Annotated in this window: 158 protein-coding genes, 3 tRNA genes, 1 pseudogene and 1 riboswitch; of the genes and pseudogenes, 62 read left to right on the top strand and 100 right to left on the bottom strand. The window is 72.2% G+C overall.

Annotation, left to right across the window (positions count from 1 at the left end; genetic code table 11):
• Positions 1 to 370 precede the first annotated feature (370 nt).
• A complete protein-coding gene (locus ACZ5CZ_RS26560; RefSeq protein WP_468946851.1) occupies positions 371 to 1,378 on the bottom strand; it encodes a stage II sporulation protein M in 1,008 nt (335 codons plus the stop codon).
• 145 nt (positions 1,379 to 1,523) lie between these two features.
• On the opposite strand from ACZ5CZ_RS26560, the gene ACZ5CZ_RS26565 reads away from it, so the two are divergent.
• Entirely contained in the window at positions 1,524 to 2,510 is a 987-nt protein-coding gene (locus ACZ5CZ_RS26565) for an RDD family protein (RefSeq protein WP_468946605.1), read from the top strand.
• 43 nt (positions 2,511 to 2,553) lie between these two features.
• Here the strand turns inward: ACZ5CZ_RS26565 and ACZ5CZ_RS26570 are convergent, their stop codons facing one another.
• The 8 genes from ACZ5CZ_RS26570 to ACZ5CZ_RS26605 form a co-directional block, all read right to left on the bottom strand.
• Complete coding sequence (locus ACZ5CZ_RS26570; protein WP_468946608.1) at positions 2,554 to 3,168, bottom strand: hypothetical protein; 615 nt, start codon at positions 3,166 to 3,168, stop codon at positions 2,554 to 2,556.
• Positions 3,169 to 3,280: 112 nt separating this feature from the next.
• On the bottom strand, positions 3,281 to 4,738 hold the full coding sequence (gene ahcY, locus ACZ5CZ_RS26575; RefSeq protein ID WP_385844820.1) for an adenosylhomocysteinase: 1,458 nt from the start codon (positions 4,736 to 4,738) through the stop codon (positions 3,281 to 3,283).
• Between the two features lie 256 nt (positions 4,739 to 4,994).
• Entirely contained in the window at positions 4,995 to 5,975 is a 981-nt protein-coding gene (locus ACZ5CZ_RS26580) for a cation diffusion facilitator family transporter (RefSeq protein WP_385844821.1), read from the bottom strand.
• A 116-nt stretch (positions 5,976 to 6,091) separates the two neighbouring features.
• Positions 6,092 to 7,243: a mannose-6-phosphate isomerase, class I gene (gene manA, locus ACZ5CZ_RS26585; RefSeq protein ID WP_468946612.1), complete on the bottom strand. Its 1,152-nt coding sequence runs from the start codon at positions 7,241 to 7,243 to the stop codon at positions 6,092 to 6,094.
• A gap of 112 nt (positions 7,244 to 7,355) precedes the next feature.
• Positions 7,356 to 8,483: an SIS domain-containing protein gene (locus tag ACZ5CZ_RS26590; protein ID WP_468946614.1), complete on the bottom strand. Its 1,128-nt coding sequence runs from the start codon at positions 8,481 to 8,483 to the stop codon at positions 7,356 to 7,358.
• Positions 8,484 to 8,544: 61 nt separating this feature from the next.
• On the bottom strand, positions 8,545 to 8,715 hold the full coding sequence (locus tag ACZ5CZ_RS26595; protein WP_141360461.1) for a Trm112 family protein: 171 nt from the start codon (positions 8,713 to 8,715) through the stop codon (positions 8,545 to 8,547).
• 145 nt (positions 8,716 to 8,860) lie between these two features.
• Entirely contained in the window at positions 8,861 to 10,225 is a 1,365-nt protein-coding gene (locus tag ACZ5CZ_RS26600) for a phosphomannomutase/phosphoglucomutase (RefSeq protein WP_468946617.1), read from the bottom strand.
• A 99-nt stretch (positions 10,226 to 10,324) separates the two neighbouring features.
• Positions 10,325 to 10,702: a DUF3499 domain-containing protein gene (locus tag ACZ5CZ_RS26605; protein ID WP_385844825.1), complete on the bottom strand. Its 378-nt coding sequence runs from the start codon at positions 10,700 to 10,702 to the stop codon at positions 10,325 to 10,327.
• Positions 10,703 to 11,100: 398 nt separating this feature from the next.
• Between ACZ5CZ_RS26605 and ACZ5CZ_RS26610 the strand changes: the two genes are divergently transcribed.
• Positions 11,101 to 11,553, top strand: coding sequence for a metallopeptidase family protein (locus ACZ5CZ_RS26610; protein WP_385844826.1), 453 nt, complete (start codon positions 11,101 to 11,103; stop codon positions 11,551 to 11,553).
• Between the two features lie 55 nt (positions 11,554 to 11,608).
• Here the strand turns inward: ACZ5CZ_RS26610 and ACZ5CZ_RS26615 are convergent, their stop codons facing one another.
• The 3 genes from ACZ5CZ_RS26615 to ACZ5CZ_RS26625 all read right to left on the bottom strand — a co-directional run bounded on the left by ACZ5CZ_RS26615 (position 11,609) and on the right by ACZ5CZ_RS26625 (position 17,245).
• Positions 11,609 to 13,126 carry a DUF5719 family protein gene (locus ACZ5CZ_RS26615; RefSeq protein WP_468946622.1) on the bottom strand — a complete coding sequence of 506 codons (1,518 nt, stop codon included), beginning with the start codon at positions 13,124 to 13,126 and terminating at the stop codon, positions 11,609 to 11,611.
• Positions 13,123 to 16,800 (bottom strand): glycosyltransferase family 2 protein, encoded by a 3,678-nt coding sequence (locus tag ACZ5CZ_RS26620; RefSeq protein ID WP_468946624.1) that lies wholly within the window; start codon positions 16,798 to 16,800, stop codon positions 13,123 to 13,125. Before ACZ5CZ_RS26620 ends, ACZ5CZ_RS26615 begins: the two co-directional genes overlap by 4 nt.
• 181 nt (positions 16,801 to 16,981) lie before the next feature.
• Complete coding sequence (locus ACZ5CZ_RS26625; protein WP_003975777.1) at positions 16,982 to 17,245, bottom strand: WhiB family transcriptional regulator; 264 nt, start codon at positions 17,243 to 17,245, stop codon at positions 16,982 to 16,984.
• Positions 17,246 to 17,855: 610 nt separating this feature from the next.
• Here ACZ5CZ_RS26625 and ACZ5CZ_RS26630 point away from each other — a divergent pair.
• Genes ACZ5CZ_RS26630 through ACZ5CZ_RS26645 form a run of 4 tightly spaced genes read left to right on the top strand, consistent with a single transcriptional unit; the run spans position 17,856 to position 21,822 of the window.
• Positions 17,856 to 18,398 carry a cysteine dioxygenase gene (locus ACZ5CZ_RS26630; RefSeq protein WP_468946627.1) on the top strand — a complete coding sequence of 181 codons (543 nt, stop codon included), beginning with the start codon at positions 17,856 to 17,858 and terminating at the stop codon, positions 18,396 to 18,398.
• Between the two features lie 33 nt (positions 18,399 to 18,431).
• On the top strand, positions 18,432 to 19,391 hold the full coding sequence (gene cofD, locus ACZ5CZ_RS26635) for a 2-phospho-L-lactate transferase (protein WP_468946630.1): 960 nt from the start codon (positions 18,432 to 18,434) through the stop codon (positions 19,389 to 19,391).
• Entirely contained in the window at positions 19,388 to 20,725 is a 1,338-nt protein-coding gene (locus tag ACZ5CZ_RS26640) for a coenzyme F420-0:L-glutamate ligase (RefSeq protein WP_468946633.1), read from the top strand. The genes cofD and ACZ5CZ_RS26640 overlap by 4 nt, the downstream gene beginning before the upstream one ends.
• Before the next feature lie 59 nt (positions 20,726 to 20,784).
• Entirely contained in the window at positions 20,785 to 21,822 is a 1,038-nt protein-coding gene (locus ACZ5CZ_RS26645) for a DNA-3-methyladenine glycosylase family protein (RefSeq protein WP_468946636.1), read from the top strand.
• 283 nt (positions 21,823 to 22,105) lie between these two features.
• Here ACZ5CZ_RS26645 and manB read toward each other — a convergent pair whose 3' ends face one another.
• Entirely contained in the window at positions 22,106 to 23,188 is a 1,083-nt protein-coding gene (gene manB / locus ACZ5CZ_RS26650) for a mannose-1-phosphate guanylyltransferase (protein ID WP_385844833.1), read from the bottom strand.
• A gap of 151 nt (positions 23,189 to 23,339) precedes the next feature.
• The gene (locus ACZ5CZ_RS26655) at positions 23,340 to 24,698 is read right to left on the bottom strand and encodes a peptidoglycan recognition protein family protein (RefSeq protein ID WP_468946639.1); all 1,359 of its coding nucleotides are present in this window, start codon (positions 24,696 to 24,698) and stop codon (positions 23,340 to 23,342) included.
• Between the two features lie 129 nt (positions 24,699 to 24,827).
• Between ACZ5CZ_RS26655 and ACZ5CZ_RS26660 the strand changes: the two genes are divergently transcribed.
• From ACZ5CZ_RS26660 to ACZ5CZ_RS26675, 4 genes are all read left to right on the top strand, one after another.
• Positions 24,828 to 25,586: a TIGR03089 family protein gene (locus tag ACZ5CZ_RS26660; RefSeq protein ID WP_468946642.1), complete on the top strand. Its 759-nt coding sequence runs from the start codon at positions 24,828 to 24,830 to the stop codon at positions 25,584 to 25,586.
• Between the two features lie 118 nt (positions 25,587 to 25,704).
• A complete protein-coding gene (locus tag ACZ5CZ_RS26665; RefSeq protein WP_468946644.1) occupies positions 25,705 to 26,877 on the top strand; it encodes an LCP family protein in 1,173 nt (390 codons plus the stop codon).
• A gap of 229 nt (positions 26,878 to 27,106) precedes the next feature.
• A complete protein-coding gene (locus ACZ5CZ_RS26670; protein WP_385844837.1) occupies positions 27,107 to 28,870 on the top strand; it encodes an LCP family protein in 1,764 nt (587 codons plus the stop codon).
• Positions 28,871 to 29,002: 132 nt separating this feature from the next.
• Entirely contained in the window at positions 29,003 to 30,613 is a 1,611-nt protein-coding gene (locus ACZ5CZ_RS26675) for an LCP family protein (RefSeq protein WP_385844838.1), read from the top strand.
• Between the two features lie 57 nt (positions 30,614 to 30,670).
• Here ACZ5CZ_RS26675 and ACZ5CZ_RS26680 read toward each other — a convergent pair whose 3' ends face one another.
• Positions 30,671 to 31,696: a glycosyltransferase family 2 protein gene (locus ACZ5CZ_RS26680; RefSeq protein WP_468946647.1), complete on the bottom strand. Its 1,026-nt coding sequence runs from the start codon at positions 31,694 to 31,696 to the stop codon at positions 30,671 to 30,673.
• A gap of 129 nt (positions 31,697 to 31,825) precedes the next feature.
• Between ACZ5CZ_RS26680 and ACZ5CZ_RS26685 the strand changes: the two genes are divergently transcribed.
• Complete coding sequence (locus tag ACZ5CZ_RS26685; protein WP_468946650.1) at positions 31,826 to 33,316, top strand: LCP family protein; 1,491 nt, start codon at positions 31,826 to 31,828, stop codon at positions 33,314 to 33,316.
• Between the two features lie 331 nt (positions 33,317 to 33,647).
• Here the strand turns inward: ACZ5CZ_RS26685 and ACZ5CZ_RS26690 are convergent, their stop codons facing one another.
• The gene (locus ACZ5CZ_RS26690) at positions 33,648 to 34,223 is read right to left on the bottom strand and encodes an acyl-CoA thioesterase (RefSeq protein WP_385844840.1); all 576 of its coding nucleotides are present in this window, start codon (positions 34,221 to 34,223) and stop codon (positions 33,648 to 33,650) included.
• 92 nt (positions 34,224 to 34,315) lie between these two features.
• Between ACZ5CZ_RS26690 and ACZ5CZ_RS26695 the strand changes: the two genes are divergently transcribed.
• Complete coding sequence (locus tag ACZ5CZ_RS26695; RefSeq protein ID WP_468946654.1) at positions 34,316 to 35,632, top strand: LCP family protein; 1,317 nt, start codon at positions 34,316 to 34,318, stop codon at positions 35,630 to 35,632.
• A gap of 66 nt (positions 35,633 to 35,698) precedes the next feature.
• On the opposite strand, the gene ACZ5CZ_RS26700 is transcribed toward ACZ5CZ_RS26695, so the two are convergent.
• Both ACZ5CZ_RS26700 and ACZ5CZ_RS26705 read right to left on the bottom strand, forming a co-directional pair.
• The gene (locus ACZ5CZ_RS26700; protein WP_385844842.1) at positions 35,699 to 36,061 is read right to left on the bottom strand and encodes a four-helix bundle copper-binding protein; all 363 of its coding nucleotides are present in this window, start codon (positions 36,059 to 36,061) and stop codon (positions 35,699 to 35,701) included.
• A 122-nt stretch (positions 36,062 to 36,183) separates the two neighbouring features.
• Positions 36,184 to 37,341 (bottom strand): acyl-CoA dehydrogenase family protein, encoded by a 1,158-nt coding sequence (locus ACZ5CZ_RS26705; RefSeq protein WP_385844843.1) that lies wholly within the window; start codon positions 37,339 to 37,341, stop codon positions 36,184 to 36,186.
• 190 nt (positions 37,342 to 37,531) lie between these two features.
• Between ACZ5CZ_RS26705 and ACZ5CZ_RS26710 the strand changes: the two genes are divergently transcribed.
• On the top strand, positions 37,532 to 38,875 hold the full coding sequence (locus ACZ5CZ_RS26710; RefSeq protein WP_385844844.1) for a UDP-glucose dehydrogenase family protein: 1,344 nt from the start codon (positions 37,532 to 37,534) through the stop codon (positions 38,873 to 38,875).
• 99 nt (positions 38,876 to 38,974) lie between these two features.
• Positions 38,975 to 39,334: a VOC family protein gene (locus ACZ5CZ_RS26715; protein ID WP_467546838.1), complete on the top strand. Its 360-nt coding sequence runs from the start codon at positions 38,975 to 38,977 to the stop codon at positions 39,332 to 39,334.
• Between the two features lie 4 nt (positions 39,335 to 39,338).
• Here the strand turns inward: ACZ5CZ_RS26715 and ACZ5CZ_RS26720 are convergent, their stop codons facing one another.
• Both ACZ5CZ_RS26720 and ACZ5CZ_RS26725 read right to left on the bottom strand, forming a co-directional pair.
• Positions 39,339 to 40,466 carry a dipeptidase gene (locus ACZ5CZ_RS26720; RefSeq protein ID WP_467546836.1) on the bottom strand — a complete coding sequence of 376 codons (1,128 nt, stop codon included), beginning with the start codon at positions 40,464 to 40,466 and terminating at the stop codon, positions 39,339 to 39,341.
• A gap of 129 nt (positions 40,467 to 40,595) precedes the next feature.
• Complete coding sequence (locus ACZ5CZ_RS26725; RefSeq protein ID WP_385844847.1) at positions 40,596 to 40,955, bottom strand: MerR family transcriptional regulator; 360 nt, start codon at positions 40,953 to 40,955, stop codon at positions 40,596 to 40,598.
• A gap of 62 nt (positions 40,956 to 41,017) precedes the next feature.
• Here ACZ5CZ_RS26725 and ACZ5CZ_RS26730 point away from each other — a divergent pair, with 62 nt between their 5' ends.
• A complete protein-coding gene (locus ACZ5CZ_RS26730) occupies positions 41,018 to 42,175 on the top strand; it encodes an oxidoreductase (RefSeq protein ID WP_468946660.1) in 1,158 nt (385 codons plus the stop codon).
• Here ACZ5CZ_RS26730 and ACZ5CZ_RS26735 read toward each other — a convergent pair.
• Genes ACZ5CZ_RS26735 through ACZ5CZ_RS26745 form a run of 3 tightly spaced genes read right to left on the bottom strand, consistent with a single transcriptional unit; the run spans position 42,115 to position 44,968 of the window.
• Positions 42,115 to 43,302 (bottom strand): dipeptidase, encoded by a 1,188-nt coding sequence (locus tag ACZ5CZ_RS26735; protein WP_468946663.1) that lies wholly within the window; start codon positions 43,300 to 43,302, stop codon positions 42,115 to 42,117. The two genes, ACZ5CZ_RS26730 and ACZ5CZ_RS26735, sit on opposite strands and share 61 nt — an antisense overlap.
• A 5-nt stretch (positions 43,303 to 43,307) precedes the next feature.
• Positions 43,308 to 43,832: a 5-(carboxyamino)imidazole ribonucleotide mutase gene (purE, locus tag ACZ5CZ_RS26740; protein WP_385844850.1), complete on the bottom strand. Its 525-nt coding sequence runs from the start codon at positions 43,830 to 43,832 to the stop codon at positions 43,308 to 43,310.
• The gene (locus ACZ5CZ_RS26745; protein WP_385844851.1) at positions 43,829 to 44,968 is read right to left on the bottom strand and encodes a 5-(carboxyamino)imidazole ribonucleotide synthase; all 1,140 of its coding nucleotides are present in this window, start codon (positions 44,966 to 44,968) and stop codon (positions 43,829 to 43,831) included. The genes purE and ACZ5CZ_RS26745 overlap by 4 nt, the downstream gene beginning before the upstream one ends.
• A 171-nt stretch (positions 44,969 to 45,139) precedes the next feature.
• Here ACZ5CZ_RS26745 and ACZ5CZ_RS26750 point away from each other — a divergent pair, with 171 nt between their 5' ends.
• Positions 45,140 to 45,640 (top strand): GtrA family protein, encoded by a 501-nt coding sequence (locus ACZ5CZ_RS26750; protein ID WP_385844852.1) that lies wholly within the window; start codon positions 45,140 to 45,142, stop codon positions 45,638 to 45,640.
• A gap of 9 nt (positions 45,641 to 45,649) precedes the next feature.
• Here ACZ5CZ_RS26750 and ACZ5CZ_RS26755 read toward each other — a convergent pair whose 3' ends face one another.
• Positions 45,650 to 46,921, bottom strand: coding sequence for an ATP-binding protein (locus tag ACZ5CZ_RS26755; RefSeq protein ID WP_385844853.1), 1,272 nt, complete (start codon positions 46,919 to 46,921; stop codon positions 45,650 to 45,652).
• 76 nt (positions 46,922 to 46,997) lie between these two features.
• Entirely contained in the window at positions 46,998 to 47,675 is a 678-nt protein-coding gene (locus tag ACZ5CZ_RS26760; protein WP_020940464.1) for a response regulator transcription factor, read from the bottom strand.
• 510 nt (positions 47,676 to 48,185) lie between these two features.
• Between ACZ5CZ_RS26760 and ACZ5CZ_RS26765 the strand changes: the two genes are divergently transcribed.
• Entirely contained in the window at positions 48,186 to 49,691 is a 1,506-nt protein-coding gene (locus ACZ5CZ_RS26765; RefSeq protein WP_385844854.1) for an oligopeptide:H+ symporter, read from the top strand.
• Between the two features lie 74 nt (positions 49,692 to 49,765).
• On the opposite strand, the gene ACZ5CZ_RS26770 is transcribed toward ACZ5CZ_RS26765, so the two are convergent.
• From ACZ5CZ_RS26770 to ACZ5CZ_RS26800, 7 genes are all read right to left on the bottom strand, one after another.
• Positions 49,766 to 51,040: a hypothetical protein gene (locus ACZ5CZ_RS26770; RefSeq protein ID WP_468946669.1), complete on the bottom strand. Its 1,275-nt coding sequence runs from the start codon at positions 51,038 to 51,040 to the stop codon at positions 49,766 to 49,768.
• Complete coding sequence (locus ACZ5CZ_RS26775; protein ID WP_468946671.1) at positions 51,037 to 52,230, bottom strand: hypothetical protein; 1,194 nt, start codon at positions 52,228 to 52,230, stop codon at positions 51,037 to 51,039. Before ACZ5CZ_RS26775 ends, ACZ5CZ_RS26770 begins: the two co-directional genes overlap by 4 nt.
• Positions 52,227 to 53,051, bottom strand: a complete 825-nt coding sequence (locus tag ACZ5CZ_RS26780) for a COG1470 family protein (RefSeq protein ID WP_468946673.1) — start codon at positions 53,049 to 53,051, stop codon at positions 52,227 to 52,229. Before ACZ5CZ_RS26780 ends, ACZ5CZ_RS26775 begins: the two co-directional genes overlap by 4 nt.
• 40 nt (positions 53,052 to 53,091) lie before the next feature.
• Positions 53,092 to 53,775 (bottom strand): LPXTG cell wall anchor domain-containing protein, encoded by a 684-nt coding sequence (locus ACZ5CZ_RS26785; protein WP_468946676.1) that lies wholly within the window; start codon positions 53,773 to 53,775, stop codon positions 53,092 to 53,094.
• Between the two features lie 229 nt (positions 53,776 to 54,004).
• Entirely contained in the window at positions 54,005 to 54,187 is a 183-nt protein-coding gene (locus ACZ5CZ_RS26790; protein WP_385844859.1) for a hypothetical protein, read from the bottom strand.
• 106 nt (positions 54,188 to 54,293) lie between these two features.
• The gene (locus ACZ5CZ_RS26795) at positions 54,294 to 54,863 is read right to left on the bottom strand and encodes an ATP-binding protein (protein ID WP_468946679.1); all 570 of its coding nucleotides are present in this window, start codon (positions 54,861 to 54,863) and stop codon (positions 54,294 to 54,296) included.
• Between the two features lie 378 nt (positions 54,864 to 55,241).
• A complete protein-coding gene (locus ACZ5CZ_RS26800; protein ID WP_385844861.1) occupies positions 55,242 to 55,691 on the bottom strand; it encodes an STAS domain-containing protein in 450 nt (149 codons plus the stop codon).
• 248 nt (positions 55,692 to 55,939) lie between these two features.
• On the opposite strand from ACZ5CZ_RS26800, the gene ACZ5CZ_RS26805 reads away from it, so the two are divergent.
• The gene (locus ACZ5CZ_RS26805) at positions 55,940 to 56,836 is read left to right on the top strand and encodes an RNA polymerase sigma factor SigF (protein WP_385844862.1); all 897 of its coding nucleotides are present in this window, start codon (positions 55,940 to 55,942) and stop codon (positions 56,834 to 56,836) included.
• Positions 56,837 to 57,334: 498 nt separating this feature from the next.
• On the opposite strand, the gene hutI is transcribed toward ACZ5CZ_RS26805, so the two are convergent.
• Genes hutI through hutU form a run of 4 tightly spaced genes read right to left on the bottom strand, consistent with a single transcriptional unit; the run spans position 57,335 to position 62,779 of the window.
• Positions 57,335 to 58,510 carry an imidazolonepropionase gene (gene hutI, locus ACZ5CZ_RS26810; RefSeq protein WP_468946684.1) on the bottom strand — a complete coding sequence of 392 codons (1,176 nt, stop codon included), beginning with the start codon at positions 58,508 to 58,510 and terminating at the stop codon, positions 57,335 to 57,337.
• A 20-nt stretch (positions 58,511 to 58,530) separates the two neighbouring features.
• Positions 58,531 to 59,904 carry a formimidoylglutamate deiminase gene (locus ACZ5CZ_RS26815; protein WP_385844864.1) on the bottom strand — a complete coding sequence of 458 codons (1,374 nt, stop codon included), beginning with the start codon at positions 59,902 to 59,904 and terminating at the stop codon, positions 58,531 to 58,533.
• Positions 59,901 to 61,118, bottom strand: coding sequence for an allantoate amidohydrolase (locus ACZ5CZ_RS26820; RefSeq protein WP_468946686.1), 1,218 nt, complete (start codon positions 61,116 to 61,118; stop codon positions 59,901 to 59,903). Before ACZ5CZ_RS26820 ends, ACZ5CZ_RS26815 begins: the two co-directional genes overlap by 4 nt.
• Positions 61,115 to 62,779, bottom strand: a complete 1,665-nt coding sequence (gene hutU, locus ACZ5CZ_RS26825) for a urocanate hydratase (RefSeq protein WP_468946688.1) — start codon at positions 62,777 to 62,779, stop codon at positions 61,115 to 61,117. The genes ACZ5CZ_RS26820 and hutU overlap by 4 nt, the downstream gene beginning before the upstream one ends.
• 147 nt (positions 62,780 to 62,926) lie before the next feature.
• On the opposite strand from hutU, the gene ACZ5CZ_RS26830 reads away from it, so the two are divergent.
• From ACZ5CZ_RS26830 to ACZ5CZ_RS26850, 5 genes are all read left to right on the top strand, one after another.
• Positions 62,927 to 64,327: a type III PLP-dependent enzyme domain-containing protein gene (locus ACZ5CZ_RS26830; protein WP_468946691.1), complete on the top strand. Its 1,401-nt coding sequence runs from the start codon at positions 62,927 to 62,929 to the stop codon at positions 64,325 to 64,327.
• A 178-nt stretch (positions 64,328 to 64,505) separates the two neighbouring features.
• A complete protein-coding gene (locus tag ACZ5CZ_RS26835; RefSeq protein ID WP_385844870.1) occupies positions 64,506 to 64,889 on the top strand; it encodes a roadblock/LC7 domain-containing protein in 384 nt (127 codons plus the stop codon).
• On the top strand, positions 64,886 to 65,833 hold the full coding sequence (locus ACZ5CZ_RS26840; RefSeq protein ID WP_468946694.1) for a transcriptional regulator: 948 nt from the start codon (positions 64,886 to 64,888) through the stop codon (positions 65,831 to 65,833). The genes ACZ5CZ_RS26835 and ACZ5CZ_RS26840 overlap by 4 nt, the downstream gene beginning before the upstream one ends.
• A gap of 31 nt (positions 65,834 to 65,864) precedes the next feature.
• Positions 65,865 to 66,314 (top strand): roadblock/LC7 domain-containing protein, encoded by a 450-nt coding sequence (locus ACZ5CZ_RS26845; RefSeq protein WP_385844872.1) that lies wholly within the window; start codon positions 65,865 to 65,867, stop codon positions 66,312 to 66,314.
• 74 nt (positions 66,315 to 66,388) lie between these two features.
• Complete coding sequence (locus ACZ5CZ_RS26850; protein WP_385844874.1) at positions 66,389 to 66,763, top strand: hypothetical protein; 375 nt, start codon at positions 66,389 to 66,391, stop codon at positions 66,761 to 66,763.
• A gap of 50 nt (positions 66,764 to 66,813) precedes the next feature.
• Here ACZ5CZ_RS26850 and ACZ5CZ_RS26855 read toward each other — a convergent pair whose 3' ends face one another.
• Together ACZ5CZ_RS26855 and ACZ5CZ_RS26860 are read right to left on the bottom strand one after the other, a co-directional pair.
• Positions 66,814 to 67,407 carry a hypothetical protein gene (locus tag ACZ5CZ_RS26855; RefSeq protein WP_385844875.1) on the bottom strand — a complete coding sequence of 198 codons (594 nt, stop codon included), beginning with the start codon at positions 67,405 to 67,407 and terminating at the stop codon, positions 66,814 to 66,816.
• A gap of 101 nt (positions 67,408 to 67,508) precedes the next feature.
• Complete coding sequence (locus ACZ5CZ_RS26860) at positions 67,509 to 68,351, bottom strand: MurR/RpiR family transcriptional regulator (RefSeq protein ID WP_385844876.1); 843 nt, start codon at positions 68,349 to 68,351, stop codon at positions 67,509 to 67,511.
• A 180-nt stretch (positions 68,352 to 68,531) separates the two neighbouring features.
• Between ACZ5CZ_RS26860 and ACZ5CZ_RS26865 the strand changes: the two genes are divergently transcribed.
• Positions 68,532 to 68,945, top strand: coding sequence for a hypothetical protein (locus tag ACZ5CZ_RS26865; protein WP_385844877.1), 414 nt, complete (start codon positions 68,532 to 68,534; stop codon positions 68,943 to 68,945).
• A gap of 411 nt (positions 68,946 to 69,356) precedes the next feature.
• Here ACZ5CZ_RS26865 and ACZ5CZ_RS26870 read toward each other — a convergent pair whose 3' ends face one another.
• Positions 69,357 to 70,748, bottom strand: a complete 1,392-nt coding sequence (locus ACZ5CZ_RS26870; protein WP_385844879.1) for a cystathionine beta-synthase — start codon at positions 70,746 to 70,748, stop codon at positions 69,357 to 69,359.
• A 160-nt stretch (positions 70,749 to 70,908) separates the two neighbouring features.
• Between ACZ5CZ_RS26870 and ACZ5CZ_RS26875 the strand changes: the two genes are divergently transcribed.
• The 3 genes from ACZ5CZ_RS26875 to ACZ5CZ_RS26885 all read left to right on the top strand — a co-directional run bounded on the left by ACZ5CZ_RS26875 (position 70,909) and on the right by ACZ5CZ_RS26885 (position 74,492).
• Positions 70,909 to 71,976 (top strand): SGNH/GDSL hydrolase family protein, encoded by a 1,068-nt coding sequence (locus tag ACZ5CZ_RS26875; protein ID WP_385844880.1) that lies wholly within the window; start codon positions 70,909 to 70,911, stop codon positions 71,974 to 71,976.
• 219 nt (positions 71,977 to 72,195) lie between these two features.
• On the top strand, positions 72,196 to 73,416 hold the full coding sequence (locus ACZ5CZ_RS26880) for an acetyl-CoA C-acetyltransferase (protein WP_385844882.1): 1,221 nt from the start codon (positions 72,196 to 72,198) through the stop codon (positions 73,414 to 73,416).
• Positions 73,417 to 73,700: 284 nt separating this feature from the next.
• Entirely contained in the window at positions 73,701 to 74,492 is a 792-nt protein-coding gene (locus ACZ5CZ_RS26885) for a hypothetical protein (RefSeq protein WP_468946700.1), read from the top strand.
• A 4-nt stretch (positions 74,493 to 74,496) separates the two neighbouring features.
• Here ACZ5CZ_RS26885 and ACZ5CZ_RS26890 read toward each other — a convergent pair whose 3' ends face one another.
• Complete coding sequence (locus ACZ5CZ_RS26890) at positions 74,497 to 74,808, bottom strand: hypothetical protein (protein ID WP_468946702.1); 312 nt, start codon at positions 74,806 to 74,808, stop codon at positions 74,497 to 74,499.
• 99 nt (positions 74,809 to 74,907) lie between these two features.
• Here ACZ5CZ_RS26890 and ACZ5CZ_RS26895 point away from each other — a divergent pair, with 99 nt between their 5' ends.
• A complete protein-coding gene (locus tag ACZ5CZ_RS26895; RefSeq protein ID WP_385844886.1) occupies positions 74,908 to 75,138 on the top strand; it encodes a DUF4287 domain-containing protein in 231 nt (76 codons plus the stop codon).
• 71 nt (positions 75,139 to 75,209) lie between these two features.
• On the opposite strand, the gene ACZ5CZ_RS26900 is transcribed toward ACZ5CZ_RS26895, so the two are convergent.
• Together ACZ5CZ_RS26900 and ACZ5CZ_RS26905 are read right to left on the bottom strand one after the other, a co-directional pair.
• On the bottom strand, positions 75,210 to 76,079 hold the full coding sequence (locus ACZ5CZ_RS26900) for a Bax inhibitor-1/YccA family protein (RefSeq protein WP_468946705.1): 870 nt from the start codon (positions 76,077 to 76,079) through the stop codon (positions 75,210 to 75,212).
• 174 nt (positions 76,080 to 76,253) lie between these two features.
• A tRNA-Leu gene (locus ACZ5CZ_RS26905) sits at positions 76,254 to 76,340 on the bottom strand.
• 432 nt (positions 76,341 to 76,772) lie between these two features.
• Between ACZ5CZ_RS26905 and ACZ5CZ_RS26910 the strand changes: the two genes are divergently transcribed.
• Complete coding sequence (locus ACZ5CZ_RS26910) at positions 76,773 to 77,543, top strand: ABC transporter ATP-binding protein (RefSeq protein WP_385844889.1); 771 nt, start codon at positions 76,773 to 76,775, stop codon at positions 77,541 to 77,543.
• Positions 77,543 to 80,071, top strand: a complete 2,529-nt coding sequence (locus ACZ5CZ_RS26915) for an ABC transporter permease (RefSeq protein WP_468946709.1) — start codon at positions 77,543 to 77,545, stop codon at positions 80,069 to 80,071. The genes ACZ5CZ_RS26910 and ACZ5CZ_RS26915 overlap by 1 nt, the downstream gene beginning before the upstream one ends.
• Before the next feature lie 104 nt (positions 80,072 to 80,175).
• Here ACZ5CZ_RS26915 and ACZ5CZ_RS26920 read toward each other — a convergent pair whose 3' ends face one another.
• The 14 genes from ACZ5CZ_RS26920 to ACZ5CZ_RS26985 form a co-directional block, all read right to left on the bottom strand.
• A complete protein-coding gene (locus ACZ5CZ_RS26920; protein ID WP_468946712.1) occupies positions 80,176 to 81,468 on the bottom strand; it encodes a class I SAM-dependent methyltransferase in 1,293 nt (430 codons plus the stop codon).
• 212 nt (positions 81,469 to 81,680) lie between these two features.
• The gene (locus tag ACZ5CZ_RS26925) at positions 81,681 to 83,063 is read right to left on the bottom strand and encodes an NAD(P)/FAD-dependent oxidoreductase (RefSeq protein WP_385844893.1); all 1,383 of its coding nucleotides are present in this window, start codon (positions 83,061 to 83,063) and stop codon (positions 81,681 to 81,683) included.
• A 444-nt stretch (positions 83,064 to 83,507) separates the two neighbouring features.
• Positions 83,508 to 84,449, bottom strand: a complete 942-nt coding sequence (locus ACZ5CZ_RS26930; RefSeq protein ID WP_450790691.1) for a Ppx/GppA phosphatase family protein — start codon at positions 84,447 to 84,449, stop codon at positions 83,508 to 83,510.
• Positions 84,446 to 84,997, bottom strand: a complete 552-nt coding sequence (locus ACZ5CZ_RS26935) for a DUF501 domain-containing protein (protein ID WP_385844896.1) — start codon at positions 84,995 to 84,997, stop codon at positions 84,446 to 84,448. Before ACZ5CZ_RS26935 ends, ACZ5CZ_RS26930 begins: the two co-directional genes overlap by 4 nt.
• A gap of 96 nt (positions 84,998 to 85,093) precedes the next feature.
• Positions 85,094 to 85,570 (bottom strand): FtsB family cell division protein, encoded by a 477-nt coding sequence (locus ACZ5CZ_RS26940; protein WP_385844897.1) that lies wholly within the window; start codon positions 85,568 to 85,570, stop codon positions 85,094 to 85,096.
• A gap of 155 nt (positions 85,571 to 85,725) precedes the next feature.
• Entirely contained in the window at positions 85,726 to 87,006 is a 1,281-nt protein-coding gene (gene eno / locus ACZ5CZ_RS26945; protein WP_385844899.1) for a phosphopyruvate hydratase, read from the bottom strand.
• Positions 87,007 to 87,419: 413 nt separating this feature from the next.
• Entirely contained in the window at positions 87,420 to 88,130 is a 711-nt protein-coding gene (locus ACZ5CZ_RS26950) for a transglycosylase family protein (RefSeq protein ID WP_450790686.1), read from the bottom strand.
• 3 nt (positions 88,131 to 88,133) lie between these two features.
• A riboswitch (cyclic di-AMP (ydaO/yuaA leader) is annotated at positions 88,134 to 88,306 on the bottom strand.
• Positions 88,307 to 88,488: 182 nt separating this feature from the next.
• Entirely contained in the window at positions 88,489 to 89,616 is a 1,128-nt protein-coding gene (locus ACZ5CZ_RS26955; RefSeq protein WP_468946725.1) for a transglycosylase family protein, read from the bottom strand.
• 178 nt (positions 89,617 to 89,794) lie between these two features.
• Positions 89,795 to 91,111: a cytochrome P450 family protein gene (locus ACZ5CZ_RS26960; RefSeq protein WP_468946727.1), complete on the bottom strand. Its 1,317-nt coding sequence runs from the start codon at positions 91,109 to 91,111 to the stop codon at positions 89,795 to 89,797.
• Between the two features lie 103 nt (positions 91,112 to 91,214).
• Complete coding sequence (locus tag ACZ5CZ_RS26965) at positions 91,215 to 92,240, bottom strand: nucleoside triphosphate pyrophosphohydrolase (protein ID WP_385844905.1); 1,026 nt, start codon at positions 92,238 to 92,240, stop codon at positions 91,215 to 91,217.
• A gap of 134 nt (positions 92,241 to 92,374) precedes the next feature.
• Positions 92,375 to 93,028 carry a SurA N-terminal domain-containing protein gene (locus ACZ5CZ_RS26970; protein WP_385845053.1) on the bottom strand — a complete coding sequence of 218 codons (654 nt, stop codon included), beginning with the start codon at positions 93,026 to 93,028 and terminating at the stop codon, positions 92,375 to 92,377.
• A 169-nt stretch (positions 93,029 to 93,197) separates the two neighbouring features.
• A complete protein-coding gene (locus tag ACZ5CZ_RS26975; RefSeq protein WP_385845054.1) occupies positions 93,198 to 94,691 on the bottom strand; it encodes a serine/threonine-protein kinase in 1,494 nt (497 codons plus the stop codon).
• 38 nt (positions 94,692 to 94,729) lie between these two features.
• The gene (locus ACZ5CZ_RS26980; protein ID WP_468946731.1) at positions 94,730 to 95,374 is read right to left on the bottom strand and encodes a hypothetical protein; all 645 of its coding nucleotides are present in this window, start codon (positions 95,372 to 95,374) and stop codon (positions 94,730 to 94,732) included.
• Between the two features lie 184 nt (positions 95,375 to 95,558).
• The gene (locus ACZ5CZ_RS26985; RefSeq protein ID WP_468946733.1) at positions 95,559 to 97,745 is read right to left on the bottom strand and encodes an N-6 DNA methylase; all 2,187 of its coding nucleotides are present in this window, start codon (positions 97,743 to 97,745) and stop codon (positions 95,559 to 95,561) included.
• Between the two features lie 321 nt (positions 97,746 to 98,066).
• Here ACZ5CZ_RS26985 and ACZ5CZ_RS26990 point away from each other — a divergent pair, with 321 nt between their 5' ends.
• Positions 98,067 to 98,792: a hypothetical protein gene (locus tag ACZ5CZ_RS26990; protein ID WP_468946736.1), complete on the top strand. Its 726-nt coding sequence runs from the start codon at positions 98,067 to 98,069 to the stop codon at positions 98,790 to 98,792.
• 47 nt (positions 98,793 to 98,839) lie between these two features.
• Here the strand turns inward: ACZ5CZ_RS26990 and ACZ5CZ_RS26995 are convergent, their stop codons facing one another.
• Positions 98,840 to 99,586 carry a GNAT family N-acetyltransferase gene (locus ACZ5CZ_RS26995; RefSeq protein ID WP_385844910.1) on the bottom strand — a complete coding sequence of 249 codons (747 nt, stop codon included), beginning with the start codon at positions 99,584 to 99,586 and terminating at the stop codon, positions 98,840 to 98,842.
• Between the two features lie 53 nt (positions 99,587 to 99,639).
• The gene (locus ACZ5CZ_RS27000; RefSeq protein WP_385845056.1) at positions 99,640 to 100,317 is read right to left on the bottom strand and encodes an HNH endonuclease family protein; all 678 of its coding nucleotides are present in this window, start codon (positions 100,315 to 100,317) and stop codon (positions 99,640 to 99,642) included.
• A 281-nt stretch (positions 100,318 to 100,598) separates the two neighbouring features.
• Between ACZ5CZ_RS27000 and ACZ5CZ_RS27005 the strand changes: the two genes are divergently transcribed.
• A complete protein-coding gene (locus ACZ5CZ_RS27005; protein ID WP_468946739.1) occupies positions 100,599 to 101,369 on the top strand; it encodes an SDR family NAD(P)-dependent oxidoreductase in 771 nt (256 codons plus the stop codon).
• Positions 101,370 to 101,451: 82 nt separating this feature from the next.
• Here the strand turns inward: ACZ5CZ_RS27005 and ACZ5CZ_RS27010 are convergent, their stop codons facing one another.
• The 4 genes from ACZ5CZ_RS27010 to ACZ5CZ_RS27025 all read right to left on the bottom strand — a co-directional run bounded on the left by ACZ5CZ_RS27010 (position 101,452) and on the right by ACZ5CZ_RS27025 (position 108,875).
• Positions 101,452 to 101,811, bottom strand: a complete 360-nt coding sequence (locus tag ACZ5CZ_RS27010; RefSeq protein ID WP_468946742.1) for a MerR family transcriptional regulator — start codon at positions 101,809 to 101,811, stop codon at positions 101,452 to 101,454.
• A 19-nt stretch (positions 101,812 to 101,830) separates the two neighbouring features.
• Positions 101,831 to 105,364 carry a transcription-repair coupling factor gene (mfd, locus tag ACZ5CZ_RS27015; protein WP_468946745.1) on the bottom strand — a complete coding sequence of 1,178 codons (3,534 nt, stop codon included), beginning with the start codon at positions 105,362 to 105,364 and terminating at the stop codon, positions 101,831 to 101,833.
• Positions 105,365 to 105,507: 143 nt separating this feature from the next.
• Positions 105,508 to 108,090, bottom strand: coding sequence for an ABC transporter permease (locus ACZ5CZ_RS27020; RefSeq protein WP_468946748.1), 2,583 nt, complete (start codon positions 108,088 to 108,090; stop codon positions 105,508 to 105,510).
• Entirely contained in the window at positions 108,087 to 108,875 is a 789-nt protein-coding gene (locus ACZ5CZ_RS27025) for an ABC transporter ATP-binding protein (RefSeq protein ID WP_385844918.1), read from the bottom strand. The genes ACZ5CZ_RS27020 and ACZ5CZ_RS27025 overlap by 4 nt, the downstream gene beginning before the upstream one ends.
• A 452-nt stretch (positions 108,876 to 109,327) precedes the next feature.
• On the opposite strand from ACZ5CZ_RS27025, the gene ACZ5CZ_RS27030 reads away from it, so the two are divergent.
• The 3 genes from ACZ5CZ_RS27030 to ACZ5CZ_RS27040 all read left to right on the top strand — a co-directional run bounded on the left by ACZ5CZ_RS27030 (position 109,328) and on the right by ACZ5CZ_RS27040 (position 113,127).
• The gene (locus tag ACZ5CZ_RS27030; protein WP_468946752.1) at positions 109,328 to 110,824 is read left to right on the top strand and encodes an MFS transporter; all 1,497 of its coding nucleotides are present in this window, start codon (positions 109,328 to 109,330) and stop codon (positions 110,822 to 110,824) included.
• A gap of 198 nt (positions 110,825 to 111,022) precedes the next feature.
• Positions 111,023 to 111,487: a DUF485 domain-containing protein gene (locus ACZ5CZ_RS27035; protein WP_468946754.1), complete on the top strand. Its 465-nt coding sequence runs from the start codon at positions 111,023 to 111,025 to the stop codon at positions 111,485 to 111,487.
• A complete protein-coding gene (locus tag ACZ5CZ_RS27040) occupies positions 111,484 to 113,127 on the top strand; it encodes a sodium/solute symporter (RefSeq protein WP_385844922.1) in 1,644 nt (547 codons plus the stop codon). The genes ACZ5CZ_RS27035 and ACZ5CZ_RS27040 overlap by 4 nt, the downstream gene beginning before the upstream one ends.
• Positions 113,128 to 113,151: 24 nt before the next feature.
• Here the strand turns inward: ACZ5CZ_RS27040 and ACZ5CZ_RS27045 are convergent, their stop codons facing one another.
• The 3 genes from ACZ5CZ_RS27045 to ACZ5CZ_RS27055 form a co-directional block, all read right to left on the bottom strand.
• Entirely contained in the window at positions 113,152 to 114,039 is an 888-nt protein-coding gene (locus ACZ5CZ_RS27045) for a cellulose-binding protein (RefSeq protein ID WP_468946757.1), read from the bottom strand.
• Between the two features lie 121 nt (positions 114,040 to 114,160).
• Positions 114,161 to 117,022, bottom strand: a complete 2,862-nt coding sequence (locus ACZ5CZ_RS27050) for an SUKH-4 family immunity protein (RefSeq protein ID WP_468946759.1) — start codon at positions 117,020 to 117,022, stop codon at positions 114,161 to 114,163.
• Positions 117,023 to 117,032: 10 nt separating this feature from the next.
• A complete protein-coding gene (locus tag ACZ5CZ_RS27055; RefSeq protein WP_385844926.1) occupies positions 117,033 to 118,043 on the bottom strand; it encodes an SMI1/KNR4 family protein in 1,011 nt (336 codons plus the stop codon).
• 283 nt (positions 118,044 to 118,326) lie between these two features.
• On the opposite strand from ACZ5CZ_RS27055, the gene ACZ5CZ_RS27060 reads away from it, so the two are divergent.
• Together ACZ5CZ_RS27060 and ACZ5CZ_RS27065 are read left to right on the top strand one after the other, a co-directional pair.
• Positions 118,327 to 118,854: a YwqJ-related putative deaminase gene (locus ACZ5CZ_RS27060; RefSeq protein WP_385844927.1), complete on the top strand. Its 528-nt coding sequence runs from the start codon at positions 118,327 to 118,329 to the stop codon at positions 118,852 to 118,854.
• Positions 118,855 to 118,967: 113 nt separating this feature from the next.
• Positions 118,968 to 119,498, top strand: a complete 531-nt coding sequence (locus ACZ5CZ_RS27065; RefSeq protein ID WP_385844928.1) for an SUKH-3 domain-containing protein — start codon at positions 118,968 to 118,970, stop codon at positions 119,496 to 119,498.
• A 9-nt stretch (positions 119,499 to 119,507) separates the two neighbouring features.
• Here ACZ5CZ_RS27065 and ACZ5CZ_RS27070 read toward each other — a convergent pair whose 3' ends face one another.
• On the bottom strand, positions 119,508 to 120,836 hold the full coding sequence (locus ACZ5CZ_RS27070) for a sensor histidine kinase (protein WP_385844930.1): 1,329 nt from the start codon (positions 120,834 to 120,836) through the stop codon (positions 119,508 to 119,510).
• A gap of 160 nt (positions 120,837 to 120,996) precedes the next feature.
• On the opposite strand from ACZ5CZ_RS27070, the gene ACZ5CZ_RS27075 reads away from it, so the two are divergent.
• The 7 genes from ACZ5CZ_RS27075 to ACZ5CZ_RS27105 all read left to right on the top strand — a co-directional run bounded on the left by ACZ5CZ_RS27075 (position 120,997) and on the right by ACZ5CZ_RS27105 (position 126,870).
• The gene (locus tag ACZ5CZ_RS27075) at positions 120,997 to 121,869 is read left to right on the top strand and encodes a terminase gpP N-terminus-related DNA-binding protein (protein ID WP_385844931.1); all 873 of its coding nucleotides are present in this window, start codon (positions 120,997 to 120,999) and stop codon (positions 121,867 to 121,869) included.
• 11 nt (positions 121,870 to 121,880) lie between these two features.
• Positions 121,881 to 121,951, top strand: a tRNA-Gln gene (locus ACZ5CZ_RS27080).
• Between the two features lie 136 nt (positions 121,952 to 122,087).
• Positions 122,088 to 123,536 (top strand): bifunctional UDP-N-acetylglucosamine diphosphorylase/glucosamine-1-phosphate N-acetyltransferase GlmU, encoded by a 1,449-nt coding sequence (gene glmU, locus ACZ5CZ_RS27085; RefSeq protein ID WP_468946764.1) that lies wholly within the window; start codon positions 122,088 to 122,090, stop codon positions 123,534 to 123,536.
• 155 nt (positions 123,537 to 123,691) lie between these two features.
• The gene (locus tag ACZ5CZ_RS27090; RefSeq protein WP_385844934.1) at positions 123,692 to 124,672 is read left to right on the top strand and encodes a ribose-phosphate diphosphokinase; all 981 of its coding nucleotides are present in this window, start codon (positions 123,692 to 123,694) and stop codon (positions 124,670 to 124,672) included.
• A gap of 234 nt (positions 124,673 to 124,906) precedes the next feature.
• Positions 124,907 to 125,500, top strand: coding sequence for a 50S ribosomal protein L25/general stress protein Ctc (locus ACZ5CZ_RS27095; RefSeq protein ID WP_385844935.1), 594 nt, complete (start codon positions 124,907 to 124,909; stop codon positions 125,498 to 125,500).
• Between the two features lie 88 nt (positions 125,501 to 125,588).
• Entirely contained in the window at positions 125,589 to 126,191 is a 603-nt protein-coding gene (gene pth, locus ACZ5CZ_RS27100; RefSeq protein WP_468946767.1) for an aminoacyl-tRNA hydrolase, read from the top strand.
• Between the two features lie 148 nt (positions 126,192 to 126,339).
• Complete coding sequence (locus ACZ5CZ_RS27105) at positions 126,340 to 126,870, top strand: hypothetical protein (protein ID WP_385844939.1); 531 nt, start codon at positions 126,340 to 126,342, stop codon at positions 126,868 to 126,870.
• Positions 126,871 to 126,949: 79 nt separating this feature from the next.
• Here the strand turns inward: ACZ5CZ_RS27105 and ppc are convergent, their stop codons facing one another.
• Positions 126,950 to 129,682, bottom strand: coding sequence for a phosphoenolpyruvate carboxylase (gene ppc / locus ACZ5CZ_RS27110; RefSeq protein ID WP_385844940.1), 2,733 nt, complete (start codon positions 129,680 to 129,682; stop codon positions 126,950 to 126,952).
• A 304-nt stretch (positions 129,683 to 129,986) separates the two neighbouring features.
• Between ppc and ACZ5CZ_RS27115 the strand changes: the two genes are divergently transcribed.
• Positions 129,987 to 130,994: an acyl-CoA desaturase gene (locus ACZ5CZ_RS27115; RefSeq protein WP_468946771.1), complete on the top strand. Its 1,008-nt coding sequence runs from the start codon at positions 129,987 to 129,989 to the stop codon at positions 130,992 to 130,994.
• Complete coding sequence (locus ACZ5CZ_RS27120) at positions 130,991 to 131,668, top strand: TetR family transcriptional regulator (protein WP_385844942.1); 678 nt, start codon at positions 130,991 to 130,993, stop codon at positions 131,666 to 131,668. Before ACZ5CZ_RS27115 ends, ACZ5CZ_RS27120 begins: the two co-directional genes overlap by 4 nt.
• Positions 131,669 to 131,676: 8 nt before the next feature.
• Here ACZ5CZ_RS27120 and ACZ5CZ_RS27125 read toward each other — a convergent pair whose 3' ends face one another.
• Together ACZ5CZ_RS27125 and ACZ5CZ_RS27130 are read right to left on the bottom strand one after the other, a co-directional pair.
• Positions 131,677 to 132,036 (bottom strand): VOC family protein, encoded by a 360-nt coding sequence (locus tag ACZ5CZ_RS27125; protein WP_468946774.1) that lies wholly within the window; start codon positions 132,034 to 132,036, stop codon positions 131,677 to 131,679.
• 2 nt (positions 132,037 to 132,038) lie between these two features.
• Positions 132,039 to 132,854, bottom strand: a complete 816-nt coding sequence (locus ACZ5CZ_RS27130) for a trans-aconitate 2-methyltransferase (RefSeq protein ID WP_468946776.1) — start codon at positions 132,852 to 132,854, stop codon at positions 132,039 to 132,041.
• An 88-nt stretch (positions 132,855 to 132,942) separates the two neighbouring features.
• Between ACZ5CZ_RS27130 and tamR the strand changes: the two genes are divergently transcribed.
• The gene (tamR, locus tag ACZ5CZ_RS27135; RefSeq protein WP_031169761.1) at positions 132,943 to 133,440 is read left to right on the top strand and encodes a MarR family transcriptional regulator TamR; all 498 of its coding nucleotides are present in this window, start codon (positions 132,943 to 132,945) and stop codon (positions 133,438 to 133,440) included.
• Here tamR and ACZ5CZ_RS27140 read toward each other — a convergent pair.
• Complete coding sequence (locus ACZ5CZ_RS27140; RefSeq protein ID WP_385844947.1) at positions 133,399 to 134,169, bottom strand: LuxR C-terminal-related transcriptional regulator; 771 nt, start codon at positions 134,167 to 134,169, stop codon at positions 133,399 to 133,401. The genes tamR and ACZ5CZ_RS27140 overlap by 42 nt on opposite strands.
• A gap of 177 nt (positions 134,170 to 134,346) precedes the next feature.
• Between ACZ5CZ_RS27140 and ACZ5CZ_RS27145 the strand changes: the two genes are divergently transcribed.
• Positions 134,347 to 134,790, top strand: coding sequence for a GNAT family N-acetyltransferase (locus ACZ5CZ_RS27145; RefSeq protein WP_385844948.1), 444 nt, complete (start codon positions 134,347 to 134,349; stop codon positions 134,788 to 134,790).
• Positions 134,791 to 134,803: 13 nt separating this feature from the next.
• On the opposite strand, the gene galK is transcribed toward ACZ5CZ_RS27145, so the two are convergent.
• Genes galK through galT form a run of 3 tightly spaced genes read right to left on the bottom strand, consistent with a single transcriptional unit; the run spans position 134,804 to position 137,978 of the window.
• Positions 134,804 to 135,958, bottom strand: a complete 1,155-nt coding sequence (gene galK / locus ACZ5CZ_RS27150) for a galactokinase (RefSeq protein ID WP_385844950.1) — start codon at positions 135,956 to 135,958, stop codon at positions 134,804 to 134,806.
• The gene (gene galE / locus ACZ5CZ_RS27155) at positions 135,958 to 136,920 is read right to left on the bottom strand and encodes a UDP-glucose 4-epimerase GalE (RefSeq protein WP_468946782.1); all 963 of its coding nucleotides are present in this window, start codon (positions 136,918 to 136,920) and stop codon (positions 135,958 to 135,960) included. Before galE ends, galK begins: the two co-directional genes overlap by 1 nt.
• The gene (gene galT, locus ACZ5CZ_RS27160; RefSeq protein WP_385844953.1) at positions 136,917 to 137,978 is read right to left on the bottom strand and encodes a galactose-1-phosphate uridylyltransferase; all 1,062 of its coding nucleotides are present in this window, start codon (positions 137,976 to 137,978) and stop codon (positions 136,917 to 136,919) included. Before galT ends, galE begins: the two co-directional genes overlap by 4 nt.
• Positions 137,979 to 138,191: 213 nt before the next feature.
• On the opposite strand from galT, the gene ACZ5CZ_RS27165 reads away from it, so the two are divergent.
• Positions 138,192 to 139,883, top strand: a complete 1,692-nt coding sequence (locus ACZ5CZ_RS27165; protein WP_385844954.1) for a sodium:solute symporter family protein — start codon at positions 138,192 to 138,194, stop codon at positions 139,881 to 139,883.
• Positions 139,884 to 139,904: 21 nt separating this feature from the next.
• On the top strand, positions 139,905 to 140,240 hold the full coding sequence (locus ACZ5CZ_RS27170; protein ID WP_385844956.1) for a hypothetical protein: 336 nt from the start codon (positions 139,905 to 139,907) through the stop codon (positions 140,238 to 140,240).
• Positions 140,241 to 140,259: 19 nt separating this feature from the next.
• Here the strand turns inward: ACZ5CZ_RS27170 and ACZ5CZ_RS27175 are convergent, their stop codons facing one another.
• The 10 genes from ACZ5CZ_RS27175 to rsmI all read right to left on the bottom strand — a co-directional run bounded on the left by ACZ5CZ_RS27175 (position 140,260) and on the right by rsmI (position 153,123).
• Entirely contained in the window at positions 140,260 to 140,955 is a 696-nt protein-coding gene (locus ACZ5CZ_RS27175; RefSeq protein WP_385844957.1) for a helix-turn-helix transcriptional regulator, read from the bottom strand.
• A gap of 183 nt (positions 140,956 to 141,138) precedes the next feature.
• Positions 141,139 to 142,983: an outer membrane protein assembly factor BamB family protein gene (locus tag ACZ5CZ_RS27180; RefSeq protein WP_385844959.1), complete on the bottom strand. Its 1,845-nt coding sequence runs from the start codon at positions 142,981 to 142,983 to the stop codon at positions 141,139 to 141,141.
• 64 nt (positions 142,984 to 143,047) lie between these two features.
• Positions 143,048 to 144,856, bottom strand: coding sequence for an outer membrane protein assembly factor BamB family protein (locus ACZ5CZ_RS27185; RefSeq protein ID WP_468946788.1), 1,809 nt, complete (start codon positions 144,854 to 144,856; stop codon positions 143,048 to 143,050).
• A gap of 255 nt (positions 144,857 to 145,111) precedes the next feature.
• Positions 145,112 to 146,920, bottom strand: a complete 1,809-nt coding sequence (locus ACZ5CZ_RS27190) for an ABC-F family ATP-binding cassette domain-containing protein (RefSeq protein WP_385844962.1) — start codon at positions 146,918 to 146,920, stop codon at positions 145,112 to 145,114.
• A gap of 98 nt (positions 146,921 to 147,018) precedes the next feature.
• Positions 147,019 to 147,930: a 4-(cytidine 5'-diphospho)-2-C-methyl-D-erythritol kinase gene (locus ACZ5CZ_RS27195; protein WP_385844964.1), complete on the bottom strand. Its 912-nt coding sequence runs from the start codon at positions 147,928 to 147,930 to the stop codon at positions 147,019 to 147,021.
• Between the two features lie 67 nt (positions 147,931 to 147,997).
• Positions 147,998 to 148,867, bottom strand: coding sequence for a 16S rRNA (adenine(1518)-N(6)/adenine(1519)-N(6))-dimethyltransferase RsmA (rsmA, locus tag ACZ5CZ_RS27200; protein WP_385844965.1), 870 nt, complete (start codon positions 148,865 to 148,867; stop codon positions 147,998 to 148,000).
• Between the two features lie 80 nt (positions 148,868 to 148,947).
• Positions 148,948 to 150,432: a ubiquitin-like domain-containing protein gene (locus tag ACZ5CZ_RS27205; RefSeq protein WP_468946793.1), complete on the bottom strand. Its 1,485-nt coding sequence runs from the start codon at positions 150,430 to 150,432 to the stop codon at positions 148,948 to 148,950.
• 156 nt (positions 150,433 to 150,588) lie between these two features.
• Positions 150,589 to 151,485, bottom strand: coding sequence for a TatD family hydrolase (locus tag ACZ5CZ_RS27210; RefSeq protein ID WP_468946795.1), 897 nt, complete (start codon positions 151,483 to 151,485; stop codon positions 150,589 to 150,591).
• 71 nt (positions 151,486 to 151,556) lie between these two features.
• Positions 151,557 to 151,970 (bottom strand): hypothetical protein, encoded by a 414-nt coding sequence (locus tag ACZ5CZ_RS27215; RefSeq protein ID WP_467546689.1) that lies wholly within the window; start codon positions 151,968 to 151,970, stop codon positions 151,557 to 151,559.
• A 304-nt stretch (positions 151,971 to 152,274) separates the two neighbouring features.
• The gene (gene rsmI / locus ACZ5CZ_RS27220) at positions 152,275 to 153,123 is read right to left on the bottom strand and encodes a 16S rRNA (cytidine(1402)-2'-O)-methyltransferase (protein WP_468946798.1); all 849 of its coding nucleotides are present in this window, start codon (positions 153,121 to 153,123) and stop codon (positions 152,275 to 152,277) included.
• A gap of 137 nt (positions 153,124 to 153,260) precedes the next feature.
• Between rsmI and ACZ5CZ_RS27225 the strand changes: the two genes are divergently transcribed.
• The 3 genes from ACZ5CZ_RS27225 to ACZ5CZ_RS27235 all read left to right on the top strand — a co-directional run bounded on the left by ACZ5CZ_RS27225 (position 153,261) and on the right by ACZ5CZ_RS27235 (position 158,554).
• Positions 153,261 to 155,009: a dolichyl-phosphate-mannose--protein mannosyltransferase gene (locus ACZ5CZ_RS27225; RefSeq protein WP_468946801.1), complete on the top strand. Its 1,749-nt coding sequence runs from the start codon at positions 153,261 to 153,263 to the stop codon at positions 155,007 to 155,009.
• Between the two features lie 149 nt (positions 155,010 to 155,158).
• Positions 155,159 to 156,787: a penicillin-binding transpeptidase domain-containing protein gene (locus ACZ5CZ_RS27230; protein WP_468946804.1), complete on the top strand. Its 1,629-nt coding sequence runs from the start codon at positions 155,159 to 155,161 to the stop codon at positions 156,785 to 156,787.
• Between the two features lie 96 nt (positions 156,788 to 156,883).
• Positions 156,884 to 158,554, top strand: a complete 1,671-nt coding sequence (locus ACZ5CZ_RS27235) for a penicillin-binding transpeptidase domain-containing protein (protein WP_468946807.1) — start codon at positions 156,884 to 156,886, stop codon at positions 158,552 to 158,554.
• A gap of 22 nt (positions 158,555 to 158,576) precedes the next feature.
• Here ACZ5CZ_RS27235 and ACZ5CZ_RS27240 read toward each other — a convergent pair whose 3' ends face one another.
• Positions 158,577 to 158,915, bottom strand: a complete 339-nt coding sequence (locus ACZ5CZ_RS27240) for an SsgA family sporulation/cell division regulator (protein WP_468946809.1) — start codon at positions 158,913 to 158,915, stop codon at positions 158,577 to 158,579.
• Positions 158,916 to 159,064: 149 nt separating this feature from the next.
• Here ACZ5CZ_RS27240 and ACZ5CZ_RS27245 point away from each other — a divergent pair, with 149 nt between their 5' ends.
• The 6 genes from ACZ5CZ_RS27245 (at position 159,065) to ACZ5CZ_RS27270 (ending at position 163,950) form a co-directional block, all read left to right on the top strand.
• The gene (locus tag ACZ5CZ_RS27245) at positions 159,065 to 160,108 is read left to right on the top strand and encodes an energy-coupling factor ABC transporter permease (RefSeq protein WP_468946812.1); all 1,044 of its coding nucleotides are present in this window, start codon (positions 159,065 to 159,067) and stop codon (positions 160,106 to 160,108) included.
• Between the two features lies 1 nt (position 160,109).
• Complete coding sequence (gene cbiQ, locus ACZ5CZ_RS27250; protein WP_468946815.1) at positions 160,110 to 160,871, top strand: cobalt ECF transporter T component CbiQ; 762 nt, start codon at positions 160,110 to 160,112, stop codon at positions 160,869 to 160,871.
• A complete protein-coding gene (locus ACZ5CZ_RS27255) occupies positions 160,859 to 161,614 on the top strand; it encodes an energy-coupling factor ABC transporter ATP-binding protein (protein ID WP_385844982.1) in 756 nt (251 codons plus the stop codon). Before cbiQ ends, ACZ5CZ_RS27255 begins: the two co-directional genes overlap by 13 nt.
• Positions 161,615 to 161,643: 29 nt before the next feature.
• The gene (locus ACZ5CZ_RS27260) at positions 161,644 to 162,129 is read left to right on the top strand and encodes a MarR family winged helix-turn-helix transcriptional regulator (RefSeq protein WP_468946818.1); all 486 of its coding nucleotides are present in this window, start codon (positions 161,644 to 161,646) and stop codon (positions 162,127 to 162,129) included.
• A gap of 128 nt (positions 162,130 to 162,257) precedes the next feature.
• Entirely contained in the window at positions 162,258 to 162,704 is a 447-nt protein-coding gene (locus ACZ5CZ_RS27265; RefSeq protein ID WP_385844985.1) for an organic hydroperoxide resistance protein, read from the top strand.
• Positions 162,705 to 162,777: 73 nt separating this feature from the next.
• Positions 162,778 to 163,950 (top strand): serine hydrolase domain-containing protein, encoded by a 1,173-nt coding sequence (locus ACZ5CZ_RS27270; protein WP_468946821.1) that lies wholly within the window; start codon positions 162,778 to 162,780, stop codon positions 163,948 to 163,950.
• A 15-nt stretch (positions 163,951 to 163,965) separates the two neighbouring features.
• On the opposite strand, the gene ACZ5CZ_RS27275 is transcribed toward ACZ5CZ_RS27270, so the two are convergent.
• The 4 genes from ACZ5CZ_RS27275 to ACZ5CZ_RS27290 all read right to left on the bottom strand — a co-directional run bounded on the left by ACZ5CZ_RS27275 (position 163,966) and on the right by ACZ5CZ_RS27290 (position 168,271).
• The gene (locus tag ACZ5CZ_RS27275) at positions 163,966 to 164,241 is read right to left on the bottom strand and encodes a DUF1876 domain-containing protein (RefSeq protein WP_385844988.1); all 276 of its coding nucleotides are present in this window, start codon (positions 164,239 to 164,241) and stop codon (positions 163,966 to 163,968) included.
• Positions 164,242 to 164,320: 79 nt separating this feature from the next.
• Positions 164,321 to 165,262: an NAD(P)-dependent oxidoreductase gene (locus ACZ5CZ_RS27280; RefSeq protein ID WP_385845057.1), complete on the bottom strand. Its 942-nt coding sequence runs from the start codon at positions 165,260 to 165,262 to the stop codon at positions 164,321 to 164,323.
• A gap of 85 nt (positions 165,263 to 165,347) precedes the next feature.
• A complete protein-coding gene (locus ACZ5CZ_RS27285) occupies positions 165,348 to 167,552 on the bottom strand; it encodes an MMPL family transporter (protein WP_468946825.1) in 2,205 nt (734 codons plus the stop codon).
• Positions 167,553 to 167,668: 116 nt separating this feature from the next.
• Entirely contained in the window at positions 167,669 to 168,271 is a 603-nt protein-coding gene (locus ACZ5CZ_RS27290) for a TetR/AcrR family transcriptional regulator (RefSeq protein ID WP_468946827.1), read from the bottom strand.
• A 170-nt stretch (positions 168,272 to 168,441) separates the two neighbouring features.
• Between ACZ5CZ_RS27290 and ACZ5CZ_RS27295 the strand changes: the two genes are divergently transcribed.
• Entirely contained in the window at positions 168,442 to 171,759 is a 3,318-nt protein-coding gene (locus tag ACZ5CZ_RS27295; protein WP_468946830.1) for a S41 family peptidase, read from the top strand.
• 66 nt (positions 171,760 to 171,825) lie between these two features.
• Here ACZ5CZ_RS27295 and ACZ5CZ_RS27300 read toward each other — a convergent pair whose 3' ends face one another.
• The 4 genes from ACZ5CZ_RS27300 to ACZ5CZ_RS27315 all read right to left on the bottom strand — a co-directional run bounded on the left by ACZ5CZ_RS27300 (position 171,826) and on the right by ACZ5CZ_RS27315 (position 175,581).
• Positions 171,826 to 172,074, bottom strand: a complete 249-nt coding sequence (locus tag ACZ5CZ_RS27300; protein WP_385844994.1) for a hypothetical protein — start codon at positions 172,072 to 172,074, stop codon at positions 171,826 to 171,828.
• A 95-nt stretch (positions 172,075 to 172,169) separates the two neighbouring features.
• Positions 172,170 to 173,054: an SDR family oxidoreductase gene (locus ACZ5CZ_RS27305; RefSeq protein WP_385844996.1), complete on the bottom strand. Its 885-nt coding sequence runs from the start codon at positions 173,052 to 173,054 to the stop codon at positions 172,170 to 172,172.
• Positions 173,051 to 174,028: an alpha/beta fold hydrolase gene (locus tag ACZ5CZ_RS27310; RefSeq protein ID WP_385844997.1), complete on the bottom strand. Its 978-nt coding sequence runs from the start codon at positions 174,026 to 174,028 to the stop codon at positions 173,051 to 173,053. The genes ACZ5CZ_RS27305 and ACZ5CZ_RS27310 overlap by 4 nt, the downstream gene beginning before the upstream one ends.
• Positions 174,025 to 175,581, bottom strand: coding sequence for a flavin-containing monooxygenase (locus ACZ5CZ_RS27315; protein WP_468946837.1), 1,557 nt, complete (start codon positions 175,579 to 175,581; stop codon positions 174,025 to 174,027). The genes ACZ5CZ_RS27310 and ACZ5CZ_RS27315 overlap by 4 nt, the downstream gene beginning before the upstream one ends.
• A 183-nt stretch (positions 175,582 to 175,764) precedes the next feature.
• Here ACZ5CZ_RS27315 and ACZ5CZ_RS27320 point away from each other — a divergent pair, with 183 nt between their 5' ends.
• Positions 175,765 to 176,391, top strand: coding sequence for a MerR family transcriptional regulator (locus ACZ5CZ_RS27320; protein WP_468946855.1), 627 nt, complete (start codon positions 175,765 to 175,767; stop codon positions 176,389 to 176,391).
• 51 nt (positions 176,392 to 176,442) lie between these two features.
• Here the strand turns inward: ACZ5CZ_RS27320 and ACZ5CZ_RS27325 are convergent, their stop codons facing one another.
• Positions 176,443 to 177,246, bottom strand: a complete 804-nt coding sequence (locus ACZ5CZ_RS27325; RefSeq protein WP_450790579.1) for an exodeoxyribonuclease III — start codon at positions 177,244 to 177,246, stop codon at positions 176,443 to 176,445.
• A gap of 79 nt (positions 177,247 to 177,325) precedes the next feature.
• Here ACZ5CZ_RS27325 and ACZ5CZ_RS27330 point away from each other — a divergent pair, with 79 nt between their 5' ends.
• Positions 177,326 to 177,802 (top strand): GNAT family N-acetyltransferase, encoded by a 477-nt coding sequence (locus ACZ5CZ_RS27330; protein ID WP_468946840.1) that lies wholly within the window; start codon positions 177,326 to 177,328, stop codon positions 177,800 to 177,802.
• A 112-nt stretch (positions 177,803 to 177,914) separates the two neighbouring features.
• Here ACZ5CZ_RS27330 and ACZ5CZ_RS27335 read toward each other — a convergent pair.
• The 7 genes and pseudogenes from ACZ5CZ_RS27335 to ACZ5CZ_RS27365 form a co-directional block, all read right to left on the bottom strand.
• Positions 177,915 to 177,988: transfer RNA gene (locus ACZ5CZ_RS27335), tRNA-Ala, on the bottom strand.
• A 91-nt stretch (positions 177,989 to 178,079) separates the two neighbouring features.
• Positions 178,080 to 179,300, bottom strand: a complete 1,221-nt coding sequence (gene sepX, locus ACZ5CZ_RS27340; RefSeq protein ID WP_468946843.1) for a divisome protein SepX/GlpR — start codon at positions 179,298 to 179,300, stop codon at positions 178,080 to 178,082.
• A gap of 179 nt (positions 179,301 to 179,479) precedes the next feature.
• Entirely contained in the window at positions 179,480 to 180,145 is a 666-nt protein-coding gene (locus tag ACZ5CZ_RS27345; protein ID WP_385845005.1) for a GNAT family N-acetyltransferase, read from the bottom strand.
• A gap of 20 nt (positions 180,146 to 180,165) precedes the next feature.
• Complete coding sequence (locus tag ACZ5CZ_RS27350) at positions 180,166 to 180,666, bottom strand: MogA/MoaB family molybdenum cofactor biosynthesis protein (protein WP_468946847.1); 501 nt, start codon at positions 180,664 to 180,666, stop codon at positions 180,166 to 180,168.
• Complete coding sequence (gene moaC, locus ACZ5CZ_RS27355; protein ID WP_385845008.1) at positions 180,663 to 181,142, bottom strand: cyclic pyranopterin monophosphate synthase MoaC; 480 nt, start codon at positions 181,140 to 181,142, stop codon at positions 180,663 to 180,665. Before moaC ends, ACZ5CZ_RS27350 begins: the two co-directional genes overlap by 4 nt.
• A gap of 128 nt (positions 181,143 to 181,270) precedes the next feature.
• Positions 181,271 to 182,593 carry a molybdotransferase-like divisome protein Glp gene (glp, locus tag ACZ5CZ_RS27360; protein WP_468946849.1) on the bottom strand — a complete coding sequence of 441 codons (1,323 nt, stop codon included), beginning with the start codon at positions 182,591 to 182,593 and terminating at the stop codon, positions 181,271 to 181,273.
• A pseudogene (locus tag ACZ5CZ_RS27365) lies at positions 182,590 to 182,811 on the bottom strand (UTP--glucose-1-phosphate uridylyltransferase); the annotation flags it as partial. The pseudogene ACZ5CZ_RS27365 and the gene glp, both read right to left, overlap by 4 nt.

Below are 182,811 nucleotides of genomic sequence, written 5' to 3' on the forward strand. Positions count from 1 at the left end.
CTTTGTACTCACCCTCTCGGGCTTTCCTCCGGGCGCTTCCCTTCGGTCTTGCGTTTCCGACTCTATCAGATCTTTTCTCGATCCGATTTCCTCGGCGCTTTTCCAGTTCCCCGCTCTCGCGGTTTCCTTTCCGGCGTTTCCGACTTTATCAGAAGTTCTTGGCCGGTCTGACCGGCCGCTCATTTCTGAGTAATCGGGGGATGCTTCTCGGATGTCGTACCGACGTCCCGGAAGCTCGTAGATTCTATCGGCGGCCCTCGAACTTGTCCAGTTCTAGGCAACTGTTTGAATCTACCTCCCCGCTCCCGCCGTGTCAACGGCTCTCGCGGGGAGATGAGGAGACTAGCAGCTCACCGGGGCCGGATGCACATCAGGCGGCCGTGGGCACGACGGAGCTGCGGTCCACCGCTTCGAGGTCACCCGTCTCGCCGACGCGGGCAGCACGGCCGCCCAGGACATAGACGTACGCAAGGAAGGCCAGTTCAGCCACGACGCCGATGCCTATCCGGGCCCAGGTGGGCAGGCCCGAGGGGGTGACGAAGCCTTCGATGGCGCCGGAGACGAACAGGACCAGGGCGAGGCCGATCGCCATGCCCACCGCGGCGCGCCCCTCCTCGGCGAGGGCCGCACGGCGGGTGCGGGGGCCCGGGTCTATGAGCGTCCAGCCGAGGCGCAGACCGGTGCCGGCCGCCACGAACACCGCGGTGAGTTCGAGCAGGCCGTGCGGGAGGACCAGGCCCAGGAAGGTGTCGAGGCGGCCGGCCGACGACATCAGGCCGAAGCCGACGCCCAGGTTGAGCATGTTCTCGAAGAGGATCAGCAGGACGGGCAGGCCCAGGAAGATGCCCAGGACCAGGCACATCGCGGCCGCCTCCGCGTTGTTCGTCCACACCTGGGCGGCGAAGGCGGCCGCGGGGTGGCTGGAGTAGTAGGTCTCGTACTCGCCGCCGGGGCGGGTCAGGTCGCGCAGCTGGCTCGGGGCGCCGATCGCCGACTGCACCGCGGGGTGGGTGCCGATCCACCAGCCCAGCAGGATCGCCACCGTGGTGGAGACGAGCGCGGTCGGGACCCACCAGTGGCGGGCGCGGTAGACGGCCGCGGGGAATCCCTGGGTGAGGAAGCGTGTGACGTCGCGCCATGAGGCGCGGCGGGTGCCGGTGACGGCGCTGCGCGCGCGTGCGAGGAGGCGGCTGAGCCGTCCGGTCAGCTGCGGGTCCGGTGCGCTGGACTGGATGAGCGACAGATGGGTCGCGGTGCGCTGATAGAGGGTGACGAGTTCGTCGGCCTCGGTGCCGTTGAGCCGGCGCTGGCGGCGGAGCAGGGCGTCGAGGCGGTCCCATTCGGCTTGGTGTGCGGAGACGAAGACGTCCAGGTCCATCGGGTCTGCCTGCTCCTCGGGCTGGTGGCCGACTGCTCGTCGTGGATGCTCGAAGTTGTTGTCAGCTTGTCGTACTGGGGCGCGATGCGCCCACAGCTTGGCAGACTTGCTGTTCACGGGGCGGACCAGGGGAAGGACGGCGGGCGTGAGTGAGCTGGTGACGGGCGAGGCGGTGGCCCTCGAACTGCGGCCCGCGAAATTGCCGAGCAGGGCGCTGGCCGTGCTGCTCGATCTGCTGGTGGCCATGGCGGTGTACATCGCCGTCACGGTCGTACTGGTGGCGACGACGTCCTCCTTGGACGAGGCCGCGCAGACCGCGCTGTCGATCGCGGCGTTCCTGCTGGTGCTGGTCGGCGGGCCGATCGCGGTGGAGACGCTCAGTCATGGGCGCTCGCTGGGAAAGCTGGCGTTCGGGCTGCGGGTGGTGCGGGACGACGGCGGTCCGATCCGGTTCCGGCACGCGCTGGTGCGCGGCGCGATCGGTGTGGTCGAGATTCTGATGACCTTCGGCGTGGTGGCCTGTATCGCCTCGCTGGTGTCGGCGCGGGGGCGACGGCTCGGGGATGTGTTCGCCGGGACGCTGGTGGTGCGGGAGCGGATACCGGTGGGGCGGACCGGCTTTGTGCCGTCTCCTCCGCCGGGGCTTGCGGGGCGGTTCGCCGAGCTGGATCTGGCGGCTGTTCCGGACGGTCTGTGGCTTGCGGTCCGGCAGTACCTGACGCGGATGGAACAGCTCGATCCGCGGGTCTCGCAGGGCATGGCGGAGCGGCTCGCGGCGGATCTGGTGGCGCGGACGGGGGCGGTGGTGCCGCAGGGTCTGCCGCCGGCGGCCTTTCTCGCGGCCGTGGTGCATGAGCGGCAGGCTCGGGAAGCCGCCCGGCAGACCTCGGCTGCTGATCGTTTCGTTCCGCCGGTGGCCGGGGCCGCGGCTGCGGCGCAGGCCGGTGCGGCGGGTGGGTCCTTGTCTCCGGCGCCTGGGGGGTCGCAGGGGGGCGGGTGGTCCGCTCCGTCGCAGGGTGGGAGTCAGCGCCCGGAGCCGGAGGCGCCGGGTTCGGCTGCCCTGCCGCCCGTGGTGGCGCGGGAGGAGCGGCCGGCCGACCGTCCGGCCACCGGATTCGCGCCGCCCGCGTAGGGCCGGCGGCCAGGTCGGCGGTTCCCGGCCCTGTCCGGGGTGCTCAGGCGAACGCCGACGGTGGTGACTGGAGGTCCTCCAGCTCGATCCCGGGCGCGGACAGGACGACGTCGCCGGCGATGTGGATGGTGTGCCGTTCCCCGGTGTCCAGGGCTGTGACCTGGTATTCGTCCACGGTCAGCGGGCCGTTGTCAGTGGCGTGTGCTTCGCTGTTCACCAGGGCCCAGGACTGGTCCACGGTGCGGGGGGCGAGGACCGGTTCGGTGAACGCCACCAGGCGTACGCGGGTCGCGGCGGACGAGGGGGTGAGGCGCAGCAGCCGGGCGGTGGCGATGAGGAAGGCGGGGGATGCGCCGGTGAAGGCGTGGGCGGGCACATTGCCTTCGGTGGCATGGGTGCCGGTGGGGTCGGTGCGGACCCAGGTGACGCCGTCCAGCGCGGCGCCGCGGACCTGCCAGTCGGCTGCGTGGAGTTCGAGGCGGAGGGGGCGGCCGAGGTCGTCCAGCGCCAGGTCGACCGATCCGCGGTGTTCGCCGGCGGGGGTCGTCAGCCGGGAGACGTAGCGCCAGCCGGACGGGCCGGGGGCGCACTGGAAGTGCTCTTCCCCGAGGGGGGTGTGATCGTGCGGATCGTGGAGCGAATAGCGGCCGCGGGGCATGGGGGTCCTGGGTGGTGACGGGCTGATCCGGCCGGAGGCCGAAGGGGCAGGCCCCCGGCACGGGGGTGCGGGGGCCTGCCTCGGAGGACCTGCGTGAGACGCGGAATGCGGCTCAGTAGCGGTAGTGGTCCGGCTTGAAGGGGCCGTCGACGTCGACGCCGATGTAGGCGGCCTGCTCCGGGCGCAGCTTGGTCAGCTTCACGCCGAGGGCGTCCAGGTGGAGACGGGCGACCTTCTCGTCCAGGTGCTTGGGCAGCACGTACACACCGGTCGGGTACGCGTCGGGCTTGGTGAACAGCTCGATCTGGGCCAGCGTCTGGTCCGCGAAGGAGTTCGACATCACGAACGACGGGTGGCCGGTGGCGTTGCCCAGGTTCAGCAGACGCCCCTCGGACAGCACGATGATCACCTTGCCGTCGGGGAACGTCCAGGTGTGGACCTGCGGCTTCACCTCGTCCTTGACGATCCCCTCGATCTTCGCCAGACCGGCCATGTCGATCTCGTTGTCGAAGTGACCGATGTTGCCCACGATCGCCTGGTGCTTCATCCTCGCCATGTCCGAGGCCAGGATGATGTCCTTGTTGCCCGTCGTGGTGATGAAGATGTCCGCGGTCTCCACGACCTCGTCCAGCGTGGTCACCTGGTAGCCGTCCATCGCCGCCTGAAGCGCGCAGATCGGGTCGATCTCCGTGATGATCACCCGGGCACCCTGACCCCGCAGCGACTCCGCACACCCCTTGCCGACATCGCCGTACCCGCACACGACAGCCGTCTTGCCGCCGATCAGCACATCGGTGGCACGGTTGATCCCGTCCACCAGGGAGTGCCGGCAGCCGTACTTGTTGTCGAACTTCGACTTCGTCACCGCGTCGTTGACGTTGATCGCCGGGAACAGCAGCACACCGTCACGCTGCATCTCGTACAGCCGGTGCACACCCGTGGTGGTCTCCTCCGTGACACCACGGATCTCGGAGGCCAGCTGGGTCCACTTCTGGGGGTTCTCGGCCAGGGTGCGGTGCAGCAGCTGGAGGATGACGCGGTGCTCGTCGGACTCGGCGGTCTCCAGGGCGGGGACCTCACCGGCCTTCTCGTACTCGACGCCCTTGTGGACGAGGAGGGTGGCGTCGCCGCCGTCGTCCAGGATCATGTTCGGGCCGCCGGTGGGGCTGTCCGGCCAGGTCAGCGCCTGCTCGGTGCACCACCAGTACTCCTCCAGCGTCTCGCCCTTCCAGGCGAAGACCGGGACACCCTGCGGGTTGTCCGGGGTGCCGTTCGGGCCGACCGCGATGGCCGCGGCCGCGTGGTCCTGGGTGGAGAAGATGTTGCAGGACGCCCAGCGGACCTCGGCGCCCAGCGCGACCAGGGTCTCGATCAGCACGGCGGTCTGCACGGTCATGTGCAGCGAACCGGTGACGCGGGCACCGGCCAGGGGCTGCGCCTCGGCGTATTCCTTGCGGATCGCCATCAGGCCGGGCATCTCGTGCTCGGCGAGGGTGATCTCCTTGCGGCCGAACTCGGCCAGGGAGAGGTCGGCGACCTTGAAGTCCTGTCGGTTGTCGACAGTCGTCATTGCGAGCTGCTCCTCGGTGTCGGGTCGAGGTGGGTACGGCTGGTCTGCGCGGCGGCGGACACAGGGGTGCCCGAGAAGAGGACACAGGCATGCCCACGTACGCGCAGCGCAGTCCGTCGGAGGCCCTCTCTCCCTCGGTCGGTCCGTCCGGGACCGCCCGACCGCCATCAGCAGCGACGTCTGGCTCCGTCCCAAGCTACACCGCGCGACCCGGTCGTCCCCAGTCCGTTGCGTATGGTTCCGGCCGACCGGGGGCTCAGTGGCCGAGCGCGTGCGGGTTCGGGCCGCCGGGGGTGGCCTGCGGGTCGGGGCCCTTGGCGGCCTCGGCCTCGCTGTAGATGTCCGGTTCCAGGTAGATGACGCGGGCGATGGGGACGGCGGTGCGGATGCGGGTCTCGGCCGCGTTGATGGCGGCTGCCACCTCGGCGGCCGTGTCGTCGTGCCGGACGGCGATCTTGGCCGCGATCAGCAGTTCCTCGGGGCCGAGGTGCAGCGTGCGCATGTGGATGATGCCGGTGACGGTCTTCCCGTCGACGGTCGCCTCCTCGATCTTCTTGACCACGTCCAGGCCCGCGGCCTCACCGAGCAGCAGGGACTTGGTCTCGGCGGCCAGCACGAGGGCGATGCAGACGAGGAGAACGCCGATGCAGACGGTGCCGATGCCGTCCCAGACGCCGTCGCCGGTGAGCACGGCGAGGCCGACGCCGAGGAGGGCGAGAACCAGACCGATCAGGGCGCCGAAGTCCTCCAGCAGGACGACGGGCAGCTCGGGTGCCTTGGCGCGGCGGATGAACTGCGCCCAGGAGAGCGTGCCGCGCAGTTCGTTGGACTCCTTGATGGCGGTGCGGAAGGAGAAGCCTTCGGCGATCACCGCGAAGACCAGGACGCCCACCGGCCAGTACCAGCTCTTCAGGGCGTGCGGGTGGAGGATCTTCTCGTAGCCCTCGTAGATGGCGAACATGCCGCCGATGGAGAAGAGCACGATCGAGACGAGGAAGGCGTAGATGAAGCGCTCGCGGCCGTAGCCGAACGGGTGCTGCGGGGTGGCCTCGCGCTCGGCCCGCTTGCCGCCGATCAGCAGCAGGAACTGGTTGCCGGAGTCGGCCAGCGAGTGAACGCCCTCGGCGAGCATCGAGGAGGAGCCGCTGAACGCGAACGCCACGAACTTGGATGCCGCGATCGCGAGGTTGGCGCCGAGTGCCGCCACGATCGCCTTCGTACCGCCTGACGCGCTCATGTGTCCGCGTTGTCCCTTCGACCTTGTCGTCGCCTTCGCGCTTTGCCCGGCCTTTGCCGGTGGGCCATTCTTGCAGTCCGGCCGGGCCTTGGCGTGTCAGGTATCCACAGGGCCGGTCATACGATCACAGTGGCGCGGAAGACGGTGCCCGTGCCCGAGATCTGCGTGTGCTCGCCGGCCGGGACGAAGACCGACTGGCCGGCGCTGAGTTCCTCCTCGCCCGCCCGGACGGAACCGGCCGTGCAGAGCAGGATCTGCGGGGCGTCGCGGGTGACGTCGTGGGCGGCGCCGGCCTCGGGGAGGACGTAGCGGGAGAGGCGGAACTCGTCGATCGGGGTCTCGTAGACCTCCTCGCCGTCCGGGGAGGCCTCCGGGCGCAGTACGCCGGGGTCGCCCGCCTCGAAGCGCACGACGCGCAGCAGTTCGGGGACGTCGACGTGCTTGGGGGTCAGGCCGCAGCGCAGGACGTTGTCGGAGTTGGCCATGATCTCGACGCCGAGGCCGTCGAGGTAGGCGTGCGGGATGCCTGCGCCGAGGAAGAGCGCCTCGCCGGGCTGGAGCCGGACGTGGTTCAGCAGCATGGCCGCGATGACGCCGGGGTCGCCCGGGTAGTGGTGGGCGATGTCGGCGTAGGGGGCGTAGGCGCCGCCGAGGCGGGCGCAGGCGGCGGTGGCCTCGGCGACCGTGTGGGCCATCTCCTCGCGGTCGGCGGTGAGGACCGCGGTGAGCATTTCGCGCAGCGCCGCGTCCTCGGGGTGGGCGTGCAGCAGATCGACGTACGGCTTGAGGGAGGCGACGCCGAGCCCGTCCAGCAGGTCGGCGGCCTCGACCGGGGGCCGGAAGCCGCAGAGCCCGTCGAACTCGGTGAGCGCGCAGATGAGTTCGGGCTTGTGGTTGGCGTCCTTGTAGTTGCGGTGCGGGGCGTCGACCGGGACGCCCCGGCGCTCCTCGTCGGCGTATCCCGCCCGGGCCTGCTCCAGGTCGGGGTGCACCTGGAGGGAGAGGGGGGCGCCGGCGGCGAGGATCTTCAGGAGGAACGGCAGGCGGGGACCGAACCTGGCGACCGCGCGGGCGCCGAGTTCGCGTTCGGGGGCGGCATCGATGACCTCGACGAGTGTCCCGCGCGCGGTGCGTGACGGGGCGCCCGGGTGCGCTCCCATCCACATCTCCGCCTGCGGTTCACCGGTCGGTTCGACGCCGAGCAGGTGCGGGATGGCGGTGCGGGAGCCCCAGGCGTAGGGGCGGACGGTGTTGTCGAGGCGGTCCATGTGTCTTCTCTGTCTCCGTACGTACGTCGCGGCACGGCGGGGGCGGAGGCGAGGGCTGTGCCGGCCGCCGTGCCGGTGGTGGGCGCGGGGGTGCGTCCGGCCTGGAGCCAGATCAGGCCCTGGAAGCGAGCGCCAGGTAAACGGCGGCGAAATCCGTGACGGCGATCAGTTCCGCGAGCGTCTCCAGTTCGCCGCCCTCCTCCGGTTCGAGTTCGCTGATCGGGGTGTCGTGGCTGAGTGCCACGTCACGGGCGGCGGGCGCGGCGGTGAGTCCGCCGCCCGGGCGGTCGCGGAGCAGGACGACGCGCGCGTGCAGGGCGGGCGGCTCCTCCACGCGGTCGCGGAAGAAGTCGTCCGGGTCGGCGCTGGCGGCCAGCGGGCCGGCCAGCAGGGCGCTGTGGGCGGCGAGTGCCTCGGGCAGTTCGGCGACGAGGGCTGGGCGGCCGGAGAGTTCGGCGAGGGCGGCGGCGAACCGGCGGCCCGCCGGGCCCGCCGAGGTGCCTTCCGTCCACACCACGGGCAGCGCGTCGGCGAGCTCGGCGGCGAGGGTCTTGGCCGGATTGCTGTACGTCGCGATGGCCGGGCCGCAGCGCTCCGCGATGTGGTCCAGGCGGTCGGCGACCTTCTCCAGGGCGTCCTGCGGGGCGGTGAGCAGGCCGATGCGGTCCAGGAGGGCCAGCAGGGGGGTGAGCAGCGCCCAGAAGACGCCCGGGGAGGAGGCGGCGAGGGGTTCGTCCAGGTCGTACGGGGCCGTCGCCATCGGTACGAACAGGCCGTGCGCGCCGGCGACCGCCTCGGCGAGCGGGGTGCCGGCGGGGGCCACGGCCGCGACCGAGCAGCCGTGGCGGTAGGCCTGGTCGGTGAGGAGGGCCAGGCTCGGCTCGGTGCCGTCCGGGGTGGCGATCAGCAGCAGGTCCACGGAGCCGGCCCAGCCGGGGAGTTCCCAGCGCAGGGCGCCTGCGGCCGGGGCCACTCCGGTGGGGGCCAGGCGGACGATGGGGCTGCCGGCGCCGGCCAGGGTGCCGAGGAGGTCGGCGGTGTGGGTGGCGGCGGCGCCGGGGCCCGCGATCAGCACCGAGCGGGGGCGGCCGTCGGGCTTGAGGCCGCCGATGCCGGCCTCGGCGGCGTGCCGGGCCGCCGTACGGACGCGGGCGCCGGCCTCCGCCGCGCCGCGCAGCAGGCCCCGGCGGTCGGCCTCGGCGAGGCCCTCCGGGGTGTCGAGCAGCGATTCGTCCAGCATGGGCGGGTTGCCTCCGATCGCCGGGGTCCTGTGCGGGGTGTCTACGGCCTGACGGGCGCCGTCACGCGGGGCGGCGGGCCTCGTCCACGAGCAGGACCGGGATGCCGTCGCGGACCGGGTAGGCGAGGCCGCAGTCCTGGCCCGTGCAGACCAGCTCGGTGTCCTGCTCCTTGAGGGGGGCGTGGCAGGCCGGGCAGGCGAGGATCTCCAGGAGGCCGGCTTCGAGCGGCATGGGGTGTCCCTTCGAGGGCGGATGTCTGTCTGTGGATGTGCCTGGTCAGCGTACCGCTGGAGCACGCCCCGAGCCGGGCTTCCGGTGCCGTCCAGGGGGCTTTCGGCCCCCAGGACGGCGTTGCCCGGCAGGTCGGCTCCGGATGTCAGCCCCGGATGATCGCCAGGGCCTCGTCCCGGATCTTGGTCATGGTGGGTTCGTCCTTCGCCTCGGCGTTCAGCCGGAGGAGGGGTTCCGTGTTGGAGGGGCGGACGTTGAACCACCAGTCGGCGGCGGAGACCGTGAGGCCGTCGAGGTCGTCCAGGGTGACGTCGGCGCGGTTCTCGTACGCGGAGCGGATCGCGGCGAGGCGGGCGGACTGGTCGGCGACGGTGGAGTTGATCTCGCCGGAGCCGCTGTAGCGGTCGTACTGGGCCACCAGGGCGGAGAGGGGGCCGTCCTGGGTGCCGAGGGCGGCCAGGACGTGCAGGGCGGCCAGCATGCCCGTGTCGGCGTTCCAGAAGTCCTTGAAGTAGTAGTGCGCGGAGTGCTCGCCGCCGAAGATCGCGCCGGTGCGGGCCATCTCGGCCTTGATGAAGGAGTGGCCGACGCGGGTGCGGACCGGGGTGCCGCCGTTCTCCTTGACGACCTCCGGGACGGTGCGGGAGGTGATCAGGTTGTGGATGACCGTGCCCTTGCCGCCGTTGCGGGCGAGTTCGCGGGCGGCGACCAGGGCGGTGATCGCGGACGGGGAGACCGGGTCGCCGTGCTCGTCCACGACGAAGCAGCGGTCGGCGTCGCCGTCGAAGGCGATGCCGAGGTCGGCGCCCTCCGCCGGTACCCGCTTTTGCAGGTCCACGAGGTTGGCCGGGTCGAGCGGGTTGGCCTCGTGGTTCGGGAAGGTGCCGTCCAGTTCGAAGTACATCGGGACGAGGGTCAGGGGCAGGCCGGCGAAGACCGTGGGGACCGTGTGGCCGCCCATGCCGTTGCCGGCGTCGACCACGACCTTCAGCGGGCGGATGGAGGTGAGGTCGACCAGGGAGCGCAGGTGCGCCGCGTAGTCGTCCAACGTCTCGCGGGTGCTCAGGGTTCCCGGCCGGGCGGCCGGCTCGGGGGCGCCCGACTCCAGCCAGCCCTCGACCAGTTCGCGGATCTGCGCGAGACCGGTGTCCTGGCCGACCGGGGCGGCGCCCGCGCGGCACAGCTTGATGCCGTTGTACTGGGCCGGGTTGTGCGAGGCGGTGAACATCGCGCCGGGCAGGTTCAGGGCGCCGGAGGCGTAGTACAGCTGGTCGGTGGAGCACAGGCCGATGTCGGTGACGTCCACGCCCTGGTCGGCCGCGCCGCGTGCGAAGGCGCGGGTGAGGCCGGGGGACGAGGGTCGCATGTCGTGGCCGACGACGATCGCCGCGGCTCCGGTCACCTCCGCGAAGGCGGCTCCGAAGAGTCCGGCCAGTGACTCGTCCCACTGGTCCGGGACCACTCCGCGTACGTCGTACGCCTTCACGATCTGCGACAGATCAGCAGCCACGGCCAACCCTCCTGAAAGTCCTATGGGTGCCCACAAACTACCCGTCCGGGGTAAGTGGGCGGTGTGCGGACACCAGGACTGGGGGCGCCGGGAGTGTGCTCAGTTGTCCGGGGAGCGCAGGACCCGGAGATGACCGCGGCGGGCGACCTCCATGGGGTCGGCCGTGCGCGGGCCGCCGCCGGCCGCCTCCGCCGCGCGCTCCTGGGGGCGGGCCGCCTCGCGTACCGCGTTGGCGAGCGCTTCCAGGTCGTCTCCGCTGGGCCGGGCGGGAGCGGAGCCGTCGAGGAGCCGGACGACCTCCCAGCCGCGCGGGGCGGTCAGGCGCTCGGAGTGCTCGGCGCACAGGTCGTAGCAGTGGGGTTCGGCGTAGGTGGCGAGCGGGCCGAGGACCGCGGTCGAGTCGGCGTAGACGTACGTCAGCGTCGCGACGGCGGGTCGGCCGCAGGCGGTGCGCGAACAGCGACGTACAGGGCTCACGACGTTGGACGGTACCGCACTCTTGAGCGGGCCGCGACGACTCTGGACCAGGTCACTCCACCGTGTCGTGGTGTGAAACACCCCACATACCCCCTGGAACATGCCCTGTTGACCTGCGTGGACGGGTTCACGACGGGGTACGGACAGGGTTGCGCCTGGTCATGTTTCGGTACAAACAAGGTCAATTGGCTTGAGTTCGGTGGTCTTGGAGGGTTACGGAAACGAGCCAGACCTTGGCCGGAATGGTCGTCCTGTGACAGGGAGGGGAACGCGTGCCGGACGAGCGCAGAAGCGGGGCGGCCCGGTGGGGGCCGGGTGGCTGGTTGGTGCGGGTCGCCCGTGGGGGACGCGCGTGGAGCAGGGCGGGCGGGGTGTGCGAGGACTACGCTTCCCCAGTGATGGACAACCGTGTACCGCCCCGTGCCGCCGGCCCTGGGCCCCGTCGTCGTGATCGCCATGGGCGGGGCATGCGCGGGCCGATCGCGCCCCCGCAGGTGCCGTTGGCGGCGAGTCGGGGCGAGGTGTTCGCGGACCTGGTGCAGGACTCCGTGGACCGTCTTGAGCGGCGGTGGCCGCAACTGGCCGACATCGATTTCCTGGTGCTGGAGGTGCCTCGGCTGGATGCGCGGGGCGAGCAGGCGTGGGGGGACGAGGCCGTGCCCCTGGGCGGGGTCGTGCCGGCTCGGGAGGGGCGGCGGGCGCGGGTGGTCGTCTATCGGCGGCCGGTGGAGATCCGGACCAAGGGGCGGGACGAGCGGGCGGCGCTGGTGCACGAGGTGGTCGTGGAGCAGGTCGCCGAGTTGCTCGGGCTGACGCCGGAGACGGTGGATCCGCGGTACGGGGAGGACTGAGGGGCTGGGGGCGGGCAACAGCCCTGCCCCGCACCCCTCTTCGGCGCCGCGCGGGTCAGTCCTGCAAGACCGACAGGTCCTCGTCCGTCTGGGGGACTGCCACCTTTCCGTGGTCGTCGGGGAGGGGCTGGATGGTGAAGCCGGGGACGCCTGCCTCGGTGGCCGCCAGGGTGCGGGAGGCGTAGACCGGGCCGCCGGAGAGGGGCTCCACGGTCAGGGCGTACGTGCCCTTCAGGCCGGACGGCGCCGGGGGCTGGATGTTCTGGGTGGTGCCGGACTTGATCGTGTAGGTCTTGGAGACCGCCGTGCCGCCCTCGCTGCCGGCCGAGGCGGTGACCTTGACGGTGGCGGTGGCGGTGGGCGCGGTCAGGGCCAGCGTGGAGCCCTTGGCGCTGTTGTCGGCCGACGTCGCGCGGGTGCCGACGGGGGCCGTGGCCGGGATGAAGGCCGTCTCCTGGGCGGCGCCCTTGCCGCGGACCACGCGCAGGGCCGCGACGACCGGGACCTGCTGGTCGACGGGGGTCAGGATCAGGGAGCCCGCCTCGCCGCGGGTCACCGGGCCGAGGTCGGTCGTGCTGGTCATGCCGGCCTTCACATGCAGCGTCTCGTTCCCGGCCGGGGTGATCAGGCCGTCGGGCGAGGCCAGCCGGATCTTCAGGTCGGCGTCGTCGCCGCCGGGGGTGAAGGCGATCAGGCTGACGTCGGTGGCGTCCTTGGGGATGCCCGGCAGGACCAGGCCGGCGGCCGGGTCGGCGGAGGCGGTCAGCCAGTCGCCGCCGGCCTTGTCGTCCAGGGCCTGCACGGCCGCGCCGACCCGTCCGCTGCGCACGCTGACGTGCACGGTCAGGTCGGGCTGCCGCTGGTCGGTGAGCGTGGAGAGCAGGATCTGCTTGCCGGCGTGCGGCGGGAGCGTGAGGTCCTCCCCGAGGGAGGACTTGATCTGGCCGTCCTTGCCGTACAGCTCGATGTCGACGACGGCGGCGGAGTCGTCGGGGTTGGTGAGGTGGACGTAGTCGGTGCGGCCGGCTGCCGTACTGGCGCCGGGGAACCAGAAGTCGGTGTCCGGGGCGGTGCAGTTGACGCCCTGGAGGCCGCGGCCGGTGCCGGCGGCGACCTCGGTGGTCTCCTGGACGGTCCAGCCGGGCGCGAGGCCGCCGTCGGCGGTGCCGATGAGCGCGGGGGTGTCGGCCCCGGAGGTGTCGCCGGTGACGGGCGTGCCGGCTGCCTTCGGGGTGAGCGCCGGCTGGTCCGACGGCGTCTTCTTCGAACCCTTCGAGCCCTTGGAGTCCTTCGGGTTCGTGTCGTCCACGGACTGCTGTGCGGCCGCCTGGAAGCGAGCCTTGCCGCTGCTCGCCGCGCCCTGGGTGACGGGTGTGTACGACGTGTACGAGGTGTCGGCGATGTCCGAGACGCTCGGCGCCGGGCACAGCAGGCTGGTGCGCTGCACGGGCAGATGGGCGGCCGCCGTGGGGGCGGGCGCGCCGGACGCGTCCGGGGTGTCGAGCGCGGCGAACGCGGTGACGGCGGCCAGCGCGGCGGTGCCGGCGAACAGGGACAGGGTGGTGCGGTTCACTGCTGGCTCCCGTCGGGGCGCTCACTGCCGGTGCCGTGGGGGTGCTGGGCGGGGTCGTACGCCGGGTCGTAGCCCTGTGGCATCTGCTGCTGGTAGGCCGTCGGGTCGTAGGGCTGCTGGTCGCCGGTGCCCGGGTAGGCGTAGGGGTCGTACTGGGCCGGCTGGTAGGGGTCGGGCTGGTACGTCTGCTGGTCGTATCCGGGGCCGGCCTGGTACGGGTCGGCCGGGTAGCCGGGGTATCCGGCGTTCGCGTAGCCGCTCTGGTCCCAGTCGTCGTACGAATGCTGGTGCGGTACGGCGGCGGCCGGGGGCTGTTCCGGCAGCGGCGGGCCGGCCGGCTGCTCGGGCGTGGCCGGTTCCTCGGGTGTGGCCGCTTCCTCGGCCTGGGCGCGCAGCCGGCGGGCGCGGCGGCCCTCGCCCGCGGCGGCCTGGGCCGGGAGGGGCTGTTCCTCGGGCAGGTCGTCGTCGACGTCGCGGCGGCGGCCGGGCAGTGCGAGAACGACCAGGACGACGCCGAGCGCGCCCTGGGCCCACAGCCAGGCGGTGTGGGTGAGCGGGGCGTCGTAGGTGACGTCGAGGGTGCCGCCGGTGGCGGGGAGCTGGAAGCCCTGGGCCCAGCCGTCGACGGTGGTGCGGGTGAGCGGCTTGCCGTCGAGGGTGGCCGTCCAGCCGTCGGAGGCGGTGTCGGCCAGGCGCAGCACGCGGCCCGCCGGGCCGGCGGGGACGGTGGTGTGGATCTCGACCGGGCCGGCGGAGACCGGCTGGGGGGTGCCGGTGCCGCCCGCGGGCACGATGGCGGCGCGGGACACCTCCTGGTCGACCCGCCACAGGGAGTTGCCGCTCTGCTGGCTGAGCCGGGTCAGGCCCGGGGTGGCGTCGAGGACGCGGGTGATCTCGCGGGGTGCGCCCTTGTGCACGAGGACGTAGCGGACGGCGAAGCCGCCGAGTTCGTCGGACTGGTCGGCGCCGGAGCCGGCGACCAGGTTGGCGACGACCTTGTCCAGGCGGGCGTTGGCGCCGTCGGCGGCGGCGAGTTCGGCGTCTCCCATGCGGGCGCCGGAGCCGCGGACGAGGGTGTAGCGCACGCGCGTGGCGGAGTCGCTGTCGAGGACGAGGGTGCGGGCCCGGTCGCCGGTGATGGAGTCCTCGGCGACGAACGCGGGCACCTGGGTCGGGTCGCGCCGCTCCAGGGGGCCGTCGGCGCCGCGGATCATCCAGCCGGCGGCGACGAGCAGCGGGCCCGCGGCCGCGGCGAAGGCGATCAGGGCGGCGACGGGCTGGCGCCAGCCGAAGCTCTGCTCGGCCACGCGGGAGCGTGCGCCGTCGGCGCCGAGGACGGCGGCGGCCAGCAGGGCGATGCCGTAGACGAGGGTGGCCGGGCCGGCCCAGGCGGACTTGTTGGACAGGACCGCGAAGAGGAGGCCGAGCAGGGCGACGGCCCAGGCGGTGCGGACGGCCCGCTGCCGGTCGGAGCGCAGCAGGGCGGCGAGGGCGGCGAGCACGATGCCGATGAGCATCAGGCCGTGCATGGTGCCGGCGCCGCCGGGGCTGGCGCCGAGCAGGTCCGTCGCGGAGGCGGTGGAGGCGCCGTACTCCAGACCGGCCTCGTGGAAGAAGCCGGTCGGCAGGAGGGTCAGCGACCAGGGGGCGAGGAGCAGCAGCGGGGTGCCGAGCTGGGCGAGGAAGCGCAGGCCGTAGGCGACGAGCTCGGAGCGGCGCAGCACCAGCACGCCGAGGCCGAGGATCAGCGCGAGGGGCCAGACGACCGGGGTGAAGGCGGTGGTGATGGTCAGCAGCAGCGCGTACGCCCAGGTGGCGCGCCAGCTGCCGCGCGTGCCGGAGCGGTGGGCGAGGCCGCTCGCGGCGATGCCCGCGCGCGCGATGAGCGGCAGAGTCACGGCGAGGACGGCGGTGCCGATGCGGCCGCCGGCCAGGGCGCCTGCGGTGGCGGGCAGGAAGGCGTAGCCGATGGCCGCCCACGCGCGCAGCAGCCGCGAGGTGACCAGGGGCCGGGAGGCGAAGTAGGCGGTGCATCCGGCGAGCGGCACCGAGCAGACCAGCAGCACGGTGACGGCGAGTCCGGTGGAGCCGAACAGCAGGGAGGCGAGGGTCGCGACCAGGGCGAGGTAGGGCGGGGCGGCGGGGGTGCCGCCGGTGCCGACCGGGTGCCAGGCGTCCAGGTAGCGGGACCACAGGTCGCCGGCGCCGGCCGGGGCGGGCAGCAGGGCGCCGCCGGCCAGCGCACCGCCGCCGAGGAGGGCTCGGCAGGCGACGAGGGAGACGAGCAGCAGTCCGAGGAAGAGCACCGGGCCGGGTTTGCGGGCGATGCGCTTGAGCCGGGCGAACTGCTCGACCTCCAGGAATTCCGCGTCGTCGCCGCCGGGGCCGGACTCCACGGCGCCGCCGTGCCGGCCGGCCGAGGCGGTGTCGGTGTCGGAGCCACTGGTGAAGTTGGCCGCGACCTGCTCCACGGTGGCGCGGATGGTGGCGCCGGGCGGCGGGAAGAGCTGGCGGAGTTCGCCCTTGTCGATCCGGGAGGGGCCGCGGCGGCGCCGGGCGGCGATGATCCGTTCGGGCCGCAGCAGGGTGCCCAGCAGACCGCGGATCTCGTCGACGGCCTGTCCGGGGACCTTGCCGACGAGGTAGGCGACGGTCCGCAGGAGGGTGCCGAGGACGAGCCGCAGCAGCACCCAGGGCAGGGCGGCGCCGCGGGTGTTGGTGAGCAGGGTGTAGACGGCGCCGGCCTTGTCGACCTTGTGCGGGGAAGCGGCGGTGCGGCCCGCGCAGTCGACGGTGCGGCGCTCGCGGGAGGCGGCCTCGGCGTGCCGTACGACGGCCTCGGGGGCGATCAGGACGCGGTGGCCGGCGGCGTGGGCGCGCCAGCACAGGTCGACGTCGTCGCGCATCAGGGGCAGCCTGCGGTCGAAGCCGCCGAGCTGTTCGAAGACGTCGCGGCGGACGAGCATGCCGGCGCTGGAGACGGACAGCACGGTACGGACGTGGTCGTGCTGGCCCTGGTCCTGCTCGCGGCGGTCCAGACCGGTCCAGCGGCGGCCGGAGTTGGCGATGGAGACGCCGACCTCGAGCAGTTGCCGGCGGTCGTACCAGCCGCGGAGTTTGGGGCCGACGATGGCGACGTCGTCGCGGCCGAGTTCGAGTTCGTTGTCGACGACGCGGAGCAGCTGGGCGAGGGCGTCGGGTTCGGGGGCGCAGTCGTCGTGCAGCAGCCAGAACCACTGGACGGGTTCGCCGTGCGGCAGTTCGGGCAGGTCGTAGGCGTCGTCGCGCCAGCTGCGGGTGACCGGGTCCCAGCCGCTGGGGCGCTTGAGGTACGGCAGGTCTTCCGGGGTGAGGACGGGCGCGATGCGGCCGGCCTCCTCGACGGCCTGGCCGAAGCCGGTGCGGCGGGCGAGGTGCAGCACGTTCGCGTCGCCGAGGGCGTCGGTGAGGAGCTGCGCGGAGTCGTCCGCGCTGCCGGTGTCGGCGGCCACCGCGTGCTGGACGGGGCGCTCCTGGCCGAGCAGCCCGGCGAGCGCGTCGGGGAGCCAGCGGGCGCCGTCGTGGGAGACGAGGACCGCGGTCACCACATGGCGCGGGAACTCGGGTGGGCGGGACGGGTCGAACGCCGCTGGGGCGGCGCCGCCTTGGGCTGCCGTATGGCTGTGCACGGACATCGAGGTACGGGCCCCGGTTCGATGGACTGCGGTGGACGCCCGCGCCCTCTCGGGGGCCGAGGGGACTGCGAGGCGTCTCGGACGAGCGACCACACTATCGGCTGGGCATGACGACGGCCCGCCGCCTGTGGATAACCCACCCGCGACGGGCCGTTCGTGACGTTTTCGACTGGTTGTCCGGTCAGACGGCGGCCTTCTTCAGCCTGCGGCGTTCACGCTCGGACAGGCCGCCCCAGATGCCGAAGCGTTCGTCGTTGGCGAGGGCGTACTCGAGGCACTCGGAGCGGACCTCGCAGGCGAGGCAGACCTTCTTCGCCTCTCTGGTGGAGCCGCCCTTCTCGGGGAAGAAGGACTCGGGGTCGGTCTGGGCGCACAGCGCGCGCTCCTGCCAGCCGAGTTCCTCGTCCGCGTCGTCGACCAGCAGTTGCTGCACCAGCTCGGTCATGTGCGCCCCTCGTCTGTCTTTCGCGTCCCCGTGCGTAGCCGTCGTTACCGATTTCGGCTGAACGACACGAGTGAAATTACAAGTGTGCTGCTCCGGGCGAGTCAAGCCGAGATCTGCTATTGGGCCCGTTATTCACTCTGCGGAACCAAGGCCCTGCGGAAAGTGTTCAAATCACCATAAACCCAGACACGCAGCCGAGCCCGGGAGAGGGCTGCCGGACCCGTACAGGGCTCTGTACGAAGAAGGACGCCCCGGCGTTCGATCGCGTTCCGCGCGGCCTGCGCGCCCGGATGTGCCCCATGTGTCCCGACACCCCGGTGCGCAAACCTTTCACCCCCGGAGATGAACCGGATGAGGTGAACCATGTCCCACATTCCGGGCATCGAGTTGACACTGCGGGTGTGAACCGCTGTCCTAGGGGGCATGCTCGCGTACTCGGCCCTCACCTCGACCCGCACCGCCGGGTCCCACGGTGCTGCCCGGGCGCGCTGTAGCTGTTGTTGCTGTCCCAGCTGTTGAGCCGTTCCCTCCTTGCTCCAGCTGTGCCGAGTCCCTGTCGACGGCTCGGCCGCTCCCTCCTCCCCCGCTCACGCCGAGGAACCACCGCACCATGAACAGCGACAACGACCTCCAGATCGCCGGCGACATCCTCGAAGTCCCGCACCTGCTCCAGCCGCCGCGCGAGCACCCCGTCACCGTGGCCGAGTTCGCGGGCCTGGCCCGCGCGATCGCCGCCGACCGCGCCCAGTGGGCCCACCTGGTGCGCTACGACGCCACCACCCGCTGGTACCACCGGCTGCGCACGGGTCCCGGGTACGAGGTCTGGCTGCTGTCCTGGGTGCCCGGGCAGGGCAGCGGGCTGCACGACCACGGCCGCTCCTCCGGGGTGCTGACCGTGCTGGAGGGCACGCTCACCGAGCACGCCGGGCGCGGCACGCGCGCCCTGGCGCCGGGCGCGCAGCGTGTGTTCGCGCCGGGGTACGCGCACGAGGTGGTGAACGACACGCTGGAGCCCGCGGTCAGTCTGCACCTGTACTACCCGGGCCTGACCGAGATGCCGATGCTCCCCCAGTCTCAACTTCGTTCGACCGGGGGGACCCCCATCTCCCCCAACTGCGTGGCACGCGAGGGATCTCGTGCGGTGACTGCCTGACGCGTTGTCGTACCCGCCTGCAAGACTTGACGCATGCGCATTGTGGTTCTGGCAGGCGGCATCGGTGGTGCCCGGTTCCTGCGCGGCCTGAAGCAGGCCGCGCCGGACGCGGACGTCACGGTGATCGGCAACACCGGCGACGACATCCACCTCTTCGGGCTGAAGGTCTGCCCGGACCTCGACACGGTGATGTACACGCTCGGCGGCGGCATCAACGAGGAGCAGGGCTGGGGGCGGACCGACGAATCCTTCCACGTCAAGGAGGAACTGGCGGCCTACGGCGTCGGACCCGACTGGTTCGGGCTCGGCGACCGGGACTTCGCCACGCACATCGTGCGGACGCAGATGCTGGAGGCCGGCTACCCACTCAGCGCGGTCACCGCGGCGCTGTGCGACCGCTGGCAGCCGGGCGTGACGCTGATCCCGATGACCGACGACCGCGTGGAGACGCATGTCGCCGTGGAGATCGACGGCGAGCGCCGGGCCATCCATTTCCAGGAGTACTGGGTGCGGCTGCGCGCCTCGGTCCCGGCCCAGGCCATCGTGCCGGTCGGCGCCGAGCAGGCCAAGCCGGCGCCGGGCGTCCTGGAGGCGATCGCCGCGGCGGACGTCATCCTCTTTCCGCCGTCCAACCCGATCGTGTCCATCGGCACCATCCTCGGCGTGCCGGGCATCCGTGAGGCCATCGCGGAGGCGGGCGTGCCGGTGGTCGGCCTGTCCCCCATCGTCGGGGACGCGCCCGTGCGCGGGATGGCCGACAAGGTGCTCGCCGCGGTCGGCGTGGAGTCCACGGCCGCCGCGGTCGCCGAGCACTACGGCTCCGGGCTGCTGGACGGCTGGCTGGTCGACACCGTCGACGCGGCCGTGGTGGCGCGGGTCGAGGCGGACGGCATCCGCTGCCGGGCCGTACCGCTGATGATGACGGACGTGGAGGCGACCGCGCAGATGGCGCGGGAGGCGCTGGCGCTGGCCGAGGAGGTGCGGGAAGCGTGAGCGCGGAGCGCGCGGAGTACCGGGTCTGGGCGCTGTCCGGCATCCCCGAGGTGCAGCGGGGCGACGACCTGGCCAAGCTGATCGCTGTCGCCGAGCCGGCCCTGGCCGACGGGGACGTGGTGATCGTCACCTCCAAGATCGTCTCGAAGGCCGAGGGCCGGATCATGGAGGCGGCCGACCGGGAGGCGGCGATCGACGCGGAGACCGTGCGGGTGGTGGCCCGGCGCGGCACGCTGCGGATCGTGGAGAACCGGCAGGGGCTGGTCATGGCCGCCGCCGGGGTCGACGCCTCCAACACCCCCGCGGGCACGGTGCTGTTGCTGCCGATGGACCCGGACGCGTCCGCGCGCTCGATCCGCGCCGGCCTGCGCGAGCTGCTCGGCGTCGACGTCGGTGTCATCGTCACCGACACGTTCGGGCGGCCCTGGCGCTCGGGGCTCACGGACGTGGCGATCGGCGCCGCCGGCGTGCGCGTGCTGGACGATCTGCGCGGGGGCACGGACGCGTACGGCAATCCGCTCAGCGCGACCGTCGTGGCCACGGCCGACGAACTGGCCGCCGCCGGTGATCTGGTCAAGGGCAAGGCGGCCGGGCGGCCGGTGGCGGTGGTGCGCGGACTGGCGCACATCGTCAGCGAGGCGGCCGACGAGGGGTACGGCGAGGACGGCGAGCCCCGTCGGGGGGCGCGGGCCCTGGTGCGTACCGCGGCCAACGACATGTTCCGGCTCGGCACCTCCGAGGCGGTCCGGGAGGCGGTGACCCAGCGGCGCACGGTGCGCGCCTTCACGGACGCCCCGGTGGACCCCGGGGCGGTACGGCGCGCGGTGGCGGCGGCGCTGACCGCACCGGCTCCGCACCACACCACGCCCTGGCGGTTCGTGCTGCTGGAGTCGGCGGAGTCCCGGACCCGGCTGCTGGACGCGATGCGGGACGCGTGGGTCGCGGATCTGCGCCGGGACGGCAGGAGCGAGGAGGCGATCGCGAAGCGCGTGCGGCGCGGGGACGTGCTGCGGAACGCGCCGTATCTGGTCGTGCCGTGTCTCGTCACGGACGGCGCGCACCACTACGGGGACGCCCGGCGGGACGGCGCCGAGCGCGAGATGTTCGTCGTCGCGATGGGCGCGGGCGTGCAGAACTTCCTGGTCGCGCTGGCCGGGGAGCGGCTGGGGTCGGCGTGGGTGTCGTCCACGATGTTCTGCCGGGACGTGGTGCGCGAGACGCTCGGTCTGCCGGCCGACTGGGATCCGATGGGCGCGGTGGCGATCGGCCGCCCGGCGGAGGAGCCGAGGGCGCGGGCGGAGCGGGACGCGGGGGCGTACATCGAGGTGCGGTGAGACGGCTTCGGCACCGCCTAGTCTCGTAGGAAAGTATTCGCACCCCGAGGACGTCAGCAGTGGCAGGACGATTCGCTCCGCGGCCCACGCGTACGAGTGTGCGCGGGGGTGAGACCGGCGTGGCCGTCGGCGGGCCCGCGCGCGGTGGGGCGGGGGTGCCGCGGCCGGCGGGGGCGGCTCCGGCCCGGGTACGGCGGTGGGTGCCGGACGGGCCGCTCGACCTCGGGCTGGTGCTCGGGCCGCTGCGGCGCGGGCCGGCCGACCCCACCTTCCGGACCACGGCGGACGGGTCCGTCTGGCGCACCAGCCGCACGCCGGCCGGCCCGGGCACGCTGCGGGTGCGGGCGTACGGCGACGAGGTGCTCGGCGAGGCGTGGGGGGCCGGGGCGGAGTGGCTGCTGGAGCGGCTGCCGGAGCTGCTGGGTGCGGCCGATGATCCGGGGGCGTTCGTGCCCCGGCACCGGGTGGTGGCGCATGCGTGGCGCCGGCGGCCGGGGTTGCGGCTGACGCGGACCGGGCTGGTGCTGGAGTCGTTGATCCCCTCGGTGCTGGAGCAGAAGGTCACGACGGACGAGGCGTACCGGGCGTGGCGGTTGCTCGTGCGGAGGTTCGGGGAGCCGGCGCCGGGGCCCGCGGGGGTGGGGGAACGGCCGATGTTCGTGATGCCCGCGCCGCGGACCTGGGCGCTGATTCCCTCCTGGGAGTGGCATCGGGCCGGGGTGGACGACAAGCGGGCGTCGACGGTGTTGCGGGCCGTGCGGGTCGCTGCGCGGCTGGAGCAGGTGGTGGGGTTGCCGGCGGGTGAGGCTCGGGCGCGGTTGGAGGTGGTGCCGGGGGTGGGGCCGTGGACGTCGGCGGAGGTGGTGCAGCGCAGTCATGGGGCGGCGGATGCGGTGACGGTGGGGGATCTGCATCTGCCGGGGATCGTGGGGTGGGCGTTGGCAGGGGATCGGGGGGCGGATGATGCGGTGATGTTGGAGTTGCTGGAGCCGTATGCGGGGCAGCGGCATCGGGCGGCGCGGTTGATTTTGTTGAGTGGGTGTGTGCCAAAGCGGAGGGCGCCGAAGATGAGGCGGGTTGATATCGGGTTGTTGTGAGGCGCGCTGAGCTGTGCTGGGCGGGGGTTTGCTTGCCGGTGCTTGAGGGGTGCCCTGTGCTGTGGCTGGGCGGGTGGGGTTTCGCTTGCCCGCGCTGGCGGGGTGCCGCCTGCGCCCACCCTCCCCCAAGCTCTCGGCTTCGCTCGAGCAGGGGGACCCCCATCGCCCCAGCGGCACGACTGCCCGCGGCTGTGAGCGCCCCGTTAGGGGCGTGGGGAACTGCGCGATCAGCCCCCACCCAGCCGCACTCGAAGACGCGCCCCCCCCCGCCCCGCAGGGACCCCTACTGGTCCGAGGAGAAGCGGACCGCTCCCGCTGGGATTTGGGCGTTGCACCAGATGCGGGCGCCGGTGTGGAGTTCGTTGTCGGGGCCGACGATCGCGTCGTCGCCGACCACCGTGCCGGTGAGGACGGAGCGTTCGCCGACGCGGGCGCGGGAGCCGATCAGGGAGTCGGTGATGACGGCGCCGGGTTCGATGACGGCGCCGGGGAGGATGGTCGAGCCGAAGACCGTCGCGCCCTCGGCCACGAACGCGCCCTCGCCGACCACCGTGCCGCCGGTCAGCTTCGCGCCCGGCGCCACCCTGGCCGTGGGAAGGACGAGGCGGTCGCCGCAGCGGCCGGGGACCGCCGGGGACGGGGCGCGGCCGAGGACCAGGTCGGCCGAGCCGCGGACGAAGGCGGCCGGGGTGCCGAGGTCCAGCCAGTAGGTGGAGTCGACCATGCCCTGGAGGTGGGCGCCGGCGGAGAGCAGGCCGGGGAAGGTCTCGCGCTCCACCGAGACGGGGCGGCCCGCCGGGATCATGTCGATGAGGGAGCGGCGGAAGACGTACGCGCCGGCGTTGATCTGGTCGGTGACGATCTCCTCGGGCGTCTGGGGCTTCTCCAGGAAGGCGAGGACGCGGCCGGAGGGGTCGGTGGGGACCAGACCGTAGGCGCGCGGGTCGGTGACCTTCGTCAGGTGCAGGGAGACGTCCGCGCCCGTGGACTCGTGGGTGTCGACCAGGGCCCTGATGTCGAGCCCGGTGAGGATGTCGCCGTTGAAGACGAGGACCGGGTCGTCGGGGCCGGAGTGCAGCCGGGAGGCCACGTTGCGGATGGCGCCGCCGGTGCCGAGGGGTTCCTCCTCGGTGACGTACTCGATGTGCAGGCCGAGCGCGGCGCCGTCGCCGAAGTAGGGTTCGAAGACCTCGGCCAGATAGCTGGTCGCGAGGACGATGTGCTCCACGCCCGCCGCTCTCGCTCTGGCCAGCTGATGGGTGAGGAACGGCACTCCGGCGGCCCGCACCATGGGCTTGGGGGTGTGCACCGTGAGCGGTCGCAGCCGGGTGCCCTTGCCGCCGACCAGGAGGATCGCTTCTGTCACCTGTCGTCTCTGCTTCCTGCCGGGGACCGCTCGAATCAGTTGTTACCGCCACATTGCCATGCGTCTCGGGCGGTCAGTTTAGACGGATGGGAGCCGGAGCCCCCCGACTCCGGCTCCCTGGCGACGGCGTGCGCCCCGTGGCTCGGCCGGCTCAGCGGCCCTGGTACCGCGCCGCGTCGGCGCGGGCCGAGCCGAGCTTGGCATAGAGCCGTTTGCCGGGGCATTCCGTGGCGAACCCGTCCCGATGACCGGAGATCACGTTCAGTCGTACGTTCTTCCCCTTCGGGTACAGATTGCCACCGCCCGACGTCAGGTATGTCTTTCCGCGCGGATTCGCCCCGAAGAGGCCGAGTTTCCAGGCGGTGAGCCGGGCGATCGCCGTCACCGCCGCGTTAGACGGCTTCGTGGCGCCGTAGGTTCCGATGACGGCGATGCCCATGCTGTTGGTGTTGAAACCGAGGGTGTGCGCGCCGAGGACGGCCTTCGCCACTCCGCCGGCCCGGCCCTCGTAGATGGTTCCGCACTTGTCGACGAGGAAGTTGTAGCCGATGTCCCGCCAGCCCATGCTCGTGACGTGGTAGCGGTAGATACTGCGGATGACGGAGGGGGCCTGGGAGCAGGTGTACTTGTTGCCCGAGGCGGTGTGGTGCACGAAGGCCGCCTTGACCTTCTTCGTGTAGACGAACCCGGGTTCGCGCAGTGACTCGTTCGCGCCCCAGCCCCGGCGGGTGACGATGCGCGGCCGTGGCCCGATGTACGGCTTCGCCCGCACCACCCCTTCCAGGCGGGCGAGTTCGCTCTCGGTGGCCGACCGGCTCAGCTCCGGGATCTCCAGGGCGCCGAACTCAGTGATGTCGGTGTTGGCGGCGGAGGCCGCGCGCGCCGCGTCGGTGTGCAGTCCGGTGCGCGGCGCGTCGGCCGGTGCGCCCTCGGGGAGGGCCTCGTCGCCGGGGTCGACGAGTTCCAGGCGCAGTCCGGAGGGGAGCGGGGGCGGCGTCGCCGCACGGCTGCCGGGGACGCGTGTGCCGCCGCCCGCGCGGACCTGTACGTCCACTCCGTCGGACTCGCCCACCCACAGCGGCGCGGTCGCCCCGCGCACCCGTCGCGAGGTGCGTTCCGCGGTGCCGGGGTCGGCGCCGTGGTCGGCGTTGTCGGTCTCGACGTCCTGCCAGCCGGACCAGCGGCCCGTCGCCACGGAACGGGTGCGTACCTGGACCCGGCCGTGCAGTTCGGTGTCCGGGTCGTCCCAGACGACTCCGACCAGTGCGAAGCGTTCCACCTCGGCGCGGTACAGGCCCTGTTCCGGGGCCGTGCCGAGGGCGCGGGTGCGGGAGCGGGGCAGCAGCGGCAGGGACTGGGTGTGGCCCGGGATCGCGGCTTCGGCGGGGCTCGCACCGGCGGCGGGGCGGGCGGGCACGGTGGTCACGGCGGTCGCGGGCACGGCCAGAGGGAGGGTGAGGGCCGCGGCGACCGTGGTGACGCCGATGGAGGAGGTCAGGAATCCACGCATGGTTATGATCTTGGACATAGTCAGACAAATCTGTCCATCGGTGAACTGACGGACCGTCGGACGGCGCTCCGCCGAACCGGTGGCCCGCCGCGCGCCCGCGCGTCCCGGCCCGCGCGTACCCTGTGCCGGGTGAACGCCACCGATCGCACCCCCGCCGACCTGCTGGCTTCCGCGCTCGCCGCGGACCCCGGCCGCCCTCTGGTGACCTTCTACGACGACGCCACGGGCGAACGCGTCGAACTGTCCGTGGCCACCTTCGCCAATTGGGTGTCCAAGACCGCGAACCTCCTCCAGGGCGACCTCGCCGCCGGCCCCGGCGACCGGGTCGCGCTGCTGCTGCCGGCGCACTGGCAGACGGCGGTGTGGCTGCTCGCGTGCGCCTCGGTGGGCGCGGTCGCGGATGTCGCCGGGGATCCGGCGGCGGCGGACGTGGTGGTGAGCGGTCCGGACTCCCTCGAGGCGGCGCGGGCCTGCCGCGGCGAGCGGGTCGCGCTGGCGCTGCGGCCGCTGGGCGGGCGGTTCCCGCAGGGGCCTCCGGAGGGGTTCGCCGACTACGCCGTGGAGGTGCCGGGGCAGGGGGACCGGTTCGTGCCGTTCGCGCCGGTGGATCCGGACGAGCCCGCGCTGATCGTGGCCGGGCGGGAGTTCAGCGGGGCGGAGGTCGTCCAGCGGGCCCGGGCGGAGGCGCCGTCGCTGGAGCTGGCCGGGCCCGGCTCCCGGCTGCTGTCCGGGCTGCCGTACGACACCTGGGACGGCCTGAACGCGGGACTGTTCGGGCCGCTGGCCACGGGCGGGTCCGTGGTGCTGTGCCGGCATCTGGACCGGCTGGACGAGGACCGGCTCGCCCAGCGGATCGAGACCGAGAAGGTCACCGTGGTGCGCCGCTGATCAGAGGGGCGGGGGTCCCCCGGTCGGAGTAGTACAGGGCGCCCTGGGGCGCCCTGCCCGGCCATCGTCGTAAGGGCAGGGCTTTTGACGCTCGTACGACCGTTAGGGGGACCGTGCCGTGACCGACAGCGTGGGCAGGCCCCTCGGTCCCCGGCTCGGTTCCTCCGCCACCGGTGACGGGCTCGCGCGGCGGCGCCGGCGGCGGTGGGTGCGCGGTACCGCGCTCGGTGCCGCCGTACTCGTCGTGGCCGCCGGCGGGACCGGCTGGGCGCTCTACGCCAAGCTCGACCGCAACATCACCGCCGACGACGCGGCCGCCGCCGAGCTGGCCCGGTACGACAAGGAGCGGCCCACCGCGCTGGTGCGCGGCGCGCAGAACATCCTGCTGATCGGGTCCGACACCCGGGCCGGGGAGGGCAACGACGAGTACGGGCGGGACCTGGGCAGCGAGCGGTCGGACACCGCGATCCTGCTGCATCTGGCCGCCGACCGGCGCAGCGCCACCGCCGTCTCGCTGCCCCGGGACCTGATGGTCGACATACCGGGCTGCCGGCAGACCGACGGCAGCCGCACCGAGCCGGCGTTCGCGATGTTCAACCAGGCCTTCGCGCTCGGCGGGGCGGCGTGCACGATCCGGACCGTGGAGAAGCTGACGGACATCCGGATCGACCACCACGTGGTCGTGGACTTCCGCGGGTTCAAGGAGATGGTCGACGCCGTCGACGGGGTGCAGGTGTGCCTGAAGGAGCCCATCGACGACAAGGCGGCCCGGCTGAAGCTGCCCGCGGGGAAGGTGCTGCTGGACGGCGAGCAGGCGCTCGGCTTCGTACGGGCCCGCAAGTCGCTCGGGGACGGCAGCGACACCGAGCGGATGGAGCGTCAGCAGCGCTTCCTCGGCGCCCTGGTCGACAAGGTGCAGAGCGACGACGTCCTGCTGAACCCGGCGAAGCTGTATCCGGTGCTGGACGCGGCGACCTCCTCGCTCACCACCGACCCGGATCTGGCGAGTCTGCGTGGCCTGTACCAGTTGGTGCGCGGGCTGCGCGACATCCCGACCGAGCGGGTGCAGTTCCTGACGGTGCCGAGGGAGTCGTACGTCTACGACACCAACCGCGACCAGCTCGTGGAGCCGGAGGCCGAGGCGCTGTTCCAGCGGCTGCGGGCGGACCAGCCGGTGGTGGTGACGCGGCAGAAGCAGGACGGCGCGGGCGGGCAGGGGGACGGCAAGAGCGGGCCCTCGCCCGCGCCCACCTTCCGGGGGAACACCGCCGCCGAGCACACCTGTGAGTGAAGCGCGCCCCCGAGCCGTAAGTGTGTTCAGAAAATGAGGCGGATTGCCCAGTTGTAGGAAGGGTTAATTTGTCACCGGCGTCGCTTGACGCTGAACTGGGCGGATAGTGTGAGCGATCCGGTGCACCCGGCCACGAGGTCCGTCCTGGGGTCGTGCACTGATTCACCGAGACCCGAGCGCCTTTGAGGGGGAAGGCGCCGCGTGGCCCCGACGGAGGATTCGGACAACCGTGGACGCGCAAGGCCGTGGGCGGGCGGAGAACATCGACCCCGCAGACCAGTGGGTACTCAATCCGAACACCGGCGAATACGAACTGCGACTGGGACCTTCCGCACCGCAGTCGCCCGGCCGGTCGTCGGTCCCCTCCCCGCGCAGACCGGACGCGCCGGGCGACGGCGCGCGGCGCCGCCGGGACGACGCGAAGGCCGGCGGGACCCGGGAGATGCGGCAGGTACGCCCAGGGGACGTGCCGCCGCCGCGGTCCTCCCGGCGGCGGGGCGCGGAGCCGGAGACGGCGCCCGGGCGGCGCGGCCGGCGGCCGGTGAAGAAGAAGACCCGGTGGGGGAAGGTGCTGGCGTGGACCGCGGGCGGCACGGCCTTCGTGCTGGTCGCCGTCGGCACCGCCGGCTACCTCTACATCAAGCACCTGGAGGGCAACGTCTCCACGATCGACGTCGGTGACGCGGGCTCCAAGGGCTTCAGCAAGGACGAGGCCTTCAACGTCCTGATCATCGGTACCGACAAGCGGACCGGGAAGGGCAACGAGGGCTACGGCGACAAGGGTTCCGTCGGCCACGCGGACACCAACATCCTGCTGCACGTCGCCAAGGACCGGACGAACGCGACCGCGCTGAGCATCCCGCGCGACCTGATCGTGGACGTCCCGGACTGCCCGACGAAGCAGCCGGACGGCAGCACCAAGGTGATCCCCGGCACGGACGGGGTGCGGTTCAACACCAGCCTCGGCCAGGACGGCCGCGACCCGGGCTGCACCATGCGCACCGTCGAGGCGGTCACGGGCATCCACGTGGACCACTTCATGATGGCGGACTTCAACGCGGTGAAGACGCTGACGAGCGCGGTCGGCGGCGTCGAGGTGTGTGTCACCCACCCGGTGAACGACAAGCAGTCCCACCTCCATCTGCCCGCCGGCAAGTCGGTCGTCGAGGGCGAGCAGGCGCTGGCCTTCGTGCGCACCCGGCACAGCTTCGGCAACCAGGGCGACCTGGACCGCATCAAGGCGCAGCAGCAGTTCCTGGGCTCCCTGATGCGCAAGATGTCCTCCAGCGACACCCTCACCAACCCGTCGAAGCTGCTGGACCTGGCCGAGGCGGCCACGAAGGCGCTGACCGTGGACACCGGCATCCGCAGTGTCAGCACGCTCAAGGACGTGGCGCTGGAGCTGAAGAAGGTGCCGCCGAAGCACATCAGCTTCACCACGGTCCCGGTGGTCGACAACCCCGCCGAGAAGGTCCACGCGACGGTGGTCGTCAACCAGGCGCAGGCCCCGGCCGTCTTCGACGCCATCAAGAACGACGTCTCCCTCACCGAGGTGAAGAGGAAGCAGAAGGCCGCGAAGGACGCTCAGGCCGCCCGGCTCAAGGGGACCAGGTCCGCGCCCTCCGAGGTGCGGGTGCGCGTCCTCAACGGCGGGGCGACGGCCGGCAGCGCACAGGCGGTGCTCGGCTGGCTCCAGAACGACGAGGGCGTGCTGAAGTCGGAGAACGCGGGCAACGCGCCGGACCAGTTGAGCAGGACCACCCTGGAGTACGCGCCCGACCAGGCGGCGCAGGCACGGGAGCTGGCCGCGCTGATGGGCCTGCCGGGCTCGGCGCTCACACCGGGTCGGAGTGTGACCAACTCCCAGGGGCTGCCGGCGATGACGCTGACGCTGGGCAAGGACTTCAAGGGCGCCGGTGTGCCGCTCACCTCCGCCGCGAAGGCACCGAAGGTCGACAAGTCCACGGCCGACGAGGTTAAGTGCGCTTCCTAGGTAACCCAACGGGCCCGTCGTGCGTCTAACTCGTGACGAGACGGGCCCGTCGCGTTGAACGCGCGGGTGGGCGCAAGGGTGGGGAGGGCAGGAAGTTTGGCGCAGAGCGAGGTGCGGGAGGAGGCTCCCGCGATGGGCGACAGGACGTCGCCCGCATCGCAGACACCGGACACGAAGGAAGGCTCCGGCCGGCACGGTGGCGGGCGGCGCAGAGGCGGCGGGAAGGCCGACCGGAGACGCCGCCGACGACGCACCCTGCGCTGGTCGGCGACCGTCCTCGCGGTGGTCATACTCGGCACGGCCGGCGCCGGTTACCTGTACTACCAGCACCTCAACGCCAACATCCGCAAGGGTGCGCGCAGCGCCGGCGACTCCAAGGCGCAGAAGACCGCGCCCAACGCGGCCGGCCAGACCCCGCTGAACATCCTGCTGATCGGCTCGGACAGCCGTAACACCGCCGAGAACGTGAAGCTCGGCGGCAGCAAGAAGCAGGTCGGCAGCCCGCCGCTGGCGGACGTGCAGATCCTCATCCACCTGTCCGCGGACCGCAAGAGCGCCGCCATGGTGAGCATCCCCCGCGACACCCGCGTCGACATCCCGCCGTGCAAGAACCCCGACACGGGCAAGTCCTACCCGGCGACGAACGACATCATCAACACCACCCTGGCCCGGGGCGGCGCCGCGTGCACGCTGTCCACCTGGGAGAACCTCACCAAGGTCTACATCGACCACTGGATGATGATCGACTTCTCCGGTGTGGTGCAGATGGCGGACGCGATCGGCGGGGTCGACGTCTGTGTGAAGCAGAACGTGTGGGACCACCCGACGCCCGACCAGCCCGGCGGCTCCGGGCTGAAGCTGACGGCCGGCACGCACAAGGTCAAGGGCGTCCAGGCGTTGCAGTGGCTGCGGACCCGGCACGCCTGGGGCAGCGACCTGATGCGGGCCCGCGCCCAGCACATGTACCTGAACTCGATGATGCGCACGCTGCAACAGCAGAACGTCTTCACCGACACCGGGCGTCTGATGGACCTGGCCGAGGCGGCCACCAAGTCGCTGAAGGTGTCCGAGGAGATCGGCACGGTCAAGAAGCTGTACGACCTGGGCATGGAGATGAAGTCGGTGCCGTCCGACCGCATCACGTCCGTGACGATGCCCAACCTCGAGGATCCGCAGAACAAGGCGCACGTCATCGAGGACAAGGCCGACGCCGACCAGCTGTGGCAGATGCTGCACGACGACGTCCCGCTCGACAAGAACGGCAAGGGCGGTGACGCGTCGAAGGGGAAGAAGGACTCCGGCGCCGCCGCCAAGACGCCGTCGACCGACCCGGCCCGCCTCGGCGTGCTGGTGCAGAACGCCACACAGAGCGCGGACCAGGCCGCGGTGCCGCACCGGGCGCTGGCGATCAGCCAGGCACTGGCGCAGAAGGGCTACCCGCGGGCCACGTCCGACACCTCCGTCGCGCAGTCCGTGGACACCACGGTCGTGCAGTATCCGAGCGCGGACCTGGAGGGCGACGCCCAGGCGGTGGCCAAGGCGCTGGGCATCCCGCTGAGCGCGGTGAAGCAGTCGACCGGGGTGTCCGGGGTGACGGTCGTCGTCGGCGCGGACTGGCGCACCGGGACGAGCTATCCGAAGCAGTCCAAGCCGAAGGCCGGGGACCTGCCGAAGAACGCCGACTCGATCAACGGCGCGGACCGCGGCCAGTGCATGGACGTGTACGGGCCCTACCAGTGGTGAACGGCATCGGGGCCCCTGTCCGGCGCGAACGGCGCGGACAGGGGCCCCGATGGCCGGTCAGGAGCTGAGCACCGCCGGGCGGCGCGAGGCGATGACCCGCTTGGCGAGGGACTTCGGGCTGGTCAGGAAGCCCCAGCCCCACGACATGTGCATGGTGGCGAGGGCCACCGGGATCTGGAGCCGGGCCTTCAGCGGCAGGCCCTTGCCCGCCGGGACCGAGCCGGCCGTGATCGCCGCCAGATAGCCGGCGGGGATCACGAAGCCCCACGGCGTCAGGGCGGCGCCCACCACGACCCCCGCGGCGATGGCGCACACCGCGGCCGGCGGGGCGAGGTAGCGCAGGTTGATGGAGCCGGCGTGGTAGCGGGCGACGACATGCCGCCAGCGGCCGTAGTCCTTGTACTGCTTGGCCAGCGCCCGCACGGAGGGCCGCGGCCGGTACGACACCTTCAGCTCGGGCGAGAACCAGATCAGGCCGCCCGCCTCGCGGATCCGGAAGTTCAGCTCCCAGTCCTGGGCGCGGATGAACTCCTCGTTGTAGCCGCCCTGCTGCTCCAGGGCCTCGCGGCGGAAGACGCCCAGGTAGACCGTCTCCGCCGGGCCCGCCTCGCCGCCGGTGTGGAAGGCCGCGTTGCCGACGCCGATCTTCGAGGTCATCGCGGCGGCGACCGCGTCCTCCCAGGCGTTCTCGCCCTCGGCGTGCATGATGCCGCCGACGTTCTGCGCGCCGGTCTCCTCCAGGAGCCGTACGGCGGTCGCGATGTAGTTCGGCGAGAGGATGCCGTGGCCGTCGACGCGGACCACGATCGGGTGCCGGGAGGCCTTGATCGCCGCGTTCAGGGCGGCGGGGGTGCGGCCGCTCGGGTTCGGGACGGTGTGGACGCGCCAGTCTTCGTGCACCAGCTCGGCGGCGATCTCGTCCGTGCGGTCCGTGGACGGACCGAGGGCGATGACGACCTCCATCTCGCCGGGGTAACTCTGCGCGAGGATCGCTTGGACGGCCCCGCGCAGATGCCGCTCCTCGTTGAGGACGGGCATGATCACGGAAACAGCGGGGAGCCGCACGTCGGGCTTGGCGTTCATAGGACGCTCACGTTACCGCGAACGGGGGACAGCGGTGCGCGCCGCCGGGGGCGTGACGCGGGATGAAGGTCGTATCGGCCTACCGTGCTCACGGATCCCACGTTCGGCCTCGTCCGGAGGAGTCCCCCTGTGCCCAGCCCCCCTCACTCCCCCGCGCGTCCCCAGCGCCGTCCGCAGCCGCCCCGCCGGGTGCCGCGCCCGCCCGAGCGGGCGGTGCGGCCGGTCCGGCCGCCGAAACGGCCGCGCTGGGCGATGCGGGCGCTGACCACGCTGTCCGTCGTGGTGCTCGCCTCCGCCGGGATCGGGCACGCGGTGGTCACCAGCCTGGACGCGGGTATCGCCCGCGTCGACGCCTTCAAGGACATGAAGAACCGGCCCCGCGCGGGCCACGGCATGAACGTCCTGCTGGTCGGCACCGACGGCCGAGACAAGATCACCGAGCAGCTGCGGCGCGCCTACCACCTGGGCGGGGAGCCCTGCCACTGCACCGACACGATGATGCTGGTGCACATCTCCGCGGACCGGGAGCGGGCCACCGTGGTGAGCCTGCCCCGCGACTCCTACGCCGAGGTGCCCGCGCATGTCGACCCGTCGACGGGCCGGCGGTACGGGGCGCATCCGCTCAAGCTGAACGCGGCCTACGCGGAGGGCGGCCCGCAGCTGACCATCCGGACCGTGGAGAACATGACCCATGTGAAGATCGACCACTATCTGGAGGTCGACTTCACCAGCTTCATGAAGACGGTCGACGTGCTCGGCGGGGTGAACGTGTGCACGGCGACCCCGCTGAAGGACGCGTTCACCGGACTCGACCTCTCCGCCGGCACCCACACCCTCCAGGGCGGGCAGGCGCTCCAGTACGTGCGCGCCCGGCATGTGGACGGGGCGAGCGATCTGGGCCGGATGAAGCGGCAGCAGCGGTTCCTCGCCGCGCTGATCGAGAAGACGACCTCCTCCGGGGTGCTGCTCAACCCGATGAGGTTCCGGGACGTGACCCGGGCGGTGCTCGGCTCGGTCCGGGCGGACGAGGGCTTCGGCACCGACGAGCTGCTCGACCTCGGCCGGGCGATGCGGAACTTCTCCCCGTCCTCGTCCGAGTTCGCCACCGTGCCGATCGCGCAGATGAACTACGACGTGAAGGGCGTCGGCTCCACCCTGAAGTGGGACCAGGCCAAGGCGGACCAGCTGTTCCAGGCGCTGCGCGACGACAAGCCGCTCGCCGTCACCGCGCCGCCGCGCCGCGGCCCGGCCCCGGTGCCGGTGGACGTGGACCCGCGGCAGGTCCGGGTGCAGCTGGCGAACGGCACGCCGACGGCCGGGCTGGCCAAGCGGGCCGACGCGGCGCTCGCGGCGGCGGGCTTCGCCACCACGCACCGGCCGGTCACCGCGCCGGTGCGCGACGTCAAGCGGACCGTGATCTCCTACGACCCCCGCTGGGACCGCTCCGCCCGCTCCCTGGCTGCGGCCCTGCCCGGCAGCGAGCTGCGCGCGGTACCGGGCCAGGGCCCGCTCCTGAAGGCGACGATCGGCACCGACTTCAAGGCGGTCCGCCCGATCCACTACGAAGACCCCGCCCAACCCCAGCAGAGCGTGGTCCGGGGCAGCGAAGTGGTGTGCTGAGCGTCTACGACGGGGCGCGGTCGGGGGGCGTCCCCCTAGCCCCCCCCGCCCAGCGGCAGCGGCCGCGTGTGGCGCGAGGCGGTGGTCCGGCCGGGGCGCCACCCTGGCGAGACCCGGCGGCGAGGCGAGGCCGCACAGGAGACACAGGGCGCGGCCCTGAAGGGGTTGCCCTGCCCCTCCTGGCCCTCCGCGGCAGCGGCCGCGTGTGGCGCGAGGCGGGGTGCCGGCCAGAGCTGGCGAGGCGCGGCGGCGAGGCGCGGCCGCACCGTGTGCCGGCCGGGGCGCCGTGCCGAGCCGCAGCGGGACGACAGCGCGCCCCTCAGGGGCGGCCCTACTCTTCGTAGCCCTCTGCCGTGCGCTTCTCCCGCAGTTCGCGGATGGCGCGGCGGCGGGCCAGGCGGTGGGTGCGGCGGATCTGGGCTTCCTGGTAGCGGCGGCGGTCGCGGTCGGTCTCCGGGAGGACCGGCGGGACCCGGCGCGGCCTGCCGTCGGCGTCCACGGCCGCGAAGACCAGGTAGGCGGAGCCGACCTGGGTGGGCGGGGCGGACTCGTTCCAGCGCTCGGCGAGGACCCGGACGCCGACCTCCATGGAGGTCCGGCCGGTCCAGTTCACCTGGGCCTTCACATGGACCAGGTCACCGACGCGGACCGGCTCCAGGAACGCCATCTCGTCCATGGAGGCGGTGACGGCGGGACCGCCGGAGTGCCGGCCGGCCACGGCGCCCGCCGCGTCGTCGACGAGCTTCATGATCACACCGCCGTGCACCGTCCCCAGCAGGTTGGTGTCGTTGTGGGTCATGATGTGGCTGAGGGTGGTGCGCGAGGCGGACGTGGGCTTGCCCGGGATGTCTGTTTCCGCGCCCGTGGCCTGGTCTGTCATGCCCTCCACCTTATGCCGAAGCGACATTCGCGGAATTTGTGTCAGCTTGGCAACAGCGCCGACCCTATTTTCCGACAGGCCTTGTAAGGCACCTGGAGCGGCCCGGCACACTGGGGCCCATGAATGACTGGCCCGAGGGATGGTCCGACGACAACCGTGACCCCCGCTACGGACGCGGCAGTGCCGGCGCACAGCCGGAAGGCGCCCAGGTGATGCGTCAGGTGCGGCGCGGTCCGGCGGTACCGCCCGGCCCCCGCTCGGCGTACGGCGGCCCCGGCCGCTCCGCGCCGCCGTACGGCGCCGGAGTCCCGCAGCAGCCGTCGTACACCGACGGCCAGGGTTATGACGAGGGCACCGGCTTCGACAGCGGCTACAACACCGGTCAGGTCTACGGCGCCCCCGGCGGCCGCGGTCCCGGCGGTCCGGCCGGTGCGCCGGGCCGGGCGGCGCGGCCCGCGCCGAACTGGCGGCGCCGGATCAAGTGGACGGCGATCACGCTGGCGACCGTGCTGGTCGTCACCTCGGTCGCGACCTACTTCTGGGCCGACTCCAAGCTGCGCCGCGAGGTCGACCTGTCCAAGGTCATCGACCGCCCGGAGAGCGGCTCGGGCACCAACTACCTGATCGTCGGCTCGGACAGCCGCGAGGGCATGTCCAGGGCGGACGAGAAGAAGCTGCACACCGGCGCCGCCGAGGGCAAGCGCACCGACTCGATGATGATCCTGCACGTCGGCGACAACGGCGACACGCTGGTCTCGCTGCCGCGCGACTCGGACGTGGAGGTCCCGTCGTACAAGGGCTCGACGTCCGGGAAGGTCTACCCGGCGAGAGGCCGGCACGAGAAGCTGAACGCGGCCTACGCCGAGGACGGCCCGACCCTGCTGGTGCGCACGATCGAGTACAACACCGGTCTGCACATCGACCACTACGTGGAGATCGGCTTCCAGGGCTTCGCGAACATCGTGGACGCGGTCGGCGGTGTCGACATCACCATCGACCACGCCTTCAAGGACAAGTGGTCCGGCGCCGACTTCAAGGCGGGCAAGCAGACCCTGAACGGGCAGCAGGCGCTCGCGTTCGTCCGGACCCGGCACGCCTTCGCCGCCTCCGACCTCCAGCGCACCAAGAACCAGCAGAAGTTCCTGTCCGCGCTGGCCCACCAGGTGGCCACGCCGTCGACGATCCTCAACCCGTTCAAGTTCTACCCGGTGATGGGCGCGGGCCTGGACTCGCTGATCGTCGACAAGGACATGTCGCTGTGGGACCTGGCCTCGATGTTCTGGGCGATGAAGGGCGTCAGCGGCGGTGACGGCACCTCGATGAACATGCCGATCTCCGGCTCCACGGGCGGCAACCTCGTCTGGGACAAGGCGAAGGTGAAGACGCTGGTGGACGAGTTGAAGAACGACCAGAAGGTCACCGTCTCCGGCACCTGACGGCTGCGGCGGGACCGAGGGCGCCCGGAGCGGGTGCCCTCGGCCGCCGGCCTCAGCGGGCCGGGCTCACATGCTCGCGCCCGCCATCGCGCGACAGGTTTCCGCGCAGCGGCGACACGCCTCCGCACAGCGCATCATCATCTGGTCGTCGGGCATGGACATACACGCCTCGGCGCACATCTCGCAGACCCTCGCGCACATGGCGCACATGTCGCCGGACATGGGCGAGCGCCGCATCATCATGTCGGCGCACATACGGGTCGTCTCGGAGCAGTCCATGAGCGCGCGCATGACCTGCATCTGCGCCTGGCCGCCCTGCTGCATGCAGGAGCTCATGGCCTCCTCGCACATGTTGTGGCAGTTCATGCAGGCCTCGATGCAGTCCTGCATCTGCCGGGTCAGGGCGGGCATCATTCCGGACTGGGTCATGGCTCCTCCTCGGAGGCGGGGACCCGGGACGGGTCCCGTGTGCTTCCGTCCTACGTCCCCCGGCCCCGCGCCGCATGTGACCGACCGGTCACCAGGCGCACCGAGGAGGAGCCGGTCCGGCCCTACGGCAGGTTGCGGGCCATCACGATCCGCTGGACCTGGTTCGTGCCCTCATAAATCTGGGTGATCTTGGCGTCGCGCATCATGCGCTCCACCGGGTAGTCACGGGTGTAGCCGTAGCCGCCGAGGAGCTGGACGGCGTCGGTGGTGACCTCCATCGCCACGTCCGAGGCGAAGCACTTGGCGGCTGCGCCCAGGTAGGTGAGGTCGGCGTCGCCGCGCTCGGAGGCGGCGGCGGCCTGGTAGGTCAGGGCGCGGGCGGCCGAGATCTTCATCGACATGTCGGCGAGCATGAACTGGATGCCCTGGAAGTCGGCGATCGCCTTGCCGAACTGCTTGCGCTCCTGGACATAGCCCTTGGCGTAGTCGAAGGCGCCCTGGGCGACACCGAGCGCCTGGGCGGCGATGGTGATGCGGGTGTGGTCCAGGGTCTTCATGGCCGTCATGAAGCCGGTGCCCTCCTCGCCGATCATGCGGTCGGCGGGGATGCGGACGTTGTCGAAGTAGACCTCGCGGGTCGGGGAGCCCTTGATGCCGAGCTTCTTCTCCGGGGCGCCGAAGGACACGCCCGGGTCGGACTTCTCGACGACGAAGGCGGAGATGCCCTTGGAGCGCTTCTCCGGGTCCGTCACGGCCATCACGGTGTAGTACTCGCTGACGCCCGCGTTGGTGATCCAGCGCTTGACGCCGTTGAGGATCCAGTGGTCGCCGTCGCGGACCGCCTTGGTCTTCATGCCGGCGGCGTCCGAGCCCGCCTCCGGCTCGGACAGGCAGTACGAGAACATCGCGTCGCCCTTGGCGAGCGGACCCAGGTACTTCTTCTTCAGCTCCTCGGAGCCGGAGAGGATCACCGGCAGCGAGCCGAGCTTGTTCACGGCGGGGATGAGGGAGGAGGAGACGCAGGCGCGGGCCACCTCCTCGATCACGATGACCGTGGCGAGCGCGTCGGCGCCGGAGCCGCCGTACTCCTCGGGGACGTGCACGGCGTGCAGGTCGTTGGCCACCAGGGCGTCCAGGGCCTCCTGCGGGAAGCGGGCCTCCTCGTCCACCGCGGTGGCGTACGGCGCGATCTTCGCCTCGACCAGGGAGCGGACGGCGTCGCGGAGCATGTCGTGCTCCTCGGACGGGCGGTACAGGTCGAAGTCAGCCGATCCGGCCAAGGTCTCTCACGCTCCAAAGACGCAGTGATACTGACGCAGTGATGACGCTAATTACCGTTAAGTAACTCAAATTTTAGAGGGCAGCCCGGGGGACGCCTACGTGAGCTTGGTGACAGCGGGGAAATTGCCCGGTGGGCGGCCCGACTATGCTCGGGCTCCGCATCACCGACGTACCCGTTCTGGAGCACCCATGAGCCTGAAGATCACCGTGATCGGCACCGGCTATCTCGGCGCCACGCACGCCGCGGCCATGGCCGAACTGGGGTTCGAGGTGCTGGGGCTGGATGTCGTACCGGAGAAGATCGCTCTGCTGGAGCGCGGCGAGACCCCGATGTTCGAGCCGGGGCTGGACGAGCTGCTCCGCAGGCATGTGGCGGGGATCGAGGGCTCGTCGGGGCGGCTGCGGTTCACCACCGACTGGGCCGAGGTCGGCGCCTTCGGTGATGTGCACTTCGTGTGCGTGAACACCCCGCAGAAGCACGGCGAGTACGCCTGTGACATGAGTTACGTCGACTCCGCGATCGCCTCCCTCGCCCCGCATCTGCACGGCCCCGCCCTGGTGGTCGGCAAGTCGACCGTGCCGGTCGGGTCCGCGGACCGGCTGGCCGCCTATCTCGCCGAGCACGCCCCGGCCGGCGGCGACGCCGAGCTGGCCTGGAACCCGGAGTTCCTGCGCGAGGGCTTCGCCGTGCAGGACACCCTGCACCCGGACCGGATCGTGGTGGGTGTGCGCAGCGAGCGGGCCGAGAAGCTGCTGCGCGAGGTGTACGCGACGCCGGTCGGCGAGGGCACGCCGTTCGTCGTCACCGACTTCCCGACCGCCGAGCTGGTGAAGACCGCCGCGAACTCCTTCCTCGCCACCAAGATCTCCTTCATCAACGCGATGGCGGAGGTGTGCGAGGCCGCGGGCGGTGACGTGGCCCGGCTGGCGGAGGCCATCGGGCACGACGACCGGATCGGCGCCAAGTTCCTGCGCGCCGGGATCGGCTTCGGCGGCGGCTGTCTGCCGAAGGACATCCGGGCGTTCATGGCGCGGGCGGGCGAGCTGGGCGCGGACCAGGCGCTGACCTTCCTGCGCGAGATCGACTCCATCAACATGCGCCGGCGCGGCCAGATGGTGGAGATGGCCCGGGAGGCGCTGGGCGGCGGCTCCTTCCTCGGCAAGCGGGTCGCGGTGCTCGGCGCCACCTTCAAGCCCGACTCGGACGACGTCCGGGACTCGCCCGCGCTCAACGTGGCCGGGCAGATCCATCTCCAGGGCGGCCAGGTGACCGTGTACGACCCCAAGGGCATGACCAACGCCCGCCGGGTCTTCCCGACCCTCGGCTATGCCGACTCGGCGCTGGACGCGGTGCGCGGCGCGGACGTCGTGCTCCACCTCACCGAGTGGCGCGAGTTCCGCGAGCTGGACCCGGCGGCGCTCGGCGAGGTCGCGGCGGACCGGCTGATCCTGGACGGGCGCAACACCCTCGACCCGGAGCTGTGGCGACGGGCCGGCTGGACCTACCGGGCGATGGGCCGCCCCACCGCCTGACCGCACGGCAGGGTGACGCCGTTTCGGCCGAGGCTCAGTCGGCCGAACCGGCGTCGTTCCGCATTCTGCACCACGTCCACGCAACACGAGGAGGTAGTCATGGCTCTCGCCACATTCGGTGTCGTCGTGCTGGACTGTCCCGACCCACGGGCGCTGGCCGGCTTCTACGCCGCCGTCCTCGGCGGCACCCCCGAGGGCCAGGGGGACTGGGTGGAGCTGAAGGTGCCGGGAGGGCCGACGCTGGCGTTCCAGGAGGCTCCGCAGTACGTGCCGCCGCGCTGGCCCGGACCGGACGGCGACCAGCAGTTCCACCTGGACCTGGTGGCGCCGGACCTGGACGCGGCCGAGAAGGCGGTGCTGGAGCTGGGGGCGCGTCCGCTGGACACCGCGGACCGCGAGCGCACCTTCCGGGTGTACGCGGACCCCGTGGGGCACCCCTTCTGCCTCTGCACCTCCTGACGGCTCAGGGCTGGTCCAACTCGGTGATCTTCGCCGTCGAGGCCTCTCTGCGGTGCTGGGCGGCGCGGGCCATGAAGTCCGCGCTGCGCAGCACCCGCTGAACGTTTCCCCAGGTCAGCAGGGACAGCTCGGTCTCGGACCAGCCGCGCCGGAGCAGCTCGGCGATCAGATGGGGGTAGCGGGAGGCGTCGGCGAGGTCGCGCGGGTGCACGGCGCCGGAGTCATAGGTGCCGGACAGGCCGACGCACTCCGGGCCGGCCACGTCCCGGACGTGGTCGAGGTGGTCGGCGACGTCCTGGACGGTCGGGCCGGTCTGCTCGGCGGTCAGCGGCACCATGCACAGGCCCTTGGCCGCGCCCAGCGCGGTGAGCAGGTCGTCGGGCAGGTTGGCGGGGTGCGGGCGCAGCACCCGGGCGGCGGAGCGGGTGCACAGCACCGGTGTCTTGGACAGCGCCACGGTCCGCTCGGCGGTGGCGTGCGAGGCGCCGGAGACGTCGGCGAGCACGCCGAGCCGGTTCATCTCCCGGACGACCTCCTCGCCGAACCGGGTCAGGCCCGCCTGGCCCGCCCAGGCGGTGCCGGCGAGGGTGAGCACCCGGAGGCCGAGGGCGTGCAGGATGCGCAGGATGCCGAGGGAGTCGCCGAGCGCGGTGCCGTCCGCCGGGCCCAGCACCACGGCGACCCGGCCGCAGTTGCGGGCGTCGATGACCTGGCCGGCGGTGCGCACCAGGCGCAGCCCCTCCGGGTGGGCCTCGATCACCGAGCGGACCAGGTCCAGCTGCTCCAGGGTGGCGGCCGTCGCGCGCTCGCCGCCTCCGGCGCTGTCGGGCTCGCCGGGCTCGGCGGGCAGGTGCAGCGACCAGAACAGGGCGCCGACATGGCCCTCGCGCATCCGCGGCACGTCCGTGTCGATGGCGGCCTCGCCCAGCTCCAGGTCGTACCAGGGCAGATGGCGCAGGGCCCAGGGCAGGCCGCTGTAGCCGTCGGCGACCGGGTGGGCGGCGAGGAGGGCGTGCGCCCGGTCCAGGGCCTCGGCCGAGCCGGCCGGCCCCGGCGGGAAGGGGTCGTCCGGCAGGCCGTCGTCCTCGCCGACCTCGGTCGTGGAGGGGATGTCGTCCTGGAGGTCGGCCATGGGGGCTCCGTACGTCGTCGTGGGGCTACGTCGGTCGTGAGCTACGGCGTAGGTGGCTGGCGTACCGCCCACGGTCGCATGGAGCCGAGGGGATGTTCCTGATGAGTGGGGCGTTCGGGGGTACCGCGGTCAGGATCTGCGGGCCGTGCGGATGACCTCGTCCAGGGTGTCCCGGGAGCGCCGGAGGTCGGCGATCATGCGGTCGATGCGGTCGCGTTCGGCGGTGAGGTCCTCGACCAGGCGCGGGGTGGCGATCGCCGAGGGGCCGCCGTCCTCGTCGCGCATGCAGGGCAGCAGCAGGCGGATCCTGTCGCTGTGCAGGCCCGCCGCGTACAGCTCCTGGATGCGGATGACCCGGTCGACGGCCCGCTCCGGGTAGTCGCGGTGGCCGCCGGGGGTGCGCTCGCTGGCGAGCAGGCCCTGGGTCTCGTAGTAGCGCAGCGACCGCTCGCTCACGCCGGTGCGCCGGGCCAGTTCACCGATGCGCATGCCGTCACCTCCACGCCCGAGGACTTGAATCTGACATCAGTGTCAAGTTCTACCGTGCGGCCATGCCGCAGACAACGCACTCCATGGACTCCACGGACCTCCTGGCCCCGGCCCGCCTCGGCGCGCTGGAACTCCCCAACCGCCTGGTGATGGCCCCCCTCACCCGCAACCGCGCGGAGGCCGACGGCACCCCGACCGACCTGATGGTCACGCACTACGCCCAGCGCGCCTCGGCCGGGCTGATCGTCGCCGAGGGCTCGACACCGAACGCGGTCGGGCAGACGTACCCGAACATCACCGCCGTCCACACCGACCGGCACGTGGCGGGCTGGCGCCGGGTCACCGACGCGGTGCGGGCGGCCGGCGGGCGCATGTTCCTCCAGCTCCAGCACGGCGGCCGGGTGGGCCATCCGGCGACCAGCGGTCTCACCCCGGTGGCGCCCTCCCCCGTCCCGCTGCCGGAGACGATCTTCACGCCGGACGGGCACCGGCCGGCCGTCGCGCCCCGGGAGATGACCGCCGACGACATCCGCGCCACGGTCGCCGACTTCGCCGCCGCCGCCCGGCGGGCGCGCGACGCGGGCTTCGAGGGGGTCGAGGTGCACTCGGCCAACGGGATGCTGCTGCACCAGTTCCTCGCGGACAACACCAACCGCCGGCGCGACGGCTACGGCGGCCCGGTGCAGCGGCGGGTGCGGTTCGCGGCGGAGGTGACCGAGGCGGTGGCCGAGGCGATCGGCGCGGACCGGGTGGGCATCCGCATCTCCCCCGCGAGCACCGTCAACGGGGTGCGGGAGGAGGACACCGAGGGCCTCTACGCCGCGCTCCTGGACCGGCTGCGGGGGCTGGACCTCGCCTATCTGCACCTGGTCCGCTCGGACCCGGGCACGGCCTGGTACCGGCGGATCCGCGCCGACTGGCCCGGCGTGCTGATCGGCAACCCGGACCTGACCGACCTGTCCGCCGGGGCCGTCGCCCGGGCGGCGCGGGAGATGCGGGCGGCCGGCGCCGACCTGGTGGCCCTCGGCCGGCCGTTCCTCGCCAACCCGGACCTGGTCGACCGGCTGCGGCTCGGCGCCCCGCTCAACCCGGTCCGGGACCGGTACTTCATGTACGTGGGCGGGGCCGAGGGCTACAACGACTACCCCGCCCTGGCCGGTCAGGCGGGGCTGCCGTCCAGCGCCGCGATGGTCGCGTTGGACGGCGACCGCGTGGCCTGAAGGTCACGGGCGACGTCCTCGGCCGCGCCCAGCACCCGGACCGCGTTCTGCCAGGTCAGCTTGGCCAGGTCGGTCCTGGACCAGCCCCGGTCGATGAGTTCGGCGAGGAGGTTGGGGTAGCCGGAGACGTCGTTCAGGCCGTCCGGGGTGAAGGCCGTGCCGTCGTAGTCGCCGCCGATGCCCAGGTGGTCGATGCCGGCCACCTCGCGCATGTGGTCCAGATGGTCCGCGATCGTCGACACCGTGGCCACCGGGCGCGGCACGCGCTCCTCGAAGGCGCGGTGCAGCCGCATCGCCTCGGGGCTGGTGTCCAGGTGGTGGAAGCCGTGGGCGCGCAGGTTGTCGTCGGCCGCGGCCGTCCACTCCACGGCCGCCTGGAGCACGAACTTCGGTACGAAGGTCACCATCGCCATGCCGCCGTTGGCGGGCAGCCGCTCCAGCACGTCGTCCGGGACGTTGCGGGGGTGGTCGCAGACCGCGCGGGCGGAGGAGTGGGAGAAGATCACCGGAGCCTGTGACGTGTCCAGCGCGTCGCGCATCGTCGTCGCCGCCACGTGCGAGAGGTCGACCAGCATGCCGAGCCGGTTCATCTCCCGGACCACCTCGCGGCCGAAGCCGGACAGGCCGCCCACGCCCGGCTCGTCGGTCGCCGAGTCCGCCCAGTCCACGTTGGAGTTGTGGGTGAGCGTCATGTAGCGCACCCCGAGCGCGTACAGGCCGCGCAGGGTGCCGAGCGAGTTGGCGATGGAGTGGCCGCCCTCGGCCCCCATGAGGGAGGCGATACGGCCCTCCTTCCGCGCCGACTCCATGTCCGCGGCGGTCAGCGCGGGCGCCAGGTCCTGCGCGTAGCGGGCCAGCAGCTGCCGGACGCAGTCGATCTGCTCCAGGGTGGCCGCGACCGGCTCGGGCTGCTCCGCGGGCACGTAGACCGACCAGTACTGCGCGCCGACCCCGCCCTCGCGCAGCCGGGGCAGGTCGGTGTGCAGGCGCTCGTGCTGGTGCCCGGCGATGTCGAGCGCGTCGAGGTCGTACCCGGCGTGCTCGCGCAGCGCCCACGGCAGGTCGTTGTGGCCGTCGACCACCGGGAACTCGCGCAGCAGGGCCCGGGCCTGGTCCAGAGCTGCCACGGCGGTCACTTCCCGAAGCCGAAGCCGCTGCCCGCGCCCTCGACCTTGGAGCGCAGCCGCTTGCCCTTCTCGGTGGCCTGGTCGTTGAGGTCCTGCTGGAAGTCGCGCATCTTGTGCAGCAGCTCCTCGTCGTGCGCGGCCAGCATCCGGGCGGCGAGCAGACCGGCGTTGCGGGCACCGGCGACGGAGACCGTGGCGACCGGGACACCGGCCGGCATCTGCACGATCGACAGCAGCGAGTCCATGCCGTCCAGGTACTTCAGCGGCACCGGGACGCCGATGACCGGCAGCGGGGTGACCGAGGCGAGCATGCCGGGCAGGTGGGCGGCGCCGCCCGCCCCGGCGATGATCACCTTCAGGCCGCGGTCGGCGGCCTGCTCGCCGTACGTGATCATCTCGCGCGGCATCCGGTGCGCGGAGACGACGTCGACCTCGTAGGCGATCTCGAACTCGTCGAGTGCCTTGGCGGCGGCCTCCATGACGGGCCAGTCGGAGTCCGACCCCATGACAATGCCTACGACCGGGCTCATTCGGTGATCGTCCCTCTCAGGTAGCCGGCAGCGTGACGGGCGCGCTCCAGCACGTCGTCCAGGTCGTCGCCGTAGGTGTTCACGTGACCGACCTTGCGGCCGGGCTTCACGTCCTTGCCGTACATATGGATCTTGAGCTTGGGGTCGCGGGCCATGCAGTGCAAGTACGCGGAGTACATGTCCGGGAAGTCGCCGCCGAGGACGTTGGCCATGACCGTCCACCGGGCACGCGGGCGCGGGTCGCCGAGCGGCAGGTCCAGCACGGCCCGCACATGGTTGGCGAACTGGCTGGTGATCGCGCCGTCCTGGGTCCAGTGGCCCGAGTTGTGCGGGCGCATCGCCAGCTCGTTGACGAGGATGCGGCCGTCGCGGGTCTGGAACAGCTCCACCGCGAGATGGCCGACGACGCCCAGCTCCTTGGCGATGGTCAGGGCCATCCGCTCGGCCTTCAGCGCCAGCGCCTCGTCGAGACCGGGCGCGGGCGCGATGACCGTGTCGCAGACGCCGTCGACCTGCTGGGACTCCACCACCGGGTAGGCGACGGCCTGGCCGTGCGGGGAGCGTACGACGTTGGCGGCCAGCTCGCGGACGTAGTCGACCTTCTCCTCGGCGAGGACCGGCACCCCGGCCCGGAACGGGTCGGCGGCCTCCTCGACGGAGTCCACGACCCACACACCCTTGCCGTCGTAGCCGCCGCGGACGGTCTTGAGGACCACGGGGAAGCCGTCGCCCTCCGCCGCGAACCGGGCGACATCCTCCGGATCCTCGACGATCCGGTGCCGTGGGCACGGGATGCCGATCGAGTCGAGCTTCGCCCGCATCACGCCCTTGTCCTGGGCGTGCACCAGCGCGTCGGGCCCGGGGCGCACGGGGATGCCGTCCGCCTCCAGGGCCCTGAGATGCTCGGTGGGTACATGTTCGTGATCGAAGGTGATCACATCGCAGCCCCGCGCGAACGCGCGCAGCGTGTCCAGGTCGCGATAGTCGCCGATGACGACATCGCTGACGACCTGCGCCGCGGAATCCTGAGGGGTGTCACTGAGAAGCTTGAACCTGATGCCCAACGGGATGCCCGCTTCGTGCGTCATACGCGCGAGCTGCCCCCCGCCGACCATGCCGACTACCGGGAACGTCACACCCCTAGCGTATCGGCCGCGCCGGTGCGGCCGGATCGCGTCCCTCTCACCACCTCTTACCCGCGGCTTCCCACCCTCTTCCCGAGCCCTGGCCCGGTCCGCGGGCATCGGCCGGTCCGCCTGGATAGCATGGCGGGGTTGACGAAACCTACCGACGGGAGCTGCACAGCCATGGAACCTCGTTCCTCGGGGCTGCAACGGCTCGTACGCGAGGTGGTCAAGTTCGGCGCCGTCGGCGGCGCCGGCGTCCTGGTCAATCTCGGCGTGTTCAACCTGGTCCGGCACACCTCCGACCTGCCGGTGGTGCGGGCCAGCATCATCGCCACGGTCGTCGCGATCGTCTTCAACTACGTCGGCTTCCGGTACTGGACGTACCGGGACCGCGAGAAGAGCGGCCGGACCAAGGAACTCACCCTGTTCCTGTTCTTCAGCGTGATCGGGCTGGTGATCGAGAACGGCGTGCTCTACCTGGCGACGTACGGCTTCGGCTGGGACAGCCCGTTGCAGAGCAACGTCTTCAAGTTCCTCGGCATCGGCATCGCGACCCTGTTCCGCTTCTGGTCCTACCGCACCTGGGTGTTCCGCGCCCTGCCCGCCCAGGAGGCGGAGTCGATCCTGGCGGCCCAGCCACCCCACCCCCAGCCGGAACCCAAGTCCGAGCGGATCCCGTAAGGCGCCTGCTCAGCGGACCGTCGGGCGGGCTTCGTCCGTCTTGCGGGCCGGAGGGGTGCGGGAGAGGAAGAGGCCGAAGACCGGCGGCTGTGCCTGAAGCAGCTCCAGGCGGCCGCCGTCGGCTTCCGCGAGGTCGCGGGCGACGGCCAGGCCGATGCCCGTCGAGTTGCGTCCGCTGATGGTCCGCTCGAAGATCCGCGCCCCGAGGTCGGCCGGGACACCCGGCCCCTCGTCGGTCACCTCGACCACCGCCTGGTTGCCGGTGACCCGGGTGCGCAGCGCGACCGTGCCGCCGCCGTGCATCAGGGAGTTCTCGATCAGGGCGGCCAGCACCTGGGCGACCGCCCCCGGCGTGCCGACGGCCTTCAGATGGCGCTTGCCGGAGCTGACGATGGCGCGGCCGGCGCTGCGGTAGGCGGGCCGCCACTCGGCCAGCTGCTGCTGGATGACCTCGTCCAGGTTGAAGGTGACGGCGGAGCCGGTGCGCGGGTCGCGGGAGTTGGTCAGCAGCCGCTCGACCACGTCCGTGAGCCGCTCCACCTGGGTCAGCGCGACGTTGGCCTCTTCCTTCACCGTCTCCGGATCGTCGGTGAGGGTGATCTCCTCCAGCCGCATCGACAGCGCGGTCAGCGGGGTGCGCAGCTGGTGGGAGGCATCGGCGGCGAGCCGCCGCTCGGCGGTCAGCATGCGTGCGATCCGCTCGGCGGAGGAGTCCAGCACATCGGCGACCCGGTCCAGCTCCGGCACGCCGTACCGCTTGTGCCGGGGCCGGGGGTCGCCGGAGCCGAGCCGCTCCGCCGTCTCGGCGAGGTCGGTCAGCGGGGAGGCCAGCCGGTTGGCCTGGCGGACCGCGAGCAGCACCGCGGCGACCACCGCGAGCAGCGCCACCAGCGCGATGATCAGCAGGGTCCGGCCGACCTCGCGGGTCACCGAGGAGCGCGGCTCCTGCACGGTGACCCGTTCGCCCTCCTCGCCCGTCTGCGTGGCGCTGATGACATCGCCCTGCGGCTTGCTGCCGATCTCGATCGGCGGCTTGCCGGGCATCCGGATCACCGCGTACTGGTCCTTGCTGACCGGGTTGCGCAGCACGTTCGCGTTGACGTTCTCGGAGGCGAGGATCCGGCTGTCCACGATGCTGGCCAGCCGCACCGCCTCGGAGTCCACCCGCTCCTGGGCGCTGTTGCCGATGGTCCGGGTCTCGACGATCACCAGGGAGATGCCGAACACGGCGATCACCACGAGGACGACGGCGAGGGTGGACTGGATGAGACGTCGACGCATGTTCCGTTACCTGGGGTGATCGCGGGGCCCCCGCGCGGGGCTGCTCGGCTCTTCCCGAACTCGGCTCTTCCCGAACTCAGCTCTTCTCGAAGCGGAAGCCGACTCCGCGCACCGTGGCGATGTAGCGGGGGTTGGCCGCGTCGTCGCCGAGCTTCTTGCGCAGCCAGGAGATGTGCATGTCGAGGGTCTTGGTGGACGACCACCACGTGGTGTCCCACACCTCGCGCATCAGCTGGTCCCGGGTCACCACCCGGCCGGCGTCGCGCACCAGCACCCGCAGCAGGTCGAACTCCTTGGCGGTGAGCTGGAGCTCCTCGTCGCCCATCCAGGCCCGGTGGGACTCCACGTCGATCCGCACCCCGTGGGTGGCCGGCGGCTGCTGCGGCTCGGCGGCACCGCGCCGGAGCAGCGCCCGCACCCGGGCGAGCAGTTCGGCCAGCCGGAAGGGCTTGGTGACGTAGTCGTCGGCGCCCGCGTCCAGGCCGACGACGGTGTCCACCTCGTCGGCACGCGCGGTCAGGATGAGGATCGGCACGGTGTGGCCGTCGGCGCGCAGCCGGCGAGCGACCTCCAGGCCGTCCATGCCGGGCAGGCCCAGGTCGAGTACGACCAGATCGACGCCGCCCTGCATTCCGGCGTCGAGTGCGGTGGGGCCGTCCTCGCGCACCTCCACCTCGTACCCTTCCCGGCGCAGGGCGCGGGCCAGCGGCTCCGAGATGGACGCGTCGTCCTCGGCGAGCAGTACACGGGTCATGGGGTGATGGTAGTCCGCCCGCCGGGCGTCCTGGGGTGTGATCGGATTCCGGTGTTCTTACCTTCCCGACCTGGTGGTACGGACCATTGTCCTGGGGATGCGATCGTAGGAGAGACCTTCGAATTCCGTAGCGCGGTTCCCGTGACACCTGTGATCCGCGTCTCAAGTCCTTCCATATCCGGCACTGTCCTGCCGTATGGTGACCTGAACGCCTGTAGTACACACCGGGGACCTTTGGCGGGAATCTGACGCTGAAGGTCCTCTTTGTGTGCGGGCCGATCAAGATCACTTCTGGTCGGCCTTGAAAGGAATGACCTACTGGCCGGGCTCCGCGGCGCATCGATGCGCGGCGGGGCGTGGATCCCGGTGGTCGCCGTCCACCGTTGCCGTAATCCGGCGGCGGACTCCCTTCGGGCGTTGGGGGCGGACGACCGACCTCGCCGGTGCCGGCCGCTCCCCCACCGGGCGCGCAACGCTCCAGCAGCGCGTCCCGACCAGCAAGGAACGACCATGGCGTCCAGCCTGACGAAGGACTCGGTCCGCACGGGCACCCCCGTCACCGAGAAGACCTTCTTCGGCCACCCCCGCGGCCTGGCCACCCTCTTCATGACCGAGATGTGGGAGCGTTTCTCCTACTACGGCATGAGGGCCCTGCTCCCGCTGTACCTGGTGGCCCCGAGCGGCCTGCACCTGACCGCGGGCACGGCGACCGCGATCTACTCCGTGTACGTGTCGCTCGTGTACCTGCTCGCGCTGCCCGGCGGCTGGTTCGCCGACCGTGTACTCGGTCCCCGCAAGACGGTCGCCGTCTCGGGTCTGATCATCATGCTCGGCCACCTGTGCCTGGCGCTGCCCGTCGCCGCGAGCTTCTTCGTCGGCCTGGGTCTGGTCGCCATCGGTTCGGGTCTGCTGAAGGCCAACATCTCCACGATGGTCGGCCACCTCTACAAGGGTGCGGACGACCCGCGCCGTGACGGTGGCTTCACCCTCTTCTACATCGGCATCAACCTGGGCGCCTTCGCCGCGCCGCTGGTCATCGGCACCGTCGGTGAGAACGTCAACTGGCACCTGGGCTTCGCGCTGGCCGCGCTCGGCATGGCGCTGGGTCTGGCCCAGTACCTGCTCGGCGGCCGTCACCTGAACCCGAAGAGCAGCGAGGTCCCCACCCCGCTGACCGCCGACGAGAAGTCGGCCACCCTGCGCAAGGGCCTGATCTGGCTCGCGATCGCCGCGGTGTTCTACGGCGTCGTCGGCGGCACCGGTCACTTCACCCTGAACTGGGCGCTGATCCCGCTCACCCTCATCGGTCTGATCGTGCCGATCCTGGTCATCGCCCGCATCCGCCGGGACAAGGACCTGGACGCCGCCGAGCGCTCCAAGGTGTCGGCGTACATCTGGTTCTTCGTGGCCGCCGCCGTCTTCTGGATGATCTACGACCAGGGTGGTTCGACCCTGTCGCTGTTCGCCAGCAGCTCGGCCAAGAACTCGGTCCTCGGCTGGAACTTCCCGGTCTCCTGGTACCAGTCGGTCAACCCGGTCATGATCATGGCGCTCGCCCCGGTCTTCGCCTGGCTGTGGCTGTGGCTGAACCGGCGCGGCCAGGAGCCGAGCACCATCGTGAAGTTCGCCTCCGGCCTGGTGCTGATCGGCGCGTCCTTCTTCCTCTTCCTCGCCCCGCTGAACGTCGCCGAGGGCGGTCACAAGGCCGCGGCGATGTGGCTGGTCGCGATCTACTTCGTGCAGACCGTGGGTGAGCTGACGCTGTCGCCGGTGGGTCTGTCCGTGACGACGAAGATGGCGCCGAAGAAGTACGCCTCGCAGATGATGGGCGTCTGGTTCCTCGCGGTCACCGCGGGTGACTCGATCACCGCGCTGATGTCGAACCCGGCGGTCGGCGGGGTCAACCTCGACAAGATGGGCTTCGTCGCCCTGGAGGCCGTGCTCGCCGTGATCGCCGGTGGCGCGGTGTGGATGTACCGGAGCAAGGTGAACAAGCTGATGGGCGACGTTCGCTAGTCGCTCGGACTCGGCGGAGGGCCCTCGCATCCTTGGGGATGCGAGGGCCCTCTGTCATAGGTGGGGGCGCCCCTTCAGCGCGTACGGCGCCTCGGCATGAAGGTGAAGACCGCCGCGCCCAGCAGGATCGCCGTGCCCGCCACCAGGCCCAGGGCCTTGAGGGCGCCGTGGTCGTCCGCGCCGGTGTCGGCGAGGCCGCCGGAGCCCGAGCCGGAGGTGGACGCGGTGCCGGTCGAGCCGCCGCTGGTGGAGGTCCCGCCGGAGGCGCCGCCCGGCTGCTGGGCGGTGTCCAGGGTGAGGGAGACCGCCGTCTTCGTCGGGGTGCAGGTGGTGGTCGTACCGAGCGCCTTGACCGTCAGGACGCCCGGGGACAGGGTCGAGGTGCCGCTGGCGCCGGGCTTGTAGGTGCCGGTGAGGTCCGGGATCTCGATCGGCTGCCCGGATTTGATCGCCTGGGCGTTGGCCGGCCCCTCCACGTGCACGGTGCCCTTGTCCGCACCGCCCAGCACCACCTCCATGGACGGCTTCACCGAGTCCTTCGGGATGTCGGCGGGGCTGTCCATCACGGACTTCTTGAAGTGCACGGTGAGGCCGTAGTTCCCGCCGCTCTTGCGGGCGTCGATCTGCACCGGCGAGGTCGCGCTCTTGTCGCCGATCGGCGTCTTGCAGGCGTAGGGGATCTGCACCTCCTTGCCGGGGAAGTCGGTCTGCCCGCCGCCGCCGGTCGGGGTGGCCGTCGGGGTCGCAGTCGGGGTGGCCGACCCCGTGGGTGTGGGCGTCGGCGTCGGCGTCGGGGTGGAGGTGCCGCCGCCCGCGCCGGTCACCTGGATCGTCGCCGCCTTCTGCACCGCCTCCTTCGGCGTGCACCTGGTGTCGGTCGACATGGCGTTCACGGTGTACGCGTCCGGTGTCAGCGTCACCGTCCCGGCCGCCGTCAGTTTCAGGCTGCCCTTCATGTCGGACAGCACCATCTCGCCGCCCTTGGGGACCGCCGGGTTCTGCCGCGGCCCCCGCAGGGCGACGTCGGCCGTCTGCGCCCCGGCCGCCTTCAGCACGCCGGAGGGCTGCACCGAGTTCGCGGGCAGGTCGATGATGTCCGGGTTCCTGGACGCGGCTTTGACGAACTTCCACACGATGTCCACCGTGTCGCCGACCTTGGCCGTGGCCGGGGCGGTGACCTGGACCTCGGTGGTGCCGTCCACCGGACTGATGCCCGCGGGGGGCACACAGTGGGTGGCGTACGACACCGTGGCCGCCTGCGCGGGTGCCGCGGCCAGGCCCAGCAGGACGCCCGCTCCGCTCAGCGCCAGCGCGGCACCGGCCGCCGTACCTCTCCTTCGGATGCTCACGTGGGTCCTTTCGTCGTGGGAGTCGGAGGACTCGTCGGGCTGTCGTCGGGCGGTGCGGAGAGCCGGCCGGCCGGGCCGCCCGGAGCGGACTCCGGGGTGAACCACGGCAGGGTCGGGGTCGTAGGGGGCGTGGGGGACGTGCGGGTCGTAGGGGCCGTGCGGATGGCCGGGGCGCCCGTACGGGCCTTACGGGTCTTAGGGGCCGTAGGGGACTTAGGGGTCGGCGGCCGTACCCGGTCCACCACGGCCATGCCGATGCGGAACAGCGCGGCCGGGACGACCAGGCAGAGCAGGAGCCAGAACAGCGTCACGCCCCAGGGGCGGCCCACGGCCCACGGCTGCTCGGCGAGGAGCCTTCCGCCGTACTTCAGGGAGACGGTGTAGTCGCCGTGCGCCCCGGCCGACAGCTCGACCGGCAGCTCGATCTCGGCCTTGGCGCCGGGCGCGAGGGTGCCGTGCCACTGCCGGTCGTCCCACTGCGGGGCGAACACGCCGTGCGCGGTGCCCACCTGGAACACCGGTTCCTTGATGGTGCCGGTGCCGGTGTTGCCGACGGTGAGGACGAGAGTGCGGCTCGGCGGGGCCCCGAACCAGGTCAGCACCGAGCCGGAACCGGTCAGCCGGGTGTCGGACAGCACCGCCAGCCGGCCGCCCGCGCGCTCGGCGGGCAGCGGCGCGACGGGGTGCCCGGCCACCTTCAGGACGGCGTCCGCCTCGGCTCTGGTCCCGGTGACGGTGGCCACGTGCACCACGCACGGGCAGGGCACGGGCGGCTCGGCGACCGGCAGCCGCCTGCTGAAGTCGCCCCGGGCGTCGGTGGTCACCGCCCGGCCGTCGCCGTTGGCGCAGGAGTTGGTGCCGCCGAGCACGCCCCGGGCGGGGGTGGCGCGCCCGCAGATCAGCAGCATCAGCAGGGTGCGCGGCCGCCAGCCGGTGCCGCCGACGGTGACCGAGCCGCCGGCGCCGGCCTCGGCCGCCGACAACGTCACCGTGGGCCGCCCCTGAGCCGCCGACAACGTCACCGTGGGCCGCCCCTGAGCCGCCGACAGCCTCACCGTGGGCTGTCCCTGGGCCGCCGGAGCCGGAGCCGCGGCCCACAGCAGGGCTGCCAGCAAGGCCGCCAGCAGGGCCACCGGCGCGAGCAGTGCCGCCGCCGCGGCCGGGCACCGGGTCCGTGGGGTGCCGTTCACGTCGACGCTCCCTCCGTGGCCGTCGTACGACCCCGCCGCCGACGCCGTCGTACGACCCGCAGCGCGCCCGCCCCGGCGAGGAGCGCGCCGGCCGCGCCCGCCGGGGCCTGCCAGGGCACGAACCGCGCGGACGCGGTCGCCGTGGCGTGGGCGCCGCCGGCCGCCGTGACCGTGAGCCGTACGTCGACCGCATCCAGCGCGGGCCGGTCCGGCCAAGGCTCGGTGAAGTGGAGGCGGGTGCCGGGGCGCAGCCGGACGGGCAGGGGGCGCGCGGGGCGGTCCAGGACCCGGCCGAGGACCCCGTCCGCGCGCACCGCGAGCCGCGGTACGAGGACGGTCGTACCGCGGTTGACCAGGTCGTAGGTGATGCGGTCGGCGTGGACGGCGAGATGCTCGACGGTGAGCGCGGCGAGCGCCGGACCGGCCACGCGCAGCCGCAGCGGCACGGTCGCGGTCCGGCCGCCGGGGTCGCGCGCCGCGATGGCGCCGGTGCGGTCACCGGGCTCGGCCCCGGCCGGGACGGTCACCGTGAAGGGCACCTCGGCGCGGGTGCGGGCGGGCACGCGGACGGACGCCGCGGCGAACGCGACCGGGACGCCGGTGCCGGACAGCCGTACGACGACGGGCCGCCGCCCGGGGTTGGTCACGGAGACGGTGTCCTCGAGGACCGTGCCGGGCGGTCCCTCGGCGTACAGGGAGGGGCGTCCGCCGCCCGCGGGCGCGAGGGTCCAGTCGGCGGCGGCGGCCGGGGCGGCGCCCAGGAGCAGCAGCGGGGGCAGCAGCGCGGGCAGGAGGCGTACGGCGCGGGGCAGCGGCGGCATGGGCGGCTCCAGCGGTGAGGGGCCGGGGGCGGCCGCGGTGTCAGCTGCGGGCGGCGTGGCCGCGCCGGGTCAGCCACAGGGCGCCCGCGGCTCCGGCGAGCAGGACCGTGCCGCCGAGCGTGCCGAGGGCGATCGTGGAGTCCTCGGGGCCGGTCTGCGGGAGGCTGCCGCCACCGCCGGAGCCGGAGCTCCGGGATGAGCCGTGGGAGGAGCCCGGCGCCGTCACGTCGACCGTCAGGCCCGGCTGGGGACTGTTGGTCGGGGTGCAGGTCGTGGTGGTGCCGATCGCCTTGATGGTGAGCGTGCCCGGGGTGAAGGTGACCTTGCCGGTCTTCTTCGGGGTGTAGACGCCGCTGAGATCGCTGATCTTGATGGGCGTGTTGGGGGGTATGGCGGCCGTGTTGGCGGAGCCGTTCACCGTGAGGGTGCCGCTGTCGGCGCCGCCCAGCACGACCGTGGCGCTCGGCGTCATCGCGCCCTTGCCCAGCTCGACGGGGCTGGAGGAGACGCCCTTCTGCCAGGACATGGTGATCCGGTAGCCGGAGCCGCTCCGGACGCCCGTCATGGCGATGGGCGAGACGGCGCTCTTGATGCCGATCGGCGTCTTGCAGCGGTAGTCGACGTCCACGACGGCGGCGTGCGCCGCGGGCGCGGCCAGCAGCACCGCCGAGCCGGCCAGGGCCGCGGCGGACGCGAGCGCGGCGGTTCGCTTCGGGTACGACACGTTCGGTCCACCCCAATCATTCCTGACGGCACATCAGATTCGGCCGTCAAGGTACGCCCGGGCCCCTGCGGAGGGAAGACGCATCACACGCCGGAGTTGTGGGGATCCGGCGGGTGCGCCGAGCGGCCGGAGTGGAGAGGCGTGGCGCGCGAGTCGCCGTACACACACAAGGTCTGCCGCACCGTCAGCAGCGGTGCGGCAGACCTGAGTTACGCGTCGAACGGCGTGACTACTCGTCGAAGTCGTCCGAGATGTCGTCGAACTGGGACTGCGAGCGCTCACGCACCTCGTCCTGCGCCTGCCGGCCGCGCTCCTGGCCCTGCTGGCCGCGCTGCTGAGCCTGCCGCTTGGCCTGCTCGGCCTTCTCCTTGGCCTGCCGCGCCTTGCCCTGCATCTCGTCCTTGATACCCATGGCTTCACTCTCCTTGGTGAGGGGGGGTGAAACCACCGTCGCACCGGGCGGTGACTGTCGCCACTCGAACCGTCACCATCCGTGATGGCATGCCGATCGGCCGAGGTCAGGCAGGTGCGCCCAGTTCCGCCCACACCGTCTTGCCGGGGCGGCCGGTGGCCCGCACCACACCCCAGTCCAGGCAGAGCCGCTGCACGATGAACATGCCGTGACCGCCCGGGCGGCCGGCGCGGTGCGGGGTGCGGGGGGCCGGCTGGCCGGTGCCGCGGTCCGAGACCTCCAGCCGGATGACCTTGTTGTCGCAGGCGAGGACCAGTTCGTCGGGGCCGTCGGCGTGCAGGCAGGCGTTGGTGACCAGTTCGGAGACCACGAGCAGGACGTCCTCGGCGGCGGCCCGCTGGTCGGCGGTGGCGGCGGGCAGCCAGCCCCACGCGTACAGCGCCTCGCGGGTGAAGTCGCGGGCGAGCGGGACGACCCCGCTCGCGCCCTCCAGGCCGAGTCTGCGGATCTGCCGCGGCCGGGTACTCCGGGCGCCGTCGGCGCTCCCGGACGGCATGGACGGCGCGGCTGCCCCCGTGGCTGCGCCGGTGGCCGGCGCCTCCCCCTCGGACGCCCCGGAAGCGCCGCTGGGCTCCGGGCCGCGGTCGCCCGGCGAGCAAGGCCGGGTGGTGCTCATCAGCGCTTCACCTCACCGAATCACCAGTTCACGATGGAAAAGTCCGGCACCGCGGGGGTGCCGAGCGGTCTGTGTCGTTCTTGTTCTGCCTGCCCCTTGTGTGGGGCGTGTGCACGGGGTGCGGTGCGCGGCGCCGACCGTCGTACGAGCGCCCCGTGCGGGCCGTTCGCCGGTCCGGGGCGGATGCGGTGGCCGGCCACCGGCACGGGTGGCCGTCCGTCGCGATGACGGCCGCCGGGATGTCGTGCCCCCGGAATGCCTTCCCGCTCCCCTGCCCACTCCTGCCCGGCCGAACGAGCGGAACACCCCCGTCTTTCACGTGACGGGGGCGACACCCGGGACGACCGGCCATGGCGGCGGATCCGCGGCGGCCGGTACTCAGTCGCCGCCCTGGGCGCCCCCGGCGGTGCCGGAGCCTTCCGTACCGCCCGTGCCGCCCGTACCGTCCGTACCACCCGTGCCGCCCGCCAGGGCCGCCGCCACCGAGTCGTGGACGGTGAAGACCGCCTCCGCCCCGGTGATCTCGAAGACGCGGGCGACCACGGGCAGCATGCCCGCGAGGTGCACCCCGCCCCCGGCGGCCTCCGCCTTCAGTCGGGCGCCGAGCAGGACGTTCAGCCCTGTGGAGTCGCAGAACTCCAGACGCGAGCAGTCCACGACGAGCCGTGAGTAGCCCTTTGCCAGGAGGTCGTCGAGGGGCTCACGCAGCAGATCGGCGGTGTGGTGGTCCAGCTCACCCGCCGGCGTGACGACGGCGCTGGCGCCCTCTTCCCGCACCTCCACCAGAAGCCGGCCCGATTGCGCGCTGCCGACCGTCCCGTGGTCCATGCCGTCTCTCTCTCCCGAGGTCGTGGCCGCTGATGCCCTCGAACATTACGCCTTCGATGCGCACTCCGACAGCCGAACAACCTTACATAATCGGACATACAGCAACAGAACGCACTTGCGATCGGTTCGGTAAAGCCGATAGGGCTAGTAAGGACACCTACCGCTACACGCCGGCTTCGGAGGCGCCGCACACCGCAGTGCACGTTCTGGCTTCGGCAGCCATATGCCGACAACGATGGAGGACACCCATGTCATCCCGGCTCGACGCAGCGCAGACGCGTATCGCGACGTCGACACCCCCACCGGAACAACTGGATCATCCCATCGACTCCCTCGACCCCGTCGAGGGCCTCCCGGAGATCCCCCCGTACGACGAGATCGGCGCGGTCGACGCGCGGGCCCTGTCCAAGACCCTCTTCGAGCGCCTCACCTCGCTGGAGGAAGGGACGCGCGAGTACTCGTACGTCCGCAACACCCTCGTCGAGCTGAACCTCGCGCTCGTCAAGTTCGCCGCCTCCCGCTTCCGCTCCCGCAGCGAGCCGATGGAGGACATCATCCAGGTCGGCACCATCGGTCTGATCAAGGCGATCGACCGCTTCGAGCTGACCCGCGGGGTCGAGTTCCCGACTTTCGCGATGCCGACCATCATCGGCGAGATCAAGCGTTTCTTCCGTGACACCTCGTGGTCCGTACGCGTCCCGCGCCGGCTCCAGGAGCTGCGCCTGGACCTGGCCAAGGCCGGGGACGAGCTGGCCCAGCAGCTGGACCGCGCGCCGACCGTCGCGGAGCTGGCCGAACGCCTCGGCCTCTCCCAGGAGGAGGTGGTCGAGGGCATGGCCGCCTCGAACGCCTACACCGCCTCGTCGCTGGACGCCCAGCCCGAGGAGGACGAGACCGAGGGCGCGCTCGCGGACCGCATCGGATACGAGGACCACGGCCTGGAGGGCATCGAGTACGTCGAGTCCCTCAAGCCGCTGATCGCCGAACTCCCCGCCCGGGACCGCAAGATCCTCTCCCTGCGGTTCGTGGCGAACATGACCCAGTCGGAGATCGGCGAGGAACTCGGCATCTCCCAGATGCACGTCTCCCGTCTGCTGTCCCGCACCCTGATGCGCCTCCGCAAGGGCCTCACCTTGGAGGAATAGCCCCTCGCAAGGGCCTCCCACCGGACGAACCGGGCCACCGTACACACGGTCGGCCCGGTCCGTCCTGCCTGCCTGCCTGCCTGCGGTCACAGCAGGCCGCCGAGCGAGCCGGGTTGCTCGCCGCCGAGGCGTGCCTGGTGATGACGCCGCAGGACATCGCGACACTGCACATGCTGTGGCCGGGCCGGTGGCAGCCGCCGCGGGACCGGCTGCGGTTCCCGCCTGATCCGGGCAGTGTCCTGGGGCCCTGCTTGAGGCCCCGCGCAGCCTCGACGACCTGGCCGAGGTCATGGCCCGGATACCGGCCGACGAAAAGGCCGCGGTCACGACGCTCGGCGCTGCCCGCTGATCCTCCAGGAAATCCGCGATCGCGGACTCACCCAGGACTTCTCCAGAATCGCCGGAGGCAGGACCGCCCTCCTGCCCGAGCGCCGCAGGGAACGCGCTCTGATGCGGAAGGCCCTGACCGCCTGGCACGCCGGTCAGGGCTGACCCCTCTCACACCACCCGCACACCCCTGCGCCACACCCCGGTGACCAGCGGAACCCCCGGGCGGTAGGCCAGGTGGACGTGGCTGGGGGCGTCGAGGAGGGTCAGGTTGGCGTAGGCGCCCGGGGTGAGGCGGCCGATGTCGGTGCGGCGGAGGGCGGCCGCGCCGCCCGCCGTGGCCGCCCAGACCGCCTCGTCCGGGGTCATCCGCATGTCGCGGACGGCCAGCGCGATGCAGAAGGGGACGGAGGAGGTGAAGGAGGAGCCCGGGTTGCAGTCGGTGGACAGGGCCACGGTGACGCCCGCGTCCAGCAGTCGGCGGGCGTCCGGCCACTCGGCGCGGGTGGAGAACTCGGCGCCGGGCAGGAGGGTGGCGACCGTGTCGCTGTTCGCGAGGGCGTCGACGTCCGCGTCCGTGAGGTGGGTGCAGTGGTCGGCGCTGGCCGCGTCCAGCTCGACGGCGAGCTGCACGCCGGGGCCGTAGGAGAGCTGGTTGGCGTGGATGCGCGGGTGCAGGCCCTTGGCCTTGCCGGCGGTGAGGATCGCGCGGGCCTGGTCGCCGTCGAAGGCGCCCTTCTCGCAGAAGACGTCGATCCAGCGGGCGTACGGCGCGCAGGCGTCCAGCATCTCGCCAGTGACCAGGGCGACATAGGCGGCCGGGTCGTCGGCGTAGTCCGGGGAGACGATGTGCGCGCCGAGGTACGTCACCTCGTCGGTGTGCCTGGCCGCGAGGCACAGGGCGCGGGACTCGTCCTCGACCGTGAGGCCGTAGCCCGACTTGGTCTCGAAGGTGGTGGTGCCCTGGCGGAGGGCCTCGGTGAGATAGCGGGTGAGGTTCGCCTCCAGCTCGGCGTCGCTCGCGGCGCGGGTGGCGGCGACCGTGGTGCGGATGCCGCCGGCCGTGTAGGAGCGGCCGGACATCCGGGCGTTGAACTCCTGCGTGCGGTCCCCGGCGAAGACCAGGTGGGAGTGGGAGTCCACGAAGCCCGGCAGCACCGCCCGGCCGCCCGCGTCGACCCGGTTGTCAGTGGCGGGTGCTTTGCTGGATTCACCGGTCCACGCGATGCGGTCGCCGTCGATGACGACGGCCGCGTCCTGGATCAGACCGAGAGGGGACCTGTCGCCGAGGGAGGGGTCGTTGGTGACCAGCGTGGCGATGTTGGTGATGACGGTGCTGCTGCTCATGGTGTCCTCGTGGGTGGTCGTCAGGAGCGAAGGGCTTCGACTGCCCGCGCGAGCGCCTGCGGCACGTCCGGTACGAGCGTGTGCGCACCGTCGCGTACGACGTGCCGCCCGCCCACGACCGTATGCCGTACGTCCGCTGCCGTCGCCGCGAATACGGCCGTCTCGGCACCCAGAGCGGGCAGCGGTCCCGCTGTCCTGACCGAGTCCAGGGCGATCGTCGTCAGGTCGGCGAGCGCGCCGGGCGCGATGGTCCCGGCCTCGTCCCAGCCGAGGGTGGCGTGACCGTCGGCGGTGGCGGCCCGCAGCAGGGCGTCCGCCGTCCAGTGGCCCCGGGTGCGGGTGCGCAGCCGCTCGTTCAGCTCCATCGCGCGCGCCTCCTCCAGCAGGTCGATGACGGCGTGGCTGTCGGAGCCGAGGGAGAGGGGGGAGCCGGCCCGCTGGAGGGCCACGGCGGGGCCGATGCCGTCGGCGAGGTCGCGTTCGGTGGTCGGGCACATGCAGGTGCCGGTGCGCGAGCCGCCGAGCAGGGCGATGTCCTCGTCGGTGAGGTGGGTGTTGTGGACACCCGTGGTGCGCGGGCCCAGCACCCCGTGGTCGGCGAGCAGCCGGGTGGGGGTGCGGCCGTGCGCGGCCTGGCAGGCGTCGTTCTCGGCGGTCTGCTCCGACAGGTGCACATGGAGCGGGGCCCGCCGCTCCTCCGCCCACCGCGCCACGGTCGTCAGCTGGTCGGCGGGCACGGCCCGTACGGAGTGGATCGCCGCCCCGATCCGTGCGTGATCCCGTTCCTTGAGAACTGCACAGCGTGCCGCCCATGCCTCCGCGTCGCCGTCGGAGAAGCGCAGCTGGTGGGCGTTGGGGGCCTCGCCGAAGCCGGCGGAGAGGTAGCAGGTGTCGAGGAGGGTGATCCGGATCCCGGCCTCGGCGGCGGCCGCGATCAGCGCCTCGCCCATGGCGTTGGGATCGGCGTAGGGGGTGCCGCCGGGGGCGTGGTGGACGTAGTGGAACTCGCCGACGCAGGTGATGCCGGCGAGGGCCATCTCGGCGTACACCGCGCGGGCCAGCGCGTGGTAGCTCTCCGGGGTCAGCCGGTCGGCGACGGAGTACATCACCTCGCGCCAGGTCCAGAAGGTGCCGGAGCCGACCTGGACGGCGCCGCGCAGGGCGCGGTGGAAGGCATGCGAGTGGGCGTTCGCCAGGCCCGGGAGGGTCAGGCCGCGCAGCACCTCCGCCCCCGGCGGCGGGGCGGGGGTGGAGGTGTGGACGGCGGTGATGCGGCCGTCCGCCACCTCGACGGCCACACCGGACTCGACACCGCCGCCGCTGGTGCCACTGCCGCTGCCGCCGTCGCTGTCGCCGAGCCAGGCGTGCTCCAGCCAGTAGGTCCCCTTGGTCACCTGCAAGCCAGCCCTTCCAGTACGTCGGCGAGTGCGTGCACCCCGGCCACGCAGTCGTCCTCGGCCGCGAACTCGGCCGGGGAGTGCGAGACACCGGTGGGGTTGCGCACGAACAGCATGGCGGTCGGGATGCTCCCGGAGAGGATTCCGGCGTCGTGTCCGGCGCCGGTGCCGAGCACGGGCACCGTCAGCCCGGTGTCCCGGCCCAGGATGCGGCCGAGTTCGTCGCGCAGGGCGTGGTCGAACTCCACGACCGGCGTGAAGGACTCGCGGACGACGTCCAGGTCGATGCCGTGGGCGTCGGCGTACTCGCGGGCGGCCTTCTCGATGCCGCCGACGACCGTGTCCAGGGTGTCCTGGTCGGCGGCGCGGGAGTCCAGCCAGCCGCGCACCAGCGAGGGGATGGCGTTGACGCCGTTGGGCTCGACGGAGATCTTGCCGAAGGTGGCGACGGCACCGGCGAGTTGTGCCTCGCGGCGGGCGGCGAGCACGGTCTCGGCGTAGGACAGCATCGGGTCCCGGCGGTCGGGCAGCCGGGTGGTGCCGGCGTGGTTGGCCTCGCCCCGGAAGTCGAAGCGCCAGCGGCCGTGCGGCCAGATGGCGCTGGCGATGCCGACCCGGTCGCCGGACAGGTCCAGCGCGCGGCCCTGTTCGACGTGCAGCTCCACGAAGGCGCCGATGCGGGCGAGCCGCTCGGGGTCGGGGCCGATGGCCTCGGGGTCGTAGCCGGCGGCTGCCATGGCCTGGGGCAGGGTGATGCCGTCGCCGTCGGTGAGCCGGTGGGCCTGTTCGACGGTCAGCGCCCCGGCGGTGAGCCGGGAGCCGACACAGGCGAGGCCGAACCGGGCGCCTTCCTCGTCACCGAAGTTGACGATGGCCAGGGGTTTGGTGAACTGCGCTCCCCTCCCGCGCAGTTCGTCCAGGGCGGCGAAGGAGGACACGACCCCGAGGGGCCCGTCGAAGGCGCCGCCGTCCGGCACCGAGTCCAGATGCGAGCCGGTGACGACCGCGTCACCGGCGGCCGGGTCGCCGAGCCAGGCCCACTGGTTGCCGTTCCGGTCGACCTCGTAGGCGAGCCCGCGCTGCTCGGCCTGCTCCCGGAACCAGGCCCGGCAGTCGGTGTCGGCCCCGGTCCAGGCGTAGCGGCGGTAGCCGCCGGAGGCGGAGCTGCGGCCGACCGGCAGCAGCTCCGCCCACATGCTGTGGAAGCTCACGCGTCGTCACCCTCGCGCATCGGCACCCGCACCCCGCGCTCCTCGGCGACGGACTCCGCGATGTCGTAGCCCGCGTCCACGTGCCGGATGACACCCATGCCGGGGTCGTTGGTGAGGACCCGGCGGATCTTCTCGCCGGCCAGCTTGGTGCCGTCGGCCACGGTGACCTGGCCGGCGTGGATGGAGCGGCCCATGCCGACGCCGCCGCCGTGGTGCAGGGAGACCCAGGACGCGCCGGAGGCGACGTTGACCATGGCGTTGAGCAGCGGCCAGTCGGCGATGGCGTCGGAGCCGTCGAGCATGGCCTCGGTCTCCCGGTAGGGGGAGGCGACGGAGCCGCAGTCGAGGTGGTCGCGGCCGATGGCCAGCGGGGCGGCCAGCTCACCGCTGGCGACCATGTCGTTGAAGCGCTCGCCGGCCTTGTCGCGCTCGCCGTAGCCGAGCCAGCAGATCCGGGCGGGCAGGCCCTGGAAGTGGACGCGCTCGCCGGCCATCTTGATCCAGCGGGCCAGGGACTCGTTCTCCGGGAAGAGGTCGAGGATCGCCTTGTCGGTCTTGGCGATGTCGGCGGGGTCGCCGGACAGGGCCGCCCAGCGGAAGGGTCCCTTGCCCTCGCAGAAGAGGGGGCGGATGTAGGCGGGGACGAAGCCGGGGAAGGCGAAGGCCCGGGTGTAGCCGGCGAGCTGGGCCTCGCCGCGGATGGAGTTGCCGTAGTCGAAGACCTCGGCGCCCGCGTCCTGGAAGCCGACCATGGCCTCGACGTGCCTGGCCATGGACTCGCGTGCGCGGGTGGTGAAGCCCGCCGGGTCCTTGGCCGCCTCGTCGGCCATGTCCTCGAAGGCCACGCCGACCGGCAGGTAGGACAGCGGGTCGTGGGCGGAGGTCTGGTCGGTGACGATGTCGATGGGGGCGTTCATCGCGAGGAGCTGCGGGACCAGCTCGGCCGCGTTGCCGAGGACGCCGATGGACAGCGGCTTGCGCTGGTCGCGGGCCTCGACGGCGAGCTGGAGGGCGTGGTCGAGCGAGTCGGCCTTCACATCGAGGTAGCGGTGCTCGATGCGGCGCTCGATGGCGCGCGGGTCGCAGTCGACACAGATCGCGACGCCGTCGTTCATGGTGACCGCGAGGGGCTGGGCGCCGCCCATGCCGCCGAGGCCGGCGGTGAGGGTGATGGTGCCCGCGAGGGTGCCGTTGAACTTCTTCGCGGCGACGGCGGCGAAGGTCTCGTAGGTGCCCTGGAGGATGCCCTGGGTGCCGATGTAGATCCAGGAGCCGGCGGTCATCTGGCCGTACATGGTCAGGCCGAGGGCCTCCAGGCGGCGGAACTCCTCCCAGTTGGCCCAGTCGCCGACCAGGTTGGAGTTGGCGATGAGGACGCGCGGGGCCCACTCGTGGGTCTGCATGACGCCGACCGGGCGGCCGGACTGGACCAGCATGGTCTCGTCCTGCTTGAGGGTCCTCAGGGTGCGGACCATGGCGTCGAAGGAGCGCCAGTCACGGGCGGCCTTGCCGGTGCCGCCGTAGACGACGAGCTTGTCGGGGTGCTCGGCCACCTCGGGGTCGAGGTTGTTCTGGAGCATGCGCAGGGCGGCCTCCTGCTGCCATCCCAGGGCGCTCAGTTCCGTGCCGCGCGGTGCTCGTACGGGGCGGGGTCCCGACATCGTCTGCCTCCTCCTGTTACTACGTCTATTCACATCCTGTCGTTCTGAATAGAACTAGTCAATAGGGCGGTACGGCCGCGTCCGCGCGCCGCCGGTGTTTGGCTGGAAGCACCCGAGGCGGACACGGCGGACACGAGGGGAGAGGCTGTGGAGCGCGACCCGGAGGCGGAGGCACGGCGGCAGGACCTCGAAGCGGAGGCGCGGGCCCGGGCGGGCCGGCGGGACCGGGCCGTGCGGGCCGCGGTGGAGCAGGGGCTGCTGGGGCCGGACGCGGCCGTGCTGGGGCTGCTGGACGTCACCGGCATCCGGGAGTCGGCGGCCGCGCTGCGGGCGGCGTTCGCCGCGGTCGTACCGCCCGGCACCCCGGTGCTGCACGCCTTCGCGGTGAAGGCGACCCCGCTGGTGCCGGTGGTACGGCTGCTGCGCGAGGCGGGGATCGGCGCGGAGGTGGCCAGCCCCGGCGAGCTGGCGCTGGCCCGGGCCGCCGGGGTGCCGCCCGCCCGGACGGTGCTGGACTCGCCCGCGAAGACCCCGGCCGAGCTGCGCGAGGCGCTGGCGCTGGGCATCGCCGTGAACGCCGACAACCCCCAGGAGCTGGACCGGATCGACGCCCTGATCCGCTCGGCAGCCAGCCGCTCCCCGCTCGGCCTGCGGGTCAACCCCCAGGTCGGCGGTGGCAGCATCGGGGCGACCTCGACGGCGACCCCGACCTCCAAGTTCGGGGTGGCGCTGCGCGACGAGGGGGCGCTCGAGTGGGTCGTACGGGCGTGCCTGGAGCGGCCGTGGCTGACCCGGCTGCACGCGCACACCGGCTCGCAGGGCATCCCGCTGGCGCTGCTGGCGCGCGGGGTGGCGGAGACGTACGCGCTGGCCGAGGAGATCAACGCGCGTGCGGGACGGCGGCAGATCGACACGCTCGACATCGGCGGCGGGCTGCCGGTGAACTTCGCCGGGGAGGCGGCGACCCCGTCGTACGCCGAGTACGCGCGCGTGCTCGCCGAGGAGGTGCCGGGGCTGTTCGACGGGCGGTACGGGCTGGTGACCGAGTTCGGCCGGTCGCTGCTGGCCAAGCACGGCACGGTGGTGGCCCGGGTGGAGTACACCAAGAGCGCGGGCGGACGGCGGATCGCGGTGACCCACGCGGGCGTGCAGGTGGCGACGCGGACGGTGTACGCGCCGGCGGCGTGGCCGCTCAGGATCGCGGCGTACGACGGCGAGGGGCGGCCCAAGCGGGGGCCCAAGGAGGTGCAGGACGTGGCCGGGCCGGCCTGCTTCGCGGGCGACCTGCTGGCCGAGGGGCGCACGCTGCCGCTGCTGGAGCCGGGCGACTATGTGGCGGCGCTGGACACGGGCGCGTACTACTTCGCGCACCACTACGCCTACAACTCCCTGGCCCGGCCCGGCATCCACGGTTTCGCGCCGGACGGCCGGGGAGGCGTCGCCTTCGCGGTCGTACGGGAGCCGCAGTCGATCGCGGAGGTGGTGGCGGAGTCCGGTGGGGCGCACGGGGCGTCGCTCACCACCCTGAGCGCGCCCGGGAACCGTTGACACACCCCCCGAACCCCTCGAACAAAGGAGTCAACTCCGCGCGCACAGACGCCGGTTGGCAACACTAGTACGCCGGACGCATGTTCCACTGGAAAATGCCAAAGACCTCACCCCTCGCGCACACTGTGCGTAGTGTCGGCGTCACGCAGCCGGAGTCCCAGGCGGGAGGGGAGCCACGGTGCCCGGAATCGACGAGTGCCTGCTGGAAGCGATGCGGTTACCCGGTGCGCGCGGAGCCGCACTGGTGGACTGGACGAGCGGACTGGCGCTCGGCACGGTCGGGGAGGCCCCCGGCGACGACCACGAGCGGACCGCCGCCGAGGCCGCCGAACTGGCCCGGATGGCCGCCGAGCACGGCACGTTCGCGGCGCACGGCACGGACCTCGCGCCGGTGGAGGACGTGATCATCAGCAACGGCGACAGCTACCACCTGCTGCGGTTCGTGGACACGTCCTTCGACAGCAGCGTCTTCCTGCATCTGTGGCTCGGCCGCGCGGAGGGCAATCTCGCGCTGGCCCGGATCCGGCTCGGCGAGATGGCCGCCCGGCTGGTGCTGGGATGACCGCGGTCCGCACGCCCCCGCCGCTGCCGGTGCGGGACCGGACGGCCTCCCGGGCGCTGTCGCCGATGCTGACCCGGCTGGCCGACGAGCGGGCCACCGGGGTGCTGGTCCGCGAGCACGGCACCCTCCATCTCGCCGAGGGGCGGGTGGTGCACGCCGAGAGTCCGCTCGCCCCCGGCCTGGACGTGCTGCTCACCGCCCACGGCACGCTCGCGGCCGCCGCCTGGCAGCGGGCCGCCGCGCAGGCCTCCGGCCCGCTGCACGCCGCCGAACTCCTGCTGCGCTCCGGCCTGTTACCGGCCGGCGCGCTGGAGCTGTGCCACCTGGACGCGCTGTACGACGCCGGGTACTTCACGCTGGCGCCGAGCAGCACCCCGGGCCGGTTCCGCTACGACCCCGCACCCCGCCTCGGCCCGCTGCCCTCGGTGCCGGTGGTGGCCCTGGAGCACGAGACACTGCGCCGCCGGCTGCTGCTGCACCGGCTGTGGCCCGACCCGGCCGCCGACAGCGCACCGCTGATCCGCGCGGACCCGGTCGCCGGGCCGCCGGCCGCCGCGCCGGTCACGCCCCGGCAGCGGGCGGTGCTGGACCGGGTGGACGGCGTCCGTACGGCCGTCGACATCGCCCGGAACCTGGGCCGGCAGGCCTTCCACACCCTGGTCGACGTCCGTCGGCTCACGGCGGCCGGCCACCTGGCACCCGCCCCGCCGAGAGCACCCGCCCCGCCGAGGGCACCCGCCCCGCCGAGAGCACCCGCCCCGCCGAGAGCACCCGCCCGGCCGACACCGCCGTCCCCCGCGACGGCACCGGCCGCCCCCACGCCACACGCACCGGCGGCACACCCCGCACCGGCGATCCCCGTCCCGCCCCCGCTCCACCTGGTCACGACCGACCCCGACATCGCGCTGCTGAAGAGGCTCAGGGATGCGCTGGAGGCGCTTTGAACGGCACCGCCCCGCCGAGAGGAGAGAGCTGATGGTGTCCGAGGAGGACCTCCGGACCGTCCTGGACGAACTGCTCCGGCTGCGCAGCCGCGTGCCGCAGCTCACCGGAGCGCTCGCGGCCGGCGTCGACGGCCTCGTCGTCGCCCACGACACCCCCGGCGTCGACCCGGAGGGCCTGGCGGCACTGACCGCCGCCGCGCTCGGGGTCGCCGTCCGGGTCACGGACGCCACCGGCAACGGCGGCTTCCGGGAACTGCTGGTGCGCGGCGAGCGCGGCTACATCGCCACCTACGCGGCGGGCCGTACCGCCGTACTGACCCTGCTCGCCCAGGACCGGGTCAACGTCGGCCGGCTGCACCTGGAGGGCCGCCGGGCCGGCGCCCGCATCGGGGAGCTGCTCGACGCCGCAGAGGCGGCGGCGCGGGCCGCCCGCCCGGCCCGGAGAGCGCTGGGCGCCGTCAGCACTCCGGCCGACAGCTGACCGCCGACAGCTGAACACAGCTGAACGAAGAGCACCGAAGCCGACCGAAGAGAACCGTAGAGAGAGGACCCGTCATGGCCAACACCGAGACAGCGCTGAAGGAAGCCCTCACCACCATCGAGGGCGCCACCGGTGTCGCGCTCGTCGACTACACCAGCGGAATGGCGCTCGGCACGATGGGCGCGAACAAGAGCTTCGACCTGAACGTGGCCGCCGCCGGCAACACCGACGTGATCCGCGCCAAGATGCGCACCATGGAGATGCTCGGCCTCAAGAGCGAGATCGAGGACATCCTGATCACGCTGACCGACCAGTACCACCTCATCCGGCTGCTGCGCAGCCGCGGCGGCAACGGCCTCTTCCTCTACCTGGTCCTGGACGCCGGCCGGGCCAACCTGGCGATGGCCCGGCACCAGCTCCGCCGGATCGAGGAGCAGCTGGAGGTCTGAGCCCGCCGCTCGCGCCGCACAGCCACCCGGACCGCCGTCCGGGCTCGGCCTCAGACCAGGGCCTCGGTACGGCGGCGGGCCCCGCCCGGGGCCGCGTCGCCGGCCGCGATGCCCGTGCCGCGCAGGCCCTTCACGGCCTTGCCGGCCGGGCACCCGGCGCGCCGGTCGAGCCAGTCGACGCGCACCCACAGCAGGGTGTCCGCGGCCCGCTCGAGCCGGCCGATCCAGGCGGCCTTGAGCCGCAGCCCGGTGCCGAACCCGGCCAGCAGCAGCCCGCCGGCCACCGGCACCGCGAAGGCCGAGCCGACCGCGAGGGCGAAGCCCAGCAGCAGCCACCAGCGGTGCCCCCGGCGCCAGTTGCGCACGCTCACCGCACGGTCCTGCAAGACGTCGTACCTGCCCGCGCGGGCCGCGCCCCGGGCCAGCTCCGCATAACGGCGCCGGCGCGTCAGGGCCACGGCCGCCGCGCCGACCAGGAACAGCGCGGCCCCGGCCAGTGCCCCGATCCGGCGGCCGGTCAGCCCTTCCGGCAGTGCGCCGAGCCCTGCGGCACACACCCCGAACCACCACATCGGCGCGGCCCCCGCCCGTACCACGACGGCCAGCCGAGCCAGACCCTGTCCTCCGCGTCCTCCGCGCGCCACGTCAGCCTCCCGTGTCACGTGTTCCCTCGGTGTCTGTGTCCCGACAGGAAGCTAGTGCCAGAAGGTGAGACGAGTCTGAGAGCGGGCGCGCCGACGCGTGGTCACTCCACGAACAGCCCACGGGCCGCGGCGTGCGCGTCGAACTGCTCCAGGCGGGCCTGGGCGTCCGGCAGGTCGTCGCAGATCGCCTCCAGCAGCACCCGGCCGAGCAGCATCGGCGCGCACGCGGTGTCGAAGGCGAGCCCGGTGCCGACGGCGGCGGGCAGCAGCAGGTCGGAGTACTTGGCGACCGGCGCGAAGGCCGAGTCGGCGACCGTGACGACGGTGAGGCCGGCGTCCTTGGCATAGGCGAGGGTGTCCACGACCTCGCGCGGATGCCGGGGCAGCGCGAAGCACAGCAGGGCGGTGGCGCCGGCGCGGACGGCCGTGTCGATGCGGTCCTGGATCATCGTGCCGCCCTCGTCCAGCAGCCGGACGTCCGGGTGGACCTTGGCGGCGAAGTAGGCGAAGCCGTACGCCTGCGAGGCGGCGGCGCGCAGGCCCAGCACGGGCAGCGGACGGGAGGCGGCGAGGACCCGGCCGGCCTGCTGCACCGGGCGCGGGTCGGCGAGGAGCTCGGCGAGGTGCCGGAGGTTCTCGATCTCGGCCTCGACGGCCAGCTGGTACTCGTTGTGGACGCCCGTGCCGGGGGCCGGTTCGGCGGGGACGACCTCGCGCAGGTGCTTGCGCAGGGCCGGGTAGCCGTCGAAGCCGAGGGCTACCGCGAACCGGGTCACCGAGGGCTGGCTGACCCCGGCCAGTTCGGCCAGCTCCACGCTGGAGAGGAAGGGCACGTCCGCGGCGCGGCGCACCATGCTGTGCGCGATGCGGCGCTGGGTCGGCGTGAGCCGGTGGCCCTCGAAGAGCGCCTGCAAGCGGTTGGCCGGGGTGTCGGTCGCACTCATCTGGTACTCCCCCCTCCGTATGTCCTCGACGTCCCGGGAGAGTACAGCGCCGAGGCACGGACGAACACGGGCAGTCCATTCACAGAACGTTTCGCTGCATACCGTTATACAGCCCAGGGGCGCCGGAGAGGGGGGTTGTCCCCAGTGCGACGGCGGCGGCGGCTCCCTAGCCTGGTCGCCATGGACACACGGGACGAGGGGGACGTCGACCTCCGCAAGGATCTCGACGCCACGGTGCGGGCACGCAGGGACCTGGGCGAGGACTACGACTCCGCGCTGGTCGACTCCTTCCTGGAGAAGGTCGGGCAGCGCATCGACGACACGGTCGACCGGCGGGTACGGCGGCAGCTGGCCGAGCAGCAGATGACGGCCGTACGCGGGGCGCGGCAGCCGCAGGGCGACAGCTGGGCCGAGCGCCATGGCTTCGCCCTGATCACGCTGGTGCTGGCGATCCCGCTGTCCGCGATCGCCGCCGCCCTCAGCGGTCTCACCGGTCTGGCGGTCGCCTGGGCCGGCATCGTCGGCGTCAACCTGGTGCAGGCGGTACGGCTCAACCCGGAGCTGTTCCGCGGCGGTTCGGCGGCGCGGGACTGAGGACGCGCCGGCCCGCCGGGAAAGTCACGGGAAGACCGCACGGCGGGCAGGCGGGAAACCAGGAAAGCCGGAAAGCCGGGAAGCCGGGAAGCCGGGAAAAGCTTTCGCGGGGACCGCCGCACCCCCGTCACCGGGGGGCGGGACGACGGCGGTCCCCGCGAAGGACGCGGGCCGGGTCAGGGCCGGGCTGTCGCGTCCATGGCGTCCATGGAGGTCCGGGAGCCGCTCCGGAGGTCCTTGGCGCCGTTCGGGCCGGCCGGGGCGGGGAGCCGCTCCCGCCCTGCCGACACCCACCAATGTGCCGGACCCGTGTTAAGCGGGTGCTGCGTGCACGTGACACTTCCGGAACGGCGCGAACAGCCCGGGACACCGCACGTTCGCCGGAGTCACGGGCCGTTCACCGCACGTTCGTTACTTGTTGCCGCCCTTGGCCAGGAAGGCGAGCAGGTCCTGCCGGCTGACCACACCGGTCGGCTTGCCCTCGACCAGGACGATCGCCGCGTCGGCCGTGCCGAGCACCTGCATCAGGTCGCCGACCGGCTCACCGGAGCCGACCTGCGGCAGCGGGGCGCACATGTGCTTCTCCAGCGGGTCCTCCAGCGAGGCCCGCTTGCTGAACAGGGCGTCCAGCAGCTCGCGTTCGACGACCGAGCCGACGACCTCGGCGGCCATCACGTCCGGGTGCCCGGCGCCCGGCTTGACGACCGGCATCTGCGAGACGCCGTACTCGCGCAGCACCTCGATGGCCTGGCCGACGGTCTCCTCCGGGTGCATGTGCACCAGGGAGGGGATGGTGCCGCCCGCCTTGTCGCTCAGGACGTCGCCGACGCGGGCGCTGGGGCCCTCGTCCTCGAGGAAGCCGTAGTCAGCCATCCACTCGTCGTTGAAAATTTTACTGAGGTAGCCGCGGCCGCTGTCCGGCAGCAGGACCACCACGACGTCGTCCGGGCCGAGCCGCTCGGCGACCCGCAGCGCGGCCACGACGGCCATGCCGCAGGAGCCGCCGACCAGCAGGCCCTCCTCCTTGGCCAGCCGGCGGGTCATCTGGAAGGAGTCCTTGTCGGAGACCGGCACGATCTCGTCGGCGACGGTGCGGTCGTAGGCGGTCGGCCAGAAGTCCTCGCCGACGCCCTCGACCAGGTACGGCCGGCCGGAGCCGCCGGAGTAGACCGAGCCCTCCGGGTCGGCGCCGACGACCTTGACCGCGCCGCCGCTGACCTCCTTGAGGTACCGGCCGGTGCCGGAGATGGTGCCACCGGTGCCCACGCCCGCCACGAAGTGGGTGATCTTCCCCTCCGTCTGCTCCCACAGCTCGGGGCCGGTGGAGTGATAGTGGGAGAGCGGGTTGTTGGGGTTGGAGTACTGGTCGGGCTTCCACGCGCCCGGCGTCTCACGGACCAGCCGGTCGGAGACGTTGTAGTAGGAGTCCGGGTGCTCCGGCGCCACGGCGGTCGGGCAGACGACGACCTCGGCGCCGTACGCACGCAGCACGTTGATCTTGTCGGTGCTCACCTTGTCGGGGCACACGAAGATGCACTTGTACCCCTTCTGCTGAGCGACGATGGCCAGCCCCACACCGGTGTTGCCGCTGGTCGGCTCGACAATGGTCCCGCCCGGCTTCAGCTCGCCGCTCTGCTCTGCCGCCTCGATCATGCGCAGGGCGATGCGGTCCTTCACGGAGCCGCCCGGGTTGAAGTACTCCACCTTGGCCAGGACGGTGGCCTGGATGCCCTTGGTGACGTTGTTGAGCCGCACCAGCGGGGTGTTGCCGACGAGGCTGATCATCGAGTCGTGGAATTGCACCGTTGTCTCCGGTTGCTTGCAAAAACTGTGGTCGTAGTGGTTCCGCCAGCCTAAGGCCCGCGGGTGACGCCGCGCGGGCGTTCACTCCCCGTGGAGATTGACGCACGCCCTGTACGGGGCAAGGAGTGGGTGTACGGCTACGAGGAGGTGGCGGCGACGCATGACGAGCATGTCGAGGGCGAGGGTGGCCCGGCGTATCGCGGCCGGTGCGGCGTACGGGGGCGGCGGGGTCGGGCTGGTCGGCGCGGCCGCGGTCGGTCTGCTGCTGGCGGAGGTGCGGCTGGCCCGCCGGCATGTGGGCAACGGCGGCGGCGGCCGGGTGCCGGTGGCCGACGGGGTGTACGGCTGGGGGTACTCCCGCTCGGACGGGCTCGGGAGCGAGGGGGCCGGGCTCGGCGGGACGTACGGCCTCGCCGGCGAGGTGCCGTTGCGGCTGACCCTGCTGGGCGACTCCACGGCGGCCGGTCAGGGGGTGCACCGCGCCGGGCAGACCCCGGGGGCGCTGCTGGCCTCGGGCCTGGCGGCGGTGGCGGAACGCCCGGTGGAGCTGCGCAATGTGGCGCTCCCCGGCGCCCAGTCCGACGACCTGGACCGCCAGGTGAGCCTGGTGCTGTCCTCCTCGGCCCCCGTCCCGGACATCTGCGTGATCATGATCGGCGCGAACGACGTGACGCACCGGATGCCGCCGACCCGCTCGGTGCGGCATCTGTCGGCGGCGGTACGGCGGCTGCGCACGGCCGGCGCCGAGGTGGTGGTCGGCACCTGTCCCGACCTGGGCACGATCGAACCGGTGCAGCAGCCGCTGCGCTGGCTGGCCCGGCGGGCCTCGCGGCAGCTGGCGGCGGCCCAGACGATCGGGGTGGTGGAGCAGGGGGGCCGCACGGTGTCCCTCGGTGATCTGCTGGGCCCGGAGTTCGAGGCGAACCCGCGAGAGCTGTTCGGCCCCGACAACTACCACCCCTCGGCGGAGGGGTATGCGACGGCGGCGATGGCCATACTGCCCACCGTGTGCGCCGCGCTGGGTCTGTGGCCGGAGGAGGAGCGGCCGGACGTGTCGCGCCGCGAGGGCTTCCTGCCGGTGGCGCGGGCCGCCGCGGAGGCCGCCTCCGAGGCGGGCACGGAGGTCACGGCGGCGATGCCGACGGGCCCGCGCGGCCCGTGGGCCCTGCTCAAACGCCGGCGCCGGCGCCAGGTCCCCGAACCGGAGGCGGTCACCCCGTCCCCGTGACCGTCCCCCGGCCGAGTGGGAGGCTGGACGGACAAGGGCCCGGGGGTACGGCACTGCGGCCAAGCAAGCGAAGCCAAGCAAGCCGCGACCAAGCAAGCCGTGGCCAAGCAAGCGCTTAGAAAGTGCGGCCAGTGTCACACCACGACACCGGTGACCTGGGCCATACGTACCGGTAACTTCCCAAGCGGCCATGCCAAACTCAGCCCCACTGGAGCCGTGATGCCCGAAGCCGTCATCGTCTCGACCGCCCGCTCCCCCATCGGCCGCGCCGGCAAGGGTTCCCTCAAGGATCTGCGCCCCGACGACCTCACCGCCACCATCATCCAGGCGGCCCTCGCCAAGATCCCCGAGCTGGACCCGCGGGACATCGACGACCTGATGCTCGGCTGCGGCCTCCCCGGCGGTGAGCAGGGCCACAACCTCGGCCGCGTGGTCGCCGTACAGATGGGCATGGACCACCTTCCGGGCTGCACCATCACCCGGTACTGCTCCTCCTCGCTCCAGACCTCCCGCATGGCCCTGCACGCCATCAAGGCCGGCGAGGGCGACGTCTTCATCTCGGCCGGCGTCGAGACCGTCTCCCGCTACATCAAGGGCAGCTCCGACGGCCTGCCCGACACGCACAACCCGCTGTTCGCCGAGGCCGAGGCCCGTACCGCCGCGGTGGCCGAGTCGACCGGCTCCACCTGGCACGACCCGCGCGAGGACGGCCTGCTCCCCGACCCGTACATCGCGATGGGCCAGACCGCCGAGAACCTGGCCCGGCTCAAGGGCGTCACCCGCCAGGACATGGACGAGTTCGGCGTCCGCTCGCAGAACCTCGCCGAGGAAGCCATCAAGAACGGCTTCTGGGAGCGCGAGATCACCCCGGTGACGCTGCCCGACGGCACGGTCGTCAGCAAGGACGACGGCCCGCGCGCCGGCGTCACACTGGAGGGCGTGTCGGGTCTGAAGCCCGTCTTCCGCCCGGACGGCCTGGTCACCGCCGCCAACTGCTGCCCGCTCAACGACGGTGCCGCCGCCGTCGTCATCATGTCGGACACCAAGGCCCGCGAACTGGGTCTGACCCCGCTCGCGCGGATCGTGTCCACCGGCGTCTCCGGCCTGTCCCCCGAGATCATGGGCCTCGGCCCGGTCGAGGCGTCGAAGCAGGCACTGCGCCGGGCCGGCCTGACCATCGGCGACATCGACCTGGTCGAGATCAACGAGGCCTTCGCCGCCCAGGTGATCCCCTCCTACCGGGAGCTGGGCATCGACATCGACCGGCTGAACGTCAACGGTGGCGCCATCGCCGTCGGCCACCCCTTCGGCATGACCGGCGCCCGGATCACCGGCACGCTGATCAACTCCCTCCAGTGGCACGACAAGCAGTTCGGCCTGGAGACCATGTGCGTCGGCGGCGGCCAGGGCATGGCCATGGTCATCGAGCGGCTGAGCTGACGCACGGTCGGTAGCGAACCGGCCACGTTATGTCGGCCAGGGGCCCAGAACCGAGGAAACTCCCAGGTTCTGGGCCTTTCTGTGATCCAATCTCCCCCAGGATGTGACCTATCTGACGCGCCGGACACATCGGTGCAGGTCAGTGAAGGTCAGCGCGGTACACAACGAAACCATGAGCCAAAAGTCCTGTCCGTTTCGTGACGTTACGCACTGACAGTTGGTTAGTCCGCCCTTCAAGCTGATGTAGGAAGTCGGGGGTCGACTTTGAACCTGGGAGTACGTCAGTGAGCGCCATGCCGATCGCCCTGCTGCTCACCACGGCCGCCACGGGCGCCGTGGGCGTCGCCGTCCTGCGCACCGTCCTGAAGCTGCGCCGCCAGCTCACGGAGCTGCAGGCCCAGCTCGCCGAGAACCAGCACGCCACCACGCGCGCGCTGCTGCCGAACGCCCGCACGTCGGCCGCCGCCGACCAGATACGCGCGGCCGTGGCCGAGGCGCTCGCGGAGGAGCGGGAGCGGGAGCTTGCCGAGGCGCGCGCCTTCTGGGCGGCGCAGGAGGCGCGGGACGCCTCCGACACTCCCTCGCTGCTGGGCCTGCCGGACACCGAGCTGTTCCTGCCGCGGCAGAGCGACTTCGTGGGCCTGGAGCCGGTCGCCGAGCCGGGCGCCGACGCCGACGAGTTCTCCGGGGAGTCCCCGGAGCTGGCCGCCGCACGCCGTCGCCACCCCTCGCACCCGGACTTCGTCCCGGTGCAGTCGCCCGCCGTGAACGACCACGAGCGTACGGTGACCACGCTGGAGCAGCTGGCCGCCGAGCGCGTCGAGCTGTCCGACGTCCGCCCGGGCCCGCTCGGCACGCTCGACGTCTATGTCTTCGCCGACGGCACCACCCTGTGCATGACGCCGGGCCACCGCGAGACGGCGGAGCGTCTGGCGGCCGCGGTGGAGGCGGGCGAGGCTCCCTACCTGCTGGGCGGCTCGGGCATCTCCGGCGCCTACACCCTCACCTTCGCCTGCGGCGAGAACGGCACGGACATGGTCTACATCCTGGCCGACCGGGTGATCGCGTCCCTGTAGGGCCTCAGACCCCCGCCCGCTTCCGCGCCTCCTCGACCAGCCGCACCGCCTCCGCGACCTGGTCGTCGCTCGCCAGCACCACCGCCAGATCGTGGGCCGCCACGAGGATCTGGTCGGCCGCCGCGAACATCCCGGCGTCCGGCATCTCCCGAAGCTCGGTCCCGGGCTCCTCGACGCGCTGCGCCCATCCGGCCAACTGCCGGGCCAGCGCCAGCGCCTCCGCGGCGGCGCCTCTCTGGAGCCGGCTCTGCGGAGCGGCCCGCAGCCGGTCGGCGAAGTGATCCACTGCTTGGGTCAGGGGCGTCGTATCAACCACGCGCCGAGCGTAACGTGCCGGACTGTTGCCAATACGCGAACGCTCAGGCACGGTGACGTGAAGGACCGGCTTACATCCCCTTTGCGTTCGGAGGCGCCGATGTCCCAAGTCTTCTCCGAGGAGACCCATCGCAATCTGCTCGCCCGCATCCCGCACTGCACCGGTCGTGAAGTCTCCGACTGGCTGCGCACCGTCGAAGAAGGCCCGTCACTCTTCCGCTTCGAGGAGAAGGTCAGCTGGCTCCGGCACGAGTACGACCTCGCGTACGGCCACGCGAAGGCGCTCGTGCACGAGTACGACCTGAGGAGGGCGGCCCGCAAGCTGCGCTAGCCACCGCTCCCCCTGCATGGCGAAGGGCCCCGGGTCGGAACCCGGGGCCCTTCGCAACGACGGGGCAGGCGCTAGTCGTTGTTGGTGAAGATGGCCACCAGCCGCAGCATCTCCACGTAGATCCACACCAGGGTCATGGTGAGACCGAACGCGGCGAGCCAGGACTCGTGGCGCGGGGCGCCGTAGGCGATGCCGTCCTCGATCTGCTTGAAGTCGAGCGTCAGGAAGAACGCCCCGAGCAGGATCGCGACGATGCCGACGAGCGCGCCGAGCGGGCCGAAGCTGCGCAGACCGCCGTTCTCGGCGACGCCGAAGGCGACCAGCAGCAGGTTGACCGCCATGACCACGAAGAAGGCCATCGCGATGGCGATGCCGATGCGGGCGTACCGCGCGGTGACGCGGACCCAGCCGGCCTTGTAGACCAGCAGGGTCGCGGCCGAGACCGCCATGGTGCCGAGCACCGCCTGGAAGGGCGCGCCCTGCCAGCGGCTGTTGTACATCTCGCTGAGGACGCCGAGGAAGACGCCCTCGAAGGCGGCGTACCCGAGGATCAGCGCGGGCGAGGGGGTGCGGCGGTAGCTCTGCACCATCGCCAGGACGAACGCGACGATCGCCGAGCCGACGGCCAGGCCGTAGCTGGTGGCCGAGACCGGCAGCAGCGCCCAGGCGAGGACGGCGCCGACGGCGACCGTGCCGAGCGTGATGGCCGAGCGGACGACCACGTCGTCCATGGTCATCCGGTCGGTGGTGACCGGGGCCTGCGGTGGCGTGCCGACGCCCTGCTGGGCGTACGGGTTCTGCGCGTAGGGGTTCTGGCCGTAGGGGCTCTGCGCGTACGGGTTGCCCTGTGCGTACCCGGCCTGCGGTGCGGTGTTGAAGCCGGCGTAGCCGTGGTCGCGGCTGAACCCCCGTCGCGAGAAGACCGGGTTGCTGCTCCTCATCTCACTCCTCCATGGCTGCCGTGCGCAGCCTTGGCTCAAAGCGTAATGGATTGGCAAAGGATCGACGTGATACCTGAGGAGGATCTTTCCCCTGCCGTGCTGAGCAACACGCTACGCGGCCGGGTGATTCCTGGCCATGGGTGATCGCACCGAGGGTGCCCCCTAGGGGCGTGGTGGTGCCCGGAGCCGGACTTGAACCGGCACGCCCGCGAAGGGGCAGCGAGGTTTAAGCTCGCCGTGTCTGCATTCCACCATCCGGGCAGGCCGTGGGCTCCGCTTCGGGTTCCGAGCCTATCGGGACGCATCCCCCGAACAGCGGAAGGGCGGACCGATGTTGTCTTATTTTATTGACGTCTGAGGGTGCATCAGCCCAAGGAACAAGCCATCCGCACTTGCCAATAGCCTGACGCGGGGCGTCTGCCGACGCACGCGAAATGACGGAATTTCACCGTCTGAACGAGGGTGTTCCACCCGTTCTCGACAATGCCCGACACTCCCTTGACAGTGCTGACGCTCCCTTGACGTTGCCCGGTCTCGGGGTCGGTGGTCCTTCCCAGGTATGACACGGCGGCCCCGGGTCCGACCCGAGTCGCCCTCCGGAACCCGTTCTGCGTCTGACTACACGGCCGTCCCGCGCCGGAACGATGGAGAGGTCCCCTGAACCACTCGTCGTCCCGACAGGAGCACCCTCCCGTGACCACCACCCCCACCGCCGGCCGGACCACGGCCGTGGCCGCACGCGCCACCGAGCTGTCAAAGATCTACGGGCAGGGTGAGACCCGGGTGGTCGCCCTGGACCGGGTCTCCGTGGACTTCCGGCAGGCCGAGTTCACCGCGATCATGGGCCCGTCCGGCTCCGGCAAGTCCACGCTGATGCACTGCGTGGCGGGCCTGGACACCTTCTCCTCGGGCTCGGTGCGGATCGGCGAGACCGAGCTGGGCTCCCTGAAGGACAAGCAGCTCACCAAGCTGCGCCGGGACAAGATCGGCTTCATCTTCCAGGCGTTCAACCTGCTGCCCACGCTGACCGCGCTGGAGAACATCACCCTGCCGATGGACATCGCCGGGCGGAAGCCCGACAAGGCCTGGCTCGATCGCGTCATCGAGATGGTCGGTCTGTCCGGGCGGCTGAGCCACCGGCCCGCCCAGCTCTCCGGCGGCCAGCAGCAGCGCGTGGCCGTCGCCCGCGCCCTCGCCTCCCGGCCCGAGATCATCTTCGGGGACGAGCCGACCGGAAACCTGGACTCGCGCTCCGGCGCCGAAGTGCTCGGCTTTCTGCGCAACTCCGTACGCGAGCTGGGCCAGACCGTCGTCATGGTCACGCACGACCCGGTGGCCGCCGCCTACGCGGACCGCGTGATCTTCCTCGCGGACGGCCGGATCGTGGACGAGATGTACGCCCCCACCGCCGAGTCGGTCCTCGACACCATGAAGCAGTTCGACGCGAAGGGCCGTGTCAGCTGATGTTCCGCACCGCCCTGCGCACCGTCCTCGCGCACAAGGCCCGGCTGCTGATGACCGTGCTCGCCGTCATGCTCGGCGTCGCGTTCGTCTCCGGCACCCTCGTCTTCACCAACACCATCTCCGACGCCTACCAGAAGAGCAGCGCCAAGGGCTTCGACGGCGTCGACGTCGCCGTACGGCCCACGTACCAGGAGTCCAAGGGCGATCAGGTCGGCAGGACACCCGAGCTGACCCAGGCCCTGCTGGAGCGGGCCGCGAAGGTTCCCGGCGCCGCCTCCGCGACCGGTGTCGTCAGCGGCTTCACCGCCGTCGCCGACCGGCACGGCAAGCTGGCCGGCGGCGACTGGCAGTCCGCCGGCGGCAACTACTGGGGCACCAAGGACACCCGGTACCCGCTGGTCAGCGGCCACGCCCCGCACGGCAGCGGCGAGGTGCTGCTCGACTCCAAGACCGCCGAGCGCGCCGGCTACCGGGTCGGCGACACCGTGCGGCTGTCCGTGAACGGCCCGGTGCTCACCCCGACCCTCGCCGGCATCTTCACCACCGACGACGGCAACGTCTCCGCCGGCGGCAGCCTCGCCCTGTTCGACACGCCGACCGCGCAGAAGCTGTTCGGCAAGAAGGGCACGTACGACGAGATCGACGTCCGGGCCGCTCCGGGCACCAGCCAGTCCGCGCTGAAGGCCGGGCTGGACCGGGCCCTGCCGTCCCGCCTGGTGGAGACCACCACCGGCGCCCGGCTCGCCGACGACCAGGCGAAGGCGATCGCCGACTCGATGAGCAGCCTGAAGCAGACCCTGCTGGTCTTCGCCGGCATCGCGCTGTTCGTCGGCACCTTCATCATCGCCAACACCTTCACCATGCTGGTCGCCCAGCGCACCCGCGAGCTGGCGCTGCTCCGCGCGGTCGGCGCCTCCCGCCGGCAGGTGACCCGGTCCGTGCTCGTCGAGGCGTTCGTGGTCGGCGCGGTCGCCGGGGTGGCCGGTCTGGCCGCCGGTGTCGGCATCGGCGCGGGCCTGCGGGCGCTGCTCGGCTCCTTCGGCGCGAGCGTGCCGGACGGGCCGCTGGTGATCACCCCGGGCACCGTGGCGGCCGCCCTCGCGGTCGGTGTCCTCATCACCATGCTGGCCGCCTGGCTGCCCGGCCGCCGGGCCGCGAGGATCCCGCCGGTGGCGGCGATGAGCAGCGTGCACGCCAAGGCGACCACCAGGTCGCTGGTGCTGCGCAACACCCTCGGCGCGCTGTTCGCGGCGGCCGGTGTGACGGTGGTCCTCGCGGCCACCACGATGAGCGCCGACTCCGCGCAGGCCCCGATGGGTCTCGGCGCCGTCCTGCTGATCGTCGGCGTGTTCGTGCTGACCCCGTTGCTGTCCCGGCCGCTGGTCGCGGCGGCCGCGCCGGTGCTGCGCGCGTTCGGGGTCTCGGGCCGGCTGGCCCGGCAGAACGCGGTGCGCAACCCGCGCCGTACGGCGGCCACCGCGTCGGCGCTGATGATCGGCCTGACCCTGATCACCGGGATGACGGTGATGGCGGGCAGCCTCCAGACGTCCATCGACAAGATGGCCTCCTCGGCGATCCGCGCGGACTACGTCGTCTCGATGGCCAACCGCTCGCCCCTCTCCCCGGACGTGGCGAAGAAGCTGGCCGCCACCGACGGCGTGACCGCCAGCAGCCCGCTGCGCAACGCCGCGTCCCGGATCGACGGCACGACCGAGTACCTGACCGGGGTCGACGGCTCGGCCATCGGGAAGCTGACCGACCTGACGGTGGACGAGGGCTCGTTCACGGTGGGCGGCACCCGGGTGGTCGTGGACAAGGACCGGGCCGAGCAGTACGGCTGGCACGCCGGGTCCCGGTTCACCGCGCACTTCGAGGACGGCACGGCACGGCGGCTGACCGTCGCCGGGGTCTACGAGGGCAACCAGATGATCAACGGGATCATCCTCGACGACACCGTCCTCACCCCGCATCTGGCCCACCCGTCCGACATGCAGGTCATGGTGAAGACGGCGGACGGCGCCTCGGAGGCGACGAAGGACCGGCTGGCGAAGGTGCTCGGCCTGAACCCGGCGATCAAGATCCAGGACAAGCAGGACATCTCCCATGACATCGCGCAGATGTTCACGATGATGCTGAACATGGTCTACGGCCTGCTCGGCATGGCGGTGATCGTCGCGGTCCTGGGCGTGATCAACACCCTGGCCATGTCCGTCTTCGAGCGCTCCCAGGAGATCGGCATGCTCCGCGCGATCGGCCTGGACCGCAAGGCGGTCAAGCGGATGGTCCGTCTGGAGTCCCTGGTGATCTCCCTGTTCGGCGGGGTCCTCGGCATCGGCCTGGGCGTGTTCTTCGGCTGGGCGGCCGGCGAGCTGCTCGGCACCAAGATGCCGACCTACGAACTGGTCCTGCCCTGGGGCCGGATGGCGCTGTTCCTGCTGCTGGCGGGCGTGGTCGGCGTCCTCGCCGCCCTGTGGCCGGCCCGGCGCGCGGCCCGGCTCAACATGCTCGCGGCCATCAAGGCCGAGTAGAACCGAGCAAGGGCGGTAAGGCCGAGCAAGGGCCGGATGACGGTCGTACGACGGGAAAGGGGGCCCCTGGGCAAGGGGCCCCCTTTCCCGTCGTACCCAGAGGGTCAGGCGGTCCAGGTGCGGGTCCGCAGCGGCAGCCCGGGGGCGCCGGAGTCGGGGGTGCGGATCGCCAGGACCTGGTTGACGCCGATGCGGTTGCGTTCGAAGGCGAGCGCGCAGGCGGCCATGTACAGCAGCCAGACCCGGGCCCGGCCGGGGCTGGTCAGGCCGACCGCGCGGTCCCAGCCGGCCTCCAGGTTGGCCACCCAGCGGCGCAGGGTGCGGGCGTAGTGCTCGCGGATCGCCTCCACGTCCCGGACCTCGAACCCGGCCCGCTCCAGCTGGGTGACGGTGGTGCCGACCGGGGCGAGTTCGCCGTCGGGGAAGACGTAGGCGTCGATGAACGCGTCCACCTCGTAGGCCGCTTCGTCGCGCTGGGGGCGGCGGGCGATCTGGTGGTTGAGCAGCCGGCCGCCGGGCTTCAGCAGGGCGTACAGCTGGCGCGCGTACTCCAGATAGCGTTCGGCGCCGACGTGTTCGGCCATGCCGATGGAGGAGATCGCGTCGTAGGGGCCGTCCACGACGTCCCGGTAGTCCTGGACCCGGATCTCCACCCGGTCGGTCAGTCCCTCGTCCGCGACGCGCTTGCGGGCGTACGCGGCCTGTTCCTGCGACAGGGTGATCCCGACGACGCTGACGCCGTGCTCACGGGCCGCATGGATGGCCATCGAGCCCCAGCCGCAGCCGACGTCCAGCAGCCGCTGACCCTCCTTCAGGCCCAGCTTGCGGCAGACCAGTTCCAGCTTGTCGCGCTGGGCGGACTCCAGGGTTCCGCCGTCCTCCCAGTAGGCGCAGGAGTACACCATGGAGGGGCCGAGGACCAGCTCGTAGAAGTCGTTGCCGACGTCGTAGTGGTGGCTGATGGCCCGCTTGTCGGTGCGCCGGGTGTGCAGTCCCCGGCGGGGCCGGCGGACCTCCTCGCCCGGCGGGGCGGGCGGCACCGGCGGGCCGGCGAGCTTCAGCAGCTCGCGGCCGGCGGCCCGGACGGCGGGGTCGCGCAGGGTCTGGAGGAGGCCGGGCGCGTCCTCGTCGCGCTCCCAGACCAGCCCGGCCATCGCGTCCAGCGCGGTGTACAGGTCACCCTCGATCTCCAGGTCCCCGGCCACCCAGGCGCGGGCCAGGCCCAGTTCGCCCGGCTTGAAGAGCATGCGGCGCAGGGCGCGCCGGTTGCGTACGACGAGCGCCGGCGCATCGGCCGGCCCCGCCTCGGAGCCGTCCCAGGCCCTGATCCTCACCGGGAGCGGGGCTCCCAGCAGCTGCTCGGCAAGACTCCTCAGCCGCGACGCGGCGTCGGCCATGGCACACCTCCAAGACGACGATCCCGGATGCCGGTTGGCACGTAAACACCCGGAGCCCTCATTCGTAGTCCCGCACCGGGCCGACTGGCCGTTTCCTGCCAGGGACGCGCCGCACGAGTATCCCCGGGAACGCCGAAGGACCTCCTGCACCACGGATGGCAGGAGGTCCTTCGGTTGGTTCGGCCGTACGGCCGTTCAGCGACCGGGGGAGGTCAGGAGGCCTTGGCCTTCGCCTCGGTCTTGCCGGCGGCGGCGACCGGCGCCGGCTTGGCGGCCTCGTAGAACTCCTCGCGCGGGTTCTCCATGGCGCCCAGGGAGACGACCTCGCGCTTGAGGAACATGCCGAGGGTCCAGTCGGCGAAGACGCGGATCTTGCGGTTCCAGGTCGGCATCGCCAGACCGTGGTAGCCACGGTGCATGTACCAGGCGAGACGGCCCTTGAGCTTGATCTTCATCTTGCCCATGACGATCATCGCCACGCCCTTGTGCAGGCCGAGACCGGCCACCGCACCCTTGTTGGCGTGCGAGTACTCCTTCTGCGGGAAGCCCCGCATGCCGGAGACCACGTTGTCGCCGAGGACCCGGGCCTGGCGCAGCGCGTGCTGGGCGTTCGGCGGGCACCAGGCGTTCTCGTTGCCCGCCTTGCGGCCGACGAGGTCCGGGACCTGTGCGTTGTCACCGGCGGCCCAGATGTAGTCCGTGCCCTTGACCTGGAGGGTCGGCTCGCAGTCCACGTGGCCGCGCGGGCCGAGCGGCAGACCGAAGCGGGCGAGGGCCGGGTTCGGCTTGACGCCGGCGGTCCACACGATGGTGTTGGCGTCGACCTCGAGGCCGTTCTTCAGCACCACGTGGCCGTCGACGCAGGAGTCCATGGAGGTGGAGAGGTAGATCTCCACGCCCCGGCTCTCCAGGTGCTCCTTGCCGTACTGGCCGAGCTTGGGGCCGACCTCGGGCAGGATCTTGTCGGCGGCGTCGACGAGGATGAACCGCATGTCCTCACGGGACACGTTCTTGTAGTACTTGGCCGCGTCGCGGGCCATGTCCTCGACCTCGCCGATGGTCTCCGCGCCCGCGAAGCCACCGCCGATGAAGACGAAGGTGAGCGCCCTGCGGCGGATCTCCTCGTCGGTCGTGGAGTCGGCCTTGTCCAGCTGCTCCAGCACGTGGTTGCGCAGGCCGATGGACTCCTCGATGCCCTTCATGCCGATGCCCTGCTCGGCGAGGCCGGGGATCGGGAAGGTGCGGGAGACCGCGCCCATGGCGATGACCAGGTAGTCGAAGGGCAGCTCGTACGCCTCGCCCACCAGCGGGGCGATCGTGGCGACCTTGCGGTCCTGGTCGATGGTGGTGACCCGGCCGGTGAGGACCTCCGCCTTCGGCAGCACGCGTCGCAGCGGGACGACGACGTGGCGAGGGGAGATGTTGCCGGCGGCGGCTTCGGGGAGGAAGGGCTGGTAGGTCATGTACGACCGGGGGTCGACGACCGTGACGGTCGCCTCGCCGTAGCGCATCTTCTTGAGGATGCGCCGAGCTGCGTACAGGCCTACGTACCCACCGCCTACTACGAGGATCCTGGGACGCTCCGTGGTGCTCATGGCATCGAGTATCCACCCGCCGGGAGGGGGTCGCTCGTGCGCCCCTTCACAAGGTCCGACAGGGCCTGTGCTACACTCCCCGACCCGCGTGACGCAGATCATGGTGCGCTCGGGGAACCGTGAACCGGTTCGCCCCGTTGTCAATGCCGCGTGAGCTGCCTCTCCGGGCACTCGGGGGGTGCGTGAGGGTGTCGGAACACCCTCGGAACGCACCGTTCCGAGGCCTTCTCTCGCCTGTCATCTGAACATGTTCAAACGGCTCTTGACCCCCCGGAAGGGCCATACAGCACCCCGCGGCGGCCCGCCAGGGGGCAATATCTTGTGAAGAACTTCACGAAGGTTCCCGGCGGCTTGTCACCGAGGGGCCCCGCAGGGCCCCTCGAAGTCGCTCAAACGTTATCCGACCTGCTCAGCCGACGGCTACTGGCCGGTAACAAAAGAGAGCTACGCCACCGACCACGCGGTCCCGTCGAGGATGTCGTGCTCGCTGACGATGACCTCCTCGGCGCCGATCCGCTCCATGATCGCGAGCAGCACCAGGGCGCCCGCCCCGATGACGTCCACCCGCCCCGGATGCAGCGAGGGGATCGCCGCGCGCTCGGCGTGCGTCGAGCGCAGCAGCCACTCGGTGATCTCCCGGACCCGCTCGTAGCCGACCACGGAGTGGTGGACGCGCTCGGAGTCGTACTCCGGCAGCTCCTGGGCGATCGCGGAGACCGACGTGACCGAGCCGGCCAGGCCCACCAGGGTCCGGGCCTCGCGCAGCGGGACCGTCTGCTCGGCCAGGTCGAGCGCGGCCTCGATGTCGGCCCTTATCGCGGCGATCTGCTCCTCGGTCGGCGGGTCGGTCACCTTGCCGTCCCGCACCAGGTGCCGCTCGGTCATCCGGACACAGCCGATGTCCACGGACCGTGCGGCCCGGGCGTGCTCCTCGCCGACCACGAACTCCGTGGAGCCGCCGCCGATGTCCACGACCAGATACGGCCTGGCGAGGTCGTCCCGGCTCTTCAGGTCCTTGGTGGCGCCCATGAAGGAGTACTCGGCCTCCTGGTCGCCGCTGATGACCTCCGGCTCGACCCCGAGGATGTCCAGCACGCCGCGCACGAAGTCGTCGCGGTTCTCGGCGTCCCGGGAGGCCGAGGTCGCCACGAAGCGGAGCCGCTCGGCGCCGTGCTTCTTGATGATCTCCGCGTACTCGCGGCACGCGGCGAACGTCCGCTCCAGCGCCTCGGGCGCGAGCCGGCCGGTGCGGTCGACGCCCTGGCCGAGCCGCACGATCGTCATCCGCCGGTCCAGGTCGACCAGTTCACCGGTGGCCGGGTCGGCGTCCGCGACCAGCAGACGGATCGAGTTCGTACCGCAGTCGATGGCGGCGACACGGGTCACTTGTCCTCCCCCTCGGTGTGTTCGGGCCCGGCCTGGCCGAGCGTCACGCAGGCGCCCTTGCGCCACCACTCCGGCAGCATCGCGAGCGCCTCGTCGCCGAGCGGGTTCACACCCGGCCCGGCGGCCAGCGAGTGGGCCACCAGGACGTGCAGGCACTTCACCCGGTCCGGCATGCCGCCCGCGCTCGGGAAGCCCTGGAGCACCTCGATCTCGTCCCGGCGCCGGATGTAGTCCTCGTGCGCGGCCCGGTAGGCGGCGGCCAGCTCCGGGTCGCTCTGGAGCCGCTCGGACATCTCCTTCATCACGCCGTTCGCCTCCAGCGTGCCGATGGCGGAGGACGCCTTGGGGCACGTCAGGTAGTACAGCGTCGGGAAGGGCGTGCCGTCGGGGAGCCGGGGAGCCGTCTCCACGACGTCCGGCTGACCGCACGGGCAGCGGTGCGCGATGGCCCGAAGGCCCCGCGGCGGGCGGCCCAGCTGCTGCTTGAAGGCCTCGACGTCCGCGTCGGTGGGCTCGGTGCGCGGAGTGGGCGGCGGAGGCGTTTCCATGACTGCTTTCGAAAGACTTTCTGTCGGTGGCCGGCCGAGGACGTGTCGTCGGTGGCCGGCCGATGGCCGAGGCTGCTGCTCAGCCGACGGTACCGGTCACTGGTCGGAGGCGTCGGACTTGTCGATCCCGTCCCAGACGTTCGCGTACCAGGGCCGGTGGGCGGCGCGCAGGTCGGTGCGGGACTGCCGGGCCGCGCCGGGGTCGACCACCACGTACCCGGTCTCGCCGGGCATCACGTAGTGCAGCCGCCGCCGGATCTGCTGCTCGGCGTAGGAGTCGTCCTGCCAGCGCGCCTTGAGGTCGCGCAGCTGCTCCACGCGCTCGCGCGCCTGTTCCTGCTGCCGCTGGAGGTCGGAGATCTGGGCGCGCTGGGAGACGTACTGCCGCATCGGGTACGCGAGGGCGACGATCAGCGAGCACAGCACCAGCGCGAGCAGCGCCGCCCGTCCGGTGAGCCGGGAGCGGCGGGCCTGCCGTTTGGTCTGGGAGCGGTAGACCCGGGCCGCGGTCTGCTCGCCGAGCAGCCGCAGCCTGGTCGCGGTGGAGAAACGGTCCCGGTCCTTCACGGCCATCTGGCGTACCGCCTCCCCTTGTCTGTCGCCTGCTGCTCGCACACGTGCGTACGTCCCCGGACACGGTACGGGACCGGGTACGGGGACGTACGTACGACTGGCGAGGACTTAGCCCCTACTGGCTCAGCCCTCTGCCGGCTCGGCTGTCTGCCGGCTCAGCCCTTGAAGCGCGGGAAGGCGCTGCGGCCGGCGTACACCGCGGCGTCGTCGAGGATCTCCTCGATGCGCAGCAGCTGGTTGTACTTGGCGACGCGCTCGGAGCGGGCCGGGGCACCGGTCTTGATCTGGCCGCAGTTGGTGGCGACGGCCAGGTCGGCGATGGTGACGTCCTCGGTCTCGCCGGAGCGGTGGGACATCATGCACTTGAAGCCGTTGCGCTGGGCCAGCTCGACGGCGTCCAGGGTCTCGGTCAGCGAGCCGATCTGGTTGACCTTGACCAGCAGGGCGTTGGCGGTGCCCTCCTCGATGCCGCGGGCGAGGCGCTCGGGGTTGGTGACGAACAGGTCGTCGCCGACCAGCTGGACCTTGTCACCGAGCTTGTCGGTGATGGTCTTCCAGCCGTCCCAGTCGTCCTCGAACAGCGGGTCCTCGATGGAGACCAGCGGGTACGCCTCGACCAGCTCGGCGTAGTACTCGGTCATCTCGGCGGCCGAGCGGTTCTTGCCCTCGAAGACGTAGGAGCCGTCCTTGTAGAACTCGGACGCGGCCACGTCGAGGGCGAGGGCGATCTGCTCGCCGGGGGTGTAGCCGGCCTCCTTGATCGCCTCCAGGATGAGGTCCAGGGCCTCACGGTTGGAGCCGAGGTTCGGGGCGAAGCCGCCCTCGTCGCCGAGGCCGGTGGCCAGGCCCTTGTTCTTCAGGACCTTCTTCAGGGTGTGGTAGACCTCGGCACCCCAGCGCAGGGCCTCGGAGAAGGACTCCGCGCCGATCGGGGCGATCATGAACTCCTGGATGTCCACGTTGGAGTCGGCGTGCGAGCCGCCGTTCAGGATGTTCATCATCGGCACCGGCAGCAGGTGCGCGTTCGGGCCGCCCAGGTAGCGGAAGAGGGGGAGGTCGCTGGCCTCGGAGGCGGCGTGGGCGACGGCGAGGGAGACGCCGAGGATGGCGTTGGCGCCGAGGGAGCCCTTGTTGTCGGTGGCGTCCAGGTCGAACATGGCCTGGTCGATCAGGCGCTGCTCGGTGGCGTCGTAGCCGACCAGCTCGGGGCCGATCTGCTCGATGACGGCCAGGACGGCCTTCTCGACACCCTTGCCCAGGTAGCGGTTCGGGTCGCCGTCGCGGAGCTCGATGGCCTCGAAGGCGCCGGTCGAGGCGCCGGACGGGACGGCGGCACGACCCGTGCTGCCGTCGTCGAGGCCGACCTCGACCTCGACCGTGGGGTTGCCTCGGGAGTCCAGGATTTCCCGGGCTACGACGACGTCGATGGACGGCACGAGCATCTCCTTCTTGGATGTGACGCTGGAAGTGCGGGGCGGTCTGCCTTACGGCTGTGCCTTGCGACTAGAGCCTAACCGCCCCAGGGCCATCGGCCAGCCGACCGACCGGCCCGTGGACGGGGAAGGACACGCAGACGGTACCCATTGTTCACCGTCGGAACAAAGGGGGGTGCGGAAGAACAGCGGACGACGGCTCGGCAAAGAGGACGACGGCTCGGCAAAGAGCCGGGCCGGCCCGGAGTGGCCGAGGGCCGGTCATGGAAAAGCCCCGCCCCGGCGCGTACGGGGGAGAACGCGCCGGGGCGGGGGGCCCGCGGGGACGGGGGGTCGGCCCTCACCGGGGCTTCACTCGGCGACGAGTGTGGGGGGCCCGGTGGTGAGGGCGCTGTGGCTCTGCGCGGGGCCGCGGGTCACTTCAGGTGCAGCTGCTGGCCCGGGTAGATCAGGTCGGCGTCCGTGACGATGTCCTTGTTCAGGTCGAACAGCTTCTTCCAGCCGCCCTGGACGTGGTGCTTCTCGGCGATGGTGCTGAGGGTGTCGCCCGCGACGACCTTGTACTCGCCGTCGCCCTTCTTGACCTTCTTGCCGGTCGGCGTGGTCACGGTCTTGCTCGGGGACGGGGTGGTGCGCTGGGTGGAGCGGGTGGCGGCCTGCCCGTCGGTGGAGCGGCTGGTGGTGCCGGTGCTCTTGGTCGTGGAGCCGGTGCTCTTGGTCGTGGAGCCGCCGGCCGGGGCGGAGCCGTTGTACGGCGTGCTCGTCAGGCCCGTGCCGCAGACCGGCCAGGCGCCCTTGCCCTGCGCGGCGAGGACCTTCTCGGCGACGGAGATCTGCTGCGCCTTGCTGGCCTTGTCGGCGGTCGAGGCGTAGGCGGTGCCGCCGTACGCGGCCCAGGTGGAGGCGGAGAACTGGAGACCGCCGTAGAAGCCGTTGCCGGTGTTGATGGCCCAGTTGCCGCCGGACTCGCACTGGGCGACGGCGTCCCACTGGGAGGCGGTGGCGGCGGAGGCGTTGCCGGCCGCCATCAGCGGGGCGGCGACGGCGGCACCGGCGACACCGGCGAGTGCGACGGCGCGGACGGCCTTGGACGGACGACGGTGCTTGCCCTTGCCGGAAAACAGCATGGATCATCCCCTCACCGACGCCTGCGAGGTGAGCTGTCGGGTTCGGGCCGGTTGAGTTGCCCGGCCGCACTCCGCTTGCGCGGGGCGCGGCTTCACCCCAAGCCGGTTCCGGCCTCAACGGCCGGTCACGGCACCTACCTTGGTTCCCCCGCTCCTGCCTGCGGCGCTCGAAGCGACGACTGTTCCCGGGTGGCCGCTGGCAGGATTCGGCGTTGCGACCGCCGGGGCTCGCGGTGGCGAGCGGTCCTGACCGTAGACACGCGATCGGCGGAATTTCAAAGACGATCAGGGCTTCTGAGACTCATCCCACACTTTCGCCAAAACGGACATTAGCGATCAAGCGGGGCGTCAACTGGCCCTAATTTACGCCCGTTTCGGTACCGACTTTCAGCGTCTGACCGGCACTGATGTCGTTCGGGTCGGACCCGATGGACTTCTGGTTCTCGGCGTAGAGGGCATGCCATCCGCCGTCGACCCCAAGGGAGTCCGCAATGGAGGTGAGAGAGTCCCCCGCGCGCACGGTGTAAGTCTCCGGCCGACGGGAGGCATGGCGGCCCGAAGCGGCGTCGTTCTGATCGTTTGTCACGCTTTCGTCCGCACTGTCCCCACGGTGACGCCCGCCACTGCCGAGCGAACCGGTGTCCACCAGGCTCCAGGAGCCGGCGCTCTGCTGGGTCGGGTCCGGATCGTCCGCTTCCGGCGCGTCCGGGGTGGAAGTGTCGCTTTCCTTGGGGTTCTGGCTGCCGGTCGGCGCGGAGGTGCCCGGCTTCGGGGTGCCGCTCGGGGTGGAGCCGTGCGCCTTGCCGTGGTGCGCGCCGGAACCCTTGCCCGTACCCGAGGAGGGGGTCGAGGCGGGGTCCTGGGTCGAGGTGGAGGGGCCGGAGGAGCCGGCGCCGCCGGAGCCGGTGCCGCTGTCCGTGCCGGAACCGGAAGCCGAGCCCGTCGAGTCCGCCGAACCGGTCGAGCCCGTCGAGCCCGTCGTCGGGTCGGACGACGTACCCGAATCCGACGAGCCGGACGAACCGGAGCTGTCCGTGGAACCGGACGCGTCACCCGTGCCGCCGGAGCCACCGGAGCCGCCGACGCCCGTGTCGACGTCCACCGAGCCGGAGTTCGCGGTCAGCCCGGACAGCAGGGCGCAGGTGGCCCAGGGCGTGGTGCCCTTGTCGGCGAGGATCTTCTCGGCGACCGCGATCTGCTGCGAACGGCTCGCCTGGTCGGGGCTGCTGGCGTAGCGCGTGCCGCCGTATTTGGCCCAGTCGTCCTGGGATATCTGGAGACCGCCGTAGTACCCGTTGCCGGTGTTCGCGCTCCAGGAGCCGCCGCTCTCGCACTCGGCGACCTTGTCCCAGGTGGTTCCGTCGGCCGCGTTGGCGCTCGCGGCGCCGAGGAGCGGGATCGCGATGGCGGAGCCGGTCACTCCGGCCGCGACGAGGAGGGCCGGAGCCTGACGGGGGCGACGGTGACGACCGTTCCCGGAGAGCATGCGGAAGCCTTTCGTGCGACAACAGGAGCGGCGTGGCGGTTGGTGCGGGGCGCCACGCTGATGGGTGAACGTATCGGCAACGATCACTTGTCACAAGTTCATGCCGCGCAGATCACGTGAAGATCACAGAGCTGATGGTGTGTCACCTCGCCCCGCGGGGTATCGGGTCGGCCGGTGTTCAGGCGCGCGGCGTGAACTCCACCGGCAGGGTGCGCAGGCCCCGCATGATGAGCCCGCCGCGCCAGCGCAGCTCGGCCGGATCGGCCGCGAGCCGCAGGTCGGGCAGGCGGGTGAACAGCGTGGCGAGCGCGCTCTGGCCCTCCAGCCGGGCGAGCGGGGCGCCCAGGCAGTAGTGGATGCCGTGGCCGTAGCCGAGGTGCTGGTTGTCCCGTCGGCCGAGGTCCAGCACGTCCGGGTCGGCGAACCGCTCCGGGTCCCGGTCGGCGGCGGCGAGCACCACGAGCACCGGGTCGCCGGGGGCGATGTCCTGGCCGCCGATGGTCAGCGGCTCGGTCGCGAACCGCCAGGTGGCCAGCTCCACCGGGCCGTCGAAGCGCAGCAGCTCCTCGACACCGGTCTCCAGCAGGTCCCGTTCGCCGCGGGCCAGGGACGCCTGGAGCCGGGTCCGCTGGCCGGGGTGGGTGAGCAGCGCGTAGGTGCCGTTGCCGATGAGGTTGACGGTCGTCTCGAAACCGGCGAACAGCAGGATGAACGCCATCGCCGCGGCCTCGTTCTCGGTGAGGTGCTCGCCGTGGTCGGAGGCGCGGATGAGACCGGAGATGAGGTCCTCGCCGGGCACCGGCTCCGCGGGCAGCGCCGCGCGCTTCTTGTGGATCAGCTCGGCGAGGTAGCCGCGCATCTTCTTGACGGACCGCGCGACCCCGCCCCGGGGTCCGCCGCCGTGCCGGATCATCATCCCCGCCCAGTCCCGGAAGTCGTCCTGGTCCTCGCGCGGGACACCGAGCAGGTCACAGATGGCGTAGATGGGCAGCGGGAAGGCGAACTCGTGGATGAGGTCGGCCGAGCCCCGGGCCGCGAACCCGTCGATGAGGCGGTCGGTCAGCTCCTGCACCCGGGGCGCGAACTCGGCGACCCGGCGGGGCGTGAACGCCTTGCTCACCAGCCGGCGCAGCCGCGTGTGGTCCGGCGGGTCGATGTTCAGCAGGTGCGTCATCAGCTCGGCCTTGCGCTCCCCGGGGATACCGGTCTTCCCCTTGGCGTGCGCGGGCTCGTCGTGGTGCGCCGGGTTCTTGCTGAGCCGCTGGTCGGCGAGGGCCTGCTTGGCATCGGCGTACCGGGTGACCAGCCAGGCCTCGACCCCGCTGGGCAACCGGGTCCACCGCACCGGCGCGTGCTCCCGCAGCCACGCGTAGGCGGGGTAGGGGTCGGCGGCGAACTCCCAGCTGAAGAGGGCGGGAGGGGCGGGAGGGGGGACGGGTCCGGGGGTGCCGGGGGTGGCGTCGGGGGTGGTCGGGGGGTGGGGCAGCTCGGTCACCTCTCGACGGTATCCGGCTGCGCCCCCTTCCCCTCGCGCCTCCCCCTTGTGACGCCTTCTCCCCTGGTACGCCTTCTCCCCTTGTTGCACCTTCTCGTGCCTGTTACGCCTTCTCCTCCGGCAGTCCCTCCGCCGCCCGTATCGCGTCGCGGTAGACGCGGGCCGCCGCGCGCAGGGCCGCCTCCGGGTCGGTGCCGTTCGCCTCGGCGTGGGCGGCCAGGGCGAGGAGTTCATAGCCGACGCCCTCGCCCGTGGGCAGCGGGACGTCCAGGCCGGCCGTGCGGGCGCGGGAGGCGAGCTTGGCGGCGAGGGCCAGGCCGGGCTGGCCGAGCGGGACGCCCTCGGTGACCGAGTCGCGCTGCTTCTCCTCGGCCTTGGTGCGCAGCCAGTGCGCCTTGACGTCCTCCGGGGTCTCGGCCTTCTCGTCGCCGAAGACATGCGGGTGGCGGTGGATCAGCTTGGCGACGATGCCGCCGGCCACGTCGTCGATGGAGAACGGCGCGTCCGGGTGCTCCTCGGCGATCCGGGAGTGGAAGACCACCTGGAGCAGCACGTCGCCCAGCTCCTCGCGCAGCTCCACCCGGTCCCCGGCCTCGATCGCCTCGACCAGCTCGTACATCTCCTCGATGCCGTGCTTGGCCAGGCCCTCGTGGGTCTGCCGGGAGGACCACGGGCACTCGGCCCGGATCTGGTCCATCACCTGGACGAGGTCGAGCACGCGCGCGCCCGGCAGGTCGTAGGAGGCGGGCAGCAGCTCCAGCTCCGGCATGGCGACACGGCCGGAGCCGGCCAGCCGGGCCAGGCCGTCGGTGAGCGCGGGCTCGCCCTCGCCGGTCGCCACGACCACCACCGTCCGCCCACCCGCACAGGCGTCGACCAGCTCCTGTGCGGTGGGGGCGGCCTCGGCCACCGCTATCCCGGCCTCCCGCAGATAGGGCAGCTGCGGATGCGCGCCGTCCGCGCAGAGCACGGCGTCGGCGGCGTGCAGGGCCTGCCAGGCGGGCCAGGACAGCAGGCCGGGGGCGACCCGGTGGCTGGTGGTGAGCAGGACGACGCGACCGGGGCCGGCGGACCCCGCGGGGTCGGCGGCGGGGCCGGTGCCGGTGGCTTCGCGGATGGATTCGTTCACGATCCGAACGTAACCCACCGCGGAACCCGAGCGGATCCGGTTATCCACAGGGCGAAGGGATCCTGTGATCGTATGACCGGCTGGTGGTCCTCCGCGGCTCCTCCGCGGCTCCTCCGCGGCTCCTCGGCCGCGTCCTACGCCGTGAGCGGCTGTCCGCCCGACACCTCGGTGACCTCCCGCACCCAGGGCGTCTTCGCGTCCACCCGGCTGCTCTTCTGCACGTCCCAGGCGCCGTAGCGCGGGTTGAGGTCGACGTGGAGTTCCGCGGACGCCTTGGCCAGGGCCTTCCAGAAGGCGGGCTGGGAGGCGTCGGTGCCGAGCTTGGCGCCGAGCTTCTGCGCCTCCAGCCGGAGCCGCAGATTGTCGTCGAGACGGGCCGGCGCGATGCCGTACTTCTGGAGCCAGGCCGTCTCCAGCCCCTTGGCGCCGCCCGCCTGCTGCTCCAGCCCGGTGCGCAGCTGCTGGAGCTCCTTGGGGGTGACCGTGACGCCCTCGTCCTGCGCGGCCCGGTGCAGCACCCGGTCGAGCACCATGTTGTGCAGGGTGTCCCGGGTGAGGCTGCTGGTGGAGGCGAGAACCTGCTGGTACTGGCTCTCGTCCGGCACCGCGGCCCGCTGTGCCCGGCGGACCTCGTTGACGCGGCTCTCCAGCTGGGCGACGGTGATCCGCTGTCCTCCGACGACGGCGGCCGCGCCCGGATGCGCATCGTTTCCGCAGGCGGTCAGGAGGGGCGCCGCGGCGGCGATCGCGGCGGTGAGGACGAGCGCGGTGCGACGGCGGCGGTGCAAGGAAACCTCCAAGGGGAGATTGTGCGACGGTGCACAAAGTCTTGCGGTGATCGATGGTAGGCAGCGGCACTGCTCCGGCCAACCCATTCGACCAACGATTCACCACGACTTCGGGCACCGAATCGCCCGAGAAGGCTGGAACCAGCCGCACCACCCGCGGAGGCCGGAACTAGCCGCGCACCTGTCCGAGCCACTGGAGGGTGCGGCGGATGTCCGCGGCCAGCGGGTGGGCGGGGCCCTGGAGGCGCTCCACGTCCATCAGCAGGCGCGCGAGCGTCTCGTGCGCCGAGGGCCGGTCGCCGAGGGCGAGCAGCAGATGGCCGATGCGGCGCCGGACCTCGTGGGCGAGCTGCGGATCACCGGAGACGTACTGGTTCTCGTAGTACGGCAGCAGCGCGCGGTACTCGGCGAGCGCCGCCGCCGGCTCGCCCAGCTGCTCCAGGCACTGCGCGGCCTCGTAGCGGAAGCGCAGCGACTGCGGGTCGGCCTGGCCGGCCTCGGCGGCGCGTTCGTCGGCGAGCCGGCGCAGTTCGGGCAGTGCGCGCCGGTACTGGCCGTCGTCCATGAGCGTCGCGGCGTACTGCTTGCGCAGCGTGCGGACGACCGGGGAGTGCTCGCCGTGCTGTTCGGCGGCGGCGGGCAGGATCGCGCCCAGGATGTCCACGGCCTGGGTGATGCGCCCCTCCCCCAGCAGCCGCTTGACCTCGTCCACGGCGGCGGCGACATCGGGCTTGCCGGCCGCCGCGGGCGCCGGGGCCACCGGGGCGGGCTGCGGCGCGGGGGTCCGCGCACGGTCCGGCCAGGGGGCGTGCGGGCGCAGGAAGGGGCGGGTGGGGTCCAGCGGCGCCCCGGTGGGGGTCCCGCGCGCGGGCAGCAGCCGCTCCAGGTCCTCGTACACCTCCTGCGCGGACGCCGGCCGGTGCTGCGGGTCCTTGGCGAGCAGGCGCAGCACCAGGGTCTCGAGCGCCTCGGGGACCTCGGGGCGGATCCGGCGTACCGGCAGCGGGGGCTCGTACAGGTGCCGGTGCAGCACGCCCAGCGCCGTGGAGCCCACGAACGGCACGTCACCGCTGAGCAGTTCGTGCATCAGCACACCGAGCGCGTACAGGTCGGTGTACGGGCCGACCGCGCCGCCCATCGCCTGCTCGGGCGCCATGTAGGCGGGCGAGCCGATCGGCGAGCCGGTGTGGGTCAGCCGGGTGGTGTCGGTGTCCATGACCGAGGCCACGCCGAGGTCCAGGACGGTGACCGTGCCGTCCTGCTTCACCATCACATTGCGCGGCTTGAGGTCCCGGTGGACGATCGGCACGGCGTGCACGGCGCTCAGCACAGCGCACAGTTGCGCGGCCACCGCGACCGTCCACTGCCACGGGTACGGGTCGTGCTCGGCGAGATGGTCGGACAGGTCGGCGCCGTCGACGTACTGCATGACGAGGAACAGCTCCTCGCCCTCGCTGCCCGCGTCATGCACCGTGACCAGGCCCGGATGGTCGACCTGCGCGGTGACCCGGCACTCGCGCACGAACCGGCGGCGCAGCTCGTCCGCCTCCTGGCCCGCCACCTTGTCCGGGCGCAGCAGCTTCACCGCCACGCGCCGGTCCAGCCGCTGGTCGTACGCCGTCCACACCTGGCCCATGCCGCCCTGCCCGATGAGCGTGGACAGCTCGTACCGGCCGGCGACGACACGTCCGGTCGCCACGCTCACCGTCCGCCCTCGGGGTGGCCCTCGGGGCGGCTGTCGTGCTTGCGCAGATAGTCGCTCAGCTCGTCCAGCTCGGCCCGCACCTGGTCGATCCGCGCGGGGGCCGGACGCTGCGGCGGCCCGGGCACGGGGGCCACCGGGCCCACGGGGCCTACCGGTGCTGCGGGTCCCACCGGCACGGGCGGCGTGACCGGCGGAGCCGGAGCAGCGGGAACGCCCGGCGCGAGGTACGGGACCGTCGGGACCGTCGGGCCCGGGTAGCCGTACGCCTGCGCCGGCCGCTGTGCCGCGTACGCCTCCTGCCACAGCCCGTAGTGGCGGATCTCCGCCGCCAGGTAGTACGCGATCGTGCCCACCAGGGTGCCCAGCAGGAGGATCATGCCCGCGTTGCCCCGGACGGTGGTGATCTCGTCGCCGGGTTCGCTGCCTATCAGCGCGGTGCTGACGATGTCGGTGACCAGGACGGCCCCGAACAGACACCAGTCCAGCACCCGGCGCGTGACGATCGCCAGCCGCAGCAGCATCGCCCAGGACAGGAAGCCGATGCTGAGGATGCCGAGCCCGACGAACAGCACACGCAGGATGACCAGCCACGCGGTGTGCGGCGGCTGTTTCACCGGCTGTCCGAGGCCGTGGCCTTGCATGGCTGCTCCTGTTGCCTTCAGCGGGCGTGCGGTTCCGCCGGCGCGGGCCGCGCGGGCGGGCAACGCCGGTCGTGCGATTGTCGCTTCGAGCATATGGCCCGACACGGACAACCGGTCCGCGTTGTACCGAACCGTTGTCCGGGGCTCTGTCCGGGGCTCCCACGGCGGAACGGCCGGTCAGGGCTCAGTCGGGCGCGACCGTGCCGTCGGTGAGCCCGTCGTACATCCCGCGCACCAGCTGCTCCCCGAGCCGGCTCGCGTGCCGCAGCGCCCGCTCGAACTCGTCGAGCGCCCGGAACCGCGCCCCGTAGCGCCGTTGTTCGTCCAGCGGGAGCCGGGGCAGCTGGAGCCGGCGCACATCCAGCCGGGTCGCGGTGGACGCATAACTGCTGGCCTGGCGGTTGTTCGCGGTACCGCGCAGGAACCCGGCCAGGAACCACGGATCGAGCGCCGTGCGGTCCGGGCGCAGCAGCACGAGGTTGCGCCCCAGGGCGGCGCCCCCCGTCGCCTCGTCGATCACCCGCGCCACCGAGCCGCCGCCCAGCACCGGTACGACGACGTCGCCGGGCTCGGTCAGCACGGCCTCCTCGTCGCTCTCGGGCAGCGTTCCCGAGGGCGCCGATCCCGCGAGCACGTCATGGTCGGTGAGCACCGGCACGCGCGCGTGGCCGCCGTTTCCGCCGGTGCGCATCACCAGTGCGCCCCCGCGCGCGAGTTCGCCGATGGTGGTGAGCGGCCACCGCGCGGGCGGCGCCGGATCGGCCGGGGGCGGGGTGAGGTCGGTGGTCAGGCGCAGGGTCTCGCCGAGGCGCTCGCGCACCGCCGCGAGCTGCTCCGCGCCGTCCGCCACCACCGGCGGCAGATGGCGGGCGGGGGCGAGGTCCACGTCGTCGTCGAGGAGTTCGATGACCGGCACGGAACGGGCCAGCCCCGGACGCTCCTCCAGCCGCCCCGCGCGCGCGAAGGTCCGCCACGCGTCCAGCACGGCCTCGCGCACCGCCTCCCAGTCCGGGCCGCCGCGCCCCTCCCCGGCGAACCTCCCCGAGTCCACGAGCAGCACCTCGGGCGCCGCCGGCAGCCGGTCGGGCCGGCGCAGCACCCACAGGTGCAGCGGGATGTTGTACGGCGGTGCCGCCCCGACCGGCAGCGCGACGACGGCCCTGAGCGCGCCCCGGCGCAGCAGGTCCGCCCGGATCCGGCGCCCGGAACGGCGGGACGCGGCGGCCGGCGGCATCAGCAGTACGGCGCTGCCGCCGTCGGCGAGCCGGGCCAGCGCGTGCTGCACCCAGGCCAGCTCGGACTCGGTGCGGGCCGGGAAGCCGTACTCCCAGCGGGGGTCGTAGGCGAGTTCGTCGTGGCCCCAGTTGCGCTCGTTGAACGGCGGATGGCACAGCACGGCGTCCGCGCGCAGCTCCGGGTAGGCGTCGGCGCGCAGCGTGTCACCGGCGGCCCCGCGCACGGCGGCCCGGGAGTGCAGCGCGAGCCGCAGCGCGGTGAGCGCGGCCAGGTCGGCTGCGCTGTCCTGGGCGTACAGCTCCTGGTCGGGGCGGACGTCCACGGCACGCAGCAGGGCGCCGGTGCCGCAGGCCGGGTCCAGCACGGTACGGGCGGGACCGGCCAGGTCCGCCATGAGCCGGGCCAGCTCGGCCGGGGTCAGCGTGTACTGCCGCGGGTTGGCGTCCAGGTGCCGGCCCAGCAGGAACTCGAAGGCCTGCCGCGCCCCCGTCTCCGCGGCCAGCTCGGCGGCGCCCCGGAGGAGGGGGACGGAGGGGAGGAGCTGGGGGCCGGTGGGGACGCGAAGGGCGGGGGTGGCGTGGACGGCGGGGGCGGCGGGGGCGGTGTGAACAGTCGCCGGGGCGTTCACAGCCGGCGGGGCTGATAGGGGGTTCACAGCCAAAGGGGCCGAGACGGCGTTCACACCCTGCATATCGCGCGGGGCGTTCACAGCAGCTTTCCCCGATGCGGCGTTCACAGCACCCCCGAAGCGCGGCGCCAGCACCTGCTCCAGCGCGCCGGGCAGCATCGCCGCGAGACGCTCGTCGGAGCCGGCGCTCGCGTCGAGCCAGACGGTGGGGCGTTCATGGATCAGCAGCAGCGCGCACCCGGCGTGCACCAGCGCCGTCACCGGACCCTCCGGATGGCCGGCGAGCTGCTGCCAGACGCGTTCCCGCAGCGGGACCTCGGCGAGCTTGCCCTGCCTGCGCAGCCAGGACTCGACCTCGGCGAGCGCGAAGGAAGGGCTGGTCTCGGTGCCGCCGACGGGCTTGGGGAAGTCGGCGTGGCGGCGGCGCCAATTGCTGACGGCGGCCCGGCCCACTCCGGCGAGCCGCGCGATACCGGCCGCGGTCACCTCTGTCGCGCTGTCCTGCACCGGCCACACTCCCCTCGTCCCATGTGTGCGCCGAGCATACCGACGTACGCAAGATCGAAGCATTCACGCCGTGTACACACCCAACCCTGTGAACCGTGTTGACTCGGTTCACAGGCTCTGATCTTATTGACCCAGCGAACGAGCGGTCACCCGAGTGGGGCGGCCGCCGCTCTGGGAGGGGGTTCGCAGGGGCACCGCAGCCCTGTGTCATGCTCCTGTGGCCCCGGGCCCCGGCCCGGCACCCCTTCCCCCACCCCCCGCGCCCGTACGGCATGCCGTACGCACTCCCCCGTACCACCGAACCGCTCGAAGGACACCCCGATGCGTCTCCCGTCCCGTGCCGTCACGCTGCTCGCCGTCGCCGCGATGCCGTTCGCTCTCTCCGCCTGCTCCGGCGGCTCGTCCTCCGGCACCGGTGCGAGCGCCGGCCAGGGCAAGGCGAAGACTGCCGCCGCCGCTCCGCTCACCGGTACCCAGCTGAAGAAGGCCCTGGCGCCCGCGTCCTCGTTCCCCGCCGGTTTCACCATGGCGTCCGACGGTGCCGTGGACAGCGGCGGCCAGCTCCAGGACCAGGCCGCCCGGAAGTCCGGCAAGCCGGACTGCACCCGGCTGGAGGGCACGTCCTGGATCCAGGTGACCGGCTTCCAGGGCGGCCGCTCCTTCGCCCAGAACGACTACTCGAACAAGGCCAAGACCGAGACCCTGGCGCAGGAGATCGACGCCTTCGACGGCACCACGGCCCAGTCGGTGATGAAGGCGGTGCAGTCGGTCGCCACCCAGTGCGCCACCTTCACGGACACCGACGCCCACGCCAAGGTCAACGTGACCAGCAAGGCCACGGCCGGCCTCGGTGACGAGGCCTACACCCTCACCGAGAAGAGCGCCGCCTGGCAGAACGGCACCACGCTGATCGCGGCCCGCTCCGGCAAGACCGTGGTCACCGTGCTGTCCACGGCGGGCAGCGACAACGGGGCCGCCTCGGCGAAGAAGCTGGCCACCGAGATCCTGGCCTCCCTCAAGAAGATCGAGGGCGCCAAGTCCGCGTGACCCGGGGCGGCCAGGCAGCCGCCTGACCCCATGGATGCGGCACCCTGTCAGCGCAGGGGGTGCCGCATCCACACGTTGGGCTCGACATAGACGGCGTAACCGCGCTCCGGTTCGCAGCGGACCGGGACCAGCGCGCCGGGCACCTCGACGTCTCCGGGGGTGTCGAAGGGCAGCCCGGTCCAGCGGCGCCACTCGGCGAGCGAGCCGCCGACGGTCATGGACGCCGGGGCGACGGAGTCGATGACGGCGCCCGCGCGCGCGTGCACGCGCAGCCACGGGTCCTCGGGCAGGCCGTCCGGGCGGGTGCGGTGCGCGTACTCGGCGATCGGGGTGTGCGGTTCCCGGTGCTTGGCGCTGGGCCGGACGGGCGCGACGACCTCGCGGAAGCCGCGGTCGCGGGCGCCCTCGCGCATCGCCGACAGCAGGACGGCGGACAGGCCCCGGCCCTGGGCGTGCGGGGCGACGGTGACCGAGATCGCGCTCACCGTGTCCGGGCGGGTGCCGCGGCGCAGGTCGGCGAAGGCCCAGAGCAGGATCTGGTCCCAGCCGCGCTCGGGCAGGGTGTGCCGGCCGTCGACGCCGAGGGCGAAGGGCACGCTGTAGGCGTGGGCGACGATGTCGCCGTGCTCGTCCTCGGCGAACAGCACGTATTCCGGCAGTTCGACGGGGATGCGGCCGTAGTGGGCCGTGCCGACGGGGTCGTTGGTCACGAACTCGGGCCAGGTGTCGGCCATCCGCTGGACCGCCGCCAGCCGGTCGGGCCGCTCGGCGATGCTGCTCACCTTGATGTGCATGGCGGCCACGGTAGGCAGCGCGAGCGGGGCCCGGCCAGTGAATTCCGGCGGGTTCAGCGGGCCCGGAAGCGGTCGGGGGCCTTGGTGGGGTTGCCGCCGGTGGGCAGTTTCTGGTCCGGGCAGGCGGCGAGGACCTTCTTCATGGCGGCCTTCTCCTGGGCGGTCACCCACAGGCCGTACTTCTTCTTGACGGCCACCTGGGCGGCGACATAGGTGCAGCGGTAGGCCGGGTTGGGCGGGAGCCAGTCGGCGGCGTCGCCGTCTCCCTTGCCGCGGTTGGCGCTCGCGTCGACGGCTATGAGGTTGAGCGGGTCGTTGGCCAGGGCGATGCGCTTGCCGGGGTCCCAGTACCGGGCGCCCGTCTGCCAGGCGTCGGACAGGGCGACGACATGGTCGATGTCGACCTGGCTGCGGCCGCGCCGGTAGGTGATGTCCTTGCCGGAGTAGGGGTCGGAGTCCAGCAGCCCGTAGGTGACCTTGCAGGTGCCGCCGCTGAACCGCACGTTCTTCAGGTCGCGTTTGAGTATGTCGTCGCGGGTGTCGCAGGAGTTGGCGTCGGTGTCCGCCCAGGCCGTGCCGAACCGGGCCCGGGAGTAACCGGTCTTGGCTGCGCGAGCCTTGACGGGCAGCGCGTCGGCCGCCGCCAGCGCGGCACCGCCGCCCCCGCCCCGGCCCGGCCCGGGCGCCCCCTTGTCCTGCCCCGACGTACAGCCGGCCACGGCGACCAGCATGGCTACGGCGGTGACCGCCCCGGCCCTCAGACGCGTCACGGTGCGCTCCCCTTGCCTGCCCGGGTCCGCCCCCGGTGCAGGCGGATCGTTCCGCCCACCACGGTAACCGGCCTGTCGTCTCCGGGAGATGGGGCGCAAAGGGATGATTACGGTGCAAGTCAGGCGCGCGATGGCGCACTTGGTGCCGTGCGGGGAGAGCGAGGCCGGCCCGCCCGCGCGCCCGCTCGCCCCTCGCTGCCGGCGCCGGTGCTTGACCCTGACACCAGCGTCAGGGTCCGAGGATGCGTCACATGAACGAGACCGCATCCGCCCCGGGTTCCCGTACCGTCCTCGTCACCGGCGCCGGTACCGGCATCGGCCGCGCCACCGCTCGCGCGTTCGCCGCCGAGGGCGCCCGGGTCGTCGCCGTCGGCCGACGCCCGGCACCACTCGCCGAGACCGCCGACGGTCATCCCGGGATCAGCCCCCTGCCCGCCGACCTGACCGCCGAGGACAGCCCCGAGACCGTCGTACGCGCCACGCTGGAGCGGTACGGCCGGATCGACGTCCTCGTCAACAACGCCGGCGTCGTCACCGGTGACTCGCTGCGCGGATACACGCGCGCGTCCGTACGTCCACTGCTGGACACCAACCTGCTCGCCCCCGTCCTGCTCACCCGCGCGGCGCTCCCCGCGCTGGAGGAGAGCCGGGGTGTCGTGGTGAACGTGACGACCTCCGTCGGGCAGCGCGCCTGGCCCGGCAACTCCCTGTACGCGGCGGGCAAGGCGGCCCTGGAGACGCTGACCCGCAGCTGGGCGGTGGAACTGGCGCCGCACGGGATCCGGGTGGTGGCGGTGGCCCCCGGCGCGATCGGGACGCCCATCAACGAGCACGCGGGGTACGGCCCCGAGCGGCTGGCCGCGGTGCGCGCCTGGCAGCTGGCGCACACCCCGCTCGGCCGGATCGGCCGCCCCGAGGAGGTCGCCTGGGCCATCACCCGGCTGGCCTCGCCCGAGGCGTCGTTCGTGACGGGTGTCGTCCTGCCGGTGGACGGCGGCGCGGTAGTCGCCTGACCCCTCATGGCATCCCGACCGCCGGTCCGGTAACGGCATCCCGACCGCCCGCCCGGTCACGGCATCCCGACCGCCCGCCCGGTCACGGCATCCCCGCGCCCGCCTCCCGCAGTGCCGTCGCCAGCCGGTCCCGGACCGCCGTCTGTGCCGCTATGCGCGCGTCCAGTACCGCGAGCCGGTCGCGGGCGATCCGCAGCCCCTTGGCAGAGGGTGGGCCGGCGGTGACGTCGCCGTCCAGGCAGGGCAGGAAGACCCGTACGTCGTCCAGGGTGAGGCCCGCCTCCAGCAGTCGGCGGATGTTGCGGACGCGGACGGCCGTACCGGTGTCGTACTCGCGGTAGCCGTTGCACGCGCGCGTGGCGGTGATCAGGCCCTGCTGCTCGTAGTGGCGCAGGGCGCGCGGGGTCGCACCGGTGGCCTTGGCCAGCTCGCCGATCCGCACCCGCGCCCCCGCCCCTCGCTCAGGAGCCCAGGACCGAGGCGAGGAACTCCCCGACCCACGCCAGCAGTTCGCGGCCGACCAGCGGCTTGCCGCCGACCTTCGCGGTCTTCGGGCGGGGTACCAGCACCTGGTGCGCGGTGGGCTTGATGACCGTGCCCGGATAGAGCCGCTTGAGCCGCAGCTCCTGCGACTCGCGCAGCTCCACCGGGGCGAAGCGGATGTTGGTGCCCTGGAGCACGATCTCACCGACGCCGCACGCGCGCGCGAGCATCCGCAGCCCGGCCACCAGCAGCAGGTTCTCCACCGGCTCGGGCAGCTTGCCGTAGCGGTCGGTGAGTTCCTCGCGGACGGCCTTGACGTCCTCCTCGGAGTTGGCGGAGGCGATGGACCGGTACGCCTGGAGGCGGAGCCGCTCGCCGGGCGCGTAGTCGTGCGGGACGTGCGCGTCGACGGGCAGCTCGATCTTGACCTCGAGGGGGGCTTCCTCCTCGATCTCCCCGGTCTCCAGCTGGCGCCGGTAGTCGGCGACCGCCTCGCCGACCATCCGGACGTACAGGTCGAAGCCGACGCCCGCGATATGGCCGGACTGTTCGCCGCCGAGGAGGTTTCCGGCGCCGCGGATCTCCAGGTCCTTCATGGCGACGTACATGCCCGCGCCCATCTCGGTGTGCTGGGCGATGGTCGCCAGGCGCTCGTGCGCGGTCTCCGTGAGCGGCTTCTCCGGCGGGTAGAGGAAGTAGGCGTAACCGCGCTCCCGGCCCCGGCCGACGCGGCCGCGCAGCTGGTGCAGCTGGGACAGGCCGAAGGTGTCGCCGCGCTCCACGATCAGCGTGTTGGCGTTGGAGATGTCGATGCCGGACTCGACGATCGTGGTCGAGACGAGGACGTCGAATCTCTTCTCCCAGAAGTCGACGACCACCTGCTCCAGCGCCGCCTCCGACATCTGGCCGTGGGCCGTCGCGATCCGCGCCTCGGGGACGATCTCGCGCAGCCGGGCCGCCGCGCGGTCGATGGACTCGACCCGGTTGTGGATGTAGAAGACCTGGCCCTCGCGCAGCAGTTCGCGGCGGATGGCGGCGCCGATCTGCCGCTCCTCGTACGGCCCGACGAAGGTGAGCACCGGGTGCCGCTCCTCCGGCGGGGTGGTGATCGTGGACATCTCGCGGATGCCGGTGACCGCCATCTCCAGGGTGCGCGGGATCGGGGTCGCGGACATGGTGAGCACGTCGACGTTGGCGCGGAGCTTCTTCAGCTGCTCCTTGTGCTCGACGCCGAAGCGCTGCTCCTCGTCGACGATGACCAGCCCGAGGTCCTTGAACTTGGTCTCGGAGGAGAACAGCCGGTGGGTGCCGATGACGACGTCCACCGTGCCCTCCTTCAGGCCCTCCAGGACGGCCTTCGCCTCGGTGTCGGTCTGGAACCGGGACAGCGCCTTCACGGTCACCGGGAACTGCCCGTACCGCTCGGAGAAGGTGCCGAAGTGCTGCTGCACCAGCAGGGTCGTCGGCACCAGGACGGCGACCTGCTTGCCGTCCTGTACGGCCTTGAAGGCGGCCCGCACCGCGATCTCGGTCTTGCCGTAGCCCACGTCGCCGCAGATCAGGCGGTCCATCGGGACCGACTTCTCCATGTCCTCCTTGACCTCGGCGATGGTGGTGAGCTGGTCGGGGGTCTCCGCGTACGGGAAGGCGTCCTCCAGCTCGCGCTGCCAGGGTGTGTCCGTGCCGAAGGCATGGCCGGGGGCGGCCATCCGCGCGCTGTACAGCTTGATCAGGTCGGCGGCGATCTCCTTGACCGCCTTCTTCGCGCGGGCCTTGGTCTTCGTCCAGTCCGCGCCGCCCAGCCGGTGCAGGGTCGGGGCCTCGCCGCCGACGTACTTGGTGATCTGCTCCAGCTGGTCGGTCGGGATGTACAGCCGGTCGCCGGGCTGGCCGCGCTTGGCGGGCGCGTACTCCACGACCAGGTACTCGCGGGTGGCGCCCTGCACGGTGCGCTGCACCATCTCGATGTAGCGGCCCACGCCGTGCTGTTCGTGGACGATGTAGTCGCCCGGTTCCAGGGTGAGCGGGTCGATGGTCTTGCGGCGGCGGGCCGGCATCCGGGCGCCGTCGCGGCCGGCGGTGCGCTGGCCGGACAGGTCGGTCTCGGTGAGCACGGCGAGTCTGAGCGCCGGGTCCACGAAGCCGTACTCGATCGAGCCGCAGGAGACGTGCACCACCGAGGGGCCCGGTTCGCCGAGGTCGGCGTCGAGCCGGGCGGGGATGCCCTCGCCGCCGAGCACCTCCACGGTGCGGGCGGCCGGGCCGTGGCCCTCGGTGACGAACACCGCGCGCCAGCCGTCGGCGAGCCAGCCCTTGGTGTCGGCGAGCGCCCGCGCGGTGTCGCCGCGGTAGGCCTCGGGTGCGTGCATGCCGAGCTTGAGGGTGTCCGGGTCGCCCGCCGCGTCGGCGGCGAACGGCGAGACGGACCACCACATCATGTCCAGCTCGCGCGCGCGGTCGCGGATGTCGGCGATGGACCACAGGGAGGCCGCGCCGACGTCGATGGGGGCCTCGCCGCCGCCCGCGGTGGCCGCCCAGGACGCCTGGAGGAACTCCTGGCTGGTGGCGACGAGGTCGGATGCGCGGGTGCGGACCCGCTCCGGGTCGCAGACGACGGCCATGGCGCCCTTGGGCAACACGTCGACCAGCAGTTCCATGTCGTCCACCAGGACCGGTGCGAGGGACTCCATGCCCTCCACCGCGATGCCCTCGGCGATCTTGCCGAGCAGTTCGCCCAGCTCCGGGTGTTCCTCGGCGAGCGCGCGGGCGCGTGCCCGGACGTCGTCGGTGAGCAGCAGTTCGCGGCAGGGCGGCGCCCACAGGCCGTGCTCGGCGACTTCGAGGGAGCGCTGGTCGGCGACCTTGAAGTAGCGGATCTCCTCGACGTCGTCGCCCCAGAACTCGATGCGCAGGGGGTGTTCCTCGGTGGGCGGGAACACGTCCAGGATGCCGCCGCGCACGGCGAACTCGCCGCGCTTCTCGACCAGCTCCACGCGTGCGTAGGCGGCGGCCGCGAGGGCTTCGACCACAGCGCCCAGCTCGGCGGTCTGGCCCGTGCGCAGGGCCACCGGCTCCAGGTCGCCGAGGCCCTTGACCTGCGGCTGGAGCACGGAGCGCACCGGTGCCACGACCACCGAGACGGGGCCGGTCTCGGGGTCGTCGGGGCTGGGGTGGGCGAGGCGGCGCAGGACGGCGAGGCGGCGGCCCACGGTGTCGCTGCGCGGGCTGAGCCGCTCGTGCGGGAGCGTCTCCCAGGCGGGGTACTCGACGACGCCCTCGGACGGCAGCAGGGAGCGCAGCGCGGCGGCCAGGTCCTCGGCCTCGCGGCCGGTCGCGGTGACCGCCAGGACCGGGCGGCCGGCCTCGCGGGCCAGGGCGGCGATCGCGAAGGGGCGGGCCGCGGGGGGTCCGACGAGGTCGACGTGCATGCGGTTGCCGTCCGCGGCCGCCTTGATCGCTTCCGCGAGGGCGGGGTCCTTGACGACGGCGTCGAGCAGACCGTGCAGGCTCATGGGGGCTTTCCGTCCGGGGGATGGGCGACGCACCCCAGCCTACGACGCTGCCGAGATCGCCGTCGGGCCTGTGGACAACCGGCGGTGTGGTGCTCACCGGTTGTCCACAGGCCCGTGCGAAGCCGTACGGCGTGACCTCCCCGCTAGTCGGTCGCGATCGCGTTCAGGACGTTCATCCGGCCCGCCCGGAACGCCGGGACCAGCGCGGCGAACAGCCCCACGAAGGCCGAGCCGACGAACACGGCCGTGATCGTCGGCCAGGGGATCTCCAGGATGTGCAGGCCCTCCAGCGCGAGGAGCTTCTGGGCGGTCGCGCCCCAGCCCATGCCCAGGCCGAGGCCGAGCAGCGCACCGAACAGGGCGATCACCACGGACTCCAGGCGGATCATGCGGCGCAGCTGGCGGCGGGAGAGGCCGATGGCCCGCATCAGGCCGATCTCCCGGGTCCGCTCGACCACCGACAGCGCCAGGGTGTTCACCACGCCGAGCACCGCGACGATGATGGCCAGCGCCAGCAGGCCGTAGATCATGTTCAGCAGCTGGCCGATCTGGTCCTGCAACGCCTTCTTGTAGTCGGTCTGGTCGCGGACGACCAGCGAGGGGTCCGAGCGCAGGGTCGACTTCAGCGCCTTGTAGGCGGCCGCTTCCTGCCCGTCCTTGGCGGTGGCGAACACCATCTGGTCCAGCGGCATCCGGTCGGCGGGCACGTGCTTGGCGGCCGTGGCGATGGACGTGTACATGGCACCCTTGTCGATCACGACGTCGTCGCTGGTGATCGCGCGGACCGTCAGCCTCGCCGTCGTACCGTCGGCGAAGTCGACCGCGACCCTGGAGCCGAGCGTGATGCCGTGCTTCTTGGCGAAGCCCTCGACGACGGACATGGAGTCGGGCCGGTAGGCGTCGGCGAGGGTGCCGGCGACGGTCTTGGTGCGCAGGTCCTGGGCGTAGCTCGGGTCGGCCGCCTTGACGGTCTCCTTGGCCGAGACCTGGCCGTCCGGAGTGGTCAGGGAGGCGTCCAGGAGCTTGTACTCGGTGACCCGGGCCAGACCGGGCGTGGCCTTGATCTTCCGCACCGCCTGCTGGTCGACCATCTTGTACGGCTGGTCGCCCGCGATGATGAAGTCCGTCCCGACGGTCTTGTCGAGCTGGTCGGTGGCCGAGGCCACCATGGAGGAGCCGACCACCGACAGACAGGCCACCAGGGCGAGGCCGATCATCAGGGCGGCGCCGGTCGCGCCGGTGCGGCGCGGGTTGCGCAGCGCGTTGCGCTCGGCCATCCGGCCGACGGGGCCGAAGATCCGCAGCAGCAGGGCGCCGAGCACCCGGACCAGGCCGCCGGCGAGCAGCGGGCCGACGACGACGAACCCGACCAGGGTGAGCAGCACGCCCAGGCCCAGCCAGCCCGAGCCGGCCTTGGCCTTCTCGGCGGTGGCGGCGGCGTACAGGCTCCAGGCGCCGGCGCCGGTGAGGGCCAGCCCGAGCACGGCCCGGACCAGGCCCGCCTTGCCGTCGGCCGGGGTGCCGGCGTCGCGCAGGGCGGCCATCGGGGAGATCTTTCCGGCGCGCCGGGCCGGCAGATAGGCGGCCAGGACGGTGACGACGACGCCCAGGGCGAGGCCGACGGCCGGGGTGGTCCAGGCGACGGTCAGATCGTCGGTGGACAGGTGCATGCCCATCCGGCCCATGAGCTTCATCAGGCCGACGGCGATCCCGATGCCGGCGCCGACCCCGAGCACGGAGCCGATCACCCCGAGCAGCAGGGCCTCGACCAGCACCGACCGGTTGACCTGGCGGCGGGAGGAGCCGATGGCCCGCATCAGGCCGATCTCCCGGGTGCGCTGGGCGACCAGCATCGAGAAGGTGTTGATGATCAGGAAGATGCCGACCAGGAAGGCGATCCCGGCGAAGCCGAGCATCGCGTACTTCATGACCTTCAGGAAGCTCTCGACCTGCTTCTGGTTGGCGTCGGCGACCTCCTTGGCGGTCCGCACCTTGTAGCCGTGGCCGAGGACGGCGAGGACGTTCTGCTTCAGAGCCGCGTCGCTCACGCCCCGCGCGGCGGTGACGTTGACGTCGGTGTACACCCCGGTCCGGCCGACCAGCGTCTGCTGGGCGGTCCGGGTGTCCAGGTAGAAGATGGCCGCGCCCGGGTTGGTCACCTGGAAGGTGGCGATGCCGGACACGCGCGCGTGGTGCGTGCCGACGACCGAGATCATGCCGATGTCGTCACCGAGCTTCAGGTGATGCTTGGTGGCGGTGTCCTGGTCCACCATCACCTGGTCCGGGCCCTTGGGCGCCGTACCGGAGGTGATCTTCATGGTGCGGGCGTCGTTGCCGTTCCAGCTGCCGACGATGGTGGGGCCGCCGCCGCTGGGCGACAGCTTGTCCAGGTGGGCGTCGGTCACGGTCACCGCGGTGGAGAACACGGTGCCCTCGGCGGACCGCACGCCCTCGGCCTTGCGGACCCGGCCGAGCACGGCCGCCGGCAGCACCGGCGGCTTGCCGGTGGAGGAGGTGGTCTGCCCGGTGTCGGAGGCGCCCTTGGCGCTCACCGTGACGTCCGAGGCGGTCGCCTGGAACAGCTTGTCGAAGGTGGTGTTCATGGTGTCGGTGAACACCAGGGTGCCGCAGACGAACGCCACCGACAGCAGCACCGCGACCGCCGACAGCGCCATGCGGCCCTTGTGCGCGAGGAAGTTGCGCATCGAGGTCTTCAGGACGGTCATGACGTACGCCCCCGGGCGTCGAAGTCCTTCATGCGGTCCAGGACCTGATCGGCCGTCGGCTGGTGCATCTCGTCCACGATCCGGCCGTCGGCGAGGTACAGCACCCGGTCCGCGTAGGAGGCGGCGACGGGGTCGTGGGTGACCATCACGATGGTCTGGCCGAGTTCGTCCACCGAGCGGCGCAGGAAGCCCAGAACCTCCGCTCCCGCGCGCGAGTCGAGGTTTCCGGTCGGCTCGTCGCCGAAGATGATCTCGGGGCGGGCGGCGAGCGCGCGGGCCACGGCCACGCGCTGCTGCTGGCCGCCGGAGAGCTGGGTCGGCCGGTGCTTGAGCCGCCCGGCGAGCCCCACGGTCTCCACCACCCGGTCCAGCCACGCGCGGTCCGGCTTGCGGCCCGCTATGTCCATGGGCAGCGTGATGTTCTCCAGCGCGTTCAGCGTCGGCAGCAGGTTGAACGCCTGGAAGATGAACCCGATCCGGTCCCGGCGCAGCTGGGTGAGCTTCTTGTCCTTCAGACCGGTGATCTCGGTCTCGTCCAGGTAGATCTGACCGCTGGTCACGGTGTCGAGCCCGGCCAGGCAGTGCATCAGGGTCGACTTGCCGGACCCCGAGGGGCCCATGATCGCGGTGAACTGCCCCCGGGCGATGTCCACGTCCACCTGGTCCAGGGCGACGACGCGGGTCTCACCGGACCCGTACGCCTTCACGACCTGCCGCGCCCGCGCGGCAACGGCCGTACGCCCTCCAGTACCCCCGTGCCTGGGAATGGTCACAGCCGATGTCACGGTATGTCTCCTATGTCGGTCGACGAGCGGTGTCGTGAAGCGGTACGACGATGAGTCTCGGTGCGCCGAGGGGTGCGGCGCGCTGGTGCGCGGCCCCCTCTTGTGCGGGGGAAAACCCCACCCCCGCCGGTTCGTTCGGCCGCTCATGGCGCCCGCGGCCGGCCCCGTCGAGGCTCCGGCCGGCCACCCCCCAGCGGCGTAAAGCCAGATTAAGGAGCGACCCGGTGCCGTCTCCTCCTCCGCCGGGACGAACCCTCCCCGAGTCGTAGGAGGGAGGGTCCCCTAGGGGTCTCTCCACCGCCGGGTGGAGAGATGTCCGGGATCGCTCCGCCCCTCGGCCCGCCCAGGCTCCACCCTCCCGCCGCGTGCGGGTCAAGTGGGAAGCTGTCCGGGCAGAGATAGATGCAAGGGACACGGTCCGGGGGCAGGGCGGGCCAAGGGGAGGGGATCCGGTGGGGAGCACGACACCCGCGATACGCGACGGCGCCGCGGAGCGGCAGCACAGCAGGCGGCGGGGCGCGGTCGTGGCGGCGCTGATGCTGGCGATGGCACTGGCGGCGCTCGATGCCACGATCGTCTCCACGGCCGTACCGCAGATCGTCGGCGACCTCGGCGGGTTCTCGGTCTTCTCCTGGCTGTTCTCCGGCTATCTGCTCGCCGTCACCGTCAGCCTCCCCGTCTACGGCAAGCTGTCCGACACCTTCGGCCGCAAGCCGGTGCTGGTGGTGGGCGCATCCGTGTTCCTGCTGGGCTCGCTGCTGTGCGCGGCGGCCTGGAACATGGCGGCGCTGATCGCGTTCCGGATCGTGCAGGGGCTGGGCGGCGGGGCCTTGCAGGGCACGGTGCAGACGCTGGCCGCCGATCTGTACCCGCTGGCGGAGCGCCCGAAGATCCAGTCGAAGCTGTCCACCGTGTGGGCGGTGTCGGCGGTGGCCGGTCCGGGGCTCGGCGGGGTGCTCGCCGCCTATGCCGACTGGCGCTGGATCTTCCTGGTCAACCTGCCCTTCGGTGCCGCCGCGCTGTGGCTGGTCGTGCGTCATCTGCACGAGCCGCAGCGGGAAGCCGCCGCCCGCGCGCGCGTGGACTGGGCCGGGGCGCTCGCGGTGTTCGCCTGCGGCGGGGTGCTGCTGACCGCGCTGGTGCAGGGCGGGGTCGCCTGGCCGTGGCTGTCGGCGCCGTCCCTCGCCCTGTTCGCCGCGGGGCTGGCGCTGGCCGGGGTGGTCGTCCTGGTGGAACGGCGGGCGGCCCAGCCGATCATCCCGGGGTGGGTGTGGCGGCGCCGTACGATCGCGGCCGTCAACCTGGCGCTCGGCGCCCTCGGCCTGCTGATGGTGGCGCCGAGCGTGTTCCTGCCCACCTACGCGCAGTCGGTGCTCGGACTCGCGCCGGTGGCCGCGGGGTTCGTGCTGTCGGTGTGGACGCTGAGCTGGCCGGTGTCGGCCGCCTTCAGCCAGCACGTCTACCGGCGCATCGGCTTCCGGGACACCGCACTGCTCGGCATCGGCCTGGCCGCGCTGCTGCTGTTCGCCTTCCCCTTCCTGCCCTACCCCGGCTCGTGGTGGCAGCCGGCACTGCTGATGCTGCTGCTCGGCGGGGCGCTGGGGCTGTTCCAGCTGCCGCTGATCGTCGGGGTGCAGTCCACGGTCGGCTGGTCGGAGCGGGGCACCACGACCGCCTCCGTGCTGTTCTGCCGGCAGACCGGGCAGACCGTGGGCGCGTCGGTGTTCGGCGCCGTCGCCAACGCGGTGCTGGCCGCACGGCTGGGCGGCGCGGGCGACCTGGACTCCGTCACGCGCGCGCTGGGCTCCGGTACGGCGCCGGAGACCACCCGGCGGGCGATCGCCGCGGCGGTGCACTCGGTGTACCTCGGCGCCGGCTGCGCGGCGGCGCTGGCCTTCCTGGTCCTGCTGCTGGTGGCACCGCGCAGGTTCCCGGTGCTCGACGAGTGAACCGGCGCCGTCTGCGCCCCGTATGTCCCAGGGCAACATCCGAGGTGGGAGCGGTGGTCGCACAGTAAGCGCATACCGACCGGCCAGTTCGGTGAAAACGCCCCACCGGGCCGAACTCGCGAGTAACGTGCGTGGCTCCGCTCCCCCCAACTCCCTGCGGTCCGCCGCCACGGACCCGAGCCGCGCAAGGAGCCCGGGATGTCCCAGGACCCCCCGCACACGCCCAACTCGCCGTACTCGCCGTACTCGCCGACTCCCCCGTACCCGGCCGACCCCGGGAACGCGTCGTACACCTACCCCTGGCAGCCTCTGGCCCCCGAACCGTCCCGCAGAACCGCCCCGCCGCACCGGGCGCCGGTCGGGCACCACAGCGACCTGCGGGTGCTGCGCGGCGCCTACCGCTGGCAGCGCCGCGCCGCCACCCTCACCGCACTCGGCTACTTCACCCTCTTCCTCGTCCTGTCCGCGTACGCCCCCGGCCTGATGACCGACACGGTCGCCGACGGCATCCCGGCCGGGCTGCTGCTCGCCCTCGTCCAACTCCCCGTCACCTGGCTCGCGATCGCCCGGTACGAGCACACCGCGCGCGTGCACGTCGATCCGCTCGCGGACCGCATCCGCAAGGAGGCCGAACTGGACGCGCGACGAGGAGCGATGCGATGACCACGGCAACCGGCTCCCTCGCCGTCCCCGCCTTCACCGGTTTCAGCGGCTCGGCGCAGACCATGTCCCTGATCGCCTTCACCACCGTCGCCACGGTGACCCTGCTGCTGTGCGTGATGACCGGCCCCGACCGCGACGACCTCGACGAGTTCTACACCGGTTACGGCTCCCTCTCGCCGCTGCGCAACGGCCTCGCCATCGCCGGCGACTACATCTCCGCCGCCACCGTCCTCGGCACCGGCGGCGTGATCGCCCTGTGCGGCTACGACGGCGTCGTCCTCGCCCTCAGTACGGCGCTGTCGCTCATGCTGCTGATGTTCCTGCTGGCCGAACCGCTGCGCAACGCCGGGCGGTTCACCATGGGCGACGCGCTGGCCCGCCGGCTGCCGGGGCGCGGTGTGCGCATCACGGCCTGCGCGGTGACCATCGCCGCCCTGCTGCCGCTGATGCTGGTCCAGCTCGCCGGGACCGGGCAGCTGATGGCGTTCATCCTGGGCTTCTCCAACGAGTCGCTGAAGACCGGATGCGTCGTGGGCCTCGGCGTCCTGATGATCGGCTACGCCGCGATCGGCGGCATGAAGGGCACCGCGCTCATCCAGATCCTGAAGATCGTGCTGCTGGTCGGCTCCGGCGCCGTGATCGCCCTGCTGGTGCTGCACCGCTTCGACTGGGACCCGGGCGCCCTGTTCACCGCGGCGGCCCGAAGGAGCGGTGCCGGGCCCGCGTTCCTGCGCTCCGGGCTCCAGTTCGGCACCGGCGCACGCTCCCGCCTGGACATGATCGCCTCGCAGTTGACCGTGGTGCTGGGCGGCGCCTGTCTGCCGCACATCACCATGCGCATGTACACCGCCTCCAGCGCCCGCCAGGTGCGCCGCTCGATGTCCTGGGCGGTCTCGATCGTCGCACTGTTCGTGCTGGTCATGACGGTGGTCGGGTTCGGCGCCACGGCACTGGTGGGCCGCGCGGGGATCGCCGCGGCCGACCCGCAGGGCAACACCGCCTATCTGCTCGGCACGCGCGCGGTGTTCGGCACGGACGTGTCGGCGGCGGAGACCTTCCTGTTCACCCTGGTCACCACCGCGATCTTCCTGACCCTGCTCGCCTCGGTGGCCGGGATGATCCTCGCCTGCGCCAACTCCCTCGCGCACGACGTCTTCGCCACCGGGGCACGGGAGATGCCGGCCCGGCGCGAGATGGCCCTGGCCCGCGCCTCGGCCCTCGCCGTCGGCGCCCCGACGATCCTGCTGGCCACCATGGTCCAGCACCACAGCCTCCAGCCGCTGGTCACACTCTCCTTCTGCCTCGGCGCCTCGGCCCTCGCACCCGCCCTGGTGTACGGCCTCTTCTGGCGCCGCTACACCCGCGGCGGACTGCTGAGCACGCTGATCGGGGGCACGCTGACCGTGCTGCTGCTGATGCCGGGCACCAACCTCGTGTCCGGTTCACCGGTCTCCGCGTTCCCGCACGCGGACTTCAACTGGTTCCCGTTCACGACCACCGGGATCGTCTCCATCCCGGCCGGCTTCCTCTTCGGCTGGCTGGGCACGGTGGCCTCGGGCCGCGCGAAGGCGGAGCAGCAACGGCGCCAGTACGAGGCGGTGGAGGGCTGGATCCTGGCAGGGGCGGTACGACGCCGGTGAGGGCCGGGGCGCTCCGTGCCTCGGCTACTCCAGGGCGGCCCTGGCGGTCAGCGAGATCAGGCTGCTGCGGACGTGGTCCATGTGCGCGCTGACGTCGTCCCAGGCCTCGCCGTGCTCGCGCAGCACCCGCTCCGTCTCGCGGGCGATGCGCTCCTCGCGCAGGCGCGCGTCGGCGATGATCTCGGCGGCCTGCGCATCCGCCTCCTCCTGGCGACGGCGCGCGGACTCCTCTGCCTCGCCGAGGGCCCGCTTGGCCTCCGACAGAGCGGTCTCGGCCCGGCTCACCCGCTGGGCGTGCCGGGCGTCCAGGGCGGCCGCCTGCTCGGCCTCCTCGCGCTCGACGGCGGCCCACCGCTCGGCGTGCTCCCGGGACTGCTCGGCGAGCAGGGCGGCGGAGCGCTCCCGCGCCTCACGCAAGGCCGCGAGCGCCGCCGCGCGCTCCTGCTTCACCGCGCGCCGGGCGCCGATGCGGATCTCGTCGGCCTCGGCGCGCGCCGCCTGGAGGCGCTGCCGGGCGCGTTCGTCGGCCACCGCGCGAAGCGCCTCCGCCTCTTCATGCGCCTCCCGGCGTACGCCCTCGGCCCGCTCATCGGCCTCCACCACCTGCTGCTGGGCCTCGCGCCGGGTGCGCTCCCGGAGATCGGCCGCTTCCTCCAGCACGAGCTGGAACACGCGCCGGGCGCGCTCCCCCAGCGTCTCGTAGTCCTGCGGCGCGAGCTGGGCGACCGCCTCGCGCAGCCGCCGCACCTCCGCCTCCATGTCCTTGGCGAGCACGGTGAGCCGCGCGGCGCGTTCCCACGCGGCGTCCCGGTCCTGCGACAGCGCCTGGAGACAGGCGTCGACCTGAGCGGGGCGGTAGCCGCGCCCCCGGACCGTCACGAAGCCGTGCGGCGGCATCGATGCGCTGCTCACCCTGGGAACCCCTCTCCACCGGACATACACGACAGGATGATTTCGCGCATATCTTGATGGATCGGACATAGGCGTTCATAACGCGACACTCCGCAGTCACGTCACGGCCCTAGGGCAGTCGCTACAACAGGCCGTCCCACATCTGTTCCAGCAGCACCGACCACCAGCTCTCCGGCGAACCCAGCGCCGCCGGGTCCAGAGCGGCCAACTGCGCCTGGAAATCGACGGTCCAACGGCCCGCCTGCTCCTGGTTCAGCCCGAACCGCAGCCGCCACATCCGGCCCAGCAGCGCCAGACAGCGCGCGAACTCCGGCAGCCCCGTGTTCACGAACTGCGGCGGCACCGGAGCACCGCCCGGCCCCGCCTCCACCGGCACCGCCACGATGTTCGCCGTGCCGTACTGCACACACAGCGCCCTGCCGAAGTCGGTCCCCATCACGAGGTACGACCCCGCGTCCGGCGCCGGCTGCACCCCGCGCTCGGCCGCCAGCTCCGCCAGCGTCGGCACCGGACGGCCCGGCTGCGCCTGCGCCCAGAAGAACGGGCCCATGTCCACCGGCAGTCCGGCCACCACCAGCGTGTGCGCCACGACCGGCGGCACACCCTGCCGCGACACCGCCTGCTGCTCGAACCGGAAGACCCCCGGCCCGAACGCCGCCGCCAGCTCCTGCGCGATGGCCTCCGGCGGAACCGGCGGCGCCGCCTGCACCGGCGGCAACGGCGCACGCACCGGCGCGGGCCGCGCGGGACCGTCCGCGACCTGGTGCAGCTCACCCTGGTGCGCCAGCAACTGCTGCATGCCCTGCTGCCGGCTCGCATGATCCGTGCCGTACGGCGCGATGCTCGTGATCCGCGCCTGCGGCCACTGCTCCCGGATCATCCGCGCGCAGTAGGCACCCGGCAGCTCACACGACTCCAACTCCGTGTGCAGCTCCAGCACCTGGTCCGGCGGCACGTTCATGGCCCGCAGCTCATGGAAGATCTGCCACTCCGGATGCGGCGTACCCGGCGCCGAACGCCGGATCAGCTGCTGCTCCGAACCGTCCTGCGCCCGGTAGCGCAGCACCGCCTGGTAACCGGGGCCGACCATCGGCTGCCCCGCCTGCGGATACCCGTACGCCGGAGGCTGCCCCGGCACCGGCCCGCCCGCCGGCATGGGCTGCATCGGCTGCATCGGCTGAGGGGCGCCCGGAGGCATGCCGGGAGCGGACGGCGGCGGAGGTACGCCGGGACCGGCCACCGGGGGCCCGGCCAGCATGGTCTCCGCGTGGTGCACGGCGTTACGCCCCCCACCGGGCGCACCAGGAGCCCCGGGGGCGCCCGGCGGCTGCGGCGCGCCGGGGACCGGCGGCATACCCGGGGCGCCCGGAGCCGCGGGCACGCCCGGCGGATGCGGCACACCCGGAGCGCCCGGCATGCCCGGAGCGCCCGGCGGCTGCGGCGCGCCTCCCATCTGACTGGGATCGGCCAGCATCGTGGCCGCGTAATGCGCCCCGCCCGGAGGCGTGCCGCCCGGAACACCGGGCGGCGCGGGCGGGTTGGGGGCACCCGGCGCATGCGGCACACCAGGCGGCTGCGGCACACCCGGGGCACCCGGCGTGCCCGGCATCCCCGGCCCCTCGGGACCGAGCGCCGACACCAGCTGGGTCGCCACATACCCGCCCGCGGGCGCACCAGGAGCACCCGGCGCGGGCGGTACCGGCGGGTTCCCCGGGCGCGCGCCCGGCGCACCAGGTGCGCCCGGCGGAGGAGGCGGCGTGTTCAGGCCACCGCGCCCCTTCTTCGGCGGCGGCGCCGCCTTGCTCGTCGCCGCGTCCGCGATGTCCCCGGCGTTCGGCGGCAGCGGCCGCGCCTGCTCACCCTGGCCCGCCGGAGCCTGAGCCCCGCTCAGGTCAGCACCGGGCCCCTGCGGATAGCCGTACGCGGACGCACCCGGCACGGGCGGCGGCGTACTCCCCGCCGCCACACCCGGCGCACCGGGACCGGCAGGGGGCGCGGGCGGAGTACCGGGCGCCCCCGGGTATCCCGGCACGCCCGGCGGCGGGGTACCGGGAACCGCCGGCCCCTGCGGATAGCCGTACGCGGACGCACCCGGCACGGGCGGCGGCGTGCTGCCCGGCGGGATGCCCGGCAGGTTCGACGTGTCGAGCGCCGGCGCGACCGCCGTCGGCGGCAACTGGCTGCCCCCCGACATCAGCGCCGTCTTCGCCTCCGGCGGGGCCGCCGGCCGCTGCGGCGCGACCTCGTCCACATCCAGATCGGTCAACGGCGGCGCGAACACCGTCGCGGGCAACGGCACCGAACGGTCCTCCTCGCCGGAGTCCGCGTTCGTGTCCGTACCGGCCCACGGGGTGGCCCCCACGGGCACATCCGCCGGAGCCGGCGCCCCCGGAGCACCGGAAGCCGCGGGCGCCCCGGGCACGGCAGCCGCGCCCGGCGCATCCGCCACCCCCTGCGCCTCCTCGGCCCCTTGGGCTCCCTGGACACCCTGCGCACCCATCGGCACCCCGGCCTGCGTCTCCGCAAGCCCGCCGGCACCGGAGCCGCCCGCCGCTTCCGCCTCCGCGCCGGCACCGGCGGACCCCGCGGCGGCGGGCCTGCTACCGATCCCCAGCTTGTCCGCGGCCTCCTGCAACCACTCCGGAGGAGACAGCAGGAACGACGTCTGATTCAGATCCACCCGCGCCGGAGCAGGCGCCGGCACCGCGTCCCGCGCGTCCTCCGCACGGCCGTACTCCTCCTCGTACCGGCGGATCACCTCACCCACCGGCAGCGCGGGCCACAGCGTCGCCTCCCCGCTGTCCCGCGCGATGACGAGCCGCTGCCCGCCCGCGTCCGAACGCGGGCCCTCCGCACGGTCCTCGCCCCACACCACGAACCCCAGCTCGAACTCCCGCACCCGCACCTCACGGTGCTGGTACGCGGGCACGTCGCCGTTGATCCACTCCTCGGCGCGCTCCTGCGCCTGCGCGTACGTCACCATCGTCTGCGTCTCACTCCCCCACCGGGCCGGACGAAGCCGAACCGGACGACACCGGCACGACACGGGCGAAACCGCCGTCCACCATCAGGCTCGCCACCGTCTCCAACTCCGGCGGACTGCCCGCCAGCCGGGACAGAAAGGCATCGAAGTCCTCACCGCACGGCAGCAACAGGCGCTCCACCCGCTCCGCCGGCGACCACGACGGATCGGCGTCGCGCACATCGTCGTACGCGCAGAACCACACCGAACCCACCCGCTCGCCCTTCACCTTCACCGCGAGCAGCCCCCCCTGCACGAACGACACACACAGGTAGTCCTTCGTCAGATGGTCACGCAGGCACTTGTTCACATACACCAGATCGTTGACCGCGGCCTCGTCCCGCACCGTGAAGAACGGCTGGTCCACCAGCAGACCCAGCTCCGGGTCCAGCGCCGTACCGACCGGCGCACAACCGCCCGCGGCCTTCAGGAACGACCGGTACGCGCCCGGCAGCCGGTAGCCCAGATCCTCCTCGACCCCCTGCACCTGCGCCTCGGTCACCGCCACACCCAGCTTCGGCAGCCCGAAGTGCGCCGGCCGCGTCTCCTGCAACGGCCGCGTCCCCCGCTTGTCGTGGTCCACCCGCGTGGTCGCCAGCCCGGCATGATGCCGCAGCAACGCCTTCACCTCGACCGGAACCAGCTCCAGCCGCCGCGTCCCCGCCACGTGATGCCACGTCCAGCCGTGCGGCGTCGCCACATCCGGCACCGTGTCCCACAACTCGTGCTCCGCCGCCGCCAGCGCCGCGTTCGCCGTCACGAAGTCCGTCAGCCGCAACTCGTCGACACCGAACCCCTCCGGCGGCTCGGCGATCTCCACCGCCACGCGCGCGTACGGCGAGAAATCCGGGTAACCCCGCTCATCGACCCGTACCCCTCTCGGGTGACGTGCCGCACGGACCGGATCCGGAAAGTGCACGACCTGCCCGGCATAGGCCGCGTTCGGCGGCGCGGCTTCCTGCCCGAGCCGACCTGTCGTCATGGCGGTTGCCCCCTGCGGCGTTCTCTCTGGCCTGAACGGCGGTGTCGATCGCGGATGGCGACAGCCTATGCGCTCCCCGAATCCCGGTCACCGGCCCATCACAACCCCGCCGCCACCGCCGCATCCCGCACACCACACCCCACCCGCCCCCACCGTGACCAGCCGTCACCCCACCATGACGGACCGTCCGTACCCTGGCGTGTCGCGCCGCCCCAGCTTCCACACGAGCCACGGCATTTGGCACCCTGTGTCCTTCGGGGACGCCCGGGGAGGAAAAGCAATCATGAGTACGATCATGAAAACTGCGCAGACCGGAGGTACCGACGTGCGGGCCGGCGACCCTCGCATCGACTGGAGCGGCACCGACACACGCCCCGCTCCCGCCCTCCGTCAGCGCCGCGACGGCATCCTGCCCACCATCGCCGCCGCCCTCTCCGTCCGCGGCACCACCCTCACCGGCACCGCCGCCCGCGGCGAGGAACCCCCCGCCCTCCACCCCCTCGTCCAGGACTTCCTCGACACCCTCACCAGCACCCAACGCGACCGCTTCACCGGCCGCTGCGCCGAAACCATCCTCATCTCCCGGCACATCGCCGCCGCCGACGCCGCCCGCAGCAAACGCGCCGCCCGCAGACCCATGACCAACAGCGAAGCCCGCAAAACCCTCAAGCACGCCAAACTCACCGCCCGCCGCATACGCGAGGACGGCGACCCCCTCCACGGCAGCTTCGCCACCCCCTGCCGCGCCTGCACCGCCCTCAGCGCACACTTCGGCGTCCGCATCGTCGACCCCACGGCAACCGACGGCTGACCCGGCGAACACCCCGCCCCGGACAACGGCCGGGACAACGAACACGGCAGCCGGCAACCCCGCCCCGTCCACCCACCCGGCACCACCCCGCCAGCACGACGAACGAAGGGCAGATGCACCCCGACCGCACCTCCCCCACGCCCTCGACCCCGCTCGGGCAAGGGGGACCCCCCTCCCGCTTCCCCGTACCCGTCGACGCCGCCCTGCGCGCCGCCGGCTGGCAACCCGGACGCTGGGACATAAAACAAGCCGAGATCTGGGCCGACACCCTGCGCGCCCACACCTCACCCGCCGGACACCGGCACACCGTCTTCCCCGCCGCCGTCGAGGCATGGGCCGAATTCGGCGGCCTCCACATCACCCCCACCGGCCCCGGCCGCCACGTCGCCCCCGCCACCCTCCACCTCGACCCCCTGCACGGCCTCCACCTCGCCCGCACCCTCGGCGACCTCGGCCGCGCCCTCGGCACCCAGCTCTGCCCCCTCGGCCAGGAGACCGACACCGCCGCCGCCCTCGCCATCGACAGCGAAGGCCGCGTCTACGCCCTCGACCACACCGGCGACTGGTACGCCGGCCCTGACATCGACCACGCCCTGACCACCCTCATCACCGGCATCCGCCCCATACGCCTCACCGCCGGCTGACCCACCCCCTCACCCCGCCGGAATCACCGCCGACACCCGGAACCCACCCGCATCCGTCGGCCCCGACACAAACACCCCACCCAGCGCCACCACCCGCTCGCGCATCCCCACCAGACCATTCCCACCCGAGGGCAACCGCGCCGCCGACGCGGACCCCGGCTCCGGCGGCGGACCGTTCTCCACCTGCATCGCGATCTCCGACACCCGATGCGCCAACCGCACCCGCGTCCGCGCCCCCGCCGCATGCTTGTGCACGTTCGTCAACGCCTCCTGCACCACCCGGTACGCCGTCTGCTCCACCTCCGCCGCATACGACCGCACCTCCCCCTCCACCGACAGATCCACCACCATCCCCGCAGCCGCCGACTGCCCCACCAACTCCGCCAGCTCCGACAGACACGGCCCGTCCCCCGAACCCGGAGAAACCTCCCCGTCCCCGGCCGCCCGCGTCGCCGCCGCCGCAGCCGCCTCACCCACCGCCGCCAACGGCACCCTCGCCGCAGCACGCGGGACCACGTCCTCCCCCGCCCGCAGCACCCCGAGCATCTCCCGCAACTCGGTCAACGCCTGCCGCCCCATGTCCCCCACCAGCGCCGCGTTCTTCACCGCCTTCTCCGGATCCTTCCGCGCCACCGCCTGCAACGCCGCCGCATGCACCACCATCAGGCTCACCCGATGCGCGACCACGTCATGCATCTCCCGCGCGATCCGCGTCCGCTCCTCGTTACGCGCCCACTCCGCCCGCTCCTCCGCCCGCTCCGCGAGCAACTGAAGCTCCCGCTCCAGCGAATCCGCCCGCTCCCGCAAGCTCTCCATCAACCGCCGCCGCGCCCCCACATACAGCCCCAACAACACCGGCGGCGCCGTCAGCCCCAGCGCCGTCGCCACCGCCGCGAAGGACACGAACCAGTCACCCAGCGTGAGATCGCCCCGCGCCATGTCCTGCCGCACCCGCACGAACGTCACCACGGCCGTGCCCACCAGAGACATCCCGGCCAACGCCCCGATGATCCGCCGCGGCAGCTCGCACGCGGCCAGCGTGTACAGACCGACAATGCCCAGCAGGAAGCCCATCTCGGCCGGCGTGATCGCGATCGCCACCAGCACGACAGCGACCGGCCACCTCCGCCGCACCAGCAGCACCGAACCCGCGACCAACCCGAACAGCACGCCCAGCCACACGGGAATCCCCGCGTCCCGGGCGAACGGAACCCCCTCCGCACCGCACTCCACGGCGGACACCAGCGCCAGGCTCCCGTCGAGCAGTGCGCTGCGCCACCTCGCCCACCACCAGGGGCCGGTCAGAGCCCTGGCATGGTCTTCCCCCGTCGTGGTCATAGCTCCAGCCTACGGGCGAGTGCCACCCCTTTTCCGGTGACTTTCCCCGGCCCCAGCTCACCACACTCCGTAACCGGGTGCGCTCGAAACAGCCCCAAATCCCTCGAACAGGTGAACCTTTCCTGTTCGACCCCGGAACACCACATTCCGCCCGGACGGTATGCGTATGACAAGCGGCAAGTACGCAGACCTCGAAGGCCTCCGGAACCAGGCGATCGCCCTGCGCCGGGCCGGCCACAGCCTCCGGCAGATCCGGGACGAGCTGAAGATCTACAACAACGACATCCTCAACCAACTGGTCAAGGGCGAGCCCCCACCGGAGTGGACCAAACGCCCCAGGGCCAAGGACGACCTCCGGGAGCGCGCCCGGGAACTGCGACTCCAGGGCTGGACGTACGACCGGATCGAAGCGGAACTGGGCTGCTCCCGAAGCTCGGTCTCGCTGTGGGTACGGGATCTGCCGAGGCCGGAGCGTAAACGCACCCCGGAGGAATCGGCGGCCATCGCCAGGAAGGGCTGGGAGGAGAGGCTGCGCATCCGGGAGGAGGAGCGCAGGCGCGTCAAGGAAGAAGCCAAGCAGGCGATCGGCGACCTCTCACCCCGGGAGCTGTTCCTGCTCGGCGTGGGCCTGTACTGGGCGGAGGGCGGCAAGGACAAGCCCTACGACCGCCGTGAGAACGTCGCCTTCGTCAACAGCGACCCCGGCATGATCATGATCTTCCTCACCTGGCTGCGCCTGCTCGGCGTGGAGGCGGAGCGGCTGCGGTACACGGTGATGATCCACGAGAATGCGGACGTCTCGGGCGCCGAGCGGTACTGGGCGGACCTCGTCGGGGCCGACGCCTCCGCCTTCAACAAGACAACCCTCAAGAAGCACAACCCCAAGACGGTGCGCAAGAACACCGGCGACGCCTATCGGGGGTGCCTGGTGATCAAAGTCCTGCAAGGTGCCGACTTGTACCGTCGCATCGAAGGCTCCTGGTACGGCATAGTGGAGGCCGTGCGCGAAGCCGATCAATCGAATCGGACATAGCGCGCCAATTATCCCGGATCGTCTAAGGGCAGGACAAACGGTTTTGGTCCGTTGAATGAGGGTTCGAATCCTTCTCCGGGAGCCCACAACACACACAACCGAAGTTCGGGTCCTGACCGGCACCACCCCCCGGCAGGGCCCGCTCTCATGTCCCCCACCAAACGCCCCGGTATCCTGCGGCTGTCACCCACACCCATTCAGAGCCGAAGGGCAACCCCGTGAGCGCCATTCGCCCGGCAGCCGTCGTCGTTCTCGCAGCGGGTGAGGGCACCCGTATGAAGTCGGCCACACCCAAGGTCCTGCACCAGATCTGCGGCCGTTCGCTGGTCGGCCATGTGCTGGCCGCCGCCCGGGAGTTGACCCCGGAGCAGCTGGTCGTCGTGGTGGGGCACGCCCGTGAGCAGGTCGCCGCACACCTCGCCGAGATCGACCCCGAGGTCCGTACCGCCGTGCAGGCGGAGCAGAAGGGCACCGGGCACGCCGTACGGATGGGCCTGGAGGAGCTGGGCGGGGCCGTGGACGGGACGGTCGTGGTGGTGTGCGGGGACACTCCGCTGCTCACCGGCGAGACGCTGGCGCGGCTCGCCGAGACGCACCGTGCGGACGGCAACGCCGTGACCGTGCTGACCGCCGAGATGCCGGATGCGACCGGGTACGGCCGGATCGTGCGGGACGAGGTCTCGGGTGCCGTCACGGCGATCGTGGAGCACAAGGACGCGAGCGCGGAGCAGCGGGCGATCCGGGAGATCAACAGCGGGGTGTTCGCGTTCGACGGGCAGTTGCTGGCGGATGCGCTGAAGCGGGTGCGGACGGACAACAGCCAGGGTGAGGAGTACCTCACGGACGTGCTCGGGATTCTGCGGGAGGCGGGGCACCGGGTGGGTGCTTCGCCGGCCGCGGATCACCGGGAGATCGCGGGGATCAACAACCGGGTGCAGCTGGCGGAGGCCCGCCGGATTCTGAACGACCGGTTGTTGGAGCGGGCGATGCTGGACGGGGTGACCGTGGTGGATCCGGCGACGACGTGGGTGGATGTGTCGGTGACGTTCGAGCGGGATGCGGTGGTGCATCCGGGGACGCAGTTGACCGGGTCGACGCATCTGGGTGAGGGCGCGGAGGTGGGTCCGAACTGCCGGCTGCGGGACACGCGGGTGGGTGCCGGGGCCCGGGTGGACAACACGGTGTCCGAGGGGGCCGTGGTGGGTGCGGGGGCGTCGGTGGGGCCGTACGCGTATCTGCGGCCGGGGACGCGGCTCGGCGCCAAGGGCAAGATCGGTACGTACGTGGAGACGAAGAACGCGTCGATCGGTGAGGGCACGAAGGTGCCTCATCTGTCGTATGTGGGGGACGCGACGATCGGTGAGTACACGAACATCGGCGCGGCGAGTGTGTTTGTGAACTACGACGGTCAGGACAAGCACCACACGACGGTGGGGTCGCATTGCCGGACTGGTTCGGACAACATGTTTGTGGCTCCTGTCACGGTCGGGGACGGTGCTTATACCGCTGCCGGGTCCGTGATCACGAAGGATGTGCCGCCCGGTTCGCTGGCCGTGGCCCGTGGTCAGCAGCGGAATATCGAGGGCTGGGTGGCTCGTAAGCGGCCGGGGAGCGCGGCGGCGAAGGCGGCCGAGGCGGCGTCCCGGGAGGGCGTGAGCGAGGACTGACCGGAATCGTGTGCGCCAAACACGGCGTACCGTGATAAGTGCACATCCGCACACGTGCACCCGCACCCCTACCAGCTGGTTTCGGCCTCTCTTGCCCAGACGGGAGGTCGTAGACGGCGCCGGCTGGCTGAGACAACCTCTGAGGAGACTGTGCTGTGACCGGGATCAAGACGACCGGCGAGAAGAAGATGATGTTCTTCTCCGGCCGCGCCCACCCCGAGCTTGCCGAGGAGGTCGCCCAGCAGTTGGGTGTCGGGGTTGTCCCGACGAAGGCCTTCGACTTCGCGAACGGCGAGATCTATGTCCGCTATCAGGAGTCGGCGCGTGGTGCGGACTGTTTCCTGATCCAGAGCCACACGGCTCCGATCAACAAGTGGATCATGGAGCAGTTGATCATGATCGACGCGCTGAAGCGTGCGTCGGCGCGCTCCATCACGGTGATCGTGCCGTTCTACGGGTATGCGCGGCAGGACAAGAAGCACCGTGGTCGTGAGCCGATCTCGGCGCGGCTGATCGCGGATCTGATGAAGACGGCGGGTGCGGACCGCATCCTGACGGTGGATCTGCACACGGATCAGATCCAGGGCTTCTTCGACGGTCCGGTGGATCATCTGTTCGCGCTGCCGCTGCTGGCCGACTATGTGGGCCGGAAGGTGGACCGGGACAAGCTGACGGTGGTGTCTCCGGACGCGGGCCGGGTGCGGGTGGCGGACCGCTGGTGCGACCGGCTGGGTGCGCCGCTGGCGATCGTGCACAAGCGCCGGGACAAGGACGTGGCGAACCAGGTGACGGTCCACGAGGTCGTGGGTGAGGTCAAGGGTCGTGTCTGTGTGCTGGTGGACGACATGATCGACACGGGTGGCACGATCTGTGCGGCGGCGGACGCGCTGTTCGCGCATGGTGCGGAGGACGTCATCGTGACGGCGACGCACGGTGTGCTGTCGGGTCCGGCGGCGGACCGGCTGAAGAACTCGCGGGTGAGCGAGTTCGTGTTCACGAACACGCTGCCGACGCCGGCGGAGCTGGGTCGTGACCTGGACAAGATCACGGTGTTGTCGATCGCTCCGACGATCGCGAGTGCGGTGCGTGAGGTGTTCGAGGATGGTTCGGTGACCAGCCTCTTCGACGAGCAGTGAGGTTTCTGCAACCCCGCTGCGGAACCCGGCTCCGACCCCGCTCCGCGAGGTAGCTGGAGATCCTTTTGAATGCGGCCTCCCCCTCCGAGTAGACTGCTCCAGTTGCTCGGCGAGGGAGGCCGTACTCCGTTTCGGCGGAAGGTACGGCGGTCCGTTATCGACGCGCTCTTCGTAGCAGGCCGTTCGTGGCCGGGTGACCACGTCCGTTCCGATTTTCTACGAGGAGTGATCCATATGTCCGAGGTGAAGCTCGCCGCCGAGACCCGTACCGAGTTCGGCAAGGGTGCCGCCCGTCGCATCCGCCGTGACAACAAGGTTCCGGTCGTTCTCTACGGTCACGGCTCCGACCCGCTGCACCTGACCCTCCCGGGCCACGACCTGCTGCTGGCGCTGCGTACGCCGAACGTCCTGATCTCCCTGGACATCGACGGCAAGACCAACGAGCTGGCGATCCCGAAGGCCGTGCAGCGCGACCCGCTGAAGGGCTTCCTGGAGCACGTCGACCTGCTGCTGGTCAAGCGTGGCGAGAAGGTCACGGTCGAGATCCCGGTGCACACCGAGGGCGAGCTGGCCCCGGGTGGCAACCTGCTGGAGCACGTCCTGGCCGCGCTGCCGGTCGAGGCCGAGGCCACGCACATCCCCGAGGCCGTCACGGTCTCCGTCGAGGGCCTGGCGGCCGGTGCCTCGGTGCACGCCAAGGACATCACCCTGCCGAACGGTGTGACGCTGGCCGTGGACGCCGACGCCGTCGTGCTCCAGGTGCTCCAGGCGCAGGCCGAGGAGACCGAGGGTGAGGCCGCCGAGGGCGAAGAGGCCGCCGAGGCCTGAGTTCCGGCAGTCTGCCCACAGCGGTAGCTGTTCGTTCCAGCCGCTGCTTCCCTTGGGGAGCAGCGGCTGTTGCCTTGCGTGAGGAGAGATGGACGTGACCACCCCCGCCAGTGCCCCCTGGCTGATCGTCGGGCTCGGGAATCCCGGGCCGGAGTACGCCATGAACCGGCACAACGTCGGTTTCATGGTGGTGGACCTGCTCGCCGAACGGATCGGCGGGAAGTTCAAGCGGGCCGGCAAGGCGCAGGCGCAGGTGCTGGAGGGGCGGATCGGTCCGGCGGGTCCGGCGAACCGCCGGGTGATCCTGGCCAAGCCGATGTCGTACATGAACCTGTCCGGCGGTCCGGTGAACGCGCTGAAGGACTTCTACAAGGTGCCGGTGGCGAACATCGTCGCGGTCCATGACGAGCTGGACATCGACTACGGCACGCTGCGGCTGAAGCTGGGCGGTGGCGACAACGGGCACAACGGTCTGAAGTCGATGACGAAGGCGATGGGCGCGGACTATCACCGGGTGCGGTTCGGGATCGGGCGGCCGCCGGGGCGGATGCAGGTGGCGGACTTCGTGCTGAAGGATTTCGGGTCGGCGGAGCGCAAGGAGCTGGACTACTTCGTGGACCGGGCGGCGGACGCGGTGGAGTGTCTGGTGACCGAGGGCCTGGAGCGGGCGCAGAGCGCGTACAACTCCTGAGCCGTCGGCCCGTACGACTCCTGAGCCGTCGGCCCGTACGACTCCTGAGCCGTCGGCCCGTACGACTCCTGAGCCATCGGGCCGTACAACTCCTGACATGTGCTTCTACGGCGGACAGCGAGGTTGACCGCCCGTACGGGTATGGCCAATGATCCCGGCCATGCCTGCCACAGCCAGCACTGCCCGTAGGGGCTCCGCCCGTCAGGGGTCCGTCGCCGCGTTGCGGTTCGGCCGGGTCGCGGCGGCGGGTCTGGTCGCCGCTGTGATCCTGTTCGCCGGGGTGTGGGGTTCCTGGGGCACCGCGCAGCACGTGATGCTGACCAAGGGCCGGGAGCAGGGCACGGTGCGGGTGACGTCCTGCGCGGGCGGTTCGTGCAGTGGCCCGTTCCGGCCGGTCTCGGCGGGGGCGCGGGCCCGCGCGCGGGTGGAGCTGGCGGAGTCGGTCGCGGTGCGCGAGGGGCGGACGTACGACGTGGTGTTGAAGCCCGGCACGGGGGACGCGGTGCGGTCGGGTCCGGCGGGGGTGCTGTACGCGTGGCTGCCGCTGGCCGGGGCGTTGCTGCTGGCGTCGGTGGTGGTGGGCGGCGGGATGCGGCTGCGGCGGTCGGCGTGGGCGCTGGGCCTGTCGGGCGTGGCGTTGCTGACGGCGGCCTTTCTCGCGGTGCAGACGGGTGGGTGAGCCCCACACGGCAGAAGAGGGTGCCCCCGAGGTCGTACGACCTCGGGGGCACCCTTTTCTGCTGTGTGGGGTCCGGTGATCAGCCGGTGTTGCGCAGGCCCGCCGCGACGCCGTTCACGGTGAGGAGGAGGGCGCGGGAGAGCAGCGGGTCGGGGCTGACGCCGGCCTCCGTGGCTTCGCGCTGCCGCTTGAGCAGGGCGACCTGGAGGTAGGAGATGGGGTCCAGGTAGGCGTCGCGGATGGCGAAGGTCTGCTTGAGGACGGGCTGGGCGTCGAGGAGTTCGTTCTCGCCGGTGACGCGCAGGACCTCGCGGACGGTCAGTTCGTGTTCGGCCTTGATGGTGTCGAAGACGTGCTTGAGCTCGTCGGGGACGAGGGTGTCGACGTAGTGCTGGGCGATGCGCAGGTCGGTCTTGGCGAGGGTCATCTCGACGTTGGAGATGAAGTTGCGGAAGAAGTGCCACTGCTGGTGCATCTCGTCGAGCACGGTGTCCAGGCCGGCCTCGCGCAGGGCCTTGAGGCCGGAGCCGACGCCGAACCAGCCGGGGACGATCTGCCGGGACTGGGTCCAGCCGAACACCCACGGGATGGCGCGCAGTCCGTCGAGGGAGACGCCGGAGCCGGGGCGGCGGGAGGGCCGTGAGCCGAGGTGCAGGTCGGCGAGCTGGTCGACCGGGGTGGAGGCGAGGAAGTAGGTCGGCAGGTCGGGGTCCTCGACCAGGCGGCGGTAGGCGGCGTGGGCGGCGTCGGAGACGACATCCATGGCGGCGTCCCAGCGGGCGAGGGCCTCGTCGGACTGGCGGGGCGCGGTGTGCAGGGCGGAGGCCTGGAGGGTGGCCGCGACGGTCAGTTCGAGGTTCTCCCGGGCGAGGGAGGGGATGAGGTACTTGTCGGAGATGACCTCGCCCTGTTCGGTGACCTTGATCTCGCCTTCCAGGGTGCCCCAGGGCTGGGCGAGGATCGCGTCGTGGGAGGGGCCGCCGCCGCGGCCGACGGTGCCGCCGCGGCCGTGGAAGAGGCGCAGTCGTACGCCGTAGCGGTGGGCGACGTCGCGCAGTCGGCGCTGGGCGCGGTGGATCTCCCACTGGCTGGTGGTGATGCCGCCGAACTTCGAGGAGTCGGAGTAGCCGAGCATGACCTCCTGGACGTCGCCGCGCAGCGCGACCAGGCGCCGGTAGGACGGGTCGGAGAGCATGTCCTCGAGGATGGTGTCGGCGGCCTTCAGCTCGTCGGTGGTCTCCAGGAGCGGGACGATGCCGATCTTCGCCCAGCCGGCGTGCAGGTCGATCAGTCCGGCCTCGCGGGCGAGGACGGCGGCGGCGAAGACGTCGTCGGCGCCCTGGCACATGGAGATGATGTACGACTCGATGACCTCGGGGCCGAAGACCTCCAGGGCCTTCTTGACGGTCTGGAAGACGCCGAGGGTCTTGGCGCCGGCGGCGTCGACGGGGGCCGGGGTGGAGGCGAGCGGGCGGCGGGAGCGGAGTTCCTTGGCGAGGAGCTTGGCCCGGTACTCGCGGGGCATGTCGGCGTAGCGCCAGGACTCCTCGCCGAGGCGGTCGAAGAGCTGGCCGAGGGCGTGGTGGTGGGCGTCGGCGTGTTCGCGGACGTCCATGGTGGCGAGCTGGAGGCCGAAGGCGGCGAGGGTGCGGATGGTGCGGCCGAGGCGGCCGTCGGCGAACAGGGTGCCGCGGTGCTCGCGCAGGGAGGTCTGGATGATCCGCAGGTCCTGGAGGAGTTCGCCGGTGCCGAGGTAGTCGCGGCCGGGCTCGTGCGGGGTGCCCTTGGCGAGGCGCTGCTTGGTGTTCTCCAGCTTCTGCCGGATGCAGGTGGCCTTGAGCCGGTAGGGCTCCTCGGCGTTGAGGCGCTTGTAGCGGGGGCTGATCTCGGGGAGCTGTTCGAGGTCGCGTTCGAGGGACTGGAGCAGTTCGTCGGTGGCGCCCGCGTAGCGGATGGAGTTGGAGAGCAGGCCGCGCAGCTCGTCGATCATCTCCAGGGCGTCGTTGATGCCGTGTTCGTGCTGGAGGATGAGGACGTCCCAGGTGACCTGGGGGGTGACGTTGGGGTTGCCGTCGCGGTCGCCGCCGATCCAGGTGCCGAAGGTGAGCGGGCGGGTGTCGTCGGGGAGCTTGACCCCGACCCGTTCCAGCTCGGCGGTGAGGTCCTCCAGGACGTCGCCGACGGCGTCGGCGTGCAGTTCGTCCAGGTAGTAGATGGCGTTGCGGGCCTCGTCGGCGGGTTCCGGGCGGACGACGCGCAGTTCGTCGGTCTGCCAGACCAGGTCGATGTTCTCGGCGAGGCGGACGTCGTGGCGGCGGCGGTCGGTGTCGAGGACGGGGGTGTCCAGGAGCGCGGCGATGCGCCGGAGCTTGTTGAGTACCGACCGGCGTGCGGCCTCGGTGGGGTGGGCGGTGAAGACCGGGCGGACGTTGAGGTTCTGGACGGTCTGCCGCAGGTGCTCGGGGTCGGCGTCCTTGAGCCGGTCGGCGGTGCGGGAGAGCAGGCCGCCCTCGGCGGCGCGCCGGGCGCGCAGTTCGCGGCCGCGGTGTACCTGCTCGGTGATGTTCGCCAGGTGGAAGTAGGTGGAGAAGGCGCGGACCAGCTTGGCCGCGGTCTCCAGTTCGGTGCCGCGCAGCAGCTCGGCGGCGGCCTCGCCGTCCTCGCGGGTGAGGCGGCGGACCTTCTCGACCAGTTCCAGGAGCTCGGGGCCCTCCTGCCGTACGAGCGTCTCGCCCAGGAGATCACCCAGTCGGCGGATGTCGGCGCGCAGCTCGCTGCCGGTCGTGGTGGTCTGGTCGTCGGCACTGCTCACAGGTGCGGCTCCTTGCAGTGTTGAAGCTCGTCTGGGAGGGAACCCGGCGTCTGCCACGCGGCGGGTGCCGCATACGGGCCGGAGCGTCCGGGAAGGAAACTTCAGCGGACCGCGCTGTCCGACCGTCTCCAAGGATAGGTGTCGAGGCGGACGCGCTGGCCCGTGGGGCTCTTGCCGCCGGGTGACACGCTGCCATACTTACGTCGCCGTAGGTTACGGAACCGTAGGGAAGTGCCTTCGAGTCCCGCACGGCTCCGGCTGCCCGGCATCTCCGGCCCGAATCCTCGACCCCCCAGGGGACCGCATGACATCACGTTCCGATGTGATCGACGAAGCCCGTACGGCCAACGACACTCTTTCCCCCTCCGCCACGCTGGGCGGCGAGCAGAAGCGTTCGATCGAGCAGATCACGCTGCTCCTGTTCATCACCGTGCCGTTCCTGGCACTGGTGGCGGCCGTGCCGCTGGCGTGGGGCTGGGGGGTGAGCTGGCTCGATGTGGGCCTGCTGGTGTTCTTCTACTTCCTCGGGTGCCACGGCATCACGATCGGTTTCCACCGGTACTTCACCCATGGTTCGTTCAAGGCGAAGCGGCCGCTGCGGATCGCGCTGGCGGTCATGGGGTCGCTGGCGGTGGAGGGACCGCTGGTGCGCTGGGTGGCCGACCACCGCAGGCACCACAAGTTCTCCGACGCGGAGGGTGACCCGCACTCGCCGTGGCGGTACGGCGAGACGGTTCCGGCGCTGCTCAAGGGCCTGTGGTGGGCCCATGTCGGCTGGATGTTCGACGAGGAGCAGACGCCGCAGGAGAAGTACGCCCCGGATCTGGTCAAGGACCCGGCGATGCGGGCGGTTTCCCGCCTGTTCGTGCTGTGGACCGCGGTGTCGCTGCTGCTGCCGCCGCTGATCGGTGGTCTGGTGACGATGTCCTGGTGGGGCGCGTTCACCGCGTTCTTCTGGGGTTCACTCGTACGAGTGGCGCTGTTGCACCATGTGACGTGGTCGATCAACTCGATCTGCCACGCGGTGGGCAAGCGGCCGTTCAGGTCGCGGGACCGTTCGGGCAACGTGTGGTGGCTGGCGGTGCTGTCCTGCGGCGAGTCCTGGCACAACCTGCACCACGCCGACCCGACCTCCGCGCGGCACGGTGTGATGCGCGGCCAGATCGACTCCTCGGCGCGGTTCATCCGCTGGTTCGAGCTGCTCGGCTGGGCGTACGACGTGCGCTGGCCGTCACGCTCGCGTATCGATTCGCGCCGGAACACCGGGGAAGGCGGCGCCCGGCGGCGGAGGGAGACCGCGAAGGCGGCATGATTGACGCCGTGGCGACCGATTCGAGCAGCACTTCCGGCAGTGACAAGCAACGGCGGACCCGCCGGACCCGTATGACCGGTGCCGAGCGCCGCCAGCAGCTGCTGGAGATCGGTCGCACGCTCTTCGCGGCGAAGGGGTTCGAGGGCACCTCGGTGGAGGAGATCGCGGCGAAGGCCGGGGTGTCCAAGCCGGTGGTGTACGAGCACTTCGGCGGCAAGGAGGGGCTGTACGCGGTGGTCGTGGACCGGGAGATGCGGCGGCTGCTGGACATGGTCACCGGCTCGCTCACGGCCGGGCATCCCCGGGAGCTGTGCGAGCAGGCGGCGTTCGCGCTGCTGGACTACATCGAGGAGTACACGGACGGCTTCCGGATCCTGGTCCGTGACTCGCCGATCCCGCAGTCGACGGGGTCCTTCGCCTCGCTGATCTCGGACATCGCGACGCAGGTGGAGGACATCCTGGGTCGCGAGTTCAAGTCCCGCGGCTTCGATCCGAAGCTGGCCCCCCTGTATGCCCAGGCGCTGGTCGGCATGGTCGCGCTGACCGGCCAGTGGTGGCTGGACGTGCGCCGCCCGAGGAAGGCGGAGGTGGCGGCGCACCTGGTGAACCTGGCCTGGCACGGCCTGGACGGCCTGGAGCAGAAGCCCCGGCTGATAGGTCACCGCAAGGCGTAACAGCGGCCCTAGCGGGGCTGGAGGAATTCCAGCCGGTTGCCGACGGGGTCCTCGGAGGAGAAGCGCAGATGGCCGGGCAGGTCGTCGTCCCAGGTGACCGGGGCGCCGTGGGCGGTGATCCGGGCGGCGTACGCCTGGATGTCGGTGACCCTGAGCCCGGGGTGGGCCTTCTTCGCCGGGCGGAAGTCCTTCTCGATGCCCAGGTGGAGCTGGACGGTCCCGGCCTGGAACCAGCAGCCGCCGCGGGCGGCCAGGACCGGCGGCTTGGGGATCTCGGTCATGCCGAGGGCGTCCACGTAGTACGCGCGCAGGGCGTCCTCCGCGCCGGGCGGGGCGGCCAGCTGGACGTGGTCGATGGCGGCGAGCACGGTCAGACCTCCTTGACGGCGACGGCGAAGAGCCGGCGGAAGGGCAGGACCGTGCCGTAGGGGGCACGGGGGTACGCCTGGCGGAGCAGGTCGCGGTACTCGGTGACGAACGCGTCCCGGGCCTCGGGGTCGTCGGCGAGCACGGTCAGCGCGGGCCGTAGCCCGGTGCCCCGCACCCAGTCCAGGACCGGGTCCTCGCCCTTCAGGACGTGGAAGTACGTCGTCTGCCACACGTCGGTGGCGCAGCCGAGGCGGGCGAGGCGGTCCAGATAGGCGCCGGGGCTGTGGACGGAGTCGGTGGCGCGCAGGACATCGCCGAGCCGGGCCTTCCAGCGGGGGGTGGCGGCGAGGTCGCGCATCAGGGCGTGCAGGGGCGCGTCGATGTTGTCGGGGATCTGGAAGGCGAAGGTGCCGCCGGGGCGCAGGGCGGCGGTCCAGTCGGCGAAGCGGTCGGCGTGGCCCGGCACCCAGTGGAGCGTGGCGTTGCTGATGATCACGTCGTACGGCTCGGTGGGCGTCCAGGTGCGGGCGTCGGCGTGGGTGAACTCCAGCCGTCCTCCGCCGGGCGTGGGCCCGGCCTGTTCGGTGTGGGCGCGGTCGAGCATCTCGGGCGAGTTGTCGTAGCCGGTGATGTGGGCGGTGGGCCAGCGTTCGGCGAGCAGGGCGGTGGCGTTGCCGGGGCCGCAGCCGAGGTCGGCGATCCGGGGCCGGCCGGTCGAGGGCGGTTCGGGCACCCGGGCGAGCAGGTCGGCGAAGGGGCGGGCGCGGTGGCCGGCGTGGTGGAGGTACTGGGCGGGGTCCCAGGCGGGGTTGGTCATGGCACCACTGTCCCCACCCCGCTATCTCGATGTCAAGAGACTCGACATCAAGAGACTTCACGTCGACACAACCACTACACTGATCTCCATGGAGGACGAGGTCGATCGGCTGGTCGCAGCGTGGCGCCGGGAGCGTCCGGACCTCGACGTGGAGCCGCTGGAAGTGCTCAGCCGGGTGAGTCGGCTCGCCCGGCACCTGGACCGTGCGCGCCGGCTGGCGTTCGCCGAGCACCAGCTGGAGCCCTGGGAGTTCGATGTGCTGACCGCGCTGCGGCGCGCGGGCACGCCGTACCAGCTCTCCCCCGGACAGCTGCTGACGCAGACCCTGGTCACCTCGGGCACGATGACCAACCGGATCGACCGGCTGGCCAAGAAGGGCCTGGTGGAGCGGTTGCCGGACCCGAGTGACCGGCGGGGCGTGCTGGTGCGGCTGACCGACACCGGCCGGGACCGCGCCGACCAGGCGCTCGCGGGCCTGCTGGAGCAGGAGCGGGCGATCCTGGGCGAGCTGTCCCGGGCCCAGCGTGCGGAACTGGCCGGCCTGCTACGCCAGCTGACCGCCCCGTTCGACAACATCCCCGGCTAGGTCCGCCGGCCCGACCCCGGCCCGCCGGGCCAGCGCCACGGCGGCCAGGGTGGAGTGGACGCCCAGCTTGCCGAGGACGTTCTGCATATGGGTGCGCACGGTGTGCGGGGAGAGGTAGAGCCGCTCGGCTACGGCCTTGCGGCCCAGGCCCGCGACCATGCAGCGCAGCACCTCGCGCTCCCTCGGGGTGAGGGACTCCACCAGCCGCTCGCTCTCGGTGCGGTGCCTGCGGGCCGCGGTCAGCTCCCGGAGCACCCCGGTGAGCAGGGCCGGCGGCAGATGGGTCTCGTCCCGCAGCACGCCCCGGATCACCGCCAGCAGCCGGGACAGCGAGCAGTCCTTGGCCACCCAGCCGGAGGCGCCGGCCTGGAGGGCGAGCGCCGCCCGCCGGGGATCGTCCTTCTCGGCGAGGACGACGGTCCGCACGGCCGGCTGCGCCGAACGCACCCCGGCGACCAGCGAGATGCCGTCGACCAGTCCCTCCTCGTTGCCCGCCCGCACCGGCACGGCCGGGCGGGCGCCGGGCGGCAGCCGGCCGCCGAGGTCGGCGTCGACGAGGAGGACGTCGAAGCGGCGGCCCTCGGCGGCCGCACGCTCCAGACACCGCAGCGCGGCGGGGCCGCTGCCGGCGGCCGAGACCTCGACGTCGGGCTCGGCGGCCAGTGCGGCGGCCAGCGACTCGGCGAAGATGCGGTGGTCGTCCACGACCAGGACTCGGATACGAACCACAAAACCCCCACTGGTACGTGCAGAGAGAGCTACCCCCACCACGGGCTTCGTACCCGGCCGTCTCGCCCCCTGATCGGCACCGGCCCCCACCGGCACCGCTCCTCAGAGTACGGCTGGGCGCCGACAGGGGAAGGCGGTTTGCGGAACTGGCCGAACAGCGCGTTTAGGGTGAGCCGCATGTTTCGTATTGAGGCAGAAGTCGACAAGGAACGGCGCGATCTGCTCCGCTCCCGCCTCCGCGACACCAACACCGCGGCCTCGCCGGTCCTGCGCGCACTGCGGGGCACCCCGGGCGAGCGGGAGGTACCGGTGCACGTGTGGGCCCTGGACGCCTCCGGTGATCTGGCGGGCGGCCTGGTCGGCCATACCTGGACGACCTGGCTGCACATCACCTACCTGTGGGTGGACGCCCGTCACCGGGGCGCGGGCCTGGGCTCGCGCCTGCTCACCGAGGCGGAGCGCGTCGCCGCCGGCCGCGGCTGCACCGGTGCCCGGCTGGAAACGTGGGACTTCCAGGCCCCGGACTTCTACCGCAAGCAGGGCTACGAGGTGGTCGGCGTGATCCCCGACTACCCGCCGGGGATCACGGAGTACACCCTGACCAAACGGCTGACCGGCTAGCCGGGCCTCCGGCTCAGCTCAGCCGGAGCGCCCCCGGCGACGGCACCGCCTCGAAGACGCGCGGGGCGGTGTGGCCGTTCGCCGCGAAGGCGTCCTCGACCGCCTTGGTGAGCGTCTCCACGTCGGCCGTCTCCGCGAGGACGATCGCCGAGCCGCCGAAGCCGCCGCCGGTCATCCGGGCGCCGAGGGCGCCGTTCGCCAGGGCCGTGTCGACGACCAGGTCCAGCTCGGGGCAGGAGACGCGGAAGTCGTCGCGCAGCGAGGCGTGGCCCTCGGTGAGGACGGGGCCGATCGCGCGGATCTCGCCGGAGCGGAGCAGCGCCACGGCCCGCTCCACCCGCTGGTCCTCGGTCACCACGTGCCGGACCAGCCGGACGACCTCCTCCTCGTCGCCCAACCGGGCGAGGGCCGCGTCGAGTTCGCCGTAGGGGATGTCCCGGAGGGCGTCGACGCCGAGCAGGGCGGCGCCCTTCTCGCAGCCGGCGCGGCGCTTGCCGTACTCGCCGCCGCTGTGGGCGTGCGTGACCCGGGTGTCGACCACCAGCAGGCGCAGGCCCTCGGCCGCGAGGTCGAAGGGGATCTGCTGCTGGGAGAGGTCGCGGGTGTCGAGGAAGAGCGCGTGGCCCTCCTCGCAGCAGGCGGACGCCGTCTGGTCCATGATGCCGGTCGGCGCGCCGACGTAGACGTTCTCGGCGCGCTGGCAGACCCGGGCCAGCTGCCAGCGCTCCAGGCCGAGGCCGTACAGGTCGTTCAGCGCCAGGGCGACGACGACCTCCAGGGCCGCCGAGGAGGACAGGCCCCCGCCGGTGGGGACCGTGGAGGACAGGTGGATGTCCGCGCCGGTCACCGGGTGGCCCGCCTCGCGCAGCGCCCAGGCCACGCCCGCGGGGTAGGCCGTCCAGCCCTCGGTGCGCTGCGGCGCGAGGTCGTCCAGGCGCAGCTCGACCGGGCCGCCCTCGATGTCCGCCGAGTGCAGGCGCAGCCGGCCGTCACTGCGCCGGGAGACGGCCGCGGTCGCCCGGTGCGGCAGGGCGAACGGCATGACGAAGCCGTCGTTGTAGTCGGTGTGCTCGCCGATCAGGTTGACCCGGCCGGGCGCCGCCCAGACGCCCTCCGGCTCGGCGCCGTACAGCTCGGCGAAGCGCTCCGCGACCTGTTGTGCCCCCACTACTGCTCCCTTGCGATGTGCTGCGCGAACTGCCAGGCGTCCGCGACGATGTCCGCGAGATCCGTGCGGGACGGGTTCCAGCCCAGCTTCTCGCGGGCCGTGTCCGCCGAGGCGACCAGGACCGCGGGGTCGCCGCCGCGGCGCGGGGCGATCACCTCCGGGATGGGGTGGCCGGTGACCTGGCGGACGGTCTCGACGACCTCGCGGACGGAGAAGCCGTTGCCGTTGCCGAGGTTGCAGATGAGGTGCTCGCCCGGGGTGGCGGCCTGTACGGCCAGCAGGTGGGCCTCGGCCAGGTCCGCGACGTGGATGTAGTCGCGGATGCAGGTGCCGTCGGGGGTCGGGTAGTCGTCGCCGTAGACCGAGATCGCGTCGCGGCGGCCCTGGGCGACCTGGAGCACCAGCGGGATCAGGTGCGACTCGGGGTCGTGCCGCTCGCCGTGGACGCCGTAGGCGCCCGCGACGTTGAAGTAGCGCAGGGAGACCGCCGCCAGGCCGTGGGCGTGCGCCTCACTGGTGATCATGTGGTCGACGGCGAGCTTGCTGGCGCCGTAGGGGTTGGTCGGCCGCGTGGCGGCGCTCTCCACGATCGGGACCTGCTCCGGCTGGCCGTAGGTGGCGGCCGTGGAGGAGAACACCAGCCGGCGTACGCCCGCCTCGCGCATGGCGCCGAGCAGGGCGAGCGAGCCGGCCACGTTGTTGTCCCAGTACTTCTCCGGCTTCACCACCGACTCGCCGACCTGCGAGCAGGCGGCGAAGTGCAGCACGCCGTCGTAGGACGGGTCGAGCCACTTGGCGGCGTCGCGGATGTCGCCCTCGACGAAGGCCGCGCCGGCGGGCACGCCCTCGCGGAATCCGGTGGAGAGGTTGTCGAGGACGGTGACCTCGTGGCCGGCCTCCAGCAGGTGCTGGGCCACGACACTGCCGACGTAACCCGCGCCACCCGTCACCAGGTACTTCATGAAGTCGCTACCTCTCGCAGTCGCTCGGCCGCGCGCTCCGGCGGCACGTCGTTGATGAACACGCTCATGCCGGACTCGGAACCCGCGAGAAACTTCAGCTTGCCGGAAGTGCGGCGGATGGTGAAAAGCTCGAGGTGCAGCGCGAAGTCGTCGCGGGTGACACCGTCGAACTCCTCCAGCGCGCCGAACGGGGCCTGGTGCCAGGCCGCGATGTAGGGCGTCGGAGGCTCCCCCTCGCCGAAGATACGGTCGAAGCGCCTCAAGAGTTCCAGATAGACCTGGGGGAACTCTGTGCGCGCGGCCTCGTCCAGCGCGAGCAGGTCCGGCACCCGGCGCTTGGGGTACAGGTGGACCTCGTACGGCCAGTGCGCCGCGTACGGCACGAACGCCGCCCAGTGTTCACCCTCAAGGACGACCCGCTCACCGGCGAGTTCCCGGGCCAGGACCGCGTCGAAGAGGTTCTCCCCGCCGCTCGCGTCCCTGTGCGCGGCGAGCGAGCGGAGCATCAGCGCGGTGCGCGGGGTGGTGAAGGGGTAGGCGTAGATCTGTCCGTGCGGGTGGCCCAGGGTCACACCGATCTCGGCGCCCCGGTTCTCGAAACAGAACACCTGCTCGACGGAGGGCAGATGCGACAGCTCCGACGTGCGGTCCGTCCAGGCGTCCAGCACCAGGCGCGCCTGCTCCTCGGTGAGGTCGGCGAAGGAGGCCTCGTGGTCGGAGGTGAAGCACACCACCTCGCAGCGGCCGGAGTCGCCGGCGAGCGAGGGGAAGCGGTTCTCGAAGACGACGACGTCGTACGACGAGTCCGGGATCTCGCTGAGCCGGTCGCCCTGGGTCGGGCACAGGGGGCACTCGTCGGCCGGCGGGTGGTAGGTGCGCCCCTGGCGGTGGGAGGCGACGGCGATGGCGTCGCCGAGCAGCGCGTCCCGGCGGACCTCGGACGTGGTGACCGTGCGGTCCAGCGGACGGCGGTCGACCGCGTCGCGCACGGTGTCGTCGCGGAGGTCGTAGTAGATCAGTTCACGACCGTCGGCCAGCCGGGTCGAGGTCTTCTTCACGCCGGACTCCTTGTTCGAGCGCCCCGGGGCGGCGCCCCTGGGGGCGTGTCCGCACCCACTCACTCACTCAACACAATCAAACATAACAGACCACACTCGACCACGACTCCGACCATCACAATCAAACAAAGAACACCACCAGAAGTGTTCAATTAACGAACTCGGAGGCGTAGGTTCCGCCCTGGACCAGTTCGCGCAACGAAGCGAGTACTCATGCAAACCCCCACATACGGCCACCTCGATCTGGCGGCGGGGCTACGGCTCCCGACCAACGGGCTCGACTACACGATCCTGGCGATCTACTTCGTCGTCGTGCTGGGCATCGGCTTCGCGGCCCGCCGCTCGGTGAAGACCAGCCTCGACTTCTTCCTGTCCGGACGCTCGCTGCCCGCCTGGATCACCGGTCTCGCCTTCATCTCGGCGAACCTGGCGGCCACCGAGATCCTGGGCATGGCGGCGAACAGCGCCCAGTACGGCGCGTACACCGTGCACTGGTACTGGATCGGCGCCATCCCGGCCATGGTCTTCCTGGGCCTGGTGATGATGCCCTTCTACTACGGCAGCAAGGTCCGCTCGGTCCCCGAGTTCCTGCTGCTGCGCTTCGACCGGGCCGCCCATCTGCTCAGTTCGGTCCTGTTCGCCTTCGCGGCCATCCTGATCGCCGGTGTCAACCTGTACGCCCTCGCGATCGTCGTCGAGGCGCTGCTCGGCTGGCCGCAATGGGTGGCGATCGTGGTGGCCGGCGCCTTCGTCCTCGCCTACATCACCCTGGGCGGCCTGTCCTCGGCGATCTACAACGAGGTGCTCCAGTTCTTCGTGATCCTGGCCGCCCTGATCCCGATCACCGTCCTCGGCCTGAAGAAGGTCGGCGGCTGGGGCGGGCTGACCGACAAGCTGACCGCCACGCACGGCGCGAACTTCACCACCGCGTGGGGCGGTACCGGCATCGGCCACGCCAACCCGCTCGGCGCGAACTGGCTGACCATCGTCCTCGGCCTCGGCTTCGTGCTGTCCTTCGGCTACTGGACGACCAACTTCGCCGAGGTGCAGCGCGCGCTGTCCGCGAAGAACCTCTCCGCCGGCCAGCGCACCCCGCTGATCGCCGCCTACCCGAAGATCTTCATCGTCTTCCTGGTGATGATCCCGGGCCTGGTCGCCGCCGCCGTCGTCCCGCACTTCGGCACCCCCGCCTCGGGCTACCAGTACAACGACGCCATCCCCTACCTGATGCAGGAGCTGCTGCCCAACGGTGTGCTCGGCATCGCGGTCACCGGTCTGCTGGCCGCCTTCATGGCCGGCATGGCGGCCAACGTCTCGTCCTTCAACACGGTGTTCACCAACGACATCTGGGCCAAGTACGTCGTCACCGACCGCGAGGACGGCTACTACGTCCGCTTCGGCCGCCTGATCACCGCGATCGGTGTCCTGGCCTCCGTCGGCACGGCCTTCCTGGCGTCCTCGTTCTCGAACATCATGAGCTACCTCCAGACGCTGTTCTCCTTCTTCAACGTGCCGATGTTCGTCGTCTTCATCGTCGGCATGTTCTGGAAGCGCGCGTCCGTGAAGTCCGGCTTCTGGGGCCTGCTCGCCGGCACCGCCACGGCGATGATCAACTACTTCGTCCTCTACAAGAAGGGCATCATCTCCATCCCGTCCGACCAGGGCGCCAACTTCGTCTCGGCCATCGCGGGCTTCGTCGCCGGCGCGGTCGTGATGGTCGCGGTGTCCCTGTTCACCAGGCCGAAGCCGGCCGAGGAGCTCCAGGGCCTGGTCTACGGCACCCGCTCCCCGGGCATGTCCGAGCCGCCGGCCGCCGGCGACGACGCCTGGTACCGCAAGCCCGCCCTGCTGGGCTGGGGCGCGGTCGTCCTGGCCGCCGCCTGCTACATCCCGTTCTCGTTCTGACGCGGGAGGATCGAGGAAACCATGTCCGAACACTCCGAGCCGCGTCGTCACGACCACTACACCGAGGAAGACCTCCAGCGGGAGGTCACCGACCTCGAGAGCAAGTCCGCGACCGCGGCGCGCATCTTCGACCTGCGCCGCATCATCGGCGGCCTGTTCGTGGTCTACGGCGTCATCGTCACCATCACCGGCATCACCGACTCCCAGGCGGCGATCGACAAGGCACAGGGCGTCAACATCAACCTGTGGACCGGGATCGGCATGCTCCTGCTGGGCATCTTCTTCCTGGCCTGGCTGAAGCTGCGCCCCACCCCGCCGCCGCTGCCCCCGGAGGGCCTGCCGGAGGAGAAGGAGTAGCACCGCTTCGGGGCCGGAGTCACAGCAGCTCCGGCCCCCCGCCCTCCCTGGGCACAGCCGCCCTGTCCAGCAGCCCCGTCCGTGCCGCCAGCGCCGCCGCCTCCAGCCGCGACCCCACGCCCAGCTTCATCAGCACCCGCTGCACATGCGTCCGGGCCGTGCTCGGCGCGATCCCCATGCCCGCCGCGATCAGCCGTGTGTCCTCGCCGTCGGCCACCCGCACCAGGACCTCCACCTCCCGCGGTGTGAGCACCCCCAGCAACCGCTGCGCCTCGTCGTCCGGCTGCGCCGCGGGATTGAGCAGCTCCCCGAAGGCCCCCTGGAGCAGCTGCGGCGCCACCGCCGCCTCCCCGGCCCGCGCCTTCATGATCGCCCGCTCGACGCCCTCTATCCGCTCGTCGTGCCGCACATACCCCGACGCCCCGGCCGCGAAGGCCGCCGCTATGCCCCGCGGCGACGGCACCGGCCCCAGCACCACCACCGCCACCTGCGGCCGCTCACGCTTGATCTTCACCACCGGATCGAACGCCCCGGGCTCGGCCGGCGCCGCCGTACCCAGCAGGCACACCTCCGGCGCCCGCGCGATCACCAGGTCCGCCGCGCCCGCGGCCGGCGCCGCCGCGGCGAGCACCCGGTGCCCGCGCAGCTTCAGTGCCGACGCCAGCGCCTCCGCGAGCAGGCGATGGTCGTCGACGACCATGAGCCGCACTCCCATAGAGCAACCCCCCAGTACGTGAGGCCCCCCGGCCCCCCGGCCCCTTCATGCCCCCGGAAGCTACACGCTTGTTCGACGTCGCGCTGCCCCTCTTCATGAGAAGTGCCCCGGATCGATGAAATCCGGGGCACTTCTTGGTAAGTCACCCATTCGGGTGAGTGCGGCGGGGGCGCCGGCGACCGGTCAGCCGCTGGTGCCGAACGCCAGGACCAGGAACTCCTTGTCGTACGACGAGCTCGACTTGTGGGCGAAGGTGTCCGCCATGTACAGCCGGCCCTGCGAGAAGAGGATCTCCGCGTAGTCGGGCAGCATGCTGCTCTCCGCCTCCCGCACGTTCTCCGTCGCCGGGTTCTCCAGCAGCGTGGTCTGCTTGAAGCTGCCGCCGTCGATGCTGACGACCTGGCCGCCCTTGTCGTACGGCGGCCGCTTGTAGGCGAGCAGGTTGGTGCCGTCGACGCGCAGCGGGGACATGGTGTAGCCGGCCCCGGCCTCGGCGCGCTGGCCGGTCATCTTGCCGGTGTTGAGGTCGAAGGAGACGATCTCGTTGGTCTCGGTGCCGTCGCCGCTGCCGCTGTCGTGCTCCTCGGTCGGCACGTACAGCTTGCCGTTGCCGGCCACGATCTGGTGGCAGTCCTCGATCCGGGTGATGCCGTCGCAGCGGCCGCCGTAGGTCTTGCCGGGCGCGGAGATACGGGCGAGCAGCTTGCCGGTCTTGTTGTCGATGGAGAAGTAGTCCGAGATGCCGCTGCCGTCACCGGCGCTGTCGCCGACGTCGGCGGCCACCACCAGCGGGTCCGTGGAGACCACGGAGGCGTACTCGATGCCGGTGTCCATCTTGTACTCGGTGATCACCTTCCCGGACTTCGGGTCGATGTTCTGGATGTGCAGCTGGCGGTTGCCGTACTCGCCGCACTTGCGCACCGCGACCAGCTTGCTGCCGCCGCCGTAGCCCGCGTCGTAGCAGGTGTCGTCCGGCTTCGGCTGCCACAGCACGCGGCCGGAGTCGAGGTCGAACGCGGCGCCGCCGTCGGTGCTGCCGACCGCGACGGTGTGCTGGGCGACCGTCACGTTGTCCCAGGTGACCATGGAGGCACCGGAGCCGATCGACTTCGTCCACAGCTTCTTGCCCGCGTCGAGGTCGATCGCGGCGACCTGGCTGCATCCCGCGGAGGAGTCCTTCGCCGGCATCTTCGGCTGGAAGACCACCGCGGTCCTGTCGTCCGAGGACACATGGCCGGTGGCCGCGCAGACCGGGCCGGGCAGCTTGACGGTCCACAGCTTGGTGCCCTTGGCGGGGTCGTAGCCGACGATCTCGGCGACACCGCTCTTGGCGTACACCTTGTCGGTCAGCCAGGAGCCGTTGGTGGCGACCGTGTCGTCGGTCTGCGGCAGCGGCACCTTGAACAGCAGGCTGCCCGCGGTATTGGACGGCACCTTCTCCTTGCCGCCGGTTCCTCCGGTGCCGCCGGAGCCACCCTTGTCGCCGCCGGTGCCACCGCTGGAGGAGGCGGTCTCGTGCGTCTTGTCGTCACCGCCGGAGGAGTTGGCGTACCAGATCCCGCCGACGACGATCAGCGCGATCGCGACGACCGCCGCGACGACGACGAGCACCGTGGAGTTGTTCCGCTTGCCGCCGCCCTGGCCGGGCTGCGGGTGCATGGGCATGGTGGGCGGCTGGCCGGGATAGCCGTACCCCGGCTGCACGGCCTGCATCGGCTGGGTGGGCTGCGCGTACGTGTTCTGCGGCTGGCCCGGGTAGCCGTAGCCGGCGGGCTGCTGGCCGTACGCCTGCTGGCCGTAGGCCGGGGGCTGCGGAGCGGCGGGGTAGCCGTAGCCGGACTGCGGCGGCTGTCCGGGCGGGCCCGGCTGGGGGGCCGGGGCGGGGTGCGGGTAGCCGTACGCGGGCTGCGGCGGCTGCGGCGGGGGCGCGGGCGGACCCGCCGGAGGCGGCGGGGTCGGCGGGCCGAAGCCGCCCTGCGGCGGCTGGTTCGGCGGCTGGTTCGGCGGCGGAGGGGGCGGCTGGGTCATGACGGGGTACCTCGGGGCAGCTCGGAGGGCCGGACGGCGGACAGGGCGGAGGAGAGGGCCGGGCTCAGTTGCCGAAGGCCATCATCAGCTTCTCCTTCGCGTCGGTGCTGCCGGACAGCCGGCCGTTCGAGACGAAGAACCGTCCGTCGGCCCAGTCGATGACACCGTCGAAGAAGGAGTCCTCGATCTCGGCGGTGCCCGAAGGGTTCTGCAACAGCTTGGTCGTCGGGTGGGAGGAGCCGGTGGTCGGGATCGACACCACCTGGCCGCCCGCGTCGTACGACGGCTGCACATAGGCGATGAGCTTGCCGCCCTCGGTCTTCATCGGCGACATCGGCTCGTCCGCGGGCGACTTGACGCGCCACTTGGCCTTGCCGGTGGAGAGGCTGATCGCGACGATCTCGTTGGCGCTGCTGGTGCCGTCCGTGGGCAGGTACAGCGTGTCGGCGTCGGCCACGGCGCCCTGGCAGCCCTGGAGATCGCGCTCCAGGATCGCCCAGCCGCAGCGCGGGGAGAACTTCTCGTCGACCTTCACCTCGGAGCGGAATCCGCCGCTCTTGGTGAACGTGGAGATGTTCCAGGCCTTCTTGTCCTCGTTGGTCAGGTACACCACGAGCGGGTCCAGCGAGTACACCCGGGACACCTGCCAGCCCTTCTTGACCGGCTGGCTCCACTTCACCTTGCCGGTGGCCGGGTCCAGTTCCTGGATCTCGTCGTGCTCGCCGCTGGTGCTCGCCCCGCAGGACGCCACCTGGACCAGCCGGCCGGAGCCGCCCGCGTACCCGGCGGGGTAGCAGGACGAGCCGTACTTCTTCTTGTCGTACAGCTTCTTGCCGGTGTCGATGTTGTACGCCGTGCCCGACTCGGAGCGGCCCACCATCAGCGTCTTGCCGCTCACCGACAGCTCGACGTTGAGCGCGCTGTCGAAGAGCCCGCCGTCGGCGACCTGGCCGCTCCAGCCCTTCTGACCGGTGTTCAGGTCGATCTGCTGGAGCTGGTTGCACTTGGCGTTGTCGCTGACCCCGCTCATGTACGCCACGACGACCTTGTCGTCCGCCGACTTCTGCGGGGTGACCGCGCAGATCTTCTGCGGGAAGGTGATCGGGCTCCACGCGTCCTTGCCGTCGGTCACGTCGTAGGCGAAGACCTGCTTGTACGCCGCCTTGACCGCCGCCTTGCCGGTGATCCACATGCCGGGCGCCTCGGCACCCGAGCCCGGGACCTCCGGCGCCGACTTGTACCAGAGCACCTTCGCCTCACCGGACTTGCGGCCCTCGTTGAGGTTCTCCGGGTCGTCACCGGTGCTTGCGGAGGCGGACGGGGAGGCGCTGGAGGACGTGGTCGGCTTGTCGTCCTGGCTGTGCTCGGCGACGGGCTTCTTCTTGCCGCCGCCACCGCCGCCACCGCTGCTCACCGCGTACACCGTGCCGCCGATGACGAGCAGCGCGGCCACCGCGGACCCGACGATCAGCGCCGTCTTCTTCCGGCCGGCCGGGCCGCCGGGCGCCGCTCCGGGCGCGCCGGGGTACGGCGGCTGCGGCGGGTAGCCGTAGCCGGGCTGCGGCGCCGCGTAGGGGCCGGCCGGCTGCTGGCCCGGCTGCGGGTAGCCGTAGGGGCCGGGGGCGGTGGGGGCGGTGGGCGCGCCGTACGGGCCGGGGGCGGCGGGCGGGGTGGGAGCGCCGTAGGGGCCGGGCTGTTGGGGGTAGCCGTAGCCGGGCTGGGGCGCTTGCGGGGGGCCGGCGGGCGGCTGCGGCGGGGGCGGGGGTGTCTGTGGAGCACCGAACCCGCCAGGCTGTGGCGGCTGGTCCTTCGGCGGCTGGTCCTGTGGTGCTCCGAAACCGCCGTGCGGCGGCTGACCGGGCGGCTGAGTCATCAGCGCTCTCCCCCTCGTTCACTGATTTTTAGCCACGCCCTGAGGTTCGTGACGGACCCAAGGTCGTACTCAGACAGTTCTCAGACGGCCCTTTCTATCACCCGGTACCGGCCGGGCAGGGGTCCGCGTCCTGCGCTGTTCCCAAGGGAGGACCGCCTCGTGACGCCGCCGTTATGCGCCTTCACGCCCCCTTCACGCGGCGCGCGCAACGGCGCCGCGCGCGGGGGGCGCATCACCTCTGGGCGGGGCTGGGTGTTACGCGTCCTCCGCCAGTTCCAGCCAGCGCAGCTCGAGTTCCTCGCGTTCCCCGGCGAGGTCGCGCAACTGGGCGTCCAGTTCGGCCACCTTGGCGAAGTCGGTGGCGTTGTCGGCGATCTGGGCGTGCAGCTTGGTCTCCTTCTCGGAGATCTTGTCCAACTGCCGCTCGATCTTCTGGAGTTCCTTCTTGGCGGCGCGCTGGTCGGCGGCGCTCTTCTCCGTGGTGGCCGGCTTGGGCGCCGCGGCGGCCGTCTGGGTGGCGACCGCCTCCTCCATCCGCCGGCGGCGCTCCAGGTACTCGTCGATGCCGCGCGGCAGCATCCGCAGGGTGCCGTCGCCGAGGAGGGCGAAGACCCGGTCGGTGGTGCGCTCGACGAAGAACCGGTCGTGGGAGATGACGATCATCGAGCCGGGCCAGCCGTCGAGGACGTCCTCCAGCTGGGTGAGGGTCTCGATGTCGAGGTCGTTGGTGGGCTCGTCCAGGAACAGGACGTTGGGCTCGTCCATGAGGAGGCGCAGCAGCTGGAGGCGGCGGCGCTCACCGCCCGACAGGTCGCCGACCGGCGTCCACTGCTTCTCCTTGTTGAAGCCGAAGGTCTCGCACAGCTGCCCGGCGGTCAGCTCGCGGCCCTTGCCGAGGTCGACGCGCTCGCGGACCTGCTGCACGGCCTCCAGGACCCGCCAGGTCGGGTCGAGTTCGGCGACCTCCTGGGAGAGGTAGGCGAGCTTGACGGTCTTGCCGACGGCGATGCGCCCGCCGGCCGGCTGCACCTCGCCCTCCGTACGGGCCGCCTCCGCCATGGCCCGCAGCAGCGAGGTCTTGCCGGCGCCGTTGACGCCGACCAGACCGATCCGGTCGCCGGGGCCGAGATGCCAGGTGACGTGCTTGAGCAGCACCTTGGGGCCCGCCTGCACGGTGATGTCTTCCAGGTCGAAGACGGTCTTCCCGAGCCGCGAGGAGGCGAACTTCATCAGCTCGCTGCTGTCCCGGGGCGGCGGCACGTCCGCGATCAGCTCGTTGGCGGCCTCCACCCGGAAGCGCGGCTTGGACGTGCGGGCGGGGGCGCCGCGGCGCAGCCAGGCCAGCTCCTTGCGGATCAGGTTCTGCCGCTTGGCCTCTTCGGTGGCGGCGATCCGCTCGCGCTCCGCGCGCGCGAAGACGTAGTCCGAGTAGCCGCCCTCGTACTCGTAGACGGAGCCGCGCTGCACGTCCCACATGCGGGTGCAGACCTGGTCCAGGAACCAGCGGTCGTGGGTCACACAGACCAGCGCCGAGCGCCGGGTCTGGAGGTGCCGGGCGAGCCAGGCGATGCCCTCGACGTCGAGGTGGTTGGTGGGCTCGTCCAGGACGATCAGGTCCTGCTCCTCGATGAGCAGCTTGGCGAGCGCGATACGGCGCCGCTCACCGCCGGAGAGCGGTCCGATGACGGTGTCCAGCCCCTTGGGGAAGCCGGGCAGGTCCAGGCCGCCGAACAGCCCGGTCAGCACGTCGCGGACCTTGGCGTTGCCGGCCCACTCGTGGTCGGCCATGTCGCCGATGACCTCGTGGCGGACGGTCGCTGCGGGGTCCAGGGAGTCGTGCTGGGTGAGCACGCCGAGCCGCAGCCCGCCGGAGTGCGTGACCCGCCCGGTGTCGGACTCCTCCAGCCGGGCGAGCATCCGGATGAGGGTGGTCTTGCCGTCGCCGTTGCGGCCGACGACCCCGATCCGGTCCCCCTCCGACACGCCGAGCGAGACGCCGTCGAGCAGGGCACGGGTGCCGTACACCTTGCTGACGTTCTCCACATTGACCAGGTTGACGGCCATTTCACTCCTGTGCGCGGGGCTGGGTCGACAGCGGCTCCGCCGCGGTCAGCCTTCTAGCCTAGGGCCTCGCGGCCCCCGGGCGGGCGCCGCGGGGTGGGTCAGTGGCCCGGGCCGCCGTGGACGACCGTCGCCCCCGGTACCGGGCCGGCCGCCGTGCGCACGGTCCGGCAGGTGCCCGACGCCCGGAGCGCCGCCGCCACCTTCGCGGCGGACTCGGCGTCGCGTACCAGGAACGCCGTGGTCGGGCCGGAGCCGGAGACCAGCGCGGTGAGCGCGCCCGCCGCCCGGCCGGCGTCCAGGGTGTCGGCCAGCTCGGGGAAGAGGGACAGCGCGGCGGGCTCGAGGTCGTTGGAGACGGTCCCGGCGAGCGCCTCCGGGTCGCCCTTCGCGAGCGCCTCCAGCAGCTCCGGCGAGGCCACGGGCGCAGGGATCTCCCGGCCCTCGGCGAGCCGGTCGAACTCGCGGAACACCGCCGGGGTGGACAGCCCCCGGGTGGCCATGGCGAACACCCAGTGGAAGTCGCCGCCGGTGTCCAGGACGGTCAGCCGTTCACCGCGGCCGACGCCCAGGGCGGCGCCGCCGATCAGGCTGAACGGGACGTCGCTGCCCAGCTCGGCGCAGATGGCGAGCAGCTCCGCGCGGGAGGCGCCCGCGTTCCACAGGGTGTTGCAGGCGAGCAGCGCGCCCGCGCCGTCGGCGCTGCCGCCGGCCATGCCCCCGGCGACCGGGATGTCCTTGGCGATGTGGAGGTGCACGGCCGGTTCGATGCCCCGGCGGGCGGCGAGCGCGAGGGCCGCGCGCGCGGCGAGGTTGCTGTGGTCGAGGGGGACCTGGCCGGCGTCCGGGCCCTCGCAGGTGACCCGCAGCTCGTCGGCCGGGGTCACGGTGACCTCGTCGTACAGGCCGACGGCGAGGAAGACGTTGGCGAGGTCGTGGAACCCGTCGGGGCGGGCGGCGCCCACCGCGAGCTGGACGTTGACCTTGGCGGGGACGCGGACCGTGACGCTCACTGCTGTCCGGGCTCCTTCATCGGCGGCTGGTGCGGACACTGCTGATGTCGATCGACGCTGACCGGCGCTACTCGGCGCGCGGGCCGTTCTCCGCGATGCGGGCGAACTCCTCGACCGTGAGCGACTCCCCGCGGGCCTGCGGCGACACCCCGGCGGCGACCAGGGCGGCCTCGGCGGCCGCCGCGGACCCGGCCCATCCGGCGAGCGCCGCCCGCAGCGTCTTGCGGCGCTGCGCGAAGGCCGCGTCGACGACGGCGAACACCTCCCGCTTGGAGGCGGTGGTCTTGATCGGCTCGGTCCGCCGGACGAGGGAGACCAGCCCGCTGTCGACGTTGGGCGCGGGCCAGAAGACATTGCGGCCGATGGCCCCGGCCCGCTTCACCTCGGCGTACCAGTTGGCCTTGACCGACGGCACGCCGTACACCTTCGAGCCGGGGGCCGCGGCGAGCCGGTCGGCGACCTCGGACTGCACCATCACCAGCGTCCGCTCGATGCTGGGGAAGGTGTCGAGCATGTGCAGCAGCACGGGCACGGCGACGTTGTAGGGCAGGTTCGCCACCAGGGCGGTGGGGGCGGGGCCGGGCAGCTCGGCGACGTGCATCGCGTCGGAGTGGACCAGCGCGAACCGGTCGGCGCGCGCCGGCATGCGCGCGGCGATGGTCGCGGGCAGCGCGCCCGCCAGGACGTCGTCGATCTCGACGGCGGTGACCCGGTCGGCGACCTCCAGCAGGGCGAGGGTGAGCGAGCCGAGACCCGGGCCGACCTCGACGACCACGTCGTCGGGGCGGACCTCGGCGGTCCGGACGATACGGCGGACCGTGTTGGCGTCGATCACGAAGTTCTGGCCGCGCTGCTTGGTCGGGCGGACACCGAGCGCGGCCGCGAGCTCGCGGACGTCGGCGGGGCCGAGAAGGGCGTCGGGGGTGGGGCTGCTCACGGGACAAGGGTACGGGGGCGGAGCCGGCCGGGATCGCCAGGTGCCCGGCACCGGCGGCCGGCCCCGCGCCGGCCGGCTCCTCAGCCGTGCAGCCGCGCCCCGCAGTGCGGCCAGGGGCTCGCGCCCCGGCGCACGTACAGCTTCTTCGCGCGGTACGTCTGCTCCTCCGCCGGTGCGTCCTGCGGACGTCCGCTGCCGCCGAGGCTCTGCCAGGTGCGCGTGTCGAACTGGTACAGCCCTCCGTACGTTCCCGACGCGTCGACGGCGTGGGGCCGGCCGCCGGACTCGCAGGCGGCCAGACCGCGCCAGTTGAGGCCCTCGGCGCCGTCGACGGAGGTGGGCCGGGGCTTGGTGCCGACCCTGACCGTCTGCCGGCGCGGCTCCCGCACCACCTCGGAGCGCTCCTCGACCGGCTTCTGCCGCACCCCGTTGACGGTGCGCAGCAGAAAGGTGGTGCGCCGCAGCCCCGGCCGGCCGGGCCGGGAGACGACCTCGGTGCCCTTGAAGAGGGTGGGGTCGGCGGTCCGCTCGACGGCGAAGGGGATCTGCTCCTCGCGGACCTCCCGGGCACCGGTCACCCGCAGCACGGTGATCGTCTGCCCGTCCCGCGGGAAGCTGTCCGGCGGCACGGAGGTGGTGTCCTCGCCCGCCAGGGTGATCCCGGCCTCCTCGACGGCTTCGCGGACGGTGGCCGCGTTGGTGCGGATGGTGCGGGCGCGGCCGTCCGCCAGGACGGTGACCGCCCGCTCGGTGCGCACGTCGAGCGCGAGACCGGCGCGTCCGATGCTCTGGGAGCGCGAAGCCGACAGGTACGCGCCCTCCGCGCGCACGCCCAGCTCGTCCAGGGCGCCTTCCACCGTGTGTGCCGTCGTCCACACCTCGCGCCGCCGGCCGTCGAGCGTGAGCTGCACCGGGCGGCCGTAGCGCACCGCGACCGCGTCACCGCTGGCGAGGGCCGCACCGGGGGCGGGCGCGACCATGTCGTGCGCCCCTACCTTGACGCCCTCGTCGGCGAGCAGTTCGGTCACGTCGTCGGCGTAGGTGTGCAGGGTGCGCTGCCTGCCGTCGACGGTCAGCTCGATCGCCTTGTCCTTGGCGACGAACGCGGCGGTGCCGCCGGCCAGGAAGGCCACGACCAGCGCCTGCGGCAGCAGCCGGCGGACGGCGGACTCCGGGCGCTCGCTGGAGCGCGAGCGCGCCTTGCGCCGGCGCGCGGCACGTCCGCGCGCCCCGGCGGGCTCGCCGTCCTCGCGCGCCCCCTCGGCCGACGCCCTGCCGGTCGCCGCGCTCCCGGTCGACCCGATCCCGGTCGACCCGATCCCGGTCGACCCGCTTCCGGTCTGCCGCGGAAGCACCGGCTCGGTCACAGGGTCCTGAGCGGGCGCCGATGCCTGCGCCAACGCCTGCGCCACCATCTCGTACGCGGGCCGGTACGGGTCGTCGTACGCCACGGGGCGGGCGACGGTCTCCGCGTCGTGCACGCCCGGCCATCCGCCGCCGAAGGCGCCGTCCGGGGCGCTGTAGGGGCCGTACGCCGCATACGTCTCGTACTGCGAGTTGCTCACGCCGACGCTCCTGAGAGCCAGAGGGGTCCCGATTCGGGCCACCAGAACCTAGCGGAGCACCGGTCACTCTCCAAAGCGGCGCGACTACCCACGGTCGCGATCTGCCCTGAGCCAGGCGGGTGCGGACGTTATCGGCCGGTTACCATCGGCGCACGCTCAGTAACCGAAGGCGCGGGCGGTGTTCGCGCCCAGGGCGGTCGCCAGGGCGTCTTCGTCGATGCCGCGCACGGCGGCCATGGCGCGCACCGTGACCGGAACGAGATACGGGGCGTTGGGCCGTCCGCGGTACGGCGCCGGGGTCAGGAAGGGCGCGTCGGTCTCCACGAGGACCAGCTCCAGCGGGGCGACGGCGAGGGCGTCGCGCAGGTTCTGGGCGTTCTTGAAGGTGACGTTGCCGGCGAAGGACATGAAGTAGCCCTCGCGGGCGCAGACCGCGGCCATCTCGGCGTCGCCGGAGTAGCAGTGGAAGACGGTGCGCTCGGGCGCGCCCTCCTCCTTCAGCACGCGCAGCACGTCGGCGTGCGCGTCACGGTCGTGGATGACGAGCGCCTTGCCGTGCCGCTTGGCGATCTCGATATGGGCCCGGAAGGACCGTTCCTGGGCCGCCTTGCCCTCGGGGCCGGTGCGGAAGTAGTCCAGGCCCGTCTCGCCGACGCCCTTCACCTGGGGCAGCCCGGCCAGCCGGTCGATCTCGGCGAGGGCGTCGTCCAGCGCGGCGTCGCCGCCGGGCCGGCGGGCGCCCTGCCGGGACCAGCCGTCGGGGTCGCCGTGGACGATGCGCGGGGCCTCGTTGGGGTGCAGGGCGACGGCCGCGTGGACGCTCTCGTGGGCCGCCGCGGTCTCGGCGGCCCACCGTGAGCCCTTGATGTCGCAGCCGACCTGGACGACCGTCGTGACGCCCACCGAGGCGGCCTTCGCGAGGCCCTCCTCGACCGTGCCCGCCTGCATGTCGAGGTGGGTGTGGGAGTCGGCGACGGGCACCCGGAGGGGCACCGGGAGCGGCGGGGCCGCGTTCTTGTCGTCCTTGGAGCTCTGGCCGGCGTTCGAAGGCATGCCCCGATCCTACGAAAGGCCCTGCCCTCGGCCGCGGGCGTCTCCGCCGCCCCCCGGGCGCGGCGGACGCCTCAGCCGGCCTTGCGGTGGAAGGCGTGCAGGAGGTCGGACAGATGCCAGTGGTGGTGCTCCCCGGTCCCGGCGCCCTGCGCGGACGCCTCCGGCGCCTCGACGGGTCCGGCCTGCGGTGCCTGGTGGCGACGGCCCTCGGCCGCGCTGCGCACCGACGACACCTGCCCCGCGCGCATGATGCGCACCACATGGCCGTCGCAGTTCTGGCAGCTGGGCCGGCTCAGCGGCGACGGCACGATCTCGCCGTCGGCCACGTACAGCACGAACTCGTGCCCGTCGGCGTCCGTGTGGTGCTCTATCTCGTACGACTGCTCCCAGCCGTGTCCGCATCGCATGCACGCGAACGAGTACGACTCGTGAACGACGGCGGTGGCCGTACCGCGGAGGCCGGTCTGCCCTGCGATCTCACTCATGCCAGCTCCTCTTGTCCGCTGGACAAGCACCCCGGCGCAGCGGTTCCCGAAATCCGCCGGGGCGAGGGACGGGTGCGTCCCTTCGACCAGTGGACGCCTCCGCCGGCGTGAATGCATCAGGCCTGTCGAGTGTTGGATGCGTTTTGGACGTCCCTTGCCAAAAAGCCCCGTTCACCCCTGTTGGGCTTTGCTTTCGGCGACAGCCTTTTGCCCTCCCATGGGCCGCCCGCTCAACCGAGAACGCCCCTGCTCAGAGGCGGTTTTCCGGCAGCCGCGGAAACCTCGGCGGAGGGGGCGCGCGGGCTCATTCCCCGGCGCGTTTGGCGGCGACCACGGCGTCGAAGACGACGCGCTTCGGCACTCCCGCCTCCGCCGCCACGGCCGCGATCGCCTCCTTGCGGCGCTCCCCGGCCTCCTCCCGCACCCGCACCCGGCGCACCAGTTCCTCGGCGCCCAGCTCCTCGGGGGCGGCCTCCGGGGCGCCCTCGACCACGACGGTGATCTCCCCGCGCACGCCCTGTGCGGCCCACTCGGCCAGCTCGGCCAGCGGACCGCGCCGTACCTCCTCGTACGTCTTGGTCAGCTCGCGGCAGACGGCGGCCCGGCGGTCCGGGCCGAACACCTCGGCCATGGCGGCGAGGGTGTCGTCGAGCCGGTGCGGGGCCTCGAAGTAGACCAGGGTGCGCCGTTCACCGGCCACCTCCCGCAGCCGGGACAGCCGCTCCCCCGCCTTGCGCGGCAGGAAGCCCTCGAAGCAGAACCGGTCGACGGGCAGCCCGGACAGGGCGAGCGCGGTGAGCACGGCGGACGGCCCGGGGACGGCGGTGACCTTGATGTCCTTCTCCACGGCGGCGGCGACCAGCCGGTAGCCGGGGTCGGAGACCGACGGCATGCCCGCGTCGGTGACCAGCAGGACGCGCGCTCCGCCGAGCAGCTCCTCGACCAGTTCCGGGGTGCGGGCGGATTCGTTGCCCTCGAAGTAGGACACGACGCGGCCCTTGGGGGTGATGCCCAGCGCCTGGGTGAGCCGGCGCAGCCGCCGGGTGTCCTCGGCGGCGACGACGTCGGCGCCGGACAGCTCCTCGGCCAGCCGGGGCGGCGCGTCCGCGATGTCGCCGATGGGGGTTCCTGCGAGGACAAGGGTTCCAGTCACCCCCCCATCCTCCCAGGGCCGCCGTGGCGGCACGCACCCGCGGCGGCGGGGGCCGGTCCGGGGACGGAACACGCGCGCGCGTGGCCGGTAGGGCACATGCACGGGACTCGCACAGGACGGTTCCCTACGATGGCGCGGTGACCAGTACCGCGTCCTCCATGGACCTCCGGCAGGGCCGGGCACCGCACGACCGGCGGCCGTCGTGGCAGCAGCGGCTGCGCCGATTCGGGTACGCGCCGGCCGCGGACGTACCCGCGGGCGACGTACGCGACCGGCTGGTGCCGCCGTACGCCGAGCCGAGCCCCCGGCTGTGGCGGGCGCTCGGGGTGCCGCCGGTCCTGGCCGAGCGGATCACCCGGTGGTCGGGCTGGGGCGGGCCGCTGCTGGTGACGCTGATGGCGGGCCTGATGCGGTTCTGGCACCTGGGCAGCCCGCGCGCGGTGATATTCGACGAGACCTACTACGCCAAGGACGCCTGGGCGCTCGTCCACCGCGGTTTCGAGGTCAACTGGGACAAGAACGCCAACAATCTGGTCCTCCAGACGCATGGCCATCTCGCGGTGCCGACGGACGCGGCGTACGTCGTGCATCCGCCGGTCGGCAAGTACGTCATCGGGCTGGGCGAGCTGATGTTCGGGTTCAACCCGTTCGGCTGGCGGTTCATGACGGCGCTGCTGGGCACGTTGAGCGTGCTGCTGCTGTGCCGGATCGGGCGCCGGATGTTCCGCTCGACGTTCCTCGGCTGTCTGGCGGGCGCGCTGATGGCGGTGGACGGGCTGCACTTCGTGATGAGCCGCACCTCGCTGCTCGACGGGGTGCTGATGTTCTTCGTGGTGGCGGCGTTCGGCTGTCTGATCGTCGACCGGGACCGGTCGCGGGCGCGGCTCGCGGCCGCGCTGCCCGCCGGGCCGGACGGCCGGGTCCGCCCGGACGCGGCCGTGGCGGACGGTTTCCGTTTCGGGCTGCGGCCCTGGCGCTGGGGAGCCGGCCTGATGCTGGGCCTGGCCTGCGGCACGAAGTGGAACGGCCTGTACATCCTGGCGGCGTTCTGTGTGATGGCGGTGCTGTGGGACGTGGGCGCCCGCAAGGTGGCCGGTGCCCGTCACCCGTATGCCGCAGCTCTCAAGTACGACACCGGCATCACCTTCCTGGCGACGGTTCCGGTGGCGATCGCCGTCTACCTGGCCTCCTGGACCGGCTGGATCCTTTCCCCCACCGACGGCAGCGGCGGCTACTTCCGCAACTGGGCGGCCACCGACGGCAAGGGCGGCAGCTGGACCTTCCTGCCGGACTGGCTGCGCAGCCTGTGGCACTACGAGCACGAGGTGTACGAGTTCCACGTCGGCCTGACGTCCCCGCACACGTACCAGTCCAACCCGTGGAGCTGGATCGTGCTGGGCCGCCCGGTGTCGTACTTCTACGAGTCGCCCAACCCCGGCGCCGACAGCTGCCCGGCCGACGCCGGCCAGAAGTGCGCGCGCGAGGTGCTGGCGATCGGTACGCCGCTGCTGTGGTGGGCGGCGTGTTTCGCGATCCTGTACGTGCTGTGGCGCTGGGCGTTCCGCCGCGACTGGCGGGCCGGCGCCATCGCCTGCGCGATCGCGGCCGGCTATCTGCCCTGGTTCCTCTACCAGGAGCGGACGATCTTCCTCTTCTACGCGGTCGTCTTCCTGCCGTTCCTCTGTCTGGCGGTGGCGATGATGATCGGCGCGATCATCGGCCCCCCGGGCTCCAGCGACACCCGCCGGGTGATCGGCGCGTCGGCGGCGGGCGTCCTGGTCCTGCTGATCGCCTGGAACTTCATCTACTTCTGGCCCCTGTACACCGGCACGGCCATCCCGATCGACCAGTGGCGGTCGCGGATGTGGCTGGATACGTGGGTCTGAACGCACGCGTGACACGCGCGAGTCCGATCACAGTTTGAGCAACTTCGGTCACAGCGGCTCCACAAGCGCATACCGTGCCTCACGGCAACCTTCTTGAACGCGTTCAAGACCGGACGCGGACGGGTTCTACGGGGAGACGGGGTGCGCGGATGCGCAGTGGGGTGAAGGGTGCGCTCATCGGGAGTGTGTGCGCCGTGGTGCTGGGGGGATGCGGGTACGGGGCGTACAACGTGCTGTCCGCGCTCGGCGGTGACGGGGGGACGGGTGGCCCGGAGACCAAGTCGGCGCCCGTGCGGACCGGTCCGCCGAGCGATACCGAGGTGAAGCAGGCGACCGGCGCCTTCTTCGCCGCCTGGCAGAAGGGCGACGCGGCGAGCGCGGCGTCGTACACGAACTACCCGCAGGCGGCCGAGGAGCTGCTGACGGCCTATCAGCGGGACGCGCACATCGGGCAGGTGCACATCACCCCGGGCACCCCGACGGGCAGCACCGTGCCTTTCACGGTCAAGGCAACGGTGTCGTACGGCGGAAAGTCGCACGCGCTGTCGTACCGGAGCAGCCTGACCGTCGTCCGCGGCCAGACCTCGCACCGCGCGCTGGTGGACTGGCAGCCCTCCCTGGTCCATCCGCGGCTGAAGAAGGGCGACACGCTGGTCACCGGAACGTCGGCCACCGCGCCGATCCAGGCGGTGGACCGCGACGGCGCCGTCCTGACGAAGGAGAAGTACCCCTCGCTCGGGCCGATCCTGGACGAGCTGCGCAAGCGGTACGGCGACAAGGCGGGCGGCCGGGCCGGTGTGGAGCTGGTGATCCGCCATGAGGGCAGCGCGCCCGACACCTCGCTGCTGACGCTCGCCAAGGGCCGCCCGGGCAAGCTGCGCACCACGCTGAGCGCGAACGCCCAGGCGGCGGCCGAGAAGGCGGTCGGCACGTACGGCGAGTCCTCCGTGGTCGCGGTCAAGCCGAGCACCGGCGAGATCCTCGCCGTCGCCAACAACCGGGCGGACGGCTTCAACGCGGCCTTCCTCGGCGAACGCGCCCCCGGCTCCACCATGAAGATCATCAGTGCGGCGACCCTCATCGACACCGGGCTGACCACGGCGAACGGCTCCGCGCCCTGCCCGGACACGGCCGTGTGGCAGAGCCAGACCTTCCACAACCTCAAGAACATGGCGCCGAACGAGAAGGCCACCCTCTCCGAGGACTTCGCCCGCTCCTGCAACACGGCGTTCGTGAAGTTCGCGGACTCGGTGAAGGTCGACTCCCTCACCCAGGAGGCCGAGCAGCGGTTCGGGATCGGCAACGACTGGCAGGTGGGCGTGCCGACCTTCGACGGCCGGGTCCCGGCCTCCGGCGGCCCGGACACCGCGGCCAACCTCATCGGCCAGGGCCAGGTCCAGATGAACCCGCTGAACATGGCCTCCGTGACGGCGACCGCGATGACCGGCACGTTCCGCCAGCCGGTGATCGTGCCGCTGCAACTGGACGGCCGCACCCCGGCACGCGCGCGTGGGCTGTCGGCGGCCACGGTCGCGCAGCTGCGCGGCATGATGAGCCGCACCGCGCACAGCGGCACGGCGGCCGGCGTGATGGCCGGGCTGGGCGGGGACATCGGCGCGAAGACCGGTTCGGCGGAGGTCGACGGCGAGGCGAAGTCCGACAGCTGGTTCGCCGGTTACCGGGGCGACGTGGCGGCCGCGGCGATGGTCCAGGACGGCGGCCACGGCATCGACGCGGCCGGTCCGATTGTCGCAAGCGTGCTACGGAATGCCCGCTGACATCACCCGCCGAGGCAGGGACTTTAAGGTGATTGCCGTCGTTGGGGACGGTGAGGGCTGCGGGGACCCTGGGGAAGTGGCGGAGGAATCGAGACCGTGGGCAAGAGAAGGCGCGTCGCCGAGCGACGGAAGACCCGGCCTGCCGTGCTCGGCGGAGTGCTCGCCGTGGTCGTCGGCGGCGCCGGGCTCGGCGTCTACGCGCTGACCGGCGGTGGCGCGGCGGCCGACGAGCAGACGTCCGCCACGGCCGACCACAAGCCGGTCGTCAAGACCGGCCCGCTCAGCGCGGCCGAGGTGCGCACGGCCGCGAGCCGCTTCCTGACCGCCTGGCAGCAGGGCCGGGTCACCGAGGCGGCGGCCGCCACCGACGACCCGTCGGCGGCCGCCTCCCTGCTCACCGGCTCCACCAAGGACGCCCGCCTGAAGGACGTCACGCTCACCCCGGGCCGGGCCACGGGCGCGAAGGTGCCGTTCTCCGTGAAGGCGACGGTGGCGTACCACAAGCTCGGCAAGCCGCTGGCCTACGGCAGTTCGCTCACCGTCGTACGGCGGCCGAGCGACGGCCGGCCGCTGGTCGACTGGCACTCCGCCGTCGTCCACCCGGACCTGAAGGACGGCGACACCCTCGTCACCGGCGAGTCCGGCACCCCGCCGGTCAAGGCCCTGGACCGGGACGGCGGCGAGCTGACGGCCGCCAAGTACCCCTCGCTGGGCACGGTCCTGGACGGGCTGCGGGACAAGTACGGCAAGACGGCCGGCGGCAAGGCCGGCGTGGAGCTGCGCGTGGTGCGCGGCACGGCGTCCCGCAAGGCCGGGCTGTCCGACAGGACGCTGCTGGAGCTGAGCAAGGGCACGCCGGGCACGGTGCGGACCACGCTGAGTCCGTCCCTCCAGGCGGCGGCCGAGCAGCAGGTCGGCCGGCGCGCGCGTGCCTCGGTGGTGGTGCTGCGGCCCTCGACCGGTGAGATCCTCGCGGTCGCCAACAGCGAGCACGGCTTCAACGTCGGCTTCCAGGGCTCGCTCGCGCCCGGCTCCACGATGAAGATCGTCACATCGACCATGCTGTTCGAGAAGGGGCTGGTCACCGCGGACGCGTCGCATCCGTGCCCCAAGAAGTACAAGCTGGCGGGCTGGACGTTCCACAACGACGACGGCTCGGAGATCAAGAAGGGCACGTTCAAGCAGAGCTTCGGCGCGTCCTGCAACAACGCCTTCATCGACTTCGCGCCGAAGCTGTCCGACCGCGACCTGACCCAGGAGGCCCAGCAGGTCTACGGCCTCGGCATGGACAACTGGGCCATCGGCGTGCCGTCGTTCGACGGCGCCGTGCCGGTGCAGAGCGGCGCGCAGATGGGTGCCTCGCTGATCGGGCAGGGCGGGGTGCGGATGAACCCGCTGAACATGGCCTCGGTGTCGGCCACGGTCGAGTCGGGCGCCTTCCACCAGCCGTACCTGGTGTCGCCCTCGGTGGACCACCGCACCCTGGCGAAGGCCACGCGCACCATGGCGTCGAAGGTCCGGTCCCAGCTGAAGGAGGTCATGCGGTTCACGGCGGACTACGGCACGGCCGCCAAGGCGATGGCGGGCATGAGCGGGGACTACGGCGCCAAGACGGGCTCCGCCGAGGTGGACGGCCAGCAGAAGCCGAACGGCTGGTTCACCGCCTACCGCGGCGATCTCGCCGCCGCGGGCGTGGTCCAGGCGGGCGGTCACGGCGGTGACACGGCCGGGCCGATCGTGGCGGCCCTGCTGAAGATGGGCGGCTGACGGACCCGTAGGGCCCGGCCGCTCAGCCCCGTACGGGCTCCACGGTGTAGGTGCGGCGCAGGAACCTGAGCAGCGTCTTGGACTCGAACTGCACCACCTCCACGCCGTGGTCGGAGTGGAACTCCACCACGGCCTGGACGCGCCCGCACGGCCACACCCGTACGTCACCGCTCTCGGCCGGCGACCTCAGCCCCCGTTCCAGCAGGGCGCGCGAGAAGGTCCACTCGTGCGGTCCCGGCAGACCGACCCGGACCGACCGGGGATCCGCGTCGGGGTCGTACCGCAGTACTACGGGTACGGCCCCCGGGTCCTCCTCGTCCGTGACGATATGGGCGCGTGCGTACTGTTCGACCACAGACATCGGACCGCCCTCTCACGCTGAGTGACCTATGCGAAAGCTGTTCATCCGCTTCCCCTCCAATGTCGCACATTTTCCGGTTCGCGCCCCGGTGGGAGACGAGACTTTGTCTCTCTTGCAAAGGGTTCGCAACAAGGGCCTAAAATCAAACGGTGCATGTACCTGACGGATTCATCGACGCCCCGACCTCGGCGGTCACCGCGGTGGTCGCCGCCGGCGCCCTCGCGGTGAGCCTGCGCGGCGCCCGCCGAGAACTCGACGAGAAGGCGGGCCCGCTGGCGGGCCTGGTGGCGGCGTTCATCTTCGCCGTACAGATGCTCAACTTCCCCGTCGCGGCGGGAACAAGCGGCCATCTGCTGGGCGGTGCGCTCGCGGCGATCCTGGTGGGGCCGTACACGGGCGTGCTGTGCGTGTCCATCGTGCTGCTCATGCAGGGCGTGCTGTTCGCGGACGGCGGGCTCACCGCGCTCGGCGTGAACATCACCGACATGGCGCTGGTCACGACGGTCGTCTCGTACGCCGTCTTCCGCGCCCTGCTCGCCGTGCTGCCCCGCAAGCGGCGCTCGGTGACCATCGCCTCCTTCGTCGCCGCCCTGGTGTCCGTACCGGCCGCGGCCGTCGCCTTCACACTGATCTACGCCGTCGGCGGCACCACCGACGTCTCCCTCGGCAAGGTCGCCACGGCGATGATCGGCGTGCATGTGCTGATCGGCATCGGCGAGGCGGTCATCACCGCGCTCACCGTGAGCGCCGTCATCGCCGTACGCCCGGACCTGGTGCACGGCGCGCGCGGCCTGCGGCAGCGGCTCAAGCTGCGCGTGAACGGCGCACTCGTGGACGCTCCGGCGCCCACCGCGCCCGTCGCGGCGCGCACCTCGCGGCGCGCGCTGTGGATGTCCGGTCTCCTCGCCTCCCTCGTCCTCGCCGGCTTCGTCAGCTTCTACGCCTCCGCGAACCCCGACGGCCTGGAGAAGGTCGCGCACGACAAGGGGATCGACAAGACCGAGCGGCAGCACGCGGCCGCCGACTCCCCGCTCGCCGGCTACGGCGTCAAGGACATCGCCGACGCCCGGCTGTCCGGCGGTCTCGCGGGCGTGATCGGCGTCGGGGTCACCGTCGTCGCGGGCAGCGCGGTGTTCTGGGCGCTGCGCAGGCGCCGCACCGAGGACGTCTCCCCCGTGAACACGGGCGTCTGAGGTGGGCGCCGGACACGCGCACAGGCTCTACCGGCACGGGCACTCGCCGGTGCACGGCCTGCCCCCGCACACCAAGCTCGCCGCCGCGTTCCTGTTCGTGGTGGTCGTGGTCGCGACCCCGCGCGAGGCGATGTGGGCGTTCGCCGGGTACGCCCTGCTGCTGGCGGCGGTCGCGCACCACGCGCGCGTGCCCGCCGGTTTCCTGCTCCGGCGGCTGCTCATCGAGGTGCCGTTCGTGGCGTTCGCGGTGCTGATGCCGTTCGTGGCGGAGGGCGAGCGGGTGCAGGTGCTGGGCCTCTCGCTGAGCGTGAGCGGGCTGTGGGGCGCCTGGAACGTGCTCGCCAAGGGCACGCTGGGCGTCGCCGCCTCGGTGCTGCTGGCCGCCACCACCGAGCTGCGCGAACTGCTGCTCGGGCTCCAGCGGCTGAAGCTGCCGCCGCTGCTCGTGCAGATCGCCTCCTTCATGATCCGCTACGGCGACGTCATCACCGACGAGATGCGCCGGATGCGGATCGCCCGTGAGTCGCGCGGCTTCGAGGCGCGGGGCGTGCGGCACTGGGGCGTGCTCGCCAAGTCCGCCGGTGCGCTGTTCATCCGCTCCTACGAGCGCGGGGAGCGCGTCCATCTGGCCATGATGAGCCGGGGGTACGCCGGTGCGATGCCGGTCATCGACGAGGTGACCGCGTCCCGCGCCCAGTGGCGCCGCGCGCTCACCCTGCCCTGCGCCGCCTTCGTCGTCTGTCTCCTGGGATGGGTTCTGTGACACCTTCACTGGAAGTGGCCGGACTGGCCTTCGCCTACCCGGACGGGCACCAGGCCCTGTTCGGCGTCGACTTCTCCCTCGCGCGCGGCGAACGGGTCGCGCTGCTCGGCCCCAACGGCGCCGGCAAGACCACCCTCGTGCTGCACCTCAACGGCATCCTGGGCGGCGGCACCGGCACGGTGACCGTGGCCGGGCTGCCGGTCGGCCGAGAGCACATGGCGACCATCCGGCAGAAGGTCGGCATCGTCTTCCAGGACCCGGACGACCAGCTGTTCATGCCGACCGTGCGGGAGGACGTGGCGTTCGGACCGGCCGCCGCCGGGATCAGGGGGGCGGCCCTGGAGGAGCGCGTACGGCACGCCCTGGAGCGGGTCGGCATGCAGGACTTCGCCGACCGGCCGCCGCACCATCTCTCCTTCGGCCAGCGCCGGCGCGTCGCGGTGGCCACCGTGCTCGCCATGGAACCGGAGATCCTGGTCCTGGACGAGCCCTCCTCCAACCTCGACCCGGCCTCCCGCCGCGAACTCGCCGACATCCTGCGCTCCCTGGACGTCACGGTCCTCATGGTCACCCATGACCTGCCGTACGCCCTGGAACTCTGCCCGCGCTCGCTGATCCTCAGCGACGGCGTGATCGCAGCGGACGGCCCGACGAGCGCGCTCCTCTCCGACGACGAGCTGATGCGGGCCCACCGCCTGGAGCTGCCCTTCGGTTTCGACCCGCGTGCGGTGGCGCAGGCGTAGGCGGGGGGCGCTGGGGCACGTCCGGGAGAATGGGGGGTGTGACGCGACATGAGGACCGAGCCGACCGTGGGGCCGCGGGGTCGCTGGTGCTGGATGATCAGCTGTGCTTCGCTCTGTACGCCGCGCAGCGCGCCGTGACCGCCGCCTACCGTCCGCTGCTGGACGATCTCGGGCTCACCTACCCGCAGTACCTGGTGCTGCTGGTGCTGTGGGAGCGCGGCGAGACCAGCGTGAAGGAGCTGGCCCGGGCCCTCCGCCTGGACTACGGCACCGTCTCCCCGCTGCTGAAGCGGCTGGAGGCGGCGGGGCTGGTGCGCCGGGAGCGCGCGGCGGCCGACGAGCGCTCGGTGCTGGTCGCGTGCACCGGGCGCGGGGAGGAGCTCCGGGAGCGCGCGGCGCGTGTGCCGGGCACCCTGCTCACCACCACGGGGCTCGACGCCCAGGGGGTCGCCCGGTTGCGCGAGGAGCTGTGGCGGCTCACCGAGCGCGCCGACGCGGCGGCCGACCGGCACTGAGCGCCCCTTACCGGTACTGACCCCGCGTTACCCGCGGTTGCCCCACCCCTGGCCAGCGCAACAGACCTACCGGCCAGTACCTTGTGCACGATGTACTTGTGCGCCACTCGTTCCGGGGGAGGCCGGCCATGACCGAGGACACCACTGTCGACACGCGCCCGTCGAAGATCGTCTACGTGGCCGAGGCCACCGCGCACGGCGGCCGTGACGGCTATGTCACCAGCCATGACGGCCGGCTGGAGCTGAAGGTCGCGATGCCCCCGGAGCTGGGCGGCGACGGCAACGGCACCAACCCGGAGCAGCTCTTCGCGGCCGGCTACGCCTCCTGCTTCCACAACGCGCTGATCCTCGTCGGCAACCGCGCGGGGTACGACCTGACGGGCTCCACGGTCGCCGCGAAGGTCGGCATCGGCCCGAACCGGCACCGCGGCTACGGTCTCGCGGCCGCCCTCAGCGTCTCCCTGCCGGTGCTGGACCGGGAGCTGGCGGCCCGGCTGGTGGACGCGGCCCACGAGGTGTGCCCGTACTCGAACGCGACGCGCGGCAACATCGACGTAACGATTCTGTTGGGCTGACCACACCAAGGAATCGCAGGCGCCCGGCCGCTGTTGCACGCACTGTCGCAGGCGAATCGAAGGGACGGCGGGCGTGGACGTGAACGGCACTGTGGCCGAGGGCTTCGAGCCGGTCAGGGAGGCGTTCGCAGCGAACTTCGCCCTGCTCGGGGACCGCGGCGCCGCCGTGGCGGTGTACCGCGACGGACACAAGGTCGTGGACCTGTGGGCCGGAACCAAGGATGTCGACGGCACGGACGGCGCCGCCTGGGAGGCCGGGACGGCGCAGATCGTGCGCTCCGCCACCAAGGGCGTCGCCGCCGCCGCGCTGCTGCTCCTGCACCAGCGCGGCGAACTGGACCTGGACGCGCCGGTCGGCTCCTACTGGCCCGAGTACAAGGCGGCCGGCAAGGAGCACACGCGCGTACGGCACCTGCTCGCGCACCGCGCGGGCGTGCCGGTGCTGGACCGCCCGCTGACCCCGGCCGAGGCCGCCGACCCCGACCTCGGCGCCGCCGCGATCGCCGCCCAGGCGCCGGTGTGGGAGCCGGGCACCGAGCACGGCTACCACGCCCAGACCTACAGCTGGCTCACCGGCGAACTGGTCCGGCGCGTCACCGGCCGCCCGGTCGGCGAGTGGATAGCGGAGGAGATCGCCCGCCCGGTCGGCGCCGACCTGTGGCTCGGCCTGCCGGAGTCGGAGCACGCGCGCGTGGGCCGCGTGGGCCCGGTGGAGGGGCCGGAGAGCACCGGAGCGCTGAAGACCCGGCCCAAACGGGCGGTGACCGAGGCCTACGCCGACCCGGACTCGCTGACCCGCCGCGCCTTCGCCGCGATCACCCCGCTGCCGGACGAGAACGCGCCCGCCTACCGGGCCGCCGCCCTGCCCGCCTCCAACGGCATCGCGACCGCGGACGGCCTGGCCCGCTTCTACGCCTCGCTGATCGGCGAGGTGGACGGCGGCAGCCGCCTGTTCACCCCGGAGACCATGGAGCTGGCCCGCTCCGAGCAGTCCGCCGGAGCCGACCGGGTGCTCGTGGTCGGCACCCGGTTCGGGCTCGGCTACATGCTGCACGGCAGCGCGTCCCCGCTGCTGTCCCCCGGCTCCTTCGGCCACCCGGGGCGCGGCGGCGCGCTGGCGTTCGCCGACCCGGAGACGGGCGTCTCCTTCGGCTATGTCACCAACGGCTTCCGCAAGAGCGTGACGGCGGACCCGAGGGCCCAGGCGCTGGTGCGCGCCCTGCGCACAACGCCGGCGCAGGCGTAGACGTAGACGTAGACGTCACACGTTGATCGGGTGCGAGGTCCGGCCCGACGCCGTGTCGATCTCTTCGTGTGCCTTGGTCAGCAGCTGCATGGCCAGTTCGTTGAGCGCGCGGGCGCCGGCTATCTCCTCGCCGACCCGGGGCTGGTTGGAGTCGACCCGGTGCCGGCTGGCGCGGCCGTGTGCCCGTACCTCGCTGCCGTCGGGCAGACGCACCATGGCCACCGCGCGCGTGTGCTGGTCGTCCTCCATGAACTCCAGCTCGACGTGCCATCCCACAGCGGTGTGCATCATGTCGACCACCTCCGAGAACCACTGCTTCCAGGGTGCTCCTCAACCCCCTGCCCGTCATGTCGGCACCGGCCGACCTCGCCTACTCCTCGACGTTCTCCTCGAAGCTGGCGAAGTACGCGGCGGCCATGTCCTCGTCGGCGTGCCCCTGGGCGGCGGCGCGGGCGAACCGTTCGGCGGCCGCGGCGGCGACGTCGAGCCGTACCCCGCCGCGCTCGCCGGCCTGGACGATGAGCCGGGCGTCCTTCTCGGCGGTGGCCACCGCGAAGGACGGCGGGGTCAGCCTGTCCTCCAGCACCAGCGCGGACTTGGCCCGCAGATAGCCCATGTCGAGCGGGCCGCCCTCGATGAGGTCGAAGAAGCCCTGCGGGTCGACGTCGAGGGCCTTGGCCAGAGCCAGCACCTCACCGGCCGCCGCCGTGGCCGCGAGGACCCAGCTGTTGGCGACGAGCTTGAGCCGGCTGGCGCTGCCCGCCGCCCCGTCGGTGCCGGTCCACATGGTCCTGGCGCCCACCGCCTCGAAGACCGGCGCGACCTTCTCCCGGCCCTCCTCCGGCCCGGCGGCCAGTACGGTCAGCTCACCGGCCTCGGCGGGCTGCCGGGTGCCGAGGACGGGAGCGTCGTAGAAGACGAGTCCGTGCTCGCGGGCGAACGCGGCCAGGTCGGTGATCAGCTCGGTCCCGGCGGTGGTGCACTGCGCCCACACCGTGCCGGGGCGCAGCGCCGGGGCGGCCTCGCGCATGACGTCCAGCGCGGTGTGGCCGTCGTACAGCATGGTCAGGACGACGTCGGCGCCCTCGACGGCCTCGGCGGGCGTGCCGGTGATCCGCGCGCCGTCGGCGGCCAGCGGTTCGGCCTTCTCGCGGGTGCGGTTCCAGGCGCGGACCGTGAGCCCGGCACGGCACAGGTTGCGGGCCATGGCGGCGCCCATGATGCCGGTGCCCAGGACGCTGACGGTCGGCTTGTCGGTCATGCGACTGCTCCTCGTGGTGCGGTTCGGACGACGTTGCCCTGCCCGGGGCAGCGCCGAGTGGCGCTGCCCCGGGTGCAGTATCAACCCGATCCGTAACCCCGGCAGTCCCGCCGCGGGCCGGCTGTCGGAGAGGCCGTCAGACCCGGGCCGGCTCCCGCTCGGGCTCCGCGCCGGACGGCGTGCGCAGGCCCTCGCCCTCGACGTCCACGTTGGGCAGCGCACGGTCCAGCCACGTCGGCAGCCACCAGGCCCGCTTGCCGAGCAGGGCGAGCACCGCCGGGACGATGGCCATCCGGACGATGAACGCGTCGAAGAAGACGGCGATCGCGAGACCGAAGCCGATCATCTTGATCATCGCCTCGCTGGAGCCGATGAAGCCGGAGAAGACGGCGATCATGATGACGGCGGCGGCGGTGACGACCCGGGCGCCGTGCTTGAAGCCGGTCACCACCGCCTGGCTCGGCCGCTCCCCGTGGACGTACGCCTCCCGCATCCGGGTCACGAGGAAGACCTCGTAGTCCATCGCGAGACCGAAGACCACGCCCACCATGAAGATCGGCATCATCGACATGACGGGGCCGGTCTGCTCGACGTTCATCAGGCCGGACAGCCAGCCCCACTGGAAGACCGCGACGACCGCGCCGAGCGCCGCGAGCACGCTGAGCAGGAAGCCGAGGGCCGCCTTCAGCGGGACCAGGACCGAGCGGAAGACCACGATCAGCAGCAGGAAGGCGAGGCCGACCACGAGCGCCAGGTACGGGACCAGGGCGTCGTTCAGCCGCTGCGAGACATCGATGTTCATCGCGGTCGAACCGGTGACGAGCACCTCGGAGTCCGTGGTGCGGGCGATGTCCGCGCCCTTGTCCCGGATGGCGTGCACCAGGTCCTCGGTCGTCGCGGAGGACGGCTTGGACTTCGGTACGACGGTGATGATCGCGGTGTCGCCCGCCTTGTTGGGCGCGGCCGGGGTCACCGTGACGACGTCCTTCAGGCCCTTGATCGCGTCGCCGGCCTCGGTGAAGGCCGCCTTGGGGTCGGAGCTGCCCTTGGCGTCGACGACGACCATGAGCGGGCCGTTGAAGCCGGGTCCGAAGCCTTCGGAGAGCAGGTCGTACGCGCGGCGCTGGGTGGTGGAGACCGGCTGGGAGCCGTCGTCCGGGAGGCCCAGTTGCAGCGAGGCGGCCGGGAGCGCGGCCGCGCCGAGGCCGAGCACACCGAGGAGCAGCACGGCCACCGGGCGCCGGACGACGAAGCCCGCCCAGCGGGTGCCCATGTTGGGCCGCCCCGGCTTCTTCGGGGTGCGGCCGCCGCCGAGCAGCCTGCTCTTCTCACCGGCCGGCTTGACCCTGCGGCCCGCGTAGCCGAGCAGCGCCGGGATCATGGTCAGCGCGATCAGTACGGCGATGGCGACCGTGCCCGCCGCCGCGACGCCCATCTTCGTCAGCATCGGGATGTCGACCACGGACAGACCGACCAGGGCGATGACGACGGTCAGGCCGGCGAAGACCACCGCCGAACCCGCCGTACCGACGGCGCGGCCGGCCGCCTCCTCGCGTGCGCGGCCCTCGGCGAGTTCCGCGCGGTAGCGGGAGACGATGAACAGGGCGTAGTCGATGCCGACGGCGAGGCCGATCATCGTCGCCAGGGTGGAGGTGGTGGAGCCCAGGTCCAGCGCGCTGGCCAGCGCCGTGATCGAGGCGACGCCGATGCCGACGCCGACGATCGCGGTCAGCAGCGGCAGCCCGGCGGCCAGCAGGGAGCCGAAGGTGATGACGAGGACGACGGCGGCGATGCCGATGCCGATGACCTCGCTGGAGCCCGTCTCGGGCGTCGCGTTCAGCGCGTCGCCGCCGACCTCGACGGTCAGCCCGGCGTCCCGCGCGTCCTGTGCGGCCTTCTTCAGGGCGTCCCGCGAGGAGTCCTTGAGCTCCATGCCGGAGACCTTGTACTTCACCGAGGCGTAGGCGATCGTGCCGTTCCGGCTGACCGCGTGCCCGGTGTAGGGGTCGGCGACGGAGGCGACCTCGGCGCCGGTGCCCAGCTCCTTGACGGTCTTCTCCACGGCCGCCTTGTTGCCGGCGTCGGTCATCTTCTCGCCGCTGGGCGCCTTGAAGACGACCCGCGCGGTGGCGCCGTTGGCGCTCATCCCGGGAAAGCGCTGTTCCAGCAGGTCGAAGGCCTTCTGCGCCTCGGTGCCGGGGATGGAGAACGAGGTGTTGCCGGCGGCGGGGGCGCTGGCCGCGCCGACGCCCGCGAGGGTCAGCAGCGCCACCCATATGAGGGCGACGACGTGCCGTCGCCGGAAGGCGAGCCGGCCCAGTTTGTAGAGGAATGTGGCCACGAGGGCGTACTCCCGGTCAGTCGTGGGTTTTCAGGGCAGGGGTGATCAGCCCGACGACGTGAGCGGATACGTCAGGTGGTGGGCTTGCCGGGGGGTTGCTGGGGAGAGACCTGTGGTCAGCCGGCGGGTACGCCGAGGGCGGGGAGGACCACGGCGTCGATGTAGGACTTCAGGAAGTCCTGGGTGGGCGGCAGGTCGTCGATGAGCGTGCGCGCGGTGAACGCGCCGATCATCATGTGCACCACGAACCGGAGCGCCGGCCGGTCCGCGGGGATCTCACCCCGGTCGACGGCCCGCTGCAACACGCGGCGGAACTCCGTCAGCTCGGGTTCGATGAGCTGCTCCCGGAACGCCTGGAGCAGGTCCGGGTTGGTGTGCGTGGCCATGGCCAGACCCCGCATCAGGGCGTTGTTCTGTTCCATGGTGCAGTCGTCCTCGCGCGTGACGAGGGCGTGGAGGTCGCCGCGCAGCGAACCGGTGTCGATGTCGGCGATGCTGCGCGGCTTGCTGTGCCGGATCGCCTTCGCCACCAGCTGGGCCTTGCCGCCCCACTGGCGGTAGAGCGTGGCCTTGCTGGACCGGGTGCGGGCCGCCACGGCGTCCATGGTGAGGACGTCGTAGCCGACCTCCCGGAGCAGGTCGAGGACGGCGTCGTACAGCTCGGCCTCGCGCTCGGGCGTGATCCGGCTGCGACGCCCCGTTGCGACGCTTTCGGTCATCCCGCTCGCCTCCCGTTCCGCCACCTGCTTCCGCGTACGTCCATGAAGATACCGCGCCCGCCTAGCGAAACGAAACGGTTTCGTACGTGTGGTGGGTCACGAAGGTGAAGGACACATAAGCGGCGGTTCCACAAGTTGCCCGCCCCGGGTGGGCGGAAAAGCATGGGGAGGTGAGCTATCTGCGCCTTCCCCACCTCAGCGGCGACCTGCTGTGCTTCGTGGCCGAGGACGACCTCTGGCTGGCACCCCTCGACGCCCCGGGCCGCGCCTGGCGGCTCACCGTGGACCGCACCAAGACCGGTCACCCGCGCTTCTCCCCCGACGGCCGCCAGATCGCGTACACCACCTGGCGCAGCCTCGTCCCCGAGATCCATCTGGTCGGCATCGACGGCGGCCCCGCCCGGCAGCTGACCTACTGGGGCAACGCCGACACCCAGGTCTGCGGCTGGACACCGCCCGACGAGGACGGCAGCAGCGACATCCTGGCCGTCGCCTCCCACGGCCAGCCGTTCTCGTACTTCACCTGGGCCTACAAGGTGACCACCGACGGCGACCCCGGCCGCAAGCTACCCTGGGGCCCGGTCTCCGACATCCAGGTCGCCGACGTCGACGGCCTGCACAAGACCCTGCTGCTCACCGGCACCCCACCGCACGAACCGGCCTCCTGGAAGCGCTACCGCGGCGGTGCCATGGGCCGGCTGTGGCTGCACGGACAGCGCCTGCTGCCCGACCTCCAGGGCCATCTGGCCTGCCCCATGTTCGTCGGCGGCCGGATCGCCTTCCTCTCCGACCACGAGGGCGTCGGAAACCTCTACTCCTGCGCGTACGACGGCTCCGACCTGCGCCGGCACACCGACCACGACTCCTTCTACGCCCGGCACGCCGCGAGCGACGGCACCCGGGTGGTCTACCAGTGCGCCGGCGACCTGTGGCTGGTGGACGACCTCTCCCCGGACGGCGCACCGCGCCGGCTCGACATCCGCCTCGCCGGGCCGCGCACCGGCCGCCGCCGCTACCAGGTGCCGGCCGCGCAGAACGTCGACGGCATCACCGTGGACGAGACCGGCCGGGCCAGCGCCGTCGTCGTACGCGGCAGCCTGCACTGGCTCACCCACCGCGACGGCCCCGCCCGTACGATCACCGACACGCCCGGCGTCCGGGTCCGGCTGCCGGAGATGCTGGGGTCCACCGGGCAGGTGGCGTATGTGACGGACGCCGAGGGCGAGGACGCCGTCGAGATCGCCCAGCTGCCCCGCGCGTCCGGCGACCGCCCGCCCCGCCGGGTGGCCTCCGGCGAGCTGGGCCGGGTCCTGGAGATGGTCTGCGACCCGCTCGGCGAACGCATCGCCATCGCCGCGCACGACGGCCGGCTGCTCCTGCTCGACGTGGGCGAGGAGGCGGAGAGTGCCGTGCCCGTCGGAGAGGGTGGGGAGGCGGTGGATGCGGGCGCCTCCGCGCCGGAACCGGCCGACGGGCGCGTCGTCGAGCTGATCCGCTCCGTCAACGGCCCGGTCCGCGACCTCGCCTTCTCTCCCGACGGCGCCTGGCTCACCTGGTCCCACCCCGGCATCGGCCGCTCCCTGCGCCAGATCAAGCTGGCCCGGATCAAGGACCGGCTGATCGTGGACGTGACCGACGGCCGCTTCGAGGACGAGAACCCCGTCTTCACCCGCGACGGCCGCTACCTGGCCTTCCTCTCCTGGCGCGGCTTCGACCCGGTGTACGACGTGCACACCGGCGACCTCTCCTTCCCGCTCGGCTGCCGCCCGTACCTGGTCCCGCTCAACTCGGCGACCCCCTCCCCCTTCGCCCTGAACCCCGAGGGCCGCCCGGCCGCCGGCGGCCTGGACCCGGCCGAGGACGAGGAGACCGGCGAGCACGGCACCGTGACCGTGGAGGTGGAGGGGCTGGCGAACCGGGTCACCCCGTTCCCGGTGATCGCCTCCAAGTACTCCGCACTGTGTCCGGTCGCGGGCGGCGGCCTGGTCTGGCTGCGCTGGCCGATCTCCGGCGCGCTCGGCGAGACCTTCGCCAACCCGGCCGACATCAGCGGCCGCCCGACCCTGGAGTACTTCAACCTCACCAAGGCGAAGAAGTCCGAACTGGTCGACCACCTGGACTGGTTCGCGGTGAGCGGCGACGGCACCCGGCTGGTCGTCGTGGACGAGGGCGATCTGCGGGCCGTGCCGTCCACCGAGACGGGCGACAGCGACAGCACCGTCTGGATCGACCTGCGCCGCATCCTGCACGAGGTGGACCCGCCCGCCGAGTGGCGCCAGTCCTACGAGGAGGCCGGCCGGCTCATCCGCGCCTACTTCTGGGACCCGGGCATGTGCGGCATCGACTGGGCGGCGGTGCTCGACCAGTACCGCCCGCTGGTCGACCGCGTCGCCTCCCCCGACGAGTTCGCCGACCTGCTGCGCGAGGTGCTCGGCGAACTCGGCACCTCGCACGCCTATGTCACCGCCGCCCGGCGCAACGAGGGACCGCCCCACTACCAGCGCTGGCAGGGCCTGCTGGGCGCCAACCTGGTGTGCCGCGACGGCCGGTGGGTGGTCAAGCGCATCCTGCCCGGCGACTCCTCCGACTCCAGGGCCCGTTCGCCGCTGGCCGGCACGGGCATCCGCGAGGGCGCCGCGCTCACCCATGTCGACGGCCGCCCGGTGGACCCGCTGACCGGCCCCTACCCCCTTCTCGCCGGCTCCGGCGGTACGACCGTGGAGCTGACCTTCACGCCCCCCGAAGGCGAGCCCGGCGGGCCCCGGCGGGTCGCCGTCGTGCCGCTCGTCGACGAACGGCCGCTGCGCTACCAGGACTGGGTGGCCAAGCGCCGCGAGGTGGTCCGCGAGCTGAGCGGCGGCACGTGCGGTTACCTGCACATCCCCGACATGGGCGGCTCCGGCTGGGCCCAGTTCAACCGCGACGTGCGCATGGAGATGTCCCGGCCCGCGCTGATCGTGGACGTACGCGGCAACGCGGGCGGCCACATCAGCGAACTCGTCATCGAGAAGCTCACCCGTACGATCCTCGGCTGGGACCTGACCCGCAACGCCCAGCCGGTCTCGTACGCCTCCAACGCGCCCCGGGGTCCGGTGGTCGCCCTGGCCGACGAGGCGACCTCCTCCGACGGCGACATGATCACCGCCGCCTTCCGGCTGCTGAAGCTCGGCCCGGTGGTCGGCCAGCGCACCTGGGGCGGCGTGGTCGGCATGACCGGCCGGCACCGCCTGGGCGACGGCACGGTGATCACCGTACCGATGAACGCGGCCTGGTTCGACGCCTACGGCTGGTCCGTCGAGAACCACGGCGTCATGCCCGACCTGGAGATCCTGCGCACCCCGCTGGACTGGGCCGAGGGCCGCCACGCCCAGCTGGACGACGCCGTGCAACTCGCCCTGGAACTGCTGGACTCCAACCCGCCGGCCGTCCCCCCGGACTACACCGACACCCCCAACCGGGCCCGCCCGAAGCTGCCGCCGAGGCAGTAGGGGACAAGGGGAGGGCGCCCTCCCGAAAGGAGGGCGCCCGATGACCGGCCGGGGCCGAGCACGGTGCTACATGTCGTAGTCGTGGTCGAGCCGGTCCTGCATCTCCCGCTCCGTGTCGTCGATGTCGCCCATGTTCTGGCGACCCCGCTCGGACGGCGGCTGCTGACCGCGCTGCGGCTGGCCGTGCTGCGGCTGCTGACCGCGCTGCGGCTGCCGGCCCTGCTGGCCGGCGCGCTCACGCTCCTGGCCCAGCTTGTCCTTGGCCTTGTCCTGCCACTGGCCGGCCTTGTCGCGGAACTGGTCCTTCGTACCCATGTGGGTTCACTCCCGTGGTGGGTGAGGGTTCTGGGGTCGGCCCCTCGGTGGGGCCTCGACCAGCGTCACACGGGCCCTCACGGTACGCATGTGGATCAGTTACGGTGCGTAGTGCTCGCCTCTTCGTCCGCCTCCCCACCTGCGCCGATGAGTCCCAGACGCATCCCCTGCAACCGGGGCGCGAACCGCTTCATCTCGCGCTGGCCGACCGACCCGATGAGCGCCGGCAGATATCCGCGCACGCCCTGCATGCCGCGCAGCCACCACTGCGCGTACACATGCGCCGAGCGCCGCTCGATCCCCTCGACCAGCCGGTCCACCGCGGGGCCGAGCGGATACGTCTTGTTCGACGGCCAGGGCAGCCGCTGCCGCAACTCCCGCATCGTGTCGTCCCGGTCGGCGCCGCGCACCATGTCGGTGTCGGTCCAGGAGAGATAGCCGACGCCCACCCGCACGCCCAGGTAGCCGACCTCGGCGCGCAGACTGTGCGCGTACGCCTCGACGCCCGACTTGGAGGCGCAGTACGCCGACATCATCGGCGCCGGGGTGAGCGCGGCGAGCGAGGCGATCTGGAGCAGATAGCCACGGCTCTCGACCAGCACCGGAAGGAACGCGCGCCCGGTCACCGCCGAACCGATCAGGTTCACCTCGATCACCCGCCGCCACGCCTGCGGGTCGGAGTCGATGAACGGACCGCCCGTCGCCACCCCGGCGTTGGCCACCACGATGTCGACCTTCCCGAACCGCGCCTTCACCTCCTGCGCGACCCGGCTCATCGTCTCGTGGTCGGTGACGTCGGCGTACCAGTACGCGCTCTCGCTGTGCAGCCGCCCCGACACCTCCTTGAGCGCCTCCTCCTCCAGCCCGACCAGCGCGACCTTCACCCCGCGCGCGGACAGCTTGCGCGCCAGCAGCTCGCCGACGCCGCGCGCCGCCCCGGTGACGACCGCGACCTGTCCTTCGAGGCCGACCCTGCTCATGCGCCCTCCTTGATCTGCTGCACGGGGGTGGGGTGCGGCTCGGGACCGTTCCCCGCGACGTACGGGCCGTTCCCCGTGACGTATGTGGTGACGAGTTCCCGGATCCGGCCGGTCACCAGCTCGGGCGCCTCGATCGGGGTCATATGGCCGACGCCGGTCAGCTCGGTGAGGCCGACGCAGTGCGGCAGCGCGGCGACCAGCGCGTGGGCGTGTGCGGGGGGCGTGAGCCGGTCGGACGCGCCGTGCACGATCGCGGTGGGCACGCGCAGTTCCCGTACCCCGTGCTCCAGATCGAGCGCCGCGAGCACGCCGCCCCAGACCTGGCGCACGGCGCGCGGGCAGGCGTGCACGATCCGCGCGCACGCCTCCACCATGTGCGGGGCGGAACCGGCGCCCATGGTGGCGTACTTGAGGATGCTCTTGGCGACCGGCGTGACCGGGCCGAGGGGGGCGCTCGAACCGAGGATGCGTCCGGTGATCCAGGTGCGCACCCGCCCGGCGCGCATCGGCAGCACGCGCGCCTCGGCGACCAGCCGGGAACTGCCCGTGCTGCACAGCAGGACGGCGGCGGCGTGTTCCCGGAAGCGGGGGCGCCCGGAGGCGGCCATGACGGTCATCCCGCCCATGGAGTGGCCGACGATCAGGGCCCGTTCCCCGCGGGTGAGCGTCTCGGTGAGCACCGCTTCGAGGTCGTCCGCCAGCGCGTCGGTGGTGCAGTCGGGGCTCGCGGGGCTGCGCCCGTGCCCCCGCTGGTCGTACGCGATCACCCGGTGGTCGGCCGCCAGTTCCCGTATCTGCGCGGCCCAGAAGGCGGTCGAGCAGGTCCAGCCGTGGGAGAGGACGACGGGGGGCGCGTCCTCGGGACCGTGCACCTCGACATGCAGCCGCGCGCCGTCGGCGGAGGTGACGGTGAGGACCCGGGAGGGTACGGGCGGGACGTACGGGCCGGAGGCGACCGGGGTCGGCCGGATCATGCGGCGCCCTCCCCCTGCTGAGCGCTGCCGGCGTGCGCGGGAGCGGGTTCCTGGGTCGCGCGCGCTGGTCGCCGCGGCTCAGCGGGCCTCCGGACGACCTCGTACTCCGCCAGGTCCACCCGCCGGGTCGCCCGGCGGAACTCCGTCGTCGTACCGGGCCAGATGGTGGTGTTGCGGCCGCTCGCGTCGAGGTACCAGCTGGTGCAGCCGCCGGTGTTCCAGACGGTCCGCTTCATCCGCTCCTGCACCCGGTGGTTCCAGGCCTCGACGGCGGCGGGCCGGGCGTCGAGGGCGGTGCGGCCGCCGAGGGCGTCGAGCTGGCGCAGATAGTCCGCCATGTAGTTCAGCTGGGACTCGATCATGAGGATCATGGAGGAGTTCCCCAGGCCGGTGTTGGGGCCGATGATCGTCATCCAGTTCGGGAAGCCGGCCACGGCGGCGCCGCGCAGTGCCCGCATGCCGTTCTTCCAGGACTCGGCGAGCGTGACGCCCTCCGCCCCGACCACGCGCTCGGCGATCGGCATGTCCGTGACGTGGAAGCCCGTACCGAAGATGATCGCGTCGACCTCGGCCTCCGTACCGTCCGCGGCGACGACCGTCGAGCCGCGGATCTCGCTCAGCCCGCTCGCGACGACGTCCACATTGGGCCGGGCCAGCGCCGGGTAGTAGGTGCTGGACAGCAGGATCCGCTTGCAGCCGATGCGGTAGTCGGGGGTGAGCTTGGCGCGCAGGGCCGGGTCCTTGATGGCGCGGGCCATGTTGCGCTTGGCCAGCTGCTCCACCAGGCCGAGTTCGTCGGGGTGCTTGGTGAACGCCTGCACCTGGAGCTCCCGGATGCCCCAGAGCAGCCCGCGGCGCAGCTGGGTGGTGAAGGGCACGGCGCGGTGCAGTCGGCGTTCGGCGCCGCTGATGGCGCGGTCGACCCGGGGCATCACCCAGGCCGGGGTGCGCTGGAAGAGGGTGAGCCGGCCGACCTTCGGCTGGATGGCGGGGACGATCTGGATGGCGGACGCGCCGGTGCCGACCATGGCGACGCGCTTGCCGCGCAGGTCGTAGTCGTGGTCCCAGCGCGCGGAGTGGAAGATCTTGCCCGGGAAGGACTCGAGGCCCGGGATCTCGGGGATCTTCGGGTCGGACAGCGGTCCGGTGGCGGAGACGACGACATCGGCGGTCAGGGAGCCGCGGGTGGTCTCGATGTTCCACCGCAGTTGCTCGTTGTCCCAGCTCATCAGTTTGACCTCGGAGTCGAGGCGGAGGTGCGGGCGCAGTCCGAACAGGTCGGTGACGTGCTCCAGGTAGGCGCGGATGTGCCGCTGGCCGGAGAAGGTGCGCGGCCAGTCCGGGTTGGGCGCGAAGGAGAAGGAGTACAGATGCGAGGGCACGTCACAGGCGCACCCGGGGTAACTGTTGTCCCGCCAGGTGCCGCCGACGCTGTCCGCCCGCTCCAGGACGACGAAGTCGGTGATTCCCTCGCGGCGCAGCCGCACGGCGGCCCCGAGTCCGCCGAACCCGGACCCGATCACCGCCACCCGCACATGCTCTTGCTCGGCCATCCCGAAGCCTCCAGGCCCCACCTAGGAACTCTGCCAGTGAACACTGGCGCAATGGGACTGTAGAGCAGCTCCGTACCGAGCGGTAGGGGGCGCGGAAGGAAAGTTACCGGCGGTACGCCATAGGCTGCGGGCGTGGCAGAGGACGCAGAACACCCGAGCGCCGGCACCCCGCGCGAGTACCGCATGGAGGAGCTGGCCCGCCTGGCCGGCATCACGGTGCGCACGCTCCGCTTCTACCGCGAGCGCAAACTGCTTCCGCCGCCCCGCCGTGAGGGCCGTATCGCCTGGTACGACGACCATCACCTGGCCCGTCTGCACACCATCGCGGCCCTGCTGGAGCGCGGCCACACCCTGAACGGCATCGCGGAGCTGGCCGAAGCCCTCGAGCACGGCCGGGACATCGCCGACCTGCTGGGCGTGGGCGCCCCCACCGAGGAGGAGCCGGTGCGGCTCACCCCGGAGGAACTCGCCGCCCGCTTCGAGGGCGAGGTCACCCCGGAGAACCTCGCCGCCGCCCTGGACCTGGGCTACCTCGGCACCGACGGAGACGAGATCGTCCACATCAGCCGCCGGCTGCTGGACGTCTCGTCCGCACTGGTCCGCGAGGGCATTCCGCTCGGCGAGGTGCTCGCGGCGGGCGCGCGCGTGCGGGAACACGTCGACGCCCTGGCCGAACTCTTCGCCGACCTGGTCCTTCGCCACGCCCCGGAAGAGGACCTGAACCGGCTGCGCCCGCTGGCCCGCAGCGTCGTGGAGGCGGAACTCTCCCTGGCCCTGGACCGCCGCATATCCAAGGAGAAGACCGGCTGACCAGGCGCCGCCAGGGCCTGTCTGTCGCCGGCAAGATCCGAAAGAGAGGCCCTACAGGTCGTAGACGACCGTCACCGGGGCATGGTCGGACCACCGCTCCGCGTGTGTGGCCGCGCGCTCCACGAACCCCTTGACCGCCCTGCCGGCGAGCCCGGGCGTCGCGACCTGGTAGTCGATGCGCCAGCCCGAGTCGTTGTCGAAGGCCCGCCCGCGGTACGACCACCAGCTGTACGGCCCCTCGACATCCGGGTGCAGGGCGCGCACGACGTCGGCGTAGCCGCCGTCCGCCGCGTCGAACACCCGGTCGAGCCAGGCCCGCTCCTCGGGCAGGAAACCCGCGTTCTTGGTGTTGGCGCGCCAGTTCTTGAGGTCGGCCTCGCGGTGGGCGATGTTCCAGTCACCGCAGACGACGACCTCGCGCCCGTCGGCGGCGGCCCGGACCCGCAGCTCCTTGAGGTGGGCGAGGAACTCCCCCATGAAACGGATCTTCTCGTCCTGCCGCTCGGTGCCCACCTCGCCCGAGGGCAGATAGAGGGAGGCGACCGTGACGCCGGGCAGATCGGCCTCGACATAGCGCCCGCTGCCGTCGAACTCGGCGGAACCGAAGCCGATCCGGATCCGGTCGGGTTCGCGCCGCGTGTACAGCGAGACCCCGGCGCGTCCCTTGGCCGCGGCCGGGGCGTGCACGACGTGCCAGCCGTCGGGCCGGCGGACCTGCTCGGGCAGCTGGTGCGGCTCGGCGCGTACCTCCTGGAGGCAGACGACGTCCGCGGAGGTCTGGGCGAGCCACTCCACGAAGCCCTTCTTCGCGGCGGCCCGCAGCCCGTTCACGTTCACCGAGGTCACAGTCAGCACCCAGGCACGATACCGGCACACTGGTCGGAGCCCGGAAAACCCCGGGAGCCCGCCTTCGCATAGAAGTACGATGCCCAGCATGTATATACGTCGCGTCCGCTTCGACCACCCCGACGCCGTCAAGCTCAACGACGAGGTCCAGGCCGAGTACCACCTCCGCTACGGCGACGGCGGCGACGCCACGGCCCTCGACGCCCTGGAGTTCGACCCGCCCCGGGGTGTGTACCTGATCGCGTACGACGAGTACGACCGCCCCGTGGCCACCGGCGGCTGGCGCAGCCAGGACCGCAACGAGGAGGGCAACGAGGACGGCGACGCCGAACTGAAGCGCATGTACGTGATCGCGGAGATGCGCGGCCGCGGCCTGGCCCGCCGCATGCTCACGGCGCTGGAGGAGGACGCGCGCGCCGCCGGCCGCGTCCGCATGGTCCTGGAGACGGGCACCAAGCAGCCGGAGGCCATCGCCCTGTACACCTCCAGCGGCTACGCCCCGTGCGCCAAGTTCGGCTACTACCGCCACCACGAGGAGAGCCGCTGCTTCGCCAAGCGGCTCTGAGAAGGGGCGAGTTCCGGCGCCGAGCGGGGCCGGAAACGACGAAGATCCCGGCGATCATGATGATCGCCGGGATCTCGTCTACCGACTTGAGTTGCCTCAAGAAGGTGATGCGTGGACCTGAGGGGATTTGAACCCCTGGCCCCCTCGATGCGAACGAGGTGCGCTACCGGACTGCGCCACAGGCCCTTGCAACGAGTGAAACTCTAGCATCCCGATCGCGGTGCTTGGAAATCCGCTCCCCGACTGGTCAGGACGGGGGTCACCGGCGGGCCGCCGATCACTCGTTGGCCGCGCGCGGGCGGTCGCCGTCCTCGTACTGGTCGAAGAGCGGCGTGCGTCCGCGCTCCCGCGCCCGGCGCGCGGAGGCCGCGCCGGAGCTGCCCCCGCGCGAGCGCTTCCGGGCGGGGGGAAGCGCGCCGCTCCGGCCGTCCGCCGGCTTGTCCTCGGAGCCGAGCGCCGACTCGTCCGCCTCGGCCCCCGGCGCGTGCCCCGCCTCCTGCTCCGGCGCGACCGAGCTGGACCGCGCCGAACTCCAGGTGTCGGGCGCCCCGAGGTCCACGTCCGAGGTGGCGCGCGGCGCGACCGGCGCGGTCACATACGTCGGCAGCGGCACCGGAACCGGGTCCCAGCTGTCCCCGTGGCCCGGCCGGCGCTGCCGCTCGCGCTGCTGGTCGACCCATTCGGCGTGGTCGGTCTGCTCCACGAGGGCGCGCCGGTCGGCGGCGAGCGTGGAGAGACCGGTGTCCGTGCCGCTCTCGGGGGCGCCCTCCGGTTCGTCGGCGCCGGGGCCGTCGTCGAGGACCGCGCGGCGGCGCGGCTGACGCTCGCGCAGGCGCTGGGCGGCGACCTCGGCCCGCCGGCGGTCCATCTGGTAGGCGAAGCGGCGACGCTCCTGGGCCCGCAGATAGGCGATGTACGCGCTGAGCATCACGGCGGGTGCGGCGGGCGCCCAGAGGAAGGCCAGCCCGCCGACGGCGGCGACGATCGCGCCGAGGGTGAAGGCGAGGAAGAGCAATACGGTGGTGCGCCTGCGGCGCGCGAGTACCTTCGAGCGCCGGGCGCGTGCCGCGGCCGCCTGTGCCGAGGGCGAACGCCGCTCGGCCGGCCCGCGGTTCTGCGCGGGCGCGGTGGCGGACTGGGGCGCCGGGGCGGTGATCCGGTCGTCCGCCGGTTCCGCGCTCGACGGCGCCTCCGGCTCGCCCTCCGGGCGCACCTGACGGCGGGTCGGAGGCATGGCGAAGGCCCGGACGTCCACCGAGTCGGTGACGGCGTCCGGATCGCCGGTGTCCGGCTCCCCCTCCTGGGCGGAGCGCGCCCGCAGGTCCCTGGCGTATCGGCGCTCCATGCCCGCCCTTCCGGACAGCAGCCGGATGGCGGTGCTGAAGCGTTCCGTCGGACGGGCTTCGTTCAGCTCGTCCTGCCTACGGAGCCACATCGGCACCAAGTAGGCGGCCCAGGCCCCGACGATGACTGCGTAGATGAGGCCGCTGCTGCTCACGTCTCACACCGTAGAGGGGTTTGCGTGAGGCCATCTGCCAATTGAGCCGGTGTGTCGCACGATCCGGCTGATATTTCCAGCTTTTTTTGCGACCGATGCGATCAGCGAGCGGCCACAGGGGTGAATTCGATACGCCGGCCCGGTCAACCGCCGATCAATTTCGAACACATATTCAATTTCTAGGGCTGGGTGCGATTCCCGGGGGCGTTCCCCGTGGCGTTCCCGGAGGCGTTGCCCGAGGCGTTGCCCGAGGCGTTCCGGGAGCGTTCCCGCCGCCAGCGGGCCAGCAGCCCCTCGGGCACCTCTTCCGCGGTGAGCGCGAAGACGAGATGGTCCCGCCAGGCCCCGTCGATGTGCAGATACCGGGGCCGCAGCCCCTCCGAGCGGAATCCGAGTTTCTCCACGACCCGCCGGCTGGGCCGGTTCTCGGGGCGAATGCAGACCTCGATGCGGTGCAGTCCCACGGCGCGGAAGCAGTGGTCCACCGCGAGCGCGACGGCCGTCGGCATCACCCCGCGCCCGGCCACCGCCTCGTCCACCCAGTAGCCGACGTGCCCGGAGCACATCGACCCCCAGGTGATCCCGGCGACCGTCAGCTGTCCGACCAGCTGCCCCTGGTACTCGATCACGAACGGCAGCATCCGTCCCGCGTTGGCCTCGGAGCGCAGATGCCGCACCATCTGCCGGTAGGTCGGCCGGTGGGTGACCGGTCCGCTCGGTGTGGGCGGCGGAATGGTCGCCTCCCAGGGGCGCAGCCAGTCCCGGTTGCGCCGGTTCACCTCGCGCCAGGCCCGCTGGTCGCGCAGCTTTATCGGGCGGAGGACGACATCGCCGTCCGCCAGCACGACGGGCCAGGAAGGGCTGTTCAGCTCGCACCCCCGCTGCTGGGTCTGGGGTGGTCACCGCCGCGGATCTGGTCGACGGCGTGCACCAGCAGGGGCTCCAGGACGGCGAGGCCGTCCTTCACACCGCCGGTGGACCCCGGCAGGTTCACGATCAGGGTCCCGCCCGCCACCCCGGCCAGTCCGCGCGACAGCGCCGAGGTCGGGACCTTCTCCCGGCCGAACGCCCGGATGGCCTCCGCGATCCCCGGCACCTCGCGGTCGATCACCGCGCGGGTCGCCTCGGGGGTGCGGTCGGTGGGCGAGATGCCGGTGCCGCCGGTGGTCAGGATGGCGTCGTAACCGGCCTCCACGCCCGCCCGCAGGGCCGCCTCCACCGGTTCCCCGTCGGGGACGACCTGGGGGCCGTCGACGTCGAACCCGAAGCGCTTCAGGCCGTCGGCGATCAGCGGGCCGCCCCTGTCCTCGTAGACGCCCGCGGCGGCCCGGTTGGAAGCGGTGATCACCAGCGCGCGGTAGCTCATGCCCGGCTCCAGTCGCCCGACTTTCCGCCCGTCTTCTCCTCCACCCGTACGTCCGTGATGACCGCCCCCTTGTCGACCGCCTTGACCATGTCGATCACGGTGAGCGCGGCGACCGTCACGGCGGTGAGGGCCTCCATCTCGACGCCCGTGCGGTCCGTCGTCTTCACGGTGGCCCGGATCTCCACGGCGTCGTCCGCGACCGACAGGTCCAGTGTCACACCGGACACCGACAACGGGTGGCACAGCGGGATCAGATCCGGGGTCCGCTTGGCGCCCATGATGCCGGCGATGCGCGCGGTGGCGAGGGCGTCGCCCTTGGGCACCCCCTCGCCGCGCAGCAGCTCCACCACCCGGGGCGAGACCAGGACCCGGCCGCTGGCACGGGCGGTGCGCGCGGTCACGTCCTTGCCGGATACGTCGACCATGCGGGCCGCGCCCGCGTCGTCGATGTGCGTCAGTCGGTCCTGCGTACTCATGCTGTGTGGCGCTCCCGGTCCGGGCCCGTCGCAGTGCGGTGCACGGGCCTGTTGTGCGCGACACGGTACCGCCATGTCGGCGGGCGCAGCGGATCAGGACCGTCCGGCGGACGGCACGCACGCGTGCGTCAGCCGAGCAGGACGACCTCCACCTCGGTTCCGGGCTCGACGGCCGCCACGTCCTCCGGCACGACGATCAGGGCGTCGGCCTGCGCCAGGGCCGCGATCAGGTGCGAGCCGGCACCGCCGACCGGCGTCACCTCGCCGTCCGTGTACGCGCCGCGCAGGAACTGCCGGCGGCCCTTGGGCGAACGCAGCGGCTCGTCCGCGGTGAGCGTGGCCCGCGTGCGGGGCCGGTGGAGGTCCTCCAGGCCCATCAGGGCGCGGATCGCGGGACGGACGAACAGCTCGAAGGAGACGTACGACGACACCGGGTTGCCGGGCAGCGCCAGCAGGGGCGTGTGGTCGGGGCCGATGGAGCCGAACCCCTGGGGCTTGCCGGGCTGCATGGCGAGCTTGCGGAACTCCACACCGCTGCCCGGCTCGTCCTCGTCGCCGACGTGCGACAGCGCCTCCTTGACGACGTCGTACGCCCCGACGCTCACCCCGCCGGTGGTCACCAGCAGATCGGCGCGGATGAGCTGGTCCTCGATGGTGGAGCGCAGGGTCTCGGCGTCGTCGGCGACGGCACCGACCCGGTAGGCGATGGCGCCGGCGTCCCGCGCGGCGGCGGTGAGGGCGAAGCTGTTGGAGTCGTAGATCTGGCCGTCTGCCAGCCCCTCGCCGGGCTGGACCAGTTCGCTGCCGGTGGACAGCACGACCACGCGCGGGCGCGGGCGCACCCGGACCGTGCCGCGGCCGATCGCTGCGAGCAGGGCGATCTGCGGCGGCCCGAGGACCGTGCCGGCCTCCAGGGCGCGGTCGCCCGCCTGTACGTCGCTGCCCTTGGCGCGCACATGCGCGCGTGCCTCGGCGGGGCGGTGCACGCGTACGTGCCCCTCGGCACCCTCCGGCGCGAGGCTGCGCGCCCGCATGCCGCTCACCGGCCCCTCGCCGAGCCCGCCGTCGGTCCACTCGACGGGTACGACGGCCTCGGCGCCGGGCGGCAGCGGGGCGCCGGTCATGATCCGGGCGGCCTGCCCGGGGCCGACCCGGACCGGCTCGGCCGCACCGGCCGCGACGTCCCCGACGACCTCCAGGACGGCCGGGAACTCCTCGCTGGCGCCCGCGACGTCCGCGACCCGCACCGCGTACCCGTCCATGGAGCTGTTGTCGAACGGTGGCAGGGACACCGGCACCGTGATGTCCTCGACCAGGACGCACCCCTGGGCGTCGAGCAGTTGCAGCTCGATGGGTTCCAGGGGGCGGACGGTCGAGAGGATGTCCTCCAGGTGCTCGTCCACCGACCACAGGTCGTCCGGGCCTGCGGGGCGGGTCGCGGCGCTGCTCAAGACTGCTGCATCTCCTCGGCTACGTAACTGCGGAGCCAGGTCCGGAAGTCCGGGCCCAGGTCTTCACGTTCGCACGCGAGTCTGACAATGGCACGCAGATAGTCGCCGCGGTCCCCGGTGTCATAGCGGCGGCCCTTGAAGACGACGCCGTGCACCGGGCCGCCGAGCTTCTCGTCCTGGGCGAGCCGTTCGAGGGCGTCGGTGAGCTGGATCTCGCC

Source organism: Streptomyces sp. NPDC031418, assembly GCF_055581605.1.

Excerpts from the sequence above, each read along its gene's own strand:
- ACZ5CZ_RS26560 (WP_468946851.1), bottom strand. The coding sequence starts at position 1,378 with ATGGACCTGGACGTCTTCGTCTCCGCACACCAAGCCGAATGGGACCGC.
- ACZ5CZ_RS26570 (WP_468946608.1), bottom strand. The coding sequence starts at position 3,168 with ATGCCCCGCGGCCGCTATTCGCTCCACGATCCGCACGATCACACCCCC.
- ahcY (WP_385844820.1), bottom strand. The coding sequence starts at position 4,738 with ATGACGACTGTCGACAACCGACAGGACTTCAAGGTCGCCGACCTCTCC.
- ACZ5CZ_RS26580 (WP_385844821.1), bottom strand. The coding sequence starts at position 5,975 with ATGAGCGCGTCAGGCGGTACGAAGGCGATCGTGGCGGCACTCGGCGCC.
- manA (WP_468946612.1), bottom strand. The coding sequence starts at position 7,243 with ATGGACCGCCTCGACAACACCGTCCGCCCCTACGCCTGGGGCTCCCGC.
- ACZ5CZ_RS26590 (WP_468946614.1), bottom strand. The coding sequence starts at position 8,483 with ATGCTGGACGAATCGCTGCTCGACACCCCGGAGGGCCTCGCCGAGGCC.
- ACZ5CZ_RS26595 (WP_141360461.1), bottom strand. The coding sequence starts at position 8,715 with ATGCCGCTCGAAGCCGGCCTCCTGGAGATCCTCGCCTGCCCGGCCTGC.
- ACZ5CZ_RS26610 (WP_385844826.1), top strand. The coding sequence starts at position 11,101 with ATGGACAACCGTGTACCGCCCCGTGCCGCCGGCCCTGGGCCCCGTCGT.
- ACZ5CZ_RS26620 (WP_468946624.1), bottom strand. The coding sequence starts at position 16,800 with ATGTCCGTGCACAGCCATACGGCAGCCCAAGGCGGCGCCGCCCCAGCG.
- ACZ5CZ_RS26625 (WP_003975777.1), bottom strand. The coding sequence starts at position 17,245 with ATGACCGAGCTGGTGCAGCAACTGCTGGTCGACGACGCGGACGAGGAA.
- ACZ5CZ_RS26630 (WP_468946627.1), top strand. The coding sequence starts at position 17,856 with ATGAACAGCGACAACGACCTCCAGATCGCCGGCGACATCCTCGAAGTC.
- cofD (WP_468946630.1), top strand. The coding sequence starts at position 18,432 with ATGCGCATTGTGGTTCTGGCAGGCGGCATCGGTGGTGCCCGGTTCCTG.
- ACZ5CZ_RS26655 (WP_468946639.1), bottom strand. The coding sequence starts at position 24,698 with ATGCGTGGATTCCTGACCTCCTCCATCGGCGTCACCACGGTCGCCGCG.
- ACZ5CZ_RS26675 (WP_385844838.1), top strand. The coding sequence starts at position 29,003 with ATGGGCGACAGGACGTCGCCCGCATCGCAGACACCGGACACGAAGGAA.
- ACZ5CZ_RS26680 (WP_468946647.1), bottom strand. The coding sequence starts at position 31,696 with ATGAACGCCAAGCCCGACGTGCGGCTCCCCGCTGTTTCCGTGATCATG.
- ACZ5CZ_RS26690 (WP_385844840.1), bottom strand. The coding sequence starts at position 34,223 with ATGTCGCTTCGGCATAAGGTGGAGGGCATGACAGACCAGGCCACGGGC.
- ACZ5CZ_RS26695 (WP_468946654.1), top strand. The coding sequence starts at position 34,316 with ATGAATGACTGGCCCGAGGGATGGTCCGACGACAACCGTGACCCCCGC.
- ACZ5CZ_RS26700 (WP_385844842.1), bottom strand. The coding sequence starts at position 36,061 with ATGACCCAGTCCGGAATGATGCCCGCCCTGACCCGGCAGATGCAGGAC.
- ACZ5CZ_RS26710 (WP_385844844.1), top strand. The coding sequence starts at position 37,532 with ATGAGCCTGAAGATCACCGTGATCGGCACCGGCTATCTCGGCGCCACG.
- ACZ5CZ_RS26715 (WP_467546838.1), top strand. The coding sequence starts at position 38,975 with ATGGCTCTCGCCACATTCGGTGTCGTCGTGCTGGACTGTCCCGACCCA.
- ACZ5CZ_RS26720 (WP_467546836.1), bottom strand. The coding sequence starts at position 40,466 with ATGGCCGACCTCCAGGACGACATCCCCTCCACGACCGAGGTCGGCGAG.
- ACZ5CZ_RS26725 (WP_385844847.1), bottom strand. The coding sequence starts at position 40,955 with ATGCGCATCGGTGAACTGGCCCGGCGCACCGGCGTGAGCGAGCGGTCG.
- ACZ5CZ_RS26730 (WP_468946660.1), top strand. The coding sequence starts at position 41,018 with ATGCCGCAGACAACGCACTCCATGGACTCCACGGACCTCCTGGCCCCG.
- purE (WP_385844850.1), bottom strand. The coding sequence starts at position 43,832 with ATGAGCCCGGTCGTAGGCATTGTCATGGGGTCGGACTCCGACTGGCCC.
- ACZ5CZ_RS26750 (WP_385844852.1), top strand. The coding sequence starts at position 45,140 with ATGGAACCTCGTTCCTCGGGGCTGCAACGGCTCGTACGCGAGGTGGTC.
- ACZ5CZ_RS26755 (WP_385844853.1), bottom strand. The coding sequence starts at position 46,921 with ATGCGTCGACGTCTCATCCAGTCCACCCTCGCCGTCGTCCTCGTGGTG.
- ACZ5CZ_RS26760 (WP_020940464.1), bottom strand. The coding sequence starts at position 47,675 with ATGACCCGTGTACTGCTCGCCGAGGACGACGCGTCCATCTCGGAGCCG.
- ACZ5CZ_RS26765 (WP_385844854.1), top strand. The coding sequence starts at position 48,186 with ATGGCGTCCAGCCTGACGAAGGACTCGGTCCGCACGGGCACCCCCGTC.
- ACZ5CZ_RS26780 (WP_468946673.1), bottom strand. The coding sequence starts at position 53,051 with ATGCCGCCGCTGCCCCGCGCCGTACGCCTCCTGCCCGCGCTGCTGCCC.
- ACZ5CZ_RS26790 (WP_385844859.1), bottom strand. The coding sequence starts at position 54,187 with ATGGGTATCAAGGACGAGATGCAGGGCAAGGCGCGGCAGGCCAAGGAG.
- ACZ5CZ_RS26795 (WP_468946679.1), bottom strand. The coding sequence starts at position 54,863 with ATGAGCACCACCCGGCCTTGCTCGCCGGGCGACCGCGGCCCGGAGCCC.
- ACZ5CZ_RS26800 (WP_385844861.1), bottom strand. The coding sequence starts at position 55,691 with ATGGACCACGGGACGGTCGGCAGCGCGCAATCGGGCCGGCTTCTGGTG.
- ACZ5CZ_RS26805 (WP_385844862.1), top strand. The coding sequence starts at position 55,940 with ATGTCATCCCGGCTCGACGCAGCGCAGACGCGTATCGCGACGTCGACA.
- hutI (WP_468946684.1), bottom strand. The coding sequence starts at position 58,510 with ATGAGCAGCAGCACCGTCATCACCAACATCGCCACGCTGGTCACCAAC.
- hutU (WP_468946688.1), bottom strand. The coding sequence starts at position 62,779 with ATGTCGGGACCCCGCCCCGTACGAGCACCGCGCGGCACGGAACTGAGC.
- ACZ5CZ_RS26840 (WP_468946694.1), top strand. The coding sequence starts at position 64,886 with ATGACCGCGGTCCGCACGCCCCCGCCGCTGCCGGTGCGGGACCGGACG.
- ACZ5CZ_RS26845 (WP_385844872.1), top strand. The coding sequence starts at position 65,865 with ATGGTGTCCGAGGAGGACCTCCGGACCGTCCTGGACGAACTGCTCCGG.
- ACZ5CZ_RS26850 (WP_385844874.1), top strand. The coding sequence starts at position 66,389 with ATGGCCAACACCGAGACAGCGCTGAAGGAAGCCCTCACCACCATCGAG.
- ACZ5CZ_RS26860 (WP_385844876.1), bottom strand. The coding sequence starts at position 68,351 with ATGAGTGCGACCGACACCCCGGCCAACCGCTTGCAGGCGCTCTTCGAG.
- ACZ5CZ_RS26865 (WP_385844877.1), top strand. The coding sequence starts at position 68,532 with ATGGACACACGGGACGAGGGGGACGTCGACCTCCGCAAGGATCTCGAC.
- ACZ5CZ_RS26875 (WP_385844880.1), top strand. The coding sequence starts at position 70,909 with ATGACGAGCATGTCGAGGGCGAGGGTGGCCCGGCGTATCGCGGCCGGT.
- ACZ5CZ_RS26880 (WP_385844882.1), top strand. The coding sequence starts at position 72,196 with ATGCCCGAAGCCGTCATCGTCTCGACCGCCCGCTCCCCCATCGGCCGC.
- ACZ5CZ_RS26895 (WP_385844886.1), top strand. The coding sequence starts at position 74,908 with ATGTCCCAAGTCTTCTCCGAGGAGACCCATCGCAATCTGCTCGCCCGC.
- ACZ5CZ_RS26900 (WP_468946705.1), bottom strand. The coding sequence starts at position 76,079 with ATGAGGAGCAGCAACCCGGTCTTCTCGCGACGGGGGTTCAGCCGCGAC.
- ACZ5CZ_RS26915 (WP_468946709.1), top strand. The coding sequence starts at position 77,543 with ATGTTCCGCACCGCCCTGCGCACCGTCCTCGCGCACAAGGCCCGGCTG.
- ACZ5CZ_RS26920 (WP_468946712.1), bottom strand. The coding sequence starts at position 81,468 with ATGGCCGACGCCGCGTCGCGGCTGAGGAGTCTTGCCGAGCAGCTGCTG.
- ACZ5CZ_RS26925 (WP_385844893.1), bottom strand. The coding sequence starts at position 83,063 with ATGAGCACCACGGAGCGTCCCAGGATCCTCGTAGTAGGCGGTGGGTAC.
- ACZ5CZ_RS26935 (WP_385844896.1), bottom strand. The coding sequence starts at position 84,997 with ATGGAAACGCCTCCGCCGCCCACTCCGCGCACCGAGCCCACCGACGCG.
- ACZ5CZ_RS26940 (WP_385844897.1), bottom strand. The coding sequence starts at position 85,570 with ATGGCCGTGAAGGACCGGGACCGTTTCTCCACCGCGACCAGGCTGCGG.
- ACZ5CZ_RS26950 (WP_450790686.1), bottom strand. The coding sequence starts at position 88,130 with ATGCTGTTTTCCGGCAAGGGCAAGCACCGTCGTCCGTCCAAGGCCGTC.
- ACZ5CZ_RS26955 (WP_468946725.1), bottom strand. The coding sequence starts at position 89,616 with ATGCTCTCCGGGAACGGTCGTCACCGTCGCCCCCGTCAGGCTCCGGCC.
- ACZ5CZ_RS26980 (WP_468946731.1), bottom strand. The coding sequence starts at position 95,374 with ATGCAAGGCCACGGCCTCGGACAGCCGGTGAAACAGCCGCCGCACACC.
- ACZ5CZ_RS26990 (WP_468946736.1), top strand. The coding sequence starts at position 98,067 with ATGCGTCTCCCGTCCCGTGCCGTCACGCTGCTCGCCGTCGCCGCGATG.
- ACZ5CZ_RS26995 (WP_385844910.1), bottom strand. The coding sequence starts at position 99,586 with ATGCACATCAAGGTGAGCAGCATCGCCGAGCGGCCCGACCGGCTGGCG.
- ACZ5CZ_RS27000 (WP_385845056.1), bottom strand. The coding sequence starts at position 100,317 with ATGCTGGTCGCCGTGGCCGGCTGTACGTCGGGGCAGGACAAGGGGGCG.
- ACZ5CZ_RS27005 (WP_468946739.1), top strand. The coding sequence starts at position 100,599 with ATGCGTCACATGAACGAGACCGCATCCGCCCCGGGTTCCCGTACCGTC.
- mfd (WP_468946745.1), bottom strand. The coding sequence starts at position 105,364 with ATGAGCCTGCACGGTCTGCTCGACGCCGTCGTCAAGGACCCCGCCCTC.
- ACZ5CZ_RS27020 (WP_468946748.1), bottom strand. The coding sequence starts at position 108,090 with ATGACCGTCCTGAAGACCTCGATGCGCAACTTCCTCGCGCACAAGGGC.
- ACZ5CZ_RS27035 (WP_468946754.1), top strand. The coding sequence starts at position 111,023 with ATGTCCCAGGACCCCCCGCACACGCCCAACTCGCCGTACTCGCCGTAC.
- ACZ5CZ_RS27040 (WP_385844922.1), top strand. The coding sequence starts at position 111,484 with ATGACCACGGCAACCGGCTCCCTCGCCGTCCCCGCCTTCACCGGTTTC.
- ACZ5CZ_RS27050 (WP_468946759.1), bottom strand. The coding sequence starts at position 117,022 with ATGGTGACGTACGCGCAGGCGCAGGAGCGCGCCGAGGAGTGGATCAAC.
- ACZ5CZ_RS27055 (WP_385844926.1), bottom strand. The coding sequence starts at position 118,043 with ATGACGACAGGTCGGCTCGGGCAGGAAGCCGCGCCGCCGAACGCGGCC.
- ACZ5CZ_RS27060 (WP_385844927.1), top strand. The coding sequence starts at position 118,327 with ATGAGTACGATCATGAAAACTGCGCAGACCGGAGGTACCGACGTGCGG.
- ACZ5CZ_RS27065 (WP_385844928.1), top strand. The coding sequence starts at position 118,968 with ATGCACCCCGACCGCACCTCCCCCACGCCCTCGACCCCGCTCGGGCAA.
- ACZ5CZ_RS27070 (WP_385844930.1), bottom strand. The coding sequence starts at position 120,836 with ATGACCACGACGGGGGAAGACCATGCCAGGGCTCTGACCGGCCCCTGG.
- ACZ5CZ_RS27075 (WP_385844931.1), top strand. The coding sequence starts at position 120,997 with ATGCGTATGACAAGCGGCAAGTACGCAGACCTCGAAGGCCTCCGGAAC.
- ACZ5CZ_RS27095 (WP_385844935.1), top strand. The coding sequence starts at position 124,907 with ATGTCCGAGGTGAAGCTCGCCGCCGAGACCCGTACCGAGTTCGGCAAG.
- pth (WP_468946767.1), top strand. The coding sequence starts at position 125,589 with ATGGACGTGACCACCCCCGCCAGTGCCCCCTGGCTGATCGTCGGGCTC.
- ACZ5CZ_RS27105 (WP_385844939.1), top strand. The coding sequence starts at position 126,340 with ATGATCCCGGCCATGCCTGCCACAGCCAGCACTGCCCGTAGGGGCTCC.
- ACZ5CZ_RS27115 (WP_468946771.1), top strand. The coding sequence starts at position 129,987 with ATGACATCACGTTCCGATGTGATCGACGAAGCCCGTACGGCCAACGAC.
- ACZ5CZ_RS27120 (WP_385844942.1), top strand. The coding sequence starts at position 130,991 with ATGATTGACGCCGTGGCGACCGATTCGAGCAGCACTTCCGGCAGTGAC.
- ACZ5CZ_RS27130 (WP_468946776.1), bottom strand. The coding sequence starts at position 132,854 with ATGACCAACCCCGCCTGGGACCCCGCCCAGTACCTCCACCACGCCGGC.
- tamR (WP_031169761.1), top strand. The coding sequence starts at position 132,943 with ATGGAGGACGAGGTCGATCGGCTGGTCGCAGCGTGGCGCCGGGAGCGT.
- ACZ5CZ_RS27145 (WP_385844948.1), top strand. The coding sequence starts at position 134,347 with ATGTTTCGTATTGAGGCAGAAGTCGACAAGGAACGGCGCGATCTGCTC.
- galE (WP_468946782.1), bottom strand. The coding sequence starts at position 136,920 with ATGAAGTACCTGGTGACGGGTGGCGCGGGTTACGTCGGCAGTGTCGTG.
- ACZ5CZ_RS27165 (WP_385844954.1), top strand. The coding sequence starts at position 138,192 with ATGCAAACCCCCACATACGGCCACCTCGATCTGGCGGCGGGGCTACGG.
- ACZ5CZ_RS27170 (WP_385844956.1), top strand. The coding sequence starts at position 139,905 with ATGTCCGAACACTCCGAGCCGCGTCGTCACGACCACTACACCGAGGAA.
- ACZ5CZ_RS27175 (WP_385844957.1), bottom strand. The coding sequence starts at position 140,955 with ATGGGAGTGCGGCTCATGGTCGTCGACGACCATCGCCTGCTCGCGGAG.
- ACZ5CZ_RS27180 (WP_385844959.1), bottom strand. The coding sequence starts at position 142,983 with ATGACCCAGCCGCCCCCTCCGCCGCCGAACCAGCCGCCGAACCAGCCG.
- ACZ5CZ_RS27185 (WP_468946788.1), bottom strand. The coding sequence starts at position 144,856 with ATGACTCAGCCGCCCGGTCAGCCGCCGCACGGCGGTTTCGGAGCACCA.
- ACZ5CZ_RS27190 (WP_385844962.1), bottom strand. The coding sequence starts at position 146,920 with ATGGCCGTCAACCTGGTCAATGTGGAGAACGTCAGCAAGGTGTACGGC.
- ACZ5CZ_RS27210 (WP_468946795.1), bottom strand. The coding sequence starts at position 151,485 with ATGCCTTCGAACGCCGGCCAGAGCTCCAAGGACGACAAGAACGCGGCC.
- ACZ5CZ_RS27215 (WP_467546689.1), bottom strand. The coding sequence starts at position 151,970 with ATGAGTGAGATCGCAGGGCAGACCGGCCTCCGCGGTACGGCCACCGCC.
- ACZ5CZ_RS27230 (WP_468946804.1), top strand. The coding sequence starts at position 155,159 with ATGCGCAGTGGGGTGAAGGGTGCGCTCATCGGGAGTGTGTGCGCCGTG.
- ACZ5CZ_RS27240 (WP_468946809.1), bottom strand. The coding sequence starts at position 158,915 with ATGTCTGTGGTCGAACAGTACGCACGCGCCCATATCGTCACGGACGAG.
- ACZ5CZ_RS27255 (WP_385844982.1), top strand. The coding sequence starts at position 160,859 with ATGGGTTCTGTGACACCTTCACTGGAAGTGGCCGGACTGGCCTTCGCC.
- ACZ5CZ_RS27260 (WP_468946818.1), top strand. The coding sequence starts at position 161,644 with ATGGGGGGTGTGACGCGACATGAGGACCGAGCCGACCGTGGGGCCGCG.
- ACZ5CZ_RS27265 (WP_385844985.1), top strand. The coding sequence starts at position 162,258 with ATGACCGAGGACACCACTGTCGACACGCGCCCGTCGAAGATCGTCTAC.
- ACZ5CZ_RS27275 (WP_385844988.1), bottom strand. The coding sequence starts at position 164,241 with ATGATGCACACCGCTGTGGGATGGCACGTCGAGCTGGAGTTCATGGAG.
- ACZ5CZ_RS27290 (WP_468946827.1), bottom strand. The coding sequence starts at position 168,271 with ATGACCGAAAGCGTCGCAACGGGGCGTCGCAGCCGGATCACGCCCGAG.
- ACZ5CZ_RS27300 (WP_385844994.1), bottom strand. The coding sequence starts at position 172,074 with ATGGGTACGAAGGACCAGTTCCGCGACAAGGCCGGCCAGTGGCAGGAC.
- ACZ5CZ_RS27305 (WP_385844996.1), bottom strand. The coding sequence starts at position 173,054 with ATGAGCAGGGTCGGCCTCGAAGGACAGGTCGCGGTCGTCACCGGGGCG.
- ACZ5CZ_RS27310 (WP_385844997.1), bottom strand. The coding sequence starts at position 174,028 with ATGATCCGGCCGACCCCGGTCGCCTCCGGCCCGTACGTCCCGCCCGTA.
- ACZ5CZ_RS27315 (WP_468946837.1), bottom strand. The coding sequence starts at position 175,581 with ATGGCCGAGCAAGAGCATGTGCGGGTGGCGGTGATCGGGTCCGGGTTC.
- ACZ5CZ_RS27320 (WP_468946855.1), top strand. The coding sequence starts at position 175,765 with ATGGAGGAGCTGGCCCGCCTGGCCGGCATCACGGTGCGCACGCTCCGC.
- ACZ5CZ_RS27330 (WP_468946840.1), top strand. The coding sequence starts at position 177,326 with ATGTATATACGTCGCGTCCGCTTCGACCACCCCGACGCCGTCAAGCTC.
- ACZ5CZ_RS27350 (WP_468946847.1), bottom strand. The coding sequence starts at position 180,666 with ATGAGCTACCGCGCGCTGGTGATCACCGCTTCCAACCGGGCCGCCGCG.
- moaC (WP_385845008.1), bottom strand. The coding sequence starts at position 181,142 with ATGAGTACGCAGGACCGACTGACGCACATCGACGACGCGGGCGCGGCC.